We start from the raw sequence: 230,686 nt of genomic DNA, 5'->3' as shown, positions 1-230,686 counted from the left end.
CCGTAGGCGGCCCCAAGTGGGAGCACCTTCCCGCCAATGAACAGCCGGAGCGCGGCGCCCTGCTGCCGCTGAGAAAGCATTTCGGCCTGTACGCCAATCTGCGCCCGGGCGTATGCCTGCCTGCCCTGACCCACGCCTCTCCCATCAAGAATGAATTGATCGAAGGCGGTTTTGACATTTTATGCGTCCGGGAACTGACCGGCGGCCTGTACTTCGGCCAGCCCCGTTTCCGCGAACAGGAGGGGGACGACGAAGTCGTCGTGGATACCATGCGCTACCACAAGAGCGAGATGGTGCGCATCGCCAAAGTGGCGTTCGAGGCCGCGCGAGGGCGCCGCAAGCGCGTCACCAGCGTGGACAAGGCCAACGTGCTGACCAATTCCCTGCTGTGGCGCGAGACGATGATTGAGGTTTCCAGGGATTATCCGGACGTGGAACTGCTCCACATGTACGTGGACAATGCCGCCATGCAGCTGGTGCGCAATCCCCGCCAGTTTGACGTGCTGGTGACGGAGAACCTGTTCGGGGACATTCTTTCCGACGAGATGGCCATGATCTGCGGCTCCCTGGGCATGCTGCCCAGCGCCAGCCTGTGCCAGGGCAATGAGGACAACGGCCTGTTTTTCGGCCTCTACGAGCCTTCCGGCGGCTCCGCCCCGGACATCGCCGGCAAGGGCATTGCCAATCCGATCGCCCAGATTCTTTCCCTCTCCATGCTGCTGCGCTATTCCCTCGGGGAAAAGGACGCGGCAGACGCCATTGACGCCGCCGTGCGCCGCGTGATTGAACAGGGCTACCGCACGCGAGACCTGGCTACGGGCGCCTCCGGAGAAATCCGCGTGAATACCGCGGAAATGGGGGATACCATTATTGCGGCCCTTTAAGGGGGCGTTTTCCCGCTCCGCAGGCGCATTCCACCGTCTGCGGGGCTGTCACCTCCGGAAGCGGGGGGAGGCACTTCCTCTGTTCTTCCATTTATTCCCGGGCTTTTCCGGTTCTTCATTCAACAATCATGAACGTTCTTATCATCGGCCAGGGAATCGCCGGAAGCTGCCTGGCATGGGAATTGAAACGCCGCGGCACGGATTTCACCATCACAGACCGCCCTATTGCGGAAACAGCTTCCCGTGTGGCCGCCGGGCTGGTGAATCCCCTGACGGGCCGGGCCTTCCGCCCCGGCTGGCGGCAGGAGGAATGCCTGTCCGCAGCGGAGGCCTTTTATCCGGAGACGGAACGGGAACTGGGCGGCTCCTGGTGGCAGAAGACCCCTATTTTCCGGGAACTGGAAACGGAGGACCAACTGGAAGTCTGGCAGGAACGCCAGACGGCCCCGGAGTCCTGCGCCTATGCGGGCCCCCTTTTCCCATGGCCTGAACACTGGGAAGGCCGCGGAAAAGCCGCCTATACGCGCGGCTCCGCCGTGCTGCACGTGGAGGACATGGTCAACGCCATGCGGAAGTTTTTCACGAAACAGGGCCGTTTTGTGGAAGCGGACGTGTCCCCCGCGGATATCCGTCCGGATGAAAACGGCCTTTTCCATTGGAACGGGCAGAAGTTTTCCCATATAGCCTGGTGCACCGGCTGGGAGGCCGGATGCCACCCGGACATGGCTCCCTTGAAGGGACGCCCTTCCAAGGGCACTATTCTGGACCTGGACCTGAAGGAGCTGGACTGGCACGCCGGCATCCTGCATTTCGGCCACTGGCTGGTTCACAACGGTTCTTTCTGGCGCTTCGGCGCCACTTACGCGTGGGCGTGGGACGCTCCCGGCATTCCGGAAGCCCCCGCCGTCCAGGAATTGATGCTGGACCTCGTCAAACGCTATTCCGGGGAGACGGGCTTCCTCCGCGCCCGCGCCGCCGTGCGCCCCATCATCCGGCGCAGCCAGCCCGTCGCCGGGCCCATTCCCGGCCTGAACGGCCAGTTCGTCTTCTCCGGACTGGGCAGCAAGGGAGTGACCACTTCCCCGTGGGCCGCGGCCCAGCTGGCGGAACATCTTGTGCACGGGGCGGAACTGCCGCCGGACCTGCTTCCCGCCGCACTGTGGAAATAATGCGGCGCGGTTCCCGTACTTCCTTGAACGGGACAGCTATTTTCCTTGTCAAAACGCCCTGAACACGATTACATGCGGCCTTATATGCGAGCGGAGAACGAGAACTGGGGAGATACGGTACGGGAGCATTTGTTTGACCAGCGCGGCGCCGTGATGGTGCACTGGCTGATCCTGCTCAATGTGGTCGTCTTTATCCTCGGGTTTTTCTTCCAGGTGGATATTCCACGGGATATTTACCCGCCGGGCCGTCTGGACCTGATCCAGCTTTACGGGGCCTACAGTGAATACACGTGCTTTCATGAAGGGGAATTGTGGCGATTGTTCACCTACCAGTTCCTGCACGCCAATCTGGGGCACATCATGTTCAACATGATCGCCCTGTGGTTTTTCGGGCCGGTCGTGGAGGAACGCTTCGGCCATCTGCGCTTCCTGCTGTATTATCTCTTCTGCGGCGTGGCGGCGGCCCTGTTTTCCTCCCTGCTGGGGTACATGGGGTTCTTTGATCCGGAATGGCGCTTCATTCCCATGGTGGGGGCCTCCGGCTCCATTTATGGCATCATGGCCGCGTGTGCGGTGCTTTTTCCGCGCGCCCGGGTGCAGCTTCTGTTCCCTCCGGTCAATTTGAGCGTGCGCCAGTTCGCCCTGGCCGTCCTCGGCATCGCCTGCGCCGTCATTATTTTCCAGTGGAACAACGCGGGCGGGGAAGCCGGACACCTGGGCGGCATGTTCGCCGGGTTCATCCTGACATTGCTGATCCTGTGGAAGGAAAAACTGTCCTCTCCCAGGCGGCGGGTCGTTTCTTCCTCCCACCATTCCACCTCGCACTCCGCACGCCGCCCCGCCGGTAACCATCCCTCCGAAGAGGAGGTGGATGAAATCATGGAAAAAATATCCCGCTCCGGCCTGTCCAGCCTGACGGAAGAGGAACGGGAAGTTCTCCGGCGCGCCTCCCGCCGTTGAATTATTTGTTAGATATTCCCCGAATTTTTGTTATTTTTCTTTCTTTTTCATTATTTCCTCCTAGCATGGAGGAATGATGACGCGGCTGTATTCCTCCACCGTTCTGGGCGTGGATGGCGTAGAAGTGGAGGTGGAAGTGGATTTCCGCCCCATGGCGGAAAAACGCACCTTTATCGTGGGGCTGCCTGATGCGGCCGTGAAGGAGAGCGGGCAGCGCGTGGATACGGCCATCCAGAACAGCGGACTGCCCTTCCAGCAGGGCGTTTTCGTCGTCAATCTGGCTCCGGCGGATTTAAGGAAGCAGGGACCGGGGTTTGACCTCCCCATCGCCCTGGGAATGGTTGCCGGAGCGGCGGAAAGGGACATGGACGCTTCTTCCTGGTGCATCGTGGGGGAATTGGCCCTGGATGGCGCCGTACGCCCCGTGCAGGGCATTCTGCCGCAGATTATGGAGGCGCGGCGCATGGGCAGGAAGCGCATCATGCTGCCACGTGCTAACGCGCACGAAGGAACGCCCGTGCAGGGCGTGGAGATTTACCCCGTGGCTTCTTTGAAGGAGGCGTGGGCACTCCTTACCTCCTCCGTTCTGCCCCCTCCCTTCACGGCTTCCGGAAGAGAGGACCGGGAGGCCGAAGACAAGGAGGCTGCCGTTGACTTCGACGAGATCAAGGGGCAGCCCTATGCGCGCCGCGCCATGGAGATCGCGGCGGCAGGCGGCCATAACATCCTTCTCTGCGGTTCTCCGGGTTCGGGCAAGTCCATGCTGGCGCAGAGGCTCCCGACCATTCTCCCTCCGCTGAATCCGGAGGAAGCTCTGGAAACCAGTAAAATCCATTCCGTATGCGGACTGCTGAAACGGGGGAACGGCCTGGTGGCCCGGCGTCCGTTCCGGGCTCCGCACCATACCATTTCCGATGCCGGGCTGATGGGCGGAGGAGCGAATATCACGCCGGGGGAAGTGTCCCTGGCCCACAACGGCGTGCTCTTTCTGGACGAATTGCCGGAGTTCCGCCGCGCCGCGCTGGAAACTCTGCGGCAACCGCTGGAATCCGGCCAGGTGGTCATTTCCCGCGCTTCCGGCACCATGACGTTTCCGTGCCGCTTCATGCTGGCAGCCGCCATGAATCCGTGCCCCTGCGGCTATCTGGGCGACAGGAGAAGAACCTGCACCTGTCCCCCGGCGCAGGTCGCACGCTACCGCCGCAAGATTTCAGGACCGCTTCTGGACCGGTTCGACTTGCTGATGGAAGTTCCCGCCGTGGACCCCTCTATTCTGGCCTCCGCACCCGCCGGGGAATGTTCCGCCGGCATCAGGGAACGCGTGATGGCCGCCCGGCAGCTCCAGTGCAGCAGATATGCGGGCACTCCCTTCCGCAGCAATGCGGCACTTTCCGGAAAAGCGCTCCAGAGGCATTGCCGCCTGCTGCCGGAAAGCCGCGCCATCCTGCTCCGCGCCGTGGAAGAACTGGCCCTTTCCGCCAGAGCCTACGACCGCATTCTGAAGGTGGCCCGCACCATAGCGGATCTGGAGGGCAGCCCTGATATTCAGGATTCCCATTTGTATGAGGCCGTGCAGTACCGGGCCTTTGAACATTCTCTCCGGGAATGAACCATTCCGGAATGCCGCGTTACGCCATGCCAAAGCGTGCCTTTTCCGAACGGAAAAAGGAAAAGAGGCGTTTTTCAGGTCGCCTCCTTCCCGATTGAAAAGTGTACCGCTCACCGGTTCCGGGAACGCCGGAAGACGAGGGCTCCCAGGCCAAGCATTCCCAGAGATGCGGTAGCCGGTTCCGGAACGGTTTCATAGGATACTTGGATGTTGGCAAGCGTATAGGGGGAGGTGGCGCCGCCCGCGCCGCCGCGCACTCCGGCAACCAGCTTGTATCCTTCCCCCACGCCAGGGGAGAATCCGCCATGTCCAGGGAAACGGTCGTCGTTCTTGAAGTGGAATCAAAGGTAAAGCTTTCCACGGTGGAAAGGTTCCGGACCAACGTTCCGGCGGAGTCGTAAACCGCCAGCACCATGGTGTAGCTCGTGATGACGGAGGTGGGCGTGTCACAGGAAAAGATGATGGAGGAAACAAGCTCTCCCTGCCGGGGGCCGCCCAGCACCATGGCAAAGGAGTCTCCGGCCACGCCGCTTCTGCCGCACAGGATGATGGAACCGACGTCATCATGGTTGACCCAGGTTCCCTCCCCATTCTGGGGCCAGTTGGCCAGGCTGTTGTTATTGCCTCCCGCATAGACGCCAAATTCACGGCCTTTTACTTTATCCAGCAGCTGGTTTCCCGTTTGCGGCGCCATGGTCGCGGTTTGCGACAGATTGGCTGATTCGGGCAGTTCGGCAATGATGGTAGCAGCATTTGCAGCCAGCACACTGGCGCAACTTATTAATACAGCACAATATCTATTTTTCATAAGTTACACACCATAATAAATTTATTATGGTGTGTCAATTTACATTTAAGAAGAAAAGTCTTTGAATTTTCAGATTTTTCTGAAATCCGGCGCATCTTCTTGAGGTTGAATGGCCGAGCCGTTCCCCGTAATTCGCCGTTGCTGGATTTTTCTTTATAACCCTATTAAAATACCTATTTTACGTGGAATTAAACTTTGGAATAAGGAGAACATGAAATGAAGTTATTTTTCTGCGGAGTTTCCGCAGGTTTTTACAGGAGCCGGGAGGCCCCTGCTGCCGGAAACGGTCTTTCCCCAGCGGGAGCATATGCCTCGCCCTCCCGTTTGCCGGCGCTCTTTTCCGGAAACATTCAATACGCCGGGCCATCCCGGCTTTTTCACCCGTCACCCACGCAGAACAGCCGCTCCGCGGACATGCGCGGAACGGCTGTTCGCACGAGAAAGGAAAGACCGGTTTAACGGATGGCTTCCAGAGCCTGCTTGAGGTCCGCAATGATGTCTTCCGCGGCTTCCGTTCCCACGGAGAACCGGATGAGGTCCGGCCGGACGCCCGCCTCCATGAGCTGCTCATCCGTCAACTGGCGGTGCGTATGGCTGGCGGGATGGAGGACGCAGGTGCGGGAATCCGCCACATGGGTTACGATGGCGGCCAGTTTCAGGCTGTCCATGAACTTGATGGCGCGTTCACGGCCACCCTTGATGCCGAAGGTCACCACGCCGCAGGATTGCCCGTTGCGGAATTGCTTCCGCGCCAGGTCATGGTATTTGTTGGACGGCAGGCCCGGATAGTTGATCCAGGCCACATCCTCCTGCCCTTGCAGGAATTCCGCCACCTTTTGCGCGTTTTCACAGTGCCGCGGCACGCGCAGGTGGAGGGTTTCCAGGCCCAGGTTGAGCAGGAAGGCATTCTGCGGGGATTGAATGGAACCCAGGTCGCGCATGAGCTGGACGGTCGCCTTGGTGATGTAGGCGCCCTTGCCGAAGCTCTTGCTGTAGGAAAGCCCGTGATAGGAAGGGTCCGGCTCCGTCAGGCCCGGGAATTTGTCCCTGTGGGCTTCCCAGTCAAAGTTGCCGCTGTCCACGATCACGCCGCCCACCGCCGCGGCATGGCCGTCCATGTACTTGGTGGTGGAGTGGGTGACGATATCCGCCCCCCATTCAAAGGGGCGGCAGTTGATGGGGGTGGCGAAGGTGTTGTCCACGATCAGGGGGACGCCGTGCGCATGGGCGATGTCCGCCATTTTGCGGATGTCCAGCACGCAGAGCGTGGGGTTGGAAACGGTTTCCGCAAAGAGGGCCTTCGTATTGGGACGGAAGGCTTTGGCGATTTCCTCCGCCGGGGCGTCCTGGTCCACAAAGGTGACCTCAATGCCCATTTTCCGGAACGTGACGGCAAAAAGGTTGTACGTGCCTCCGTAAATGGACGCGGTGCTGACGATGTGGTCCCCCGCCTCGCAGATGTTGAAGACGGCAAAGAAAGAGGCCGCCTGTCCGGAAGAGGTCAGAATGGCGGCCACGCCGCCTTCCAGTTCGGCGATTTTTCTGGCAACCGCCTCATTGGTAGGGTTCTGGAGGCGCGTATAGAAGAATCCGGCTTCCTCCAGATCGAACAGTTTGGCCATTTGTTCGCTGGTTTCATACTTGAACGTGGTGCTCTGGTAAATGGGCAATACGCGGGGTTCACCCTTTCTGGGGGTCCAGCCCGCCTGCACGCACAGGGTTTCCGGTCTCAATTCCTGACTCATGATGCAGGGATGCTATGCCATGCCGCCTCCCTTGTAAAGCAGGGAAAGGAGGCATTTCCAGCCGCTCCCTGCCTCCCCGCCTTCGCGGTTACAATCAGCCGCGTTCAAGTGCCGGGAGGCTCTTGTTCCCAAAGACGGCCTGAGGAATATGCCACCGTATTTGGAGCTTCTTCCGGAGAAGGGAACAGCCTGCGGATTTTACCTGATTTCCGGCAGAGGGGTGGAAATTTCCTCTTCCGTCAGGTAGCAGCCGGGATCGGACCCGTACCAGTGCCCGTTGGCAAATGCGGCGCGCGTGCGGAAGCCACCGCCGCACAAGGCAAAGTGCACACAGCGGCCGCAGCGGCCTTCAATTTTTTTCTGCCGTTCCAGGGGATTGTCGGACCCGCGCAACTCAGGCAGCATCTCCGCCGCGGCCCCCGCCTTGGCGTCCCACAGATCGGAAAACAGGTTGTTCTTCACATTGCCCAGCGTGACGGATTGCCAGAATTGGTCCGGGTGCACCACGCCCTGCGTGTCAATGTTGGCGATGCCGCGGCCGGAGCTGTTCGCCCCGCCGCCGTTCCATTGAAGAAGGTTCAGGGTTTCCTTCGCCAGCGGGGAGCCTTCCCGGAGCTGGCGCAGCAGCAGGTAAATGCCGTCCGCTGGCTGGGTGACGGTCAGCACTTCACGGTTTTTGCCTTCCGCCTTCCATTCCTCCACGCGGGCAATCAGCGTATCCATGGCGTTCCGCGCTTCCTCCTGCGTCAACGTCTGCACTTCCACGCCGCGGCCCGTGGGCACCAGATGGTAGAAGCAGACGCGCTGGATGTCATTGGCGTCAATGAAGTCCAGAATCTGGTCCATGCACTGCACGTTGTTGCGGGTCAGCGTCAGGCGCAGGCCCGTCTTCTGCCCCACTTCACTGCAGAGCTTGAACCCGCGCACCGCCTGTTCAAAGGAGCCTTTCACGCCGCGGAACTTGTCATGAACGGCGCCGATGCCGTCCAGGGAAATGCCCACGTACGCCACGCCCAGTTCCTTGAACCGCGCGGCGGCCTCCGGCGTGATGCGGGTGCCGTTCGTGGAAATGGTCACTTTCAGCCCTTTTCCAGTGGCCCGTTCCAGCAGCTCCATGAAGCGCGGGTGCACCAGCGGCTCCCCGCCGGAGAACAGCAGGGCGTTCACCTTGTAGTCCGCCAGATCGTCAATGACCGCGCAGCACTGGTCCCAATCCAGCTCCCCTTCAAATTTCCGGGCGGAGGCGTCCGCATAGCAATGCACGCACTTGAGGTTGCAGGTGCGCGTGATGTTCCAGACCACAATGGGCTTGCGGACGCGGGACGAAGCCGGAGCGCAGGATTCCACGGCGCCTCCCGCGGAGCGGCCGTGCCCGTGGCCCTGCCCGTATCTCAAATGGTCCGCGGGCTGTTCCGCCCCTGTCCAAAGTCTGGTAATGTTAATCATGGTGTTGTGAAAGCCTGGGCTGGTAGGGGCAGAGGTTGTCTTCCGCCATCATGTCTCCGTAAACGGCATAGGCGCGGGAACGGGAGCCGCCGCAGACGGTGCGGTACTCGCACCGGCCGCATTTGCCTTCCAGTGCATTGTCATCCCGGAGTTTGAGGAAAAGGGGGTGCGTGCGGTAGATTTCCCCCGGATCATCCGTCCGCACGTTTCCCGCCGTAACGGGCAGGAATCCGGAAGGCTGGATTTCCCCGGTATGGGAGATGAACATGATGCCCTTGCCGTCCCGGGTGGGAACGGCGCGGCGCGCGGGCTTGCTCCCCTGCGCGCGGGCTTCCTGAAGCGCCACGCGGCGGTAATGGTGCCCTTCCGTGGTCTTGACGCCGAAGGGGACTTCACGGCTTACCTTGCTGAGTTTTTCCCAAACGGCCTCCACTTCTTCCGCCGTGGGCATTTCATCCATGGCGGCCCGGCCCGTAGGCACCAGCAGGAACACGCTCCACATGCCCGGCTGCATCTTCTTCATCAGCTCCACAAAGTCGTCAAACTCGCCCAGGGTGCTCTTGGTGATGGTGGTGTTGATTTGCAGGTGCATCCCCGCTTCCTTCGCCATTTCCGCCGCGCGCAGGGTCCGTTCATACGTGTGGGGAACGCCGCGGAAGGCGTCATGGGTGGCCTCATGCGCCCCGTCCAGGCTCAGGGACATGCTTTGAACCCCCGCCTCCTTCAAGGCATGGAAGTCCGCATGCAGCAGCCGGGCGGTAGCGGCGGGGCTCAATGCCACATGCAGCCCCTTGCCGGCCGCCGCGCGGATCAATTCCAGAATGTCCGGCCTCATGACGGGGTCCCCGCCCGTCAGCACCAGCATGGGAGGGCGCAGCTCCGCCAATTGGTCAATCAGGCGCAGGGCTTCCTCATGGGTCAGTTCATCAGGATGGGGCCGCGGCTGGGCTACGGCGCGGCAATGCTTGCACGCCAGCGCGCAGGCGCGCGTCACTTCCCAGAAAACCAGGAAGGGGCGTTCATTGAGATCTGTTTCACTAAAAATCGGTCGCATTCCTCAGGACAGCCACTTTAGAACAATTATAATTTTTGACCAGTCCAAAAGAGGGGCATTCCCCCAAAAAGTTCACTTGGCCGCCTCTTCACGGATTTTCTGAACTTCCTTGGGCAGTTCGGAAAGGGAATTGAGGGCCTCCTTCAAATTCCTGGAGGCATCCGGAGAGAGCATGATGGCCGTCACATGCTTGACGATGGGCTGCATCATTTCCACAAGCTGCTGCTGCACTCCCGTCAGCTTGGCCTGCTGGTTGCGGGTGAGGGGCGGCAGGGCGGCCTGTTTCTTGGCGATGTCCAGCAGGGCGGCCCGGTAATGCCCTATCTGGTCCACAGCGGCCTTGCTGGTTTCCTCATCCTTCACCCTGGACAGGGATTCATCCAGGTTTTTGACTTCATCCACGGTTTTTGCCAGCAGGGTTTCATGCGTGTTGCCCTCCGCATCCTTCGGGAACGGCTCCGCCTGCGCGGCCTTGTCCCGGGAAGCCTGCGCCAGTTCCGTCTGCACGGACTGCAAATCCATCAGGGCCTTCTGCAAATCGGGCGTGAGCAGACCTTCCTTTTTCAAGCGCGCAAGGGATTTCACCAATTCACCGGAAATTTTCTGCACTTCCGTCATCTGGGCGGAAATCTGCGCCTGCTCCTGCGGCGTGGCGCCGGGAAGTTCAAGCTGCCTTTTTCCGAGGTCCACCAGCTTTTCACGCACCTTTTTGACCGTTTTCACGGCGTCCGCCGCTCCGGGCTCGTCCGTCACCTTGTCCAGCGCCGCCGTAATTTCATGCATGCTGGCAACGCTCTCCTTGGTCAGGGAAAGATGGGTGTCCTGGGCAAATGCGGGGGCCGTCATGCAGACGGCAGCGCCCAGGCCGATGAAAGCAACTGTTTTATTCATGATATGGAAGCCGTTTCGTCACGGAAAGATACTTCTTCCTTCATCTCCCGTCAATCGTGACGGTCGTCACGAAGGACAACCCCTTCTTTTCTACATACGGTCAGTGGCAGGCAAGCACTCTTTCATGCCTTTGTAAAAGCCATTTCCCCGCTTGGGCAGGGCTCTCTTTTCACCTGCAAACGCTACAGAGATGATAGGGACTCAACCACTAATTAATACGATATGGCTCAATTAACAATACAACAATTTCTAGGATACAACCCCGACGATAGAGGTCGCTTCATCGATCATATGGCCCGGTTCGGACAACACGTTGATACCGTTCTCGGCAGTGTCGCCAGGACTGATTACCCCTGGGATATTCCCGGCGGCTGGGAGGGCTGGTTCCAGGTTGAATTTGCCACGTACCTCACCATGAACAATATTGATCATGAACGGGAAAACGGTATCCAGGGATACGGAACGCCTGATTTCCTTTTTTCAAATGGCCCTTATCTTGCCCCCATTGAAATCAAATGCCATCATCCGGGCAGCAATATTACGCAAGATGCATTAGCGGATGTGGCTAAACTACAACAATCCGGGATGAATTCCGGACTCGTCATCGCTGTTACTCCCAGTGGACCACCCAATGGGAGTTTCCACCATGCCCATACCCTTACCGGAACCGTGGGTGGAGTCAATCCTCCCAATATGGAAATTTACTACTGCGGGCAATAAGGCTTTACCACATTAAAAAGGGCTGTCTGCTCCATTGCAGACAGCCCTTTTGAAATTTTTAACAGCCGGATTTTAGTCGCGCTGCTGGCGGGAGTACTTGTAGTAGCTCTGGAAGCTGAGTTCCGCAGGGAATTCGCTCAGGCCGCCGTTGGGATTGTATTCCTTAAGGCCGCTCATGCCGCAACGTCCCTGATAGGGGGGCTTGTACGTGCACTTGTAGGTGGGAGCCCAGAACGTGACAAGTTCATAGATGCCGTAGCCCATGCGTTCAAGCATGGTGGCGGTGCCATCAACAATGCCCACGGAAAAACCGGCATAGTCACCTTCGCGGCTCGTCCAGTTGATGATTCCCAGGGGAATTTCTTCAACGGAGTAAATGATGTTGGCGATGGCGCGGCCCAGCTTGCGGGTGGGGGTGTATTCGGAAGCGGGTGGAGCCTGAATGTCCGCACTGGCGACACCGATGGCGCCGGCGGCAAAAAGAGCTGAGATGATGGCACGTTTCATACTGATTGTTTATATAGTATAATTTGTCGAGGGAAAGCAACTCAAAAAAACAAAAAATCAATCTAATTCCGGGCGGGGGTCCCGCGTCATGAGCTCCACAAGCGCTTCCATGGGCGGCTTGGATTCATAAAGAACGGAATAGACGGCGTCAATCAGCGGCGTCCTCACTCCCAGCTTCCGCGCAATTTCATAGACGGAGAGCGTGTTGGGCACCCCTTCCGCCACCATGCCCAGGGCGTCCAGAATTTCCTGGAGGCTTTTTCCTTCCGCCAGCCTCCGCCCCACCGTCTGGTTGCGGGAGTGGCGGGAATAGCAGGTGACGATGAGATCGCCCACGCCGGAAAGGCCCATGAAGGTTTCCCTGCGGCCTCCGCTGGCTACGCCGATGCGCGTCATTTCCGCCAGGCCGCGGGTCAGCAGGGCGGCCTGGGCGTTATCTCCCAGGTTCAGCCCCTCGCACAGTCCGGCCCCGATGGCAAAGACGTTCTTGATGGTTCCCCCAGCTGCATGCCGATGATGTCCGTAGCGGAATAAACGCGGAAGGTCTTGGAGGCGAATATCTGCTGCACCCAGTCCGCATATTTCGGATCCTCAAACCCGATCAGGGAGGCGGACGGGAGGCCCAGGCAGATGTCTTCCGCATGGTTGGGGCCGGAGAGCACGCCTATGGGATTGGAGGGCAGATATTCCTGAAGGATTTCCGTCATTCTTTTATGGGAGCCCTGTTCAATGCCCTTGGTGCAGGAGACGATGACGGCGTCCGGCCTCACCGGCAGGTCACGCAGCCGCTGCGCTACGGAACGCATGGCTACGGAAGGCACCACCACCACGATGAGCTCCGCGTCCTTCACCTGGTCCAGGTCGCAAGTGGGATGGATGTTGGGGGCCAGGGGCGCGGCGGTTTCCGACAGGACCGGGCTGCGCCTGGTTTCAGCAAGCTGCCGGGCCTGCGCTTCTTCCGGCGTCCACAGGACGACTTCACATTCCCGGGTCGCCAGGACCATGGAGAGGGCCGTACCCCAGGAACCGGCGCCGATGACTGCTATTTTATGTAACCGATTCATCATCTTACTTGGACTTTTTGGAATAGAAGGAGTGTTCCGTTCCGTTGAGGAGCCTCACGATGTTGGAACGGTGCTTGAGAATGACCAGAGCCCCCACCACCGTGAAAAAGGCAATGTAAAGTATCTGGGGAGAAACGGCCCCGCCCTGGCAAAGCGGGTAGAACCACCATCCGGCGGCGATCATCGCCACGGCAGCCACCAGGCTGGCCAGCGACACGATGCCGGAGATTCCCATGAATACCAGCCACGCGCCCAGGGCCACGCAGGCCACCACCGGATTGAGGGCAAACAAGACGCCCGCAGTCGTCGCCACGCCCTTTCCGCCCCTGAACCCAAGGAAACAGGTATAGGTATGGCCGAGCACCACGGCGAAACAGACGAGGACGACTACGGCGTTGAAGTCCCAGCCGCCCGCATCCCCCGTCAGGAACGGCAGCCAGTTCAGGGCGCCGAACACGGGCACGAACCCCTTTAAAAAATCCAGCGCAAAAACGGAGAGGCCCCACTTCCAGCCCAGCACGCGCCATGCATTGGTAGCGCCTATGTTGCAGGAACCCTCCCGCCTCAGGTCAAGGCCCCTGATCCTGCCGGCAAGGTAGCCGAACGGAACCGCTCCAACCAGGTAGGAGGCTGCAATATAGAGAACTATCCAGGCAATCATGTCGTGCGGAGGGTATTCTACCCCCCCGCCCGTCAAATGACAATGGGGAAATCGTCTCCGGGACGCTTCTTTCCGGCGGCCTGCTCCCGCGGAACAGCGGAACGTTCAACGGCCTTCCCCGGCACCGGATTTCCAGAAGGCTTCCTGCACCGCCCCCGTCCGGAGGAAAGGCCCTCTTTTAAAAAGCGACGCAGTAAAAACGGCACAGGCTCGCCCCGCGCTCGTGGGGAAGATGCCCCCGGTCTTATTTTTCCTTTTCCGGAACGGGTTTATTTACCGTCCGTGCAGGGTTTCCGCATCACGGCGGCCCAGACGGAGGCATTGTCCTGCTGCGGTTCCAGCATGTCCTTCACCTGCTCCATGATGGTTCCCACCAGCTCCCGGCTGGAACAGTCCCTGGCCTTTTGGAGAGCCAGGAAAGAAGGCTCCCTCAGCAGTTCGCTCCAGACCTGCAAGCCGTCCGAGCAGGCCAGCACCGCATCCCCCGGATGCAGAAGCAGGGGCATGGCGCTGATGTCCACCAGTTCCATGGGCCCCCCCATGACGGCGGACCGCAGAACGCAGCGCTGGCGCAGAGCGCCCTGGAGGGACATTTCCCCCTTCCGGTAGAGGCAATCCGCAATGGGCCTCATGGAGTGGTCTTCATTCAGGCGGTCCATGCGGAAGCTGTCCGCTCCGCTCCATAAGTAAAGGGGGGAATCCCCCACGCTGATCCACCACAGGGAACGGTCACGGATGAAGACGGCCAGCAGCGTGGTTCCGGATTCCTCCGGCTCCTTCTGGATGGCGGCCAGCGCCCGGTTGGCGGCATGCAGGGCTTCCGTCAGACGCTCCGGAATATCCTCCACGCCGCTTTCCGCAAATACTGCGGCAAATTCCTGCGCCACCACGCAGGAGGCGCAGTCTCCGCGGAGATGGCCCCCCATGCCGTCGCACACGATGCCCAGCATCCCGCCGGCGGCGGGAAGGCTTTTAACCACGTCTTCCTGCTCACGGCGTTTGCCGATCCATTGGGCGGAAGCGCAGTCCAGGGTATCCGGGGTGGGGGGGCCATGCGGCTGGGGGGCTGAATTAACTGTCCTTCCGTTTCAGTTGCGGGAAGAGCAGGACGTCGCGGATGGAAGAGGCGCCCGTCAGCATCATGATGACGCGGTCAATGCCGATGCCGATGCCGCCTGCGGAGGGCATGCCGTATTCCAGCGTTTCAATGAAGTCGTAGTCCACGCGCTGGGTTTCCCCGGCGGCCTGGTGTTCCAGGCGCTCTTTCTGCACGTCCGGATCGTTCAGCTCCGAGTAACCGGGGAAATTTCCTGCCCGTTGATTACCAGTTCATACACGTCCACCACGTCCGGGTTTTCTTTGTTCAGCTTGGCGAGGGGAACCAGGTCCTTGGCCACATGGGTGACGAAGCAGGGATTCATGGTTTTTTCCTCCACCAGCTTTTCATAAACCTGCTGGGAAACGTCCACATCCTTCATGTCCGGGCTGATTTCCACATCCAGCTCCTCACAGCGGGCGCGGCGCGCCTCGGGAGAAATGTCAAACCAGTCCTGCCCGGCCACGGCGCGGATCAGGTCCTGGTAGTCGGCGCGCTTCCAGGGGCGGCTGAGGTCGATCGTGTAAAGCACGTTGCCTTCTGCATCCTTGTGGTCTATCTGGAGGCCTCCGCAGAATTTTTCCGCCAGGTGGCAGATGAGTTCTTCCACCATGTTCGCCATGGTTTCAAAATCCCCGCAGGCGCAGTAGGCTTCCAGCATCGTGAATTCCGGATTGTGGCGGCGGTCGATGCCTTCATTACGGAAGCTGCGGTTGAGTTCAAAAATCTTGGTGAAGCCGCCTACCATCAGTCGCTTGAGGAAGAGTTCCGGAGCAATGCGCAGCGTCAGCGGCATGTCCAGCGCGTTATGGTACGTTTCAAACGGCTTGGCGGCGGCGCCCCCGGCCACGTCCTGAAGCATGGGGGTTTCCACTTCCAGATAGCCGCGTTCCTGGAGAAAGCGGCGGATTTCCGCAATCATGAGGGAGCGCGTGACGAACAGGGACGCGCTTTCCTCATTGGAAATGAGGTCCAGATGGCGCTTGCGGTAGGTGACCTCCTTGTCCGCCAGGCCATGCCATTTGTCCGGCAGGGGACGGAGGCTCTTGGAAAGAATGGTCAGGCCGGAGACCTTCACGGTGGGTTCTCCGGTACGGGTCAGGAAGGTGGTTCCTTCAATGCCGATCCAGTCTCCGCGGTCCAGGAGCTTCCACAGCTTCCAGGTGGTTTCATCCACTTCATTCCTGTGCAGGAACCCCTGGATTTTGCCACGTACGTCTCCAATGACGAAAAACTGGGATTTGCCCATGTCGCGAATAGCCAGCAGGCGGCCGGCCACGGCTACCTGTTTGTCTTCCTGGAAATCGGCTTTCAATCCGGCGGGGGTGGTGGTCACGTCAAATCTTGCGCCGTAGGGATCAATCCCCAGCTCGCGGATTTTGGCGAGCTTGTCGCGGCGCACGGCAATAAGTTCGGATTCCGTCGTATTCGGATGTGCCTGCTGTTGTTCGGACATAGTGCGGGGATTTTAAAGGCTTGCCTCCGTTTTGGCTAGTGCATTGTCAGGCAGGGGGCATTTTTGGCGGCCTGTCCGGAACCGGGGACCTTTTTGCCCTCCTTTCCGGAGTCCAAGCGCCGGGGGACGCACCCGCGGGGGTGGATGCCCGTCCGCAGCCTCTGTAAAAAGGAGCGGGAGAACCACGCAAGGCACGATATTCAAAGGAATTGAAAAGAAACTGGTCTTATTATTAAAAAATAGCCGCCAAAACCCCACATACGCATAATTGCTTTTACCTTCGGCGTCAGACATGTTATAAATAACTCCGTTAAGGCGCACCTTATTTATCAATTATATACTATCCGTGCAGACTTATGAGTGATCAGACAACCGTAACTTACAGCACGATTGACGCTAACGAAGCCGTAGCCTCCGTAGCCTATCGTTTTTCTGAAGTCATTGCCATTTACCCCATTACACCGTCCTCTCCGATGGGTGAATCAGCCGAAAGCTGGGCCGCTGTCAACCGGAAGAACCTGTGGGGCACCGTTCCCTCCGTGGTGGAAATGCAGAGTGAAGGCGGCGCGGCAGGCACCGTTCACGGCGCCCTCCAGACCGGAGCCATGGCAACTACCTTCACCGCATCCCAGGGCCTCCTGCTGATGATCCCGAACATGTTCAAGATCGCAGGGGAACTGACTCCGGCCGTGTTCCATGTGGCCGCCCGTTCCCTGGCCTACCAGGGCCTCTCCATTTTCGGCGACCACAGCGACGTGATGAGCGCCCGCTCCTGCGGCTGGGCCATGCTGTGCGGCTCCTCCACGCAGGAAGCCGCGGATTTTGCCGCCATTTCCCACGCCGCCACGCTGGAATCCCGCGTTCCGTTCATGAACTTCTTTGACGGCTTCCGCACGTCCCATGAAATCGGCAAGATTGCAGATATCACGGACGATACGCTGAACGGCATGATCAAGCAGGAATGGGCGGACTCCTTCCGCGAACGCGCCCTGACGCCTGACGCTCCCGTGCTGCGCGGCACCGCCCAGAACCCGGACGTTTACTTCCAGGGCCGTGAAACGGTCAACCAATTCTATGAAGCCACCCCCGCCATCGTGCAGAAGGCCATGGACAGGTTTGCGGACCTCACGGGCCGTTCCTACCATCTGGTGGACTACTCCGGCGCCCCGGACGCAGAACGCGTGATCATCCTGATGGGTTCCGGCGCGGAAGCCGTGGAAGAAACGGTGGAAGCCATGATCGCCCGTGAAAACGCCAAGGTGGGCGTGCTCAAGGTGCGCCTGTTCCGCCCCTTCCCCGCCGCGGAACTGATCAAGGCGCTCCCCGCCACGGTCAGGAAGATCGCCGTGCTGGACCGCACCAAGGAACCCGGCTCCCAGGGCGAACCGCTCCACCAGGACGTCATCCAGGCCCTCTTTGACGCCCAAGGCTCCGGCACGCTCCCCTTCACCAACGGCATGCCCAAGGTGGTAGGCGGCCGCTACGGCCTCTCCTCCAAGGAATTCACTCCTGCCATGGTCAAGGGCGTCTATGACAGCCTGGAACAGGACGCTCCCAAGAACCACTTCACCATCGGCATCAACGACGACGTGCTGGGCACCAGCCTTCCGTATGATGAAGATTACTCCACGGAAGCGGACGACGTGACGCGCGCCATGTTCTTCGGCCTCGGTTCCGACGGTACCGTGGGCGCCAACAAGGACGCCATCAAGATCATCGGCCAGCACACGGACCTGTACGTTCAGGGCTACTTCGTGTACGACTCCAAGAAGGCCGGTTCCTCCACCATCTCCCACCTGCGCTTCGGCCCGCGCCCGATCAAGTCCACGTACCTGATCACCAAGGCGAACTTCCTGGCGCTGCACCAGCCCACGCTGCTGAACCTGTTTGACTTCCTGAAGAACGCCGCCAACGGCGCCACCTTCCTGATGAACAGCCCGCACCCCGCGGACAAGCTGTGGGACACGCTGCCCGCCCGCATGCAGCAGCAGATTCTGGACAAGAACCTCAAGCTTTACACGATTGACGCCTTCTCCGTGGCCCGGAAAACGGGCATGGGCGGCCGCATCAACATGATCATGCAGACCTGCTTCTTCAAGCTGGCCGGCGTGATTCCCGCTGATGAAGCCATCGGCTACATCAAGAAAGCCATCGCCAAGACCTACGCCAAGAAGGGCCAGGAAGTGGTGGACAAGAACATCGCCGCCGTGGACGCCACGCTGGAAAACCTCCACCAGGTGGACACCACCGGCAAGACCATCACCGGCCATGCCATTCCGCCCGTCATGTCCGCTGACGCTCCGGACTACGTCCAGAACGTCCTCGGCAAGATGATGTGCGGCGAAGGGGACAGCATCCCCGTCAGCCAGATGCCCGTGGACGGCACGTTCCCGAACGGCACTTCCCAGTACGAAAAGCGCAACCTGGCCCTGGACCTCCCGGAATGGGATCCCGCCCTCTGCATCCAGTGCGGCAAGTGCACGGCCGTTTGCCCGCACGCCGCCATCCGCAGCAAGTTCTTCTCTCCGGACGCCCTCTCCGGCGCGCCGGAAGGCTTTGAATGCCTGGATGCCAAGCATCCGGACTGGAAGGGTGAAAAATTCGTCATCCAGGTCTCCCCGAACGACTGCACGGGCTGCACGCTCTGCTCCGACGTCTGCCCGGCCAAGAGCAAGACGGACCCCACCCACAAGGCCCTGACCATGGTGCCCACCCTGAAGATTCACGACAAGGAGGAAGCCAACTGGGACTTCTTCATGAGCCTTCCGGACGTGGACCGCACCAAGGTAAGGACGGACAACATCCGCTCCATGCAGGTGCTGCGCCCGCTGTTTGAATTCTCCGGCGCCTGCGCCGGCTGCGGTGAAACCCCGTACGTGAAAATGCTCTCCCAGCTCTTCGGCAACCGGCTGGTGGTCGCCAACGCTACGGGCTGCTCCTCCATCTACGGCGGCAACCTGCCCACCACCCCGTGGTCCCATGACTCCGAAGGGCGCGGACCGGCCTGGTCCAACTCCCTGTTTGAAGACAACGCCGAATTCGGCCTTGGCTTCCGCGTCTCCCTGGACAAGCAGATGGAACACGCCATTGAGCTCCTCCATGAAGCCGCCGGCATCGTGGGCCAGGAACTGGTGGACCAGATCCTGACCAACCCGCAGAAGGATGAGGCGGACATCGCGCAGCAGCGTGAAAACGTCGCCGAACTCAAGAAGAGAATCACTGGCAAGCCGGAATGTGCACGCCTCCTGACCATGGCGGACAAACTCGTCCGCAAGAGCGTCTGGATCCTCGGCGGCGACGGCTGGGCCTACGACATCGGCTACGGCGGCCTGGACCACATCCTGGCCAGCGGCAGGAACGTGAAGGTGCTGGTCATGGATACGGAAGTGTACTCCAACACCGGCGGCCAGTGCTCCAAGTCCACCCCGCGCGCTGCCGTGGCCAAGTTCGCCACGACCGGCAAGCCCGGCGTGAAAAAGGACCTGGGCCTCATGGCCATGACCTACGGGAACGTGTACGTGGCTTCCGTCGCCCTCGGCGCGAAGGACGAACATACGCTGAAAGCCTTTGTGGAAGCGGAAGCCTATGACGGCCCCGCCATCATCATCGCCTACTCCCACTGCATCTCTCACGGCATCAACATGGCCAAGGGCCTGCAGCAGCAGAAGGCATGGGTGGATTCCGGCCGCATCCTGCTCTACCGCTACAATCCGGACCTGGCCCTCCAGGGCAAGAATCCGCTGATCGTGGAAGGCAAGGGACCGAAGGGCGACCTTCGCGACGTGCTTCTCAGCGAAAACCGCTTCAAGCTTCTGGCGAAGACCAACAAGGAAGGATTTGAAAAACTCCTTGAAGAAGCCCAGAAGGACGTCTGGCACCGCTGGAACCTGTACCAGAGCATTGCCAACATGGGCGCCGACAAGTCCGCGGAATAAAGCGTACAGCCGCTGAATTTCAACGCCCCTGCACGGTTCGTCCGGCAGGGGCGTTTTTATTCATTCAACAGGAGAGAGCTCTTTTCTGCGCGCCGGATACGGGCGCCTTCCGCGCAGGTTCACAGAACCCTTTTCTTCCACAGCTTCAGTCCCACGGCATGTCCGGCCACAAGACCCGCGCAGGCCGCCAGGCATCCGAGCGCGTCCGTCCACAGCCACCCGTTCTTCCAGTCCCGGAACAGCAGCAGGTGCACCGCCTGCCCCGCGGTGACAGCCGCGAGAAACCACGCCAGAAAGTAGCCGCAGCTCCATGCGCCACGGAACAGCAGAAACCTTTTCAGGGAAGGTCTTTCACATCTGCGGCCTTTCCACGGATTTCCGCACTGGATGAAAATCATCACCAGCTGGAAACAGAAGCACCCCGCAAACAGCAGGGAATCCATGATCAAATACCCCTTCGCGGAAAAGCAATGAGCAGCGTCCGGCTCCACCCCCGGAACGATGGATGACAGCAGAAACAACGCAAGCAAAACAATATTTCCGTACATGGGACTTGTCTGAATGCATCAAGCATAGGTGCAGCCTTTCCTCCCCGCAAGAAATAAACCAATCCCGGCATGCTATCCGCCGGGAAGAAAAACGGTCCCAGGCATCTCCTTCCCCAGGCGCGGCCCGCGTGAAGGAAGAACGCTCCCGGAGCAGGAATACTGCTCAGGACTCCTGGAAATGGTGCATGCCGGAGGAAGAACATACCATTCCGGAAGCCGTATCCGGGAAGTGCACCACATCGGGCATGAAGCGGGTACCGACATCCGGAGAGAGCGCATCCCCTTCTTAGATTCTTTTCACCCTCCGGAGTACGCACGGCGGCATGGTCCCTGATGATGTAAAATACTTCTTCACTTACTTCATGATAACGGTGGCCGCAGGCAAACTGCACCGGTTGCACTGCCACGAACCCGGGCGCGCATTTGCGCTTCATGGAAGAAAATGGCCTGCTTACGTGGAAAGTACATGCGGAAGTACCTCTTAACTCTGTGCGCGGAATGTACCCATTCTGGCCCCATGTCCCCGCTGGGGAAAGCCTATCAGCAAATGAACACGCCAAGCCCGCAGATCAAGGACATTTCTGTTTTACGGTTCTTCCCCGCCCATGGGACTGCCCGGCGGCGTTTTATCATCTTTCAATGCGGTTTCAGCCGGAGATTGGAATAAGGGACAATTTTTTACCCCTTGGGGATTCTTCACGTTAAGAAACGCATCCATAGCCTGCACGGCTTCTTTCTGATTCCATTTCCGGGATTGCTCAAGGGCAGGACCGGAAATTTTCCTCCATTCTTTTTCCGCCTCTTTTAAAGAAACCGCCTTAAAACATTTCCACTGGGGAGCATCCTGTGTAAGAAGTTCAAAGAGGGACACAACCCAAACCGTTTCAGAGGGCATGTCCTCTGCCAATTTTTCCTGTTCAGGTGATGCAGGCGATTTTGTCTTTTCTTTTACTATTGTTTCAAACGGATCTTCACCCTCGGTTTCCTGGGAAAGAGGCACCCGGCGGCTGCCTGGGGAAAGGGAGCATGTTTCCTTAATGACGCCCGTATTTACATAAACGCTTTCCGTCTGCTCCATGCCGCTTTTCCAGCGGGTTCCATCTTTGGGATTGGTCTCTTCACAGCCGCTCCATTCCAATACCCTGCCATACTGTTCCGTCAGTTCCCATTGCTTCCATCCATAGATAAAGCGATACCTGTTAACATACCTGTCAGGACAAAAATAATAAGCTTCTTCACCACGAAAAACACTGCCGATTTTCTTCCCGTGCAGGCAGAAGGAAGGAACCGTATAAAGATAAGAGTTATCCGCATTGCAGATAAACCTTACATGTTCATCCTGCGGGGAGGAGTTCCAGCTATTTCAGGGTTCCGGTACAGGAAAATTCTTTCTTTTCCATGGTCTCCCACAAGATCAATTTCCTGCATAAAAACAAGGCCGCCGTTGGGGCCGTCTGAATTCTTTAATGCAGGATTCCAGCCCGTCCATGATTCAATAAGATCGCCCTGTCCGGAAACCTGTTTGCGAATATTCCACTGGAGAAAAGAAGGAAGCTGGGAAAAATGAAGGGAAAAAACAGGCGGCTGCTCTGCCGCCTTTAACAAGGCGGCAGAGCAGCATAAAAAGCATAATCCTGTGATTAAAGCATTCATTCTAAATTTGATTTACCCTGGACAGAACCCTGTCCACATAATCAAAATTATTGCTATTATATCTGGAAATGCACCATTGTCTAGAAGTATTCATCCAGGCGCAGTAGTGGCCGCTTTTTCCGGGATCATAAAGAAAACCGGGGGAGCGCACCTTGGTGCCGGGTTCGTTAATCTGCCGGGAACATTTGGAAGCTCCGTTATATGCCTTAAGCGTGCAAAGCTGGGCGATGGTACAGGCCGTTCCTTCCGCAAATGAATAATCATACGGAACCCCCTGGCCTGGATTGGTATCGGCCGCACGATAAACCGGGAGAGCACTTTCAGGCGCTTCCGCCTGCTGCTGCTGGAGTTGACGGAGCATCCACCTGTGCGCCTCATTGTATTTGACAAGGATGATTTGAAGGGCTGCCTGGATGTTTTTCTGCCAGTTCCATATTTGCTCCCTTGGGATGGCGGTATATATGCCGTCTCCCCCTGCCGTTCCCGTCACTTGAAAAATGCCGTAACCGCCGGCGCCGGCGGTATCCTGGCTATGAAGCGGAATTCCTTCCGCCCCGGGCTCCCTCCGGTACTTGCCGCCTCCGGCCAAAAATTGATTGTACAAGGATGACGGGGCATTACTCCAGGAGAAGGGGTAATAAACCGCCTCGCCGCCATATCCAAATGATTCGCTTTTGCCTACGGCGGGAAGACACCATTCCATGGAGGCCAAAGTATCCGGATACATTTGAAGCACGTAGGACTGAATATACCGGGTGCACATTTGATCGTCCGGATTCTGCCCTCCGATGCGGAAACGATAGATATCCGCTCCTGTATAGGAGGAGTGGCCGTTTTTGGATTTAATTTCAAATTCCAGACTGGCATTTCCTCCAAAAAAGCCTTCATTCACCTCTTCAAGCCAATCCGTATCCTCCGCAATATTCCATAAGGACACTGGCTGTTCTTTCCAATTTTCCTGAATGGAAGGGATATGTACTGTATCTTTATCCAAAACGGCCCGGTTGCGATCCCGGGTTCCGGCAGGGGCATCTGCATATTGGATCGCCGGGCGGCTGTAGCTTACCGTCAGCCTGGTTTTCCAGGAAAAACGCCCGGCATCCAACCCTTTTATTTCAAAATGCAAACTGGGCATTCTAGGACTGCTTTCCTGGCCGGAACCTGTCTCTGCATAATCAATCCATGCAATCGTGTCAGTATTCCTGCCGTCCACATATCCCAGCGCATCGGAATGATCATCTTCCTGCGGTACGACCAATCTTTCCGATACTCCAAACAGCGGAGCCGGAAAAGCCTTCAAGGTGACGGGATGAATATCCACTTCCGTAATCAGAGTTCCAAAAGTTCCGCCTTCCTCACATTCCATGGAGAGCCATATGTCCTCCCTTCCCGTATTGAATTCCTGGGAACGCTTGAGGCGCATCAGCAAGCATCTGTCTCTCCATTCCCCCGGGATAATTTCACCCTCCTTGACATTCAACGAGGCGATTACTTCTCCGGTATTCTGCGACGGGTCTCCCAGCGTGACTTTAACATGGTAACTATTGTTAACCTTGTTGCCATCATCACCGCGCCTGCCCCGGTCCTTCCACGAAATTACATAAAATCCCGCGGCATAATCCGGAGTGTCAAACGAGTCCCTGTCTTCAAAGAACATGATCCTTTGTTTGATGCCTCCGGAAGTTTTGTCAGAATCCAGCTCTGCACATGTAACATGATCACTTTCTACGGACCAGTATTCTATTTTTGTTCCGCGGAGGGCATACCATTTCCGGATTCTGGAAGCACGGTCGGAAGTTCCTTCCGTGGAAGAAATGAATCCATATTTAAATTCGACGCCTTCCGCATATCCCTGATCGTGTTTCTGATTTAATGCTCCCGTTGAACCCATCTTCCCGTTTTCAATCTTTATTTCATGCCGGGAATCACCGTTATTTATTGAAATTGCGTTATTCATTGCATTTAGTATTTTTATGGAATGCCATCGTAAATATCGGTTTTTTGGGATTCAACCATTACTTGACGAATTAAACACGGACGATACGTGCCTCTACTCCCTCCTGTTGAAAATAAGCAAATTCCATAAATGCTGCCACTACGGGCGGAAAGTCCAAAGGACTACCCAAACTGCTCGCTCCCAGAGGCGGAAGAACAATAAATAAAGCTTGCCCGTTGTCCCCCAGCAACCTGAAAGACAAGGACAAGCTTTTTATAAAAATAAAGAATCGAAAACGCGGAAGCTATAAAATCATCTAGCGGCTTCCGCCGTTTTACGGATGATTTCACGGGCCTTGCGCACGTCGTCCTCATGGGAATCGCCGCGGCTTCTTTCCACGGTGAAGAGCTTGGAAAGCTCCTCATCCATGCGGGCCACGGCGGCTTTCGCCTTCGGGTTCTTCGCGGCGCGGGCGCGCAGGATATTGACCTTTTCAAATTCTTCCAGCCCGTCTCGGAGTTTTTCAAACCGCAGGGAACTGAGGTTGCCGGGATAAACCAGGTAGCAGTCTCCCGCGGGCCAGTTGCCGAAGTCCGTCTTTTCAAACGGATTGCGGTTCCAGGAGTTGTAGGCCCACCTCAAAAAGCCGTCCAGATGGTTGGCGGCGGCAAAGAGGGGCAGCCATTCCGCCTCCGCCAGCGGGGAGATGGTAAAGGTGTTGGGCTTTTTGGGATGGACGCAAACATAGAACGTCGTCTTCTTCCCCTCTTTCTTGCGCTGCGCCAGGAGATCGCCCGTGACCGTGTCCGCATGGTCGAGCACGGGAGAGACGTCATACACGTCCCGGGTCATGGCGGTAGGCCGGTTGACGGCGGAGACGATTTTGAATTCCGGAGCATACTTGTCCAGCACGTTCTTGGCCGCCTTTACCATGGAGTCCGGCCGTTCATCCAGCCCGATGCAGGTCTTGTCCAGCCATCCCTTGCTCTTGACATGCTTGCGGAAATCCGTCAGGAAAGGCCCCCAGATGGCTTCGTAGGAAGGGTCGTTCGGCTTGAGGTCCAGGAACTTGTATTTTCCGGTAGCTTCATCCAGATAACGGACTTTCATGTTCCACGGAATCATGGTGTAGCAGGATATCTGGCCCTTGACGCCCACCTCGTTGATCATGAAGGAAACCCATTTGTCAAAGTTGGCGTAGTTCCAGCGCATGGTTCCGTTCTTGCCCTTGATCCATTCGATCATGGGGGGAACCAGTCGTAGGTCTGGGCGTTCCAGGCTTCATCAATCAGGGAGCAGGTAATGGCCTTCTGCCCGGCATCCGCCAGCCTCTTCATCACCGGCTTCATCAGCGCGAAATGTTCCGGAGACCACGGTTCCACATCATGCCAGCGCGCCACAGCCTGCGGATGCTGCCAAAGGTCCAGGTGAACCTGCCAATTGGCGGGCGCAGGCAGAGATTCCGGAGCCACTTCCAGAACTACGGGAACGCTCACGGGAGAGCCGCTTTCCGCGGAAACCACTATTTTTCCCTTGTACACGCCGGGTTTGGCGGACGGGGGAATGTTAACTTCCACCCAGACGGGACGCACGCCCCCGGCCTGCAGGTCACAGCTGTTTTCACTGCCGATGATATCTGAAATGAGCCTGTTGCCTCCCTTGGTGTAGCGTATCATGGAGGTCCGGACGGGAATGACCTGTCCGGCAGCATTTTTTACCCCGGCGCAGGTAGCGGATAACTGGGGCTGCGCCTGGGAAGACCAGACGGCAATCTGTCCGGCGGCGCGTTCGCCCCTCCAGCCGGACAGGCGCACGGAATCCTGAAGCATTTCCTGCCTGGGAGCGCCGCTGTAAGGGATGCGGTCATAATCCTTCACCGCCGCGGCTTGCAGGTTCAGGGCGGCATCAGGGCCGTAGCCCTTGATTTCCACCAGGTGCCCTCCCTTGTCATTGCCGGCGTTGTTGCCCAGGAAGGTGATTTTGACGTACCGGACCGTCTGGGGATTGAATTTGAAGGGGACGCCTTCCGAGGTGGCCGCAATGCTGTTGGAAGACTGGTCCGCCAGCATTTTCCAATTTTTGCCGTCTTCCGAGCCTTCTATTTTATACTTGTAAATGCGGCCCCCCTCCCAATATGGCCAGACATGCAGGGCGGAAAGCGCGCGGGGCTTCCCCATGTCTATCTGAAGCCAGACGGGAATGCCCTCACATCCCCAGTATTTGCCTGCGTTGTTCGCCTGGCCGTCCACGGCCAGTTCCGGACGGTCGTTGCCGTAATGCCCGGAAGCGGTGACTTTGGCCCCGGCAAACAGGTTGCCCGCATCACCCGTCGCTCCGGCGGAAACCAGGGCGGGTTCATATAGCGGGTGCCTGTCCGGCGACTGGGCCTGAACAAAAGACGTTAAGGCAATAACGGAACACAGAGGAAAAAGAAAACGGCGCATGCGTATATTACGTGCAGGAATTCCGTTTTCTCTCAAGAAAAAAGAGTGTTTCCGCTATTCCGCCAAAGGACGCACCGGAATGCCCCTGGAGGCAAAGTAGGTTTTGGCTTCCGGCACCGTGTATTCGCCGAAGTGGAAGATGGAAGCCGCCAGCACGGCGTCCGCCTTGCCCTCCACCAGCACGTCCACCATGTGGTCCAGGCTGCCCGCTCCTCCGCTGGCGATCACGGGAATGCGCACCGCCTCGCTGACGGCGCGGGTCAGTTCAATATCGTACCCGGTTTTGGCCCCGTCCGCATCCATGCTGGTCAGCAGGATTTCCCCGGCACCGCGGCGTTCCGCCTCCACGGCCCATTCCACGGCATCCAGCCCCACGAATTTACGGCCGCCATGAGTGGAAACGCCCCATTTGCCGGGCGCCTGCCTCTTGGCGTCAATGGCTACGACGATGCACTGGCTGCCGAAGGCCGCCGCGCCTTCATTGATCAGTTCCGGACGGTTGATGGCCGCCGTATTCAGGGACACCTTGTCCGCGCCCGCCAGAAGCATTTCACGCATGTCCATTACGGAACGGATGCCTCCTCCCACGGTCAGCGGCATGAAGCAGCAGGCCGCCGTGCGGCGCACCACGTCCACCATGGTGGCGCGGCCGTCGGAAGAAGCGGTGATGTCCAGAAAAACAAGCTCGTCCGCCTGCTGGGCATCATATGCCCTGGCGCATTCCACCGGGTCACCGGCATCCCTCAGGTTGACGAAATTGGTCCCCTTGACGACTCTGCCGTCCGTTACGTCCAGACATGGAATGATTCTTTTTGCCAGCACGGCCTTATCAAGCCATCACCGCCAGCAAAGGGAAAGCCTAAAATACGGCTTGCCGCAGGATGCCTATGATGGGAAAAAACGTCTCTTTCCTATAAATATCCCGTTGCAAGCTTTCTTTGTCATCTCCATCAAATTTGAAGACAATTCCTTGAATTTCAATAAATGGATAAATGTATAGAAAGCATTTTACACACGCTTTCCTCCTCCTGTTCAATAAATGTCTGCGGATTAAGAATCCGCAAACAATAAAAAATGTTAACAATTAATTTACTGTACATTTTAATACATTGAAAATACTATCATTATAGTATTCCTGGTCTTTTTTGAATTCATCCTTTCCATACTTGCTCCGCAAGTTATACAAAATTTGTATTTCACATAAAAAAACCGGATTCTTAATCCGGTAAACGGGTGGAAATACTTCCTTCCAGTATTTTTGACTCAAAAGTTTAATAAAATGAAGAAAACACTTTCTCTTCTGGCCGTCACGCTCCTCGGCATTTCCGGCGGCCACGCCGCCGTCACCCTGGTTTCCGGATTTTCCCGGTTTGACCAGACTTCACCGGACAGCGGCACCGCTGTTTCTGACCTGGGAACGAAGTCCCTCAGCTGGACGCTTAACGACGCTATCTGGAATAACGACGGAACATGGACGTCCAATGCGACCAATTCAAAGAAAAACGGGCTTAATGTTTCTTCCCTTCAGCTTTCCGGAGCTGCCGGCTATACGGTGAACATTAACTTCTCCAGCGCCGCCAGCCTGGACAACACGGATTCCCTCTTCTGCGCTTCCATTGGCGGAACCGGTCTTAATTCCATTGTAGGACGCTATGAAAGCGGCAAGATAGGCATCGCCAACAATGGCGGCAGCTCGGGACGTCCCGCAAGCGGCTTAAGCAGCACCGCCATTGACTTCAACAGCCCGTTTTCACTGACTCTCTCCGTTCAGGCAGGGGGAGCCTACAGCGTGTTCATTACGCAGAACGGCACCACTCAAACCGTATCCTGGCCCAACATGGCCCAAGCCGGAAATCTGGACCAGCTCTATATCGGCTGCTGGGCAACCTTGAACGGGAACCAGAGTTCCCCGACGGTATCCGGCCTCAGCTTCTGGGAAGGCGCGGCAACGCAGGATGACCTGGCAGCCATCATCAACGTTCCGGAACCGGCCACTGCCTCCCTGAGCCTTCTGGGGCTGGGCGCACTGCTCCTGCGCCGCCGGAGAAAGTAAAATTTCCTCCTGTCGGGCCGCTGGCGGTTTCATGCAGCCAGCGGCTTTTGTTTTTTATCCCTTTGAATCCAACTGCCATGAAATTTTCATCACTTTACCGCAGTCTGCTGTTCATCCCCATAACGGCGGCTTTCATCGGCGCGGCAGAAGCCAAGACGCTTCAATTATACATCCTGACAGGACAATCCAATTCCCTGGGAGCCGTCAAGGGGTCTCCGGCGTCCGCGGAGCTGCTGGAACAGTACAGGTCCGATGGAAGCACCAAATTCTGGCACAATAATTTCAACAAGATCACCGGCAGTTCCGTAGACTGCAATCCGCCAGCTTCCTCTTCCTGGGGTTCTGTCGTACCCCAGGTGTGCGGAACGGAGTCAAGCAATTACAACTGCATGGGGCCGGAGTACGGCTTTGCCGCCATGATGGAGCGCAAGGGATGGTCCCTGGGCGGCCCTGGCTCCGGACATGCGGACATGGGAATCGTCAAGGCTACTCTGGACGGAGGAGGCAATTCCTATTGGAACAAAGGCACGAACGCCTATAATGCCATAGTGGAGACCGTCAGGAAGGCTTGTGAAAACGCCCTGGCCAACGGTTACGACAAGGTGGAGATCATGGGCGTAATGTACCTTCAGGGAGAGTCCAATACAGTCACTGACAGCAGTAATGCCGCCAATTCATTTTTAACGTTTCTGGACAACTTGCAGGGGGACCTTGCCCGGGATGGAGTGGACACCGGCCCTCTGGCGGCACATCAGGCCATTCTGGGAGAACAGGCCAAGTGGGGCACAACCAACGTCACGAATGCTGAAACGGGGGACGTCACCGGAGGATTCAACGGCAATGAAGGTTCTTCCGGAACAACCCGCGACCAGCAGGAAGCCCTGGCCCGGGCAAACGACAACATGGGCTGGGTTCCGACACGGGACCTCGCCAAAATCACCTCCGGCGACAACATGGGCGTCCATTACGACGGAAAGTCCCAGATCACCATCGGAGCGCGGTATCCCTATGAGGCGGCCAGGCTGGCCGGGTACGATACGGGTACGGTCCGCAGCGGAAATTACGACGCCGCTCTCTCTTCCACGGAAGCCTGGATGAACGGCAAGCTCCCCGTGGACAGCACGGCCGTCTGGGACGCAGCCTCCTCCGCCAAGGATAACATGGTGAGTTCCGCCGCCGGAACCAACGCCGTGCTTTACGGCATCAGGATTGAAGATACATACCTGAACACCATCACCATCCGGGGCGTGGCCGTTGACGGCAGTTCCGCTCCCTCCATGCAGGACGGCCATTTGATCCTGGGGAGCGGCGGCATCGACATCGCAACCGGAAAAAACCTGAACATCGCTTCCGTGCTGGAGCTTCAGGGCGACCAGCAATGGAACCTTGCGGGAAGAAGCACCCTGTCCATCCGGGGAGCAGTTCTTCCGGCAACCATCAGCTCACGTTCATCACGGGAACGGGAGACGTCGCCATCCGCAATTCCACCCTTGCGGCTGATCCCTCCGGAATCGCCAGAGTGGAGGTCAGCGCCTACGTCAATACGGATGCCGCCGCTTTTACGGGAAACTGGACCGTCGGTCCGGGAGTGGAAGTAACAATGAACGGCACGGATACCAAGACCGCCGGCTCCGGCTGGGGAACGGGCTCCGTCACGCTCCAGGGGGCAACCGTCCTTGCCGGCTGGGAACACGTGACGTCCAATACGTGGAGCAACCGTTTCATTCTGGAGGAAGGCACCGTTTCCTCCTTCGGGAGCTCCACCAACGCCACCGGAAAAGTCCTGACCCTGTCCGGCGGGATTTCCGGAAATGGGGCCTTGTCCAAGACCACCGGCAATACGCTGGTTCTGGCCCATGCCAATACCTATGCGGGAGGCACCCAAATCCGGGGAGGCACTTTGCGGCTCGGAGACAAAAGCGCCCTGGGCACGGGAACGGCGGCCGTTCACACGGGAGGAACGCTGGATTTGAACCGTTATGACGTTTCCAACACCATCCGCCTGTCCGGAGGGGAGGTGCTGAACTGGGGCACCGTTGCGCGCGTGGAAATCGGCCACCAGGTGGTCTGGGCGGACCAGCACCTGGAAGGAACACTCGCCTTGTCCAACGGCTCCCGCATCCTGGCCGGCAATTCCATGACGCTGGGAACGGGCGACAGCCTGGCGGCGGGGAATTTTACCGTGGAGCTTTCATCCATGAACCTGGTGGAAGGAGGCGAAGGGCTGGCCTCCATCATCATGACGGGAGGCGTCTTGAACCTGCTGGACGGCCTGACTCTGGACGTCAGCGGCATCCTTGCTCGCTCCGGCACCATGTCCTTCAGGATTACGGATATTTCAGGGGGTACTCTGGAAGGGCTTTCCTCCGCGGAAGATTTTTCCCTGGCAGAGGCCGCCCATGGCTGGAATGTGCTGGATTACGACGCTTCCACGGGAATCGTGACGCTTTCCGTGCCCGAACCGTCCTGTGCCCTGCTGGGGCTCCTGGGCATGGCGGCTCTGCTGGCAATGCGCCGCAGGGCCTGACTTTTCCCCCTGCTCCCGAAGCCAGCAGGAGCGCCGCCAGCCTTTGCGGCGCTCCGTGACCGGACCTGAACAGCCCGGGGATTTAACTGGAAGTTATGCCTTCCTCCTCCCAGCCGCCTTTCCTCTGCGCGCGTTGGAAATAACCGGAGTAAACAGGGCGAAATGGGGCAAACGGCTTAATAGCTTTTCTTTCCATGTCCAGGTGCTAGACTCCGCGCAAGGCATCTCCACCCATGACAACCACACGCTCGGGATTTACCAAACTTGCAGCTATCTGCATTGCCATCCTTCTGGGGGCCGTCATCTGGGAGCTGGGGTGGCCCCTGACGCATGCGGAGCATGAATGGTCGCGCCTGATTGCGGCCGTCGCCACGCTGGGCCATTTGACGGGCGTGCTGGGCTCCTTCTTCCGGAAGGAGATCAACCGCCCTTCCCTGAGGCTGCTGATTTTCCAGATTATCTGCTGCCTGCTGATCTTCCTGCTGATTGCCAGGGAGCAGCAGGAGGACAGTTACATGAGGTTTACGGAGCTTTCCCGCCTGGTGATTACGGCAGGGCTGATCGCCATCCCCACGCTGATGTCCCTGACCAGGATTTTTGAATGGCTGCTGGGCAAGCAGAAAAAAGGGCGCCCGCTGATGGCTCCCGCCATGCAGTTCGTAACCTCCCTGGGAGTGGTCATCCTGGCGGGCACCGGGCTGCTTCTGCTCCCCAATTCCACGTATCCGGGCATCACGCTGAGCTTTACGGACGCCCTGTTCACCAGCACCAGCGCCGTGTGCGTCACCGGTCTGAACGCCGTGGACTTCGCCAACACCTTCACCCCGCTGGGGGAAATGTTCACGCTTGCCCTCATCCAGATCGGCGGGTTCGGCATCATGACGTTCGCCTACTTCGTGGCCATGGTGGCGGGCCAGGGCTTTTCCCTGCGGGACCGCGTGCTTCTGACGGACCTGCTGGACGAAGGGAACCTGGGGTCCGTGGTCTCCTTCATCACCACCATCGTAGTCAGCACGCTGTTCATTGAACTGTGCGGGGCCGTCCTCCTGTACTTTTCCTGGGAAGGAAAGGATATCAACCTGATGGGGGAACCCCTGTGGTGGCACTCCCTCTTCCACTCCGTTTCCGCCTTCTGCAACGCGGGTTTTTCCACGTTCCCGATGAATCTGATGGAGCCGGGCATCCGCCTGTGCTACAGCGGGCAGGCCGTCATCATGGCGCTGATCGTATGCGGCGGCCTGGGATTCGGCATTTACAAGGAAATCAACTCCCGCCTGGTCAACCGCTTTCTGGCCAAGCACCGCCGCCTGCGCATGCAGTGGACCCCGTATTTCAAACTGGTGATGATCGCCACGGGCATTCTGCTGGCTGGGGGCGCCCTGTCCATTTTTGCCGTTTCCGCCCCCCACACTTCCGAACCGCTGGGGCAGCACCTCTGGAGCTGCCTTTTTGACAGCGTCACGGCCCGCACGGCGGGATTCAATATCAGCGACTACAGCCGCTACCTGCCCGCGGCCAGCCTCATCATGTGCGGCCTGATGGTGGTGGGCGGCAGCCCCGGCGGCACGGCGGGCGGCATGAGAACCACCACCTGCGCCATTGCGGGCGCGGAAATCCTGCGCATCCTCCGCGGCCGGGACCACGTGGAATTCTTCCACCGCCGCATTGACCAGCGCACCGTGGCGCGGTGCGTGATCACGGTGGTGGTCTCCTGCGCCTGGATCGGCTGTTTCACCATTCTTATTTGCAGCCTGGAGCCCGCCATGAGCTCACTGGATATCTTCTTTGAAAACTGCAGCGCTTTTGCTACGGTAGGCGTGTCGCGGGGAATCACGCCCAATCTGAGCGACCCTTCCAAGTATCTTCTCATCATCAACATGCTCGCCGGCCGCGTGGGGCTTTTCGCCTTCCTCATCGCGCTGGCCGGCACCCCTACCCCGCGGCATTACCGCTATCCATCCGTCAAAATTCCGTTAACCTGAACATACCATCATGAGATATACCGTTATCGGCCTGGGCCAGTTTGGACAGGAGCTCTGCACGGAGCTTTCCGCCCGCAACATTGAAGTAGTGGCCGTCGCCTCCACGGATGAAGAACTGGAGCAGATCAAGGACCTGGTGACTTACGCCGTGGTGACGGATTATACCAATCCGGCCGCCCTGCGGGAACTGGAGCTGGACGACCAGTCCGCCGTGATCGTCGCCATCGGGGACAGCTTTGAAGAAAACCTCCTCGTCGTCACGCACCTCCAGAAAATGGGCGTGCGCTACATCTACGCCCGCGTGATGAGCCCGGTGCACGAGCACATTTTAAGCCAAATGAACGTGTACGCGCTCATCAACCTGTCGCGCGTGGCCTCCAAGCAGCTCGCCAGCCAGCTGGAATCCCCGGAATTCCTGCGCGTCTCCCCCATGGATGAGAACCACAGCATCGTGGAAATAGCCGTGCCGCGCATCTGGGTGGGCAAACGCCTCCGGGACGTGGGCCTGCGCACGGAGCACCATCTCAACCTGCTCACCATCCGCCGCGGAGAAGCCCAGACCCCGCAGGGGCGCCGGGAAATTCTTCCATCCCGCGCATTCCCGTCATTGGCACCCCTTCCCCGGATCTCGTCTTTGAAGACCACGACATCCTGATCCTGTTCGGCAAGGAGACGAACCTGATTGAATTCGCCCAGTTGTCCAAGGGCCTGTAAACCCGGACCAGTCCCATTCCGGAAACCGGTCTTTCAGGACAGCTCTTCAAAAGCGGTCATCAAGCGCTTTTCAGAGATACGGCCCTTGACGGAGATAGCGGGGGCGAAGACGGCCAGGCGGTATTCTTCCAGCAGATAGCCGTACTGCGTCCAGCGCGGGTCGCCGTCATGTTCCGGCAGGGCCTGATGCCAGGGGAGGTACACGCGTTCAAAGAGGTCCAGGCGTTCCAGCTCCCTGGCCAGGGGCTGCTGGCCGATGCGCCTGATGCGTTCCGCGATGCCCTGCATGTACCGTTTCAGGTCCGGCAGGCGTTCCGCTCCATGCGCCCACAGGAAGCGGGAGCGGAGCAGCCAGTCAAGCTGGCGCCGGAGGTCAGCCGTGATGCGCTCCGTATGGCGCACGCCCTGCTGCGCGGCCATAAAGTCCCTGGCGGCATGCTCCGTGGCCGCTATCAACTCCCAGACGTCCGCCACGCTGTGGGCGGCGTCAAAGAGGTTCTGGCGCAGGCTCATTTCCGCAGCGGCGAATTGTTCCGCCGTGCGCGGGAGGGGGCGGCCCATGGCGATCTCCGCGGAGACGTCCACCAGGTCGTCCGCATTGGTGGACGGGTCCCTGCCCAGCATGTGCAGGGAAAGCTTCCCTTCCAGTTTCAGCGGGAATTTCTTGCGGAGGTGGTTGAGCTGGTCCGTCTGGCGCAGGCGCATGAAGCGCAGGCAGCCTCTCCGGTGGGCTTCTTCCGCGCGCAGTTCATCCTCAAAAACGCGGACGCCTACAGACGGGCCTTCATCCACCAGGGCTACGTAACCCGGCCTTCCCGCCACGTCCACCGTGCGCTCCAAATCTCCGCAGGTCCATTCCTTCATTCCGGTTACGGATACGATGTCCGCCGCTGTTTCCCGGAACCGGCGGGAGAGCTTTTTGCCCAGCCGCGCATTCAGCTCCGCAACGTCCGTACCCATGGCAAGCTCTTCTCCTTCGTCGTCGCAGACCCAGATTTTCGTGACCAGCTCCGCCGGAATGCGGTTCATGTCAAAGAAGGAGGGAGCGCAGAAACGCCCGGTTTCCGCTTCCACGAATTCCGCCAGCTTCTGCGCCAGCGGCCCGTCCGGCTCCAGGCCATGCCGGAGTTCCGCAAAGTAGGCGGCCTTCTGGCTGATGGGCTGGAGAAAGACGCGCAGGTCCTTGGGAAGGGTGCGCAGCAGGCATTCCGCCCGCTGGGCCAGATGGCCCGGGACGCCCCATTCCGGCAGCCATTCCGGCACGTCCGGCAACTGGTCAATATGGACGCCCAGCGTCACGCCGTCATCTTCCGCGCCGGGGTCATTCTGGTAATACACGGCGTATTCCGCGCCGCCGCAGGAAATTTCATCCGGAAAGCCGTCCAGAAGGTCCCTGCCCCAGAAATCATACATGGCCTCCTGCGGCGGAACGTGCAGGGCTTCCGGGTTGTCTTTTTCCATGCTTCCGGCCCAGCGCAGAAAGGCCCTGGCCGTGCAGCAGTCCTGCGGAATGAGCCTGTCAAAGAATTCAAAAACGCCTTCCTCGCACCAGACCTGGTCCGGGCGGCGCAGCTTCAGTTCTATCTGCCGCACTTCCTCCCGGAGCGTTTCCAGATGCCTGATGCATCCGGGTTTCGTACGGAAGCCGCCGCCCAGCAGTCCTTCACGGATCATGATTTCCCGCGCATGGGCGGGATTGATGCGGCCATAGTGGACGCGCCTGTTGTCAATGATGCGCAGACCGCCGCACACCACGCGCTCCACGGCGTAAACCGCGCCCTGCTCTTTGTCCCACCGGGCTCCGGAATAATGGGATTCACAGAGATGGGGAGCCACCTGTTCCACCCATTCCGGCTCCAGCCGGGCGGCGCGGCGCATCCACAGGCGCGTGGTGTCCACCAGCTCCACGCCCATCACCCATTCGCTCCGCTTCTTGCGGCGGAACAGGCCGGAACCGGGAAAGATGCCGAAGGAGCGTCCCCCGGCGCCGCGGTATTCCCGGTTGTCCGCATCCCAGAGGCCGAACTGGCGCGGAACGCCCGCCAGGATGCTCCGGTGAATCATGGCGAAGGAAGCCTGCCGTTCCACTTCCGCCTCCAGGGGGGGATCCTGCATTTCAAGGTTTCCTTCAGCAGCCGGGAAAGGTCTTCCCACAGGTTGAACCATTCCATCATGCGGTTGAAATTGAGGAAGTTTTTCCCGCACCATTTCCGGAGCTGGTTTTTGTGCCAGCGCCGGCCTTCCCGGAACTGCCACGCAGCCTTCCACAGTTTGAGCAGGGACAGGAAATCGCTGTCTTCATCCTTCCACTGCGCGTGGGCCTGGTCCGCCTTCTGCGCGGCATCCGCCGGACGTTCCCGGGGATCCATGATCCCCAGGCCGGCCACAATCACCAGCATCTCCGGCAGGGCCTGTTCATGCTGCGCTTCCAGCAGCATGCGGCCCAGCCGCGGGTCAATGGGCAGCCGCGCCAGCTTCCTGCCCACGGGCGTGAGCTGCCGGGCCTTGTCCAGGGCGCCGATTTCCCGCAGGGTGCGGTAGCCCTCCGTGACCAGCTTGGAGGAAGGAGGGTCCGGAAGGGGGAATTCCGGCATTTCCGGAAGACCCAGGTCCTTCATCCGGAGAAGAGCCCCGGCCAGCGCGCTGCGCCTGATTTCCGGGTCCGTGAAGTCCGGCCTGTCCTCCCAGTCCTCCTCACTGTACAGGCGGATGCAGACGCCCTCGCACACGCGGCCGCAGCGGCCAGCACGCTGGCGCGCGCTGGCCTTGGAGACGGGTTCTATCTGAAGCCGCTGCACCTGGCGCGCTGGGCTGTAGCGGCTGACTCGCGCCAGGCCGGAGTCAATGACGTAAATGATGCCGGGAATGGTCAGGGACGTTTCCGCCACGTTGGTCGCCAGCACGATGCGGCGGCAGCTGCGTTCCGGATGAAAAATCCTTTGCTGGTCTCCAAGGCCCAGCCTGGCAAAGAGGGGGAGGATGCGCGTATTCCTCAAATTCCGGCCTTCCAGCTTTTCCGCCACTTCACGTATTTCACGCTCTCCGGGGAGGAAGACGAGCACGTCCCCGCGGTCGTCCAGGGTGTCTAGCCAGTCCACGGCGCGCGCCACATGGGCGGGGAGCTCTTCATCATCACGCAGAGGCGGCAGGTAATGAAGGTCCACCGGATAGGTACGGCCTTCCACCTGGACGATGGGGGCGCCCCGAAGAACTCGGAAAAGCCACCCGCATCCAGCGTAGCGGAGCTGATGACCAGCCGCAGATCCTTCCGCCTGTCCAGCAGAAGCTTCAGGTAGCCCAGCAGAAAGTCGATGTTGAGGCTGCGTTCATGGGCTTCATCCAGAATCAGGGTATGATACTGGCGCAGGTCCGGATCATGCTGCGTTTCCGCCAGCAGAATGCCGTCCGTCATGAACTTCAGGCGCGTGTCCGGCCCGGCTTTTTCCTCAAAGCGCACCTGGTAGCCCACCAGGCCGCCCAGTTCGCAATTCAGTTCCTCCGCCACACGGCGGGAAACGGAAGCCGCGGCCAGCCTTCTGGGCTGGGTGCACCCTACCCTGCCCCGCGCCTCCCCGGCAAGCTCCATGGCCATTTTGGGAAGCTGGGTGGTCTTGCCGGACCCGGTTTCACCCACCACCACAATGACCTGATGCTCCCGCATCGCCGCCAGAATGTCGTCCCGGCGGCGGGAAATGGGGAGGTCCGGATAAGTGATGTTCATGATGGAGGGGAGAAAAAAACCCTGCAAGAACGTCCTGCAGGGTTGATGGAAAAGCCGGAAAGGATTTCTTTACTGCCGGGGTTTGGGAAGGGCGATGCGGCCGCTCCGGGTCAGCATCTGCACGTCGTAATCCTCAATGAGAGACAGGAAGCGGTCAATCTTGTGCTCACCGCCCGTCACTTCAATGGTCAGGGCGTCCCGCGTGACGTCCACGATGCTGGCGCCCAGGATCTGGCAGAATTCAATGACTTCATGCCGCGAAGCGGAATCCACGCCGATGCGGGTCAATACCGTTTCCCGGTACACGTTGTCCGTGTTGCGGAAATCCACTACTTCCACCGTGTTGACGAGTTTTTCCAGATGCTTGATGATCTGGTCCAGAACATCCTCCTTTTCGCGTACGACGATGGTCATCCGTGAAAAGCGCGGGTCCTGGCTAGGGGCAACGTTCAACGAATGAATATTGTAGCCCCGTCCACTGAACAAACCGGCAATGCGGGCAAGCACGCCAAATTTGTTTTCAACAAGTACGGAGATAGTATGACGAGTCATAAGTTTAATTTCTTAAAGGTGATGCATTATAGGCGCTTTTGACTGCCAGTCAAGCCCGCGGCATAAGGATGCCGGAAAACGCTTCTCCGGATGCGGTCTTCCGCAGACGCCGCACAGGCGGAATTCAAAGCTCCCGCGGCATGATGGCGTTGCTCTTCGTCGCCGTGGGAATGCGGGGCAGCAGCGTCTTTTCGGAAACCGGGCGGGCATCCACTTTCACGTTGAACTGCTGCCCGTCACGGGAAACGGTCAGCAGGGCCGGCCCCTCCCTCAAAGCCCTGACCAGTGCATCCATAGTGCTGACGCTCTGATGATTCACGGCAAAGACCATGTCCCCGGCCTGGAGGATCTGCCCCACGGATTTCTTCGGATTCACCTGGATGACCAGCAATCCCCGCGCGCCGATGGACTGTTCCTCAGCGGTGAGTTCACGCAGGTGCATGCCCACTCCTTCCATAAAGTCCTCCCACGGAGAAGGAACGTTCTTTAAAATGCTGTCCCCCACTTTCAGGGTGACGTTCATTTTTTGTCCCTTGCGCCAGATTTTCAGCCGGAATTTGTCGCCGATGGAAAGATTTTCAATGTGGTCCTTCACATCCTTGTCGGTCTGGATGGGAACTTCATTGAAGCTCAGCATCACGTCTCCCGTCTGAAGGCCCGCCTGCTCCGCCGGGGAACCGGGCTTCACGATGTTGACTACTGCGCCGCCTGCTTCATGGTAGTCCAGGAAACTGCGGAGCGGGGAGTATTGCGCACAATGTCCAGCCCCAGGTATCCTCTCATGGGGCGTCCATGCCTGCAAATCTGCTCAAAGCTGTGCACCACCAGATTGGAGGGAATGGCAAAGCCGATGCCAGCGTAGTTTTTCTCCACATTGGGAAGCACCGATTTGTTGATGCCGATGATTTCACCGCGGATGTTGATGAGAGGCCCTCCGGAATTGCCGGGAAAGATGCTGGCATCCGTCTGGATCAGGTCCAGGCCGGAATCCACCAGCTTGCGTTCACGGGCGCTGATGATGCCGCGGGAAACCGTCGTCCCCAGTCCATAGGGGTTGCCGCAGGCCAGGACGATCATGCCGGGTGCAATCTCGTCACTGTTGCCGAACGGAAGAGGCGTGAAGGCCATCGGGTTTTCCACCTGCAGCACGGCGATGTCCAGCTCCGGATCCACCCCTACCAGGCGCACGGAAACGCTTTTCCCGTTGCTCAGCGTGACGCGCAGCGCATGCTTGTTCTGAATGACATGGTAGGCGGTAATGATATGCCCCTCTTCCGTGACGATGACGCCGGAACCCAGGCCATGGACCGCCAGCCTTTTTTCAATCATGGATTCGCCGTCTTCGGAAGGCTGCGGCACGCTGGTCACGCCCGTGGTGTCTATGCTGACCAGCACCCGTTCCACCAGCCGGGCGACGCGTGAATATTCTTCATTGAGCTGGTGCAGGATGGGAACGTCCTCCTCCTTGAGTTCGGACTGCTGCGCCATCGTAAACACCTCAGACCGGAAGGAAACGTTCTTCTCCGTAACGCGGCTGTTCCACCTCCAATAGGCAACGGAGACGACGGTCATCATAACCGTCATCATGATGACAAGTAAAGCCCGTGTCCATATAGTCGATCTCATGGAAATGCCCTGCCGTAGTAACGATCAAACGGTTTGCGGCTTGATCACGAGGAGATGCCTGAAAAATGGACCTGGAAGACTCCAGCCGCTTTTTGACATTCCGGTTCTATTGATACTATTTAAGCCTATTCTCTTCAAATGAAAAAACTTTCAAATGACAAATACGTCTTTTAACGAGGCATATTTTATGATACCGTATGGGTACGGTTTTATGGGTACCAGCACTTTACAACAACAAGCCATTCACCTCGTTTTCGGTACGGACGAAGGAATGGTGCGTGAAAAGGCTTCCGGCATCTTTGCCGCCCTGACGGAAGGCACGAATGAATTTTCCCATGAAATCCTGGAAGCGGCCTGCGGCGATTCCGATGAAGCGGACCAGGTGACGCGCCAGGTCATGGAAGCCCTGCGCACGCTGCCGTTTTTTCCGGGCCGCAAGGTGGTCTGGATGAAGAACTGCAATTTTCTGGGGGATTCCGTCACGGGGCGTTCCTCCACCACGGAAGCGGCTCTGGACTCTCTCAGGCATCTGCTGGAAGGGGGGCTGGGACCGGACGTCCTGCTGCTCATCTCCGCCTCCGAATTTGACAAGCGCCGTTCCTTTAACAAATTCCTGCTCCAATCCGCCGCCGCGGAGGAACTGAACAAGCCGGACATCACCAAGGCCGGCTGGGAAGGCAGCCTGATGCCCCTTATCAACAAGGAGGCAGGCGCGCGGGGCATGAACTTCGATTCCGCCGCTCTGGAGTTATTCATTCACCGCGTCAGCGAATCCTCCCGCCAGATTATTTCCGAAATTGAAAAACTGGACCTTTATCTGGGCGCGGACAGGCGCACCGTGATGCCGGAGGATGTGGAGCGCATGGTTCCGCTGACGCGCACAGGCGTTATTTTTGAAATTTCACGTGCTCTGGAAAACAAGAAGAGCGACGCGGCCATCTCCCTGATTGACTTTCAACTGGAACGCGGTGAAAACGCCGTCACGATCATGCGCGCAGCGTTTATCCCCACGCTGAGAAATCTGCTGGCCGCCAGGCTTTTATGTGACGCGTTCAATCTGAAGCCCACCAACTTCAAGGAATTTACGGCCCGCATCTCCTCCCTGCCCTCCTATGCCGCGGCGCTGATTCCCCTGAAAAAAGACGGCACTCCCAATGCGTACCCGCTTTTCCTGGCGGCGCAGAACGCTTCCAAATTCAAGACGGAACGGTTGAAGCAGACTTTAAAGGAATGCATGAAGGCGGACAAGGCCCTGGTATCTTCTTCGCTTGATCCGCGGCTGATTCTGCACCGTCTTGCCATTTGCTCCGCATCCTGATGAATTCCTCTCCTTCCCCCGCCTCCTCCCTGTTCGACGTCCTCGTCGTCGGCGCCGGGCACGCAGGCATTGAAGCGGCGTTGGCCGCCTCCCGCCTGGGGTGCTCCGTCGCCGTTCTGACCCACAACCTGGATACCATCGGGCAAATGTCCTGCAACCCGGCCATCGGGGGGCTTGCCAAAGGCCACATTGTCCGGGAAATAGACGCCCTGGGAGGGGCCATGGGACTGAATACGGATGCCACCGCCATCCAGTTCCGGATGCTGAACGCCTCCAAGGGGCCCAGCGTGCGCGCACCCCGCGCCCAATGCGACAAAACGGCCTACCGAGCACGAATGAAAATGGTTCTGGAAACCGCCCCGGGCATACGCCTGTTCCAGGGTGACGTGGTCAAACTGCTCGTCAACGGGGAGCAGCAGGTGACGGGAGCCGTCACTTCCCTGGACTACACCATCTGCGCGCGCAGCGTGGTCATCTGCTCCGGTACATTCATGCAGGGGCTGCTGCACGTGGGTCTTCAGCACATAACGGGCGGCCGCATGGGCTGCGCTCCTTCCAGCCTTTCCACCGACCTCGCCGCGCTTGGCTTTCAAGTGGAACGGCTTAAAACGGGCACCTCCCCGCGCGTCAATGGAAGATCCATTGACTTTTCCGTTTGTGAAATGCAGCCCGGAGACGCGCCGGAGGCTCTGTTCAGTTACCGTTCCCGCGACGTACTGAAACGCGCTTCCGAACCTTTCTGCACCCTGAACACATGGGGAGACGAAGACTTCCGCATGAAGCAAATGCCGTGCTGGATTACCTACACCAATCAGACCACCCACGACATTATCCGGGACAATTTAAAATTCAGCCCTCTCTATAGCGGCATCATTGAGGGCATAGGCCCCCGGTACTGTCCTTCCATTGAAGACAAAATCGTGCGCTTTGCGGAAAAAACCAGCCACCAGGTCTTCCTGGAGCCGGAAGGCCGCAGTACGGAGGAATTCTACCTCAATGGCGTTTCCACCTCCCTGCCCTACTCCGCGCAATGCGATTTCATCCACACCATTCCCGGCCTGGAAAACGCCCAACTGATTCGTCCGGGGTATGCGGTGGAATATGATTTCTGCCCTCCCACGCAGCTGCACCCTACTCTGGAAACCAAGCTGGTGGAAAACCTGTACTTTGCAGGACAAATCAACGGTACCTCCGGCTATGAAGAAGCCGCCGCGCAAGGTCTGATGGCGGGAACAAACGCCGCTCTGAAAACTCTGGGCAAGCCCTCCCTGGTGCTGCGCCGCGACCAGGCCTACATCGGCGTCATGATAGACGACCTTGTCACCAAGGGAACGGACGAACCGTACCGCATGTTCACCAGCCGGGCGGAATTCCGGCTGCTGCTGCGCCAGGACAACGCGGACCTGCGCCTGGCCCCCCTGGCTTTTGAAACGGGCCTCATCACCCGCGAAACGTTCAGGAAAACGGAAGACAGGCAAAACGCCATTGAGGAAGGAATAGCAAAAGCAGCTCTGCTTAAACATGAAGGCGTTTCCCTTTCCACCTGGCTCAAGAGGCCAGGCAATGACTGGACCCTGCTGCCTGAAGAACTGAAAAAAATGTTCCACGTGGAACATTTGGATGCCATTGCCACGGATATCCAGTATGAAGGCCACATTGAAAGACAGAAAAAACAGGCGGAAAAAATCACCCGGATGGAAAGTAAAATCATTCCTGCCGACATTGATTACGAACGCGTTCACGCCCTGAAAAAAGAAGCGGTCATCAAGCTGGGCAGCATACGTCCTGCCACTATCGGGCAGGCTTCCCGCATTCCGGGCATTACTCCGGCGGACATTGCCCTGCTGCTTGTTCATTTGCAAAAGCGCGGCAGGCAGCAGGCATGAAAGCCTGCGCCGTTTTCATGCCGGGGCTTTAAATTTGAATACGGCCCAACTCCTGAATGCTGAAAACTTGCATGCATGCAAGGTAAAAGCCTCATGCTCTCCCTATGACCCGTTTTCCACTCCCTGCAGGCTCCGGTTTATAAACGAGGGGAGGGGGGACTTTTTCCTGAATATTTTCCCCTGTATGACCGATACGCTTCCGGCTCGGTTCATGCCATCCGGCTTGTCTTAAAAAAGGGACACGAACAGAGAGGATGCACAATGATGAGAAAAACCGCCGAATGGCAGGCTCACCGGTAATTAAAGATGCTTTCCCGGTTTAAAAACAATCCGGAAGGCGAATGAATAATTGACTGTGCCCGTTACCGGTAGCTTACGTCGCCCCGGATGCACACATCGCTTCCAAAGATGCTCACAACCGGCTGCTCAAGAAAGGCTTCACGTTCCAGGAATGAACCGCCCGTTACGCCGTCTGCGCCGCCGCCCGTTATGATGGGCGCGTAAAATCCCACCCATTCATCCACCAGGCCGGCTTTCAGGAATTCCCGGACCAGGCAGCCTCCCGCTTCCAGCAGGACAGTCCCTGTTTTTCTTTCATTATACAGATTTTTTAATAATTCCAAATAACTTGAAACGTTCTCTACAATCAGGGTCCGGTCACGGAATTCATCCGTCAGGCAAACGGAATCCGCAGGAATGGATGCGGCGTTGTGAGTCAGGATAATGCGCCAGGGCTGTTCCTTAAGGGAAGAAACGGGACGGTCCGGTTTTCTGATGGTCAGGGACGGATTGTCCAGGCGCATGGTATTTCCTCCGGTAAGAATCGCATCGCACTCAGCCCGCAGGGTATGTACGAAAGACCTGGATTTTTCATTCGTCAGCCACTGGGACCGTTCCGGACTGCGTGAAATGCGGCCGTCCAGGGACATGGCGCTCTTTGCGATCACCCATGGGCGCCCCTCCAGCATGTTCAGCCTGAATCCCCGGATTAAATGATCGCATTCCTTTTCCAGAATTCCGCGGGTGACTTGGATGCCTGCTCTCCCAAGAATATCAGCCGCGGCGCCGCGGTGTCTGGGATTGGGGTCTTGAGAGCCATAAACCACCCGTTTGAAATGGTGTTCCAGAATGGCTTCCGTACAGGGTGGCGTTTTTCCGGTGGTGCTGCACGGCTCCAGAGTAACGTACAGAGTGGAATCCGCAAACAGGGCCGCGTTGCCTCTGGCCGTTCCATCGGCAATAGCCTTCCTTTCCGCATGGGGCAGGCCGGCTTTTTCATGAAAACCGGAGCCGATCACCTGGTTTTCATGCACGATGACCGCTCCCACGCAGGGATTAGGACTTGTCAGCCCGACCCCTTTTTCGGCCAGTTTTACGGCCATGTTCATCCAGCGCGTATCTTGGTCCTCCGTGTTCATGCCGACCTTGTAGCACGAATGCGCGAGAAAGGACAATCACGTTGTGTGATTGAAGAATATTAGATTTAACAATATTAAATTCCTTCTTCTTCTACCCTGTGCCCAGTGTGAACAACGTTTTTACCGCCTGGGAATGAATGGATTGAAACCATCCGACAGTGTGAATAAATTCGGTTCATAAAAATGTGGATAACATCTGAATAACTTATTCACACCATACTCACAGTTAATTGACTTATCCTTTCACAGGGTTATTGGCAAGTGGAACCGTGAAACGGAGCCGCACGTTCCGTCTTGCGGAAGCGCCGTAAGAAAGCATACCATTCCTCCATGAGGGTTGCCAGATTGATTTACATTCCGGAAAGGGACCATACCTTTCCCGCAACGAGCCCTGAGAGGCTCTTCCGCGGCTTTTCCGTGGCCGGGGTGAGCGTAGCCGCCTATTGTGCCTCCCGGCTCCGGGAAGCGGGCTTTGAGGCGGTTTTTAATCCGGAAGCCGCCGTTACGGAAAGTGCGGCGGAAGTGGTAGAGGTGTCCATGCATGATTTTTCCCCGGAAGCTGCCGCATGGCTTGCTTCCTGCGGGACAGGGGAAGTACGGAATGAAGAAGGGCGGCTGCTGGCCCGGAAAGGGCCGGGGAACGGACTGTCACGTGTTTTTTCCGGGCAGGAGGCGGCTGTGGAGCGCCTCGTCTATCCCTGGGACCTGCTGGACTGGCAGGAGAGAGTGATGGAGGGAATGGAGGGAGACGATTTTTCCGGGCGGCCGGGCGTTTACGTCCTGGGCAGTCTCCGTGTGGGAAAGGGCACCGTGGTGATGCCTGGCGTGGTGGTTGAGGGCTCCGCATGGGTGGGGGACGGCTGCCGTCTTGGGCCCAACTGCCATTTGAGAGGATATGTGTCCATGGGAAACGGCTGTGTAGCGGGGCAGGGGGTGGAACTGAAGAACTGCATCATCGGAGACGGGACGTTTATTCCCCATCTGAGCTATGCGGGTGATTCCATCATTGGCAGCGACGTCAATTTCGGGGCTGGAACGGTGTGTTCCAATTTCCGCCATGACGGCGGGGAGCACAGGATGATGGCGGCCGGGAGGCTGGAAATTACCGGAAGGAACAAGCTGGGAGCCGTCATTGGGGATCATGTGCGCCTGGGCGCCAATACCGTTGTTTTGCCGGGCAGGGTGGTTCCGCCCGGCGCCTGGACCATGCCGGGGGAAACATTCACGGGAACATGAATTCCGGGACGGAAGTGCCGGAATACGGAAAAGGCCGCATGCGGGGGAACCCTTCCCGGCATGCGGCCTCTTGCTGGATAACGGCAAATGCTTAGCAGCTCCGGCGGCGGCGCATCAGCAGGGCGGCCAGGCCCAGCAGCCCCAGGGAAGCAGTGGCCGCTTCCGGAACAGGAAGCACAACGCCGTCGTAAAATTTGATGTTGTTGACATCTATGGTTCCGTTCATGGGACGGGTGTTTCCAAAGGAAGCTCCAAATTGGGAGCCTGTCAGGGCAGGGGAGGACGGATTCCAGCCGGTGATTGTACCTGCCAGGGTGCCGTTGACGTACACGGAGAGAGTCTGGGAGGAAAGATCGGAAACGATGCTCAGATTGTTCCAGTTGTCCTGCTGGAGGTCCGTCCAGGTCAGGCCTGTATTGATGTTTCCGCCGGATTGGCCTCCAAATCCCTTGTTGTAAAAATAAAGTTCCCCGGAAGCATTGAATTCCAGTACCATGCTGTTGGATTCTCCGGAAACCGTTCCATTGGAATACAAGCTGAAAACGTCTTTCCAGGCGTTGTTGGTGGAACTCAGGTTTTTCAGGTCGAAGCTGACGGTGAAACTGCCTGAAATTCCCGCTATGCCAGAGTTGTAGGGCGTGCCTCCGCCGGAGCCGCTGCCGAAAGTGGCATAATCGTTGCCGGTTGTATAATTGAATGAACCGTTCCAGCCGGGAGCAGTTATTTGCGTTCCTTCAGTGGTCCACTCCCAGGAATAAATGGGAGAAGCCGCATGGGCCATGCCTCCCGCAACCAGTAAAGACAAAATAATGAATGAACGTTTCACAGAAATTCTGAAAGTCTTTGTTGTTTAAAATCGCCGAAGCTTGGCTGAAAAGTAGCGGATTTCGAATCCGGGGTCAAATTATTTTTTTAAGAACAAGCCGGTTAACAAAAAGAAAGATCACGGAAAAATAAAAGCATGAAAGGAAACATAAACAGCGCTTCTTCCGGATCGTGTATATGTTCAATGAATTTGCCGCTTTCCAGAGGAAAAAGAACGGCATCCGGATTCGAAATCCGCGTGCGCGTCAACCGGGAATTGTTCGCCGGAGAACGGACTTTTAAGAATACTTAAATAATTTGAAAAACCGTTTCATGCAAGATATGCCCGGAGAAATAGCATATTACTACATATGGTATGCTTTTAAAAAAATACTGCCAAATATTAGGGTTTGACGGAGAAATGGCTTGAATCACAGGAGGCACTTGTGAGAGGATGCGAGGCAGATAAAAGCACAGACACATGAAGTTTACCATTTCCAAGCAAGTATTTCTCGACGGTCTGAGACAGGTTGCCAGCGTGGTGTCTTCCAAGACGACGCTGCCCATTCTTTCCAACGTCAAGATTGAAGCTGAAAACGGCCAGGTACGTTTTACGGCTACGGATCTTGACGTATGCATCACCGGCGTAGTTCCCGCGAACGTGCTGCGCGAGGGCACCGTGACTCTTCCCGCCAAAAAGCTGGTGAGCATCATCAGCGAGCTTCCTGAAGCCGAAGTCCAGGTGGACGTCAACCAGCGCAACCAGGCGACTGTGGAATGCGGCCGCTCCCAGTTCAAGCTGAATGGCCTTCCGGCGGACGAATTCCCCGAACTGCCGTCCTTTGAACAGGCGACCGTGTACCAGGTGGACCAGAATTTGCTGCGCGACTGCATCCGCCGCACGGAATACGCCATCTCTACGGATACGACCCGCTACGTGCTGAACGGCATTTCCCTTTCCTTCCGCAACGGCAAGATGACTCTGGTGGCTACGGACGGCCGCCGCCTGGCCCTGGCGGAAACCGCCCTGGAATTCCCGGAAGAACAGCAACTGGACGCCATTCTGCCCACCAAGGCCGTTGGTGAACTCCGCCGCCTTCTGGATGAAGTGGGGACCGTCACCGTACGGTTCACCCGCAACCAGGCCGCTTTTGAAATCAATGACACGCTGCTGATCAGCAAGCTGATTGACGGCAATTACCCGAACTACCGCCAGGTAATCCCGACGGACTGCAAGGAAAGCATTGAACTGCCCTGCGGGGAACTGCTGGAAACGGTGCGCCGCGTGTCCCTCCTTTCCGTGGACAAAAGCACGAACATCAAGCTGAACTTCCGTGAAAACGAACTCGAAGTGGCTTCCAGCGCGGAAGGCGTGGGTGAAGCTCATGAATCCATGACGATCACTTATGCCGGAAGGCCGCTTTCCATCTCCTTCAACCCGGATTTCTTCATGGCTCCCCTGAAGACGATGGCCGGGGATACGATCATTACGTTAAACCTCATTGATGAAATGAGCCCGGGCGTATTGAAGATAGGTGATGAGTTCCTGTACGTGCTCATGCCAATGAGATCTCCCAACTGATTTTGATGGTACAAAATCATTCATACGAGAACAGGCGCCGTGCTGTCACGGCGCCTGTTTTTTATTGATTGAAAATGAAAGTGATGACTGGGTTATTCACATGAATGTTCTACGTGGAACATTTTTCATTTTCCACCGTCGGCAATAAACCGGACGGTGATTTCCGGGGGAGGGATAAAAAAACAGGCGTGCCGGCATGGCACCGGAAAAAACGCGTATAAACACCTTCCGGCGCCGGGAACGTGCGGTTCAGGCGCAAGGGAAGGCACGGAGTGCCGCAGCGGGTCTAAGGAGGCTCCGCCGCGTCATTCGCTCAACAACCCCGGATCGGCGAACAAATCCGGAGCAAGATGGAAAGGATAGGAACCGGAGGCTTGCAGAATGGCTTCCCGTACGGGAGGCAGGGAACCGAAGCAGGAGGATTCCACATCCAGAATACGGCCGTCTTTCAGTTCAATCATCAGTCCGGGTTCAGATTCATGATCGGGCGTACATCCTATGCGCTCAATCAGTTCCCATGGAATTTCCTTGCGTGAAATGCTGTTGCCCCAGGAGATGGAGGAGGAAGTGATTGTGAGAAAATAAGGTCTCCCCAGAATGACGGGAAGCCACAGGAACAAGAGAAGAGCGCCGAGGAGAAAGCTCCACCATCCGGACCCGAAGAATGCCCAGGCCAGGCCGCACCCCAGGGTGCCGAGGAGTCTCCCTCCCAGCCGGTAGCTGCGGTAGGAATAATAAGTGTTCATGAATTGCGAAGTCAATGAAACGTCAGGCCGGCCAGGGAACGCGAAGCCCCCAGCCGTACTCTGTACGATACTCCTTCATTCCTGCAAAGACAAGATGATAAGTCAGGAAATCCAGTCCAGCATGTCCGGCGGCAGGGAACCGCGGGAGCGGATCAGGGAAAGGAAAGCTTCCTCCATTTCCGGAGGCGGCGGAAAAATGCCCGGCATGGCGCGGCCTGCGGCAAGCTCCACGGCGCCCAGGTTATGGAGCGCCAGGGGAGGGTCTATGTAGCACATTTGCGTAGGGTCCGGCAGAATGAAATTAAGGGGGCGGCCTCCGTTCAGCAGGCGGTTCTTCGGGATCTCCGGCCCCCATTCGTCCTCCACGCCCATATTGGCCAGCAGAACGCCGGAGGAGCGGGTCACAGCGGGGTCAATCACTCCTGACAGGGCATGCCGCCGCCCTGTGGCCGTGACGGCGCAAAAGGCATGACTGACTGCATTGGTAAGAGCTTCTCCATCCGTTGCGCGCACGAATGAGGCGGAGGACAGAGGGAGAGGTTTTTCCTCCACATCCGCCACGATAACGTTCAAGCCCCGCCTGAGCGCGTGCAGAACGATTCCGCGGCCCACTTTTCCGTACCCGATGACTACCAGGGTCCGTCCCGGGCCACTCTCAATTCCCAGCGCTTCCAGCGCGCGGAAAAAGCTTTCCCCGGTTCCCAGGCAGGTTTCTATCTGCTTGATTTTTCCGGCGTCCACCATCCACACGGGCTGCGTGCAGCGCGTATAATGCTGCGCTCCGGACCGGGTCAGTTCCACATACCCGCAGCGGCTGGGAACATGGCTGAGCGCCCCGGCGCAGTCCATCACCACATCATAGGGTCCGTCCGCCCGTTCCGCCTCCACCACGGGTATTCCATACCTGCCCAGCAGCGCGACCGTTTCCGGATCGTGGGGCATCACCGGAGAGACCGCTGCCGTCAACTCCGCTCCCGCCGCCAGCAGGGCGGCGTATTTGGCGCAGGTATTCCGGAATACGGGGGAGGCGTCAATCACCCGGCATCCCTCCAACGGACGGCTTTCCGCCCACGTTTCACACTGGTGCAGAAGCACGGGAAATTTTTCCTGCCGGTAGAAGGGGGACAAATCTTCTAGAATGCGCGCCGGAGATACAGGCATGGCAAAAATTGTAAGGGTTCTACGGATGGAGGGCAATCTTTCTCCTCCCGTTTTCATAGAAAAACTTCGGAAAAGATGTATTTTTTGTTTAAGGGTTTTCAGAAGTTGCGGCAAATTCGAAAAGACAAACTACTGAATCATCAACCATTCTTTCTCCATGAGAGAGACATTTTTTACAGGAATTTGACTGGCGCCAAGCAGGAATGACATCCTATTGTGGATTTTTTCTAACAAATAGATAATATTGATGTCTGTAAAAGGAAGGTACTGAGCGTAATAATTATTATATTATTTTTTGATGGAAAAAATCGTTATGTTTCATAGGCAAACAAAAATTTGCAAATAAACTTTATTGACACTGGCTCTGGATCATGCTACTGGGAAAATGATCATGGAGGATTGCTCTCCTCTAATTTCATCATCAATCCCAGTTCTTTAATGCCTTATGAATACTCCAACTACTTCTTCTGCCGGCACCCCTTCTTCCATCCCCGCTTACCGCAAATGGTACTTTGGCTCTACGGCCAAACCCATGCCGCGTGGCATGCGCGCCTCTCCGGAGCCCGATCCGCTACCGTTCGAGGAAATCCACGAACACGATGAAATTACCGTGGGACCGCCCAGTACGTCGGCGGATGGACACAGTGCTCACGGTTACTTTACCATTCCGGAAGGAGCGGACGGTAAAAAGCTCTACGGCACCTGTTCGCTCTTCCTGGGGGTGGACGACTGGGGCAGCCTGGAAGTGAAGGACTCCAGCGGCAGCGTGGTGGCGCAGGTGGACCTGAAGAAAGACTCGCAGACGGCAGGCAAGCAGGGCGGCCATAAATACCACACGGGGACCGGCGGGGCGCAGCTGCCCTCCGGCTCCTACATTTGGGAAGTCAACCAGACCAACATCGACTACAAGCCTGAAAAAGACAACGTCTCCATCTGCAACTATAGCATCGACGTGGTGCCGACGGAGCCGGGAGGCAAGGAGGAGCCCGAGAAGTGCCCGTGCGAGGGAGACACGTGTGATAACAGCGGCGGAACGCCGCCTTCCCCGTCGCTGGCCCGGTCGGGCTCCGCGGTGGGGAATAGCACGCTGGGAAACTACTCCTCCGCAGGGTGCAGTGTGAGTGCGGAAAGCACGGCCACCCTGATGTACTGGTCCTGCAACTTCGGAATGTTCCGGGGACTGGGAGGGATTCCTGCGGGCCTTGTGGAACTGAGGGCTGAGGAAACTGTCTCCGGCCTGGAAAGCCCCTCCTCACTGGCCTACAACCATCCGTTGAACAGCCGCCTGGACGTGCCCGAAGGGGGAATTGTACCCGGAGTGCGTTTTGATCTGGTGCAGGGAGACCGGGTGATTGCCATGCGCTGCTATATGAACGGGTCCGTGCTGCCCGTTGGCGTGGACACGTCGGGCGGAGGACGGGCAACGCTGGACACGGTGGAAGGACAATCCTGCCTCCGCTGGATCGTGGAAGACGGCAGCCAATACCTCTTCTCGGCGGAAACAGGAATGCTCCTCTCCTACACCACCACCGACAAGCAGGTCATCTCCAACGCGTCATCCTACCTGGACGTCAAGCATGCCGAAGACGGCTCGCTGAGGCAAATCTGGAACCTGTGGGACGGCCTGCTCAACGTGGAAAACGTCACCTCCACGGGCTACATCATCGCGCTCTACACGCCTGGGCAAATCACCGGAACGGACGAACAGGGATTTTATACGGTCACCGGGACACCCTTTAAAACATTCAACCTTTCCCTTTCCGCGGACGGCCACTTCACCGTCACGGAACAGGCGCCGGCTAGGCAGCCCTACGCCGTCACCTGGTGGAACGACGGCCTGGCGTGGAACATGCGGCAGGGCACGGGGGAAGACGCCGTCACGACCATCCGCACGCGCACGGAGCTGGAACCGGAAGACTCGGTCTGGCAGCTGGTGACGGAAATCTCCAAAGGAGGTATCGTGGCAGAGCGCACCTGCTCCATATATCAAACGACGGACGTAGGCGATCTGCTGCTCACTCAAGTGGAAGGCTATCAAAGCCAGGAAGCCCAGACCACGCAATACGCCTACGACCAGTGCGGACGGCTCAAGACGGAAACTGCCCCGGACGGCAGCCAAATTCATTACGCGTATGACCTCTACGGACGCCTGCTCTCCCGCGACGAACCGTGGGCGGAAAGCGGCAGGCGCATCACGCGCTACACCTATGCCTATTCGGGAGAAGCCGACTTCAACGACGAACCCGCCACGGAAACGGTAGACCTGCTTCCGCTGGAAGGACACGTCAAGACGCTGACCACCATTGCCTACAAGTACACGACGGCCAATCACGTCAAAAGGACGGAAAAGCGGGTCACCGGACTGGGAGTAACGGGCACGCGCCTGACGGCCACGGAACAATGGCTGGCCGGCGCGCCCGACGTCTATGCCCGCGGACGCACCCGGATGACCCGGGACCTCACCGGCGTGCAAACCTGGCACGACTACGCGGCAACGACGGAGCACGGCGCCCTCTACACGGAAACGTTGGAAACGCGCGTCAACGGGGAAACCGTGCCGGGACAGAGCACGCGCACCACGACCTGGATCACGGCGGAAGGGCAGCGCGTCAGGGAAGAAAGCTACGCCCTGCTCACCGGCGGGGAATGGGCGCTCACGGACAGCGCCTCCTATGAATTTGACACGCAGAACAGGTGGGTGAAGCGGACGGCGGGCAATGGCCGAATAACGGAGCGCGAGCTGATGTGCGACGGGCGCCTGTTGTGGGACATTGATGAAAATGGTGTAAGAATGGACTATGCCTACGACACGGCGCGCCAACTGGTGGAAACCACGCGTTCCGCCGTAATGGACGGGGAAACCGTCATCACGCCGGAAACCATCACCACCTACACCCTGGATGCGGCGGGGCGCATCCTCTCTACGCGCCGGGATACGGGGGCCATGACGACCAGCGAAAGCTCGGAGTACGACTTGCTGGGGAGGATAACTTCCTCTACGGACGTCCTGGGACGAGTCACCACCTACGCCTACAGCGAAGACGGTCTGACGACGACGCAAACCACTCCCTCCGGAGCCACGTTCGTCACGCGCAACGCGCCGGACGGAACGGTCCTGGAAGAATCCGGCACGGGACAGCGGCATATCATCTATTCCCTCGACTTGGTTGCCGACGGCGTTCGGACCTTCACGAAAGCCGTCTCCGGGGAAACGGAAACCGAACTGCAGCGCAGCGTCGCCAACGGTGCCGGGGAAATTTGCGCACGGGCCGGCCCAACACCATCGGGGGAGTCATTTACACGAGGAACACCTATAACGCCAAGGGACAGCTGACCAAGGAACAGACAGATGCGGAAACCGCAGCTACGACGATGGCGCCGACCCTGTGGGAATACGACGACTTCGGCAATAAGGTCAAGGAAACCTGGAAGCTTGCCGATCCGGCCACCGTGTCCAACTCGCGCATCACCACGTGGAGCTATGGCGTGGAACAGGCGCAGGACGGCGTCTACCGCGTCGTCACGGCGACTAGGAACAACGGCCAAGGGACTACCTATGGCGAAACGCAGAAGACGCTGGTTTCCTCCCTCTCGTCCACGCTGGAAAGCAAAACCGTCTTCATCGGTCCCAGAGGAAATATATCCACACAGTGGAGCGAATACGGAACAGGCGCCCTGCGGACGCAAAAAAGCAGCATCCCCACTTCCAATGTCACGGCCACCGCGACGGTCATCGACGACTTTACTACCACGCAGACGGACCACGCGGGCATTACTTCCACGCAGACCCGAGCCTATGCGGAAACCGGCATCATCTACACTAACACGGACGGACGGGGCAACACCATTACGACACGTACCGACATCGCCGGGCGCACTGTTTCCGTTACCGACGCGGCGGGCAACACGGCTTCTACCGCCTACGATCCCTGGTTTGACCAGCCTTCCGCCGTCACCAACGCCCTCGGGAAAACGACATGCTACAACTACGATCTCCGGGGCCGCAATACGGCGCAATGGGGAACGGGCGCCCAGCCCCTGCTCTTCGGCTACGACGAAGCCGACAGAATGGTCAGCCTTACCACCTTCCGGGAGGACGCGGGCGACATCACCACCGACCCCACGGGACGCACGGACGGAGACGTCACCACCTGGAGCTATGATGAAGCCACGGGGCTGTTGGCGCGTAAAACCTACGCGGACGGAACGCATGAGGACACCGCCTACAATGCCCTGAACCTCAAATCCACGCTCACAGACGCGCGCGGGGTGGTCACCACCTGGGGCTACAATCTGAAGAAAGGGGTCAACACCTCCGTCTCCTACAGCGACTCCACGCCCGGCATCCAGTACGCCTACAACTGCCTCAACCAGCTGACCCAGGTGACGGACGCCTCAGGCTCTCGCACCATCACTTACACTCCCTACAACGAACCGGACACCGATAGCATCACCATAGGAGGCGCCTCCTGCCAGCTCCAGGAAAACTACGATGCCTACGGCCGGTCCTCCGGCTATACCCTGAAACAGGGAACCGACGTCCTCCAGGAAGCAAGCCAGGGCTATGAAGCCAACGGGAGGCTTGCCGGCGCCGGAATCGTGCACGGAGGAGAAGAACAAACCTTCGCCTACGGCTACCTGGCGGGAAGCAGCCTGCCCTCCAGCCTCGCGATGCCCAACGGCATCGTCCGGGAACTTGCCTATGAAGAACACCGTGACCTGGCAGTGGCCATAAGCTGCCGTCTGGGGGAACCGCGCTGGTCTCCCGCAGCCAGAGCTACGACGCATTGGGACGCCCGGTCACCCGCACCCAGCAGCGGGGAACCGAAGCAACTCGTACTGACAGCTTCAGCTACAACGGCAGAAACGAACTCACCGGGGCTACTCTGGGAACAGCCCCCTACGGTTACAGCTACGACAACATCGGCAACCGCAAGACGGCGCGGGAACTGGCCGAGGAACTTTCCTACGCGGCCAACAACCTCAACCAGTACACAAGCATCGAAGAAAAAGCGGAGGCGCCTTTTGTGCCGACGTACGACGCCTCGGGCAACCAGACCCTCATCAAAACCTCGACGGGCATTTGGACAGTAGTCTACAACGCGGCCAACCGCGCGGTGAGCTTCACCAGCCAGGGCGGCAGTACGGTGGTGGAATGCGGCTACGACTACCAGGGACGCCGCTACATGAAGAAGGTCACCGTCAACGGAACGGTCGTCAGCCATGAACGCTACCTGTACCGTGGCTACCTGCAACTAGCGGCGTTGGACATGCTGGACAACCGGAACGTGCTTCGGACACTGCTGTGGGATCCACTGGAACCGGTGGCAACGCGTCCCCTGGCCCTGGTGCAGGAAAATGCCCTTTACTGCTATGGAGTTGACTTTAACAAGAACGTCACGGAGGTGTTCGCTGGAGAGGGAGCTATTGCGGCAACTTATGACTACTCGCCATACGGACAGGTTGTTTCCACGGGGGACCTCGTCCAGCCGGTGCAGTGGTCCAGCGAGATGAACGATGTAGAATTGGCCCTGGTCTATTACAACTACCGTTATTACAATCCCGCCGATGGAAGGTGGATCAATCGTGATCCCATCACTGAAGAAGGGGGATGGAATTTGTATGAATTTATGGGTAATATATGCGTATATAAATGTGATTATCTTGGATTAAAAGACTGGACATGTGATAAAAAACATTTGGGGTGGTACGATAAATTATCCTTTACATTAACAAATACCATTGGAGGAGAGGAATACGCAGTATCTGATCCCCAAAGTGTTATTATTGGTACTTTTAAAGAAAAGCTTCAAGATGCAGCAAAAAGTATATTAGAGCAGGAAATAGACGGCAGACAAATTATTGAAGCAGCTAGAAAAGCTGTCAATGATAATTGGTTTATGCGAAGTCTTTCTGGAATAGTACAAAATACTCGAACGAATGCATATATATTGGAAGAAACAAAACTAAGTGTTAAGTTGGAATATTGTTGTTGTGAAATTGACAATAAAGGTAAAATAAAATATTTTATGAATCCTGTATCGGGCGTAGATAGCTTTAATCTAATATTCAGTCTAAAAGAAGCTAGTATGAGAAGAATGAACACCTATACTAATCAATTAAAAGTCATGCTAAAAAGAACTGCATCGAACCTTAAGAAGAAAGCATGTAAAAAGCAAAAAAAATGAATAATCTTAAATTTATATTTTACTTATCAGGAATATACTTGATTGCAGTTCCTGATAACATAGTCTTGGCAGAATCTTCATCATGCATCCCAAGCCATGCAACCAAAATAAATAAAATAAGATCAGGATTGCCGATGGTGCAATTTTATGAGAAAACTTTGGCATTGTATATAGAAGCAAAATTAGCATATTCTACTTCTGAATTGCCATCCTCTTTATTTAAGCTTCTTACAGGTTGCTCTCAAAAAGATATAAGTAAGTCTTCTGTAAATTTTTTAACCGATATAATATACGATTATCTTATAGCCGTTAAAACTCATCAGATACCTAAATCTGCCGAAATTGAAGCCATATTAATTAACCATCTTCTAATGAAGGATGAAGGGGATGACAAGGTCATTAACTCAATCAACAGACGAATCGGACCAGAAACCGGTATAAAAATAAGAATTTATTCAGATTCTGAGATAAACGATATTTCAGATAATTTATCTCATACTATTTTTCCTTTAGGTAGTTTTGAAGACTTATCTTCTTATCCGATATGCTCTATTGATTCTTATTCTCCTGAACTAATATTATACGTTTATGAAAATGGTGTTTATAATTTAAAAAAATGTGTAGAATTTTTAAATAAAATGAAACCTTCTGATATGTTTTTTAATGTGCATGATTATTATTCAAATAAACTGAATTTACTTTTATTTAAAACATGGAACATGTTAAAAAAAGAAAAATACACAGAAAGTCAATGGGAGCTATTTTATAGCATTCCCCTATCATCTATAGAAATAAAGAAATAAAAATCCTTTTGAATGTTTAGATTTTTATAAAAAATAAAGTCTACGATTTTCAATTTTTAATTTGAATCCTAATTACCGCAATCGTGCGATGAGCTTCACCAGCCGGGACGGCAGTACGGTGGTGGAATGCGACTACGACTACTAGGGACGCCGGTACATGAAGAAGGTCACCGTCAACGGAACGGTCGCCAGCCATGAACGCTACCTGTACCGCGGCTACCTGCAACTAGCGGCGTTGGACATGCTGGACAACCGGAACGTGCGTCGGACACTGTTGTGGGATCCACTGGAACCGGTGGCCGCGCGCCCCCTGGCCCTGGTGCAGGGTGCCTCTCTTTACTGCTATGGATGGGACTTCAACAAGAATGTGACGGAAGTTTTTGATGGGCAGGGAACGATCGCGGCGGCTTACGACTACTCGCCCTATGGGATAGTTGGCAGCACAGGCAACCTCGTCCAACCCGTACAGTGGTCCAGCGAAATGAACGATGGCAAATTGGCTCTGGTCTATTACAACTATCGTTATTATAATCCTGCAGACGGCAGGTGGATTAACAGGGATCCTATCGCTGAAGAAGGGGGATGGAATTTGTATGGGTTTGTTGATAATGAAGTGGTATTCTCTATTGATTATCTCGGAAAAGAAACTAACGAATTTGGCTACACAATGACTATCCCTGCGGGTTACATACCCATTCTTCTTATTATTGAGGGAAGTATATCAATAGAAAAAAAGAAAAATTGTGTATGCATTGAAGCAAAATTACGAACAGATGTTGGTATAGGTGTAGCATAAGACTTAAAATTAAACAAAAATGGTTGCCTATTCTGCCTGATATTGAATATTCTTTACGAACTATGGTTGCTGGATTAAGTAATGAAAAAATACTTAAAATTGACAATTGTAATGGTAAAACTTCAACATCCTATCGGGAAGAATTATTAGGATTGTCTCATAGAATTGATGCGGATATTACATTATCATCTTATATACAAGCATCTTATTCTATTGATTTTAAGATAAGTGCTGGGTTAACTTTGAATGCAAAACCAATATCTTTAACTTTAGATGCAACGGGGTATGTTAAGATTGCCGCTACTTTGAAAATTCCATTTTTTATAGATCAAACTGAAGAAATCGCTAACAAATCTTTTAATGAAAATAAAAAAATATGGTCTAAATAATGAACACGATATAATTAGTCATCTTTATTATGATTTACCCTGAATCTCCTTTAACTGGATATGAATATTTCGAATTAGTTTGTGGATGTATTTTTGTAATCCTATTTTTAAGAATCCTTGTTTGGATCAAAAAAAATACTCTTAATTTTTCATTTAATAACTTCCCTTTTTCAATTATCAAACTTACAATTTATTTATTTCTGATCTCTGGAATAATTGGAGTTTTGTCAACAATGTATCATGGTATAAATCTATTATGGGAAAACTTTTCGAATGAACTTTTAATATCATATACAGCATTAATTTTTTCTTATCTTATTATAGTCATTGAGTGTTTCAGAATAATAGATGTTTTGAAGAAAATCAAAAATAAATCTGATTCCAATTGAAATAATCATGAAAAAATGTTTTCAGACTTGTTTTATAAGAAGCTAGCGTATTACAAAGAACACAGGAAGAGAATTGAATCGGAACATTTTCCATATGATATCAGAGCGTTTATCTACCCGTACGATTCCCCCCACTTCACCACTTTTGCCATCTAGGCCATGGCCTGCCTTGAACTAAAAATGTAGATTTATGTCTTCTATACTGTGGGTTCTTATTTCGTCCTTTTTGATGTGTTTATTAACATCAAAGACAAAGCAAGAAGAAAAGTTTTATAAAAGGAGAGAAATTCAGAATATAGTTAGAAAATACAAAATCAGTGCTGAAATTATAGGTTCTTTATTTCTCATTGTTTTATGTGCACTCATTCTGTTAGCTCTGTACCAATCTGGCGGATGTGTTGTGATTGCTATATTCCTAAGTTCTGTGTACACGTTATTATTGATGTCCTGTGTGGCTATAGTTGTATACGTTCTTTGTAAGATAAACGCACATTGGAATCCAGATGAACTTTATCTTGTAATTGCTATCCGAGGAAATATGTCTTACAGACGATTAAAACAAGTACATTTTTTTCTTTTAGGAATGGCTTTTTCAGGTTTTGTGTATTCGAATATTTATTTAATATTAAATATGTAATTTATATTTAAAAACGGAATGATGAATAATAGTCTTGCTGTAAGATTTCCAAAAGATTTTAGCTTTTGATATTCAGAAAATTGCTCAGATGAAAAACAGAGAAGATCCATGAAACAAGACTAGAGTAAACAGTTCCGTATTTTTAATTGCGATAGCTTATTATTACTCTTTATAGGATCGTGTCCGGCTCAGGCAGCCTCGTCCCGTCCGTGCAGTGGTCCAGCGAGATGAAAGACGAAGAACTCGCCCTGGTCTATTACAATTAACGTTATTACACCCTCCGCTGATGGAAGGTGGATTAACAGGGATCAGCTAAAAGAAGAAAATTTTTAGAAATATATTTGAAAAATGAGTTAAAAAGCAGAATATTTCTTTTGAATTACCCAATCTGTATATTTTTTGTCGTAACTCACCTATTACAGGGGCGGATGTATTAGGACTTTGGGAAGTAGGTTCGAGGCCACCTAAAATAAATACCGTAGTTACTGATGGTAAAGGCGATTTAGAAGTCTATCTGGGACAAGCTCCGGAAGGAAGTGTAGATAGGAAATGTTGTCTGAATTGCTTAATGAAACATGAACAAAGCCATTTGAGCGACATCCTTGCTGCCAATCCAAGAATAGCATTTGATGACAAAGGGAAACCTTATCCGGCAGGAAGAGGAATTGTCAGTCCAGCTCATGGGCGAGAATTGATAGAATCTGAGATAAAAGCGCATGGAATAGAAATAAAGTGTTTACGAGAATCTCTCACAAAACCGAAAATAAGTAAGACATGCAGAAAGAGAATTGCTACAAGAATTAATTTTTTATCTCAACGTTTAAAAGCATACGAGAACAAGTTAAAATGACTATGATTGCAAGAATTATTTTATTATCCATAATACTTATTGTTCCTAATATAAAAGCCTCTCCTATATTGGTTGACACAACGAAATCATTGGTTCTTTCTAAAAAGAGTCCATACGTGGAATTAGAAATAATCGAAAGAGAAAATTTATTTGAATTTTATACAGTTGTAAAACCAATGAACAAGGGAGATAAAATTAATTTTCTTGTCTATCGGTACGATGATAAATCTCAAAAAATTACAACCATCATAAATGTTACAAGCAAACATGAGATCCAAATATCTTTCCCTATAAAAAAAGATGATCTTGGAAAATTGAGCTATTGTGCAACCAATACTCCAAAAGGTACATTCGGCGGCATAGGATATTTTGAAAGGAAAAACAAAAAAGAACTTGTTTTTCCTGATAGTGATACAGTATACATCATCGAAAATATACGAGATTTTCTTAAAAGAGAATAAGCGTTAAATAAATATTTAGTTTAAACTAAACCGTTTTTTAATAATGGATGGAATATTTTGTTTTAATACTATGGTATTGGCAAATAACGGCATCGAACACGCTGGACAACCGGAACATGCTCCACTCGTTGCTGTGGAATCCTTTGGAACCAGAAGTCACGCGTTCCCTGGCTTTGGTGCAGGACAATGTCCTTTACAACTTCAACAAGAACGTCACAGATGTTTTCGATGGGCGGTAGCTATTGCGGCAGTTTAGGACTATTCGCCGTGTGGAATAGTCAGCAGTACAGGAAGTCTTCTCTATCTGGTGTAGTGGTCTAGAGAAATGAACGATGGCAAATTGGCTCTGGTCTATTACAACTACCGTTATTACAATCCCGCAGACGGCAGATGGATCAATCGCGATCCCATCGCCGAAGAAGGGGGATGGAATTTATATGGGTTTATTAGTAATAACGCAATAAATAAGGGGGACAAGAATGGCTTAAGATTTGACCTGCCTATTCCTCATCCGGAATTTCCTACCCTAACAAGTCCCTTACTCCAGATGAGTTGGCATCAGTATTTTGTAACTATTCTATACCTGCACCAAAATGCACATGCCAAAATTCATCAAAGATTTTTGATCCTTATCCGGCCAAGGCAAAGTCCATATGTATTAATTTTTTGAAGAGATACCAATTTTCAATTGCAGTCATTTCGATAGCCCTTTGCTTGGTAAATGCTGAAAAGCAGTGTCAAGACGTCTCGTATTGTTCAGAAAGAAACAACTGTAGGCTAAAAGCCATGTGACTTGTTATGCCAGCCGAGGCTTTATTCCTTTTTTGGGACTTCCGGAAGGAGGTTCTGATATTGGTTGGAATATGTTACTTAATGATTCTCAATGCAACTAATATACAACATAATTCATATCATATTAATTTGCGGGGTTGCTCCTTGGCTTATTGGCGCCGGGCATTCCATGTGTTTATCTAATTTTCACCATGCCGTCATGGCTGGATTTTCAATGATTGTATTTTCATTTCCAGTAACATTTATATTGGCTGTAATTGGCTGGGTAATCTTGCGTATTTTCTCTAGTGAAATAAATCAACTGGTAGCTTGTTTTTTAGGACTGATTATCGGACTCGTTATGGGCGCTATGCTGGACCGTATCTTATGCGATGAACATCATTATTTTTTTATATTGTCAGGAGCGGTTGGATTAATGGCAGGATATATTGAATTTTATCTATTTAAATTATATAATGATGAAATAGAGGAATAGTTCTATTACATTCGCCATCCAAATTAAGAGGTGTTGTGTGGATAAACAGAATATCCTTTCCATTAAATTAAGAAGCCGAAAGAAGAAACTACTGCCATCGAGGAATGTAGTTATTAACTACGTGGAACAGAAACGTCCGCGCCGACAGCTTCACTTATAATGCCAGAAGTGAACTCACTAGAGCCGCCTTGGGAACAGTCGCGTCAACATCGGCAATCGCAAGACGGCGCGGGAAATAGCGGAAGAACTCACTTACGTGGTCAACGAACTCAACCAGTACACCCGCATGGAAGAAAGTGGGGAAACGCCCTTTGTGCTGCAATATGACGCTTCAGGCAACCAAAAAACATTGATCAAGACTGCAACGGGCGTGTGGACAGCTGTGTACAACGCAGCCAACCGTGCGGTAAGCTTCACCAGCGAGGGCGACGCATAGTAGTGGAATGCGGGTACAACTCCATGGGACGCCGCTACATGAAGAAAGTCACCGTCAACGGGACGGTCGCCAGCCATGAACTCTACCTGTACCGTGGCTACCTGCAACTAGCGGTGTTGGACATGCTGGACAACTGGAACGTGCTTCGGACACTGTTGTGGGATCCCCTGGAACCGGTGGCTACGCGTCCCCTGGCCCTGGTGCAGGCCGCCTCTCTTTACTGCTATAACGGACTTCAACAAGAATGTGACGGAAGTTTTTGATGGGCAGGGAACGATCGCGGCAACTTACGACTACTCCCCCTATGGGATAGTTGGCAGCACAGGAAACCTCGTCCAGCCGGTGCAATGGTCCAGCGAAATGAACGATGGCAAATTGGCTCTGGGTCTATTACAACTACTGTTATTACAATCCTGCAGACGGCAGGTGAATTAACAGGCATCCGCTAAAGGAAGAGAATTTTTAGAAATATATTTGAAAAAGACTGTCCGGTAAAAGTCGTTTTTGCTGTAGCAGGATTCTATCTGTTTGTTACTGTACGGCAGGGGCTTTCTGAGCTTCCGGTACGGGCAGGGGCGTTCTCTGGATGGTGACGGGCGTTCCTACGCTGGTTTGCTTGTAGAGAATTTCCGCAACGTTCCGCGGCAGGCGCACGCAGCCATGGGAGATGGGGTGGCGCCGTACCTTCCCCACATGCAGCCCCAGGCCCGCATTGGTAAGCCGCTGCCAGTAGGGCATGGGGGAACCGTCAAAGCGGCCTCCCTCCGGAACGGGGTCCGTGGATTCGGCGTTATAGTTGATGCATTTGCCTTCCGCATCATACATCTTGCCGTAAAGGTTGGAGGCGTGGTCTTCCTTTTTGGAGATGACGGTGTAGTCTCCCGTTTTGGTCGGGTAGGCCTTGACGCCGGAGGAGAGGGGAAAGTCCATGGCGATCAGGCCGTCCACCAGGTACTGGCCCCGCTGCTCGTCCAGGCAGACGAAGATTTTACGGGATTTCTTCGGCTTGCGGTTCAGCAGGGTATCATCCTTGTAGACGTCATACGTTTTCCGGTAGTCCTTGCGGGCTACAAAGTGGGCATACGTGGAGGGATGGAACGGGTTTTTATACTCCGGGACGGATTTGTCCACAGCGCGCGGATCCGGCAGGGCCGTATGGCCCTTGCCGGAGTGGGTGCAGGACGTCCACCCCATGAGAACCACGGGGAGGACGGCCAGAAGAAAGAGATGCTTCATAAGCGGTGAAACCGGGAAGGGCCCCCCGGATTACTTGGAACGCGGAATCGTGAGCTTCTGGTTGATGTGAATCATGTCGGACTTGAGGCCGTTGGCTCTCTTCAGCGCCTTGACGGAGGTGCCGTTCCTGCGGGCGATGGCTCCCAGCGTATCGCCCTTTTTCACGGTGTAGGTGCGTGCCTTGGGAGCGGGCTTGCGCGTGGTGCTCTTTCTGGCGCTCGTGCTGCGGGAGGATTTGCTGCTGGCCGTGGTTTTCCGCGTGGGGGATTTCTTGCTGACGGAAGGCTTGGCGGGCGGATTATAGGCGTAACTGGAAGAGCTGGAGGAGCTCTTCACCGGGCTGTAATGGCCGGATTCATAAGCGGGATCAGAGCTTTCCGCAATCCACGGCGGGATTTCGCCGCTGGCCGGTTCCGCAGTGTCATAGCCGGCCGTGGAGGAATTCTGGGTGGAGCAGGAAGAGAAGGGGAGCACCAGCGCGGCAGCGCAGGCGCAGGTAAAAATGAATGGCGCTTTCATGTGTGCCCTGTTCATACTAATTTATGATTTCGGTTTCAAGGCGCTAGCGCGGATTGCCGGGATTTTTTTTCAGCCCTTGTCCAGATTATAAAAGGTTTCCGCATTTTGCGTCGTTGCGCGGGCCAGCTCATCCAGTTCCATGCCTCTGGAAGCGGCGATGAAACGGGCCGTATGGATGAGGTGGGCGGGTTCGTTCATGCGGCCCCGGAGGGGTTCCGGGCTGAGGTAGGGGGAGTCCGTTTCCAGCATGATGCGGTCTTCCGGGCACCAGCGCGCGGTTTCCGCCACCACGGGGGCGTTTTTAAAGGTGGCCACCCCGGTGAAGGAGACCATGCCGTCCAGTTCGTCAAAAATTCGAGCGGCCTGGGCCGTGTCTCCGATGAAGCAGTGGAACACGGGGCGCACGCGGCCCGCGTGATTCCGGGCAATCGCCAGGGCGTCTTCAAAGCTTCTGGACCCTTTCCGGTCCCGCGTGTGCAGGACAATGTTGAGGCCCAGGCGCGCCGCCAGGTCAAAGTGCTGTTCCAGCAGGTTCTGCTGAAGGCGTCGGAAGCTGTCAGGCTCCCAGCCCCGGGGGGCTCCGTGGAAGTAGTCCAGCCCCGTTTCCCCGATGGCGGCCAGGGGGATATCCTGCGCCATGCGGGAAAGACGGTCCGCCCAGCCCTCCGGCGCTTCATGGGCGTCGTCCGGATGGATGCCCAGCGCGCAAAAGACCACGCCCGGGAACTGGCGCGCCCACGCCGTGTTCGCCTCCCAGTCATCCGGGCGGGCTCCCAGCGTAATCATGCGGTCGATGTCTTCCCGGAGGGCATGCTCCACATAGGCTTCCCGGCGGGACTGGTCGAATTGCGCGGAAGCCAGATGGCAGTGCGTGTCAATAATCATGGCGTAAAAACCCTGGCAGGGCAGGGGAAGTCTGTGGATATTTCCCGGTTTTGAAAAGTGCAAACACAGGGCATGCCTGATTTTTCCTTGCCACGCGGAAGTGAAACGCACAAACTGCCGCGCATGAAATGTACGGCTTTGTGCATGTGCGCCGGCCTGTTGTCGGCGGTTTCCCTTCAGGCAGGAACCCAGCAGATAGAAGCGCCGCAGGAGGGCCCTGTCATCAGTTTCCATCTGGAAAACGACATGTTCGTGGGAGATGACGATAATTATACCAACGGCGTCCGCTTTGCCTGGATGTCCGGCACCACATCCCGGAGCCACTCCTTTTCCGGCATGCTGGGAACAGTGCTGGGGGGCACGAACGCTTCCGCTTCCTGGCGGCGGTTCATGGGCATGAACGGTTCCCCCAACCTCCGCCAGCAGTGGGGGCTGGACCTGACCCAGCTCATGTACACTCCGGAGCAGAAGGCTACCTACCCCATTTATAACCAGCATCCCTACGTGGGCAACCTGACGCTGGGCCTGACCTCCCTGGTCAAGAATGAAGACAGGGCCAATTCCCTGGAGCTGCAATTGGGCACCACGGGCACGAATTCCCTGGCGAAAGGCTCCCAGCATTTCATTCATAAGCTGTGGGGCATGGAACAATGGCCCGGCTGGTCCAACCAGCTCCCCGGGGAAATGACGGCCAATCTGTTTTTCAAGCGCTACTACCGCCTGCGCGGCCTGGAAAAGCGCTACAGTTCCGGCTTTGAAACGGACGCCCTGGCGTACTGGCACGCGGATGCCGGCACGGTGAAGGTGCAGGCGGGCGGCGGCATGTCCTTCCGCTTTGGCTATAATCTGGGCAATACTTCCCCTGAAAACAGCATCCGCGGGGCCACCAGCGCCGCGCCGCCCTTCGTTTACAACAGGACGAACGTCGCCAACTGGGGGTATTACGGCTATCTTCACGCCGCCGTGCGCGCCGTGGCCCATGACCTGTACCTGGACGGCACGGTGTTCCGCTCCTCTCCGGAGTACGTGAACAAGTATCCCGTGGTGGGGGAATGGGGTTACGGCTTCGGCCTCCGGTACAAGCGCACGGAACTGCTGTTCGGCCTGCACTACATCACCAAGGAGTACACGCAGCAGGAATCCATGCAGTGCGTGGGCGTCCTCCAGTTAAAGCATACTTTTTAACGGCTGCGTTCTTCGCAGGCGGTTCATAAACGCAACGGCAGCTTGCAAAGGTGAAGTTTGCTGTTAGAATTAGAATTGCGGATTCGTATGTAACAGGACAATCCGTTTTTGCATACCAACGTTGACACATACTTACTTCATGAGAACGACCAGATCCTGGCTTTTATCCTGTACCGCGCTGGCGGTAGGCTCCGCCATGTGCGGCCTGGGAGCCCCGGGCGATTCCTCCCCCGCGCCCGCCCCCACAGGGCTGGAATGGGAACAGGAACAGAACCTGCATTTGAACAAGGAGGCCCCCACGGCCTTTTTTGCGTCTTTCAGCGATTTGCAGTCCGCCCTGAAAGTGCTGCCTGAAAACAGCAAGTGGCGCAAGTCCCTGAACGGCCAGTGGAAGTTCCACTGGGCCAAGGATCCCCAGAGCCGCCCGGCCGATTTTTACAAGCCGGATTACGACGTGAAGGACTGGAAGGAAATCAAGGTGCCCGCCTCCTGGCAGACGCAGGGCTACGGCACCCCCATTTATTCCAACCAGCCGTACCCCTTTGAACGCTCCTGGCCCTATGTGATGAAGGAGCCCTCCAACAAGAATTACACGTCCTACAAGGAACGGAATCCCGTAGGCTCCTACCGCCGCACGTTTGAAGTGCCCGCGGACTGGGACGGCAGGGAGGTGTACATGCAGTTTGACGGCGTGGATTCCTTCTTCTACCTCTGGATCAACGGGCAGTACGTGGGCTTTTCCAAGGATTCCCGCAATCCGGCCCGCTTTGACATCAGCCCCTACCTCAAGAAGGGGGAGAACGTGGTGGCCGCGGAGGTGTACCGCCATTCCGACGGCGCGTACCTGGAATGCCAGGACATGTTCCGCCTGTCCGGCATTTTCCGCAACGTCTCCATTTTTGCGGTGCCCAAGGTCCACATCCGCGACTTTTTCGCGCAGACCAACCCGGTGGACCAGCGGGACTGGGCCCTGAACATTGATCATGCCAAGCCCGGCACCATGAACGGGGACTGGCGCCTCCAGGTGGACGTGGACGTGCGCAACCTGTTCCCGGCGACCGAGAAGCTGGAAGGGTGTACCGTATCCATGGCCCTGTATGACGCTTCCGGCAAGCTGGTGGAGCCCGTCAAGCCCAAGGACGCCCCGTATGACGGCGTGCTGGAAAAGCCCCTGCGCATCACCGGCATGAAGGATTTCAAAACTTCCCTGCTGGGCATTTACGCCAAGCCCAAACTGTGGTCCGCGGAGGACCCCAACCTGTACACGCTGGTGCTGACGCTGAAGCGTGACGGCAAGACGGAGGAGATGGTTTCCTCCCGCGTGGGCTTCCGCAACGTGGTGATTAAGGACAGCGTGTTCCTGGTGAACGGCCAGCCGGTCAAGGTGAAGGGCGTGAACCGCCATGAAAGCCACCCGGAAACCGGGCACTACGTGACTCCGGAACAGATGGAGGAGGAAGTGCAGATGATGAAACGCGCCAATATCAACCATGTGCGCTGCTCCCATTATCCCGCGGACCCCTATTTCTACTACCTCTGCGACAAGTACGGCATTTACGTGCAGGATGAGGCCAACATCGAGTCCCACGGCTACTATTACGGCAAGGAGTCCCTTTCCCACCCCATCGAATGGATGCCGGCCCACGTGGACCGCATCATGGCGATGGTGGAGCGCAACAAGAACCACCCCAGCGTGATCATGTGGTCCCTGGGGAATGAGGCAGGGCCCGGCCAGAATTTCCGCAGCGCGGAAAAGATCGTGAAGGCCAGGGACATGTCCCGCCCCACCCACTATGAGCGCAACAACGACATCGTGGACCTGGGTTCCAACCAGTACCCCTCCGTGGACTGGACGCGCTCCATGGCGGCCAACAAGAACTTCCCGAAGCCCTACTACATTTCAGAGTACGCGCACAACATGATGAACGCCATGGGCAACCTGGCGGACTACTGGGAGGCTATTGAATCTTCCGACCGCATCATGGGCGGCGCCATCTGGGACTGGGTGGACCAGGGCCTGTACAAGACCCTGCCGAACGGGGAGAGGATGCTCGCCTACGGCGGCGACTTCAACGACCATCCCAACAGCGGCCAGTTCGTATTCAACGGCACCATCCTGGCGGACCGCACGCCGGAACCGGGCTACTTTGAAGTGAAGCACGTTTATCAGAATATCTCCACGTCCCTGACGGACGACGGCAGGATTTCCATCTTCAACAAGAACTTCTTTACGGACCTGTCTCCGTACGACATCACCTGGACTCTGACGGAGAACGGGAATGTGGTGGCGGAAGGCAAGCTGGATACGCCGCCGGCCGGACCCGGGAAAAGATCGTGGTGCCCGTACCGGACATTCCGCAGCTGAAAAACCGTAAGCCGGGAGCGGAATACGCCCTGCGCATAGGCTACAAGCTGAAGAAGGACAAGGACTGGGCCAAGAAGGGCTATGAACTGGCCTTTGACCAGCTCCAACTTCCCGTGCAGGGAGACCTGCCCATGTTCAAGGCTCCTGCCGGCAAGGTAACCCTCAGCGCGGACAAGCACACCGTGTCCGGCAAGGATTTCTCCGTTCAGTTTGACGCGGCCACCGGGGAACTGGCCCAGTTCACCGTGAACGGCAAGCCCCTGTTCAAGACGCCCATGGCGGTGAACGCCCTGCGCGCCGCTTCCAGCAATGAGCCGGGCGTCATGGCCAAGAGCATGGCCAACGGCCTCCGTGAGCTGAAGCATGAACTGCTCAGTTATGAAGCCGTGGACAACGGCAGCAGCGTCACCGTCAAGCAGTCCGTCAAGGTAAACGGCAAGCAGACTGAAAACATCAGCGGCTATGGAGACACCAAGACCTCCATCACGCCCAAAAAGCAGCCCCTGAATGACACGAACACCCATTTCATCAACAATCTGGAATGGACTATCTACCCGGATGGAACCGTCGTCTGCCAGTCCGTGCTGCTGCCGCGCGGCAATCCCCTGGAGCTGCTGCGCCTGGGGTATGAACTCCAGTTGCCGGCGAACATGGGCAACGTGACCTACTACGGCCGTGGGCCGGAGGAAAACTATGCGGACCGCAAGAGCGGCATGCCTCTGGGCGTGTACAAGACGACGGCCCGGGATTCCTTCTTCCCGTACGGCAGGCCGCAGGACTGCGGCAACCATGAAGACACCCGCTGGGTGGCCGTCACAGATGACAAGGGGCAGGGCCTGCTCTTCGGTTCCGTGGGCGCTCCGTTTGCCTTCTCAGCCATTCCCTACACCACGACGGACCTGATTCTGGCCAACCACCCCGTGGAGCTGCCCAAGACGACGGACAAAACCGTGCTGGTCCTCTCCTCCGCCACGCGCGGCCTGGGGGGCGCCTCCTGCGGCCCCGGCCCCATGAGCAGGGACATCATCAAGGCCAACAAGCCCTACCCGCTGTCCTTCTTCATGCGTCCCGTCACCTCCAAGTCCTACAAGGGTGAAATCCGCGTGCCCGCGGCCCAGCTGGACATGACCATGCTGACCCGTACGGACAAGTACACGGTCAAGAGCGTGACCAGCCAGGAGCAGGGCGAGGCGGATGCCGAGTTCGCCATTGACGGGGACCCCGGCACCTTCTGGCACTCCGAGTACAACAAGACCGTGACCAAGCACCCGCACGTGCTGGCCGTGGACCTGGGCAAGGAGCGGGAGTTCTCCGGCATTACCTACCTGCCCCGCCAGGACGGAAGCGGTAACGGCCGCGTGAAGGATTATTCCGTGGAAGTGAGCACGGACGGTGAAAAATGGCAGCCTGCCGCCAAGGGCGCCTTCCCGGACAGCGCGGATCTTCAGGAAGTGAAGTTCCAGGCGCCCGTCAAGGCGCGCTATTTCCGCTTCTCCGCCCTCAGTGAGACGCAGGGACGGGATTACGCCGCCGTAGCGGAGCTGGATATCATTCCCGTTAAAAAGTAACTCCTGCGGTTTCCACCGCTTGAACAGACGCCCCGCCGCTCTTCGGAGTGCGCGGGGCGTTTTATTTGCCGCAATGCCGTTTGGAGCCTGGTTGGAGCGCCGCAAGCCCTTGCGCCAACTAAAGATGAACCTGGGCGCCAGCGGGCGCGTTTTCTGAAAACCAGTGCGGCTGCCAGCCGCATGATGAATCGGTTGCCGCAGAGGCTCGCGGTGCTCCTCCGGCGGAGGGATGTGATGAAGGAGGGCCTGGAGTGCGGCTGCCGTCTGCCTGCAAAAAAGCCTCCGCACAGGCATTCCCGTGCGGAGGCTTTAACAGTGGGAAAAGCTCTTTTAGCGCCGTCTGCGCATCATCAGCGCCGCCAGGCCGAGGAGGCTCAGCGTAGCGGTGGCGGGTTCGGGAACCAGATTGAAGTTGTCGTTAAAGAGAGGGATGGCATACCACTCATAACCCTCGGTAATGGCATCCGCCTGCGACCCGAAGAAAAACGTCATGTCGTTTCCCACCACTCCCGGGTACTTGGCCAGTTCGCCCGTATCCACGTTCCGGAACGTAAACATGGAGAATTCGCCGGGAGAATCGTCGTTGTTGACCAGGAGGACAATGGGCTTTCCTTCCAGACCGGAGGCCAGCGTGCCGGAAAGTGAAAACTGGCCGCCATTGGTGATGGCGCCGGGATATTCCGGAGAAACGGCGGAAAGGCTGGTGGTGAAGCTTTGCCTGATTTCCGCCATTTGGCTGTAGCTCAACTGGCCTGCGGGCGTGCTGTTTTTGGACCATTCAATCTTGCCGTCAACCAGGTCGAAAGACCAGGTACTGTCTTGAAGGTATCCGAGCATGGCGGAGCCGTTTTGCAGGGAATGGCCGGAAGCGTCAAGAATGGACGTAATAGGGGCAGTCCCATATTCGTCTTCATTGTAAACGGTGAGCGTCGTGGCAGAGGCTGCTCCCGCGATCATCAGTCCGGCGGCTGCGTACAGCAGGAAGGAATGTTTCATCATGGTATCACTACTTGTTAAGTTGTTATTGAGGAGTAGGTAATGTATTGGTCTGGACAGTTGTGTAAGCGGGAAGCCTGGTGACGGAAAGGATGTTCAGGATGCCTTCCACCGCCGTGGAGGATACGTTTTCACCCGTGTCCCTGTTTTTCCACTGTCCGGAGGAAGAATCATAATAACAGGGCTCCAGAGGGCCGCCGGGTGTGAGAGGCACGTAAACCACGTCACTGGAAGGATCGGGCAGGGCGGTGTGGAGGGAGGTGCTGAGAAGCGTCTGGGGAACAGGCAGCCCCGTATGAAGGAGCGTGCTTTCCTGGGAGAGCTGGAGCCTCTGGTGCTTCTGCGCCACTTCCCCGATAACGAAGGCCTGCACGCCATTGCCGGCTTTCCGGACGATTTTAAGGGGTTCATGATTGAAGACGGGGAGAAGGCCCATGTCGTCCCGGGAACCGCGGCGCATCCATTTGTTTTCCGTAGCGGAGTGGTAAACCGGAATCTGGATGGAGGGGGAGGTGGAGATATAAACGGCATCCGCCGTGCCGGAAGTGCCGCTTTTCAGGCTGAACGTATTGTCGCCTCCCAGAACATCGTTCAGGGTGCGCGCCTTGCGCAGCACGTAGGAAACCGGCTTGCTGTTTTTAATCAGGTCCGCTGCGCTTTTGTCATCCACCGTTATTTTATTCGCCGTCCAGGAAGGGGCGGGCTTTTTCCACGCGTCCCTGTTGAGGGGAAGGGCCATCGCCTCGTCTCCGAAAATGAGTTCCAGAACATAGGCGGAATCCGTCTCCATCAGGTCGGTAAAATTGACGTCCGGATCCGTGATGGTGATTTTGCTGCCGGAAACGGTGATGTTGTTTTCCTCAAGCGTATGCTGCATCAGGGCTTCCGGATGCACTCCCAGGCCCAGATAGCCCGTTGTTTTGGCATTCAGATCCGTCTGGATGTAGCCGCAGGGCGTGCTGTACGCTGTTTCCGCATGCAGGGAGGCGGCTGTTGCCGACAACAACACGCATGTGAAGAGGGCCGCTGGCAGACAATATACCGGATTCATAAACATTAAATCATTAAGAGGAAAGGGCATGGTTTGTCAATTAAGAAAGGAAAAAACGTTCCGATTTTTTAATTTTATTTGTTAGACGGTCTTTTGCGAACGCAGAAAAACAAGGGGATTCCTGCGGTTGGCCGCGGACACGGCAAGAGCGGAATTTACCGGGTTCAAGTGCGTTTCCGGCATTTTCCGCTTTTAGTGCGGAGTGCAGTCCATCCGGAAAAAATGGCGGCATGGCATCCGGTTCCTTCTCCAATATCGGAAAAGGATGGGCTGAGGGAAAAAGGCTTTTTTCCCCTTGCCGGAAGATTCCCGGTGCCGCGTGCTTGTTTTGCCCTTAAAGCGGGCTTTCCCCTTCACGGGAAATTTTCAGGCGCAGGAATCTCCGCCGGGGACTTTCCGCGTTCATGGGCACGGCATCCCGGAAAGTGGCGGAGCTTTTGCCTTCCGTTTTCACTTCCGCCGTCTCCGTCCAGGTCTGGAGGTCTTCCGAGGCTTCCACTGCGTGCCTGATTCCGGTGGCTTCCGGGTTGACGGGCCAGCCCAGTACCAGGCAGGCGTCTCCGCCCGCTTCCTCCGCGGTGACCTGCACGACGCTACCGCAGGGTTTGAGGGGATCCAATCCTGTGGCGTATTTCAACAGGTTGGGGATGCCGTCCCCGGCCGGGGAATCATTGGGGCCTGTCTGGTCCGTGTCCGGGTCCCGGGAGGTGATTTCATCCTCCTTCCATTCATTCCACGTGCGTTTCTGCCCCCGCTGAGTCACGGTGGCGGAGCGGACGGTTCCAAAGGAGGAAAGGAAAGCTGCGCCGTACGGGAGCCTTCCGTGGCATTGGCCTCTGCGGCAATGGATACGGTACCATTGCCTGTATCCGCTCCCTGCATGCCGGTGATGTTTATCCAGTCCCCCGTTTTGGAGACATTCCAGGCGGCGTCGCAGGTGACGGAGAAGACCGCCGTTCCCCCGTTTTTGGGAAGCACCAGCGCAGCGGGGGAAACCGCCAGCGCAGGGGCCCTGCCGGACTGGATGACAGTGACGGAGACCGGCTGGACGCCAGGAACGGCAACCGTGATGGTTCCGGTGCGTTCGCCCGCGCCTTCCCAGCGGTCCACGCTGTAGGTGACGGAGCCGTTTCCGGAGCCGGAAGAGGGAGAGACGGTGATCCAGCCAGCGGAAGAGGACGCCGTCCAGGAATCGTCGCTGGAGACGGTGAACGTGGCTGCCGTCATGCCTTCCGGTCCCACGCGGACGGGCGCCCCGGCGGCGGGAACGTCCAGGGAAGGAAGGAATTCATCATACGGAATGCGCAGGAAGAAGATGTTTTCGTCCCCGTTGAGCCCTTCATACAGCACGCCGATGTGGCCGTCTCCCGTTTCACAGATGTCGGAATAGCCGCAGCAGGGGCGGGAATCGTAAAGAACCTGGCGGCTGGAGGGCCATGTGGCGCCTTCGTCAAAGGAGGCTTTGAGGGTCATTCGGGCGCGGGGGGCGGAAGTTTTATCAGGGTTGGAGAAAAGGAGGGCCCTGCTGATGTTCGCGGAGTTTTCCACGGCGAGCTGGCTGGCCTGGCAGGCGGCGGGCTCCGGCAGGGCTTTCAGGTTGGTGGCATGAGCCGTCCACGTCTTCCCCATGTCGTCCGTCGTGAAGACCTTACGGTACCCGCTCCTGCTTTCATTGCGGGCGTTGAGCATCAGGCGCCCGTCGCTGAGCTCCGTGACTGCGCATTCGCTGGAGCCGGCTCCGATGCCGGGCGTGCCGGATTTGCCGGTGTCCTCGCTGATCCAGGTCTGGCCGCGGTCCAGAGAATAAATGATGCAGGACTGGGGTGTTCCCGCGCCGCTGGCGCCCGTCCATATCTGGGAAGGAAAGACAATGGGGCGCACGCCGTTGACCGTCTTCTTCATCGTAATGCCGTGGCCCGGACCCTGGAAAAAGGATTTCCAGGCCCTGTTCTTGATGTCCTTGTTGATGCTCCGGGGTTTCATTTTTACGAACTCCCCCGTGCCGGGGTCCGCGGAACCCCATGTCCGGCCGTTGTCCGTGCTGTACGCTACCACATACTGGGCGGTTTCCAGGCTTTCCACGTCCACGTTGGCCTTGGAGGAGGCCAGCCCGTGCCTGGCGATGCCTGCCACCCACAGGGTACCGTTGACTTCATCCAGAAGGATGCAGGGGTCGCTGACGCCGTAGCCGGAATGGTAGTCGTTGGCGGAATCGCCCGTGGGGTTGAAGTTGACGGCCACGTTGACGGGCGTCCAGGTGCGTCCGTTGTCCGTGGAACGGCTGCATCCCGTATCGATGTTGGCCTGCATGTCGTTCCGGCCGTCGTAGCGGATGTCGAAAACGGAGACCAGATCCCCGTTTCTGGCGCGCACGATGCCCGGAATGCGGAATTTCCTGGAGGCCTTTCCTTCCAAGGGGCCTCCGTAAACCGGATCGTTCGCCTTGGCGACGGCATAGCCTATCCGCTGCCTGGCCGTCACTCCATCGGCAACATCAGTCGTTTGCCCGTCCACGGTGACGGAGGTGATTCTGGCGCCCACCTTGTGGTCCATGCTGGCGGAGTTCTTGAGCTTGACGCTGACCCAGAAGTAGTATTGCCGTCCGTTCGTGAGAACCCCGGAGTGACGGGGAACGTCATGACGGGAGCCGGCGGCTGGGCCGGGCTGGCAAGGACGCCCGTGGTGCTCATGGCGCCGTGGCCGCTGCTGCCGTAGGCGGGCGCGGAATAGATGCCGTCCGCGTCACCGGTGTAAAGGGAAACGCTTTCAATGTCACCCAGGTCGTCGGACGGGCTCATGTCCACCGTGACGGCCATGCCGTCATACGCAGCGGGGAGTTCCGTCAGGGAAAAGCGGAGGATGCCGTTGGCCTCCATGCGGATCATGGCCGGCCATGCTTCCGCGGTGCTGGAGAGGGGGTTGAATTCGGAAAAGACCAGATCGTCGAAAAGAACGCCCTTATTGGCGGGGGCCTCGCAGCGGAAGATGAGGCGCGCGGTGCCGGAAGGGATGGCGCCCCTCACCTGCTGGGTCATGGGATTGCTGCCCGTTTTCAGGGAGGAGCCGTCCGCGACCAGTGTTTCATTCCCTTCCCCGTCTGCGGCGTGGATGGTGAAGGAAAAGGGGCTGTCGGACGTCCAGCGTTCCCCGGTCAGGGCAAGCGTCTTTTTGACGGCGAGGGGAGCGGGCAGCGTCAGCGTGGCCGTGCTTTTCGTCCCGGTGCCCAGGCCGATGAGCCGCATGCAGTTGGGCTGGGAGGAACAGCGGTTGCTGGCGATGGCGGCATGCCCGCTTTCCGCCGTCATGGTCCCCAGAGCGGTTTCCAGGGAGGTGAAGCTGCCCGTCGGAAAGGAGTCGAAGTTTTCAGAAGCGGCTTCCTCCGCTCCCCGCGCCAGGGCGGTTCCCAGGAGCAGGAGAAACAGGACTGCGGAAGAGGCGACGGTGCGGAGAATAGTCTGGAAGGCGTTCATTGTGAAAAGGAAAGAGGAAAATTTAAAAATGCTTGATAACGAAAAGAGGGAAGAATGGAAACAAAAATGGGGAAGGGGGGTGGAATTTAATAAAATTTTAACGTTTTTTCTGGTCTGTTTTATTTGCACCTTGAACGGTCTTCTATTAGGTTAATTCTAACATTCAAGCCGGATACCATTACGGTTCCCTTTTTTCATGTTTTCAGAAACGCATTCGGACAGCCAGCGGGCAGACAGGATTCTGGCCTCCATCCGGAGGGAGGAATCCCGCCCCGGCCGCGGCCTGCTGAAAATCTTCTTCGGCATGGCGCCGGGAGTGGGCAAGACGTACGCCATGCTGGAGGCCGCCATCCAGGCGGCGGGCAAGGGCGTGCAGGTCATGATCGGCGTGGCGGAATCCCATGGCCGGGAGGATACGATGCGCCTTATCGGCAGGCTGCCGCGCCTTCCCATGAAGAAAATGGCTTACCGGGGCGTGCAGATGGAGGAGTTCGACCTGGAGGAGGCGCTGCGCGTGAAGCCCCAGCTCATTCTGGTGGACGAGCTGGCGCATACGAACGTTCCCGGAATGCGTCACAGGAAGCGCTACCAGGATGTGGAGGATTTGCTGGCCGCAGGGATAGACGTTTACACCACGCTGAACGTGCAGCATCTGGAAAGCCGTTCCGATACCGTTCATGACATTACCGCCGCTCCCGTACAGGAAACCGTGCCGGATTCCGTGCTGGCGGAGGCGGACTGCATCCAGTTGGTGGACATCACGCCGGAGCAGTTGCGGACGCGTCTTCAGGAAGGGAAGGTATACAGCGCTCCCCAGGCTTCCGCCGCGCTGAACCATTTTTTCAAGGAGTCCAACCTTACGGCCCTCCGGGAACTGGCCCTGCGCATCATGGCGGAGAAGGTGGACCATGAGCTGACGGAGGTGCGCACCATCTCCGGGGACCGCTCCATCTGGCGCAGCGGGGAACGGCTGATGGTAGCCGTGGGGCCCAGCCCGTTTTCCGCCCGGCTGGTGCGCTGGACGCGGCGCATGGCTTACGCCCTGAACGCTCCGTGGATTGCCCTTTCCGTGGATACGGGCGTGCCGCTGTCCCCCGAACAGCAGCAGCGGCTGGACGCCAACCTGGAGCTGGCGCGGCGGCTGGGTGCGGAAGTGATCGTGATGCCCGGTTCCGACCTGGCGGAGACGCTGCTCCGCATGGCCTTTTTGAGAAATGTCAGCCAGATTGTGGTGGGCAAGCCGCAGGAGGCTTACCTGTGGGGGCTGGTGCGGCCCATGTCCCTGGTGGACAAACTGGTAAAGGGGAGCGACCAGATTGACATTTACGTAGTTCCCGCCGCTCCCGGTCCGGTCCGGAACCGGTGGAAGAGCTGGCACCGGGAAACGGAAAAATATGGCCGGGACTACTGGCTGGCCGCAGGCGTGACGGCGGCCGTTACGGGAATCGGCCTGTTGATTTCCGCGTTTACCGGTTATTTCGCTCCCGGCTTCCTGTATCTGGCGGGAGTAGTGGGCCTGGGCTTTTTCATCCGTTCCCGCTGGGCCATGCTGATGGCCGCTGCGCTGAGCGCCCTGCTGTGGAACCTGCTGTTCATTCCCCCGGTGATGACGTTCAAGATAGAACGGCTGGAGGATGCCCTGATGTGCCTTTTCTTCTTTCTGGTGGCTCTCTCCACGGGGCGGCTCACTTCCCGCCTGAGGGTCCGCGAGCAGGAGGAGCGGGAACGGGAAAAAAAGACGAATGCCCTGTTCCTGTATTCGCGGGCCATTGGGTCCGCCTCGGACGTGCCTTCCCTGATTTCCGTCGCCGCAGGGCAGATCAGCCAGATCATGGGGGTGCGCCTGGCGGTCATGACGCCGGAAGGCAGCGGCCGCAGGCTGAAGCTTTGGGAATCCGGGGGGCTTTTTCCATGGATGACAAGGAATGGAGCGTGGCTGCCTGGTGCCTGGAGCACCGCCGGCCCGCAGGCAGGTTTACGGATACGCTCCCGGTGGCGGAAGGGTTTTACCTCCCCATGATGTCCGGGGAACGCTGCATGGGCGTGCTGGGCGTGAGGCCGGAGGAAGGGGAGCGCCTTACGGCAGGGCAGAAGGATTTGCTGGAAAGCATGGGCGCGCAGCTGGCCATGGCGCTGGAACGTGAAGAACTGCGGGCGGAACGGGCGCGTACGCGGCTCATGGAGGAATCCGGAAAACTGCACCGCTCCCTGCTGGACAGCGTTTCCCATGAGTTCAAGACGCCTCTGGCCGTGATTGAGGGCGGCTGTGAGAAGCTGGCCGGGCGCGCCGCGTCCGCGCCGGAGGAACGGGAGGAGTATGGGGAAATCCTGCTGGCCGCACGCCGCCTGCGCCGCCTGGTGAAAAATTTGCTGGACGTGAGCCGCCTGGAATCCGGCGCTCTGAAGCCCAAACTGGACTGGTGCGACCTGGGGGATGTGATTGAAGGGGCTCTGGCCGCCACCAGGGAGGCGCGCCGGGACCATCCCGTGTCTGTCGCCCTGCCGCCGGATTATCCGCTGGTGAAGGCGGATTTCTCCCTGATGGAGCAGGTGCTGGTCAATCTGCTGCTGAATGCCTGCGTGCATACTCCTGCGGGAACCCCCATTACGCTGAAGGGCGGCGCCGATCCCGTGCGCGGCCAGGTCTGGCTGGATGTCCATGACCTGGGGCCGGGCATTCCCCCCGAACGGGCGGAAACCATTTTTGAGCGTTTCCGGACGACGCGGCCCGGCGGCCTGGGCCTGGGGCTTTCCATCGTGCGCGGTTTCATGGAGGCGCAGCGGGGAGCCGTTACCCTGGTTGCCGTTCCCGCCGGAACCTGTTTCCGTCTTGTCCTTCCCCTGGTGGAGCATGATCATGTTCCTGAAGAATAAACCTTCCTTCCCCGTGTTATGAGCGACCTTCCCGCAGATATCCTGGTTATTGATGACGAACGGCAGATACGCCGTCTCCTGAACCTGACGCTGACCGGCGCAGGCTACCATGTCCGCGAGTGTGAAAACGGGCAGCTCGGCCTGAGCGAGACCGCTCTGAAACGGCCGGACGCCATTATTCTGGACCTGGGCCTTCCGGACATCAACGGACTGGAAGTGCTCAAACAGCTCCGGGAATGGACGCAGGTTCCCATTCTGATCCTGACGGCCTGGGACAGGGAGGATGAGAAGGTGGACGCCCTGGACGCCGGGGCGGACGATTACCTGACCAAGCCGTTCAGCGGCCGGGAACTGCTGGCGCGCCTGCGCGTGATGCTGCGGCGCAACCGGCCGGACAGGGAGCCCTCCGTATTCCGGCTGGGATCCATCATTGTGGACCTGAGCTCCCGGCGCGTGGAGAAGGGGAAGGAGGAAATCCATCTGACCTCCAAGGAATACGGCATTCTGCGCCTTCTGCTGCTCCATCAGGGCAAGGTGATGACCCACCGCCAGCTTCTCCGTGAAATCTGGGGCCCCCAGCATGAGGAAGATACGCACTACCTGCGGGTGCACATCGCCCACCTGCGCCAGAAGCTGGGGGATTCCGATCCGGAAAACCGCATCATCCGCGCGGAATCCGGCCTGGGGTACAGAATTGTGGCGGACGGAGCTGAATAAATCTTTTTCCCATTTCCGCGGGCCGGGAAAGGCTGTGGCCTTCCACCCGTGGAAGCCGGGAAATATATTTTTTCATAACGGTTGCAGGGCATGGCTTAACTTCACGAAGGTCAATATGCTGTGTAGGATTCAGGACGTATTCGATACGTCTTTATGAAGATTACACACACCGCAAAAAACATAGGGGCCGCAGTTCTGGGCTGCGCCATGATGGCAGGAACCGCCTGCATGGGCGGGGAAACGGCCTCTCCCTCCTCTCCCTCCCTGGCCAACGCGCAGGAGGCCGCCATCCCTTCTACGGACACGGACTGGGCTTTCTCCCTTTCCGCGGGCTGGTCCAGCAAATACGTGACGGAAGGGCTGGACTGCCTGCCGGGCAGCGGCATCTGGGAAGTGGCTCCGAGCATCTCCTGGAAAGACCTTACGCTCAGCGCCTGGTACGCCGGGGGGGATTCCTCCAATTATGACGAGCTGGACCTGGTTCTGGGTTACGCCTGGAAGCTGGGGAAGTGGACCGTCAATCCCTGGTATGAGCACCAGTTCTACTTCACGCAGGACTACAACGTAGCCAATCCGGCCCTGACCGTCTCCTATGCCGTGACGGACTGGCTGACCGTGGGGGCGGAAACCCAGGTGAAGGTGGAACACCAGGATTTTGAAGCCTATTACAGCGCCTTTGTGCAACTGGAATGGTCCCCCGTGGAGAACGTGACGGTAACGCCCATGGCCAGGTACGGGTACAACGGCGGTTATAACGTGGACTATGACGACGGCTCCAACTGCATTGACTGGAGCCTGGGCGTGACGTGGCGGTTTGCGGAACATTATTCCCTTTCCGGCTCCGTCAATTATTCCCAGGCGGCTACGGTGCTGCGCCGCAGGGACGCCGGGGACGAGTTCTGGGTGGGCTTCCGCCTGGGCGTGGAATTCTAACGGCGTACTGGCGTCATGAAAAACGGGCTTCCGGAGGGAAATTAACAATTTCTTAATGTCCGGCAGCCCCTTGTTAACTACCCGGAATTTCCGGAACATGTATAAAGTTGCGTTATGTCCTCACACGACTTGTTAATCATTGTCCTATTCATAGGCATACTGGTCGCCTTCACTCCGTTGCTCGGGAAGTGGCTGGCGAATGTTTTACAGGGAAAGCGGAGCTGGCTTTCCCGGTTCTTGGTCCCGTGGAGCGCTGCACCTACCGTGTGGCCGGCGTGGACCCCTCCCGCGAAATGGACTGGAAAAAGTATCTGACGGCCGTTCTTCTGTTCAACGCCGCCGGATTCCTCATCCTGTTCCTTTCCCTGCTGTGCCAGAAATGGCTGCCGCTGAATCCCGCCGGCACGGAAAACATGCGGTGGGACATTGCCCTGAATACGGCCATCAGCTTCATGACCAACACGAACTGGCAGTTCTACTCCGGCGAAGGGCCGGAAGGCATCAGCTACTTTGTCCAGATGACCGGGCTGGGCGTGCAGAACTTCGTCAGCGCCGCCACGGGGATTGCCGTCATGGCCGCCCTGATCCGCGGTCTGAAAAGGAAATGCGCCTCCACTCTGGGCAACTTCTGGGCGGACCTGACGCGCAGTACCTTGTACTTTCTGATTCCGATTTCCGTGGTCGTCGCGCTTCTGCTGGTCTCCCAGGGGGTGGTGCAGTCCTTTGACGGACCCGCCACCGTACCGGGCATGGACGGCGTGGAGCAGGTGATTCCCAACGGTCCGGCGGCCTCCCAGGTGGCCATCAAGCAGCTTGGGACGAACGGCGGCGGCTTCTTCGGGAACAACAGCACGCACCCCTTTGAAAACCCCACGCCGTTCAGCAACATGATTGAAATGCTCTCCCTGCTCCTGATCGGCTGCGCCTGCCCGTACGCCTACGGCGTGATGATCGGGAAAAAAAGGCAGGGCTGGATCATCTTCGGCGCCATGATGCTTCTGCTTGTGACGACCATCGGGCTTTCCCAGTGGGCGGAACACACGGGGAACCCGCTGTTCCCCGGCATGGAAATGCTGGAAGGCAAGGAAGTGCGCCTGGGCGTGACGAACAGCTCCCTCTGGTCCGTGGCTACGACGGCCTCCTCCAACGGCTCCGTGAACTGCATGCACTGCAGCATGTCCCCACTGGGCGGCGGCATTGCCCTGTTCAACATGCTGCTGGGTGAAGTGATCTTCGGCGGCCTGGGCTGCGGCCTGTACGGCATGCTGATGTTCGCCATGATCACTGTCTTCCTGTGCGGGCTGATGGTGGGGCGTACTCCCGAATTCCTGGGCAAAAAAATTGAAGCGCGGGAAGTGCGCTGGTCCATGGTGGGCGTTCTGCTGCCCGGCATAACCGTCCTGCTTATGAGCGGACTGGCCGCCGCTACGGAAGTGGGGCGTGAATCCATCTGCAATGCCGGACCCCACGGGCTGACGGAAATCCTGTACTGCTTCGGTTCCCAGGCCGGGAACAACGGGAGCGCCTTTGCCGGCCTGGCTGTGGGGGATACGCCTTTCTATTCCGTGCTGGGCGGCCTGGCGATGCTGCTGGCCCGCTTCGGAGCCATCATTCCGGTGATGATCATTGCGGGCAGCATGGTATCCAAGAAAACCGCGCCTCCGGCCCAGGGCACCATGGCGACGGACAACCTGATGTTCATGGTTCTGCTGGTGGCCGTGGTGCTGATTGTAGGCGCCCTCACCTTCTTCCCGGCCCTGGCCCTGGGGCCCATTCTGGAGCATCTGCTCCTGTATTCGGGAACCATGCTGTAAGGAGCATTCACCAACAAACCAGATTTTATGATGATGAAAGAAGAAAAAGAATCAATCCTGGTGTAACGGGGCCATGCTGAAAACGGCCTTCCGGGACGCGCTGCGCAAATTTGACCCGCGTGCTTTATCCAAAAACTTCGTGATATTCGTCACGGCCATCGGTGCCCTGGTTGCTACGGTCGTCCTTATCCGGGATGCCGCCGCCGGGCAGCCTTTCGGCTTTACCCTGCAAGTCACACTCTGGCTCTGGTTCACCGTCCTGTTCGCCAACTTTGCGGAAGCATTGGCGGAAGGCCGTGGAAAGGCCCAGGCGGACGCTCTGAAAAAAATGCGCGTCTATGTGAACGCCCGTCTGCTGACGGACAAGGGGACGGAGGAAATAGTCTCCGTTTCCGAGCTGCGCAAGGGGCAAAAAGTGCTGTGCGAGGCCGGGGACATCATTCCTCTTGACGGCGAGGTGATTGAAGGCATCGCCAGCGTGGACGAATCCGCCATTACCGGGGAATCCGCCCCGGTCATCCGTGAAAGCGGGGGAGACCGCAGCGCCGTAACGGGGGGCACCCGCGTGATCAGCGACGGCATCGTCATCCGCATCACGGCGGAACCGGGCAATACCTTCCTGGACCGCATGATCGCCATGGTGGAGGGCGCCAGCCGGCAGAAGACGCCCAATGAAATCGCGCTGGGCATCCTGCTCGTGGCGCTGACCATCGTCTTCATTGCCGTAGTGCTTTCCCTCCCAGCCATGGCCGGATACATTGAAGATTCCGCCCGGGCGCTGGGCTTCAGGGCGGACGGCCATATCTCCCTGCCCGTTCTGGTCTCCCTGCTGGTGTGCCTGATTCCGACGACGATCGGCGGCCTGCTGAGCGCCATCGGCATCAGCGGCATTGACCGGCTGGTGCGCCGGAACGTGCTGGCTACGTCCGGCCGTGCCGTGGAAGCGGCCGGGGACATTGATGTGCTGATGCTGGACAAGACCGGAACCATCACCTTCGGCAACCGCATGGCGAATGAATTCCTGCCTGCGCCCGGCGTGGAGGACCAGCAGCTGGCGGAAGCCGCCCAGCTCGCCTCCCTGTCCGATGAAACGCCGGAAGGGCGTAGCATCGTAGTGCTGGCCAAAAAGCAATTTGGAATCCGGGGCCGCCACATGGACGCGGACCACATCACCTTTGTTCCGTTCTCCGCTTCCACCCGCATGAGCGGCGTGGACATTGCGGCGCACGGCGGCCAGCCGGCCGTTTCCATCCGGAAAGGCGCTGCGGAAAGCGTGGCGCAGTGGGTGAAGGACCAGGGCGGAGCCTTCCCGCAGGAGGTGGAAATGACCGTGCAGAACGTCGCGCGTGCCGGCGGCACGCCGCTGGTGGTGGCACGGGGAAGGGACGTGCTGGGCGTCATTTACCTGAAAGACATCGTCAAGGGCGGCATTAAGGAACGCTTCGCCCGGCTCCGGGCCATGGGCATCCGCACCGTCATGGTGACAGGGGACAATGCCCTGACTGCCGCATCCATTGCGGCGGAGGCCGGAGTGGATGACTTCATTGCGGAAGCCACGCCGGAAATGAAGCTGGCGCGCATCCGTGAAGAACAGGCGGAAGGCCATCTGGTGGCCATGACCGGGGACGGCACCAACGACGCTCCCGCCCTGGCCCAGGCCGATGTGGGCGTGGCGATGAACACCGGCACGCAGGCCGCCCGGGAGGCGGGCAACATGGTAGACCTGGACAGCAACCCGACCAAGCTGATTGAAATCGTGGAAATCGGCAAGCAAATGCTGATCACCCGCGGCGCGCTGACCACCTTCTCCTTCGCCAATGACGTGGCCAAGTACTTCGCCATCATCCCCGCCATGTTTGCGGGCCTCTTTGTGGCTGACGGCATGGCCCGGGGGCCGCTTTCCGCCCTGAACGTGATGGGACTGCACTCCCCGCAGAGCGCCATCCTCAGCGCGGTGATCTTCAACGCCCTCATTATCGTGGCGCTTATTCCACTGGCCTTGAAGGGGGTTTCCTACCGACCGGCGGGAGCAGCCTCCCTGCTGAAGCGCAACATCCTCATTTACGGGGTAGGCGGCCTGATTGCGCCGTTCATCGGCATCAAGCTCATTGACATGGCCGTCACCGCCCTGCACCTCGTCTGAACAATTAAAAATCAACCTGCTGAATCATTATGAAATGGACATTTCCCAATCTGCGCCTGTTTCTGGCGCTGGCCGTCGTCACCGGCGGCATTTATCCCTTGGCTGTCACGCTTGTCAGCCTGATTCTGTTCCCCCATCAGGCGCACGGCTCCCTGATCCGGAATGAACGGGGGGAAGTCATCGCCTCGGAGCTCATCGCCCAGCCCTTCACTTCCGCCAGGTACTTCTGGCCCAGGCCCTCCGCCGGGGACTACGCCACCATGCCTTCCGGTGCCAGCAACCTCTCCTGGACCTCCGGAGAACTGGTCAGGACGGTGGCGGAGCGCAAGGCGGCCCTGCTGAAAGCCCACAACCTGCCGCAGGAAACGCCTGTTCCGGCAGATCTCCTGTTCGCTTCTGGAAGCGGTCTGGAATCCTGCATTTCCCCGGAAGCGGCGGAATTCCAGGCGGCCCGCGTGGCGGCGGCCCGCAAGCTGCCACTGGAAAAAGTAAGGCGATTGGTGGCGGAACACCTCATTCCGGGCGGCATCCTGGGGGAAAACGTAATCAACGTGATGACGCTGAACGCCGCCCTGGATACATTGCCCCCCAGTTAGTGGTATATAGTTGACCGTCCCGGTCCGGGGAATACCCTGGCGGAAAAATCGTCCGGCAGTTGTCCGGTGCCTTGGTTCCGCATCTTTCTCCGGTCGCCGGGGCGGATTTTATGAATGAAAGGGAGGAACTCTCCTCCAGAACCATGGGGCTATCTTTTGCCTTCCAGAAGAAACAGGGCCGCTCCGTGGGGATTGAGCCGCACCTTCATTTCCCGGCTTGCCGTGCCGGCGTTTTCCTGCTTCCACAGGTCGCGCGCGTTTTGCGGAGACTTCAGCTTGAGGCGGGAAAGGGGGACATGAATGGTCTGGCCTTTATTGCTTTTATTGAAAAAGCCGACGGCGGTACGGCCTTCCCCCAGCGGTTTGATCCATACTTCTCCATCATCTTGGGACAGGACTTTTTCCGAAGGGCCGTGAAACGTCTGGTTGACGGCGATCACTTCCCGGTTGCACAGGATGCCCCGCGTGAAATCGTCCAGATGCTCCAGATCGCATGAAATAATCAGGGGGGCGGATATTATGGCCCAGAAGGACATCTGGAAATACTGCTCGTCCGGAGTCAGCCGGGTGGGGGAGAATGTGGTATTCGCCTTTCCGACCTTGCCCAGGCGGCCGATTTGAAGCATGTCCGGATCATTCCAGTGCCCCGGTCCGGCATAGGGCTGCCATTTCTCCTGGGAGGAAGCGATCTTCTTCAAACTGCCCCAGTGGTCTTCGATATCTCCCGTCGTGCGCCAGACGTTGGCCGTTTTGCTGATGGGGCCGGCAATCTCGAACGGGGTGGAATTGGAAACGCTCAGCACAATATCCCTGCCGCTTTTTTTCAAATCCGCCGCGATTCTTTCCGTGCTGGGCACGTCGATCAGGTACCAGTCCATCTTGACGTAGTCAAACCCCCATTCCGCCCACTGCCTGGCATCCTGGGTAATCATCCATACGGGGCCTGTTTTGGCGGCTCCCAGCCGCTGGGAACCCGGACAGCTCCCGAACAATTGATCGGGCTGCGGGCGTTTGCTTTCAGGAAGGGCCAGGGAGGAATAATCTCCCTGCGGATTGGGGGAAGTGCCTCCCATGTAGCCGGCGTAAGTTCCCATCCACGGGGTTGAGTAAATCCCCGCTTTCAGTCCCAGGCTGTGGATTTCACGGCACATGGACTTCATATCCGGAAAACGCTTGTTGGGCTGGATGGCGCGGTACTTGCCGCCTCTGGCGCCTTGCCAGCAATCGTCAATGTTGACATAGCGGTAGCCGTATTGGGCCAGCCCGGAACTGATGAGCAGCCGGGCGGTTTTCAGGATATTTTCCTGGCTCACGCCGCCGCTGTAGGAATACCAGCTGCTCCAGCCCATGGGGGAGTCAGGCACATCTCCTTCCCGATGCGGACAGTGATGGTCCCGTTCGCTTTGCCGTGGCTGTTGCTTATCTGCACGGGAAAGGCATAAGTTCCCGGACGGCTGATTTTACCGGTGATGACGCCGGTTTCCCTGTCCAGCTTCACGCCGGGGGGCAATTTGGCGGCGGCAAAGCTCATGGGGCGTTCTCCGCTGGCGCAGATGGCGAACTGGATGGGGGAGCCGGGACGTGCGCCGAAAAGCCGCGGTTCGTTCAGCACGGGAGCCGGTGATTCCGGCGGTGTCAGGCGGACGCCGGGTTCCGGAGCGGGATAGGGGGAAGGCATCTCCTTGCCGGAGGCTCCCGTTTGAACCAGGAGCAGGGCGGAGCATAGGAACGGAAGAAAAGAAAGACGGATCATTTTGGTAAAAAACTGGAGACAGGAAAAAAGAAAAGGCCGGTAAAATGCGGGTTCTGTAAAATACGCCGGATGCACTACAATATTACAAGGAATTCGGAGGGTCAAAAAAATTTGGATAACGGCAAAAATCCTGCTTTCCCATTCAACGGTTGGAGATATTCTTATGTCTAAATTACCAACATACCATGCTTAACAATCTAACAACAAAATTTCAGGAAGCGCTGATGCAGGCGCAGCAGACGGCAGGGCGGCTCGGAAAGCCGGAAATTTCCTCCCTGGACGTTCTGGTGGCGTTGCTGGAGCAGGACGGCGGAATTCTTTCCCCTATTCTCCGGAAGGCCTCTTGTGATCCGGGCCTGCTGTTGCAGGCCGCCCAGAGGGAAGTATCCCATGAACCCACCCAGAGCGGTGCTACCACGCAGCCCCAGATGGGCCGTGACCTGGCTACGGTGATGCACGCTGCCGAGGATGAACGCAAAAAGCTCAAGGATGACTACCTCAGCGTGGAGCACTTCATGCTGGGGGCTCTGGACACGCAGAACAAGGTGCACCAGTTGACGGACACCTTTGGACTGACCAAGGACAACTATCTGGCCGCCATGAAGGAAGTGCGCGGCAACCAGCGCGTGACGGACGACAACCCGGAAGGCAAATACCAGACGCTGGAAAAATACGGCACGGACCTGACGGCCCGCGCCCGCGCCGGCAAGATTGACCCCGTTATCGGCCGTGATACGGAAATCCGCCGCGTCCTCCAGATCCTTTCCCGCCGGACCAAGAACAACCCCGTGCTCATCGGGGAGCCCGGCGTGGGCAAGACCGCCATTGCAGAAGGCCTGGCGCGGCGCATTGTCAACGGTGACGTGCCGGAAAGCATGCGCAACAAGCGCATTGTGTCCCTCAACATCGGGTCCATGCTCGCGGGGGCCAAATACCGCGGCGAATTTGAAGAACGCTTGAAATCCTTCCTCAAGGAAGTGACGGACTCCAACGGCGAAATCATCCTGTTCATTGACGAACTGCACACCATCGTGGGCGCGGGCGCCAGTGAAGGGGCGGTGGACGCCTCCAACCTGCTTAAGCCCGCTCTGGCCCGTGGCGAACTGCGGACCATCGGCGCGACGACGCTGGACGAATACCGCAAATACATTGAAAAGGATGCGGCCCTGGAACGACGGTTTCAGCCTGTCATGGTGTCTGAACCCAGCGTGGAGGACACCATCGCCATTCTGCGCGGCCTGAAGGAACGTTATGAAGTTCACCACGGCGTGCGCATTACGGACGCCGCCATCGTGGCTGCCGCCACTCTTTCCGACCGTTATATCTCAGACCGTTTCCTGCCTGACAAGGCGGTGGACCTGGTGGACGAAGCAGCGGCCCGGCTCAAGATTGAGCTGGATTCCATGCCCACGGAAATCGACCAGATCGAACGTGAAGCCATGCAGCTTGAAATGGAACGGCAGGCCCTGGTGAAGGAAGAGGATGCCGACAGCAAGGCGCGTCTGGAAAAAATCACCAAGGATCTGGCGGACCTGAAGGAAAAATCCGGCTCCATGATTGCCAAGTGGAAAAGTGAAAAAGACGTTCTGGACGCCGTCCGCAGGGAACAGGAAAAAATAGAGGCCCTCAAGCTGGAAAGCGAAAGGGCCAAGAGAATGGGGGATCTGACCCGCGCTTCCGAAATCACGTACGGTGAACTTCCGGAAGCGGAACGCGCCCTGACGGAAGGCAAGGAAAAGCTCAACAAAATGCAGAAGGAGGACGGAGGCCTGCTCAAGGAGGAAGTCACGGAAGGGGACATCGCCAAGGTGGTGGCCACCTGGACCGGCATTCCCGCCGCGCGCCTGCAGGAAGGGGAGCGCGCCAAGCTGGTGCACATGGAAGAACGCCTGGGCGCCCGCGTGATCGGGCAGAAGCAGGCCGTCAAGGCCGTGTCCGACGCCGTGCGGCGCGCCCGCGCGGGATTGCAGGATGAAAACAGACCCATCGGCTCCTTCCTGTTCCTGGGCCCCACGGGCGTGGGCAAGACGGAGCTCAGCAAGGCGCTGGCGGAATTCCTCTTTGACAATGAAAACGCCATCGTGCGCATTGACATGTCCGAATACATGGAAAAGCACTCCGTGGCGCGCCTCATCGGGGCGCCTCCCGGATATGTGGGTTATGAAGAAGGCGGCCAGCTCTCTGAAGCCGTGCGCCGCCGTCCGTACTGCGTGGTCCTCTTTGATGAAATTGAAAAAGCCCATCCAGACGTCTTCAACGTGCTGCTCCAGGTATTGGATGACGGCCGCATCACGGACGGCCAGGGGCGTACGGTGGACTTCCGGAATACTGTCATCATCATGACCTCCAACATCGGCAGCCAGTACATCCTCAATGAATCCAACGCGGAACAGCGGGAAGCCAAGGCGATGGAAGCCCTGCGCGGCCACTTCCGCCCGGAATTCCTGAACCGCATTGATGAAATCATCATCTTTGACCGTCTGACGGCGGAGGAACTCAAAGGCATTGTGGACATCCAGCTCCAGCGCGTCCGCAAGCGCCTGGAAGCCAAGGGCCTGTTCCTGCGCATGACTCCGGAGGCTACGGCCCTGGTGGCGGACCATGGCTTTGACCCCGTCTATGGAGCGCGTCCCCTCAAGCGGGCCATTCAGCATGACCTGCTGGACCCCCTCAGCCTCAAGCTCCTGGAGGGCGACTTCCCGGAAGGGACGGAAATCGTGGTGCGGGAAAAGGGCGGCAAGCTGGACTTTACCAAGGAAAAGAAATAACTGAAAAGGCTGCTTTTCCGGTGTGCCGCCGGGAAAAACCATGAAGGGCGTTCCCTGGCAGGAACGCCCTTCTGCTACCAATCCACTCCCTGGCGGCTAAAGGAAACTGCCGTCTGGCCGGCGTGAAAGGAAAATCCGGGAGAGGAAACCGTCAGCAGCGGCGTCTTCGTAAAGCGAGCACGGCCAGCCCCAGCAGGGAAAGCGTGGAGGTGCCGGGCTCCGGAACCATCTTCCAGCCCATGGAACGCATCAATTCCATTTCTCCATCCGTCAGGGTACGGTGGTAGGTATCCGGCGAAATGGAATACTGCATGAGGGCGTCCGGATCGCTCGCGCTGTCGATGTGGGCCATGCTGGACCCTTGCTGCCAGGTGGCGGGGTTATAGGCGGTGAGCCCCGTATCGCCCAGGGACAGGGTTTCTCCAAGTGTAAATGCCGTATTCCCGTTTCCGGCCTTATTCACGATGGATTGGCCTTCCTGGTTGGTTAACAGGGAATCATACCTGGTGTACAGCATGGTGCTGTAAGCTGCTGAAGCATTCCCGGACTGGACCTGGAAGGTACCGGTTTGTGTCGCCAGGGAAAGAAACCCTGCGGCATGCCCTATCTCATGGGTCAGGATGCTTTGAAAATCATATTTTCCCGTATGCTCCGCCGGTAAGGCGGTCTCGTAATAAAGAGAATTCAAATGAGAGGTATTGCACTGGATGTAAATATCGTAGCCCGTTGCAGTCCTCGTGCTCCCATCGCGCCAGACGGACTCCACCAGGGTGGAAACCTGTTGCGGTCCATTTGACTGGTAGTAGAAGTAAGGGGAATAGGCGGAGGCCAGAGTGGAGGAATTGGCTCCGTCGTACCAGGTGAGGCCAACAGTAAGTGTTCTGCCCGGGGTGGAATTGATCAAGCTATCCCATGTGGTCAACGCCCGCATGGCAGCGTCTATCTGGCCTTGGTCCCATGTATGGGTGCTTGATGAATCAAAAAATCCCTGGTCCCCGGAATCCAGGAAGGTGCAGGAAAAAGTGGAGCCTATACTGGCTGTTTGTACAGCGGATGAGGAAGGAATGTTTCCCAGGCAGCAGGCAGCGCAGATAATTCCAATCCAGAATGATCTTTTCATAGATGGCAAAATAATAAAAACTTCCTATAGATAGCAGAAAAAATCCTTTCCGTCCATGGGAAAACAAAATGGTTCAGCCTCCTTTTCAAGGGAAGGAATGCAATGGAGGTGGGCGGAGGAAGCACCTGCGTTCAATAGCCCTTTTTTTCGTCCTGGCAGGGGGCAAAAAAGAGGAACTGTAGTTATTGCGGAAACATCACGGGAGAAAATGTTCAAAAAAATGGCACGAAGAAGGGGGAGTATGACAAAAGCCTAACTATTTTATAAATTGGAAGTTATGAATGGACGTGATAAAATGGGTGAAAGACTCTCACAAAAAACGACTCGAAAAAAATTGACAAGGGAGGTGAAAATGGTAGACTTCTCGGCACGCCAACACGGCGACGGGATGAAAAGCCCGGCGGCAGGAGGGACTCGAAAGAGGGCCTGAATGAAGCCGGGGCCGGCCACCCGGAAGAGCCTCATTAAAGGGGCCGATAAGAAGATTTCAAGGGAATGACTACCGAACCCGCCGAGGGTTTTCCCGAATGCGTCGAGAGACGTGTGAGGGAGAAAAAACCCAAAGGAGCGACCTAGCTCCGAGAGGGGCGGATTGGTAGAAGCAAGGGGAAAGAAAAAAGGTCGTGACGCGCGCCGTGCTTGGCAGAGCGAAGAGGACTTCAAGAGACACAACTTGAGGGAAGAGCTGACTGAAGCATGGCGCAGATGAAATCGAAAGATTCCATTTGGTCCAGCAATTTCAAAAATTATATTTGATGGAGAGTTTGATTCTGGCTCAGAACGAACGCTGGCGGCGTGGATAAGACATGCAAGTCGAACGAGAGAATTGCTAGCTTGCTAATAATTCTCTAGTGGCGCACGGGTGAGTAACACGTGAGTAACCTGCCCCCAAGAGTGGGATAGCCCCGGGAAACTGGGATTAATACCGCATAAAATCGCAAGATTAAAGCAGCAATGCGCTTGGGGATGGGCTCGCGTCCTATTAGTTAGTTGGTGAGGTAACGGCTCACCAAGGCGATGACGGGTAGCCGGTCTGAGAGGATGTCCGGCCACACTGGAACTGAGACACGGTCCAGACACCTACGGGTGGCAGCAGTCGAGAATCATTCACAATGGGGGAAACCCTGATGGTGCGACGCCGCGTGGGGGAATGAAGGTCTTCGGATTGTAAACCCCTGTCATGTGGGAGCAAATTAAAAAGATAGTACCACAAGAGGAAGAGACGGCTAACTCTGTGCCAGCAGCCGCGGTAATACAGAGGTCTCAAGCGTTGTTCGGAATCACTGGGCGTAAAGCGTGCGTAGGCGGTTTCGTAAGTCGTGTGTGAAAGGCGGGGCTCAACCCCCGGACTGCACATGATACTGCGAGACTAGAGTAATGGAGGGGGAACCGGAATTCTCGGTGTAGCAGTGAAATGCGTAGATATCGAGAGGAACACTCGTGGCGAAGGCGGGTTCCTGGACATTAACTGACGCTGAGGCACGAAGGCCAGGGGAGCGAAAGGGATTAGATACCCCTGTAGTCCTGGCAGTAAACGGTGCACGCTTGGTGTGCGGGGAATCGACCCCCTGCGTGCCGGAGCTAACGCGTTAAGCGTGCCGCCTGGGGAGTACGGTCGCAAGATTAAAACTCAAAGAAATTGACGGGGACCCGCACAAGCGGTGGAGTATGTGGCTTAATTCGATGCAACGCGAAGAACCTTACCTGGGCTTGACATGTAATGAACAACATGTGAAAGCATGCGACTCTTCGGAGGCGTTACACAGGTGCTGCATGGCCGTCGTCAGCTCGTGTCGTGAGATGTTTGGTTAAGTCCAGCAACGAGCGCAACCCCTGTTGCCAGTTACCAGCACGTAAAGGTGGGGACTCTGGCGAGACTGCCCAGATCAACTGGGAGGAAGGTGGGGACGACGTCAGGTCAGTATGGCCCTTATGCCCAGGGCTGCACACGTACTACAATGCCCAGTACAGAGGGGGCCGAAGCCGCGAGGCGGAGGAAATCCTGAAACTGGGCCCAGTTCGGACTGTAGGCTGCAACCCGCCTACACGAAGCCGGAATCGCTAGTAATGGCGCATCAGCTACGGCGCCGTGAATACGTTCCCGGGTCTTGTACACACCGCCCGTCACATCATGGAAGCCGGTCGCACCCGAAGTATCTGAAGCCAACCGCAAGGAGGCAGGGTCCTAAGGTGAGACTGGTAACTGGGATGAAGTCGTAACAAGGTAGCCGTAGGGGAACCTGCGGCTGGATCACCTCCTTTCTATGGAGAAAGTGCATGAAAAATGCACAGGTCGGATCTCTTCCCGAGGGAAGAGAGAGCGGAACCCGCGAGGGCCCGCAACGAACCAAAGATGTGTAAACAGCCAGTTCGCTTGGAGCGAAACTAGGCACGACGTGCGTGACGACCTTTTTTCAAAAAGAACCGCAACTGGGGGTATAGCTCAGTTGGTAGAGCGCCAGCTTTGCAAGCTGGATGTCCGGGGTTCGAGTCCCCGTGCCTCCACCAGTTTCGGTAAGAAGGCGGGAGCCGGAAAACTTTAGTAACTAAACTTTAGTATTTGGTAACTGTCTCTCAGAGACCCAAAGCCGGGCCTGTAGCTCAGTTGGTTAGAGCACGCGCTTGATAAGCGCGGGGTCACAGGTTCAAGTCCTGTCAGGCCCACCAAAAAAATCGATTATTGAGGGAAAGCGAAAATTGACATCTGCGTGGCAAAGAAAACAATTGCTGAGAAGCAATTGCTTTCCAACAAAGTGGGTAGTTGAAAAACAACTACAATACACAATTTAAAACATGCATACCAAGAAATAAGACAATACAGTAAGTCACGAAAGGGCTTTGTGGTATTGTGGAAGTGGTAAAAAACTTTTGCAATATGATGAAGTAAGTAAGGGCGTACGGTGAATGCCTTGGTGCCAACAGGCGAAGAAGGACGCGGCAAGCTGCGAAAATCCTCGGGAAGCTGCAAGCAAGCGATGATCCGGGGGTATCCGAATGGGGTAACCTGATCGAGGCAATACTCGATCGTTCATACCTGAATACATAGGGTATGAAACGCGAAACCCGCTGAAGTGAAACATCTCAGTAAGCGGAGGAAAAGAAAGAGAAATCGATTCCGTAAGTAGTGGCGAGCGAAAGCGGATGGAGCCCAAACCGAAGGTACTCCTTCGGGGTTGTAGGACCACGAGATATTCGACCATACTGGATAGTAGAACAGCCTGGAAAGGCTGGCCGTAGAAGGTGAAAGCCCTGTAGACGAAATCCAGCGTGGGAATTAGTGGAATCCTGAGTAATACATCACACGTGGAACGATGTATGAATCAGCGCGGACCACCGCGCAAGGCTAAATACTAGTTGGCGACCGATAGTGAACAAGTACCGCGAGGGAAAGGTGAAAAGAACCGCTGTGAGCGGAGTGAAATAGAACCTGAAACCGTATGTCTACAAAGTGTCAGAGCAGAGCAATCTGCGATGGCGTGCCTTTTGTTTAATGAGTCTGCGAGTCAGTGTTTGTGGCAAGACTAAGGGCTTCCGGCCCGGAGTCGCAGCGAAAGCAAGTCCGAATAGGGCGAATTAAGTCGCAGGTACTGGACCCGAAGCGGAGGTGACCTACCCTTGGCCAGGTTGAAGCATGGGTAAAACCATGTGGAGGACCGAACAGGTGAACGTTGAAAAGTTCTCTGATGAGCTGAGGGTAGGAGTGAAAGGCTAATCAAACCCCGTGATAGCTGGTTCTCTTCGAAATGCATTTAGGTGCAGCGTCACGTGCTGATGCGCGGGGGTAGAGCACTGACAAGGCTAGGGGGCACACCCGCTTACCAAACCTTATCAAACTCCGAATACCGTGCAATGGAACGTGGCAGTGAGACAGTGGGGGATAAGCTTCATTGTCGAGAGGGAAACAACCCAGACCAGCAGCTAAGGTGCCTAAATAACGCTCAGTGGAAAGGATGTGGGATTACACAGACAGTGAGGATGTTGGCTTAGAAGCAGCCACCATTTAAAAAATGCGTAATAGCTTACTCATCGAGTGATCCTGCGCCGAAAATGATTGGCGATCAAGCGTTATACCGAAGCTCTGGACTTTACCTTACGGTAGAGTGGTAGAAGAGCGTTGCATGCGCGTTGAAGGGTGATGGCGACTGACCCTGGAGCACATGCAAGTGAGTATGCAGACATGAGTAACGTAAAGCCGGGTGAAATCCCCGGCCGCCGTAAACCCGAGGTTTCCAGGGCAACGTGTTTCGTCCCTGGGTTAGCCGGGACCTAAGCCGAGGCCGAGAGGCGTAGGCGATGGATATCAGGTTAATAATCCTGAGCTCGCGACCCTTAAACTGGGGGGACGCATGAGAAAAGATGACTAGGTTATTGAATTCCGAGTTGAGTCCACGGACTCAGCGCATCATTGGATCGAGTGCCAAGAAAAGCCCCAGCGTATGCTAAGCGACCCGTACCGCAAACCGACACAGGTGGGTGGGTAGAATATACCAAGGCGTAAGAGTGAAACCTGGTTAAGGAACTCGGCAAATTAGCCCCGTAACTTCGGAAGAAGGGGTGCCTGCAGCGATGCAGGCCGCAGAGAAATGGCCCAACCGACTGTTTATCAAAAACACAGCACTCTGCAAAGACGCAAGTCGAAGTATAGGGTGTGACACGTGACCAATGCCGAAAGATTAAGGCAAGGGGTTAGCCGCAAGGCGAAGCTCTGAACCCAAGTCCCGGTGAATGTCGGCCGTAACTATAACGGTCCTAAGGTAGCGAAATTCCTTGTCGGGTAAGTTCCGACCTGCACGAATCGTGAAACGAGTTGGGCACTGTCTCAACCAGGCGCTCAGTGAAATTGTAGTGGCGGTGAAGATGCCGCCTACCCGCAGAAGGACGGAAAGACCCTATAGACCTTAACTGTAAGCTGTCATTGTTTCTTCGGTTTTAATGCTCAGAGTAAGTGGGAGACGCTGAAGACGCCCTTTAGGGGGCGTCGGAGTCATCAATGAGACACCACCCTTTGAAACTGGAGGATTTAACCCTGAGCCGTGAATCCGGCCAGAGGACCGTGTCAGCCGGTCAGTTTTACTGGGGCGGTATCCTCCCAAAGAGTAACGGAGGAGCGCGAAGGTGGGCTCAGCCCGGTTGGCAACCGGGTGTCGAGTGCATGGGCATAAGCCCGCCTAACTGTGAGACCAACAAGTCGAGCAGATGCGAAAGCAGGCCCAAGTGATCCGGCGGTAGAAAGTGGAATTGCCGTCGCTCAACGGATAAAAGGTACCTTAGGGATAACAGGCTGATCACGCCCAAGAGTTCATATCGACGGCGTGGTTTGGCACCTCGATGTCGGCTCGTCGCATCCTGGGGCTGGAGAAGGTCCCAAGGGTCCGGCTGTTCGCCGGTTAAAGCGGCACGCGAGCTGGGTTCAGAACGTCGCGAGACAGTTCGGTCCTCTATCCTCTGTGGGCGTTGGAAAATTGAGGGGTTCAGACCTTAGTACGAGAGGACCGGGTCTGACGCACCACTGGTGCATCGGTTGTACTGTCAAGTGCATGGCCGAGTAGCTAAGTGCGGACGGGATAAGCGCTGAAAGCATCTAAGCGCCAAGCCCATCCCAAGATGAGTTTTCCCTATAGGTTCGTGGAAGACCACCACGTTGATAGGTCGCAGGTGTAAGTGCAGCAATGTATTGAGCCAAGCGATACTAATCACCAATAGACTTCATCATATTACATCACTCCCGTTCGTGAATAACAACTTGCTGTTGTCTTGTTCATTGGATGTATGTTTAAAAGTAACACCACCAGCCACGCAGATGTCAGTTTACGCTGATTCCTTCCCCTCGTAACGAGAGGAAATCTTCTTAGCCACACACACAACAACCCTTAAAAAATCCCCCTCAAAGCCCCCCCAAGGGCTCCCGGGCAGGCAGGATGAAGAAAATGAAAAACTCTTCCCCTGAAGCCCGGTGGCCAGAGCGCAGTGGTCCCACCCGGTCCCGTTCCGAACCCGGAAGTGAAACGCTGCCGCGCCAATGGTAGTCGGACGATAGGTCCCGCAAGAGTAGGTCGCCGCCGGGATTTTTTTTCATCAGGCCCCGCCAGTTCCTCAACTGGCGGGGCTTGTTGGTTTCTTGATGGCGCGATCTTGAATCTCCTTCTCTTCCTATACTTTGCTAAAAGGAATATTTGGTACATGCCGCCTGTCCGAGCCGTCGCGCCTTTGCTTCCTCCAAGCTCTTCGGTAAAAAATCAATAAAGCGGCTATGCTGTCCATCGGGAGCATAGAAGAAGAACTGGTCTTTTCCTTTTCCTCCTCCTTCCGGCTCCCATATCCGGCAGTTGACGATTGAAAAGGAAAATTCCGGCAGTTATAGTTGTGTTCCTGCAATTGTAACTCAAATGACCTATCTGCTGTCCTTCCTGTTCCTGTGCCTTGTTTCGGTATGCTCCGCAAAAGAATTGAAGATTTTTTTGCTGACGGGCCAATCCAATTCCCTGGGAGCCGTGAAGGGCAGTCCCGCTTCTCCGGAGTTGTTGAAGAAGTATGAGCCGAAGAATACGCTCTACTGGCATGAGAACTTCGGCCAGAGGGAAGGGGTGTTTCCCGGGGCCTCCACGTCCTGGGAGCAGGTACGGCCCGCCATGCCGCGGTATAACGGCAGTTTGTGCATGGGGCCGGAGTACGGGTTTGCCTTTGCGCTGGAGAAGAACGGATGGTTCAGGGATGCGGACGTGGCGGTCGTGAAGGCTTCCAGGGACGGCGGCGACAATTCCCACTGGCAAAAGAACGGCCAGGCTTACAAGGCGCTGGTGCAGGCCGTCAAAAACGCCTGTGCCGCGGTAGACAAGTCCAAGCACTCCAAAGTGGAGTTTGCCGGGCTGCTGTATTTGCAGGGGGAAAGCAATATCGGCGCTTCCGTGCCGGAGAGCGCTTCCCGTTTTCTGGAGCTTCTGGGCAATCTGGCGGCGGACTTGAAACCGTACGGGGATACGTCCGCCCTGGCCGCACAGAGAGCCGTCATTGGCGAGAATGCCAACTGGGCCGGAAAGAATGAAAGCGATCCGGAGACGGGCAATGTTACCGGCGGCCTGGAAGGGCGCGATACCGAAGTTCAGGGAAAAACGACCCACCAGGTGATGAAGGAGCTGGCCGCCTCCCGTCCGTCCCTGGGCTATGCCCCTACCAGGGACCTTCCCAAGCTGACTGCCGGCGACCAGATGGGGGTGCATTACAACGGCCAGTCCCAGATCAGCATCGGCGCGCGCTTTGCCTATGAAGCCGCCCGTCTGGCCGGGAAGGATGCCGGCTCCGTCCGCAGCGGCCGTTATGAGGCTCCTCTCGGTTCTCCGGATGCCTGGATGAATCGGAAAATGCCGGGGAAAAACGTAGGCGTGTGGAACTTGGCTTCTTCCGTAAAACCCAGCATTGTATCGGGCGTGGTGAAGCTGTTCGGCATCCGTGTGGAGGACCCCGCCGTTAATACCGTGATTATTCAGAGCAAAGGAGGGGGCTCCGGCGACCGTTTGGCGCTTGGGCCGGGAGGCATCCGTCTGGCGGAGGGGAAAATTTGCAGTTGGAGACAAATGTACAGCTTGCGGGTCGTCAGGCCTGGAATATTCCGGGAGGCTCCACCGTGGAACTCAAGCCCTCGCCGGTCCAGGACAAAGCCCACCCCGTCCGCTTGTCCGGACAGGCGGAAGTGCAGGTGGTTCGTGCGGAAGGCGGAGGGGGAGCGGAGGGAATGGCCCGCGTCGTGTTGGAACGGGTGCTGCCCGCTTCCTTGAAATGTTCCTGGATCTTGTCCGGAAAGGTGGAAATGTCCCTGGAAGGAATGGAGGGGCAGGCCCTGAATCTGGGCAGAGTCCTCGTCAAAGACGGCGCTGTGTTGAATCTGAATGGCGCTAGGCTGGCTGCGGGCAGTATCGTCAATCAAGGCGGAACGGTGAACCCGTAACGGACGGCCATGAACGACCCTGGCGCGGACCGGAATCCGTTCAGGGCTTTTCCAGTTTTTATTCCGGTGGGAGGAGAGCATAAAAAATGTGTCTTCACACCCGGAGTACATGGAAGCCTGCCTGCCTCTTATTCACAATTCCGGCATTTCCGTCAACCCGTGCGGAAACGCGGACGGGAGTATTTTTGTCCCCGGCTTATTCACAGGAAGTCTTGGTTGGGAGATGCTGGCCATTAAGGCCTCTGTACTATATTTGGCGTACTTTTTCCTTTATGGATGCGTTATGTAGTAGTATGGTCGTGCCATGAGATGCGTTCAGTGCGGTCATTTGGAGGATAAGGTCATTGACTCCCGTATGTCCAAGGACGGGACGACCATCCGCCGCCGCCGCGTGTGCCTGAGGTGCGATTACCGTTACACGACCTATGAGCAGATTGAACGTACGGAGCTGCGCGTTGTAAAAAGAGACAACCTGCGGGAGGCCCTGAACCGCGAGAAGATTTTGCGCGGCTTGGTGAAGGCCTGTGAAAAGAGGCCCGTGAGCATGGACCGCTTGGACCGCGCCGTGGAAGAAATTATTTCCGAATTGCACCGCGACCATTTGCGCGAAGTTCCCTCCAGCGAGATCGGCAAGAAAGTGATTGAAAAACTTTACGCCATCGATCCCGTCGCCTACATCCGCTACGTGTCCGTGTACCGCCAGTTTTCCAATGTGGAGGAGTTCATCCAGGAGATCACGCAGATGCGCCACCAGACGCTGATTGATCCTCTCCAGCGCAAGCTTCCCATCCTTTAAATTTTCCCCTTTTCCCTGTTCCATGATCGGCTTCCGAAACAACAGACCGCTGCTCAAGCTTGGTGATTGCCTGATCACCGAGTACGGGGAACAGTGGCTGGCGGATGCCCTGGAACATGCCGCCCGGCGCGCCGGAACCACCCTGCCGTTCAAGGATGACCTGCTGGCCTCTGTGCGCTATTATCTGGAGCATGAGTGCGACCTGTCCGTCATGCAGGTGTCCGAGCTGTATGAACGCCTGCGCCGCATGCTTACGGAGGTAGGCCTGGCGCACCTGGCAAGGGAGCTGAAGGAGGAAACGCCCCCCATGACGGTCAGCGTGGCGGAGATTGCCCGCAGCGTGCCGTTCTGGCTGTTTTTTGCCTGTGAGCTGAAAAAGCAGGTGGAAGAATTGCAGGTGCACGGCATTACCAAATACTGTTTTACCGGGAGAAAGGAATGCGTGATGGCGCTCCAGGGCAGGAAGCGGTGGGACCGTTCCTGCCAGACCCTGCTGGAAGACCTGGATTTCCTCCTTTCCCGCTATGAGGAGCAGGAAGCGGACCGTTGACGGGGAAGCTTACCGGAACCTGATTTTACGGCGCTTCCGTTCCGGCATGCGTTTGAGCTGTACGGTGGGCGTCCCCAGCACAAGGGCCTGATGGACCGCGTGGCCTTTCGGCAAATCCAGGGCGCGGAGAAGCGGCTTGTACTTGAAAACCCTGCATCCCAGGACCAGGCCGCCCATGTAGCAGCTCCCCAGCCCCAGCGCGGTCAGGGCCATCATGATATTATGGGAGAGGACCGTAGCGTCTTCCCGCGCGGTTTGTGACGCCGGGCCGGTCAGCAGGAGCAGGGCCGGGGCGCCGTACAGTACGGGGTCTTCCCCCCGTTCCTCCGCCTGCCTGCGCAGGGGTTGCGTAGCGGTTTCAGAGATGACGGCGTGGTAATCCTGCGGGGAGAGGGCTAGCCGGGCGGCCAGGCGGGTGACGGGGAAGGCGGCCAGCCTTTCCAGCTTGTCGTACATGCGGAGCAGGGCCTTTCTGATGCCGGAGAGGGTATCCGGGTCTTCCACCGCCGTCAGGCGGATGCTCTGGGCGTTCAGGCCGGACTGGGAGTATTCCGCCGCGCGGCGCAGGACGTTCCACGTTTCCCGGCTGACGGGGTCCGGTTTGAAGTGCCGCACGCTCCTGGTTTTCATCAGCAGGTTCAGCACTTCCGCTTCGCCCGGAACGGGGCCTATGGGTTCCGTGCTTTTTACTCCGGAGTGGGTAATGGCCTGCCGCGGGCAGACGGCTACGCAATGGCCGCAGCCGATGCAGTATTGTTCCGCAGCTCCTTCCAGGGAATCGAAGCCGCAGAAGCGGGTCAGGAAGCAGGCTTTTTCACATAAATGGCAGTGGATGCACTTGTCTTGGTCGATGGTCAGTTTCATGGCTGTGTGGATTGGAATTCCCGCCAGCATAGGGAGACAGGGAGTTTTTGACAAGTAGGCACTATTTTGTAATATAGTGTCAAAAAAGATACTGTAACGATGAAAAAGCCTTCATCCTCCTACCGTTGCCCCTGCGGCGTCACGCTTTCCCTGATCGGCGGGAAGTACAAGATTGTCATCCTCTGGCATCTTTACCAGAAGGCTCCCGTGAGGTTTAACGAGCTGCACCGCCTGATCCCGGAGGCCACCACCAAGATGTTCACCCAGCAGCTCCGGGAACTGGAGGCGGACGGATTAGTGGAACGCAAGGCGTACCCCGTCATTCCGCCCAGGGTGGAGTATTCCCTGACGGCCTTCGGCAGGAGCGTGCTGCCCGTACTGGAAGCCATGAATGAATGGGGCGCGGCCTACCTGGCCGCACGGGGGGAGTAGCCGCCGTTACAGGTGTTTTGGCGCGGGACCGTTGATGATCTTGCGGGCGCGGTTCAGGGCGGCGTCAATATTCTCGCAGATGTTGTAGCGTTTCAGCTCCCGGTAAAAGGGCGCGTGGCGGATGACGTCCAGAGGTTGCGGCTGCACGCCGCAGACCAGCAGGGTGGAGCCGTGCTCCCGGCACTGATGGCAGAAGTCGGAAAGAACATTCAGTCCGGTGGCGTCCAGCGCGGGAACCAGGCGCATGCGCAGAATGACTACCTTGGTATCGTGCTCCAGCGTTTCCAGCACCTGGTCCTTGAACTGTTCCACGGCGCCGAAAAAGAAGGGGCCCTTCACGTCAAAAACTTCCACGCCTTCCGGAATGCTGAGTTTGGCCGTAGAACGGTCTTCGTCGTCTTCCTCGTCGTTGTCCAGCAGCTCGTTTTTAATGGCGGAAACGTCGCTGATCTGGGCCATGCGGCCCATGAAGAGCAGGGCGGCGAGCACCACACCCACCTCCACGGCCACGACCAGGTCCACAAAGACGGTCAGCAGGAAGGTGATTACCAGCACCGCCGCATCCTGCCGCGGCCCTTTCAGCAGGCGGCTGAACGTGTGCATTTCGCTCATGTTGTAGCACACCACCGTCAGGATGCCCGCCAGCACGGCCAGGGGAATCTGCTGCGCGTACTGGGCAAAGGCCATCAGGATGGCAAGAAGGGTCACCGCGTGAATCATGCCGGAAACCGGGCTTTTGGCCCCCGCCTTGATGTTGGTAGCGGTGCGGGCGATGGCCCCGGTGGCCGGAATGCCGCCGAACAGGGCGGACCCGATGTTGCCGATTCCCTGGGCAATGAGTTCCATATTGGGTTTGTGGCGTCCTCCCGTCATGCCGTCCGCCACGGAGGCGCTCAGCAGGGATTCAATCGCCGCCAGCAGGGCGATGGTGAAGGCCGGAGCCGTCAGCGCTCCCAGGTTGTGCCATTCAATGTGGGGCAGTGAAGGGAGGGGAAGCGTGTTCGGAAGGCTGCCGAAGGCCTGCCCGATGGTGGTTACGGGCAGGGAGAAGGCTACGGAAACGGCGGTCATGCCCAGCATGCCCACCAGCATGGCCGGCACCCTGGGCCAGAAGCGGCGGCTCAGCAGGGTGATGGCGACGGTGCCGACGGCCAGCGCCAGCGCCGCCCAGTTGATGGTGTGGAAGTAGTTGAAGTAGCACGCCCATTTTTCAATGAAGTCGCCGGGGATTTTTTCCGTGATGGTGAGGCCGAAGATGTCCTTGATCTGCGTGGAGAAAATCACCACGGCAATGCCGGAGGTAAATCCCGTGGTGACGGGGAATGGAATGAAGCGGATAAGCGCCCCCATGCGGCAGAAGCCCAGGATAATGAGAAAGAGGCCCGCCATCAGCGTGCAGACCAGCAGTCCGGACGCGTGGTACTGTTCCAGCACGCCCATGATGATGATGACGAAGGCGCCGGTGGGGCCGCCTATCTGGTACTTGCTTCCGCTGAACAGGGAAATGAGGAAGCCGGCCACGATGGCGGTGATGAGGCCCTGGGTGGGAGAGAGCCCGCATGCAATCGCAAAGGCCATCGCCAGCGGAATGGCCACTACGCCGACGGTGAGCCCCGCGAAGAGGTCCGCCAGAAAGGTTTGCTTGGTATAGGTCTTGAGAGAGGAAAGGAGAGCAGGTCTGAACATGGCTGCCGGGATGTTGGCCGGCTGCGGTGGAATGCCGCCGCCGGAGGGGTGTAAAACGTCCCCTTCCTGCACCCGGAGGCGCGCCGCGGAGACGGACGGCAGGTTCCCCGTTCCGTCCGCTCCCCGCAGGCAGTGTTATTTGGAAAGAATGTCTTCCCAGTAGGCGATGCGGCGGCGGGTGTTCCCGGAATTGGGAGCCCCCGGGTTGGTACGCTGGGCGAAGGCTTTTGTCAATTCAAATACGTCGCGCGCGTCCGTTCCGTACGCGTCTGAAATGGAGGCGAACTGTTCGTCGCTCAACTGGTTGAGGGGCGTACCCGTGGAAATGCTCATGGCGACGGCTTTTCCAACCAGTTCGTGAGCCTTCCGGAAGGGAACGCCGCGGCGAACCAGGTAGTCCGCCAGGTCCGTAGCCAGCAGCATGGGATCGGAAGCCGCTTCCAGGGCTCGGGCCGTGTTGACCGTCATGGCGGCCATCATCTCCGCGTTGACGTCCAGGGCCAGCTTGATCGTGTCAATGGAATCGAAGAGGGGTTCCTTGTCTTCCTGGAGATCGCGGTTGTAGGTCAGGGGCAGCCCCTTGACGGCCACCATCACGGCGGTAAGGTTGCCGTACAGGCGTCCCGTCTTGCCGCGGGTCAGTTCCGCCACGTCCGGATTCTTTTTCTGGGGCATCAGGGAGGAGCCCGTCGTATGGGCGTCAGAAAGGGTGGCAAAGCCGAATTCCGCCGTGCACCACAGGATGACGTCCTCGCTCATGCGGGAAAGGTGCGCGCCGATCACGGCCAGGTCAAAGAGGGTTTCCATGATGTAATCCCGGTCCGCAATCGCATCCATGGAATTCTCCGTTACGGCGTCAAAGCCCAGTTCCGCGGCAATTCCGTGGCGGTCCAGGCAGATGGTGGAACCGGCGATGGCTCCGGAACCCAGCGGGGAAACGTTCAGGCGCCTGCGGCAGTCCGTGAGGCGGTCTGCGTCCCGGTTCAGCATTTCCACGTAAGCCAGCAAATGGTGGCCCATCGTGACGGGCTGGGCGCGCTGCAGGTGGGTGTACCCCGGCATCATGGCGTCCGCGTATTCCTTCGCCTTCATAACCAGGGCCCGTTGGAGGTGGCGCACTTTTTCCAGGATTTCATCAATCTCCGCGCGGCAGTAAAGCCGCGTATCCGTGGCCACCTGGTCGTTGCGGGAGCGTGCCGTATGCAGCTTGGCTCCCGGCGCGCCGATGCGGCGGGTCAGCTCGCTTTCAATGTTCATGTGCACGTCTTCCAGCTCACGGCTCCAGGTGAAGCTGCCTGCCTCTATGTCCTTCAGGATATCCTTCAGGCCGGATTCAATGGCGCTGAATTCCTCCTGCGAAAGCAGCCCTGCCTTGAGCTGTGCCCGCGCATGGGCGATGGATCCGGCAATGTCCTGGCGGAAGAGCCTCCAGTCATAGGAGACGGATTCGCCGTAGCGTTGTACCAGATCAGCGGTGGGTTTAGAAAATCTGCCTTTCCACATGACCCACATGTTGTGCCCCAGGAGCTTCCGTTTTAAAAGCCTGAAATGGGTAATGGAGGCAGATTCCGCGGAACGGGAGAAAATCCGTGTGCCTGGAAAACCGGAATGAGGCCGGAAGAAAAAGGGAAACGGCGCATGGCTGCCTTTTGCCTGTGGCAAGAGGGCCGCATATGTTACTATGGCTCCGTGTGCATGGATGATGAAAAGCCCCTGAAACGGGCGGATTTGCGGAAACGCGCGGAGGAGAAGGCGGCGGAACTGGCCGCGGAGGGGATGGAGCTGCATCCCGTGACGGCTTCCGGGCGAAATCTGGCGAAAAAGTTCTGGGGAAAGGAATGGATGAAGAGCCTGGCCGCGTGCGAGGTGTACGGCATGCGGCTGGCCCCCGGGCGTACTTATTTGCGCTATGGCTGCGTTCTGGACGTGAAAGCGGCTCCCGGCCGCATTGACGCGCTGGTGATGGGGGAGCATTTGTATGAGGTCCGCGTGCATGCCGCCCCTCCGGATGAAGAGGCGCTTGCCCGGTTGCGTGCGCGGTGCGCCGGGCATATCGGTTCCTGGATTGACTTGCTGAAGGGGAACCTTTCCCGGAGCTGCTGGAAATCCTGTGCGATCCGGAGGGCGGCCTGTTCCCTGCGCCGGAAGAGTGGCGTTTTTCCTGTTCCTGCCCGGACTGGGCGGATTTGTGCAAGCATGCGTCCGCGGTCCTGTACGCCTTCGGCGTGATGCTGGACGAACAGCCGGAACTGCTGTTCACCCTGCGCGGAATGGACGCCTCCGTCCTGATTCCGAAGGCTCCGGAAGCCGTTCCCGGAGGAGAAGACGCGCTGGACAAGGATGCCGGGTCCCTGTCGGACATGTTCGGCATCAGGCTGGATTGATTCCCGCCGCCGTGACGTTATGGCCTTGTTCCGGTCTTGAACAGCCAGGCGGGGAGGGGATGGTCGTCCTTTTTGACGAATTGGCGGCAGACGGGGTCTTTCCGGCGGTCAAGCATGCCGCCGTGCGCCGTCAGCTGATGCTCCTGCATAGTGCTCGCCCGGGTGGAGAACGTACCCGCTTTTTCCATCATGCATTGCAGGGACGGAAGGGCCGTGCAGGCCAGGTAAAGAATCAGGAGTGTCCGGTATTTCGTGCCCCCCTGGCGGAAGGCATGGAGAAAGAGCAGGGAGAGGAAGGGATAGAGGACCGCCGGGGCTTTAAAGAGAAGTTCATTATTCATGATGCCCGTGCGGAAAAAGAGGCTGCCTGCCATTATCCCCAGCGTGATGTAGTACAGCGGATTCCTCCGGCATGCTTGGAAGAGCAGCGCACCCGGCAGCAGAACGCCCAGGGCCAGAGCCAGCAGGAAACTGGCGTATTTGACGGAGCCGGGATAGAGCAGCAGCCGCTGCTGGCCGTAGTGGTAGATTTCCGCATACTTCCCGGCAAAAAGGCAGGAAAATTGCCCCCCACCGTCCAGATGGGCATAAAAGACGGCCATGACCGCCGCGCACAGGGCGGCAACCCAGAAAGCCGGCTGGAGCAGGAGGGACCGGAGCCGGGAAGGAGGAGCCTGCTCCGTTGGGCGGCAGAACAGGGTTTCATACACTATGTACGGAAGGAGCAGAAGAGCGCCCAGCGGGGAGGACGGCAGCAGCAATGCCCCCATGAAATAATATCCCGCGGCAGGCAGGGAGCGGGTCAGAATAAGCACGGCGCACAACAGCGCCGGAACGGCATGGTTGAACGTGTTGAAGAGTTGGGCGGGCATGCCGATGAACAGCACCATCTGGGCATTGTATTCCGCGAACAGGGAGGGGAGGGGCATTCCCAGGCAGTCCAGCGCCGCTGCCGGAGATCCCAGGCAGAAGAGAACCAGCGCCCACCAGGCCGTTTGCCGGACGCCCCAGCGGGAGGCAGCCGCCAGCAGCGCCAGTTCCAGCCCCAGGAAGGTCCACAGGGCCAGCAGCCAGGGAGCCCATGCATCCGGACAGCAGGAGGCGGCCAGCGCAGGAGGCAGCCAATGGCCCAGATAGTAGATGAAGTGGCGCCCGTCCGACATGACGAGGGGCCAGGAGCCTGCCGCAAGCTGTTCGTAAACGGCGTTGCGGACTGCAAAGTCCGCGTGCTGCTGGCAGTGGCCCGTGAAGCCGCACAGCAGCACCAGCAGCAGGCAGAAGGCGGACAGAAAGCCCAGCACGGCCAGTCCGCGGGCTTTCAGAGGAAGCCGTTGTTCCGGAAGATTCCGGGTGCAGGCGTACAATCCATACGCCAGTGCGGCGCAAAGCGGAACGGAGAAGGCGGGATGCAGCCATCCCCACAGGAAGAGGCCCAGAGGAAGCGCCAGGTACGCCAGTGCCGCGCACAGCAGGGGGCGTGTGGGCAGGGAAAGGCTGGGAGACATGGCGCGGAACGGAGATGGGGCTTTTTGGCAATGCGGAATCCGAAAGCCCAGCATTGCATATTTTGTCCCAAAGAAAAGGATGCAATTACCCCGGAGAATGAAAAATCCCCGCGCCGCCTCACGACGACCGGGGATTTGGGTTGCTTTATACCAGTTCCGGCAAAAGAGGTCAGAACAGGCCGAATCCGTTGCCGTAGCGGGCGGATTCCCCCAGTTCCTCCTCAATCCGGAGAAGGCGGTTGTATTTGGCCATGCGGTCGGAACGGCTCAGGGAGCCGGTCTTGATCTGGCCGGCGTTGGTCCCCACGGCGATGTCCGCGATGGTGGCGTCTTCCGTTTCCCCGGAGCGGTGGGAAATAACGGCGGTGTAGCGGTTGCCCATGGCCAGCTCCACGGCATCCAGCGTCTCCGTCAGGGAGCCGATCTGGTTTACCTTCACCAGAATGGAGTTGCCCACGCCCAGATGAATGCCTTTTCTGAGGAATTCAACGTTGGTGACGAAGAGGTCGTCCCCGACGAGCTGGGTGCTTTTGCCCAGTTTTTCCGTCAGGATTTTCCAGCCGTCCCAGTCGTTTTCCGCACAGCCGTCCTCAATGGAGACGATGGGGTATTTCTTCTTCAGTTCCACGTAGTAATCCGTCAGTTCCGCGGCGGTTCTGCGGCTGCCGTCGGACTTCTTGAAAACGTACAGTCCGGATTCCGGATCGTAGAATTCGGAGGAAGCCACGTCCAGGGCAATGGAAATATCCTCCCCGAACCGGTAGCCGGCCTTGTCCACGGCCTGGGCGATGCAGTCCAGCGCGTCTTCCGCGGAGTTCAGCCTGGGGGCGAAGCCGCCTTCATCACCCACGGCGGTGGAAAGGCCGCGGCTGTGCAGGACGGATTTCAGGGCATGGAAGACTTCCGCGCCATAGCGCAGGGCTTCCCGGAAAGTAGGCGCGCCGGACGGAACGATCATGAATTCCTGGAAGTCGATGGGCGCGTCGGAGTGGGCGCCCCCATTGATGATGTTCATCATGGGGACGGGCAGAACCTTGGCGTTCGGACCGCCCAGGTAGCGGTACAGGGGCTGTTGCAGCTGGGCCGCCGCCGCCTTGGCAAGCGCCAGGGAAACGCCCAGAATGGCGTTGGCTCCCAGTTTGGCCTTGTTGAAGGTGCCGTCCAGGGAGCTCATGAGGGCGTCCGCCGTGGTTTGTTCCGTCGCTTCCAGGCCGATCAGGGCCGGGGCGATGACGTTGCGGATATTGTCCACAGCTTTGGTGACGCCTTTGCCCTGGTAGCGGGCCGTGTCGCCGTCCCTGAGTTCCCAGGCTTCATGTTCCCCGGTGGAAGCTCCGCTGGGGACGCCCGCCGTGCCTGTGGCTCCGCCTTCCAGATAAACGTCCGCCTCAATGGTGGGGTTGCCGCGTGAATCCAGAATTTCACGCCCTGTTATTTTTGCGATGCGCATTTCTTTCATAAAAGCCGGATGGGTTCTGCCTTGAAAAGCAGATATTGGAATTAGTTTAAACTAATTTACAGGCCTTATGTATCCCGTATCCGGCGCGCATGCAAGCTTTTTCTCCATCACAGGCAACCCGGTTGATCCGGGAATCACGCTCAGCCGCGGTAATGTTCTTTCAGCCAGGCTATTTCCTCGCCGTGCCCGGCGTCGTCCCGGGGCGTTTCCAGGAAAAGGGCACTTCCCGGAGGGAAGGATGGTTGATGATGTTGATGAAGGCCTGTTCTCCCAGGCTCCCCTTGCCGATGGTTTCATGGTGGTCCTTGAAGGAGGAGAAAGGCGTCATGCTGTCGTTCAGGTGGATGGCGTGCAGGCGTTCCAGGCCCAGCACGGAGTCGAACTGTTCCAGCACGGCGTCCAGGCTGTTGACAATGTCGTACCCGGCGGAATAAACGTGGCAGGTGTCCAGGCAGACGCCCAGCTTTTCTTTCAGGTCCACGCGCTCAATGATGGCGGCCAGTTCTTCAAAGGTCTTGCCGAGCTCGCTTCCCTTGCCGGACATGGTTTCCAGCAGAACGGTGGTTTTTTGGTCCGGAGCAAGCACGCCGTTCAGTTGGTCCGCCACCAGTTCAATGCCTTTTTCCACTCCCTGTCCCACGTGGCTGCCGGGATGGAAGTTGTAAAGGTTGCCCGGCAGATGCTCCATGAGCTCCAGGTCTTCCCTCAGCACCTGGGCCGCAAAGCGGGTGACTTTGGGGTCAGCGGAGCAGGGGTTCAGCGTATAAGGGGCGTGCGCCAGCAGCGTGCTGAAGCCGTTGTCTTCCGCCAGCTTCAGAAAACGGGCAATGTCCGGTTCGTCAATGGCCTTGGCCTTGCTTCCGCGCGGGTTGCGGGAAAAGAACTGGAAGGTGTTGGCGCCGATGGAAAGGGCAACCCTGCCCATGGCTTCGTAACCTTTTGCGGAGGAGAGGTGGCATCCGATGTACAGCATGGCGGTAAAGGTGTGTAAACGAGCATATCGGAAGGGAATTGCCGTGTCCAGCATGGGGGGTGGTTTCAAGCGGCTGCCGCATGGCTCCGTGCCTGCGCGGTGTGCCATGGCCGTGGCGGGAAAACAGATTGACATTTTTACGATTTTAAAAATAATAAATCCATTGCTTATGTCCGATTGCTCCTGCACCTCTTCATCCCGTCCGGTTCACTCCGTCAAGGAGCTGGAACCTCTTGCCGGTGTTTTCAAGGCGCTGGGGCATCCCGTGCGCCTCATGATTGTGGAGATGCTTCTGGATGGAGAACGCTGCGTCTGCGAACTGCAGAAGGATTCCGGACGTGACATGTCTACCGTTTCCAGCCATTTGAACGTGTTGAAGAACAGCCGGATAGTGTCCTGTGAGCAGCGGGGAAAAATGTGTATTATTCCCTGTGCTGCCCCTGCCTCAGCAGCGTGCTGTCGTGTTTGCAGGAAAGCCCGGCGTTAAAGGGGTAACGGTATTGGTATTCAGTTTGTTCAGTATTTTTTATTCATACATTTTGATATTCTTAAAAATATAAATCAATAATTACATGAAGAGGATAGTAATTTACGGACCGGGGTGCGCCAAATGTACGGCATTGGCGCAGGTGACGGAGCAGGTCATGCGGGAACTCTGTCTGGAACCGCTTCCGGAAAAGGTGACGGATGCCGCGCAACTTGCCGCCGCCGGAGTGCTGGAAACCCCGGCTCTTGAGGTGGACGGCAGGATTCTTGTTTCCGGCACGGTACCCTCCCGGGATGAAATCAGGAGGATGCTCCAAAAAGCGCTTCAAGCGGATTCTCCGGAGAAGGGTTGCTGTAGCGGAAGGCCGGAGGATTCAAGGGCAGTAAAGGGGAATCTTCCCCATCCGGAGGCAGGTTCCTGCGGGTGCGGAGGAGGGGGCTGCTGCGGCAGCGCTTCCTTCAAGCGAAAGGGCGGATGGAAAAGGGCTGCCGTCTGGGCTGCGGCGCTGCTCATTCTGCTGGCGGTGGTTAAGATGATGAATCACCGGGAACGTTCCGGGGGCGGGGAACCTCCCCGCCCGTCTGTTTCCGCAGAGCGGTAGGAGAATTCTTCCCGGTTATGATTCAGGATTTTGCTGACTGGCTGGTTTACGGGGTGTTGGAGTTCACACCCCATACCCGTCTGGGGGAGGCGGTCAACTTCTTCGTGTACGACACGGTGAAGATCCTCTTCCTGCTGTACGCGATCAGTCTTTTCATGGGCGTGGTGAACGCCTATTTCCCGGTGGAACGCATCCGCGTGTTTTTGACGACAAAGAAGCTCTACGGGTTTCAGTATTTTTTCGCCGCCCTGTTCGGGGCGGTCACGCCGTTCTGTTCATGTTCCTCCATTCCCCTGTTTATCGGCTTTGTGAAAGGAGGGATTCCGCTGGGCGTGACGTTTGCCTTCCTGATCACATCGCCTCTGGTGAATGAGGTTGCCATCGCCCTGTTCCTGGGGGCGTTCGGGGTCAAGATCACGGTGATTTATGCGGTCTCCGGCATTTTGCTGGGGATGATGGGAGGGGCTGTGCTGGAGAGGTTCAGGCTGGAACGCTATCTGTCCCCCTGGATACGGGGGCTGCTTGTCCAGTCCGGGGAGGAAAGCGGCGCGTGGGAGCGGAAGGGGACGCCGTTCCGGAAGAGATGGGCCGTCATCATGCATGATGCGTGGGAAATCGTAAAGGGAGTGGCGCTGTATGTGGTGATCGGCATCGCTATGGGAGCGGCGGTGCACGGCTATGTGCCGGAGGGATTTTTTGAAGCGTCCATGAGCCGGGAGCATTGGTGGGCGGTGCCGGTTGCGGTAATTTGCGCGGTTCCGATGTATGCGAATGCGGCGGCGATAGTTCCGGTGATCCAGGTGTTTGTGGCGAAAGGCGTTCCGATCGGCACGGCGATAGCGTTCATGATGGCGACGGTAGGGCTTTCCGTGCCGGAGGCGGCCCTTCTGAAGAAGGTGATGACCTGGAAGCTGATCTGGATTTTCTTCGGAACAGTGACGGCGTTTATCATTCTGTCCGGATACGTGTTCAATATATTGATTGCTCCATAATCCCTGATGGGCGGAAAAGGAAAAAAGCGCAGGCGCCCCGTTTCTCCCGCGATTGCGGGAAACAGGCCATCTTCAGCGGGCGGTACGGCTTTAACTCGTAGAGTTGTCTGAAAGAACGGGATGCCCGGAGCGTACATAGTTCCGAACGTTAGTTATGCATTTGATGAGAAGATTGAATCAATTGGCCCCGGCCCTTCTGGGAACCTGCATGCTGGCCGCCGGGTTGGCGGAAGCGGAAGTGAAGAATGGGGTTCCCCGTTGAAGCCTGTTCCTTCTCCGGCTCAACTGGCATGGCACGATATGGAGATGTATGCCTTCATCCATTTCACCATCAATACCTTTACCGGGAAGGAATGGGGTTATGGCGACGAGAAGCCGGAGCTGTTCAACCCTTCCGATTTTGATGCGGACGACCTCGTCAAAACGCTGGCGGATGCCGGGTTCAAGGGAGTGGTGCTGACCTGCAAGCACCATGACGGTTTCTGCCTGTGGCCCACGAAGACTACCCAGCACAGCGTGGCGGCCTCCCCGTGGAAGCAGGGGAAGGGCGATGTGGTGAAGGAGATTTCCCGCGCGTGCAAAAAATACGGCGTCAGGTTCGGCATTTACCTGTCGCCCTGGGACCGCAACGCTTCCTCCTACGGCACCCCGGAATATATCAAAATGTACCGCCAGCAGTTGAAGGAGCTGGCGACGGGATACGGTCCCGTTTTCCTGGCGTGGTTTGACGGAGCGAACGGAGGGGACGGCTATTACGGTGGAACGCGGGAGAAGCGCTCCATTGACCGGAGCACGTATTACGACTGGAAGACGACGTGGGGGAACTGAAGAAACGGCAGCCCGGAGCGGTGATTTTTTCCGACGTGGGGCCGGGCGCCCGCTGGGTGGGGAACGAAAGCGGTTATGCGGGCTATCCCTGCTGGGCCACGTACACCCCCGTTCCGCTGCAAGCCGGGACGGAACCCGCGCCCGGCACCGTGCGCTACCAGTTGGGCACGGAAGGCACCGTGGACGGCAAGTACTGGATTCCCGCGGAAGTGGATGTTTCCATCCGTCCCGGCTGGTTCTGGCATGAGCATGAGAATTCCCGCGTCCGGACGCCGGAGAATCTGCTGAAACTGTACTTTGACAGCGTAGGCAGAGGGGCCAACCTGAATCTGAACGTGCCGCCGGACCGCCGCGGCCGCATTCATGAAGAGGATAAAAAGTCCCTGGCGGGCTTCCGTGCGCTGCTGGATGAACTGTATTCCCGCAACTTCGCTTCCGGAGCGCGCGCGGAGTCTTCCTCCTCATGGAAGGGGCACGGTCCGGAACAGGTTCTGGACCGGAAGCGGGCGACGTACTGGGCGGCCGCTCCGGAAGATAAAGATCCCTCCCTGGTGTTGAAGTTGCCGGAACCTGCGGCGTTTGACGTCATCCGGCTGGCGGAACCCGTCCAGCTGGGGCAGAGGGTGCGCAAGTTCCGCGTGGAGGTGCGTGAAAACGGCCGATGGAGCAAATGGACAGAAGGTTCCAGCATAGGAGCCAGGGTTCTTTTGAAGGGCAGGCCCGTGACGGCGGATGGAGTGCGCGTGGTGCTGGAAGAGTCCCGGGCCGTTCCGGCCTTGTGCGAGGTTTCCCTGTGGAAGCACCCTGTCATCTTGAATGCGCCGGCGGTGAATTACGACCGCGACGGCCGGGTGACCCTGGCATCCGCAGAGGGCGTGGTGACCAGGTACACCACGGACGGAACGGATCCCGGCCCGCAGTCCGCCGTGTACAGGGAGCCTTTCCTTCTCCCTGCCGGGGGGACGGTGAAGGCGGTGGGCGAATACCGCGGCAGAAGGTCTTCCGTAACCGCGCAGATCATCCCCGTCCCCACGAGGGACTGGAAGGTGGCGGCCGGGGAAAGAAGCGCCGCCGCCCCGGAGCTGGCCATTGACGGCAACCCCTCCACCCTCTGGCATACGCATGCCGCCCAGGGGGAAATAGCTCCTCCGCAGGCGCTGGAAATCGACATGGGGCGTCCGGTCAACGTTGCCGCCGTCATCTACACGCCCCGCAAGGATTCCGCAAAGGGGACGGTTGACCGCTACGCCGTCTACCTGAGTGCGGACGGAAACGATTGGGGAGCTCCCGCCGCGGAGGGAGAGTTTTCCAATATCCGCGCCAATCCCGTTCCGCAGCGGATTGACCTGGAGACGCCCGTGAAAGCCCGTTACCTGCGTTTTGTAGGCAAGCGGGTAGTGGAAGGCAGCCATGTTGCCGTTGCTGAGTTGGGAGTATTGGAAAAATAAGCGGTTTCCTTTTTTATCATCGTAGTCCTCCGGCGTTTTCTTGACGGATGGAGGGAAGCGGGGCAAGATGGCCCGCATGGAACAAGTCAGTCTCATGGAGTTGGGCAAGCTGGCCGCGGAGGGCCAGGTGGAAGCGGAAGTTTTTGCCCAGATTGCCCAGTGCGCGCAGAAGATGACCAAGAGCAACAAGCCGTATCTGGACGTATCTTTTGCCGATGCGGAAGGGACGATGGGACTGAAGGTGTGGGAGGACAAGCCCTGGTTCCGCACGCTGGCCTCCCTGCCTCTCCGCAGTTTCGTGAGCCTGCGCGGCCAGTGGACCAAGGGGGGCTTCGGCATGGAAGCGGCCGATCTGGAAGTGCGCCCCCTGGACGAACAGGAGAAGGAAAGCTTCCTGGCCGGGTCCGGAACCTTGAAGAAGAAGCAGGAAGCGGACCTGAAGGAGATTTGCGTGCTCATCAAGGGCATGAATGATCCGCGCATTCGCGCCCTGTGCATTGAATTCATCGAACAGTTCGGGGAACGCCTCCAGCGCGCCGCCGCCGCCCGCACTTACCATCACGCCCGCCGCGGCGGACTGGTGGAGCATGTGGCGGGAATGATGCGCACGGCCTCTGCCGTCTGCCAGGCGAATCCGGAGCTGAACCGCGACCTCCTGCTGGCCGGATGCCTGTTTCACGACTGCGGGAAGCTGTGGGAAAACTGCTACCCGAAGGAGGATTTCACGATGCCCTATTCGGAAGCCGGGGAATTGCTGGGCCACATTCCGCTGGGCATTGAACTGGTCAACAATCTGTGGAAGCGCATCATGGCCCTTCCGGAAGCGGAATCCTGGAAGACGCTGGACCCCGCCTCCCCGGACGTGCGCATGCACCTGCTGCACCTGATCGCCTCCCACCACGGGGAACTGGCCTTCGGCTCCCCCGTGTTCCCCAAGACCCCGGAGGCGGTGGCCCTGCATTACATTGACAATCTGGACGCCAAGCTGGAGATGTTCCGCGGCGCCTATGAGACGAGCGAGGCGCTGGCTCCCAAGGTGCTCCAGCGCAAGGCCCCCCTGCCTGCCAACGTCGTTCTTCCGCTACCTTCCGTTCTTCCCCTGGAACGGGACGGCGCGGACGCCATGCAGTAAGTTTTTCCCCGGATGGAACAGGAGCGCCACCTGCGGCGGCCGTGGCTGGAACGGACCATGGCCGCGGCTCCCCTGCTGGCTCCCGCTCTCGCCATGCTGTGCGCATGCGCGGCGGTGGACGTTTCCCCCTGGTTCTGGGGCCTCTGCCTCTGCTGGGCGCTATTGCCCTGCCTGTTCCGGGCCCCTTCCATGAGCCTGCTGGCCATTGCCCTGGCGGTGTGGGCGGCCATGCATCTGCTGGCGTATGACCGGGAATACGGGAATGTTCCCGTAGAGGCGGGAAGGACTGTCGCCATGGAGGGTTCCGTTAACGCCGTTTCCGGAAAGTCCGTTCTGTTCCGCCCGGATGGCTCCCGGTGGCTGTACGCAGTTTCCTCCCGTGGCGGGGAATGCCCCCTGGCAGTAGGGGAACGGTACCGGATTGAGGGAGAGACATATCCGCTCCAGGCCCCGTGCGGCCCCGGCATCTTTGACCGGGAGCGGTGGGGATACCTGCACGGCATTATTGCCGGGATTCGGCTGGATGGCGCCTGCCGGGTGGGGCCGGGCGACTGGCGCAGCCGCCTCCGGGCGTTTTCCCTGCGGCTCCGGGAGGGGGCCGCAGGCCTGCTGAGGGAAGGCGCGCCGGCGGATGACGAGGCCCGGCAGGTGATGGTTTCCGCCGTGCTGGGGGACAAGACGGACGCGAGGCCGGAAACGATGGCGAAGTTTCTGGAAAGCGGCTGCATGCACGTGTTCGCCGTCAGCGGCATGCATGTGGGGGTGGCGGCCATGCTGGTTCTGGGAATGCTGAGGCTGTTGTACGTGCGCCCCCGTGCGGCGCGGCTGGCCTGCATTCCGTTGCTGGCGGTGTACGTGTTTGTGACCGGGATGTCCGCCTCCGCCCTGCGGGCCTTCATCATGGCGGCGGTCTGGCTGCTGGCGTCCGTGCTGCGCCGGAAGGGGCATCCGGCCAATATTCTGGCGCTGGCTTTCATCCTCCTTTGCCTGATGGACCCGCTCCAGGTTTTCCAGCCGGGGTTCCAGCTCTCCTTCTGCGTCTTCGCCGTGATTGTCTGCCTGGCAGGATGGAGCAGCCGGGAAAGGCCCCTGTGGGCTCCGGACCCGTTCATTCCTTCCCGGATTTACAATGCGCGGGAAAAAGGCCTGGTGCGCCTGGAAAAAGCGTGCCGCGGCGCGCTGCTCATCTCCGTGGGGGCGTGGCTGATGTCCATTCCCCTGACGGCATGGCACTTCGACACCTGGAACCTGTACGCTCCCCTGACCAATTTGTGCTTGAGCGTGCTCGTTTTTCCGCTCATGGGCGTCTCCCTGTTCGGGCTGGTGTTCGCATGGTGCCCGTGGATGTCATGCGCTTGCAATACGGCGGCTTCCTGGCTGGCCTCCGCCATGCTGGCGGTGGCGGGGGAGTGGCTTCCCTGCCGTGCAGCTATCTTTCTTCCGCGCCGCCTGCCGGGGAAAATGAAGCCGTCCTCGTTCCGTTGCAGAAGGACGCCTGGTCCGCGGTCATCTCCAATCCCGCGCTGGTCGTGGCCGCAGGAACGGAAAACGCGGTCCGGTACACCCTCCTTCCCGTGTTGAAGGCGCGCAGTATCCGGCCTTGCGGCGTACTGGCTTCCGGAAACGGCAGGGCGGAGCGCGCCGGAGTGGAAGCGCTGGCGAAGGAATATCCCGGAATCCGGAACTGGGGCGCAGCGGATGCGGAATGTCCCGTTCGGCAATGGAGGTTCCGCCCTGGAAATGAACTTGTTTTGGAAGATTTTCCCGTACCGTTGTCCACGGGAATCCATCAGGACCGGAACCGGGTGCTGGCGTGGAAATGCCGCGGGCGGTTCGTCCTGATGATAGGGAATGCCGGGTTTTCCTCCCTGGCGCGGGCGGCAATAGCGCCGCGGGCGGATGTGCTGGTCATCGGGCACCATCCGCGCGATCCGGTGGACAGCGCCGAATGGATCAGGGCCACGGGCGCCCGCGCGGTCATTTTCACCACGGAGCATGAATGCCCCGTGCCGGAGGGAACGGCCGTGTACCGTCTCCCGGAAACCGGAGCCATCTATTTGCGGGTGGAAGAGGAAGGCGTGCAAATCATCCCCTGGAAGGGCATGGGACGCCGTACAGGGTGAACCCCGTGCTTTCCTCAATGCGGATGGGCAGAAGCTCTCCCGTCAGGTCAGGGGCGGCATCCACCATCACGGGCTTGTTCTGGGAGGTGCGTCCGGAGAGGCGCGCTTCATTTGTTTTGGACGGTCCTTCCAGCAGGACTTCCTGAACGGTGCCGACCAGTTCCCGGTTTTTCCGGATGGCGATTTCATTGACCACGGCCAGCAGGTCCTGGTTGCGCGCTTCCTTCACTTCCTCCGGAATCTGTTCCTCCATGGCGGCGGCGGGCGTGCCGCGGCGCGGGGAGTAGCGGAAAATGAAAGCGTTGTCAAACTGGACCCGTTCCACGGCCTGCCGGGTCAGCAGGTAGTCTTCCTCCGTTTCTCCGGGGAAGCCCACGATGATGTCCGTAGTGATGGACAAATCCGGGCGCGCCTGCTTCATCCGGGCGCAAAGGTCCAGATAGGTTTCATTCCTGTACGGCCTGCGCATCATTTTCAGGATGCGGTCGCTGCCGCTCTGCATGGGGAAATGGATGTGGCTGCACAGCTTGGGCAGGTAGGTGAATGCCTGCACCAGATCCTGCCGGAAGCCGATGGGATGGGGGAAACGAAGCGGATGCGCCGGAGGCCTTCCACCTCATGCACGGCTTCCAGCAATTGGACGAAGCCGCCCTTGCCGTCCGCCGTTTCCATCTGCCTGCCGTACCGGTTGACGATCTGGCCCAGCAGGGTGACTTCCTTCACGCCGGCGTCCACCAGCATCTTCACCTCGTCCACCACGTCCCGGACGGGGCGGCTGCGTTCCTTGCCGCGGGTGTAGGGGACGATGCAGTAGGCGCACTTCATTTCACACCCCTGCATGATGGAGACATACGCCGTGGAGCGCGCGCCGGGATTCAGGTGGTCCCGGATGCGGTTCTGGGAATCCTCCTCATCCGCCACGTCGCACACGTGAGTGCCTGAAAAAGCGGTCTGCAATTCATCCATGCGGCGTTCCTGGCGCGCGCGCAGAATGCCGTCCACATGCTCAAACACGCGGTGGTACTTCTGGGTGCCTATCACCAGGTCCAGGCGCGGCAGTTCCTTGAACAACTCATCCTTCCTGCTCTGGGCCATGCAGCCCATCATGCCGTACACCACGTGCGGCCGGTGCCGCTGCTGCTTGGCCAGCAGGCCCATCTTCCCCAGCGCCTTCTGTTCCGCCTGCTCCCGGATGGAACAGGAATTGAACAGGATGACGTCCGCCTCATCCTCGCGGTCCGTCATGGTATAGCCCTTCTGCACGAACATGCGGGCCACCTGCTCGGAGTCCCGCTCGTTCATCTGGCAGCCGTAGGTTTTGATGTAAAGCTTGGGCATGGGGAAAATCAGATGTTCTTTTTCAGGGTGACCACGCATTCCAGATGTTTGGTCTGGGGGAACAGGTCAAAGGGCTGGACGGCGGTAACGGCGTACCCGGCCTTGTCAAATTCCGCCAGGTCCCGTATCTGGGTGGCGGGATTGCAGGAAACGTACACCACTTTTCCGGGGCCGAAGGCGAATAACTGGGTCAGGAACTCCATGCTGCATCCCTTGCGGGGCGGGTCGATCACCACGGCGGTTTTTTCCGCGGGGAAATCCACCTGGGCGAAAATGGCTCCGGCGTCCGCCGCCAGGAATTCCGCGTGTTTAATCCCGTTGCTCCGGGCATTGCTGCGCGCCCAGTCCGCGGAAGTCTCGCTGACTTCCACGCCCAGCACTTTTTTAAATTTCTTCGCTAGGCTCAGGGCGAACAGGCCGGAACCGCAATAGGCGTCCACCAGGAACTCCTCCCCGTCCATGCTCGCCTGTTGGGCCACGTAGTCCGTAAAAAGCGGAAGAATGAAAGGATTGTTCTGGAAAAAATCTCCCGCCAAAAAATGAAATTCCAGACCGCCCACGCGCTCGCAGGCCACGGCGTTGTTATTGGTAATGACGGTCCCTTCCGAGGCGCGGAGCAGAATGGTAGCTCCCCGCTTGAACCGGGCCGCGGCCTGGTAAACGCTCTTGCGGGCCAGCGGCAGGGCCTCGTTGATGCACTCCATGGCAATCGGGCATTGCGGCACATCCACCACTTCCCTTCTGGAACCCGCCTTCAGGAAGCCGATGGCCGGCCGGCTGGCTTCCTTGGGCTTGTCAAAATGGGGCGTAATCTTGGAGCGGTAATGGTATTGGCGGGGGGAGGCAATGGCCGGATTGACGGGCAGTTCCAGCCCTGCCTGCAACCGGAGCAGGTCCGCCACCTGCCGGGTTTTCCAGAGAAGCTGGCGGTCGTAGGAAAAATGCTGGTACTGGCATCCGCCGCAGGTGCCGAACAGGCGGCAGCCGGGCTCCACGCGGTCCGGGCTGGGGTGAAGCACTTCCACCAGGTCCGCGGAGGAATAATTCTTGTCGTTGCGCCAGACGCGGGCCTTCACGCGGTCTCCCGGCAGGGCGAAGGGGACGAAAACCACCCAGCCGTCCACACGGCCGATGCCGTCGCCCGCATTGGAAAGGGCGTCAATGTCCAGTTCAAGCTCCTGATGGTAGGAAAAAGGTTCCGGGTGGAAGCCCTTGGGAATGGTCGCAGTCATGGTGAAGGAAAAGAAAAGGGTTACGGGGCGGAGGGGGTGATCAGCTTGCCGTCCAGATCATACAGCAGGGTTTCCGGCAGCCGGGGGGTGCGCAGCCCGGGGCGGAAGTCGCCAGGCAATACGGCTGGTCCCGGCACGGACTCTGCGTTCTCCTCCTCCGGAAAAATGGCCGGTTTCACCGGGGCCGGAGCCCAGGGGGCGGGGCGGTCCGCCGCGGCGGTTTGTTCCGGTTGAACGGCTGGGGCGGGAGCGGGTTCCTGAGGCGCCGTTTCCTTGTTGGAGGAACAGGAAGCGGTCCAGGCCAGCCCGGCAATCAGACAGGAGCGGATCAGGAGCTTTTTCATGGCGCGGATTCTTACAGCTTCATCCGCGCTTGGCAATCGAATTTCCGCTTTATTCCCCTTCTTCCCGTGTACGGGGAACGGAATAAGGGAAAAAGGCTTCCGTACCATGCGGCTCAAATGCGCTCGCTCGTTTTTGTCCGCGGATGGCGGAAGTAGGGGATGCGGTGCGCCTGCCTCCGCTTCCTGCGCATGTGGCGGAGCATGCGGAAGAAGATGAACCCTCCGGCGGAAAGAAGCAGCGTGACGCTCCACCAGTCCCAGCCCACAGGAGCGTCCGGCAGCCCTATGCGCCCGATCATCGGAAGTTTAAGGGCGGGGCGCAACAGGTCAAAGCCTGCGTTCAGGCCCAGCAGGCTGACTTCCGCTCCTTCCGCCAGCCCCAGGCTGAACCCGGCGAGACCCCATAAATTGATGCGGATGCCCGTGCCGCTTTCCGTCCGTCCGGCAATGCCGCCGGGCAGATAATCCTTCCCCACCGCATGAGGCGGAAGCTCCACCGTCAGATCCGGCACTTCCCTCATCAGCGCGGCGGTGAACGTGTTGCTGTTGGGGCCGGGAATGATCCAGTAGGTATCGGCATAGGGGTAATCCTGCGCCGTGCGGCTGATGACGGGAATGGCCTTTTCCGCCGCTGCTCCGCGCAATTCCTGAATCAATTCCGGTTCCGCGCCGAACCATTTGCGGTCCGGAATGTCCCGCGCGATGGAAACGCTGGTTCCCCGGGAGGGAAGCTGGTAGCCCATGACCTGGTACACGGTGTAAAAGCCGGCATTCTTCTCCTTCACGGCTATCCAGGTGTGCACGGCGAAATACCTGCGCCAGCCGAAGGCGCGTGCCGAATAAACCTGGACGACGGCTTCCGGTTCTTCAGCGGGTAGAGGGGCCAGGCTGCTGCTGCTGCGGTCCGCAGTTTTCCAGTCTTCCGCAGGGTGGAAATAAACCAGGGCTGCGCCCAGGAGCAGGAACGCCATGAACAGCCAGAAAACAAAGCGCCATTTATTCCGTGAGGGGTGCCTGCGGTTATAGGGGTTGGAATGGCGCATGGCGAATGTATATACCTTGAACGGCAAATGATGGCAATGGCGGAATCTTGAAGTTTGACTTCTGCGCAGGGAGACTTATGGTTACTGTAATATGATCAAGTTTGCCGTTTCCGTGCTTTGCGCCGCCGCCGTGGCAGGCATGCTGGCTCCCGCTTCCGCCCTGGCGCAGCAGGCTCCCGTTCCAGCCGTGAATGAATCGGGCAGTCCCGCCTTTGACAAGCTGCGCAATGAGGCCATCGCCAAGAAGGTTCCCCTGGTCATCTACCTGACGGGGTCTTCCTGGTGCGTGTATTGCAATATTTTTACGGACAAGCATATCAAGGAGCGGACTTTCAAGAGGGCCTCCGGCAAAAAATTCATCTTCTGGATGGTGGATACCAGGCAGGCCCCGGGAAGGACACCGGGTTCCTTTACCTTCCAGTTCGTTCCGGAGGAAGCGGGCAAAGTAGTGGGATGCATAGGCTCCAAGGCCCCCTATGTCGTTTTCGGGCCTCCCGCCGTCATCATCCTGGACCCCGTTTCCGGAAAAATGATTAAGAAAATGGTAAGCCAGGGGGATATGGACAAGGAAGGCAAGTCCCTGCCCGCGGTTATCGAGGAATGCTGGAAAAACTTCCAGAAGGAAGGTCAAAAGACCGCCTGAGCATTCGGACCCCTCCCATGAAGAAAGGAGTGAATCCGGAATGTTCATTTCCCGGGCGTTTTTCCCGCAACTGTTTTCTTTACGTCAAAAACGGTAAATGAAGCGCAACCATGGGCGCGGCGTGCCGGAATAATAGGGATGCCACCGGTGTCCGGGGTGGTGCATGGTGCGGCCCCATTCATCCTGGTGGCGTGCCTGCGGCGCATAGGTGAGCTGCCGCCATTCCCGGCAGGGAAAGGAGGAAGGCTCCGTGCATGAGGCGCAAGGCGTCAGAAATGCCTGGAGGGCGCTGGAAGAACAGCAGTAATAGGGAACATTGAACCGGGGCGCCAATCCGAGCGCCAGCAGAAGCCATATCCATATCCGGAGACGGGGATGCCGCGCCCAGGTGAAGGCCAGAAAGGCGAGCAGGCAGGCCATCGCCGGAACGCTCCCCTTGCAGAGCAGGTCGTTGACGTCTCCGTTGACGTAAAAGAAGGGCAGCAGCAGTCCGGTTGCCAGCGTACAGATAAAGAGGGAATTCCGCCGGAAATCCCGCCAGCAGAACAGGGCGTACAGCAGGAAGGAGGTCCCTGCCAGCAGAAAATCCCCCGGCCGCGTATAAAAAGGCCGCCAGCCCATATGGGAGGACGGCGCGTTTACCGCCGCATAATAAAGAAGGAAGCACGCCCCCAGCATGACGGCTGCCGGAAAGGAGGGATGAAGCAGGCTGCGCCGGGGAGCGGCTGCCTTTCCATTGCCGGAGCCACTGGCAGACCGCCAGGGGCAGCCCCCCTAGAGCCGCGAGGGGAGAATAAAAGGCCGTGGCCGCGAACAAAAGGGGCATCCAGTGCGGGGGCATGCGTCCCGAAGCCAGGAAGATGAAAAAAAGCATGACAGGGATGGAGGCGTTTGCGCTGCACATGACCTGTTCCGCCGTGCCGAAGTAATGCAGGCGGAACAGATCCAGCCCCAGCCAGCATTGGAAATTCAGAAGGGAGCCGAACATTACCATCAGCAGGGCGAGCAGCAGGGAACGGCGGCCGGAGAAAACGCAGAGCCACAGCCAGGCAAGAAACAGGCCCCATGCACCCCACAGCACGACAAATGCCCGGGCAACTTCCAGCCCAGCCACTTTGCCTGCCAGGGCCGGAACCAGCCAGAACCCTGTGTTGTAGATCAAGACGTCTCCGTCCGGAAAAACGACGGGCCACGGGCTGGCGACCAATTCACGAAGGCAGGCGTTCCTGACGATGTGGTCCGGGTGCTGATTGACCCATTCCCCCCATCCGGACAGGACCATCAGGGCGATGAATGCGCCCAGGACAAGAAACGAGGATTGGTTGAACAGGGGAAAGAGGGGAGGGATTCCCTTTCCGGTAGTTCCTTGCGCCTTCCGGGAGCCAGTCCCGCGGCCATCAGGGCCGCGAGGGGGATAGAGACATACCAGTGCATCCACCAGGCCATGAACACCAGGACGGGCAGCAGAAGCCAGGCGCAGGTATTCCATTTCAACGCGGTCACGTTGAAAGCTCGTTCCGGGAATGGAGCATCGGCGGCGGGGGAAGGCATCTTCCCTGAACCTTAATGGGTCCGCCGGAGGGGGGCAAGGATGAAACTTGCAGCCCGGAACGGAAGGGCATCCCCGTATGGGGCTGGTGGCAGGAATGCCTGCGCCCCTTCTCCGCTTTACCGGGAGAACGGGGCATATCATGCTGGGCGGCCTATGAATAAAACACAATTCGTCAGGGAACTTCAGCGGGAGCTGGGGGACGGCGTTACCCCCAGGCAGGCGGAACGTGCGCTGGACGCGGTGCTGGACACGATTGCCCGGTCGGTCCTGAGGCGCTCACTGGTCAAATTCCGCGGCTTTGGTTCGTTCAGCATCAAGCGGCGGCGTGCCCGCGTGGTACGCCATCCGGAAAACGGCAGCAAACTGTTTGTGCATGAATCAAGCACCATGAAATTCCGGCCTTCCTCCCGTTTGTGGAAAAAGTAGGAGAAACGCCCGGGCTCTCCTGCCATTTTGCCATTGACTTCCCTGTCCGGGGCAGGGATTAATGGACAAGGCAGGGGCGGCCGTGCGCCTGCCCGGAAAAAATGACCTACCCTTTCCCCATTTGCCGACCATGACTCCGGATTCCGTTCATTTGCTGACCCGTTCCTCCCAGATGATCCTGTTCAGGGATGAACAGGGCCGCGTGCGCCGCGCCTATTACGGACCGCGGCTGCGTGAACCGGAGGATGCCCTGGAAAGCGCCGCGGATGCGCCTCTTCTGTATTCCGCCCTGGCGGACTCCGTGACGGGGCTTCCCAATGCGTCGGATGAATACTGCATTTGCGCGACCCAGGCGGACGGAACTCTTTCTCTGCGCCTGGAATGCCAGGGATGGGAAGTGCTGGAACTGGATGACGACCGGGAAGAAGCCGTCTTCTATGGGAAAGACCCTTCCTACCCCGTGCGGGTGGAAATTCATGTTCGCTCCCACCGGGAATCGGACGCCTTCCTTCAATGGGCGGTGATACGGAACGAGGGGAGGGAAGGCATCCGCCTGCACCGCGCGGCGTCCGCGCAACTGAATTTGCGAGCGGAACGTTACTTTGTCACCAGCTTCCGCGGCACATGGGGCGGGGAATCCCTGATGAGCGAGGAGGAAGTGGCGCGGGGGCATGAACTTGCCCTGGTTTCCGGCACCGGAACCCGCGCCGCCCAGGAGGGAAGCCCCGGCTTCGTCATCTCCCTGGATGGTCCGGCGCGGGAGGACTCCGGGGAAGTGGTGCTGGGAGCGCTGGCGTGGCCCGGCAACTACCGGATATGGTTCCGCCACAGCCCGTATCACTACCTCTTTGCGGGAGCGGGGCTGGACGTGGCCCCCGCTCCCTATCTGCTGGACGGCGGCGGAGTGTTTGAAACGCCTCCCCTCATTCTGGCGCACAGTGGAAACGGCAAGGGGGAAGCCTCCCGGCGCATCCACCGCTGGGCGCGACGCTACGGCCTGCGCAGCGGCGGCACGGAGCGGCTGACCTTGCTGAACTCATGGGAGGGAGTGTACTTTACCTTCACGGAAAAAGTGCTGCACGGCATGATGAAACGTGCGGCGGACTTGGGAATAGAGCTTTTCGTGCTGGATGACGGCTGGTTTGGCGGACAATTCCCGCGCAATGACGCCCGGGCCGGTCTGGGGGACTGGCAGGTAAACCGTGCTAAACTGCCCCATGGGCTGGAAGGCCTGATCCGCCAGGCGGAAAAGCTGGGGATACGCTTCGGCATCTGGGTGGAGCCGGAAATGGTGAACCCCTGCTCGGAACTTTATCAGAAGCATCCGGAATGGGTCATCGGCCTTCCGCACCGGGAAAACAGGCTGGAACGCAGCCAGTACCTGCTGGATTTGAGCAATCCGGACGTGCGCGCATACATTCTTGAAGCCATGCGGAAACTGTTGGGAGGACATCCGGGCATTTCCTACGTGAAATGGGACTGCAACCGCAAGATTTCCGATCCCGGCTCCCCCTGGCTGGACGCCAGCCATCAGGGGAACCTGTCCATTGACTACGTGCGCGGCTATGAAGCCATTCTTGATGCGCTGGCGGCGGAATTTCCGGACGTGACGTTTCAGGCCTGCTCCTCCGGCGGAGGCCGCGCCGACTACGGGACCATGCGGAGGCATCATGAATTCTGGACGTCCGACAATACGGACGCCTGTGAACGCGTGTTCATGCAGTGGGGCATAGGCCATTTGTTCCCGGCCATTACCATGGCCGCCCATGTGACGGCCTCCCCCAACCATCAGACGAAGCGCGTCACGCCGCTCAAATTCCGTTTTGACGTCGCCATGTCGGGCCGTCTGGGATTCGAGCTTCAGCCCTGTGACATGACGAAGGAGGAAGTGGAATTTTCCAAACGGGCGCTGGCGGAATATAAGCGCATCCGCCCCGTGGTCCAGTTCGGGGACCTGTACCGACTATCTTCCCCGTATGAAAGCCGGGTGGCCTCCCTGATGTACGTGCATGAAAAAAGGGCCGTCGTCTTCGCCTGGCTAATGGACAAATGGCTGGCGGATTCCCCGCCGCCCCTGCGCCTGAAAGGCTTGAATCCTGCCGCCAGATACCTGGTCAGGGAGATCAACCTGGATGAAAACGGCCCCCTGGCCAACGTCCATGAACGGGTGCTTGGTGGTGATTTTCTGATGGACTTCGGAATCCGCATCAACTGGAAAAATGCCTTCCAGTCCGTCTGCATGGAAGTGACGGAAACGGGGTCTTAAACTTCCGGCTGGTGGCAAGGAGGTAAACGGCGCTGATCCGCAATCGATATTCCTTTTTCCGTGAAGCATGGCGCCCGGAGAGAACCGCCGGAGACGCGGTCTTTCCGGGTGGTGAAGTTTGCGCCTTGGGCTAAACGCCCACCACGCCGCCGATGGTCTGGATGATGACTTTCGCGATGATAGTCATCAGGATGAGGGCCACGGGGTAGGCGGTGGCGTAGCTGACCACGGGAGCCTGGGAGTCCGTCTTGCTGGCGATGGCGCCCAGGGCCGGGGTGGAGGTCATGCCACCGCAGATGCCGCCCAGGCATTCCAGGATGTTCATCTTGAAGACCTTCATGCCCACGAAGTAACCGGCGAACATGCCGGAGCAGGTGACGATGACGCCCATGATGAACACGGCCGCGCCGTGCGTGGCTACGGTGGTGACCAGGTCCGCGCCGCCCTTGATGCCGGCGTCAGCCAGGAAGAAGACCAGGCCCAGGTCCTGCAAAAGAAGTCGGGTGGGGCGCGGGATGTAACCCACGATGGGGCCCAGGCGCCCGAAGTGGCCGAGCAGCAGGGCCACAATCAGCGGGCCGCCGGCAATCCCTAGGGAGATGCCCAGGCCGTTACCCAGACTGAAGTTGACCAGCCCCAGAATGATACCGAGCGAGAGGCCGAACCCGAGGGAAAGAAGGTCCGTCTGGTTCATGTCCTGGCTGCGGTGGCCGATTTTGTCCCCGTACTTGGTGAGGTTTTCCGGAGAACCCACCACGGTCAGCACGTCATTGCGCTCCAGCGTGGTGTCCCCCGTGGGGACGAAGGTGAAGCCCAGGCGGGAGATGCGGGAGATGATCACGCCGTCCGTTCGCAGGGTTTTCAGATCGCGGAGTTTGCGCCCGGCGTAGTTCTTGTTGGTCAGGATCAGCTTGCGGCGCTCCTTCTGGGAGTCCATGGGGTAGGGGTTGTCGCATACTTCCCCCAGGAAAGCGACGTCATGCGGCATGGTGTCGCTGTTGCCCACGATGAGGACTTCCGTTCCCTCCCGGAACGTGTCTTCCGGCGTCAGCGGCATCAGCCTGTCGTTGCGCACCACGCGGGTGACCATGCAGTGCAGGCCGTCCAGCAGCTTGCAGTCCGCAATGTTCTGGCCGATCAGGTTGGGCTGCGTGACGCGGACCAAGCGTGAGATGATGCTGGCCTCCTGCTTGGAGTGCATGGCCTTGGCCTCCTTGTTCAGGTCAAAGTGCAGCAGGCGCGGGAGAAGCTGGACGAAGAGGACCACGCCCACCACGCCGAACGGGTAGGCAATGCCGTAGCCGATGCTGACGCCGCTTCCGGAGGCTCCCGGCAGGCTTTCCGTGGCTGCCGCCAGGGCCGGGGTGCTGGTGCACGCGCCGGCGAAGATGCCGGAGGAAATCCCCGCGGGAACATTGAACCAGATGCCGAAGAGGCAGGTGAAGAGGGCTGAAACGCCTACAATCACGGCGGACATGACCGCGAGCTTGCTTCCCTGCTTGGCGATGGCGGAGAAGAAGCGGTTGCCCGCGCTCAGGCCCACGCAGTACACAAAGAGCGCCAGGCCCAGCTGGCCCACGCCGTTGGGGATGGCCAGGCGGTAGTGGCCGGCGGCCAGCGCTACGAAGAGAACGCCGGAGAGGCCGAGGTTCAGGCCGTATATTTTAATGCTGCCGAGGGCGATGCCAAAGAAGATGATTCCGAAGAGAACCAGGGTGTTGTGGTTGAGCAGGATGTCGAACATGGTCGGCTGGGTCAGACTTTGCCCGGAGCGAACTCGAAGTTGCGGAAGTGGACGGGGATGGAGGCCGGCTCCAGCCTGGTCCGGTCAAACAACCGGCTCGGCGCGGGGAGAGAGTTGAGTGTTTGTTTGGTCAGGTAGAAATTTTGCACGAAGTAGTTGCCCCCATACCCGCGCTTTGTCAAGTCGCGTATGATGTTGTTGACGTGATCTTCCGTCAATAAATCGGGATGGACGGTGGTTCTGACTTCAAAGGCGGTTTGGGAGGCGATCAGGTAGTCCAGAGTTGCGGAAAAGGAGGGGAAAAGGTCGGGCCTGCCGGTGACGGCGCCGTATTGTTCGGGGGCGCCTTGTAGTCCAGGGCGATGTAGTCGCAAAGCCCCTCTTCCACCAGCGCTTTCACCACGCCGGGCCTCGTGCCGTTGGTGTCTATTTTAATCGCGAAGCCTAGCTGCCGTATCTCGCGGCAGATGGGGATAAGGTCGGGACACAGCGTGCACTCGCCGCCGGACAGGACTACCCCGTCCAGAAATCCCACCCGATCTCTGAGGAAATCAAGGTAGTCCGTCCGGTCTCCGGCAGGAGAGCCCGTTCCTCTGACCAGGGAGACGTTGTAACAGTACTGACAAAACAAGTTACAGCCTCTCAGCCAGAAGATGCAGGCCACCTTGTTTGGAAAATCCAGCAAGGTGAGCGGCGTGATGTCCGCTATGCCCCGGCCCGTTCCCATTGACTTCGCATATGTTATTGGGAAAATTACCGCGGCTGTTCCGTTTGGGCGGAGCAGGAGCAGGGACGGTCCGGTTCCACGAAGTGGACGCGGTCGTGGAATTCGCCCTGTTTGCCGGCGTTAAAGGTTTCCACAGGGCGGTGATAGCCCATGACGCGCGTGTAAACGGTGCAGCGGGTACGGTCCTGTGCGTATTTGCTTAATATTTCCTGTTTGGTCATTGTCGTATTGATGGCTGGGTTTTGAAACGAGGCGGCTGGTTGAAAAGGGTTATTCATGCCTGTGGATGTGGAGCAGCTCTTCATCACAGAAGGGGCAGTACTGGTGCTCCCCGCGCAGGTAGCCGTGCTTGTCGCAGACGGAGAAGAGCGGGGTGACGGTCAGGTACGGCATGCGGAAGCGGGTCAGCACCTTGCGGACGATGTCCCGGCAGGCTTCCGGGGAGCTGATGGCTTCATTCATGTACATGTGGAAGACGGTTCCCCCGTGTAGCAGCACTGGAGTTCGTCCTGGAGCTGGAGCGCACGGAACAGGTCGCTCGTGTGGTCCACGGGGAGCTGGGAGCTGTTCGTGTAGTAACGCTGCCCCACGGGCCCGGCCTGGAGGATGTCCGGATAGCGCTTCTGGTCCTCCCGGGCAAAGCGGTGGGTGGTGCCTTCCGCAGGGGTGGCTTCCAGGTTGTACAGGTTGCCGGTTTCCTCCTGGTACTCCTGCATGCGCAGGCGGATGAATTCCAGGATTTCCTCCGCAAAGGTCCTGCCTTCCTCGGAGGTGATGTCCATCGAGTCGTTGGAGAAGTTGCGCAGCAGTTCGTTCATGCCGTTGACCCCGATGGTGGAGAAGTGGTTGCGGAAGGTGGGCAGGTAGCGCCTGGTGTAGGGGTACAGGCCGCGGTCGTACATTTCCTGGACGAAGGTTCTTTTCTTTTCCAGGCAGGATTTGGCCAGGTCCAGCAGTTCCCCCAGCCGGGCGAACAGTGCTTCCCGGTTCTGCTTGAACAGGTAGCCCAGCCGGGCCAGGTTGATGGTCACCACGCCGATGGAGCCGGTCATTTCCGCGGAGCCGAAGAGGCCGCCGCCGCGCTTGAGCAGCTCCCGCAGGTCCAGCTGGAGGCGGCAGCACATGGAGCGCACGGCGTCCGGCTTGTAGGCCCGTTCGTCCGGCACGCGTTCCCCGTTTTCATTCACGGTGTACTGGCTGCCGATGAAGTTCTGGAAGTAGGAGGAGCCGATCTTGGCGGCGTTTTCAAACAGGAGCGGCACGTTTTCCCCTTCCCAGTCAAAGTCTTCCGTGATGTTGACGGTGGGGATGGGGAAGGTGAAGGGCTGCCCGGTGCTGTCCCCTTCCGTGAGCACCTCGTAAAAGGCCTTGTTGATCAGGTTCATTTCCTTCTGGAAATGCTTGTAGGTCAGCTCTGTCAGCTTGTTCACGCCGCGTTCCCGCGCCAGGGAGAGCAGGCCCGGGTCCTCCACCCCTTCAAAGAGGTGCTCCCCGCCGCTGAAGGGGGCCTGGTCCCGCAGGTCCCGCGGCACGGTCCAGTCGATCGTGACGTTGGTGAAGGGGGACTGCCCCCAGCGGGAGGGCACGTTCAGGTTGTAGACGAAGCTGCGGATGTCCTTCTTGATGCGCGTGAAATCCGCCTGGTCCTTGAAGGCGTAAGGCGCCAGGAAGGTGTCAAAGGAGCTGAAGGCCTGGGCTCCGGCCCATTCGCTTTGCAGAATGCCCAGAAAGTTGGCCATCTGGCCCAGTGCTTCCCGGAAGTGGCGCGGCGGCCTGCTGTTCACGCGGCTGCGCACGCCGTTGAATCCTTCGTTGAGCAGGTTGCGGAGGCTCCACCCGGCGCAGTACCCGGTCAGGCAGTCCAGGTCATGAATGTGGTAGTCCCCTTCCCGGTGGGCGGCCCCCTCCCGTGCGGAATAAACCTGGTCCAGCCAGTAGTTGGCAATCACCTTTCCCGCCGTGTTATTGATGAGGCCGGCGTTGGAATACGTGGTGTTGGAGTTGGCGGCGATGCGCCAGTCGCTCTGGCCGATGTATTCCTCCACCGTCTGCTTGCAGTCCACGTACGTGTTGCCGGAATAGAGGCCCCCGAGCTGTTCGCGCTGCATTTTGTGCAGGAAGCGGTAGGTGATGAAGGTCTTGGCCGTGTCAAAGTATCCGCAGCGGAACAGGGCGCGTTCTATCATGTCCTGGATTTCTTCCACATGCGCGCAGTCCTGATGGCTCAGCTTGGCTTCCACTTCTTCGTAAATGGAACGGTTGTAGGCGGTGCCGGAGCTGTGGAACGCGTTCTTGACGGCTTCCTCAATTTTGTAGCCCTGGTATTGTTCCTTTTTTCCGGAACGCTTGATGATGCTTGTTGCCATGGTGGGTGTCTCGCTTGGAAGGGATGATGACCGCTCATCCGCGAGCCTGGGCAAAAGCCTGGAAAAATCATAGGCAGGGGCCGCCGCATGCGTGCATTTTTAACAAGGGGCACGATGAGGACCTGTGCGTATGTTCATCCTGTCCGCGGGATGGGATACGGGGGCATCAGGTCGTCTTCTGGCTTCCGGTGCGACATGTGATGGGGACTTCCCGACTGCTGGCAGTCAGTGTCCGGTCCATCGTCTACCGGTTACAGCGGCGCGTCCGCGACGGATTTTCACCGTCTTCCGTTACCTGCGCTGAAACGCAATGAACCACAGAAAGAGAGCCCCCGCAAGGAAAATGTATAAATAATGTATTAAATATTTATAATGATACAATATGTTGTATATATGCTGCAGGGAATGGTTGATAACGCGGCATTCCCTTCCGTCATGGCACCATATGTGCCCTTGCCTCCCCTTTCCGGGGACCGGGGAAAACGGGACAGGCCGAAAAGGGAAGATTCATTCCTCACGGAGAAATTTCAGCGCGGCTTTTTCCGTACCAGTCAAATGAATTTCTTTTCCTTTTCAAAAAACGGATGGCGTAAATCCTTCCTGCTGCTGGTTCTTCCCGCGCTTTCTGCGGGGAGCCCCGCTTCCGGCGCTCCCGCGGACTGGAATGAAAAGACCATCCGGGATAATCTCCGCCTGGTGGCGAAATGGCAGGCGGAGCATCCCAGAAAACGCTCGCCGCTGCACTGGACCTACGGCGCCTTTTATTCCGGCCTGGTGCAGTATGGCCTGGCCGTCCCGGAAGGGCCGGGATTGCCGCTGCTGAGGAAAACAGGAGGGGAACAGGAATGGAGAACCCTGAAACGGCATTACCATGCGGACGATCACGCCGTGGGCCACGCCTGGATGGAGATGGCGATGGAAGACGGAAATACCGCTGCGGCGGAGAAAATACGCGCCGTGCTGGACGGGGTGATGAACCGGCCCTCCTCCGCTTCCCTCCAGTTCGGGACTCCCGGCTGCCAGGACCGCTGGAGCTGGTCGGACGCCCTGTTCATGTCCCCTCCCGTGTTCGTGAAGCTGGCGGCCTATACCGGAGACCGCCGGTATCTGGAATTCATGGACAGGGAATACAAGCTCACCTGCGACTATCTTTTTGACCGGAAGGAAGGGCTGTTTTTCCGTGATTCCCGTTACTTCACCATTCCGGCGGCTAATGGGAAAAAGATGTTCTGGAGCCGGGGCAACGGCTGGGTGATTGCCGGACTGCCGCTTATTCTTCAGGACATGCCCGCGGACTGGCCTTCCCGCCCCTTTTATGAGGATCTGCTCAAGCGTATGGCGGCATCCCTGAAAAAATGCCAGTCGCCCGACGGTTCCTGGCACGCCAGCCTGCTGGACCCGGAAGAGCCCCCCTTGAAGGAGATGAGCGGCACCCTCTTTATCATGTACGGGATGCTGTGGGGGGTGAACCAGGGGTATCTGGATGCGGATGAATATCTTCCCGTCATCCGCAGGGCGTGGAAGGCCGCCTGTGATTCCGTCAACGCGGAAGGCGCGCTGGGCTGGGTGCAGCCCATTGCCGACAAGCCGGGCCATTATTCCGGGGAGGATACGGAAGCATACGGCGCGGGCGCCTACCTGATGGCCGGCACCGAACTGCGCAAATACGTCATTGGCCGGGACCATCCGCAGAGAAAGACTGTAACCGTCACGAACCCACTGGCCAAGTTCCGTCCTGCTGAAACCGTGTCGGTGCCCTGGACGTCCGGAACTTCCGGGAATGCCGCCGCCCTTCGCGTGTTTGACGTCCGCCACGGGCGCGTCATCCCGCACCAACTGGCGGATACGGATGGAGACGGAAGGACGGATACTCTTTTGTTCCAGAGCAATTTCCGGCCCGGAACGGCCCGTGATTTCTGGATTCTGAACGATTCCTCCCTGAAGGCGGCTCCTTCCGCGGACGTCTGTTTCAGCCGCCTGGTCCCGGAACGCCTGGATGATTTCGCGTGGGAGAACGATCTTACGGCGCACCGGATTTACGGTCCGGCCGTTGCCAGGCCGGCCCCTGAGGGGGAGGGCCTGGTTTCCAGCGGAACGGATGTATGGAGCAAGCGCGCGGGTGCTCCCGTCATCAATGAATTTACAAGCGGGGGGATTACCACCGGGATCATGGCAGGGGACTGGACATGTACAACGTAGGGCCGGGACGGGGCTGCGGCGGCATTGCCGTGTTCAGGGATGGGAAACCGCATGCATCCGGAAACTGGGCCAGCGCGCGGGCATTGTACAACGGTCCGGTCCAGACCGCTTTTGAGGTGGTTTATGCGCCGTGGGACATTGGCGGCGGCGTACGCGTGGCGGAGACGCGGAGGGTGGCTCTGGACGCAGGAAGCCGTTTTTCCAAAGTCCGCAGCACCTTGACCATCCGGGGGGCGGAAACGGTGAAGGCCGGCGTGGGAATGGATACCGGAAAGGGCAGGAATGATTATGAAACGGTCACGAAGGACCGGGAGGACGGCGGCTTGATGACGGCATGGAGCAGGCCCCGGAAGAATGACGGATGCCTGGGAACCGCCGTGATAGTTCCCTGGGGTCCGGAAGGCGGGGCAGTGGACTCGGAAGGCTGTACCTACTGGATCAGGGAGGCGGCGAACGGAAAGCCCTTTGAGTGGTACATGGGGGCGGTTTGGGACAAGGCTTCTCCGTTCAAATCCTCTGCCGCCTGGGAGGCGGAGGCACGCCGCGTCCGGGAGTGCGTCAGGCATCCCCTGCGAGTCCGGGTACGGTAGAGTTCGTCCTATCCTGCCGTTCCCCGCAGAGGATGACGGCAGCTTCCATCTTTTTTACGGAAGCGGCTGCGGCGGTGCGGGAGCGGCCAGCCATTCCGCCAGCACTTCCGGCTGGAGGGGGGCCGGGGTTTCCCGGGCGTCCGGAGAGGCCAGATTCAGGCCGTTCCGGACGACTTCCGACCGGATGGAGGCCAGGGAAAGGAGGGTGTGGAAAATGTGGTCGTGGGAGACGGCTTTCAGGCGGTTGGCCTTCAGCGCGCGCACCATGTCCGGGTAGCGTGAGGCGAAGGCGTCCGAATACCACACGAACATGGCGGGACGGTAAACAGGCGGCAGAACATGCCCCTGGAACATTTTTCCTTCCTCGCCCAGCGCCACGCCATGGTCGGAGCAGTAAAAATAAATGGCCGGCCTGTCCTTCAACAGTGCAATCATGCGGTGGACGGAGGCGTCCAGGTCCACGATGGAATTGTCATACGCATTGACGGTTTCTTCCAGACGGGCCTTGGGGTCGTCCATGTTGCAGGACGCCGGGGTAAAGCGTTCCGCCTGTGCGGGGTAGCTGAACGCCATGTGGCTGCCGTTGTTGTAAATGACGTAAAGCTGTTTTTCCCGGCCGTGCCGTTTCAGGGATTCCTCCATGACCAGGGAGGTGCGTTCCTGCATCATTCCGGGCGTTTCGTGCATGGGCGGCGTCTGCTTCCGTTCCCGGCAGTTCCGGGTCAGGATGCCCAGGGAATAGTCATGGATGGAGTCTCCGCACAGGTCCATGATCCGGACGGTGCGGAAACCGTGCTTGTTGAACAGGTCAATGAAGGAGGAATGGGCGGGGCGGCGGCGGGACAGTTCCGCATCCGTAAACATGCCGATGGCGGAAATCCTGGTCACGATGCCGAAGGAGGTGGCGTGGGGGAAGGAAACGACGTTGGGTTCCCGGGAAAGCAGGGGCATCGTGTTCTGGTGGTAGCCGTTGAGGGAAAGGTGGTCCGCGCGCACGCTCTCGCCCATGTGGAAGACCACGGCCAGGTCGTCCGGAGCGTCGCATCCGGAGAGGGGTTCCGCGCAGGACGGCAGGTTCCGGAGTTCATTGAAACGGCTTGCGTCCTGGGTGACGTATTCGTCCGCCAGCTTGTACGCCATCACGAAGTCCACGAGGGGCCAGCCCTTGGCCTTGTCAGAGGTGTAGTAAAGGTAAAGGGGTTCCGAGCTGTAGGAGGTGGCCGGAATGCCCAGCAGCAGAAAGATTCCGTACAGGCTCCAGATGCACGCCAGCGCGCCCCACGTGGCCTTCTGGCGCAGGGAACGGCGGCTCCAGTAAATGGCCAGGTAAATGAAGGCCGCCAGCAGCAGGGCCCCGGTGGCGGAGGCGGCGGTGCAGAAGGCGCAGGCTTCCCGGAAGTTGGTCTCCGCCATGCTGGAAAGGACGGAGAGGTTCAGCGTCAGCCCGTACCGCATCTGCATCATGTACAGGCCCGCGTTGAACAGGATGATGGCCGGAAGGACGACGTAGGCGGTAAAGCGGTATTTCAGGCAGAGAAGGATGGTGCCGCAGAGCAGGGAGGCGGAACAGGCGATGCCCATGCAGCTCATCAGCACGCTCTGGCCGTCATTGAGCACATAAGGATTGACCACCAGAGCCGCCGCGAGTCCGGCTGCCCACAGGCAGCGCATGCGGCGCGGAAAGAACGCGGCGCGAAGAGCCTGGAAGACGGCGGAAAGAGCGCCTGGCCGGCCTGCGTACCGTTCTGCGGAACGGGTGGATGCATGGGGAGGGGTCATCGCAAAGAAAGGATAAAGTATTCTTCCTGCTTGAAGGGGTGAGCCATTGTAAGGGTTTCACGGTGATGCTCAAGCAGAATGTGGCGGAACGCCTTTTCATGGAAGGGCCCAGGCAGGAAAAGGGAACCGCCGTTGAAACGGCGGTGCCGATAGCATCCGCCATTTTTTGCGCTTGGGGCTTGGTGCGGATGGCGGCGCAGGCAATTGGTCGTGGGGGCAATTGGTTGTGGGGGCAGCCCGTCCGGCATGCGGGGTTGACGGAAAGAGGGGACTTTCCGGTTGTAGTTGACAGGCCCGGTTTTGGGAGGGTATAGGGAAGCTTATGGAAAATCAGCCCGTTGTGCTGCAATGTCCTCAAGCTGTGAAAGGAGCCGCCTGTATTTGTGTCGTGGGGGCCGTGTCATTGCCCTGGGTCGCAGCGGCTTCCGGCCTGGGGCTTGTTCCCGGAACCGTGCTGGGCGCAGCCGGGATTTTGCTGGGGGTGGCTTCCGTTGCCTGCGCCGTTGTCGCCTTGTGCAGAAAATCCGTCGCATTCGGCATCATCATGATTTTAATCGGGATGCTCGCCTGCGCCGTAGCCGGAACGGAATGCATGTATTTAATGTTTTAAATGAACAAGTCCATCAATCCGGGCATTCAAAAAAGGTCCGGGGCCGGATGCACGTGGGAGGAGAGGACCAGGGCCACCCGGACAGTCGGAAGTGGAGAAAAGTCTTGAAGTCCGGAAAAGGGCCGGAACACGGTTCTGGAACGGCGCTTGCGGAATGACCGGAAGGGAAAAGCCGGCGATGCTTCTTCTCTGGCCGCTTCCCCAGATGGCAGCGGTTTCCGGCCTGTAAAAACCCGCCCGGAATGTTCCGGGCGGGTTTTGTGTGCCATGGATGGCCTCCGGTGCTCAGACGGAGTTTACCCGATGACGAGGAATTTTTCAGCCTTGGTGCCGCAGAGGGGGCAGGCGTCCACGCCTTCCAGAGATTTGAAGGTGTCCCCGCACACCAGGCATACCCAGTATTGCCTGGGCAGGGCGCTGGTGTCTCCGTTTTCCAGGGCCTTGAGGGCGGCGGCATAAAAATCGGCGTGTTCCTTTTCCGCTTCCGTGGCCCACGTGAAGGAGCGGACGGCGGCCTTCTGGCCTTCCTCTTCCGCCACGGCGATGAATTCCGGATACATGCTTTCGAATTCGTGGGTTTCCCCGGCGATGGCGGCTTTCAGGTTTTCCGCGGTGGTTCCTACATGAATCTGGATATCGATGGGGTCCATCGTTGCGCCCAGCTTTTCCAGAACCTTGTTGTGGTTGGCGGCGTGGACGGATTCCGCCTTGGAGGCGGCTTCAAACAATTTCTGAATGAGGGGCTGCCCTTCCTGGGCGGCTTTGGCGGCATAGGCTGCGTAAGTGGCGGAGGCGGTGCTTTCGCCCGTAATGGCGGCTTTCAGGTTTTCTATGGTTTTAGTCATCGGGAATGAATTTATAATAATTCTAAAAAGATGCAACTGAAAAAATCCTCCAAGGGAAGAAAAAACGCAAATTCCCCTTTCTGCGGCATCACGGGGAGCCGTTACACAATGATTCATTGACGCATGCATGGCGAGCCTGTACAACGGAAACGTTATGAAGAGCATTGTAACAATTAGTTCGGCATGTGCCCTGGCATTTGCAGGTATGGCTTCCGCCCAGGATGCCCCGGCTCCGGCACCCGCCCCGGCCGCTGAAACCCCTGCCGCGCCCACCGCGCCGGCCGCTGAAGTTTCCAAGGAAGCGAAGGAAGCCGCTGACCAGATGCTGGCTTTGATGAAGGAAATGTCCGCCACGCTCAGCACGGTGAAGGACAAGGCCACCGCAGACGCGGCTGCTGAAAAGATGGCGAAGATCAATGAAAAGGGCGAAGCCCTTTCCAAGAGCGCCCAGAAGGTCCAGGCTGAAATGGATGCCGCCATGCAGGCGCGCCAAGCCGAACTCCTGCCCATTTTCATGGGCATGATGACCGACATGCAGCGCTTGCAGCAGGCCGACTTCTTCGGAAGCCAGGCCCTGAAGGACGCCATGAAGCAGACCGGAGCTTCCGGTCCCGAAGAAGGCGTTGAAGTGGAGGAAGAAGTGGAAGTGGAAGCCGTTCCGGCCCCCGCTCCCGCTCCAAAGGAAGCTCCCGCTCCCGCCGCCAAGTAACTTTCTTTTTCAGGATTGATCCTCCTCCGGCATCTCTGGGTGCCGGAGGATTTTTTATGGGGAGGCCGTCCTGAAAAGCCTCCGTGGCGTGCCTCAGGCCTCTGCGGCAGCTGAAACGCATGCGTCCGACAGGATGCCCTGCTTCAGGGAACAGAGTTCACTGCCGCTCAATTTCAGGTTTGACTGGCGCAAGGGGCTGCGGCGCTTCTTGACTGGACGGGGCAACGCCGCGGGCGTATTGCGCGGAACGCTTGAAGACATCCGGAAACAGGCAGGCCGCCTCCGTTTCCGGGGCGGCCTGCGGGTGAGTGATCGGTTGGCGCCGGGGCTTTTATTTGGCCTTTTTCTTCCTGGCGGCGGCTTTGGCCGGCTTGGCTGCCGTTTTGGATGCCTTGGCGGGTTTTTCTGCCGGGCATTCGTTGACGGAGTTCCAGGACCAGTCCCATTTGTCCACGTTCATGGCGCAGGCGGTCAGGAGCGCTACGGAAGCGTCCAGGTCATCCTTGTGCGCCATTTCAATGACCTGGTGAACGTTGCGGGTGGGAACGGAGATGGCCCCGGCAATGGAGCCGCCCGGAACAAACTTCTGCATGGCTCCGGCGTCCGTGCCGCCTGCCGGCAGCATTTCCACCTGCCATTTGATCTTGTTGGCGTCCGCCATGGCCTTCATGAACTTCACCATGCGGCGGTCCGCAATCACGGAGCCGTCATACAGCTTGATGGCGGCACCTGCGCCCAGGTGGGAGACTTGGTCGTGCGCCGGGGTGCCGGGAATGTCGCAGGCGATGGTGACGTCCAGGGCGATGGAGAAGTCCGGCTGGATGTCCAGCGTGCCGGCCTGCGCGCCCCTCAGCCCCACTTCCTCCTGAACGGTGAAGGCGGCCACGAAGTTGCAGGAGGGCTTCTTTTTGGAAGCCTTGATGGCGCGGAGGGCTTCAATCAGCACGTAGCATCCGGCGCGGTTGTCCAGGGACTTCACGTTCACGCAGTCCCCCATTTCCACCAGGTCGCGTTCACGGGTGACGGAGTCGCCCACGGAGACGTATTTTTCCACTTCCTCCTTGCTCATGCCCAGGTCGATGAAGAAATCGGTCACTTCCGGCAGCTTGGTGCGTTCCGCCGGGGACATCACGTGGATTGGCTTCACGCCCATGACGCCGATGAGGTCTTTTTTGCCGTGGACGATGACGCGCTGGGCCGTCAGCGTCTTGGCGTCAAAGCCGCCCAGGGGGAGGAATTTGATGAACCCTTTGTCGTCAATGTGACGGACCATGAAGCCGATTTCGTCCATGTGGGCGGCGGCCATCATGGTTTTTTCCGTATCCTTGCCTTCCACGATGGCAATCACGCTGCCCAGGTTGTCCACCCGCACGGCGTCCACCAGAGGGGCCACTTCCTGAATGATGAAATCACGGATTTTGTCTTCAAACCCCGGAGCGCCCGGAGTCACGCAAACCTGACGAAGCAGTTCCAAATTCATAATGCCGCCAATGTAATGGTTTTCGTGAAGGTTGGCTAGCCCATAATGCGGCCTCCGGAAGGAGGCTGCGCGGGGGCCTTCCCTCCGTATTTACCGGCGTTCCCGGGTAATGACGGCGTCCGGCTGCGCGGGGGCCCCGTTGTCCGGCCTCTTGTAGTTGACGCCATGGGCGTCCAGGAAGGGAAGCTGGCGGTCGAGGCGTTTGCGGAAGTCTTTCTCGTTTTTCAGCTCCTTGGGGGTCCAGGCTACTTCCGCCAGCGCCAGGGCGCGGGGAAAGGCATGGTATTCCCATTTCGGCAGGTTGGGGATGTACTCCGTCCAGATGTTCGCCTGGCAGCCCAGCACCTGTTTTTCCCGTTCCCGGGGCGTTCCCTGCGGGACGGGCTCCAGCCCATAGACGCGCTGCCAGGTCAGGTTGTCGTCGTTGATGGTTTCATACTCCGGGGCGGAGGGTTTGCCGGGGCCCTGGTCATAGTCGAAGTACAGGTGGCTGTTGGGCGTCATCACCACGTCGTTGCCCTGTTCCAGGGCATGCCGCGCGCTGTTCGGCATCCAGCTCCGCCAGACCATCATGGTGGCGGTGGGGGAGAGGCCTCCTTCCTGGATTTCATCCCAGCCGATGAGCCTCTTGCCGTGGCTGTTGATCATTTTTTCCACGCGCCGGATAAAGTAGCTCTGGAGTTCGTTCTCGTTGGCGAGGCCGTTGTCCTTCATGACCTGTTGCGCCGCGGCGGACTGCTTCCACTGGTCCTTGGGAGCCTCATCCCCGCCGATGTGGATATAGGGGCTGTCCGGGAACAGGGCGCACACTTCATCAATAACGTCTTCCAGAAAACGGAAGGTTTTTTCCGTGGGGGCGAAGGTGTAGGGAAGCACGCCCCAGGTTTCCTGCACCTTGGGCGCGAAGCCCGGAATGTCCGTGTTGCCCAGTTCCGGATACGCGGCGATGGCGGCGGAGGCGTGGCCCGGCAGTTCCACCTCCGGAATGACGGTGATGCCGCGGTCTTTGGCGTACTGGACCACTTCCCGGATTTCATCCGCAGTGTAATGGCCGGAGTACGGGGTGCCGTCCGCCTTGTTGCGGCTGCCGATGACGGGGGACTGCGCCCGGGTACCTCCCACAGCCGTCAGCCTGGGGTACTTGGCGATGGGGAGCCTCCACCCCTGGTCGTCCGTCAGGTGCCAGTGCAGGGTGTTGAATTTGTACCTCTCCATCAGGTCCAGGATCTTTTTGACGTCCCGCACGGGCATCATGTGGCGGCAACTGTCCATCATCAGGCCGCGCCATGAAAAACGGGGCTGGTCCTTCACGTCCAGCCGGGGCAGGGCCGGAGCTCCGTTCACGTCGGAAGCGACGCTTTGCACAAGGGATTGAAGGGCGTACAAAGCGCCGTTCACGGAACCGGAGGCAATGGAAATGGAATCCGGCGTTACGGCAAGGCGGTAGCCTTCCCTGCCCAGGGACGCGTCTTCCGTAAAGATGAGGTCCGCTCCGGTTTCAACCAGCGCCGTTTTGATCCCGTTGTCGCGGAAAATCCGTTCCGCCTGTTTGGAAAGGGGATTTCCTTCCGGGAGCCGGACGCCGTCTTTCAGGGAAAATCCGGCTTCTCCGGTTTTAACGCGCATGGCGGCGGGCTGGGGAATGATGTGGGGCGTCCCGGGAACCGGAGCGGACGGGGCGCCCCAGCAGAGGGAGGATAAGCTGAAAGCCATGGCAGGGAAAAGGTGTCTGGAAATCATAGCGTAACTACGTGGTATTTCCCGAAAAAATTCTGTTCCGGCGATTGTTTTTTTCAAATGCCGGGAAAGGCCGGCGGATAAAAATAGCGGTTGCTCCGCCTGTGCACCTGTGAGAGTATCCCCGCCCTATGAGTGAAGCCGCTTCCCCCCGCATCAGGAAGACGATGGTTTTTGTGCTGCTGGCTCTCTTTCTGGGCCAGTTCGGAAGCGGCGTGTATGATCTCATTTTCAGCAACTTCCTGCGTGACGCCCAGCATCTGGACGTGGAGATGCGCGGGTTCATTGAACTCCCCAGGGAACTGCCCGGCATCCTGTCCCTTTTTGTGGTCAGCCTGCTTTTCATGTTCAATGAGGTGCGCATGGCCGGGGTGGCGTGCTTGCTGATGTTCGGCGGCATGTACGCGCTGGCCTTCTGCGGCGCCGGAACCAGCCTGTGGGCGCTGTCTGCGTGGATTCTGACGGTGAGCCTGGGGCAGCACATTCTGATGGGCATGATTGATACCATCGTCATCCATACGGCGAGGCCGGAGAACCGTAGCCTGAGGCTCGGCCAGATGAAGGCGCTGGGGACGGCGGCCGCGCTGCTGGGCGCGCTGTGCGTATGGATCAAGTGGAAATTCAACCAGTCTTTTGCCGTGGACTTTTTCGTTACGGGCGGCGTGTGCCTGCTGGCGTTCCTGTTCCTGAGCCGGGTGAAAACGCCCGTCTTTCCGCAGCGGCGCGGCTGGCGGCAGTGCTTCGTCTTCAAGCGCAGGTATGCCGTTTATTACGGGCTGGAAATCCTGCACGGCATCCGCAAGCAGCTTTATCTGACCTTCGGCTTCTGGCTGATGGTCAGCACGCTGGGCCAGCCGCCCGGATACATCGGAAAAACCCTGCTCATTGCCGGCGTCATCGGGCTGGTCACGCAGCCCCTCATCGGCTGGAGCATCAAGCGGTATGGGGAACGGAAGGTAACGATTTTCGACAGCATTGCGCTGTCCCTCCTGTGCCTGGCGTATGCCTTCGCCCCGGAGCTGCTCCCCCTGCACTGGGCCGTGGGCGTGGTGACCGCCTGCTTCGTGCTGGACAACCTGCTGTTCGCCCTGGGCATGGCCCGCAGCACTTATGTGGCCCGCATCTGCGAGAAGCCGGAGGACATCACGCCGAGCATTTACACCGGGCTGGCCATCAACCATGTGGCTTCCATCACTTACGGCGTGCTGGGCGGCGTGATCTGGATGAATACGGGCGGTCCGCAGGCGGTGTTCCTGATAGGCGGCCTGGCTACCGCCGGGGCCGGGCTGGTGGCGCGGCACATGGATGAGCAGGGGCGGAACGGAGCCTGACAGAAGTTCTAACGCCCGGGTGCGGGTTTGACCGTCCCTTTTTTGAAGGCCTTCATGATCTTGTGGAAGATGTCCGTATTTTCGTAAATGCCGGTGAACGCGCCGCTTCCCGCGCCGAAGGCGTACACCGGAACGGCCATGCCGTCGTGATTGCCGGAGCCGAACTGGGCGTTTATTTCCCCTTTCTCCCGGTTGCCGCCTGTGAGTGCGAACGCGCCCGTGTTATGGTCCGCCGTGATGACGACCAGGGTGCCGGGGTGTTTTGAAGCCCAGTCCAGCACGGCTCCCGCGGCCCGGTCGAAGTCGAGAAGCTCCTCCATCATTTCTTCCAGGTTGTTGCGGTGGGCGGCCTTGTCGATGTTGGAGCCTTCCACCATCAGGAAAAATCCCTCGGGATTACGGGATAGGGTATCCAGCGCCTTCAGCGTGGCCCGGCGCAGAACGTCTCCCCGCCTGGAGGGCGGGGGAAGATTCCCCGGAGCGGTGACGGCCAGCGTTTTTCCGGGCGGCAGTGCGGCGGCTTCCTCCCAGCTGCGGGCGATCCGGTAGCCCTGCGCCTGCATCTCCTTGAAAATGTCCCTCCCGTCCGGCCTTTGCGTGAAATACTTGCCGCCGCCGCCGAAAATGAAGTCGGCGCGGGAACGGGGGTAATCCCCGATGATGCCGTAGGAATCCGACCTTTTTTCATTATTGGCGCAGAAAGCGGCCGGGGTGGCGTCGTTCAGCTCGCAGGTGGCGATCACGCCGGTGGATTTGCCCATGTCCGCCGCCTTGTCCACCAGGGAGTCCAGCTTGTTGCCCCTGGGGCACACGGCCACCCTCTTGTAGAGCGTCTTGGTACCCGTCGCCATGGCGGTGCCTGCGGCGGCGGAGTCCGTTACCAGCTTGTCCGCGCACCATGTTTTGGAGATGCCCGTCACCGGGCAGTTTTCAATGAACAGGCGCCCGCGGTTGGCCGCCCAGGCCGCGGAAAGGTGATGGATGCCCATGCCGTCCCCAATCATCAGGATGACGTTGGTGGCAGGGAGGTTCCGGTCAGGCTCCGGAATTTCCGCCACCTGGTAGGGGCGTTCCAGAACGAAGCGCTGGGTCTCCGCCGCCGGAAGCAGGGACGGCGCAAGCAGCAGGGCACAGGCAAGGGAGCGCAGGAGGGAATACATGCTGCCACTTTCCCGCCCGCGGCGGAACAAGTAAAGAGGAAAATGTGCCGGTTCCGCGGGAAACCGGCACAAATGCTGTTGGCGGCCTTATTTGACGTCCGCCTGTTTTTGCAGGATGTCCCGGATCTGTTCCAGCAGAACGACGTCATCCGGCTTGGGCGCGGGGGCTGCCGGCGTTTCTTCGCTCTTGCGCCTCAGTGAGCCGATGAGCTTGATGGCCACGAAGATGGAGAAGGCGATGATGATGAAGTCGATGGTCGCCTGAAGCAATTCCCCGTATTTCAATTCCACGTCCCCCAGTTTCAAGGTCAGGTACGCCAGGTTCACGCCGGAGGTGAGGTAGCCGATGATGGGGGTGATGATGCTGGAGACGAAGACGGAAACGATTTTGTTGAACGCGCCGCCGATGACGACCGCCACCGCTAGGTCAATGACGTTTCCTTTAAGGGCGAATGCCTTGAATTCCTCCAGAAAACCTTTGGGATTGAAAAAATGTGCCATGATGGATTGCTGCTGGTTGTAGATTTATTCTGGCGGCAAAAGGATAAAAGAAAAGAAAAATGAAATGCCGCCGAACAGAGATATGACTACCCGCCGGGATAAAATGTGAGAATCATGACGTGGCTCCCAAAAAAATCATTTACAGACGGGGCCAGAAGCGCAAACTACACGCGTATTACCTTAGCTTATGAACACAGAAGAAAAACTCAACCGGTACGTACTCCATTCCTATGGCCGTTATCCCATGGCTGCCGTCCGCGGGGAAGGCTCCCGACTGTGGGACAGCACGGGGAAGTGCTATCTGGACTTCTGTGCCGGCATTGCCACCTGCGCGCTGGGGCATTGCCATCCCGTGGTAACGCAGGCCCTGCAAAAGCAGGCGGCCACGCTGGTGCACTGCTCCAACCTGTACCAGATTCCCCAGCAGGCGGATCTGGCGGAATTCATCGTGACCAAATGCGTGGAGCGTCCGGGGAAGGTCTTTTTCTCCAACAGCGGCGCGGAATCCAATGACGGCTTGATCAAGGTGGCGCGCCGCTACGGCCACCGGAAGCCCCAGGCGGACGGCAAACCCCGTTATGAAGTGCTTACGTTCAACAAATCCTTCCACGGAAGAACGCTGGGCAGCATGTCCGCCACGGGGCAGGATAAAATCAAGATAGGCTTTGACCCCATGCTGCCGGGATTCCGCCATCTGCCTTTCAATGACCTGGAAACGGCCCGCGAAGCCATCAGGCCGGAAACAGTAGCCTTCATGCTGGAAACCATCCAGGGGGAAGGCGGCGTCAACTGCGTGACTTCGGAATTCCTGCGCGGCCTGGCACAATTGTGCCAGGAGCACGATCTTCTCCTGCTGATGGATGAAGTGCAGTGCGGCTTTGGCCGTTGCGGCGACATCATGGGATGGCGCGCCGTGGCTCCGGACGTGGAGCCGGACGGCGTTTCCTGGGCCAAGGCTCTTGGCGGCGGTTTTCCCATCGGCGGCTTCTGGATTTCCGACCGCGCCATTGACGACCAGGGCACGGAGCTTGCCTCCATCATGGATCCCGGCTCCCATGGTTCCACGTATGGCGGCAATCCGCTCGGCACCACGGTCGGCTTGGCCGTGCTGCGGGAAATCGTCTCCCAGGGGCTCCCGGAACGGGCGCGGCGCCTGGGCGCGGAAATCCGCGCGGAAATAGAATCCTGGAACCTGCCCGTGATCCAGGGCGTGCGCGGCCTGGGCCTGTTGCTGGGCATCGGCCTCAATCCGGAGATGGTGGACGCGCCGGAAGGCAAGACGGTTGCCGCCGTGGTGGTGGAGGCTCTGCGGCAGGAGGGCCTGCTTTCCGTTCCCGCCGGGCCGGAAACCGTCCGCCTGCTGCCTCCGCTGAACGTGAGTGAAGAGGAAGTCCAGCAGGCGCTTGCCATCATCAGGCGCGTGCTTAAGACATACGTTAAATAGAACTCAACCCCGTTTGCTTTATTGTCATGAAGGAAGAAGCCATCAAAGCCCCCGGCAGTACGATAAGGCAATATTCCATCATGCTCCAGAACCGGGTGGGGGCGCTGTCCGCCCTCCTCGGCCTGCTGGACATGCACGGCATCTTCTGCCTGGGGTTCAGCATGCACGACTGCCATGAGGCGACCATTGCGCGCCTGATTGTCAGCGATCCGGAACGAACGTCGGAAATCTTTCTGGAAAAGGGCATCTGCTACACGGAGTCCGAGGTTCTGGTGGCGGTTCTCCGCCATGGCCCCGCGGACCTCAAGAAGTGCCTGGATGTGCTGTATGCCGCGGAAATGAACGTCAACTTCCTGTACCCCCTGATGCCCTGCATGGCGCGGGGCTCCCTGGTCGCCCTCCATGTGGATGACCTCAACTTCGGGCGCACCGTGCTGAATTCCAGCGGCATCAAGGTCCTGTTCCAGCAGGATCTCAGCCGGTAGGAACGATGGTTTTTCCGGCCTTTCCGGTCACCCGGCCAAAGGCGTTTTCTCCAAGCGCATCAAGGGTTTGGCGCGTTTTTTCGGCTTGACGGGAGGGGAAAACATGGTATGGTACGGGCCGCATGGCAAAAGTACCCGTAATCAATCTTCGCAAGGGACACGCGGTTAATCATAACAATGACGTTTGCGTCGTGGTCAGCATGGAGCACAAGTGCCCCCCCGCATGGCCTCCTACGTGCAAATGAGCATCCGCAGCATTTCCACCAAGAAGGTATATAACCTTCGCCTGACTTCCAATGAATCCCTGGAAGGCGTGAACCTCGCCCGTGAGGAATATGAGTTCAGCTACATTGACGGCATGGGCTACCACTTCATGAACCCCGATACGTACGAAGACATTACCGTGTCTCCGGACATCGTGGAACCCGTCAAGGATTACCTGATGGAAGGCAACATCTACATTCTGCTTTTCACGGATGAGACGGTTGTTTCCGTGGAACTCCCCGCCGCCATCACCATGGAAGTGGCGGAAGCTCCGGAAGGCGTCAAGGGCGACAGCGCGAACAACGTTTACAAGTCCGCCACGATGACCACCGGCTTGGTGGTGCAGGTGCCCCTTTTCATCAAGCCCGGCGAAAAGATTTCCGTAAAGACGGAAGACGGCTCCTACCTGGGCCGCGTGAATTAAACGTTCCCTTTTCCTGTTATTTGAAGAGTCCCGTCCGGGTTTTATCCGGCCGGGGCTTTTTCATGAGGGGACGGCACGGAAAAAGACCAGAAGACGGGCCGGAGTACGGGCTTTACATTTGAAGCCGCGTCCAGTAAGCCATTCTCATTGTAATATTTTACTCCATGAAAAAGTTTATTGTCTTGTTGTGGATAGGGCTGCTGGCCGCTTTTCTGCCGGCGGATTGTGCCGCCGCAGTGAAGCTGGCCTGTCTGGGGGACAGCATCACCGCCGGGATGGGGGTTAAAAAGGAAGACTGCTGGGTATCCCGGATTGCGAAGACCCTGGACAGGAAGGCGGAAGTAGGAAACTTCGGCGTATCGGCGCGCTGCCTGCTGTTCAAGGGGGACCGCCCCATCACGCGGGAGAAGGCTTATCAGGACGCGCTGGCGTTCAAGCCTGACATGCTGTTGATAGGCCTGGGCACCAATGACAGCAAAAAAGTGAATTGGAGCCACAAGGATGATTTTGTAAACAATTACAAGGAGATCATTACGGAATTCCGCAAGCAGAATCCCAAATTGAAGGTATACTGCCTGCTGCCCATTCCCTCCCAGGAGGCCAGGGAAGGGGGGATCAGCAGGGAATGCATTGAAAAGGAAATCATTCCGCTCATCCGGCAGGTGGCCAAGAGCACCAAATCCAGGGTGATCGACCTCAACAAGGTGATGAAGGACAAGGGCTCCCTGCTGGTGGACGGCGTGCACCCCAATGCGGAAGGGCACGCCCTCATGGCGGAGCACATTCTCCTGGTGCTCAAGGGGAAGGCTGCCGAGTAACAGGCCGCCCCCGTTCCCGAAGGCAGGGACTTTTATATGAATTGGAAGGGGTTAAAGAAACTGGATGGACCTTACGGATACGGCGAAGCCGGAATTCCCTTTTTGCTCTATCCGTTCCATGCGCCCCTGGCCGTTCACGTTCCCTATTCGTCTAGCGCTTTCTGAAGGCGGGACAGTTCCACGGGAGCATCCTTTTTCTTCTCTGTCCGGTAGGGAATGGTGCCCTTGTGGGGGGAATCCTTCTTCTGGTATATGCGGACGTAATCTATTTCATACTTCTGGGGCAGGGGCAGTTTATTCAGATCGCCTCCTGTGGCGCCCATGGCCAGGTTCAGGATGATGAAATGGGGCTGACGGAAGGGATTGGCGACTTCCTTGTAAACGGCGTTGACGGTGTTGTCCAGGGGCGTCCTGTTCAGCAGGATGTCGTCCGCATACAGGCGCACTTCCTTTTCATCCCAGTCCATGCGGAAGACATGGAAGCTGTCCGCCCAGTCCGCATGCCTTTCCTGGAGCCATTTGAGCGGCGTGTAGGTAGTGCTCCATTTGCCCACGTGTTTTTTGGGGAGGCCCAGCAGAGGTTGGCCAGGTAGGTGGACTGGTAGTACTCCATGATGTCTATTTCCCCGCACATGGGCCATCCTTCCTTGACGCCCATGGTCCAGAAGGCGGGCCACATGCCCTCCCGCGGGCTGAATCTGGCCCGGATTTCAAACCGCCCGTACAGCCAGGAAAACTTGCCGCGCGTGGTCAGGGAGGCGGAGGTGTAATCCGCTTCCTTGCGCGTCGTCTGCCAATTCTTTCCCGCCGGGTCATAATGGGGATTGGCGTGTTTTTCCTTTTTGCCTTCAATAATCAGCATGCCGTCCTCGCACCGGGCGTTTTCCGGCTGGTACCACTGTTCCTCCTTGTTGCGGACGAATCCGTGTTCGTAATTCCACTTGGCGGGGTCCGGGCGGCCGTCCTTGTCGAACTCGTCGTGCCAGACGAGTTCGTAATCGGAATAATCCGCTTTTTCCACCACCCTCTCGGTTTTTTTGACGCCGTCCCCGTGCAGGGTGTAAAGCTGGGCATGGAGGGGGGCGGACAACAGGGCCGTGCAGGCCAGGACTCGGAACAGGGTGGGAGCGGTCATTATGAAGGGATGAAGGTGTTTGTTACTGTTACGGGGCCGCGGGCGTTTTTTTGTCATTTTTTATTGGAAAAGGGTGAAGCCGCGAAAGCGGCTTGAGAAACGGGATTGATGGGATTAGTTTCACCTAACAACATGGGAGCCTTCTTTGGTCCCGGAAAATCAAACACTCCGTTTTAACGACAATGGAAGAAAAGAACTATCTTGTTTCCGGCATGCATTGCGCCGGTTGTGCTGCCAAGGTGGAGCGCGCCGTGGAGGGATTGGAGGGGGTGGAGCGCGTAGAGCTGAATTTGCTGACGGGGCGGATGACCGTTCTGTTTGAAAAGCCAGATTCGCCCGCCAGGGGGCGCATTGCGTCCGTAGTGGAGAAAGCCGGCTTCCACCTGGCGGACTGGCGGGAGGAACCGTTTTCCGGTGCGGATGGGGAGGAAAGCCAGGGGCAGGAGGAAACGGGAGGCTCCGCCTCGTTTGGTCCGTTCTGCTGCTGGCGCCTCTGATGTATCTGTCCATGGGGCCCATGTGGCACTGGCCCGTTCCGGGAGGGGGCTGGGGGCTCTGGATGAATTTGTGGGCGCAGTGCATTCTGGCGGCCGCGATTCTGTGGCTGAACCGGCATTATTTAATCAACGGCGTGCGCCAGCTTGCCGCGCTGTCTCCCAATATGGATTCCCTGATCGCCATCGGCTCCGGTTCCGCCTTCCTGTACGGGCTGTATCTGTTGATTGCGGCGCTGTGGCAGGGCGCCAACGTGGACGGAATGGAACTGTATTTTGAATCCGCGGCCATGATCGTCACCCTGATTTCCCTGGGGAAATATCTTGAACGCCGTTCCTACCGCAAGACGAACGCCGCCGTGAAAGGGCTGGTGAAGCTGGTTCCCCAGGAGGCCCTGGTTTGGCATGACGGCGCGGAGCGCGCCGTCCCGCTGGATGAACTTCATTCCGGGGACCTGGTGGTGGTGAAAACCGGGCAGAGGATTCCGGTGGACGGCGTCATTGAAGAAGGGCAGGCCGCGCTGGATGAATCGGACCTGACGGGGGAAAGCATGCCGGTGGACAAGACGGCGGGAGACCGGGTGATCAGCGGCACGTTCAACCGGGCCGGGTATCTCAAGGTACGTGCGGAACGCGTGGGCAGGGACTCCACGCTGGCCCGCATGATCCGCCTGGTGGAGGAGGCCAGCCAGTCCAAGGCTCCGATTGCACGGCTGGCGGACCGGGTGTGTTATTTCTTTGTCCCTGCGGTGATTGCGATTGCCCTGGTGTCGTTGGTTGCGTGGCTGGCTGCCGGGGAGGGATTTTCCTTCGCCCTTGCCAGGGCGATTGCGGTGCTGGTGATTTCCTGCCCCTGCGTTCTGGGGCTTGCCACGCCCATCGCCATCATGGTAGGGACGGGCAGGGGCGCGCGGCTGGGCATCCTGTGCAAGTCCGCCGGAGCTTTGGAGGCTTTGAGCCGCGTGGATACCGTCGTTTTTGACAAGACGGGCACCCTGACTGAAGGGGAGCCCCGTGTGGTGGCCGTTCTGCCGGAGCCGGGCATGAATGCGGATGAACTGGTGGAAATGGCGGCGGCTTTGGAGCAGGGATCGGAACATCCGGTAGGGAAAGCCGTTTATGAACACGCCAGGCTGCTGGAACTCCCCATCCGCGCCGTGGCGGATTTGTCCGTTGTGCCGGGCCGCGGCATTTCCGGCGTAGTGGACGGCGTGCCCTATGCGGTGGGCAATCCCGGCTTCATGCAGGACAAGGGCATCTCCTGGAAGGAGGAGGAAGGCCGCCTCCGGGAGTTCATGCGGCAGGGCGCGTCCCCGCTGTATGTAGGGAGGGGAGACCGTCCTGCGGGAGTGATCATGGTGGCGGATTCCCTGAAACCGGACAGCCGGGCGGCGGTGGATTATCTGAAGCGGATGAACCTGCGCGTGGTCATGCTGACGGGGGACAATGCCGCCACGGCGCGGCACATGGCCGGGGAACTGCATATTGATGAAGTGATTTCCGACGTGCTTCCGGATGAGAAGGCCTCCCATGTGATGAAGATGGAGGAACGCGGGGACAAGGTGGCGATGGTGGGGGACGGCGTGAACGACGCCCCGGCGCTGGCCTGCGCCCGGGTGGGCATCTCCATGAAGTCCGGAACGGAGCTGGCGATGGAGTCCTCCGACATCGTGCTGATGAAGAGCAATCCCGTGGGCGTGGCGGAAGCCCTTCAACTGGGCCGCACCACCCTGCACATCATCAGGCAGAACCTCTTCTGGGCCTTCTTTTACAATATCATCGGCATTCCGCTGGCCGCCGGGTGCCTGTATCCGGCCTTCGGCCTTACGCTGAATCCCATGATTGCCGCCGGGGCCATGAGTTTAAGCTCCCTGTGCGTGGTGTTCAATTCCCTGCGGCTGCGCGGCTTCAAGCCCCGTCTGGAAAAATAAGGCGGCCTCTTCCTTTTTGGCGCCCTCCGTTCAGGAGGGCTGCAGCAGGGCCTGGGCCAGCGTGCGGGCGTGGTCCCCGCCGCCGCCCAGCATGCGGACCAGCTCGTCTATCCGGTCTTCATGGCTCACCTCCCGCAGGCAGGAGATGGTGCGGTTGCCCGCGGAAGCCTTCTGGACCAGGTAGTGATGGGAGGCCAGGGCCGCCACCTGCGGAAAGTGCGTGATGGAGATGACCTGGTGCCTGTTCCCGAGCTGCTGCATCTTGAAGCCGACGGCCCGCGCCACTTCCCCGCCCACATTGGCGTCTATTTCGTCAAATACCAGCAGGGGGGTGGAGTCCTTGTGCGCCAGGGCGCTTTTAATCGCCAGCATGATGCGCGCCAGCTCCCCGCTGGAGGCAATCAGCCGGAGAGGCTTGGAGGGTTCGCCCGGATTGGGGCCGAACAGGAATTCCACCGTTTCCATTCCCTGGGAGCCGGGTTCCTGGAGGGGGGAGAGCCCTACTTCAAAGACGGCCTGGCGGAAGCCCAGTTCCCGGGAGTGCCTGACGATGGAGGAAGCCAGTTTGGGCGCGGATGCCTGCCGCGCTTTGGTCAGGGCCTGTCCGGCGGCGTCCACCTGCTTGCGCAGGACGGCCATGGAGGCCCGCAGTTCTTCCAGGCGTTCCGTGCGGTGCTCGATGCGGTCCAGGCGGTGGGCCGCCTCCTCCCTCCGGGCGCAGACGTCTTCAAAGGAAGGGCCGTATTTCATTTTCAGGGATTCCAGCAGGTTGATGCGCTCCTCCAGTTGGAAGAGCTCCCGGGGATCACAATCCAGCTCGGAGGAATAATCCGCCAGGCGTCCTTCAATTTCCTTAAGCTCCAGATTCACTTCCGCCAGCGGGGCCAGCCACGCGGCTGTGGAGGCGTCCATGCGTTCCAGTTCGTGCGCCGCCCGGGTCAGTTCCCTCAACTGGGAACCCAGGCCGGGCACGTCCGTTTCCTCCAGCATGGCAAGCATTCTGGAAACCTGTTCCTGAAGCCTGGTGCCGTTGCGGGCGCGCTGCCAGCGTTCTTCCAGCGTGAGCACTTCCTCCGGCGTAAAGGCGGCGGCGTCTATCTCGTCCACCTGGTGGCGCAGCAGCTCTATTTCCCGCGCGGTGGCCGCTTCCGCATGCTCCAGGTCGTCATAGGCCCGGCGCGCGTCCTGCCATTGCCGCCACGCGTCCGCGTAGGCGTGCAGCAGGGGGGCGTGCTCCCCAAAGGCGTCCAGCAGGGAAAGCTGCCTCTCCTGGGAGATCAGGGAGCGGTGGTCGCTGGGGCCGTGCATGTCCACCAGGCAGGCGCCCGCCTCCCGCAGCAGGTTCAGGGTGCACGGGCTGTCATTCAGGAACTGGCGGTTGGCCGTGGAGGAAATGATGCGCTTGATGATCAGGTTGCCGTCTTCGCAGGGCGGCACGCCGTGTTCGTTCAGAATGGCGTGCACCGGGGAGGAGTCCGGCAGGTGGAACACGGCCTCCACGCTGCATTGCTGTTCTCCGGACCGGATGAGCGTTTTGTCCGCGCGTTCTCCCAGCGCCAGGCGTATGGCGCCGATGATGACGGATTTGCCCGCCCCCGTTTCCCCGTGATGCAGATGAAACCGGAGCTGGGTTCCCAGAGCAGCTGGTCCACGAGGGCCAGGTTTCTAATTTTCAGCAATGTAAGCATTCGGGCTTTGGATTTTGAATGCATTATGGCATCATTTGCTCTAAACGCAATCATGACCTCTGTGATGAACATTCTCTTTCTGGGCACCGGAACGTCCACCGGAGTTCCGCAGATAGGTTGCTCCTGTGCGGTCTGCACGTCCCCGGACCCCAGAAACAAGCGGTTGCGTTCTTCAGTTTACGTGGAGGCCGCGGGCACCCGCATTCTGCTGGATTCCTCCCGGATCTGCGTCAGCAGGCCCTGCGGGAAAACATCACGGACGTGGACGCCGTGCTGTACACGCACGCCCATGTGGACCACGTGGGCGGCTTTGACGATCTGCGCGCCTTCTGCTGGCGCAGGTCCGGCGGCCTGCCCCTGTACGCCTCACCGCAGACGATGGAAGCCCTGCGGACCATGTACGGCTGGGCGTTTGAACCGAAACCGGGCCGGAGCGGCTACGTCAGGCCGGAACCTCACGAAGTGAGGGAGCCGTTCCGCGTAGGGAGCGTGCTGGTGACGCCTCTTCCCGTAATGCATGCCGGGGTGGAGACTTATGCCTACGTGCTGGAGGCGGAAGGGCAGCGGCTGGCATACATGCCGGATGTGAAAAGCATTCCGGAGGCCTCCCTGGAGGCCATGAAAGGGGTTGACCTGCTGATTATTGACGGCTTGCGCTATCATCTGCACCCCACGCACCTGTGCCTGGAGGAATCCCTGGCCGCCATTGCCGCCATCCGGCCCGGGCGCGCCGTGCTGACCCACATGTCCCACGACATGGATTACGGGATTCTTTCCGGCAAGCTGCCGGAGAACGTCATGCCTGCCTACGACGGGCTGAGGCTGTCCCTGCCGTGATTTTCACCCTTCATTTCCATCAGGCCATGACTGCTGCAAACAACCCTGACCAGCCCGGCGCGCGGATGCCGTGCGAGACCAGAAAGGTGTTCGGCTTTTCCGTGGCCGTCAGCTCCGTGGAGGAAATGAGCTCTGCCCTGGCGGAACGTGCCCTGGAAGCGCAGGCCCCGTGCCTGGTGGCCGCCGCGGACGTGCACGTGATAACCCTCGGCGTTCATGACCGGGGTTATGGGGCCGTGCTGGAACGGATGGACGTGGTTTGCCCGGACGGAATGCCTGTGGTGTGGAAGCTGAACAGGGGCCTTCCCGCAGGGGAAAGGAGCGCCGAACGCGTGAGCGGGCCGGACCTGATGGAAGCCCTGGTGCGGGCGAATGCGGAGTATCCGGGTCTGCGCCATTTTTTGCTGGGCGGAGATGAAGGGACGCTGGAGACCCTGGCGTCCGCATTGAAGGAGAAGTACCCGGCTTTTCATCTGGCCGGCGTGCATTCCCCGCCATTCCGTTCCTGGACGGAGGAAGACCGGAGGGAGATGCGGGAGGCGGTTGCCTCAAGCGGGGCCAATGTGGTGTGGGTGGGCCTGGGCTGCCCGAAGCAGGAGCGGTGGATGGCGGAGCAGAAGGAGCTGCTGCCTCCCGCGGTTTATGTGGGCGTGGGAGCGGCCTTCGCCTTCCATGCCGGAACGGTGAAGCGCGCGCCCCGGTGGATGCAGAAAAACGGCCTGGAATGGCTGTACCGCATTTACCGGGAGCCGGCGAGGCTGCTCAAGCGGTACGTGAAGCATAACAGCCTGTTCGTGTGGTATGTGCTGACGGGGAGGTAAAAACTCTTTTCCCGATGCGGGCGCCCCGGACATGGGGAGCAGGTTATTTTGGCCTTGTACCGTTCCCGTGCGGATTTATCATGGCTTGGCCGGGTTCTGCACGCCTGCAGGGGTGCAGCTGGCGTTTTCCATCCTTCCATCTCCTTTAACTTCTTTTCCTCATGTTCTTTCGCCGCATTCCCCGGAAAAGCTGGTATGAAAAAGCCGTGGAACGCGTTTTCAGGGACAGGAGGTTGTGTGAGGAAAAATTGCCTCCCTTCGGCTGCGTTCGCGGGGAAAATGGTTTTCTGTACCGGACAAAGCTGCTGAACGGGCAGCTCTGTATGGAATTTGAAATACATGCGGAGGGCTCCGTCAGCGTAACGGTGCGTGATGCGGACGGGAAGAGTATCCCTCATCTTGCTCAGGGAGAGGCAGACAGGTTGCGGGAGAGGGCGCTCCGCAGGGAATATGAGGAAGAGCTGTGGCATGTGGCGGAGTGCTGCTTTGAACCTGATTTCTTCAAGGGCGATCCTGCCCGGAGCCTCGTCGCGCACGTCCGGGAGGCTTACGGGGATGAATTGGAATTCCTGTGGAGGAAGTCGCCGGGAAGCGCTGTCGTGCGGCGGAAGGACACGGAAAAATGGTATGCCGTTTTTCTGGCTGTGCCGCGGTTGAAACTGGGCGGCAGTTCCAGGGAAAGGGTGGAGGTGCTGAATCTGCGGGTCCGCCCTGGGGAGCTCGAGGGCCTTGTGGACCATCACAGCCGTTTTCCGGCCTACCACATGAATAAGAAAAGCTGGGTGAGCCTTTGCCTGGACGGGACCGTCTCCTTTGAGGAGCTGGCCGCGCGCCTGGAGACCAGCCGCCGGCTTGCCGGGAAGTAAACGCCGCTGCCGGCGGTTTTCCGGAGGGCTTATGGTTTCCTCACCCGGAATGCGGCGGCGGAGTTTGCAGGTGGTAAGGCGGGACGGGGCTCTTGACCCGGAAGGGAGCCGGGCCTACAGTGGGGGCATGAACGTTGAAGAAAAGGCGCTGTCCACCTTCCGCACGGAACCCTGGCGCCACAATTGCGCCCAGGCCGTTTGCGCGGCCCTGGGAAGGGAGGATTTGCTGGAAGCCGTCTCCGCGTGCGGCACGGGAAGAGCGCCTGACGGGGTATGCGGCGCCTTGTATGGAGCGCTCCTGTGCACGCCCGTGCAGTCAAGGGAGGAGCTGAAGCGGCGGTTTGTGGAGAAGCTGGGTTATTCCCATTGCAGGGAGCTGAAAAAAGAAGGCTGTGTTCCGTGCCGGGACTGCGTTGCCTCCGCGGCGTTTATGGCTTTTGATTTGCAGGAGTGAACGCAGAATGACACGACTGTATTCATAGATTTTCATGAAGAAAGAGTCTATTGGAATGAATCCAAATAGAACAACGTCATGAAAAAATTGATATATGCTATAGCAGCGGTAGCCGTTGCAGTTCCGGTAGTGGCCCTGGCGCAGAGCGCCTGCAACAGCGGTTCCTGCACCAAGGGTGACAAGGACATGGCTGAAGCCAAGGAACACATGAAAAAGGGCGCCAAAGCCGCCAAGGACGCCGCTTCCGAAAAAATGAAGGAAGGCAAGCAAGCGGCGAAGGACGCCTACGAAAAGAGCAAGGAAGCCGTCAAGGATACTTACCAGGACAGCAAGGAAGCCGTGGACCATGCGGCGGACAGGGCTGCCGATAAGGCCGAAGCCATTGGCGACGCTGCGAAAAACGGTTAACTCAAACGATTAAAATACAAACCATTTATTTATTATGTGTGACTCCAAAGATCATATGAACCATATGCATGAAGGCTGTGGATGCTCGAAAGATGCCGCTTCCGGCAAGATGGAAGAAGGCAAGAAGGCAATGAAAGACGCCTACGAAAAGAGCAAGGAAGGCGTCAAGGATATGGCTTCCGGCGTAAGTGACAAGGCCAAGTCCATGATGGACAAGGACAAAAACGCTTAATTCCGGCGGTTGAATAAGCCGTTTTCTATTCTGCATCCCGTATGCGGCATGATTTCCCCTTGTCCGGGTTTCCGGACGAGGGGATTTTTATTGGGCGGGATTTTCCGGTTGAGGGCAGCCCTCCCCGGAAGCGTCCATGGCATGCAGGCTGATTTTGTGCCTTTTGCACAGTTCCGCCACCCGGTCACGCTCCAGCAGAATGGTTTTGCCCGCTTCCAGGGCGATTTGCCTGACGCCGCATTCCGCGCACGTCTCAATGGTGACGGGGCCGATCGTAGGAATGTCGAAGCGCATGTCATGCCCCAGGCGCGCCACTTTTGCCAGTGTGGCGGGTTTGCCGTTGCCCAGCTCGCCGCTGCGGCGTATGCAGTTGTTGGTGCCTTCAATGGCTTCCACGGCAACTACGGTGCCTCCGTGCACGACGACGGACTGCCCGATGTGAAGGCGGCTGATTTCCTTGGCCATCTGCATGCCGAAAACGGCGTCCTCCCATTGTTCGGTCGTGGGACGCGGTCCGGCGATGTGGCCCGGCTGCGGCATGTGCTCTTCCATGTAGGTGAAGGCGGGGAGGATGGTGAAGCCTTCTTTTTCCGCCTCCGTGATGACGGCCCCCAGCAGGGAGTCCGCGTTTTTCTCCGGCATGCGCATCAGCACGGAAAGGGCGCGGAGGTCCGGACGGAGGGAGAGAATGTTCTTCGGGTTGATGCCTCCCGCCATGATGACGTTCCGCACGCCGTGCTTTTTCAGGAAGGAGAACGGCTTGCTGATCTGGCCCACGCTGAATTCCTGGTAAGCGTCGCACAGGGGAATGACGGCGGGATTGGTCTCCCCCTTGAAGCCCACGGCCACGATGCGCAGCTCCGGCGTCCGGCGGCGCGCCCCCCGGACGATGTATTCCGGGTAGACGCCGTCTCCGGCTACCAGGCCTAGTACGGGTGGGTCTGTCGTCATGCGGCGTAAAGCGTGCGGGAACGGAGCGGGTTACAGGTATTCCGGGCGCTGGAGCAGTTCCGCCACGCGCTTGAGCAGGCGGCCGATGTCCGCGCCGTCCACCACGCGGTGGTCCCCCGTAGCCACGATGTTGGCCTTGGAGATGGGAATGAACGCCTCCACCTCGTCGCTCCAGACCGGGGTCTTGGTGACGGCTCCCACCCCCAGGATGATGGATTCGCTGGGCATGGGCATGGGGGCGGCAAAGGTGAGCCCGAAGCCGCCGAAGTTGGTGACTGTGGCGATGCCGCCCGTGCTGTCTTCCGGGGCCAGCCTGCGGCGGCGCGCCTGGGCGATCAGCCTGTTGTAGTCTTCCAGCAGTTCTTCCATCGTCCGTTCGTTCACGCGGCGCAGCACGGGAACCATCACTTCGTCCGCCACCTGGGCGGCGATGCCGATGTCAATGGTCTTGGGGGAAAGGATGTTTTCCCCCACCAGGTAGCCGGCGCATTCCGGGCTTTCCGCCAGGGCCAGGGCCAGGGCGCGGGCAAAGTACAGGGTGATGCCGGGCCGCAGCGGGGAATGCTGCCTGTGCTTGATGAGGGGGTCCATGAACACGGGGCGCCCGGCGGAGGCCAGGGGGCGCGTCCAGCTCCGGCGCATGGCGTCCGCCACGGCCAGCCGCATGGAGGAGGCCTTGCGGTGCGGCCACTGGCTCACGTATTCCAGGAATTCCTCCAGGTCGTCAATGGTGACCCGTCCTCCGGCTCCGGAGCCGGAGATGAAAGCGATGTCCGAGGCGCTCATGCCCAGTTCATCCATGCGCGCCTTCATCCGGGGGGACATGTAGTGCGCGCCTTTCATGCCGGCGGGCACCGGCAGGCCGCGCACGCTGGGCTGGACTTTCAGGTCCGTGCCGTTTTCCTGGTAGGATTCCCCCGTCAGGCCAAAGTGGACCCCGGCGGGCTTTTCCTCCCGGGCGGAAGCGTCCGGGACGCGCTGGGGCACGGATTCCGGGCTGGCCGGAAGGGAAGGCTGGGTGGAGTCACCGGCCGGGGTGGCCCCGGAACGCTCAATTTCCTCTTCCGTGGCGTCAATCATGGCCATGCAGGCGCCGACCACGATGGATTCCCCTTCCTTGATAAACACGTCGCTCAGGACGCCGCCGCACATGGTGGTGACGCCCATGGTGGCCTTGTTGGTCTCTACCTCAAAGATTTCTTGGTCGGCTTCTACGGTGTCGCCCGGGGCCGCCAGCAGGCGCAGCACGGTGGCTTCCGCAATGGAATCCCCGAGCTGGGGCATCAGAATGGGTACTTTAGGCATGGTGGAAACTGGGTTGAATCAGATGGATAAAAGATGGCGGATGGAGGCGGCGATGGATTCCAGCGTAGGGCGGTGCGCCTTCCACAGGTTGGGATGCTGGGGGATGGGGGTGTCCCTGGCGTTGAGCCGCTGGGGCGGAGCGTCCAGCAGATGGAAGCCTTCCGCCACGATGCGGGAAACGACTTCCGACGTGACGCCCCCCACGGGAAGTCTTCCCCGACGACCAGGACGCGGCCAGTGCGCGCTACGGAGGCGATGACGGTGTCCATGTCCAGCGGGCGCACCGTGCGGAGGTCCACTACTTCCACTTCATAACCGCTCTCCTTCGCCAGCAGGTCCGCCGCGCGCACGGCTTCCGGCACCATGGCGCTGTACGCCACTACGGTGGCGTGCTTTCCGGTGCGGGCGATCCGGGCCATGCCGAAGGGAATCACCGGGGCTTCCCGGTAGTTGTCCTCCGCCTTCAGCCAGCGGTACAGGAACTTGTGTTCCAGGAAGATGACGGGATCGGGCACTTCCACGGCCTGGCGCAGCATCCAGTAGGCGTCCGCCACGGTGGCCGGGGTCATGACGTGCAGGCCCGGATAGTGGGCGAACAGGGCTTCCAGGCTCTGGCTGTGGAAGGGACCCGTGCCGGGCGTTCCCCCGCAGGGCAGCCGCACCGTGATGTTGGCGGGAATGCCCGTGCGGTAGTAATGGGTGGCCGCCATGTTGACGATCTGGTTGAAAGCGATGGTGCTGAAGTCGGCAAACTGGACTTCCATGATGGGCTTCTTGCCCATGACGGCGGCTCCGGTGACCATGCCGGCCATGGCGTCCTCACTGATGGGGGCGTCAATCACGCGGTCCGGGAACAGCTCCTTGAGGCCCTTGGTCGCTTTGAAAGCGCCGCCGAAAACGCCTATGTCCTGTCCGTACAGGAAGACGTCCTTGTCTTCCGCAAGCAGGTCTTTCTGGGCGTCGTGAATGGCATCAATGTATGTTACGCTCATGGGAATATTCCGTTTGCAGGCTTAATAAGGTCTCCACACCGTGGCGTTCCAGTCCTCCCGGAAGGGGTCCGGCTCCGGTTCCCTCTGCGCAGTAGCCACGGCCAGCTGGACTTCATCGGCATACTGCTTTTTCAGGTCCGCCACTTCTTCCGGCGTCAGCCAGCCGGCTTCCAGCAGTTGCCGTTCCGCGACGGTGACGGGGTCTTTTTTGTCGTACTCATCCTTCAATTCCCTGGGGATGTAGGAGGCGTCGTCATGTTCCCCGTGGCCGCACATGCGCAGGGTCTTGGCCAGCACCCACTGGGGGCCCCTGCCTTCCCTCGCGTTGTTGACGGCGGTGCGGAAGGCTTCCAGCGTAGCCATGAAGTCCGTGCCGTCCGTTTCATGCACGGTGAAGCCGTAGCCGCGGCCCCTGTCCGCCAGGGAGGCTTCCCCGAATTCACGGACATTGGGAGTGGAATAGGCGAATTGATTGTTGGTCACCACGAGCACCAGCGGCAGTTGTTCCACGTTCGCCATGTTGGCGGCTTCGTGAAAGGCGCCTGTGGACGTGGTGCCGTCTCCGCAGAAGGCCACGCCTACGGGGCCGGGAAGCTTGCCGTCCAGCCGCTTGGCAAAAAGGCAGCCGATGACGAAGGCCACCGTGCTGCCCAGATGGCTGATGGGCGCCATGTAGCCTTCCGCCGGCAGTCCGCGGTGGACGTTCCCGTCCCGTCCCTTCATATAGCCCAGGGCAGAGCCCAGGTAGGAGCGGGCCGCTTCAATGATCGGTTCCCCCAGGTGATGCGCGCCGCCTGTTCCCGGATGAACGGGGCGATCACGTCATACCCGGCGGTCAGGAAAACGCCGCCGCAGGCGGCAATCGCTTCATGCCCGCGGCCCAGGTAAACGCCGCCCGTGATTTTGCCCGCTTTATACAGGCTGGAAATTTTGGTGTCAAAGGCCCGCGCCAGCAACATGGCCTTGTAAGCCTTGACGGCGCTTTCCTTCAAGTCCGGTTGTGTAGTGTCGCAATGTGCCACCCCATTATTTTATATGCTGCATGGGGAAATGCAATGCCATTTCATGAAACTTCCGGAGACTTCATGCCTGCGGGCCTGAACGGACGTTCCGGCTGCACCGCAGGGCGGCAGGGGCGCGGACGGGGAACTCCGGTTCCCGAAAGGCGTTTTTTACATCCTCTTCACCCATTGCCTGTTCCGGAAAAAATCCCCCGGTTCACTTCCCTTCCGGCGGAAGGGAGCATCTCAGTTCGAATTTGGGATGCACCACATCGTAGTCTCCGGAAAACAATTCCGTTTCCATGATGATTTTATCATACTCCTGCGCAAAAAGTTCGGGAAAGACCAGGGGGGCCTTCCCGATATCGCTTTCCTTCCTGATGGAGCAGAGGAAGGAGGCGGCAGGCAGGCGCACGACTTCCTTTAACTGCCGGGCGTCCCTTTTGGTCGCTTCCACCTCCACATACAGGAACCTTTCCGTTCCGGAGCTCCGGTGGAAGGAAAGGAGTCCGGCTTCCGCGCCCAGCCTCAGCTCATTGCGGTTAATGTCATCAAGCATGTTGGTGATGAGTACATTGTAATCCGTGCTGTGCTGTTTTCCGGCATAGGGGGCCGTCCAGCAATATTTTTCCGGCAGGGCGTGGACGGTCTGCCCCTCATGGCGCCGGAGGCCTTCCATCCGGTCCATCTGCTTCTGGAATTTTTCCAGCAGGTGCAGTTTCTCCTGAATGTCCCTGATTTTCTGGTGCGCCAGCATGGTGCCGTGGGAAATCAGCTTCTTGTAATGGATTCTCTGCTGGTCCTCGGTCAGAAAGGAGGTGAACTCCTTCAGGGGAATGTCCAGGAAGGTGCAGGCGCGGATGGCGTCCACCACGGGAATCTGGGAGAGGGTGTAATAACGGTAGCCTGTATCCGGGTCCGTATGGGCCGGGCGCAGAATCCCCAGTTGCTCGTAATACCGGAGTGATTTAATATGTACGCCGGTCTGTTTGGACAGATTGCCTATGGTTAGTAAATTCTGCTTGTCCATCCTGTATTGCGGTTGGCGTGGAAACTGATTTTTTCCCGCCGGAGGCGCGCCCGGCGGAAACGGCTGCTGCATGCAAGAGAAATCTTCCTGAAGACGAAATCGTCGCGTCATTCATTTGATTCTTGTTGCCAGCAGCTTACAACAAATGATAAAAAGCCGCTCCACTTAATCTTTTCATTGCCTCTTGACTCTCCCATTATGGGATACTTTACATCTTATGGCAATTGAAAAATCCCCGGTCTTGTCGGAAGCGTGGTTCCGGGGTTTCTTGAGGTCTTATAAAGCATGATTACTGATGAAAACAACTAGTCTCCTTCTTCTCTGCACCACCCTTTTGGCAGCTCTCTCCTCCTGCCGGCAGGGGGATGAAAATCCGGCCGCCGGTTCTCCCGGAGAAATAGTGCCGGAAGTGGCCGTTCTCACGGTGCACGGCACCCAGGTTCCCGTAACCGCCAACCTTCCCGGCCGCATGGAGGCGTACCTCCAGGCGGAAGTGCGCGCCCGCGTGACGGGAATTATTCAGGAACGCTGCTACCAGGAAGGGCAGACGGTTCGCCCGGGCGACCTTCTCTTCAAGATAGATCCGGCTCCGCTCCAGGCCGTGCTGGACGAATGCAAGGCTACGGTAGCGCGCGCCAAGGCCGTGCTGGCGGATGCGGAGGACAAGGCCGCCCGCTATTCCTCCCTGGTGGCCAAGGGCGCCGTCAGCGTGCGGGAGCACAAGCAGGCCATGGCGGAGGAAGACCGGGCCAGGGCGGAATATGCCGCCGCCGCCGCGTCTCTGGAGCAGGCCCGCCTGAATCTGGAATACACCAGGGTGGAAGCGCCCATCTCCGGCCGCGTGCGCCGCGCGCTGGTGACGGAAGGGGCATTTGCCAACCAGAACGAATTCACGCACCTGACCACCATTGAGCAGATAGACCCCATCTATGTCCGCTTCTGCCAGCCGGCCTCCCAGTACAGCAGCCTGCGCCGCGCCGTGGTGTCCGGCCTGTGGAAGGGAGTGCCGCTGGGTGAAATCAAGGTGCGCCTGCTGCTCTCCAATGGGGAGGAATACCCCCATTCCGGCAAGATCATCTTTTCCGACATGGCGGTGGATCCGAATACGGACACCATTGAAATGCGGGCCCAGTTCCCCAATCCGGATTATGAGCTTTTGCCCGGCGCCTATGTGCGCGTGGTATTTGAGAAGGCGGTGCGGGACAACGTGTTCGCCATTCCCCGGGACGCCGTCATCCGCACCGCGCAGGGGGCTTCCGTCTTTGTCGTGGGCCCGGAAGGCGTGCTGGAAATGCGCCCCGTGAAGGCGGATACGCTGAACGGCCGGGAATGGCTGGTTTCGGAAGGCCTCAAGGACGGGGACAAGGTGGCCGTCAGCCACATCATGTCCCTCCGGCCCGGCATGAAGGTCCGCAGCGCCGCGCCCCAGCCGCAATCCAACGCCCAGCAATAACCCGTTATGCCTGATTTCTTTATACGCCGCCCCATTTTTGCCTGGGTAGTCGCCCTGCTGATTTCCCTGATCGGGCTGCTGGCCATTCCCAGCCTGCCTATTGCCCAGTACCCGGACATCGCTCCGCCGGTCATTACCCTGCGCACTACGTATCCGGGCGCCTCCGCCCAGGATACGGAGGAAGCCGTCACCGCCGTGATTGAAAAGGAAATCAACGGAGCTCCCGGCCTGATGTACATGTCCGCCACCAGCAGTTCCGACGGCGCGGTGGAAATCGCCGCCACGTTCACGCAGGGCACGGACCCGGACATTGCCGCCGTGGAAGTGCAGAACAGGCTGAAAATCGTGGAATCCCGCCTGCCGGAATCTGTCCGGAAGGAAGGAGTGTTCGTGGAAAAATCCTCCAACAACATTCAGGCGATGATCTCCCTTTCCTCCACGGGGAACCTGAATGATACGGAACTGGGGGAATGGGCTTCCGCGCGCATCATCCCTGAATTGAAGCGCGTGAAAGGCGTCGGGCGCGTGGAGCTCTTCGGCGCGGAAACGTCCATGCGCATCTGGCCCGATCCGGAAAAGCTGGAAGCGCTGGGGCTGACGCCCACGGACATCGTGAATGCCGTGGCCGCCCAGAGCGAGCGCATCATCATCGGTGACATCGGGGGCGGCCGTTTCCAAATCCGCCCCCATCAACGCCAGCGTGGTGGCGGAGGAAGCCTTCCGCACGCCGGAGGAATTCGCCTCCATTGCGCTGAGAACGCTTTCAGACGGTTCCTCCGTCAAGCTGGGGGACGTGGCGCGGGTGGAGCTGGGCTCCAACAGCTACGCGTTCTTCTCCCGCTGCAACGGGCAGACCGCCACCGGCATGGCTATCAAGATGGCTCCCGGCTCCAACGCCGTGGAAACCATGGGCCTGCTCAAGGCCAAGATGGATGAGCTGGCCAGGGACTTCCCGCCCGGCGTCACCTACCAGATTCCGTATGAAACCACCCATTTCGTGGAAATCTCCATCCAGAAGGTCATCTCCACCCTGCTGGAAGCCATTCTGCTGGTATTCCTGGTCATGTTCCTGTTCCTGCAGAACTTCCGGGCCACCCTGATTCCCACGCTCGTCGTCCCCGTGGCCCTGCTGGGCACCTTTGCGGTGATGTGGCTCTCCGGGTTCTCCATCAACATGCTCACCATGTTCGCCATGGTGCTCAGCATCGGCATTCTGGTGGACGACGCCATTGTGGTGGTGGAAAATGTGGAACGCATCATGATGGAGGAGGGGCTGGACGCCCGGCGCGCTACGGTAAAAGCCATGAAGCAGATCGGAGGCGCCATCGTGGGCATCACCGCCGTGCTCGTGGCCGTGTTCGTGCCCATGGCCTTTTTCAGCGGAGCGGTGGGGAACATCTACCGGCAATTTGCCGTGACCCTCATTGTATCCATCTCCTTCTCCGCGTTTCTGGCCCTTTCCCTGACTCCGGCTCTGTGCGCCGCCATGCTTAAAGCCTCCTCCGTGGAGCATCAGGAAAAGAAAGGATTCTTCGGATGGTTCAACAGGACCATCCACCGGTCCACGGACCGGTACGGCAATGCCGTATCCGGAATCATCCGCCGCCCCGTACGCTCCCTGTTCCTGTATGTGCTCATCATTGCGGGGGCCGGCTACCTGTACCTCACGCTTCCCACCTCCTTCCTTCCGGAAGAAGACCAGGGCAACTTCATGGCGATGGTTGCCCTGCCTGCCGGGACCTTGCAGGAGGAAACCAGCACCCGGCTGCGGGAGGTGGAGGATTACCTGATGCAGCATGAACCGGTGGAATACGCCTACTCCGTGGGCGGCTTCAGCTTCATGGGCACCGGCACCAACATGGCGATGCTGTTTGTCGGCCTGAAAAACTGGGACGAGCGTTCCGGAGAGGACAACTCCGCCCAGGCGATCATTGACCGGGTCAACGCCCGTTTTGGCGGGGACCGCCAGATGATGGTCATGGCCCTGAACATGCCGTCCCTGCCGGAACTGGGCAGCACGTCCGGCTTCGACTTCCGGCTCCAGGACAAGGGCGGCCTGGGGTATGCCCGCATGGTGGAAGCCCGGGACGAACTCCTGGCCCGCGCCAATGCGGACCCCAACCTGACGGGCGTCTACTTCTCCGGACAGGCGGACACGCCGCGGCTGCACGTCTCCATTGACCGGGAAAAAGCCTTCTCCATGGGAGTGCCCATTACGGAAATCAGCAATTCGCTGGCGGTCATGTTCGGGTCCAGCTATGTGGGGGACTTCATGCATGACAGCCAGGTGCGCCGCATCATTGTGCAGGCGGACGGAAAAAGCCGCCTGAACGGCAATGACATTGAAGACCTGCATGTCCGTAATGACCAGGGGAAGCTTCTGCCCCTCTCCTCCTTCGTCCGGCTGGACTGGACGGCCGGCCCCCCGCAGCTCACGCGCTACAACAACTACCCCTCCTTCACCATCAACGGCTCCTCCGCGCCCGGCAAGAGCAGCGGGGACGCCATGAACGCCCTGGAGCAGATTACCGCCACCCTGCCGCAGGGCGTGGGATTTGAATGGACGGGACAGTCCTATGAAGAAAAGCTTGCCGGGTCCCAGGCCACGCTGCTCTTCGGCCTGTCCATCCTGATCGTCTTCCTGGTGCTGGCGGCCCTGTATGAAAGCTGGTCCATTCCGCTGGCGGTCATCCTGGTGGTGCCCCTGGGCCTGCTCGGAGCCCTGCTGGCCGTCTTCCTGCGCGACATGCCCAACGACATCTACTTCAAGGTGGGCCTGATTACGACCATCGGCCTTTCCGCCAAGAATGCCATCCTGATTGTGGAAGTGGCCAAGGAATTCTACCGGGAAGGCATGGATGTGATGGAAGCTGCCGTTGCCGCCGCCAAACTGCGCCTGAGGCCCATCCTGATGACCTCCCTGGCGTTCGGCGCCGGGGTGGTTCCGCTGGCCTTCGCCCACGGGGCGGCGGCGGGCGCGCAGCGCGCCGTAGGCACGGGGGTGCTGGGCGGCATCATTACGGCCACCCTGCTGGCAATCTTCCTGGTTCCCCTCTTCTTCCGCCTGACAGCCGGAAAGAGGAAACAGGAACACCCGGAAGAAGCATAGGGCACGAGGCTGGAACGGAAACGCCTGGAATAGCCCCTGCCGCGGAAGGCGCGGGAAGACAGAACCCTGCATGGGACCGCTGCCCGCGCCTGATGCGTTAAAAAGGGGAGCACGTTTCCGTGCTCCCCGTCTTTCGGGAAAAAGGCTGAAAGAGGTTTTCCTGCGGAGGGAGGGCCTGAAAAGCCTCGTTATCCGCATGGGCTGGAACCCCGTATGCCGCTGCGCCCGTGCTTGGGATTATTCCCTGCCGCGCGCGTTCAGGAAAATGAACACGTAATACAGCAGCATGGCCAGGGAGGAAAGCGCGCCCACCACATAGGTCATGGCCGCCCAGAACAGGGCACTCTTGGCCTTTCCGTGGTCGAAGTAATTCATCAGGTGGGAACGGTCCAGCCATTTCAGGGCTCTGGAGGAAGCGTCAAACTCCACCGGAAGCGTGATGAAGGCGAAGATGGTGGTCATGGCAAACAGGCCGATGCCCAGCCCCAGCACCCACGGGGAACCGCCCATGGCCAGCAGGATAATGCCGATGATCAGCACGATGCTCACCAGATTGGAGGAGAACTGGACGATGGGAACCAGCGCGGACCGCAGGCCCAGCCAGTGATAGGCCTGGGCGTGCTGTACGGCATGCCCCACTTCATGGGCCGCCACGGCCGCGGCGGCAATGCTGTTGGAATTGTAAACGGACTCGCTCAGGTTGACGGTCTTGTCCGCCGGATTGTAATGGTCCGTCAGGTGGCCGGGGGTGGAAATCACCTTCACGTCCGTGATGTGGTTGTCCTTCAGCATCTGTTCCGCCACTTCCCGCCCGGTCACCGGAATGGGAATCTGGGAATATTCGCTGAAACGGCTCTTCATGCGCGCGCTGACCAGCCAGCTCAGAAGCATGGAGCCCAGCAGAATCATCCAGTAAATGGTATAGGAATGCTGCGGGGCGGTTTCCGCCGCCTGGGCCGTGTAGGAAAGGAAGTCGATATTGAATAATTCAATCATTGCAAGTTTGACCTTATATCATAAGGCTTTGTTGAATCCAGAGGGCGCCGTGTCAGCCGCCGGGAGAGGTTCCCCCGGCTTCTGTCATACGGAAACATGCGGAAGAACGGTGCATTCAATCGTCCGCCTTCTGGGAAAGAAGTTTGCCGTCCGGGGCATAGTAAAGCTCCAGTTTGCGGACGGCGGCGGTTTCTGACCGGCAGTCCACCCGGTACTTCAGGGCTCCCCTGGCGGTGATTTGCTTGGCGCGGCGGGGAGCGTACCCCGGGAAATCGCGGGCGATGGCCGCCGTAACGGGGGCGGGCAAATCCTGAAGGCGCATGTCCGCCTTAATCAGGCAGACGGTGCCGTCCGGATAAAGCTTGACGTCGTATTCCAGGCCGTTGAGGTGGAATTCCGCCTCGTAAACGTCTTCGTCGTTGTCGAAATCCCATTCGATGGCGCCGGCGTTCGGATACTGCTTCTGCACCTGTTCCTTCACGGGGGCAGGAACTCGGGAGGCCGGAATATCCGCCAAAGCCGGAAGGGTGAATGCGGCAGCGAGAGTGGTCGTAAGTATACGTGAAATATTCATAAATACGTGATAATTGTATTTATTCAAAAAACAAGAATCTTTTGTGAATGTCTTGTGACAATTCTGCCATCAATGGAATGAATCCGGGCATGGCGGGGTTTATTGTCGCCAAAAAGCGGGTGATGGAGTTGAATGACAGCATGCAACAGGGTATTGTTTATTTGCTTGGAGCGGGTCCGGGGGATCCCGGCCTGATGACCGTCCGCGGGCGGGAACTGGTGGAAGCGGCGGAAGTGCTGGTATATGATGCGCTGAGCTCGGCGGAACTGCTGAACTGGGCTCCTGCCGCATGTGAAAGGATTTTTGTGGGCAAGCGGGCTTCCCGCCACGCCCTGCCGCAGGAGGAAATCAATGCCCTGCTGGTCAAACTGGGACGCGCCGGGAAAAAAGTGGTGCGCCTGAAAGGCGGCGATCCCTACGTCTTCGGGCGCGGGGGAGGAAGCGGACGCCCTGCATGAAGCGGGCGTGCCGTTTGAAGTCATTCCGGGCATTACCTCCGCCATTGCGGGGCCGGCCTATGCGGGCATTCCGGTGACGCACCGCAAGTACTGCACGCAATTTACCGTCTTCACGGGCCATGAAGACGTGAACAAGAAGGAATCTTCCCTGGACCTGAAAGGAATCGCCGGAGCGCAGGGCACGAAAATCATGCTGATGGGCATGCAGAAGCTCGCGGACGTCTGCGAAGCCCTGACCGGATACGGGCAGGAGCCGTCCACGCCGGCCGCCGCCATCCAGTGGGCCACCACGGGCATTCAGCGCACGGTTACGGGCACTGTCCGGACGCTGCCCGCCAAGGTTCAAAAGGCCGGGCTGGGCGCCCCTGCGGTAGTCGTGATCGGGGATGTGGTGAAGGAACGCGACAGCCTGGCCTGGTTTGAAAAACTGCCCCTGTTCGGCAAGCGCATCGTGGTGACGCGCACCCGCGCCCAGGCCGGGGAACTGAGCGTGCGCCTGCGCCGTCTGGGTGCGGAAGTGCTGGAAATGCCCACTATCCGCATGGCCCCCCCTCCAACAAGCGGGAATTTGCGGAAGGCGTGGTGCACGCCCATACCTATGACTGGCTGGTGTTCTCCAGCCCCAACGGGGTGGAACGCTTCTTCCAGGCGTTTTTTGCCGTGTACCAGGACATCCGGAGCATCGGAGGCGCCAGGATTGCGGCCATCGGGCCCGGAACGGAGGCGAAGCTCCGGGAATACGGGCTGGCCGTGGATATCATGCCTAAAAAATTCGTGGCGGAAGGACTCGTCAAGGCCTTCAAGGACGCCCGCGAGGAAATCGGAACCATTGAGCACAGCACGTTCCTGTGGGTGCGCGGGGAGGAAGCGCGGCGCGTGATTTACGACGGCCTGACCGCTCTGGGAGCTATTGTGGACGAATGCATCGCCTACAGGACGGAAGCGGAAACGGAGGACGTGGCGGGAGCCCAGGCGGCTTTCCGGGAGCGGGGGGCGGATATCGTGACGTTCACCAGCTCCTCCACGGCGGAAAACTTTTTCAAGCTGGGGCTTCCGTGGCCGGACGGCTGCAAGGCCGCCAGCATCGGGCCCGTGACCACGGCAACCCTCAAGGAGCTGGGGCGCGCACCCTCGATTACCGCGAAAACGCACGACATCAACGGCCTGGTGGAGGCCATCGTCAAGGCCGCCGGCAAATAGGAAAAACGGTGCGCCCCGCGGGAGATGCCGGGGCGGAACGGATGGAAAAGCGTTATCCGGGGAAATGCCGTTTAAAAGCCATTGACGGCTTCCCAGCCGATGACCTTTCCATTTTCAAACAGGACATTATAGGAAACGGGCGGACGGCTGCCCAGGGGCATCGTGACGCCTATCCCGGTGCCTACCCCGGAATCCCTGCTGCGGAATCCGCCTCCGCCCAGGCCCACGGACCAGCCCGTGCCGCTCCGCGTGTAAATCCACCGTTCCGTATTCTTCCCGTTCATCCGGCCTGCCATCTTCTGTTCAGGTTCCCCCATGCCAGCAGGACCGCCATGGGGGACATGCCCTTTTCCAGCTCTCCGCGCGCCACTTTGGCCTGCTGCTCCTTCGGAAGCTGTTCATAGGCCTGCATATTCTTCGCGATGCGGTCGGACGGCGTGGGGGAACAGGCCCCCAGCAGCGCGAGGCAGGCGGGAAGCAGGACGAAAGGAAGGCTCGTTTTCATCATCCCACAAATAGCATGGCGTAAGATGGCTGGCAAGGTGCCAGCGCGGCTTTTCCGGAAAATGGAGGCGGGAAAATCCGTTATTCTGACATAAAAGCTCGCTTTTCCCGTAAATACATAATTGGTTATTGACAAGCATGGGGGGTAGGGGAGTAGGAATTCACCTCCAAATGCAACGCGCCGCAGATGCGGGAAAGGTTGCCGCCACTGTTTACCACTTCTATTTTTCCGAGCCGCCGATATGTCCAAAACGTTAATTATAGCAGAAAAGCCGAGCGTCGCCACTGATCTGGCGAGAGTCCTCGGCAAGGAGCTTGGGAAATTCACCCGGGACAAATCCGGCGCGTTTTACCAGAATGACCGGGCCATCATCACGTCCGCCGTGGGCCACCTGCTGGAACAGAAGAAGCCCATGACGGAGGGCGGCAAGTCCCTGCCATGGAAGTTCGACTATCTGCCCGTCATCCCCAGGACGTTTGAACTGGAACCCATCAAACAGTCGGAAGACCGCCTGAAAAAGGTTCTCCAGCTCGCCAAAAGCAAGGACGTGACGGAAATCGTCAACGCATGCGATGCCGGGCGCGAAGGGGAGCTCATTTTCCACAACCTGGTGCGTTACGGAAAATGGACCAAGCCTGCGCGCCGCCTGTGGATGCAGTCCATGACGGATGAAGCCATCCTGAATGCGTGGCACAGCATGCGGAGCGAGGCCGACATGCAGCCCCTGACGAACGCCGCCGTGTGCCGTTCCGAATCAGACTGGCTGGTGGGCCTGAACAGCACCCGCGCCCTTACCATCCTGCAATCCCGCGGAGGCTTCAACGTCACCCCCGCCGGACGCGTGCAGACCCCCACGCTGGCCATTCTGACGCAGAGGGAACTGGAAATCCAGGCGTTTGAACCGGTGCCCTATTCGGAAGTGTGGGCGGAATTCGGCGTGCAGTCCGGCTCCTACTCCGGCCGCTGGATTGACCGGGACTGGAAAAAGGACGACAACCCGCAGTCCCGCGCGGAACGCATCTGGGACCCGGAACAGGCGACCGTCATCCGCGACCGCTGCCGCGGCAAATCCGGCACGGTGACGGAGGAAAAGAAACCCGTCACAACCATCGCCCCGCTGTTGTATGACCTGACCTCCCTCCAGAGGGAAGCCGCCAACCGCTACGGCTTTTCCGCCAAGCGCACGCTGCAGCTGGCCCAGGAGTGCTATGAAAAGCACAAGGTGCTCACCTATCCCCGTACGGACTCCCGCTACCTGCCGGAGGACTATCTGGGCAAGGTCTACGGCATCGTGGGCACGGTGGCGGAGCAGGACCCGGAATTCGCCACTTTTGCGAAGGACATCCTGGACAACAAGCGCATCAAGCCCAACCGGCGCGTGTTTGACACGAAAAAGGTAAGCGACCACTTCGCCATCATCCCGACCGGCAAGATGGAAAAGCTTACCGGAGACGCGCAGAAACTCTTTGAAATGGTCATGGCCCGCTTCCTGGCCGTCTTTTTCCCCCGCCGTGTTTGAGGACACGCGCAGAACCACGCTCATTGCCCACCAGGGCGGCGTGACGGACGCCTTCCTAACCACGGGGCGCGTGCTGGTGGAACCGGGCTGGCAGGCCGTCTACGGACGCAAGGCGGGCAGTTCTTCCAAGGAAGAGCTGGTGCCCGTCCATGACGGGGAACAGGCTGCCGTGCGTGAAATTGAAATCCGCAACGCCATGACCAAGCCGCCCGCACGGTACAATGAAGCCACGCTGCTGGCCGCCATGGAAGGCGCCGGAAAGCTGGTGCATGACGAAGAACTGGCCGCCGCCATGAGCGAACGCGGCCTGGGCACTCCCGCCACCCGCGCCTCCATCATTGAAGGCCTGATTTCCCAGGAATACATTGTCCGGGACGGCCGCGAGCTTCTGGCGACGCGCCGCGGGATTGAACTGATCGCCCTGCTGGAACGCATCGGGCTGAAAACGCTTACCTCCCCCAGCCTCACCGGGGAATGGGAATACAAGCTCAAGCAGATGGAGCAGGCCGCCCTGCCGAGGGACTCCTTCATGGAAGGCATCAAGACTCTGACCGGGGAAATCGTAAAGAGAGTGAAAGACTTCCGGGAAGCCCAGCAGCAGGTGGAACTGCCGGAAATGGAACTGGACTGCCCGTCCTGCCATGCCCACGGCCTGAAAAACACGCTGGACGCCGTTTCCTGCCGTTCCTGCAAGTTCAGCATCCGCAAGGTCATCTCCGGCCGCGACATGACGGATGAAGAGCTGAAAACCCTCATTGTGGACGGCAAGACGGGAATCCTCCACGGATTCACCTCCCGGTTCGGCAAACCCTTTGAAGCGGGGCTGGAGCTCAACGACAAGTTCCGCGCCACGCTCTACTTCCCGGCACGGGAGGAGGACGAAGCCGCCGGGACGGAGGAAGCCGTGAAAGTGGCCTCCGTCACCATCCCGGACATGGGGGAACACGATGTGATGGAAACGGCCAAGGCCTGGAAAGTCCCTTCCCTGGCCATTGGAAAGGAAAATGCCGCCGTCTCCGTTTCCCGGACCATCCTGGGCCGTGAAATTCCGCTGGACCAGGTGTTGAAGATTCTGGCGGAAGGAAAGTCCGACCTGATGAAGGGCTTCATCTCCCAGCGCACCAAGCGCCCGTTTGACGCTTATCTGGTCTTCAATGCGAAGACGGGCAAGATTGGCTTTGAATTCCCGCCCCGGGAAAAGAAATATCCGGCTAAAAAAGCTGCGGCCAAGTCGGAAGACAAGGAAAAAGCTTCGGCTTCCAAAACGGCCAGGACGCCCAAAACTGCCGGGAAAGGCGCGGGAAGAAGCGCTAAAACGGCAGAGGCGGCTCCTAAAAAAGGGAAGAAGCAATAACTGCGGTCCGAGGATTTTCTCCGGATGCGCGGTCAGGGTGGCATGAGGCCGCTGATTGGAGGGAATGATGAGGGGCGGGAGCTCCTCACTCCCGGGCAAGCCAAATTCAGTTTCCCTTGCTTCTTCCAATTCCCCCCGGTTTGTCACGGTCTCCCGCCCGGGAAAAAGGGCCTTCCGGCCCTTATCGGCCCTGCATGGCCTCCGGATGACATGTGATGAGGCCGTTTTCCCCTTTCTTGTTCCGGGTTCCCGATGCAGCGGCGGTCAATTAAAAGCTTTTATCCGGCCGGCCCTGTTGTTAGGGTTGCAGTTGCAACCCTGTGTTCCTGACGATGAAACTCCTTCTGCTTGCTGTGCTGGTATGGTGCGGCGCGGTTTGTGCGCCGGCTGATGAATATGCCTTTCCGGGCGAACGGGAATGGATATCCAAGCTCGGAGATGTGGTAAAAGGCAGTTTTCAATCCTGCACGGGTTCCAGATTGGCGCTTAAAACGGGGCGGAAACGTGTGGAAATTCCGCTGAACCGCCTGGATGAGGAAGACGCGGCGCTGGCGGCTTCCCTAACGGGCACGGCGGCGCGCCGGGACCTGAAGCTGGCCGCGATGCTCTGGCCGTTCCTGATGAAGGAACTGGAAAAAGCAACGTGGACGCCGGTGGAAAAAGACATCACTCCCCGCTATAATGAAGCGGCCCGGAAAAACCCCACCAGAACCTTGACGGGAACCAGGAAGGTGGACGGGCTGGTCTGTACCACCTCCCTTTCCGCCATCAAGGGCCCTCCGTTCCGAATCCAGGAATACTGCCGCCCGCAGGCGCGCCCGGAAAGCGGGAGGGGGCAGAAAAACTTTGACATGGTTCTGGACCAGGGAAGCCTTTACGCCTATTACGATACCGGAAAAGGCCTGCTCATTCCCTCCAAATACATGCCTGAGGAACGGACGGAAATGCGCGCTCCCGTTTCCTCCCTGCTCCCTCCGGGCGAACGACTCGCCGCAAGGGAGACAAAATCCTACAGCAATGCGGACTACTCCCTGTCCATGGAAAGCCGCCCCGTCAAGGGAGCCTATGAAACGTGCAAGCCCAATTCCCTGGGAAAAAAGAAGCTGGTGATGTACTGGAATACGGAGGGCAAAATGGTCTGCGGCATCATGAAGCTGGACTACGACAACATGCGCGTTGCCGCCCTGTTTGACGACCAGCGGAAGCTGATGAACGCTCCGGGACTGGGGTATGCCGTGATTCTTTCCCGCCTGGACAAAAAAGGCCGGGACTCCAGGGAGGACGGCCGTTACTACCATGTGGCGCTGGCCGCGGACGGGCTGCCCGTGTACCACCATGAAGGCCCGGAGGACGAGGCCGCCATGAACCCGCTGCTTTACGGGAAACTCCGTGATTCCGAAAAGAAAGCGGCGCTGGCGGAGGAAAGAAAACGCGAACAGGCATTCCGTGCCAGGCAGGAAGCTCGCCAACGCCTGGTGGAATCCGCCAGGAAGCGAAGAGAATAGTCCGTCCTTGAATCTTTTCTGGAAAGATTACTCCTCGGAAAGATGGTCCGGGTGAATGGAGTAGTGCCCGGGGGCGTCCAGCGTGTCAATAAGGGCCATGTCTTCTCCGTCCAGGGAGAAGCCGAAAACGTCCAGGTTGGCTTTGATTCTGTCCGCATGCACGGATTTGGGGAGGGGCACGATGCCGCGCTGGAGTTCCCAGCGGAGGCATATCTGGGCTACGGATTTTTTATGCTTGTCCGCGATGCGGCGCAGGACGGGTTCCTCCAGTACGCCTCCGCGGGCCAGGGGGCCCCATGATTCCACCAGAATGCCGTGTTCCCGGCAGAAGGCGACCGCTTCCGTCTGGTGGTACCTGGGATTGATTTCCAGCTGGTTCACCATGGGGATGGTATCGGCTTGTTCCATCAGGGCTTCCAAATGGCGGGGAAGGAAGTTGCTGACGCCGATGGCCCTTGCCTGGCCCTCCTTGTAAAGGCGCTCCATGGCTTTCCAGGTTTCCCTGTTCAGATCTCTGTAGTCCTTCTCATATCCGGCGGGGATGGGCCAGTGGATCAGGTACAGGTCCAGATAATCCGTTTCGAGGCGGTTCAGGGAGGCGTCAAAAGCGCTCAGGGTGCTTTCATAACCCTGGTCCGTGTTCCAGACTTTGCTGGTGATGAAGATTTCCTCCCGCGGAATGGAGCTTTCCCTGACGGCGCGCCCCACCGTTTTTTCATTGCCGTATACGCTGGCTGTGTCAATGAGGCGGTAGCCTGCTTCCAGCGCGTCAAGAATGCTCCGGGTTCCCGACGTGTCGTCCGGGGCCAGGTAGGTTCCGTAACCGATGCCGGGAATGGGGAGGCCGTTGCTCAGCCGCTGCGTATCTCCGGGGGAAGTGATGATTTTCATACTCTTCATGAAGCACCCTCCGCCGGAAACGGTAAAGAGAACGCCTTGTCATGAGTGCGGCATGCGCGGCAGAAAGGGGAGGGATTATTTCCCGGCCTGGAGGCAGCGGTAGTAATAGTCCACGCGGGAGATGAACCAGCTCCATTTATAGCCGGGGCGGCCGTTGGTCATCAGCGGGGCGGGGCAGTTCTTGCCGGACCAGTAGTTGTGGGGCACCACGTTGCGCAGGGGGACGTTGTAGCGCATCATCAGCAGGGCCGCCAGCTTGGCTGTCTTGTTGTAGATGACGACGGGGTTGTGCGTGGTGCATTCGCACATTTCAATGGCTACGGAGTATTGGTCGCCCGGGCCGGAGTGGTCCGCGTGGTGGCCCGTTTCCGTCGTGGGAATGTGCTGGTACGCGCCGAACTGGTCCACCGTGAAGTGCCAGTTCAGGCTGCGGGATTTGCCGCTGTTCAGGTAGCGGGAATGGGCGTTGGCGTCTCCCTTGGGGTTGGCGGTGCTGTGGATGGTGATGAAGCGGGGGCGCATGGAGGCCGCATGCCTGCGGGCATACGTGCTTTTGGGCATGTAGGAGACGCGGATGCCCACCTCACGGCCCATCTGGTTGGACGTGCGGGGGACTACCGGGGCTTTTTGAATTTTGAAGGAGACGGCCGGCGGTCTCATTTTATCGTTCTGCGAGCAGCTGCAGAACGCCAGGGCGGCGAATACGGCAAGAAAGCCCGTCCAGACAGATCTATATTCCATGTGTTTGTTCTAGAAACAGCCCGGAAGGATTGCAAGCAGAATTTGGAATTAGTTCAAGTGAACTAATCAAGCCGTGTCATGGAGCTGCGGGTGCTCCCGGAGAGGAAGGCGCCAGACGGGCCGCGCCTTCGGGGGAAGGGCGGCCCGTCTGGAAAGGATGCGGCGCCGGAAAAGCCCGGCCAAGCCGCGTTATTTGAGGATTTGAGTGAGGACGTATTGCAGGATGCCGCCCGCCAGGTAGTATTCCTTTTCAATGGGCGTATCAATGCGGACGATGACGGGCACGTCAAACGCCTCCGCGTCTGCGGGCTGCACGCGTAGCGTGACCTGCTGGCGCGGGGCGATGCCGTTGTCCAGCCCCAGGATGGAGAAGGTGGCGTCCTTCAACGGGGCGATGCGGTCGTAGTCCGCCTTGTCGGCGAAGTTGAGGGGCAGCACGCCCATGCCGATGAGGTTGGAACGGTGGATGCGTTCAAAGCTCTTGGTGATGACGGCCTTGACGCCCAGCAGGTTCGTGCCCTTGGCCGCCCAGTCGCGGGAGGAGCCCATGCCGTAGTCTTCTCCGCCGATGACGATGAGCGGAACACCGTCCTGCGCGTAGGCCATGGCTGCATCATAGATGAAGGCGGGGGTTCCGGCGGCAGGGGTTATTTTCTTGTCCGGGGCGGGAATGGAGCGGTTGCCGAAGTACAGCGTATAGCCGCCTTCCGTGCCGTCCACCATCAGGTTTTTGATGCGGACGTTGGCGAAGGTGCCGCGGGTCATCACGCGGTCGTTGCCGCGGCGGGAGCCGAAGGAGTTGAAGTCTTTTCTGTCCACCCCCATGCCTTGCAGGTACAGCCCGGCGGGGCCCGTTTCCCGGATGGCTCCGGCGGGGGAGATGTGGTCCGTAGTCACGGAGTCGCCAAAGATGCCCAGGGGGCGGGCGTCCCGGATGTCCGCCAGCGTGCGGGGCTGGCCGTTGAAGCCGCAGAAGAAGGGCGGGTCCTGGATGTAGGTGGAGTTTTCATTCCACTGGAAGACGGAGCCCTCCGGCGCATACACGGCGGCCCAGCGTGGATTTTTGTCCGGCGTGATGGTGTATAGTTCCCGGTACGCTTCCGGATTGCGGGATTTGGCGACGGCTTCCGCGATTTCCCCGGAGCTGGGCCAGAGGTCTTTCAGGAAGACGGGCTTCCCGCTGCGGTCCGTGCCCAGCGGTTCCGTCTGGAAGTCGATGTCCACGCGTCCGGCCAGCGCGAAGGCGACGACCAGCGGAGGGGACATCAGGAAGTTGGTTTTGATGGAAGGATGGATGCGCGCTTCAAAGTTGCGGTTGCCGGAGAGGACGGAGGCGGCCACGATGTCATTGTTCCTGACCGCCTGTTCCAGTTCCGGATTCAGCGGTCCGGAGTTGCCGATGCAGGTGGTGCAGCCGTAGCCGACGGTTTCAAAGCCCAGGGCGTCCAGGGATTCCTGGAGCTGGTTGGCCGCAAAGTAGTCTGAAGCGATGCGGGAGCCCGGCGCAATGGACGTTTTTACGTGCGGCGGCACTTGCAGGCCCAGCGCGACCGCTTTTTTGGCGAGCAGCCCGGCGGCGAGCATCAGGCCCGGATTGGAGGTGTTGGTGCAGGAGGTGATGGCGGCGATGAGGATGCTGCCGTCTTTCAATTCCGCCTCCTGGCTGAAGCCTTCCACCGGAACGGGAACGCCAGCCGGAGAGTGCATGGTGACCTTGACCGCCGGGGATTCCTTTTTGCCGTAACCGCCTTCCGCCGCGGGCATGCCGGCGAGCTTGCGGAAGCTGTCCTTGATGGAGGCCAGGCGGATGTGGTCCTGCGGGCGCCTGGGTCCGGAAACGGCGGGTTCCACGGTGGACAAGTCCAGTTCCAGCTGAACCGTGTAGTCCAGTTCTCCATTGCGGGGCATTCCCCACAGGTCCTGGGCCTTGAAGTAGTTTTCGTACGTGGCGATGGCTTCCTCGCTCCTGCCTGTCTGGCGCAGGTAGTCGGAGCAGCGTTCGTCCATGGGGAAGAAGCCCATGGTGGCGCCGTATTCCGGGGCCATGTTCGCTACGGTGGCGCGGTCCGCCAGCGGGAGGGCCGCCGCTCCTTCCCCGAAGAATTCCAAATTTGCCTACCACGCCGTGGCTGCGCAGCATCTGGGTGACATGGAGCGCCAGGTCCGTGGCGGTCACTCCTTCACGGAGTTCCCCCGTCATGTGGACGCCCACTACTTCCGGCACCAGGAAGGTGACCGGCTGGCCGAGCATGCCGGCTTCCGCTTCAATGCCGCCCACGCCCCAGCCCACGACGCCGATGCCGTTGATCATCGTGGTGTGGGAATCCGTCCCTACCAGGGTGTCCGGGAAATAAACGCCGTCCTTTTCCATGACGCCCTGCGCCAGGTATTCCAGATTCACCTGGTGGACAATGCCCACGGAAGGGGGCACTACGGAAAAGGTCTGGAAAGCCTGCTGGCCCCATTTGAGGAATTCGTAGCGTTCCGCATTGCGCTGGAACTCGATGTCCAGGTTCTTTTCCAGGGCGTCCGTGCGGCCTGCCCAGTCTACCTGGACGGAGTGGTCCACCACCAGGTCCACGGGAACCAGCGGTTCAATGACGGAAGCGTCTTTTCCCAGTCCGGCCACGGCGGAGCGCATGGCGGCCAGGTCCACCAGCAGCGGAACGCCCGTCAGGTCCTGGAGGACGATGCGGGCCACCGTAAACGGGATTTCATAGGAACCGGGATTTTTGGCGTTCCAGGAGGCCAGGTTGTCCACATCCTTTTCCGTTACCTTCAGGCCGTCGCAATTGCGGAGCAGGGATTCCAGAACGATCCGGATGGAAACGGGAAGACGGTTCAGGCGGGGATAGCCGTTTTCCGACAGGGCTGGCAGTGAATAAAACTGTCCCGGGGTTCCGGTTCCCGTGGTGAACGTGCTCTTGGCAATCTTGGTCATGATGCGGAATAGAGGGTTAACTGTAAACAGGCGGCTGCCCTCCTGGCAGTCGCGGGTACTATACAGGCCAAATATGATAAGGCAAGGACTCTGTGTGACGGGGGGAGGATTTTTCCCCCTCTCCCGCAAGCGTGGAAATTCCTTTTTGCACGCGTGCTGCCGGTTTTTTCCGGCGTTTTTGCCTGTAAGACGCGCAGGAACTGACAACAGAACCAGGAAAAACTTGTAGAAGCACGGCATTTTGTTTAGATGGCAAGGATTTGCGTCTGGCATCCTGCTGTGCGCACCCCAATAAAAATCAAACTGGATTAAAGAATATGTCTGAGTTAGAAAGACCAAACAATACGCTTGCCATTTGTGCCCTCGTCTTTGCCGTTTTATGCAGCCTCGTAGGCCTCATTCTGGGCATCATAGGCCTCAACAAATATCCCGACAAGAGCAACGGCAAGACGATGAGCCTTATTGCCGTGATTCTCAGCATCGTCCTGATGCTGGTCGGCGGCTGGACTGCCTGGCGCAACTGATAAAAGGCTTCACCAGGCTCGTGAATCCAAGGCTTGCGGAGAACCGAAGATCCGCAGGCCTTTTTCATGGAATGAAACTGTTTTTCCTGTATCTGGCGCTGCTGGCTGCGGCATGCGCGGTGCTCCTGCTGGTGGATGACCCTTCCCGGTCCGGCTGGCTGCCGGAGTGCCTTTTCTATAAAACCACGGGTTATCTTTGCTACGGCTGCGGTTCCACCAGGGCCCTGCATGCCCTGCTTCATGGCCATTGGCTTGATTCCCTGCGGTACAACGTGCTGCTGGTTCCCACGCTCATCTGGCTGGGAACGCTGTTTTTCATCAGGGACAAGACCGTATTCCTGAGGGTGCTGACCGCCGGCGTGGCCGTACTTGCCCTGTTTACCGTGGCGCGCAATATTCCGCTGTCGTGACGGCCGCTTTTTTCCGGTTTCCGCCTTTTGCGTGCATGCCGGAATTTTGATAGAGTGCGTCATGAAACATTGAAAATAAGTTCGCGGCATTGTCCAACCCTCTGAAAGGGTTAAAGATGATGAACGCGAAAAAAACCTTATCAATTATTGCAGGAGCGGCAGCGGGAGCGCTGGTGCTGGCAGCCTGTTCAGGGCCGCAGGAAGAGAATTTGCGCATGGTGCCCCTGACGGTGCCTACGACCATGCCCATGACTTCTTACGGGCCGAATACGAGAGTGGTGGTGGCCGGGGTGGATTATACGGAGGTGCATGACGAGTGGATGAACCAGGACATTATGAAAAAAGCCACTCCCGGCAATACGCGGGTGGTGATCAGCCGCGGAAGCCAGAGGGGCCAGCTGATGGTGGGGGATGAAGTAGCCATGGATTTTCCCGTCTGTCTGGGGACCGCTTCCCACCGCACGCCCGTGGGCCATTTCCGCATTACGGAAAAGGCGGTGCACCACGTCTCCAATTTATATGATGCCTCCATGCCCTATTTCATGCGGCTGACGGACAGCGGCATCGGCATGCACGTGGGACCCGTTTTCCAGACGCCCCAGTCACATGGATGCATCCGCATGACCCGCTCCTCCTGTGTGCCGCTTTTCAAGACCGTTAAAGTAGGTACTCCCGTCACGATCGTGCAGTGACGCGGAGGAGAAGGCGGATACCGTTGGCGGAGAAGAGCTCCTTGCCTCCCTCTTGTGGCAGGTGAGGGGAATCCGGCGCTGGCAGAAAATGGTTTTTATTTTTATGATATGTTCATGGTCAAAGAATCGGGACGATTTCAATAGATGGATGAAAGCGTTGAAAATAAAAAACTCATTTTTTTAACACAAAACGCGCCTGGCCGTCGCTATTTCAATGAACGGCATGAAGATAAACGGCATTTGCTGCAAGTCGTATTGCCCCAACAACCCAAATCCTCCATGGCCTGCTGCCGATTGCCCACTCTCCATTCATCGGCAGCGGCATGGATGGAGGGCGTTTTTTTCAAACGCAGGCGTACCGGAATTGGTTGACTGCCTGCGGCCCGGGAAGCAGCCTTCATGAATCTTCTTCCGGAGTACTACTTTTATCCCTTTCCGGAACCTCTTATGCATGGGACGCCGCATTCAGCATCTTTGTTTCCTGTCTCCCGTCTTACAGCATAAGTGCGCATGGAATCTTGCATGGAACCGAGAGCCGGTTCTTTATCCGGCCACACTTCGTCCTCCGGATTTTTAACGGATTGATGGATAGGTGAGGTTCACCTTCCGTTTTTTCCATAAGCTACTTTTCCCCGGATTTTCTGTCCGCTGCCTCCCGGCGAAGCTGGGGCAGGTATTTTCCATACCCCTGCGCTTCCATATCCTGTTCAGGAATGAATTTCAGGGAAGCGCTGTTGATGCAGTAGCGCAGGCCGCCGCGGTCCTTCGGGCCGTCCGTGAAGACGTGCCCCAGATGGGCGTCCCCCGTTTTGCTGCGGACTTCCGTACGGCGCATGCCGTGGGAAAGATCCTGTTTTTCCTGAATCAGTTCTTCCTTGATGGGCCGGGAGAAGCTGGGCCAGCCGCAGCCGGAATCAAACTTGTCCGTGGAAAGAAACAGGGGTTCCCCGTCGTAACGTCCACATAAATGCCGGGCTTGTCGTTATTGAAATATTCGTTGCGGAAGGGAGGTTCCGTCGCATTGTTCCGCGTAACTGCAAATTGCTCGGGCGTCAGGCTGCGGCGCAGCTCGTCATCCGGTTTTTTCCGGTAGACGGGAGCGGCTTCCCTGGCCTGGGCCGCCTCCTGGAACTTGCCGGGCGGAATATGGCAGTAGCCGCCGGGGTTGTTGTCCAGATAGCGCTGGTGGTATTTTTCCGCCCGTGAAAATTGACGCAGGGGTTGAACTTCAATCGCCACGGGCTGCTTGAAGTGCTGCTGGAGCCGTTTCAGGGAGGCTTCTATAATCGGCTTGTCCTTCTCATCCGTATAATAAATGCCCGTGCGGTATTGAACTCCCCTGTCGTTTCCCTGCTTGTTGACGGAAACGGGATCAATGATGGAATAGTATTGTTCCAGCAGGAACGGGAGGCTGAGTTCTTCCGGATCAAATACCACTTTTACCGTTTCCGCGTGGCCCGTGCGTCCGCTGCAGACTTCCTCATACGTGGGGGAGGCAGTGGAACCGTTGGCATACCCCACTTCCGTTTCCTTGACTCCGTGAATCAGGGAGAAGTACTTTTCCACTCCCCAGAAACAGCCTCCTGCCAGATAAATCGTTTTTAAATCCTTGTTGTCCATATGATGTCTGTTTTTGTTGCCTGCCTGTCCGTTTTCTCCGCAGGAGAACAGGGAAAGCATGGCTACTGCGGCCAGAATGGCGCATGCCAGTCCGGCCAGGGTCCATGGTCCGTGGTAAATACGTTTCATAAACGCTGTATGGGGTCGTCTTCCGGTGCGGGTGCAGTTGCTCCCTTGGCTGAAGAACCTGCCGTTCCACAGCTTTTCCGGGAAGATGAAGGATTAGACAACGCCGAGCCTGTTCCGTTCGATGCCTGTGTCAACGTCCCCCCGATTCCTCCGGCTCTTCCGGTTGCATCATGTTTTTCAGCCACTGGTAAACCGCCCGGTCGGCAGCGTCCGGTTTTCTGCTCGTCTGCATGCTGAACCCGTACCTGGTGTGGAAATTGAAAACCGCCAGGGAAGGGCTCAGGCCGATGGAGAGCCCGTCCATCCGTATTTCCACTTCCTGCGGGTCATGGGTGGTGAAGTCAAGGCGCCCGGCATTGCTGACGGACCCCGCATAATGTTCCAGGAAGGGCTGGATGCCGGCCAGGAAGGAGGAGTCCAGGGCCATGGGATGATTTTCCGGGGAAGAAGCTTTCCTGATAAGAATTGCGGGAGGCGCTGTGGCGGAATGAGCGGCTCTCAGCGTATTCAGCGGAACGTTCCACAAAAAGGAGAACAGTCCCGTGCCCAGGAGAAAGAGGGGAACGGCCAGGACGGCAATCCATTTGCCCGGCTTGTTTCCTGATTGATGACGGGACCGTCTTCCGTTCATGAAGGATAACATGGCATAATGTTCCGTGGGGGTCCATGAAAGAATTGGACCGTGGAGCAGAGGAAAAATCCCGTCCTTGCATCAGGGGATTTTGCGCCATCACAGGGATAACATGAAAAACGCACGCTGGAAATCATGTATAGTATCATCAGGGCCCAGTACTATTTATGAAAAGAGAGCTGATTTTATCTCCGTTTTTTTTATTTTTCATTTTTTTAATGTTTGCCGCGAATTTGTCCCTTGCGGAAAAATATCCTTCACTGGACGTTCCGGAGGACATCCCGCTTCAAGTAAGGGAGGCTTCTTCCCTTCAGTCCCCCTACTCAGGAGGCCATTCCGTAAAGCAGGCTGTGGACGGTTCTCTGGAATCCGCCAACTGGCATGTTCCCGGAGCGCGGCATGTGGAGGGGGAATTTGTATTTGAAGTGCCGGACACCATTCATTACATCACCTTTTCCGGAGCCAATTTCAGTGAAGTTTCCGTGTCCGCCATGTCCGGCTCGTCGTGGAAGAACCTTGGAAAGTTTGATATAGGCGGCTCCAAAATGATCAGGTTTAAAAACCCTCTTCAGAAAGTTCAGAAAATCAAAGTGGAGGTTGATTACCCTGAAGGAGCTTCCCCGGCGTTTACCGTACGGGAGATCAGTTTTTACAAAAAGGCGGAATCCACGCTCAACCGGCAATTGCTGAAAGTGTTCAGAGACACGAGCTGTTCCTCCATCAATCCCAGGTGCACTCTGGCAGACCTCAAGGCGCTGCCGGAGTTTTTGCAGCTCATTGCGCGGAAAGTGAAATCCGGCGCCTATGAAGACAAGGAATTCCGCATTGCGTCCTACAAGGCTTACAGCCATCCGGAGTTTGCCGCCAAGGTGAGAAATATCAACGCCCTGAACAAATTTGACAATCCCACCGGAATTGCTGCGGAGAAAGGAGATGAAATCCTTGTATTCGTGGGTCCCACCCATGGAGAGGATATTGCGCTGGCTTCCGTTTCCCCGGCGGGAATCGAATCTTCCACCTATCCCCTGAATGAAGGAGTAAACAAAATCAAAATCAACCGTTCGGGATTGCTTTATGTGATGTACCACACCGATATCAGCACGCCCAAGAAGCCTGTGAAGGTGCACATCCCCGTGGGCAGCGGGACGGTGAACGGATATTTTGACGTGACGAGGCACACGGACAAGGACTGGAAGCGGATGATCGGCAAGGCCCCCCACAGCATGTTCGACATCGTGGGGCGGTATTCCATGATGATCCTTCACACGGAATATCTGAAGGCTTACAGCCCGGATTCCATCACGAAATCCGTCAGGGTGTGGGATGAGAGCGTCAGGGCCATGTGGAAAATCATGGGCTTTGACAAATATCCCCAGCCGCATAACAACCGGCAGCTTGGAGTTTCCGTAGAAGGCGGAGCCCATATGTTCGCCACCTGGTATTACTGCGGCTACAGCGTCGGGGATCAGGGAAATACGCTGAAAAATGAAGTGCTCGCCCCCGGCGTTCTTCAGGGGAACCGCCTCTGGGGATTCGGGCATGAAGTCGGCCACTGCTACCAGCATCCGTTCAACTGGCGCAGCATGTCTGAAAGCTCCAATAACTTCTTCGCCCAGTTGATCCTGGACCAGGTGACCAACCCCATTAACGGCAATGAACTGGCCTCCGACATGGAAAACCCGTGCAAGTACCTGCTGTCAGAGGCGGTAAAGGGCCTGCCGTTCCATGATCTGAACGGCTGGGCCAAGTGGGGTTTTGCCCAATATTCCTTCTACCTGTATTTCCATAAGCTGGGCATCAACCCGGAATTTTATCCTGCGCTGTTTGAATCATTGCGCCGCAAGCCGCTTTCCAGGCAGGCGTATGAGGTTTCCGAGGCTCATCTGGCCCTGTATGAACGCATCTGCAATGTCAGCAGGACGGACTTTACTGATGACTTTGAAATTTTCAATTGGTTCGTCCCGATTGACCACAAAGGGAACCAGTATGGGGATTACAGCTTCAAGATGACGGAGGAAATGGCCCGCGCCTCCAAGGCCCGGATCGCCGCCAGGCGGTACCCCAAGCCGAAATTCCGCATCGCTTTCCTGCACCAGCATGGGAAAACGGTCGATTTGTGGGGACAGAACCTGCATGGTTCCCAGCTCAACGGGTATTGGACCAAATACAAGCAGAACGCGAAGCTCAGCCCGTCCGTGAGCGCCTCCAAAAAGGACAGCATGATTATTGTGCGGAATGGGGAGAATGCGGCCGCTTTCTGCGTAGTGACCAACGGAAAGGTGGTGGGTTATTATGACCGCCAGAAGTTTGATGTTTCCGGCGTGGAATGGAATGATACCTCCAAGGTGTACGCCATTCCGATTCAGACTGCGGAACCCTATAAGCTGATTTATTCCGCCACGCGCTCCTGACCTGGTTCCGGAGATTAGCGAAAGTCCCTTCCGGAAAATCTTTTCCGGAAGGGGCCGGGCGTTGGGGCGTCCTGTTATTCGGGCGCCTTGAAGTTGTACACGGGCCTGATGCGTTCCACGATTTCCGCCGTTTCATGGATGTTGCCCAGCACGCTTTCTCCATCCTTGTAGGCCATCGGCGCTTCATCCAGCGTAGCGCGGGAGACGCAGGTGGAGAAAATGCCCTGCATGGAAGCTTCGAATTCCTCCAGGGAAAGGTTGGCTTTGGCCTTTTTGCGGGACATGCTGCGGCCTGCGCCGTGCGGGGAGGAGGAATTGAATTCCTCGTTCCCCCTGCCAATGCAGATGACGGAGCCGTCCCGCATGTTCAGGGGAACGATGAGCTTTTCTCCAAGTCCGGCCCGGACGGCCCCCTTGCGGATGACGTTGTCTTCCGCAATGTAGTTGTGCACGGTGTCGAAGATTTCCAGGTCCGCGGCATCGTCCAGTAGCTCATGCAGCATCACGCGGCGGTTCAGGGCGGCGAAGCGCTGGGCCACCTTCATGTCCCGCATGTAGTTCAGCGTATCTTCTCCCTGCAGGTAGCAAAGGCCTTTCTTGCGTTCCTTGAGATAGGCGTCCGGGCAAGTGGCCACGGCAATCTTCTGGTAGCGCTCCGCAATCTTCAAGCCGAAGTTGCGGGAACCGGAGTGGATGCACAGAAAGGCGTCTTCCGTTCCCTGTGCTATTTCAATGAAGTGGTTGCCGCCGCCCAGGGACCCCACGGAACGGCGGTGCCTGTCTTTCTCCGTTCTCAGCACATCCACGCAGATGCGGGAGATTTCATCATCCAGTTCCGGATCATCCAGCAGGGCCTGGTGGACGGCGGAACGGGTGTTCCAGCCGAACGGGACGCGTTCGCGCAGGCGTTCGTCAAACCGGGAGAAATCCGGCAGACCGGCCAGCCTGGCCGTAAGCACTCCGCAGCCGATGTCCACGCCGATCAGGTTGGGAATCACCTTGTCCGTTTTCAGTTCAGCGGTGAAGCCGATGACGCAGCCGGCTCCGGCATGCACGTCCGGCATGATGCGCACCCGGCTTCCTTCAAAGGCGGGGTGGTTGCAGACGTCCCTGATCTGGGTGCGGGCCAGGTCTTCCAGTTCATCCGTGAACACGCGGGCTTCCGTGTATTTTCCGTCGATGGTGATCATGGTTTTATTTTCTTTTGGTTGAAGGGCGGGGGCCGCGGAAAGCGGCGCTGCGCCCTGTGACTCCGTTACCATAGCGCATTTACTGACTCTTGCATTATGCAAGTATTCATATAATATGACTTTAAAGTTATGTTTGAGCACCTTTTCGCAGAACGGGGGCTGTCCCTGGACCGCCTGAAAACCCTGATAGAAGTGGCCAAGGCGGGAGCATTGCCGCCGCCGCGCGCGGGGACAGCGCACGGCAAAGCCTGTATTCCCGCCAGATCAAGGAACTGGAGGAATTCTTCGGCGTGGAGCTGGCGGCCCGCCGCGGGAAAGTGCTGGCGCTTACCAGGTCCGGATGGGAACTGGTGCGCCTGGCCAGCGAAAGCCTGTGCCTGCTGGACGATTTCAAAAGCCGGAGCCGGAACCTGCCCTACCGGTTCACCATCGGCGCCGGAGACAGCCTCCACGCGTGGGTGGTTGCTCCCGTGCTTGCGGACATCCAGCAGCGCGGCCTGCCGTGGCTCTTTGCACTGGAGAACATCCGCAACAGTGAAATTCCCCTCAAGCTTCAGAACATGGATGTGGACTTCGGCATCGTGCGCACCAGCGCGCTGGCGGCGGAAGGGCTGGAAAGCCGGGCCATCTGCTCCATGGATTATGCGCTGTACGTGCCCGCGGCCCTGGCCGGAAAAAAGGTGCGGGGAAGGGAGGAGGATTTTTCACGCCTGCTGGGCATGTTCCCCCTGGCTACGCTGGGGAGCGGTTCCGGCTTCCATGCCTCGCTGAAACGGAATTGCGCGGAATTCGGCATCAGGCTGCGGGTGCAGTGTGAAACGCAGTCCTTTCCCTTTGCGGCGCGCATGCTGAAAAGCGGGGCGTTCATGGCGGTTCTCCCCTGCATGGCGGAGGCGGAGCTGGGCGGGGGATTCGTCAAGGTCACCCATCCTGCGCTGGACAGGCTGTCCCGCAGTATTTCCCTGGCCTGGAATCCCCGCCTGCTGCGCGTGAGGCCTTCCGCCCGGCGCGTGATTGACGTTTTTTCCGCTCCGGAACGGGAATAGCAGAAGAGAAATCAATCCGAATCCACGCCAAGCTTGTTCTTCCGGTAGTGGTCCAGGGAAATGCGGTAGAAGTACACGATCGCCAGCAGATTCAGTAGCGCGCCTGCGCCGAAGGCCCAGTTCAGGTTCAGGTAAGCGTAAATCTTGCCCCCGAAAAACATGCCCGTGCCCACCCCGATGTCAAAAGCCGTGAAAAACGTGGAATTGACGGCGCCCCGGTGGCCGCGGTCCGCCATGTTCAGCTTCATGGTCTGGAAGGTGGGGATGAAGATGCCGAAGCCGAAGCCGATGAGGATGGCGGAGGTATAATAGACCCATTCCAGCGGCGCAAACGCCAGCGCGCCGAAGCTGACAGTCAGGATGCCCAGCGAGATGACGGAAAGTTCCGCCACGCGCCCGCGGTCGATCTGCCGGCCCACCATGAACCGGGAGACCAGCATGCCCAGCCCCATCAGCGCATAAAACAGCCCGGCATACTTGAAACCGTACATTTTCCCGTACAGGGCGGAATACACGGCCACAACGCCGTAGGAGAAAGAGGCGATCATCACATTCACCGCCAGTGGAATGCCCACGCGCAGCACCAGGCGGTCCAGCACCTTTTTGGGCGTTTCATGCACGGACTCCTGAACGGGGCGCCTGGGGGCGCGGATGAGGGAGGCGATGCCCGCCCCAGCCAGGCACAGGACCAGGGAGCTCCACGTAATCACGTAAAAACCGTACTGCTGGTATACCTGGAGGCCGATGACGGGTCCCAGGCACATGCCCAGCGTCATCGTCATGCCGAAAAAGCCCAGGCCCTCCCCGCGGCGGGAAGGGGGGATGATATCCACGGCCATCGTCGGACCGGAGGTGGTCATGCCGCCCCAGATCAAGCCCTGCACGAAGCGCGTCAGGAAAAACGCCAGGGCGGTGGCGGCCACGGCATACCCTGAAAAGGACAGGGCCAGCAGGATATAAACCGTGATGTAAATCTTCTTGCGGTCCCCGGTATCCACCCGGTGCGCGAACCAGGGGCGGGAAATGATGGCGGCCAGCACGTAAATGGACATGATCCAGCCCAGCCAGCCGGAGGAAACCTGCAACTGCCCCGTCAGGTACAGCGGGAGAACGGGCACCAGTTCGAAGAAGGCCAGCCCCATCATCAGGTTGGCGCAGCAGGCCAGGACGTAGCCCCGCGTCCAGAGAGGCACTTTGACGGGCGGTGCGGTTTCCGCTGCCAATTCATCTCTGGTCCGGGTCATGCAGGGGTTGTACAGCCATCGGAAAAAGTTTCAAACGGTTGACGTGTCATGGCGCAGTTCCTGCCCTGGAAAGGAATGGCACAAGATATTTTAACCACAATGGACAAAATCCCCGGGTGATTGGGTACTGGGAACAGGGCCAGCGGATGGACGGCTGTCCGGAACATCGAATTTGCGCCGTTGGCGAGGTGGGATGCCTTCTTTTTTGCGTGCAGGGCCGCGCAGGCATGGTAGGGTACAGGGTATGAGCGTGATCACCAAGCGTGGAGACAGCGGAGAAACGGACCTGATGTTCGGCAAACGGAGCCCCAAGACGGCCCCGCGCATTGAAGCTTACGGAACGGTGGATGAATTGAATTCCCTGATTGGCGTAGTGCGCCATTCCGGAGTAAGCCCCCGGACGGTGGAAATGCTGGACGGCGTTCAGGCGCGCCTGGTGGGGGCCATGGGGGAACTGGCTACGCTGGAGGAGGATTTGCCCAAGTATGACGCCAAGGGTTATGCCCGCATTACGGCGGAGGACGTAGCATGGCTGGAGGAACAGGCCCATCTGCTGGAGAAGGAATGCGACATCCGCTTCAAGGGGTGGGCGCGCCCCGGCAAGGAGGGGTCACTGGGTTCCGCCTATCTGGACCTGGCCCGGTCCGTCTGCCGCCGCGCGGAACGCCGGGTAGTGGCACTGAGGCTGGACAATGCCTTGAGCAACGTGAACACGGCCCTCTTCCTGAACCGCCTTTCCGATCTTTGCTGGGTTCTGGCCCGCTTTGAGGCTCTGGACGTAAAGAAAAAGAGAGAAATCAGGAATAATACACCTCTCACAGCTTGTGGCCTGGGAGACTTGAAGTCTCATTCCGTTTCTAATGTCTCTGTACTGGGAGAATTCTCTCATTCTGGTAATGGAAAAGTCAACAGGTTTTTATGTGGAACAATTGAATCATATAAATCATCATTGATGTATTCCCTTTGCCATTGATGCAGGCATAGATTAGAGAAAGAGAACAATCTATTTTTTAAATCAATGATTCAAAGATTTAAATTTCAGGGAGCTTTATTCAAAATATGTCTCTAGAAATAATTTATGCTTAATATAATATTCTTCTATATTAGGATATTTCTTCTGGAATTATCGAAATTGGCGTATATTATATGTTAATTGATCAATTAAAAATTATAGAAAACAATTAAATTAAAATCCACTTTCGGTGCTATATATTACATTATTATTTAAAAGGCAAAATGATAGTTAGGAAATCCGAATAACGTAAGGCACACTTTTGCTCTTCTCTTTTCTATTTATAAGGGCAAATGACTTTTCGATATCATACGAACTAATCTTGACGTGCGAAACTTGGAACAAATTTTTCATAATTTTCTCCACCATTTTCGCATGATTTTTAAATGTGGTACCATTTTTAAACAAAAACAGAAGTGTTTGGTAATTTGCATTCCAGCCTTTAATTCGATTCAGGTAAAGTGCGAATACTTCCTTGTCTGTTTCACTGTAGAACAAATCGTAATACTGTGTTCTGATAATTTTGGTAGTCAATGCATTCCTGAAAAAGTCAGTCAGTATGACTTCCCTTGGAGACTCAAAACCACGCGGGACATAAAACTCCTTAGTTAAAAACCCGTAGGTTGAAGCCCTGACTTCTAATGATTTTTTTTCATTGTGTAATATAAGGGTATGCAAGTTTTCTTCCGGAATAGGAGCATCTCTCCCTATAGTGGGACTAAACGAAATTCCACTGGCAGGATCAATGATAAAGCTGTCTGGGTAACTAATGACAAAGCAGTTAGAAAAACGTTCCCGTTCTTCGCCTTCACCAAAGGTTGTCCACTTATCAGGTAGTGCGGTATCTTCGGCCACAATGAAACATCCCAGCCATAAAAACAAGGCCACGGGAATAAGGAGGAATTTGATTGGATTCATGGCAAGGGGGGCATGGGGTAATTATCACTGTCGATAATTTTAGGTTCCCAATGGTTTTTCTTAGCATCAAGTAGCTTAAGCTAGTTCCCTTAATAAATATGAAAATTCATTGTTTTAATTTAATTTAAGAAATCCCTCTCGGGACAATGTGTTTTCTATATATGAACTAATGTCCGTGGATGGATGACATTTTTTCTCTTCATATGCTGCATCAATATTTATTTGAAACCATTGGGGAATTTGGACAAACGCCCCCCATACCATATTTGGACCTTATCACCTTTTCTTTTGATGAGGATAATATCTTGCGGAATAAATGTTGGAATGAGGCTTTCCTTTTCATAAATATAAAAATTATCATCAATTCCATTGCTTGGTTTATATGAAATGATTTCCAGATTTTTAATATATGTTTCGCTTTCTAAATTATTCAATCCATGCTTTATATGAAAAAAAATATAGATAAAATTAATGATATATATTGTAAAAATAGATAAGATAATGAGGGATACGTATTTTATTATTTTTTTCATAAAAATTAAAATGGAAAAAATGCATTAACTTTTCCTGTGTAAAGAAGAACTTTACATTTTGTATTAGCTTCTAAACGTGCTTTTAGAATAGGAGATTCTCCCAGATGGCAACTTCTCAATTCGAGAGTACATTCTGAGCAAAATTTAATATTTTTAAACATATTAGATATTAAAGTTGATTTTTTACTTTCTTGGAGTCTTCTATCACCCCAATAAGCAAAAACTCTAGGATAAGAACCACTAGAACTCCCATGCATAATAACAGTCAATTTTTTAATACATTGACATGACAGACATTCAGAGTTAGGATTAAAATCAGATGGCGATTTTGTTGTTTTGTTTGCTAATAAATCGTTAATTCTTCTATCCCACCAAGTAGCATTTTGACATAAGGCATGGTAGGTTATACTAATCTCATATTCTACTGTTTCATAAGCACTTGGGTGTAATTGTAATCCATTTAATGCCCATCCTTGATAAGGGCTATTACCTAAAAGGTCTATGAAATATGAGGGCACGTTTTTTACAAACCCATACAAATTCCACTCACTCTGTTCCTGAATGGGATCTCTGTTAATCCACCTGCCGTCTGCTGGATTGAGGTGCCGATAATTATAGTAGACAAGTCCCAGTTCGTCATCCGAGAACTCGCAGGAAAACCTGAACTTGTTCTCCCGGGCCATATCCCCTTCTTCCGTGATAGGACTTCCGAAGGGAGCATACTCGTAGCGGGCTTGTTGTTTCTGCTGACCGTCGAAGATGGAAGTGACATTCTTCAAGGCATCGTACATGAAGTAGAGATGCTCTTTTACTTTCATTCCGTTCTCCTGCCAGCATGTCATCATCAGGATGCGCGTTGCCATGGGTTCCGTCGGGTCCCACAGGTAGCTCTTTACCAGCAAAGGTTCGGGATGCGTCAAATCCAGCTCGGCTACCTGCAAATAGTCCCGGTACAGGAACCAGCAATGGCTGGATACTGCCCCATTGACGGTGGCCTTCTTCTCGAAGCGCCTTCCTCGGTAGTCGTAGCCGCAGGTGATGGTTGTTCTGCCATCCTGGCTGGTGAAGACGATGGGGCGGTCGTTGGCGTCGTAACTGATTTCCCAGATACCTGTCGAGGTCCTGATGCGGGTCTGGTTGCCGTCGGCGTCGTAGACGGGGGTAAAATGTTCTTCTCTCCCGGCAATCTCCGCGTACTGGTTAAGACAGTTGGCATCGTAGGATACTTCCTCTTCCAGTTCCCGGACTGTTTTGCGGTTGCCGATGTTGTCGTAGGAATAGATAAAGCTTCTTCCCCGGCTGATCCGGTCTTCGACCAGCTCGCTGCGGCTGTTGTGGGTGAAGTTTCTGGTGGTTGCAGGTGTGGCGACATCCCAGGAGTCCCGGCGCTGGATGGGACGCCCCAGGGCGTCATAATCGTACTCATGGCGGCCCGCTGATTCACCATTTGCTCCCTTCCTGTAACCGATGGCGGTTACGAGGTTGAGCCTGGGATGGTAGGTATTGCAGCGGACCATGCCGTTGGGGTAGGTGAGATGGTTGAGGAAGCCGCTGGTTGGATTGTATTCCCAGGTAAAGGAAGATGCCAAACCTTCCAGATTCATCCCGATGATGTCACCTTTGGAGTCGTAGTCAAGATAGGAGTGCTGCACGGTACGGGTTCCAAGCATCAGGCGGCAGCCGGCCGAACGGCCAAAGGGATCGTATTCTTCCTGAAGAGAGCTTTCCACGGTTCCAAAGGAAGTGTCCTGAATCATGTTGCCGTAAACATCGTAGGAGCATTCCCTGATGCCGGAGGCGTCCCGGACGTAGGTCATTTGTCCGATGTGGTTGTAGGTGAACTTCCATCCTGGCGTATCGTCACTGTGGGAGACGGAGACAAGTTCTCCGGTGAGAGGAGCATAGGCGTAGGTAGTGACGATTCCTCTGGCTTTGGTCAGCGTCTCCAGACGGTTAAATTTATCGTAAGTCTTGATTGTGGAGGAGCCGTCGGCATAGGTCTTTTTCACTTTCAATCCCGTGGCTTCGTCATAGAGCCCCGTGGTGGTATCTCCGTCGGTTGGGTTGGAAGGATCAGAGGTAATGTCTCCCTCATCTGCCCTGAAGGTAGTCAAGGTAACCATATGGTCGGCTTCATCGTAGGCGAAGCATGCGGGCTGAATGGCGGTGCCGTACTCGGCTATCTTTCTGCCGCTCCCTGACGCGCTAGTGCCCGGAACTGGAGCAAATGTACCTGATCGACTACAAGGTGCGCGTGCTCTCTCCCACCCGGACGAACATTCCGGACGCGGCGGAAGAAAACGGCACCGGCTCCAATGTCCGCGTTCTCATTGAATCTTCGGACGGCGTCGCTTCTTGGACCACGGTGGGCGTTTCCTACAGCATCATTGAGGCCAGTCTAGAAGTTCTGGCGGACGCCGTCACGTGCAAGCTCTACAAGACGGAGCAGGCCAGATGGCGCGCGGAATGCTGATAAACGGCGCCCCTGAAGAACTGACCTCTTGACGATCGTTATATTCTCTCTGAAGCGCAAGGCGGCTTCCGCCAGGAAGAGAAGGCGTGCTCCAGGTAAAATTCATTTAAATTTTACTTCATCCGGTGTTGGCATGTTTTCCGGAAGATCAAAGGGAGGGATTGTGGGACAATGGTAATGAAGTATATGGGGAGCCTGTTTCGTGGTCAGGGGATGGCTTTTAGGTTTAAAGTGAAATACTTGAACGGTACCTGGAGATTCATTGGCATAACAATGGTTTTCAACGTCGTACATCAATGTCCAGTTGACGGTTGAAAAAATGCCGTACCGTTTGTCCCTTCCATGTTGGTCCCTTTTGGTGTATTCGCCCAACTGGGCGATTCCCTGGACAACCACGCATAAATAAGGGCGGCTTCCCAGGCTTACAGGCTGTTGCCGGCCATTGTGGAAAATGAGTTCCTGGTTGAATGGAATGATTAAAACCGGAAGCCATCCGCGGGAGCAGGGCCATTCCGGGAACATAGATAGGTATTTCCATTCCTTTTGTACGACCGGCAGTTGATTTCTCGTGACCATCCATAAATAATCACGGCAAAGAGGCTGTCTCAACATCATCCATAATAGAGGGGGAGGCATCGTATTGCGGTTGTAGGCCTGTATACATTCCTCCCCGCAGCCAAGTATAAAACTCAATCCCCAAAGCTGGGAGTCCAAGTCAAAGCTCCGTTCCTCTTCACACCATCCCACTAACTGCCGGTAGCTGCAGATGCAACTGACTGCCTCCGGATTGATTTTCACCAATACCGTCTTGTTATTCGGAGACGGCATATGGAATAAATCGACACTGGCATGGAGCGACTGAAGTGGTAGTAATCCCATAAGTATGCAATAAATGAAAATACGGAAACAGTTAGCAAATATCTTTTTCATTTTTTTCTTTCTTTTTCCACTCTTCGAGAATCTCTTCTCTTGATTTATTCATTTTGATCATATTCGGATTTAATGTTTTGAGTTCATGGTGTCCCGTTGATGTTCTAAGAATTGTAATATCAGAAGTAAAAAAATGAATAAAATTACATTCTTTATTCCCTGTCTTTACTCTGAATATTCTCCTAAGTGGAGACAAAATATAAACGGATTTTATATGTCCTGTTTCATGAAAACAAGCAATCGTTTTAATATTTTTATTCGCTAGAATTTTTTCCATTAAGGGATGTATTGTTACTCCATTTTGTCCCGCAAAAATTGGAGCTCTTGTTTCTCCCTTTCCGTGTGAAATCATTACGGCAAATTGTAATGCATCAGGTTTATTCTGTTGAGAAGCTTCTGTTGCTGCTTTAAAAGCCTCCTCCGGAGATATTTGATTATTCAAAGAAGTTTTTGAATCGTCATTAAAATAATTTATTAAAGCGTTAACATCTCCTTCATAAATATCCCCATTAAAATAAATTCTTTTCTTTTTTATTTGTGTGGTTAGATGAGTTTTATAGAATTGTAAATTTTTTTCTATTTTACTTGATTCTTTTACTATATTTTCTCTATCTTTAGTAAATGTTATTAATTGTGTTTCATCATTATGAAAAGATGTTACAATAAATAATTTTTTCCCAATATATCTATACAGTTTATTACTCTATTATCAAGGAATCCATACAAATTCCATCCACCCTGTTCGACGATAGGATCGCGATTGGTCCACCTGCCGTCTGCGGGATTGAGGTGGCGGTAGTTGTAGTAAACCAGCCCTAGTTCGTCGTCCGAGAACTCGCAGGAGAAGCGGAACTTGTTTTCCTGCGCCATGTCTCCTTCTGTGGTGAGAAGGCTACCAAAAGGCGCGTACTCGTAGCGAGCTCTTCTCGTGTGTTGTCCATCAAAGATGGAAGTAACATTCTTCATGACATCGTGCATGAAGTAGAGATGCCCTTTTACTTTCATTCCGTTCTCTTGCCAGCATGTCATCATCAGGATGCGTGTGGCCATGGATTCCGTCGGATCCCACAAATAACTCTTTACAAGCACAGGTTCAGGATGCCTCAAATCCAGTTGGGCTACCTGCAGATAGTCCCGGTACAGGAACCAGGAATGACTGGCGATTGCTCCATTGACAAAAACTTTCTTCTCAAAGCGCCGTCCCCGGTAGTCGTAGCCGCAGTTGATGGCAGTCCGGCCATCCTGGCTGGTGAAGACGATGGGGCGGTCATTGGCGTCGTAGGATACTTCCCAGATGCCCGTTGAGGTCCTGATCGTGGCCTGGTTGCCGTCGGCGTCGTAGACGGGTTTAAAATGTTCTTCTCCCCCGGCAATATCCACGTACTGGTTAAGGTCGTTGGCATCGTAGGAAACTTCCTCTTCCAGTTCACGAGCGGTCTTGCGGTTGCCGATGTTGTCGTATTGGTAGCTGAAGCTTCCTCCCTGGCTGATCCGGTCTTCGACCAGCTCGCTGCGGCTGTTGCAGGTGAAGTTTCTGGTGGTTGCAGGAGTGGTTCCATCCCAGGAGTCCCGGCGTTGAACGGGACGCATCAAAGCGTCGTAACCGTATTCATGGCTGGCCGCCGATTCTCCATCCGCTCCCTTCCTGTAACCGATGGCGGTTACGAGGTTGAGCCTGGGATGATAGATATTGCTATGGCCCAGCCCAAAGGAAGCGTCCTGGGTCATGTTGCCGCAAGCGTCATAGGAGAATTCCCTGATATCAAAGCGTCCCTGACGGAGGTCATCTGCCCCAGATGGTTGTAGGTAAACTCCCATCCGTCGTATCGTCATTGTGAGAGACAAAGACGAGTTCTCCGATAAGGGATGCATAGGCATATATTGTCGCAATGCCGCGTGCTCATTGAATCCTCGGGCCCTGTCACATACAAGCTTTACAAGAGGGAGCAGGTCAGATAGCACGCTAAATGCTGATAAATTATATCAGTTTCTGTTTTTATAAACTCAAAAGTAAAAATTTTATCAAATAATTTTAATGCCCGTATTCTTTAAATCCTGCCAGTTTAAGGCTGGAGGAGAATACTTCACCAACGGAAGAAACATTTTCTCCTTCTTTAAATCCGTCTTCCTGGTAGAGTTTTAATTTTTCCTTCATGGTGCCACGTGAAGTAGATTTAAGTCTAGAGCCGGTATATATTTTTATGCCGGAGATGCTGCTTTTCATGACAATTAGATCATGATAGAAAATATTGGGTAGTAATTGTTTTTGTTGGTAGATGAGCAACTGTTCTGCAGGTGGTCCTTCAACTTGGTAATAGTATTTTGCATATTCATTTTTTAATTGCTCAAAGCTTGATTGTTCTAGTACATTTTTCCAATGATGGATACTCCATGCTGTGTATCCATAATTAATACAAGTAAGGATAATTAACCCAGCGATGACAAAAATAAAAATTCTTATTAATTTTTTCATTTTTAAATTTAAATTAAAGAAATGGAAAAAATGCTTTAACTTGATCTTCGTATAAAGTAACTTCACATCCTGTATTTTGTTCAAGCCGTTTTTTTAAATACGGAGATGAGCCCAAATAACATGCTCGTATTTCAAGTTTGCAAGATGAACAAAAATTAATTTTTTTAAACATGTCGGATATTTCTGTCTTATTTGCATTTTCAGTTAAGAACCTTTCTCCCCAATGCGCCCTTACATTTGTATCATTTTTTCTAATCCAGGGTTCTTCCCCATGCATAATAATAATTAAACTACGGATGCATTGGCAGGATTCTTCACATTCTGAATTCGGTTTAAAATCTGAAGGAACATGTGTAACTTTTCCTGCTAAAAGTGCCTTAATAGCTTTATCTCCTAATTTATCTAACTTTCTTTTACAAGCAAAATACGAAAGTTTAATGCCTCTGCTCTGGCCAACTCTATCTGGTATGGGAGGAGGAGTAAAAGCTGGATTTAAAGGAGAGGAGCTCACCATTCCTAAAAAATCAACATTTTTCTGAATATGATTTTTTATAAACCCATACAAATTCCATCCACCCTGTTCGACGATAGGATCGCGATTGGTCCACCTGCCGTCTGCGGGATTGAGGTGGCGGTAGTTGTAGTAAACCAGCCCTAGTTCGTCGTCCGAGAACTCGCAGGAGAAGCGGAACTTGTTTTCCTGCGCCATGTCTCCTTCTGTGGTGAGCAGGCTACCAAAAGGCGCGTACTCGTAGCGAGCTCTTCTCGTGTGTTGTCCATCAAAGATGGAAGTAACATTCTTCATGACATCGTGCATGAAGTAGAGATGCCCTTTTACTTTCATTCCGTTCTCTTGCCAGCATGTCATCATCAGGATGCGCGTGGCCATGGATTCCGTCGGATCCCACAAATAACTCTTTACAAGCACAGGTTCAGGATGCCTCAAATCCAGTTGGGCTACCTGCAGATAGTCCCGGTACAGGAACCAGAAATGACTGGCGATTGCTCCATTGACAAAAACTTTCTTCTCAAAGCGCCGTCCCCGGTAGTCGTAGCCGCAGGTAATGGACGTTCTGCCATCCTGGCTGGTGAAGACGATGGGGCGGTCATTGGCATCGTAGGATACTTCCCAGATGCCCGTTGAGGTCCTGATCGTGGCCTGGTTGCCGTCGGCGTCGTAGACGGGGTTAAAATGTTCTTCTCCCCCGGCAATATCCACGTACTGGTTAAGGCCGTTGGCATCGTAGGAAACTTCCTCTTCCAGTTCACGAGCGGTCTTGCGGTTGCCGATGTTGTCGTATTGGTAGCTGAAGCTTCCTCCCTGGCTGATCCGGTCTTCGACCAGCTCGCTGCGGCTGTTGCAGGTGAAGTTTCTGGTGGTTGCAGGAGTGGTTCCATCCCAGGAGTCCCGGCGTTGGACAGGGCGTATCAGAGCGTCGTAGTCGTATTCATGGCGGCCCGCTGATTCACCATTTACTCCTTTCTTGTAACCGATGGCGGTTACAAGGTTCAGTGTGGGATGGTAGGTATTGCAGCGGACCATGCCGTTGGGGTAGTTGAGGTAATTGAGGAAGCCGCTGGTTGGATTGTACTCCCAGGTAAAGGGAGAAGCGATGCCTTCCAGATTTATCCCAATCATGCCGCCTTTGGAGTCATAGTCAAGATGGGAGTGCTGCACGGTACGGGTTCCAAGCATCAGGCGGTAACCTTCAGAACGTCCCAAGGCATCGTATTCTTCCTGAAGAGAGCTTTCCACGGTTCCAAAGGAAGTGTCCTGTTGCGTTCTTCCATAGGCATCATAAGAAAATTCCCTTAATCCAGAGGCGTCCCGGACGTAGGTCATTTGTCCGATGTGGTTGTAGGAGAACTCCCATCCCGGAGTATCGTCATTGTGGGAGACGGAGACAAGTTCTCCTGTCAATGGAGCATAGGCGTACGTCGTGACAATGCCTCTGGCCTTGGTGACGGTTTCCGGACGGTTGAACTGGTCGTAGGTTCTGAGAACGCAGGAGCCGTCGGCATAGGTTTTTTTCAGTTCCAGATCGGTGGCTGGATCGTAGAGCCAGGTGGTGGTGTCTCCGTCGGTTCGGCCGGAAGGATCGGTGGTGATGTCGCCTTCGTTTGCACGGAAGGTAGTCAGGGCCACCATGCGGTCGGCTTCGTCATAGGAAAAACAGGCCGGCTGGACGGCGGTGCCGTACTCGGTCGTCTTTCTGCCGCGGATATCATAGGAGTAGTAGGTCGTGCCTCCCAAAGCATCGGTGATGCAAGCCACGGCGTCACAGCAGGACAAGTAGCTGGTGGTGGTCACGTTGCCTGCAGGATCGGTGACTTTGACAGTACGTCCGGCAAGGTCAGTTTCTGTAGTAGCGACATTGCCGCGACCATCGGTTTTTTCCAGAATCATCCGTGTAGAGGTACAGCAGAACTGTTGTGAGGAACGGATTCCGGCGTGATCAGTCTGGTTTGTTGTAAATCCATCTACGATGACTGATTCAGCTGTGATCTCCGAAGTTGGAATCCGGCTGAACTGGGTGCGCTTGGTTGGAGCAGTATACTCCGTCCATTTTACGCTCTGCTGACTGTAGACGTCCGTCGAAATGGTCTTGCTTTCCAATACAGGACTGAGTTCGGAAACCATATTCTCCGTGGTTTGAATGAGGGGGAGGCCGTCGGCATTATAGGTCGTGGAAGTCTGCACCTGGTAGACGCCGTCTTCTCGAACCCGGAAGCAGGATGAGGTTTCCGATATCCTGTTTTTTGAAGTATCCTCCGGATGCAGAGTGTCCAATAGAACAATTCGTCTTACGGCTTGTCCCAGCTCATTGTAGACTGTGACCATGGGAGCAAGATCCTCTGTCTGGGAACGCACAAGCAGTCCTTTGTCATTGTAATTATTTCTAGTAACGATGATCCCTCCCTTGGTATTGGGCTGTTCCTGCCGGATGATTTGGCCAAAACCGTTTTCCAGCCTCCGCGACAGCACGACTCCCCTGGACAAGGTCGTGGTCAGGATGCCTTCTTCGGTCAGTTCCAGCCGGGTCTCCATCTCACGCTGCCCCGTGCCACCCTGAAACAGGACAACGCCATCATAGTACTTTTGGGTGACCAGCGTAGCGCCTGCTGGGTTGGTGACGGTTGTCGTAAGCTGATCGTGGCTGTACTCGGTTCGTGTGATGCGTCCCAGCAAGTCCGTGGAGGAAACGACCCGTCCCAGATCATCGTACTCTGTACTTTGCATCGTCGTCATGGCCCCTATGTCGCGGCGCGTGGCAATCGTCCTTCCCGCCGCATCATAGCTGTAGGAATTAATCGTTTCTGGCGTAGTCTCGGTAGCCGAGCGGATGGTTTCCACCAGCTGCTTGGCCGAGTTGTACCCATAGCTGGTGGTGATGCCGTCTTCATCGGTTTCCCTCAACGGCCCACAGCACATCCATTCCGTCGTACTGGTTCTGCCGTTGCCCCTCGTCGTCTTGACGAGCCTCTGCTCGTCATCATATTCATAGTCCTCCGAGGCAATCAGCGACCAGCCTTCTCCGGTGTGAACGTATTGTTCTTTCCTGGTGGTGGCGCCGTTTTCAGCAATGTATTCTATGTTCCGGGTACTTTGTCCGGGAACGATACTTCCATTAGCCTGCACAGTCTCCGTCACCTTGTGGAGAGCCCCGTATTCCGCGGCGGCTTCGTAAGTATAAACGGTTTGCACCCCGTCAATACTCTGGCTCATCTTTTGCCTGCCCCGGGCGTAGGGATATTCGGCTCCTTCCCCATAAGTCTCTTCTACACTCGTATGAACCTGGTCGGAACCCAGGGCGGTTTCCGTGACCGTGGTGCGGTTCACCTGCGGGCTGTCTTCATAGGTGTAAGTGCGTTTGAGAAGCGCCGTTTCCGTCCCATCCTCGGCAATGATTACTTCAGTTTCCGTAGCGGGTCTGAAGTCATTGAAGCGCAGGTCGGCGTAAGTGGTTCGGGTCCCTCTCTCCCCGCCTCCGGCCCGGGAGCAGCGGAGAGCACGGTTTTGCCCTGGTCATCGTACTCGTAGCGCGTATAGCCGCCATTGGGTTTGAGTTCCAGGGACACCCGGAACTGGTCGTTGTAGGTATAGAGGGTGGTCTGGGCCAGAGAGGTCTTGTATCCCTCCGTCCGGCTGATGGTCAGCCAGCCGCCGTCGGTATACTTCTTCACTGTCCGGGTACAGGAGGAGGGTGTTTCCTCGTTGATGCCCTGAATAGTTTCAAGGCGCTCCCACTTGGAATCGGGCAGGGCGTTGCGTTCAATGGTGCGAACGATGCGCTCCTCTCCCTCCCCCTTGACGATGGTCACCTTGTTGCCTTCTTCGCGGCGTTCGATGAAATGCGGCTCCTGACCGGCGCGCCGGTTGGTGATATGGGTGACCTTGACTCCGTTTTCAAGCGAGGTTTCATAGACGGCCGTTTTGTAGGGCTCTCCGGTAACGGTGAATCCGCCTTCCCCGTCTGGGATGGTCTTGCCGGGAGCATACCACTCCAGGGTGAGCCTGTCGCCTTCGGGAATGCTTCTCATCAACCCCTGGGCGCGGGAATAAACGCTGGCAAGGGAGCCGTTTTGATGGTAAGTGACCTGGACCTTGCTGAAGTACTCCTCGGCAGAGATCACATGGCCCGAAGAGCTGGTGACCGACACGACCTCTCCGGTGGCTGCCGAGAAGCGCAGGACCATGCCGCCGGGAAGAACCATGTCCATGAAGGCGGGAGTACCCTGGAGGTTGGGAGTAAGATCTTCGTTGAGAAGCCTCACACGGTAGTTGACCTTCCTGGAAGAGCCGATGGGAGAAGCATCGCTGCTTCCCTCGTTAGCTTTGAAATAGAGATGGCTTCCGGAGGGGCGCTTGACGGTGACGCGGCGCTCGTCAGCCGAGAAGGAAGCGCTCCAGGCCATGGGGTGGTTGTAGCGCATGGAAAAGCCGCTGGAAGCCGGGGCATTAGTGGTGGCAGAGCGTGCCGTCCTGATGAACTTGGCGGGAGCCGGAGGCGTGGGTCCTGCCGGGGAGGAAGGGTTGATGCAGGCGTTGCCCTGGCAATCCTGCTCTCCCTCGGGATCCCCCGGAGTGGGCTGTGTCTGGACACAGTGTTCGTCCCCTTCCTCATTGCACTCACATTCACAGGGGCAGGGTTCCTCTTCCTGGTCCGGCTCGCTGGAAGAAGAGGAAAGGGAACTTGAACTGCTGCTGGAAGATGAGCTTGAGCTCGAAGAACTTGATGACGAAGAGCTGCTGCTGGAAGACGAGCTGGAAGAAGACGATGAACTCGAACTGCTCGAGGAGGAGCTGGAAGACGGAGCGCTGCTGGAAGAATCCGGCTCCTGGGGCGGCAAGGAACTGCTGTGGAAACTGGAAGACGACCAGCTGCTGGAAGAAGATGACGAGGAAGAACTCGAACTGCTGGAAGACGACGAACTGGAAGAAGAAGGCGGCGCGCTGCTGGAGGAATCCGGAGGCTCGGGAGCCGAAGAACTCTGCAGGGAGCTGGAAGACGAACTGTTGGAGGAGGAAGAGCTCGAACTGCTGGAAGAAGAACTCGAGCTGCTGCTGGGCTTGGGATCAAACTCAAACGAATCTCCTCCCCCTGCCGAACTGCTCGACGAATCTCCTTCTTCCACCTCCTGGTACAGGTTGACCAGAGTCAGGACGGTTTCTCCTTCCTTGCCGGCAGGCGTGTTTTCCGCCAGCAGGTAATAGTCCAGGTCGGGCTCTCCTTCCTTGTCGCTTACCAGGGCAATGCAGAACTCCTGTTGGTCCTCCGCGGCAGGCTGGTGTTGGTGGACGATATGGCACCAGTAGTATCCCTGTTCAAACTGGATCTGGCGGCGGAGAGGCGTGGAAGAGCCCGGCTCCGTGGAGAGTTCCATATCCTTGGCGGGAATGGAAAGGGAGATGGAAGAGTGGGCGTGGAGGTGGAGAAAACAGGTGGCGGGAGCCATGACCTTGAGGTACCCGAACCATTCGTGACGGGTGGGGGAGGAAGCAGTTCGTTTGGGGATAAGGACAGGAGCGGAGAGGCCGTTGACCAGGAAGTCGCCCTGGGGCTGCCCGTTGGGGTACATGGGAATGAAGGGATAGACGGTGTCCATGGCGCCGATGTTGAAAGTGTTGTTCATGGTATTAAATTAAGAATTATGAAATAGTTGCGACTACCATGAATCAAAAACCAGCAAAGTAAACACGCCGGGAACGTTATGATATTTGGTGAGTTTTTGAGGCGGATGGCAACGTGGAAAAAGGGAGGGGATTCTTCTCCGGTGGCACGTATTTCTTTGCCATATTTCCAAAATTTACCCATTGCCAGGGTAAAAGACAGCGTGCAGGAAGAGAAATACTAGCAAAAGGTAAAGGAGATTTTTCTCTGATGAACCAAGTTTCCCGCGTTCCACTGGAGTTATTGCATTTAAAAATTACCGGTTGGATTCATGACCGCACTACCATCCTAGTGAGCATAAGAAAGGAGTTTTTATAGAACATTATTCAAGGTACAAAAAAAACTTCATCAAGTGGTAACGACTTTTATCTCTATTTTTTGCCGCTTGCGGATTTTCTGCTTGTGTTGAAGACTCAAAAAGAGGAGAAGATGGGTACATAGAATTACCCTCCTCCCATGAAAACCTGTTCTTTTGCTATTGGCTGCTTCTTAGGAATTTGCGGTATTTTTCCATCCATTGCCGACACTACGGTGCGCTATCCGTCTTCCTCTCCGTCCCATCTGGAAAAAGGGAAGCCGTTTCAACTGGTGTTTGACAAGGCCGTGGTGCCCGCTTCCGAGGTGGGAAAACCGGCGGACCCGGAACTGATGTCCTTTTCCCCGGAGAAGAAACCGGTGGAACTGGCGCTGGGCAACGGCGCCGGGACGGCCATGCCGGAAGGCGCGAAGCTGATGTTCGTTCCTCCTTCCTTGAAGTTTTCTTCCAAATGGATTACTCCCAACGTGCTGGAGTGCGTTCCGCTGGAGGAGGTTCCCTTCCGGTCCACCTATCTATGGAAACCGGCGGAGAATGTCCGTTTTCTGGACGGTTCCCTGGTGCCGTCCGTTCCGCTGCGTCTGACGGGGCGCACGACCTGGAATTTCTTCCTGTCTTCCATGGACAGGGGCTGGCAGGGCAGTGAAGTTTACCCGTGGGAGAGTTTTTTCCTGGTGATTCCCGACGCAGTTCTGGACAGGGGCAATCCTGCGAATGGCTTGTATCGCGACGGCAAGGGGTTCCTGATGCTTCCCGGTTATTGCTCATGGAAGGAGGCATTGGAAAAGAACCTCCGTTTTGCCGGCGTTTCAGATGAAGAGCAGTTGAGGTCCGCAGATTTTATGAAGCAGCTCAAGGCGGGAGCCGCGGGGTACGATGCGGGGTTCCGGCTAAGGCCTGCGACGTTGAAGGAGGTGAGAGACGCCAAATCCTACCGTGTGAGAAATATTGCAGGGGAGGGAAGGTTCAGAGGCCGTCCGGACGGCATGGTTGTTCCCGGCGTGTATGTCATTCAGCCGGAAGGAATGTTCCGGTATGGCAGGAATTATTGCCTGGTCAGTTTGGACGCTTCCTTCCTGTCCTCCCGGGGAGGAGGGCAGAAAACCGGATGGGAAGAAATCAAACTGGGGGCCGTGCCCCGTTTTTCCGCCTCCGGTTATTACCATGCGTTTTCCGGGAACGGAGGCCGGTTTACTCTGGAATGGACTCTCCCTGTCCTGATTGAGGATTTGGAACGGTTCTGCCGGGACCATGTGGAGTTTTTCGTGGAGGGCGGCGGGAAGCCGATGGCTTACGGTGATCAGGAGGGAGGCTTTACCACATCCCTTGACGGAGAGGATGCGGAGACGGCCGGGAAAATAGCAATCCGCCTGGACAGGGAACGGCTGGCGGAGATGAAGCATGCCCGGCCCCAGTGGTATACGTCCCTGCCTTTTCTGGTGAGCGCAGACGAGGCCGTTTTTAAACTGCAATGGAGGCTGAAGGGCGTCCGGTCCGTGGATGATCAGGAATTGGCGCGAAAGAATGCGGAAGGTTCCGTGGAAGTGGAGCCGGAGGATCCGTGCCTGTATCTGGATGCGGGCAACAACGGCGTCATGTACGCCGGATCCCGCAAGTTGAAAGCTTCCGTGAGCAATTTGAAGGATTTGACGGTGCGCGGCTACCGGATCAGGGACGGCCACCGGCACCAGACGCTGGCGGCCTACCGGAAGATTTATGAACGGGACCAGTCCGCGCCCCTTTCCCGTACCGTGACGGACCGCGACCAAAGGCATTTTCTGCCTGCGGAGCTTCTTGCGGCGGATAAGACGGGCGCGCTGATACTGGACGTGCGCGGCAAAACGGAAGCGGCCATCAGCCTGGACGGCCTGTTTGGCGGAGCCGTGGAGCCAGGCATGTATTTCATTGAGGTGGAAGGCCGTGTCAGTGATCCGGTGCTGGAGGCGTACAGGCTGTTTGGCGTGCCGTCGGAAAACGGAGGCAGAAGGAAGTTCGACGGAAAGGAGGCATCCTACGCCGCGCAGGCCGTCGTGCAGGTGACGGATTTGGGCGTTCTGCATAAAAAGACGGCGGATACCATGTTTGCTTACGTGTATTCCCTTTCCACCGGAAAAGCGGTGGAAAAAGCGCAGGTCCAATTGCTGGATGCGAACGGCTCCGTTCTGGCTTCCGTTCCCGTGGAGCACGGTTCCGTGATTTTGCCCATGGCCGGGATGAACGGAAAGGCCGCCTATGTTCGCGTCCTGTCCGGGGTGGACAGTTACCTGAGCCCCCTGGAGGATTGGCCGGGGCAGGTGAGGATGTGGTCCTTTGGCGTGAAGACGCTGCCCTACGAATGGGAAGCCCTGGGGCTGAATCCCGCCACTACCGCGGAAACGAGGGTGTTCATGTTTTCGGACAGGAACCTGTACCGCCCGGCGGAGACCATGCATTTGAAGGGAATCGTGCGCTCCCTGCTGGACAACAGGCTGGGCCTCGCTCCCGTGGAGGAGGTCAAGCTGACGGTCAGGGACGGACGGGACCGGGAAGTAGCCGTCAAGCAGGTGAAGTTGTCCGATGCGGGAACCTTTGACCTGGATTTCACGTTTCCCGGGGAAGAGACGGGAACTTACAGCGTCCTTGCCAGCCTGCGGCTGAAAGGGGATTCCGCGGAAGAGGAAAAAGAAGGGGCAGAGGATGATTCCTCCGACGAATACGATTACAAGAAGTATTACCGGAAGGAGTTTGACAAGAATAACCGGGAGTTCCGGTATGAGGTGGAAGTAGCCGAGTTCAAGCGGAACGAGTTTGAAGTGGAGGAGAAGATTCATGAATTGAAGCCCGGCGCTCATCTCCTGAAGGCGGATGTGAAGGCCACGAATTTTACCGGCACGCCTGTTTCAGGCGGCAAGGTGAACTGGTCCCTGCGCAGTACTTCCTCCAACTTTTATCCTGCCGGATACAAGGATTACCGTTTCGGGGATTACCGTGATGACGATGGAGGCTACTGGGAGGCCTATTACGGTTATTCCAGCAGCCGTTCCTCCTCCCACATGAAGCAGCAGTCCTCCGTGCTGGACGGGGAAGGCAGGAATACCGTGGAGTTCTCCCTGGACGGGCAGTCCTTCCCGCGGGTCAGGAGGCTGTCCCTCCAGGCTTCCGTGGTAAACGGGAATGAGCAGTTGGTCAAGGTTTCCCGAGGCGCCGTCTGGAATCCGGCTTCCGTGTTTGTGGGCGTGAAGAACAGTTCTTCCATCTGCCGCCAGGGAACGCCCCTGGATTTGCGCCTGATTGCCCTGGGGCTGGACGGCAAGCCCTATGCGGGCAGCGGCCTTGATCTCAACATGACCGTGACGCGCACCGCTTTCCGTCCCGCGCGCTACGAGAGCGGAGATGCCACCACCGTGCGCAATGACGAGGTAAGGAGCACGGTGCTGGAAAAGGCCCTGACGCTTGCCCCGGCGGATTCCGCGGATGTCCGTACGGGAGGAAAAGCCGTCTCCGTTCCCACCCCGCAGGACGGTATTTACGAGGTGGCTTTTTCCGGCAGGGACGCGGAAGGACGGGAATTCCGCACTGCCGTAAAGTACTGGGTTTACGGCAGCGACGTTTCCCCGTGGGAGTACCATGACGGCCTGAAGGTGAAGATCATCCCTGACAAGCAGTTGTACAAGCCGGGAGAGACGGCCCGTCTCTTGATCCAGACGCCCATTGAGGGGGAGGTGATGGTGACAGTGGAGCGGGAAAAGGTGCTTCGGAGTTTTGCCAGAAAGCTGACGCTGGACAATCCCGTGATTGAGGTGCCTCTGGAAGAGGCGGACGCGCCGAATGTCTATGTTTCCGTTTTCCTGGTGAAGGGGGCGGACCTGAGCAGCCGCAAGGTCCGCAATCCCCAGTTGAAGCTGGGATATGCCGCGCTGAAGGTTCAGCCTGTCCAGCATACCCTGAATGTAAAGGTGTTTCCCCCCGCCGGGATGTCCCGGCCCGGTTCCCCCGCCGTGGTCAGCGGCGTGGTGACGGATTATTCCGGCAGGCCGGTGCGGAATGCGGAGGTATGCCTGTTTGCGGAGGATGAAGGCACCTTACAGGTCATCGGGTACCAGACTCCCCGTCCCATCCGGTACTTCTATGCGGACCGCCCCCTGTCCGTGGGCACGTGGACGACGCTGGAACAAATTCTGGATGAAGACTGGGGTGGCCGCTCCACGGACAACAAAGGAGTTTTCATCGGCGGCGGAGATTCCTCGGACGGCTCCCGCAAAGCGCCGGAGAACCTGGATTTAAGGAAGAATTTCAACCCGTGCGCCGTGTGGCTGGCCTCCCTCCGTACGGACGGGGAGGGCCGTTTCAAGGCCGAGTACAGGAATCCGGATACGCTGACCCGCTACCGGGTGATGGCGGTCGCCCTGGCGGGAGCTGCCGATTTCGGAACCGGGGAAAGCGCCTATGTGGTAAACAAGCCCGTGATGCTGGAACCCGCTCCCCCTTTACCGCAACGGAGGGTGATTCCCTGGACATTCCGGTGACGGTCAGCCAGACGGGTGACAGGAAGGGCCCGTGGGTGGTCACGCTGAAATCCGGGACCGCTGCGGCTTCCGTGCCCCAGCCCGTCCAGACGCTGACTTTGAACGGGAACCAGCCGAAAACGCTGGTGTTCAACGTAAAATTCACGCAGCCGGGGGAAGCCCGGCTGACCTGGGAAATCCGCGCCGCAGACGGCAGCGGCACGCCTTATTCCTCCGGCGTTTATTCCTTGCTGAAGGATTCCGTGGAGCACACGTTTGAGGTGGTGCCTCCCTTCCCGGAGCTGAGGGAGCTGCGCTGCTTCTCGCTTTCCTCCGGCCGGACGCTGGATCTGCCGGGGTTGCTGGCGACTCCCTTCCTGAAAGGCACCCCCATCCGGGTGACGCTGGGCACGTCCCCCCTGCTGTATGCGGACGGCAGCGTGAATTACCTGCTGCGTTATCCGTACGGATGCCTGGAACAGCTTTCCTCCTCCACGCTGCCCTGGATTTATGAACCGCTCCTGGCCAAATATCTCCCCGGTTTCAAGGGAAAATCGCCGGAGGACCGTTCCAGGGCCCTCCGGAGCGGCGTTTACAAAATCATGAAAAACCAGCTTTCTTCCGGCGGCCTGTCCTACTGGCAGGGTGGCACGGAGGTGAGCGAGTACTGCGCGTATGCCGCTCTGGTGCTGACCCTGGCGCGGGAGCAGGGGGTTTACATTCCGGAACAGGGCCTCAACAAGCTGTACACCTATCTGGGGCGTTCCCTGTCCGCCCGCCCGCGGGAGGGGCTCCTGGGGGCATGGGTGCTGGCCAGAGCGGGGCTCATGCCCGCGTCCCTGCTCAACCGCCTGCTGGACCATGCCGCTGAATTGAGGGCGGAAGACCGCCTGTACCTGGCCCTGGCGGCGGCCCTCTCTTCCCGTGCGGAGGCAAAGGAGCAGGCCCGGAGCCTGATGAATGTTTCCGGGGAGGAAATGAAACAGCCCCGCTGCCGTCTTCTGCTGGCGCTGGCGGAGATGGCGCAGGCCCCCGGTGACCGGGCTGTCCGGGAAAGGCTGGAACGCCTGATCGTGGACAGGATGTCCGGCTCTTTCGGAGGAAGGGCCCCCTATTCCACCTGGACTTCCGGCTGGGATGTGATTCTGCTGGGGGAATACCTGGAAGGATTGCAGGAGGCGCCCCTTTCCGCCGCCTTCCGCGTGGACCGCGGCGGCCGGACGTTTGACGGGATATGCTCCGTGTCTTCCCCGTCCCGGTTCCTGACCGCGGTTGGGGAGAAGGCCGTGCTCAGCCTTCCGGAAGCGGGAACCCGGGTATACGGCATGGCGGAGGCCCGCGGACGCAGCAAAACGCAGCAGGACGGAGCCGCCGTCAACAGGGGCTTTGCCGTTTCCCGCGTTTATGAAAGGCTTTCTCCGGAAGGAACCTGGACGCCTGCGGCGGAGTTTGCCGTGGGGGACCTGGTGAGGATTACGCTGCACGTGGACAAGTCCGCTGACCCGCTGACGTATGTGGTGATGGAGGATTACCTGCCCTCCGCTTTTGAGGCCGTCAATCCGGCGCTGCTTTCCCAGATACCGGGAGGCCGGGAGAGCGAGACGGCGGACGCAGGAAACCGCTGGTTCTACTGGAGCGGGTGGGTCTCCCACCGTGAATTCCTGAAGGACCGGGTGCGCTTTTTCGCCGATTCCTGGTCGGGAGGCCGCTTTACGGCGCGCTACCTGGCGCGGGTGACCAAGTCCGGCTCCGTTATCGCCCCGTCCGCCAAGGCGGAGCTGATGTACAAGCCGGAAACCTACGGATTGAGCATTCCCCAGAAACTGACCGTCTCCGCGGGGAAGTAAGTGCAGTGTTTTCATGATGCGGCGCAGATCTATGAACAGGGCGGTTTTCAAAAAGCTCCTTCAACGGAAAACCCTTCTTTGGATTGCCGGAGGGCTGGCCGCCGCGTGGCTGCTTGCATGGTATGCCGTGCCCTGGCTGGTTCCCCTGCCGGAAGGGCTGCTCCATCCGGAAGAGCGGGGCGCCATGGTCCTGGACAGGGACGGCGGCAGAATCGCCACATTGCCGGGACCGGATTATTACCACACGGAGCCTGTCCGGCTCCGGGAGGTTCCGGACATGCTTCTTAAGGCTACGCTGGCGGCGGAAGACAAACGCTTTTTCAGCCACGGAGGGGCGGATTTCCTGGCTCTGGCCCGCGCCGCGGCGGCGAATGCCGCAGGCGGGGAGGTTGTGTCCGGAGCGTCCACCATCACCCAGCAGCTCGCCAAGAATGCCAATCCTCCCGCACGCAGGAACCTGTGGACCAAGGCCCGGGAGTTTTTCCAGGCCCGGCGCATGGAGATGAGCATGAGCAAGGAGGAAATTCTGGAGTCCTATTTCAACCGCCTGGATTACGGCAATCTGCGCCGGGGGCCCGCCGCGGCGGCGCGTTTCTACTTTGGCCGGGAGATGGCCCGCCTGTCCCTGGCGGAATGCGCCCTGCTGGCGGGGTTGCCGCAGGGGCCGTCCTTCTTGAACCCCCTCCGGCATCCGGAACGTGCGCTGGAACGGCGGAACCGCGTTCTGCGGCGTCTGGAGGAGGAAGGCATGTTCCCGGCGGACATGGTGAACAGGGCCTTGCAGGAACCCCTGTTCAGCGCCGGAATGGAAGAAGGGCGGCAGCCGGCGGCTCCCCATGTAACAGCCGCCCTGATGCACGCAGGACGGACGGGGGAGGTGCGCACGACGCTGGACGCCTCCCTGCAGCGCGGCGCGCTGGAAATCGTGAGGAGGGAGCTGGAACGCTTGAAAGGCCATCATGTGACACAGGCCGCCGTAGTTGTGGCGGAAAACGCCACGGGGAATATTCTTTGCCTGGTCGGTTCCGCGAACCGGAAGCATCCGGCGGGGGGGCTGATGGACGGGACTTCCCTGCCGCGCTCCCCGGTTCCGCCCTGAAGCCTTTCGTGTACGCCCAGGCATTTGTCCTGGGGGCCTATCCGGGAACCGTTCTTCCGGACGTTCCCACCACGTACCGGAGCGCGCACGGGCTGGAAGCGCCGCAGAATTACAACAGGGCCTACATGGGTCCCGTTTCCGTCAGGCAGGCCCTGGCCTGTTCCCAGAATATCCCGGCCATGAGGGCTCTGGATACCTTCGGCGGCCCGTCACGGCTACTGAAACTGCTGGAAAACCTGGGTATCCGGGGCATCCAGGGAGACGCCGCGCATTACGGCCTGGGCCTCGCCATCGGCAATGCGGAGGTGACCTTGCGGGATTTGACCGGGGCTTATGCGTGCCTGGCGCGCGGAGGCTCCTTCCTCCCCCTGAAGCTGGAGCAGGGCGCTTCCGTTCCGGAACGGCCCGTACTGCCTGCGGAAGCCTGCTTCATGGCGGCGGACATTCTGGCGGACCGGGAAGCCCGGATGGCGGCGTTCCATGACCGGGAGCTGATGAACCTTCCCTTCCGGTATGCGTGCAAGACGGGCACTTCCTCCGATTTCCGCGACAACTGGTGCGTGGGCTTCACCCGTGAAATCACGGTTGGCGTCTGGGTGGGCAATTTTGACGCCTCCCCCATGAAGCAGGTGGGGGGCATGGATGGAGCGGCCCCCATTTTTGCCGGGGTCATGAGGCTGGCTCACCGCAATCTTGCCCCTTCCTTCCCCGGTCCCCCTCCCGGCATGGTGCGCATCCGCATTGATTCCCGCACCGGAAAGAGGGCGGAGGGGCTGGATCTGCCGCAAGCCCATGTCCGGGAGGAATGGGCTTCCCCGGAAACGATGCCGCAGCCGGCCTCCCCGGCGGATTACGATGCCGTGGGACGGGCATATCTGGACAGCCGTTATACGGAGTGGTTTACCAGTCCTTCCTGCACGGTGGGGAATACCTTCTGCCTGCTTCCGCGGGCGTGGTCCGGGGAGGCTCCCGCATCCTGGTTCCGGCAGACGGCTCGCGCCTGGCGCTGGATCCGGAACTGCCCGGCGGGGGACGCAGGCTCAAACTGCGCTCCAACCTGCCGGCGGGGGCGGTGTGGTCATCCCCCACCCTGACCGTCGTGCAGTATGGAGAAGAGGCTTCCGTGCTGCTGGAACCGGGAGCGCACGTCATTACCGTGCGCCATCCGGAGCTGAACCTGGAGCAGCGTTCGTCAATTACCGTCAGGGAACTGTAACAAGAAGCCGGGAGTTTTCCTCCCGTGCGCACGTGGAAAAAGCGTTCCGCTCAGTCCAGCGGCAGGATGGAGGTGACCAGCATCTTGAACCGTTCCTGCGCAATGACGGAATGAGGCACTCCGGCGGGAATCAGGAGAGTCTTGCCCTGCGGAAGGTTGACCTCTTCATTGCCCACGGTAAAATACGCCGTCCCGTCCAGAATCTGCACCAGGGCGGGGCCGGGCGTCTGGTGGGTGGGGAGGAGCTGCTCGTCGTCAAAAGCCAGGATGGTCATGTTGACGCCTTTGGAACGCACAAGGGCCAGGCTGGTGATTTGCCCTTCGCGGTATTCAATCAGGTCAGCGTAATTGAAAGGCGCCCGTTCGGGGATATGCTGAATTGCTGTCATGCAGGTTGGACACACTCATTTCCCCTTCCCGTTTCCGCCATGACAGGCTTCCGGGAAAAAGGTCCGCTCCAGACCCGGGAGCGGACCTTGGCATTCAGCATTCATATGGTGCTTACTTACGGGTTCAACGTCCTGAGTTCATAGGCGTGGGGTCGGGTTCACAAGTAAACAGCAACCATTTTATACATGAAAAGTACAATTTGCTTCAAGAAAATTTTGGTGAAAAAATACAGATTTAATTCTGCTGCAAGGAGAACCGGATTTAACGCCCGCATGTGGCCGTTTCCGCCTGCGGGCGTGTGCCGTCAGCGGTTCCGCCGCCTGCGGCCGGGCGTGCGCTTCTCCTTTCTGCCTGGGGAGGCTGTCTTTTCCGGCTGCCGCCGTTCCTCCCGTGAGGCGATGGTAAAATCCGCCCACTGCTGTTCCCGGTCCACTTTCACGGGAATGACGGGAATGCGCAGCCCTGCGCACAGCACGGAGCCGTGGTCGCTCTTCCAGCGGTTGGCGAATGCCTCGTACACCCAGCGGCCGCCGGGAAGCTTGTCCGGCTTGATCAGCCCCTTGATCTGGAGGCGCGGGATTTCCAGCAGCACGCCGAAGTGGCGCGTTTCCGTAATCAGGGCCTCGTGCACTTCCGGATGGTCCGCATAGCACTGGCCTTCCAGCCATTCGAAAAGCTTCATCCGGTTGGCGTCCTTTTCCGCACTGGCGGAAGTGCGCTCCGTCTCTGAAATGTGTTCCGCGTCCTCCTCCAGCCTGCCTACGCTGCCGGCGCCTTTGGCCCCCTTGGGGGGATTGGCCAGCAGGGGATTCAGGGAGCGGTGAACCACCAGGTCCGCGTAACGGCGGATGGGGCTGGTGAAGTGGCAGTAATTGGCGGTGGCCAGGCCGTAATGGCCCAGGGGCTCCGTATCGTACCTGGCCCGCATCAGGCTTTTCAGGAGCGCCAGCTTGAGCAATTGCTCGTCCGGGGAACCCTTGATGGACTTCATCAGCTCATTAAGGTACTGGCGCTGGCCGATGTCGTGGACGGGGTGCCCGTACAGTTTGCACAACTGGCCGAATTCAAAGAGCTTGGCGGAATCCGGTTCTTCATGGACACGGTAGATGGTGGGGCGGTTCCTGTTTTTCAGCGTCAGGGCCACGGCCTCGTTGGCGGCCAGCATGCACTCCTCAATGAGCTGGTGGCTCTCATCGTACTCTTCCGTGATGATGTCCGTCACGCGGCCGTCCTTGTCCATGACGGCGCGCACTTCCGGGAAGTCCAGGTCCAGGGCTCCCTTGGCGTAGCGGTTGCGGCGCAGGATGGAGGCCAGCTTCCAGGCTTCACGGACCATGGAGGGAACTTCCCCCTTGTCATGCCCTTTCAGCATGGTGAAGGCCTCCTGGTAGGTCAGGCGCGCCTTGCTGCGGATGAAGGCGTCCGCGAAGCGGGCGTGGAGCATCTTCCCCTTTTTATCAAACTTCATTTCGCATACCTTCGTCAGGCGCACGACGTCCGGCCGCAGGCTGCACAAATCATCGGAAAGGCGGGGAGGCAGCATCGGAAGGACGCGGTCCGGCAGGTAGGTGGAGTTGCCGCGGCGCAGGGCTTCCTCATCCAGCGCGCCGCCGGGCTTCACAAAATGGGAGACATCCGCGATGTGGACGGCCAGCGTCCAGCCGGACGGAGTGGCCGTGATGGAGATGGCGTCGTCAAAATCCCTGGCGCTTGCCGGGTCAATGGTGATGACGGTGCGGTCCGTCCAGTCCTCCCGGCGGCCCAGTTCCGCGGAAGAAGGGTTTTTCCGGAAAGATTCCACCTCCTGAAGCACGGAGGCGGGGAATTCCACGGGCAGGTCATACTTTCTGATGACGGCTTCCATGTCCACGTGGGGATCGTCCGGGTAGCCGAGCACCTCCACGATTTTCCCGCGCGGGGCCTTCTTTTCTTCCCCGCGGGACACGGGTTCCACGGAAACCAGTTGGCCGGGAAGCACCTCCATGGCGGGTTTTTCCACCAGTTCAATGTATTCCGGAGAGCCTACGCCGTCCCCGAGCACGCGGCCCAGCTTGTTCTTTCCGGCGCGGAAAACGCCCAGCCAGCGGGAGCGCGCGCGTTCCGTCACTTCCTCCACGCGGGCTTTCATGCCGGTATCCGGAGAAGAAAAGCGGTCCCTGCGGACGTTTCTCCGGCCCTTGGCCGCCTTGCGTTCCACGCGCACGGCCACGCGGTCCCCGTCCAGGGCGGTTCCCAGGTGGTTGGGCTTGAGCTCCAGCTCCGGAATGGCCTCCAGATCCCACCCCAGGTCCGCCGCGGCGGGATCCCCCTTTTTGGGGAGAAAAAGAATCTTGCCGGAGCGCAGGATGCGGATCATGCCGTGCACCAGGTTCCGGCGTTCCCGTTTCAGGGCGTATCTCCCCTTTTGCAGCCGCACGAGCCTGCCTTCCTCCTCCAGCTGGTCCACAATGGCGCGGAAGTCCTGCTTCTGCCGGGAATCCACGTTCAGGGCGCGGGCCAGTTCTGATTTGCTCTGGGGTTCGTAATGTCCGTCTTCCATGTGACGGACCAGGCGGTCTTTAAGGGAATTATTCATCTTGCGGAAGTTCCGGGAAAGGAGTCTTCCATTCCCATTGATGCCATCATAAGGCGGTTTTTGCGCCGCTTCAAGGCGCGGGCGGTGCATTCTTTGTCCGCCTTTCTCCTTGCCAGGCCCGGGCTTGCGTTATCTGGGCCGGAGCGTGCCTTCCGTGGTGCCGAGCTGTTCCGCGACGTCCAGTTCCCGGATGAGCCGGGCCGCAGTGCAGGAGCCGTCCAGCAATTCCCGGTAGCGGGATACCAGAAGGCGTGCTTTTTCCGGAGAATCGTCCAGCAGTTCCACGCGGAAGCGGGAAAGGCCCTGATGGCGGAAACCCCGGAAAAAGCCGGCTCCCGTCTGCGCGCGGCCGTTGAACAGGGTGTTCCGGCACCCGGCGTCCGCCAGCAGGGGATGGAGCTGCCCCACGCGGTCCCGCAGCTGCACGTGGTACCGTTCACAGGGGCGGCCGCAGTTCTTATAGCTGGAGCCGTCCGACAGGAAGGTGCAGAACACGCAGTGCTCCATGTGGAACATGGGCATGTGCTGGTGCAGAGTCAGTTCAAACCATTCCGGCGGCGCGGCGCGGAGCAGGTCCTCCACCTGTCCGGCGTTCAGGTCATAGGAAATGGTGAGATAATCCAGGTTCCCCTGTTCCTTCAGGATGGCCGCGCTGTACGGATTGGCGACATTCAGGGAAAAATCCCCGATGCGGTGCAGGGGGAATGGCGGAAGTACTGCGCCGCGCCCAGGTTGCGGATGAGGACGCCGTCCGGCTCCGCCCGTTCCATGAGCTTGAAGTAACCGGTTTCCGACGGCTTCTGGATGCGGGGCGTCGCCAGAAAGACGGGGATGCTTTTCGTGTGCCGCCGGACCGCTTCCACTCCCGCCGCATAGTCCCGGAGGTCTTCAAAATCCAGATAGACGGCGTCCGCCCCGGCATCCAGAACGGAAGGTATCTGTTCCGGCCTGCGGCACAGCACGGACAGGTGCGGCGGCGCGTCCGGAGTTGCCGCACCCGCCGGAAGCGCGGGAAGGACGAAAGGTTCCGGAAGACGGGTGGGAACGGAGGCTTCCCTCTCCTGCCGGACCGTTTGAATTTGTTCCACGAGGGCGCGCCTTGTCTGGTTGAGGATGCTGAGCGGGAGCATCAGGCCCTCCGGCAGGCGGCATTCGCAGGAAGCCAGGCGGAACCCCGTTCCTCCCAGCCTGCCGAGCTGCTGTTCCAGAACTTCAGGAGTCAGCGGGCGTTTTTCCGCCGTTTGCAGGGGCTGTGTGGACTGCACGGAACACCCGTATTCCGGGCAGGAAACCGTCAGAGGCTCCCCGGCGGATCCGGTGCATGCCAAATGGAGGGGAAGGACGGCCTCCGGCAGGTGCTCCCGCATTTTTTTCAGCTCGGCGTTCAGGGCCGGATCATCCGTTTTCCAGAGCTTCTGCCCCGGCCTGACCTTGCTCCAGTCAATGCCGGAGGCTTTTCCGTGGAAGAAAAGGCGGTTTCTCTGCACTTTCCAGATGCGGCCGCCCTGTTCTTCATTGCGGTCCTCCCCGGCGTCAATGACGAAGCCGTCGCCGGGAGCGAGCGGAACGTTCCCTTCCGGCCTGATGTCCAGCCAGCCCTGGCTGCTGTCCACAATGGTGCCTGCATAGGCGCCGCGCTTCTTGCCGTGGCGGCCGTGGGTCAGGCGCGGGTGGTCCGTGCCGTCCAGCCAGCCGGTGGAAAAGCCGCGTGAAAATACCATTTGCAGTGCATAACGGTCGCGTGCGGTCACCAATTCATCCACGGGTATTCCGGCGCAGGCGGCGTCCAGGGCCTTTCTGTAGGCCGCCGTTACCGCCGCAACGTATTCCGGGCTTTTCAGCCGCCCCTCTATCTTGTAGCTCTTCACGCCCATGCGGACCAGGTCCGGAATGCGGTCAAGGGCGCACAGATCCTGCGGGCTGAGCAGATAGCGCCTTTCTCCCAGCGGAACGGCCTTGCCGTCCACGACCAGGGTATAGGGCAGGCGGCAGGCCTGCGCGCATTCTCCGCGGTTGGCGCTGCGCTGGCCCAGGCTTTCCGACGTGAGGCACTGGCCGGAGTAAGCCACGCAGAGCGCCCCGTGCACAAACACCTCCAGGGGAATATCCGTATGGCGTATGCATTGCCCGATTTCCTCCAGGCTCAATTCCCGCGCCAGCACGGCCTGCTTCAGGTCCAGGAAACCGGCGGCGAATTCCAGGCCGTCCGGGGAGGAAAGCGTCATCTGGGTGGAGGCGTGCAGCTCCAGCTTCATGGCGGGATCCTGCCTTCCCCACTCTGTCAGGCAGCGGGCAAGCCCGATATCCTGCACGATCACGCCGTCCACGCCGGCGGCATTCAAATGGCCCAGGTAGGTGAGGGCGTCCGCCAGCTCGGAGGTGAAAAGGAGCGTGTTCATCGTCACGTACCCCCTCACGCCGTGCGCGTGGAGGAAGCGCATCAGTTCCGGCAGGGAATCCAGCGTAAAATTATTCGCGCGCAAGCGGGCGTTGAAACGGTCCAGGCCAAAATAAATGGCGTCTGCGCCATTGGTTACGGCGGCGCGGGCGCAGTCCATGTCCCCGGCGGGAGCCAGCAATTCGGGGCGCAGGTCTCCGGGCCGGAGAGAGGAAAGGGTCATGTCGTCGGAAATCACGGGGAAAAACAAAAAGGATGGAGGGGTTACTGGGCGGTGCTGCGTTTTTCCGCATGGCGGAGCAACGCTTTCAAATCCCCCAGAAGGAACAGGGAGCCTGCCGCCAGAGCCGGAAGCGGGGAGGCCAGGGCCGCATGCAGCCCGTCCGGAAGGGTGGAATGGATAAAGACGGGGCCGGTTTCCAGTCCGGCCAGCAGGACGGCCAATTCTTCCGCCGGCATGATGCGGGGGGAAGTGCAGGGAACCAGGTGCCATTCTCCGGTGATTTCCCGCAAAACGGGGATCATCTCCCGGATGTGCTTGTCTGCGGATGCGGCAAAAACCAGAGCCGCCTTCCGCCCGGGGAATTCCTCCTTCCATGTGGCCGCGAGCACGCGCGCCGCATGTTCGTTATGGGCGCCGTCCAGCACCAGCGGTGGCGTTTCAAGGCGTTCAAACCTTCCGGGCCACTGCACCTTTGCCAGGGCAGCGGCGGCTGCGGAAGGGGAGGGGAGGGCGTGGAGCTGCCTCATGGTTTCCAGCGCCAGGGCGGCATTTTCCCGCTGATGGGCTCCGGACAGGGATGGCCGGGGCGTTTCCCCGTCCGCCCGGGCGACCGTAAGGGGGAACGGCGGTCCCGTGCCGTCCGTTCAATGACGGCCATGGCTTCCGGGCTCTGCACGGCGGTCACGGCCGGTTTGCCGGGGGAGATGATGGCCGCCTTTTCCGCGGCGATCTCTTCCAGGGTGTCTCCCAGGTACTGCTGGTGGTCCAGGCCGATGGGGGCCAGCACGGCGATGTCCTTGGGCACGGCGTTGGTGGCGTCCAGCCTGCCGCCCAGGCCCGTTTCCAGAATGATGAAGTTCACGCCGCTTTTGCGGAAGTGGCGCAGGGCGACGGCAAGCGCCAGCTCAAAAAAGGTGGGCGGCTGTTCCCAGCCTTCCGCCAGTTGTTTCAGGAAGAAGATTTCTTCCGCCAGCGCCTCCGGGGGAATCATATTCCCGTTCACGCGGATGCGTTCGGAAAACTCCACCAGATGGGGGGAGGTGAACAGGCCGGTCACATACCCCTGTGCCCTGGCCAGGGCCTCAATCATGGCGCAGGTGGAGCCTTTCCCGTTGGTGCCAGCCACGTGGACCACTGTGGCATCCGTCCGGTCCGCATCGGCTGCCGCCAGCAGCTTCCCGGTATTGTCAAGCCCCAGCTTGATCCCGAAGAATTGGGTGGAAAAAAGCCAGTCAAGGGCGGCGGACACGTTCATGGGCGGTATTCTACCACGGGAAGGCTCCCGTTCAATCCCGGTATGGGAGGGGGCGTCAATAAAATACCGCCGGGAACGGACGCGGCAAACACGAACAAGCTACCGTTGCTACCTCTCGGTCCTGGCGGGGTTTGCCAGTCGTGCCTCCACGGGGTTCCCGGCGGCCCAGACAGTAAACTAGGTTTGCGGTGCAGTGTCAACCTTCAAAGGCATCATCTCCTTCTGGTAAAGGAGAGCAAAATGGAGATCAGCAGAACCACGCCGATGACGGCGGCGGCCGTGAAGAAAATCTCTTCCTCCTGCCTGAGCTGGCTGCGCTCCCCTTCAATTTTCCCGTCCCTGATGCGCTGCAGCCCGTGCAGGACCTTGGCCTGCTCCTCCACGTCCGCCTCCGTCCGCATGACAAGCGTTTCCTCATGGCTGACGGCCTGGTCGTAAGGGGAGATCATGGTGCGGAACTCGGGGTCTTCCGAAAGGATTTCCGTCTCATCATACTCTTCCGCCAGGGGGGAGTTCATGGAATCCCGGAGACTGGCAATCTGTCTGTCCACCTTGTTCTGGAACAGGGCCAGCTCCCTTTTGGCCTTTTCGTAGGCCGCCGTCTGGTCACTCAGCATGGCTTCTCCCTTGCGGGTGATGCGGTCCAGCTCCTGCGGCAGGCTGGCCTGGAGCTTGAGCAGGTCCGCCCGGCTCTCCGTCACCTTGAAATCCTTGCTCTTCGTATTGGACGCCTCCGCGCGCTGGATGCGGTTGATGTCCAGCCGGGTTTCCACCTGGCGTATTTGTTCCTGGAGCCGGTTCCGGGCGTTGTCCAACTGCTGCCTGGTGGTGTCCCGCTTGCCTTTGAGCTCCTCCACGTCCGCGACGCGGCGGTCATATTGTTCCAGGAGATTGGCTATCCGGGCTTCCGCGCTCCGGGCATTGGGCCTTCCCTTCACGGCGGGCACGGACTTTTTCCCGGCGTTTGCCTGGTCGATCTTCTCCATCTGGGCATCCCAATACTTGCGGATGGCCTCTTCCTTCCTCTGGATGGCCGCCTGGAGGCGTGCCGCCTGCTGTTCGTGAAGTTCCGCCGCCTCGTCAAAACGGGCCTGGGCCGCATCCAGCTCCGGATAAGGCTCCTGCTCCATGGCTTTGATGGCTTCATGCCTGGGCACGAGGCCGGTTTGGTAATAATCCCAGCCGTAATAGCCGCCGGCGAGCAACAGGATAAGAAGAAGGTAACGCATAAATTGAAGGTGGTTAGAGGCAGAAGTTTATCTCATAGTGGAAGTTCCGCCGGATTTTGCAAACCTTAAAATCAGCCATCCGGAGCTTTTTCCTCCGGGACGGGAATGATGATAAATCCGCGGCACGGGAGGCGTAATCTTCCTTGAAGCCATACTTTCAAATCATGTCTATTTTTTCATCACGCAGACAATTTCTCAAATCCCTGGGGCTCGCGGCCGGAGCGGCTGCCGCCGGAAACGTTCTCCCCGGGCAGGCCCTGGAAATCCCTGCCGGGGACAGCCTCTGGAAATCCGGCGCCCAGGCGTCTCCGCGGCCTTCCGGCTCCATGTACATGGGGGGCTTCAAGGCTCCCGGGCTGGCCCGCATCAGGCTTGCCTTCATCGGCGTGGGCGGCCGCGGCTTTTCCCATCTGGCTCAAATGTGCGTGATGGACGGGGTGGAAATCGTGGGCGTATGTGATTTGAAGGAAGACCTGGCCAAGCGCGGCGTGGACCGCGTGCTTTCCAAGATGGGGAAAAGCCCGCTGAGTTATTCCGGCGGGGACACGGAATACCTGACCATGCTGAAGGAGCTGAAACCGGACGCTGTCATCATCAGCACGGACTGGAGTACCCATGCCGGAATCGCCTGCGACAGCATGAAGCACGGCGCGCACGCCTTTGTGGAAGTTCCGCTGGCCGTCTCCCTGGAAGAACTCTGGAATCTGGTGGACACCAGCGAGGCCACCCGGAAGCACTGCATGATGATGGAAAACGTCAACTACGGCCGGGACGAGCTTATGTTCCTGAACATGGTCCGGCAGGGGGTCATCGGCGATCTGCTCCACGGGGAGGCCGCATATATCCACTGCCTGGTGACGCAGTTGGGGGACACGCGCGGGGAAGGGGCCTGGCGGCCTGAATACCATACCCGGATCAACGGAAACCTGTACCCCACCCATGGACTGGGCCCCGTGGCACAGTACATGAACCTGGCGCGCGGAGAAGACCATTTCAGCCGGGTGGCTGCGTTCGCCTCCCCTGCGCTCGGGCGCAATGCCTACGCCAAAAAACACCTTCCCGCGGACCACCGCTGGAACAATACCCCCTTCATCTGCGGGGACATGAACACGGCCATCGTCAAGACGCAACTGGGGCGCACTATTGTCGTCCAACTGGATGAAACGTCCCCCCGGCCCTATTCCCGCGCCAACCTGATCCAGGGAACCGAAGGAACCCTGGCCGGCTTTCCGACCCGGGTGGCGGGTGAAAAGCTGGGCAACGGCAACTATCACGAATGGATTGAAGGCCGGGAGAAGCTGGCCGCCATTTACGAGAAATACGACCATCCGCTCTGGAAACGCATCGGGAATCTGGCTACGAAAATGGGCGGCCACGGCGGCATGGACTTCGTGATGCTTTCCCGCATCGTGGAATGCCTCCGGAACGGAGAGCCGATGGACCAGAATGTTTACGAAGGAGCCGCCTGGTCTTCCCTGCTGCCGTTGACGGCTCATTCCATCGCGCAGGGCGGCATGCCCGTGGAGTTCCCGGACTTTACCCGCGGAGACTGGAAAACCACCGCGCCGCTGGCCGTGGTTTCCTGAGAAGGAAAATAGCAGAAGATGCTGGAAAAGCAGATGTACAGTGTTTGACTCGCAGCCATCATGGAAATGAAGCCTGCGAGTCGCATTCCTGAAAAAAACTACGGCTTATCAGAAAATACAGGCTCTATATTTAACAGGCCAGCGCGCGGAGTCATTCCAGTAAAAAATCCCTCACTATGGAAATAGCGAGGGATTAAAATGAAAACCGGGGCCAGACGGCATTTATCTTATTTTCCGGTTTTTTCCGTCGTCCCCCGTTCCAGTTTTTCCATGAGTTCCTTTTCACTCATGGGTTGGTGATTATTCTTCAATTCCTTTATTTTCTCGCGCGTCTGCCTGTCTTTTGATTTGCCTAATTTCTTATACGCATCAGTCATGTCGAAATAGACCAGCTTAAGATTGTTTACCTTGTTTTCGTCTTCATCATTCGTCAAGCTGACGGTAAGGATGTAGCGGCCTCCAATCATGGTGAATCCTTCACCCAGAACACGGTAACCGTCGTAATGTTTTCTGAGGTATTCATCTCGCGCCGATTCCAGCATGCTGTAATCCTTGACCCCTTTAAGATCAAGCACGGCGGGATTTTTATAGGAACCGGCAGGAAACTGGACGGCCCCGGCGGCCTGTTTTTGTGCTTCGTCCGCTCCAAATGATGGGTTGATGGCCAGCATGGCGCTGCATCCTATGGTCAAAATGGTTATTTTTAATAATATTTTCATCTTCATTGCCCTATGTTATTGTTAATATGTATGGTTATTGTGTTGCCGCCATTATTTGCTGCATCCGTTGTCTCTGCATAATTCCATTCTTCTGGAAAGGGCTTTTTGGTGTAAAAGAAGAATCGCCTTTTCTTTTGCTCTCTCATTCCAGGGCAGGTCTTCCGAGACATCCACGACAACAGTGGCACCCTGATCCAGATTCACGATCTCTGAAACAGTGGAGCCGTCCTTGTGAGTGTAAGTTGCCATGGCAGTCGCATGAACCTTGAATTTCATTGATTTTCCCTTAACCGGTTCAACCAGCTCTGCTGTCGGCTCTGAAATATTTATGAGCTCATAGCCGCATTTTGCTTGTTTGGCATGTGCCGCTCCAACGAGGATGCCCAAAACAAGCGAAAAACAGCACAATATTTTTGGAACCATCATCATATTATCACCTATGAAATTGAAATGATAAATTGTCAATGAAAATTGATAATCCCGGTAGATGTTTTGCCGTTATTCCATCGTAAAGGAATTGGGTGGTAAAAATATTTTTCTAATTCATAATAAATAAATTATAAGCTTTACTGTTAGATAAGGCATTCCTGGAAGCTCGCGAATCAGTTTCCCCGGTGCAACTTTGCATGGCTAATATGGGTGAGACACAATGGACGCGGAATGCACGGTGAAAGATTTCGTCATGGGATTGTTCCAAGGCTGCCGCAAACAGGTGGAATGCCGTGATGGTGTACGCCCCTGTTTTTATGATTTCCGGCAAATTCTCCGGCATGGGCGGCCGGATGCCAAAAACAGGGCTCATCAAGAAAACCGGATTTTCTGACTTTCCCTCGTCAGAGAGGAAAAAATGCGTATTAATGCATTTTTCTGTTCCCTTTCTCATCTCCCCGTTGAATTGATTTTCATCAACCGCTCCTTCAGGAGATGAAATTGGTTCAGCTCTTGCAAAGAACGTCCTTAAGTTCTTCTGCGCTCATGTTCATGAGCCACTGTTCCGGACCGCCGGAGAACAGGTCGTCCGCCATGCGGCGCTTTTCCGTCAGCATGGCGTCAATGCGGTCCTCAATGGTGCCGCGGCAGATCAGGCGGTGCACCAGCACGTTCCGGTGCTGGCCGATGCGGTAGGCCCGGTCCGTCGCCTGGTTTTCCACGGCGGGGTTCCACCAGCGGTCCACATGGATGACGTGGGAGGCCTGGGTCAGAGTCAGTCCGGTCCCGGCGGCCTTCAGGGACAGGATGCAGAAGGGAGGCCCGGATTCCTTCTGGAAGGCGGTGACGATGCCCTGGCGTTCCGGAATGGGCGTGCCTCCGTGCAGGGTAAGCCCGGAACGGCCGAAGACCCCGGAAAGCAAGTCGTGCAGATGGGGAATGATGGAACGGAACTGCGTGAAGAGGATGGCTTTTTCCTGCCGGGCGGCGATGGAGGCGCACAATTCCTGAAGACGCAGGAACTTTCCGGAGCGTTCCGGGGCGTAGTCGTCCGTGCCCTGGAACTGCGCCGGATGGTTGCAGATTTGCTTGAGGCGCGCCAGGACGGGCAGGATCAGCATGAGGCGGGCGGCCGGGTCCGGTTCGTCCAGCATGGCGTGCAGCGTATCTATCTGCGTCTGGTACAGGGCGGCCTGTTCCGGCGTGAGGGGGCAGTAGGCGGGTATTTCCGTCTTGTCCGGCAGGTCGGGGACCAGGGCTGGATCCGTCTTCATCCTGCGCAGGATGAAAGGGCGCACCAGGCGGCGCAGCGGGGCATAGCCTCGTTCCAGGGAGCGGGTGAAGGCTTCAAAGCTTTTTCTGCCGCCAAGCAGGCCCGGATTCAGGAATTCCATCAGGCTCCATAATTCATTCAGGTTGTTTTCCACCGGCGTGCCGGACAGGGCGGCGCGCCTCTCCCCGTGCAGGGAGCGGATGGCGCGGGAACGTGCGGAACCTGCGTTTTTAATGGCCTGGGCTTCATCCAGAATGATGGCCGGGAAATGCAGCCCGGCCAGCGCAGGCGCGCGCGCGGCCATGCCGTAGGTAGTAATGACGGCGTGGCAGCCTTCCCGGCGCGGTATTTCCTCCGGCTGCCATGAATCCGGGGCGGAGGGGTGCATGATGCGCAGGGCGAGCTCCGGCGCGAAGCGTTCCGCTTCCTCCTTCCAGTTGGACAGGAGGGACGCCGGGGCCACGATCAGGGCCGGGAGGCCTTCCAGCCGGCCTTCCCTCCGCAGCGCATCCAGCCATGCGATGACCTGAAGGGTTTTCCCCAGCCCCATGTCGTCCGCCAGGCAGGCGCCGAAGCCCCGTTCCGTAACCCGGTACAGGAAGGAAAAGCCCTCTTTCTGGTAAGGGCGCATCAGTGCGTTCAACCGGGGCGCAAGCTCCGGCACGGAGACGGAAACCTCCCCCGCCAGGATATCCAGGGCCTGCCGGAGATCCCGGCCCGGTTCCACCACGCAGTCTTCATCCGGTTCCGGGAGTTGCGCAAGCTGGTCGGAAGGGCCGTTGACCAGCAGCCTCAGCCCCTGAACCAGGGGAATGCCCAGGGAACTCATCATGCGCGCCGCCTTGGTCCACCGGTCCATCAGGTCCCGGACTTTTTGAGCGTCCACGCGCACCCATTCCCCCTTGAAGCGTATCAGGCCGTCTCCGTTGCTGAGCAGTTCCTCCAGTTCCTCCGGGGCCAGGTCCCTGCCTCCCAGCGTGGCGGCTACGGAAAACCGCAGCAGGCTGTGGACGGAAAGCCCGGAGGAATGAGCCGTTTTTTCACTGCCGGGAGCGTCCGCCGTGACTTTTACCTGTAATTTGGGAGGGGATTTTCTCCACAGGTTCACCATGCGCACGATGATGCCTGCATGTTCATAGGCTGGCGTGTCCTGTAAAAAGTCCCGGGCTTCCGCAGCGCTCCAGGCCAGCGGGGCGTAAATCTTTCCATTGTCCAGCAGTCGCTGCAGCAGGGAGCTTTCCCGTGCCGCTTCCTTCAAGGGCTGGAGCACGGCCAGCAGGGCAGTGTAGTTCCCTTCATGAAGTTTCAGGGCGGTGGAAAGGGGAAGGTGGCGCACCTGGTTGTCCGCCGCGCTTTGATGCGCAAAGGTAGCCATGAAGGCAAAGGGCCGGGAGCCCGTGGCGTCATCCCGGTTTTCCGCAAGGTGGAAGAATACCTTCCCAATCTGGTTCCAGGGGGCGCCCAGCCCGTTCAGCCACGCGGCGGGAGTGATGCCGCGGGCGCCGACTTCCTTTTTCACCAGCCTCCGGAAATCCTCAAGCCATCCGGCGATGACGCCTGGAGTGACGTATTCCGCCCCCGGCACGGGAGGGAACTGTTCCGCCAGGGCCGCTCTTTCCGCCGTGGAGGCCAGCAGGTGGTCCAGGACGGTGTCCACCTCATCCGGCCTTTCCGCGGCGGCGTGCGCCATGCGGGTGAGCGCCTGGCGCGCCATGTTCTTGATAAAAAAGGCGCCCGGGTCAGGCGCGGTTTCCCAGTTGGAGACCGCGAGGGCATATAATCCGTTTCCGGCCCCCTCTTCAAACAGGCGGTCGAAGGGGGGCGTGTCCGTCACCGGCGCTCCGGATGGAAGGATGCGGAAACCGCTGAAGTTCCGTTCCTCTTCCGGCGCTGCGTGATGGGATTCCGGCTGCATGGCTGGAAGGAATGTAGCATGGCCGCCCAGCTTGTTCAATCCATCCCGCCGCCCTGCGGCATGCGGTTCCCGTGCCGCTTACAGGGCGAACGTCGTATCTTTGATGATGGGCAGTTTGGGCGGCGGCGGATTGAAAAGCTCCTTGATTTGTTTCAGATATTCAATCAGGGCTGAACGGACGCTTATTCCCGTCGGTTTGCCGTTTCCCTTTTGAGGGAATTTGAAATTGTTGCACAGGTAGTCGCCCATCGCGACAGTGTAAATGACGCCGTTTTTCAAGGTGCTGGTGATGCTTGGCGTAACGCCGTCCATAATCTGGTAGGAAAAGCCGGAGCAGTAAACTTCCAGAATGCCTCCTTCGTCATCGGACGGGGACATGAATTTGGACAGAATCAGTTGTTCAATGTCCGCCTTGCTCATGGAGCAGGTGACGACCTTTTCCCGGAAGGGCTCCATTTCATAAATATCCTTGATCTTGATGGGGCCCTTGCAGAGATGGCTTCTGGCCCGTACGCCGCCGCGGTTGTAAATGGCAATGTCCGAATGGGAGGCCTGCTGGATGGCTTTGCAGAAAAAGGTGCCTACGGTGACGTGCGTGATATCCTCCCCGGCGACGCCCACCTGCTGGTTGAAGAACGGGTTTCCGGTGAACTGCTGGACAATCTTCTCTACTTCCGGGTCGCTGGGAATCCTTTCGTCCAGGGAAACGGCCTTCGTGGACTTGGAAAGGATGGAGGCGGGTTTTTCCGTGGAGAAGGTGATTTCCGTAACGCCTGCATGGCTCAGTCTGTGGCCCGTGTAGCTGAGCAGCGTTCCGGTTCTGAGATGGCCGTGCGGAAGCATCACATGAGTATGGCCACCCAGAATGACGTCGATATTCGGAGAATACTTCATCATTTTCAGATCGTGGTCGTATCCCAGGTGGCTGAGGATGACATTGATGGTGTTATGGTGCAGGCGGAACCTGTCCGTGATGCCCTTGTAATCCTCTTCATCCGGCAGTTTCCATGAAATGCCGCTCATCCTGCGGACGTCCGTGGTCTGTAGGTCCACCAGGCCGATGAACCCTATGGAAATCGGCGTGCCCTTGATGGGGATGCTGGCATACGGGGAAAAACAATTTTCCAGCGTGGGGGAGGGATTGACGTTGGTAACGACAAACTTGGTGCCGGGCATCCCCTTAATGTGGTCCCGCAGGGCTTCCTGCCCGTAATCCAGGTCATGGTTCCCGATGGTCACGATGTCGTACTTAAGCTTGTTCATCAGGACAGTCAGGGGTTCGCCCCGTTTTTCCCAGTCGTCCACATAGGGGTTGCCCATGAAATAATCTCCGGAATCCACCAGCAGCACGTGCGGGTATTTGGCGCGGTACTGTTTTACCAGCGTGGCCAGTTTGGGGAATTTTTCCAGATTGCCGTGCATATCGCTGGTGGAAATGATGATCAGCGTTTTGTGGGGATCCGATTTGAGCTTCTGAGCCAGGGTGAACGGGCACAGGCATGCCAGGCCGGCAAGGAGAATGCGGGGCGGAATCATGGATGGAGAAAGTAGAGATACGGGAAATGATAAAAGGGATTAACGGGCGAAAACCTCGTACGGGCCGTCACCCACTGAAATGACTTCCAGACGGACCTTGGATACGCCGCGGCTGTGCAGGCCGATGCGGCTTGCGGCGGACGCGGTCAGGTCTATCAGGCGGTTGCTGTGAAAGGGGCCTCGGTTGTTGATCCTGACGACGGCTGATTTGCCCGTGGCCAGGCAGGTGACTTTCACCTTGCACGGCATCGGCAGGGTTTTGTGGGCCGCCGTCATGGACCGCTGGGGATTGATGTACTCTCCGGAGGATGTCTTCATGCTGCGTCCTTTCCCGCCATACCAGGAGGCATAGCCGGTTTCACTGTATTGCAGGGCGTCTGCGACGCTCATGGGAGTATATCTTTTCCCCCTCACCCGGTAGGGCGCATTTTTTACATGCGCCTCTGTCGCCTGTACGGCCGGGGCCGTTTTCTGGCCGCACTTCTCCGTAGTGGAACAGCCCGGCATCAGAAAAAGCAGCAGGACGGGGAGGGACCAATTCACGCTTTTTATCTTTAACACATGTTTATAATCTTGTATAACAAAAAAGAAACAGGAATTGAAATTTAATGGATAGGGATGCCCGGAAGGAATCTTTCCCCCTGCCGTGGTTTACCAGTTGAGCGGCGCGGGAAAATGCAGTATGCTTGCCCGCATGAATCCTTCCAAGGTAATCGGCCTGGTCGCGTTGGCGGAAAAACCGGGACTGGGGGAAGCGCTGCGCATCATGCGCCGCGAGCTTTCCCGCCACGGGCTGGGGTCCTGCGTCATTGAGACGCCGGATGCCCTGGAACAGGCCATTGTCCGGTGTAGCATGCTGGTAACCTTCGGCGGGGACGGCACCATGCTGACCGTCTCCTCTCTGGCGGCTGCGCACCACGTGCCCCTGGCGGGCGTGAACCTGGGACGCCTGGGATTCATGACCACCTGTTCCGTACAGGAGCTGCCGCTGCTGGCGTACGCCCTCCAGGAGGGTTCCTTCCTGACGGACGAGCGCTCCATGCTGGAGGTGGTCCGGATGGGCGTGGACGGTGTCGCAGTCCCTCCCCGCAAGCTGGCGCTGAATGAAGTCTCCCTCATCCGCGCCCAGTCCGGCAAGATGGTGGACCTGGATGCCGAGATAGACGGAGAACTGCTGAACCGCTACCATGCGGACGGCGTTCTGGTCTCCACCCCCACCGGCTCCACGGCGTACTCCCTTTCCGCCGGAGGGCCGCTGGTATGGCCCATGTCCCGCGTGGTGTGCGTCACCCCCATCTGCCCGCACAGCCTGACCAACCGTTCCGTGGTGCTTCCGGACACCATGACCATACGCCTGCGGCCCCGCGAGCGCCGCGGCCGCTTTGATTCCATGGTTTATTCCCTGGACGGCCGTTCCGCCTATCCCATTGAAGTGGGAGAAAGCCTCGTGATCCGGAAAGCTCCGGAAACCCTCTCCCTGGTTCATCTCCGCAAACAGAACTTCGGCGCTCTCTTGAGGGCCAAGCTGCGCTGGCAGGGAGCGGAGATTCCTACGGATGATGAATAAAACCGTTCCGGCGGTTCGGAAACCGGGCCCGGTGTCTTTTGCAGGCCGGGGCGCTTCTCCATTGATTGTTCCACATTGGCGCAGGGGCGGTAAAACGATTTTTTTAGGATGCGGGCTTGACGAAAAGGCCTATCCTATAATACTCTTCCTGCCCTACCACCAAGGGGGTGGTAGATCTTAATCGCATAAACGCGTAAGAAATAGTCATATATGAAGACCCACGTGAAAAAAGGTGATGAAGTAGAAATCATCGCCGGACGTAACCACAAGGGCAAGCGCGGCACCGTTCTCGCCGTGAATGCTTCCAAAGGTACTGTCATCGTAGAAGGCGTCCGCACCCTGAAAAAGGCTGTGCGCCCGACGGAACAGAACCCGGAAGGCGGCATTCAGGAGATTAACGGCCCGATTCACATCTCCAACGTGAAAAAAGTAGGCTAGGCCTCCGGCCTGACCCTGCGCTTAAGCCACATAAATCATTAATAAAGAGCTGACCCGCTAAAACAATGAGTACACCAACACTGCAAACATACTACCGTGAAAAGGTCGTTCCCGGCCTTCAAGCGAAGCATGCATACAAGAACGTGCATCAGATTCCCCGCCTGGAGAAGATCGTTGTCACCTCCTGCATGGGCAAGCACCCGGACCGCAAACAGGCCGTGGAAGATGCCGTCAATGAAATCGCTAAAATTACCGGACAAAAGCCGTCCGTCACCTTCGCCCGCAAGAGCGTGGCCAACTTCAAGGTGCGTGAAGGCGAACCTCTGGGAGCCCGCGTAACGCTGCGCGGCACCCGCATGTGGGAATTCCTGGACCGCTTCATCAACGTGACGGCTCCGAACATCCGCGACTTCCGCGGCCTTCCCTACAAGTCCTTTGACGGCAACGGGAACTATGCCATCGGTATCTCCGACCAGTCCATCTTCCCCGAAATCGAACTTGACCAGATCAAGCGTCAGATCGGCTTCGACATCATTTTCGTGACTTCCGCTCCTACGGACGATGAAGGCCGCGACCTGCTTCGCGGTCTGGGCGTTCCCATGCGTGAACCGAAGAAGGCCGAAGAAACTCAAACCGCTAACGCCTAACTATTTCTTACCATGGCCGTATTAAGTGACCCCATTTCCGACTTCCTCACCCGCCTGAAAAACGCCAGCCTGGCCGGCAACGAGGAATTTACCGCTCCCTGCTCCAACATCAAGGTGGAAATCGCCCGGATTCTGCAGGAAGAAGGCTACATCTGGAACTATGAAGTGACCGGTGAAGGAACCAAGAAGCAAATCAAGGTGAAGACCAAATTTACCCCCCAGGGCAAGCCGGTCGTCACCGACGTGAAGCGCAGCTCCAAGCCGGGCCGCCGCCAGTACGTTTCTTCCGAGGACATTCCCCGCGTTCTCAGTGGGCTTGGCATTGCCATCGTCTCCACCTCCCGTGGTGTGATGACCGGTGCGCAGGCGCGCAAGCAGAGCATCGGCGGCGAACTTCTCGCCCTTGTATGGTAACCATTAACATTTCCTAAACATATGTCCCGAGTTGGTAAAAAATCCATCACATTGCCGGACAAGGTAACGGTAAAGGTTAACGGCTCTTCCGTTCAGGTGGAAGGCCCCAAAGGCAAGCTTTCCTGGACGCTTCCGGAAGGCATCACCGCCTCCGTTGAAGGCAATCAGCTTTCCGTTGACCGCGCTGGCGAAAGCCGCCAGCTTCGCGCCCTGCACGGCACGAACCGTTCCCTGTTGAACAACATGGTCATCGGCGTTTCCGAAGGCTTCGTCAAAAACCTTGAAATCGTCGGCGTCGGTTTCCGCGCCGCCGTGAAGGGCAACATCCTGGACCTGAACCTGGGCAAGTCCCATCCGATCAACCAGGTAATTCCCGAAGGCCTCAAGGTGACCGTGACCGAAAACACGAAAGTGACGGTCGAAGGCATCGACAAGCAGGTCGTAGGCCAGTTTGCCGCTGAAGTCCGTGCGTACTATCCCCCGGAACCCTACAAGGGCAAGGGCGTGCGCTTCGCCGGTGAAGTTATCCGCCGCAAGGAAGGCAAGAGCGTCGGTAAGTAATTCAGGTAATAACTATTACAACATATTTATACACGATGAGTACTATCAATCGCAAAGCCATCCGCGCCAAGGTTCGCCGCCGCATCCGCAGAAAGCTCTCCGGAACGGCTTCCCGCCCCCGCCTGGCTGTCTATTTCTCCAACCGTCACGTCTATGCCCAGATCATCGACGACACGGTGGGCAAGACCATCTGCTCCGCTTCCACGGCCGATGCCTCCATCGCCGATCCTTCCAAGCTCGCCAACCGCGCCTCTGCCACCAAGGTAGGCAACCTGATTGGTGAACGTGCGAAGGCCGCCAATGTCACTGAAGTCGTCTTCGACCGCGGTGGCTTCAAGTTCTGCGGCAAGGTGAAGGCCCTGGCCGATGCCGCCCGCGAA

The 230,686-nt window shown here is 58.0% G+C and carries 193 protein-coding genes, 2 tRNA genes, 3 rRNA genes, 1 other RNA gene, 13 pseudogenes and 1 riboswitch (2 of these 213 running past the window's edge); of the genes and pseudogenes, 109 read left to right on the top strand and 103 right to left on the bottom strand.

Annotated elements, in window-relative coordinates:
- The 4 genes from leuB to PVA48_RS05885 all read left to right on the top strand — a co-directional run.
- Nucleotides 1-884 carry the 3' portion of a 3-isopropylmalate dehydrogenase gene (gene leuB, locus PVA48_RS05900; RefSeq protein WP_102727896.1) on the top strand. It extends 226 nt beyond the left edge of the window, so the window shows 884 of its 1,110 coding nt (coding positions 227-1,110); its start codon lies off the left edge, out of view; its stop codon occupies nt 882-884.
- A gap of 128 nt (nt 885-1,012) precedes the next feature.
- Nucleotides 1,013-2,053: an NAD(P)/FAD-dependent oxidoreductase gene (locus PVA48_RS05895; RefSeq protein WP_102727895.1), complete on the top strand. Its 1,041-nt coding sequence runs from the start codon at nt 1,013-1,015 to the stop codon at nt 2,051-2,053.
- Nucleotides 2,054-2,137: 84 nt separating this feature from the next.
- Entirely contained in the window at nt 2,138-3,013 is an 876-nt protein-coding gene (locus PVA48_RS05890) for a rhomboid family intramembrane serine protease (protein ID WP_022396097.1), read from the top strand.
- A gap of 73 nt (nt 3,014-3,086) precedes the next feature.
- Nucleotides 3,087-4,622, top strand: coding sequence for a YifB family Mg chelatase-like AAA ATPase (locus tag PVA48_RS05885; RefSeq protein ID WP_102727894.1), 1,536 nt, complete (start codon nt 3,087-3,089; stop codon nt 4,620-4,622).
- Nucleotides 4,623-4,641: 19 nt separating this feature from the next.
- On the opposite strand, the gene PVA48_RS05880 is transcribed toward PVA48_RS05885, so the two are convergent.
- The 5 genes from PVA48_RS05880 to PVA48_RS05860 all read right to left on the bottom strand — a co-directional run bounded on the left by PVA48_RS05880 (nt 4,642) and on the right by PVA48_RS05860 (nt 10,566).
- The gene (locus PVA48_RS05880; protein ID WP_423232391.1) at nt 4,642-5,388 is read right to left on the bottom strand and encodes a hypothetical protein; all 747 of its coding nucleotides are present in this window, start codon (nt 5,386-5,388) and stop codon (nt 4,642-4,644) included.
- A 497-nt stretch (nt 5,389-5,885) separates the two neighbouring features.
- Nucleotides 5,886-7,175 carry an O-acetylhomoserine aminocarboxypropyltransferase/cysteine synthase family protein gene (locus PVA48_RS05875; RefSeq protein WP_102727892.1) on the bottom strand — a complete coding sequence of 430 codons (1,290 nt, stop codon included), beginning with the start codon at nt 7,173-7,175 and terminating at the stop codon, nt 5,886-5,888.
- A gap of 198 nt (nt 7,176-7,373) precedes the next feature.
- The gene (locus tag PVA48_RS05870; protein WP_102727891.1) at nt 7,374-8,621 is read right to left on the bottom strand and encodes a radical SAM protein; all 1,248 of its coding nucleotides are present in this window, start codon (nt 8,619-8,621) and stop codon (nt 7,374-7,376) included.
- On the bottom strand, nt 8,614-9,675 hold the full coding sequence (locus tag PVA48_RS05865; protein WP_102727890.1) for a radical SAM protein: 1,062 nt from the start codon (nt 9,673-9,675) through the stop codon (nt 8,614-8,616). Before PVA48_RS05865 ends, PVA48_RS05870 begins: the two co-directional genes overlap by 8 nt.
- Before the next feature lie 72 nt (nt 9,676-9,747).
- Nucleotides 9,748-10,566: a hypothetical protein gene (locus PVA48_RS05860; RefSeq protein WP_102727889.1), complete on the bottom strand. Its 819-nt coding sequence runs from the start codon at nt 10,564-10,566 to the stop codon at nt 9,748-9,750.
- 222 nt (nt 10,567-10,788) lie between these two features.
- Between PVA48_RS05860 and PVA48_RS05855 the strand changes: the two genes are divergently transcribed.
- The gene (locus tag PVA48_RS05855) at nt 10,789-11,286 is read left to right on the top strand and encodes a hypothetical protein (RefSeq protein ID WP_102727888.1); all 498 of its coding nucleotides are present in this window, start codon (nt 10,789-10,791) and stop codon (nt 11,284-11,286) included.
- 72 nt (nt 11,287-11,358) lie between these two features.
- On the opposite strand, the gene PVA48_RS05850 is transcribed toward PVA48_RS05855, so the two are convergent.
- The 7 genes from PVA48_RS05850 to PVA48_RS05820 form a co-directional block, all read right to left on the bottom strand.
- On the bottom strand, nt 11,359-11,793 hold the full coding sequence (locus PVA48_RS05850; RefSeq protein ID WP_102727887.1) for an exosortase system-associated protein, TIGR04073 family: 435 nt from the start codon (nt 11,791-11,793) through the stop codon (nt 11,359-11,361).
- Between the two features lie 57 nt (nt 11,794-11,850).
- Nucleotides 11,851-12,237 (bottom strand): NAD(P)H-dependent glycerol-3-phosphate dehydrogenase, encoded by a 387-nt coding sequence (locus PVA48_RS05845; protein WP_423232498.1) that lies wholly within the window; start codon nt 12,235-12,237, stop codon nt 11,851-11,853.
- 2 nt (nt 12,238-12,239) lie between these two features.
- Nucleotides 12,240-12,860 (bottom strand): NAD(P)H-dependent glycerol-3-phosphate dehydrogenase, encoded by a 621-nt coding sequence (locus PVA48_RS05840; RefSeq protein WP_423232390.1) that lies wholly within the window; start codon nt 12,858-12,860, stop codon nt 12,240-12,242.
- Between the two features lies 1 nt (nt 12,861).
- Nucleotides 12,862-13,518 (bottom strand): glycerol-3-phosphate 1-O-acyltransferase PlsY, encoded by a 657-nt coding sequence (gene plsY / locus PVA48_RS05835; protein ID WP_102749476.1) that lies wholly within the window; start codon nt 13,516-13,518, stop codon nt 12,862-12,864.
- A 269-nt stretch (nt 13,519-13,787) separates the two neighbouring features.
- On the bottom strand, nt 13,788-14,498 hold the full coding sequence (locus PVA48_RS05830) for a PP2C family protein-serine/threonine phosphatase (protein WP_309557326.1): 711 nt from the start codon (nt 14,496-14,498) through the stop codon (nt 13,788-13,790).
- A 91-nt stretch (nt 14,499-14,589) separates the two neighbouring features.
- Nucleotides 14,590-14,790: an amino acid--tRNA ligase-related protein gene (locus tag PVA48_RS05825; protein ID WP_423232389.1), complete on the bottom strand. Its 201-nt coding sequence runs from the start codon at nt 14,788-14,790 to the stop codon at nt 14,590-14,592.
- Between the two features lie 11 nt (nt 14,791-14,801).
- Nucleotides 14,802-16,070, bottom strand: coding sequence for a lysine--tRNA ligase (locus tag PVA48_RS05820; protein WP_423232388.1), 1,269 nt, complete (start codon nt 16,068-16,070; stop codon nt 14,802-14,804).
- Between the two features lie 356 nt (nt 16,071-16,426).
- Here PVA48_RS05820 and nifJ point away from each other — a divergent pair, with 356 nt between their 5' ends.
- A complete protein-coding gene (gene nifJ / locus PVA48_RS05815; protein ID WP_022396109.1) occupies nt 16,427-20,005 on the top strand; it encodes a pyruvate:ferredoxin (flavodoxin) oxidoreductase in 3,579 nt (1,192 codons plus the stop codon).
- Between the two features lie 119 nt (nt 20,006-20,124).
- On the opposite strand, the gene PVA48_RS05810 is transcribed toward nifJ, so the two are convergent.
- Nucleotides 20,125-20,535, bottom strand: coding sequence for a hypothetical protein (locus PVA48_RS05810; protein ID WP_146024326.1), 411 nt, complete (start codon nt 20,533-20,535; stop codon nt 20,125-20,127).
- 604 nt (nt 20,536-21,139) lie between these two features.
- Nucleotides 21,140-21,631: a hypothetical protein gene (locus PVA48_RS05805; protein ID WP_423232387.1), complete on the bottom strand. Its 492-nt coding sequence runs from the start codon at nt 21,629-21,631 to the stop codon at nt 21,140-21,142.
- Between the two features lie 90 nt (nt 21,632-21,721).
- Here PVA48_RS05805 and PVA48_RS05800 point away from each other — a divergent pair, with 90 nt between their 5' ends.
- Nucleotides 21,722-22,120, top strand: a complete 399-nt coding sequence (locus PVA48_RS05800; RefSeq protein ID WP_423232386.1) for a hypothetical protein — start codon at nt 21,722-21,724, stop codon at nt 22,118-22,120.
- 87 nt (nt 22,121-22,207) lie between these two features.
- Here PVA48_RS05800 and PVA48_RS05795 read toward each other — a convergent pair whose 3' ends face one another.
- From PVA48_RS05795 to hisF, 4 genes are all read right to left on the bottom strand, one after another.
- Nucleotides 22,208-23,863, bottom strand: coding sequence for a hypothetical protein (locus tag PVA48_RS05795; RefSeq protein WP_146018277.1), 1,656 nt, complete (start codon nt 23,861-23,863; stop codon nt 22,208-22,210).
- Nucleotides 23,864-24,454: 591 nt separating this feature from the next.
- Nucleotides 24,455-25,387 (bottom strand): DUF4091 domain-containing protein, encoded by a 933-nt coding sequence (locus PVA48_RS05790; protein ID WP_423232385.1) that lies wholly within the window; start codon nt 25,385-25,387, stop codon nt 24,455-24,457.
- Nucleotides 25,384-26,586 (bottom strand): glycoside hydrolase domain-containing protein, encoded by a 1,203-nt coding sequence (locus PVA48_RS05785; protein ID WP_423232384.1) that lies wholly within the window; start codon nt 26,584-26,586, stop codon nt 25,384-25,386. Before PVA48_RS05785 ends, PVA48_RS05790 begins: the two co-directional genes overlap by 4 nt.
- A gap of 54 nt (nt 26,587-26,640) precedes the next feature.
- Nucleotides 26,641-27,408, bottom strand: a complete 768-nt coding sequence (gene hisF, locus PVA48_RS05780; protein ID WP_022396114.1) for an imidazole glycerol phosphate synthase subunit HisF — start codon at nt 27,406-27,408, stop codon at nt 26,641-26,643.
- 457 nt (nt 27,409-27,865) lie between these two features.
- Here hisF and PVA48_RS05775 point away from each other — a divergent pair, with 457 nt between their 5' ends.
- The 5 genes from PVA48_RS05775 (at nt 27,866) to PVA48_RS05755 (ending at nt 33,803) form a co-directional block, all read left to right on the top strand.
- Nucleotides 27,866-28,639 (top strand): PEP-CTERM sorting domain-containing protein, encoded by a 774-nt coding sequence (locus tag PVA48_RS05775; protein WP_102727879.1) that lies wholly within the window; start codon nt 27,866-27,868, stop codon nt 28,637-28,639.
- A 77-nt stretch (nt 28,640-28,716) separates the two neighbouring features.
- Nucleotides 28,717-30,237: a sialate O-acetylesterase gene (locus tag PVA48_RS05770; RefSeq protein ID WP_423232383.1), complete on the top strand. Its 1,521-nt coding sequence runs from the start codon at nt 28,717-28,719 to the stop codon at nt 30,235-30,237.
- Nucleotides 30,159-31,166 (top strand): autotransporter-associated beta strand repeat-containing protein, encoded by a 1,008-nt coding sequence (locus PVA48_RS05765; RefSeq protein WP_423232382.1) that lies wholly within the window; start codon nt 30,159-30,161, stop codon nt 31,164-31,166. Before PVA48_RS05770 ends, PVA48_RS05765 begins: the two co-directional genes overlap by 79 nt.
- A 233-nt stretch (nt 31,167-31,399) precedes the next feature.
- Complete coding sequence (locus PVA48_RS05760; protein WP_102727877.1) at nt 31,400-33,148, top strand: TrkH family potassium uptake protein; 1,749 nt, start codon at nt 31,400-31,402, stop codon at nt 33,146-33,148.
- A 10-nt stretch (nt 33,149-33,158) separates the two neighbouring features.
- On the top strand, nt 33,159-33,803 hold the full coding sequence (locus tag PVA48_RS05755; protein WP_423232381.1) for a potassium channel family protein: 645 nt from the start codon (nt 33,159-33,161) through the stop codon (nt 33,801-33,803).
- Between the two features lie 92 nt (nt 33,804-33,895).
- Here the strand turns inward: PVA48_RS05755 and PVA48_RS05750 are convergent, their stop codons facing one another.
- From PVA48_RS05750 to PVA48_RS05725, 6 genes are all read right to left on the bottom strand, one after another.
- Complete coding sequence (locus tag PVA48_RS05750) at nt 33,896-35,977, bottom strand: DUF3418 domain-containing protein (RefSeq protein WP_423232380.1); 2,082 nt, start codon at nt 35,975-35,977, stop codon at nt 33,896-33,898.
- Nucleotides 35,923-37,047 (bottom strand): helicase-related protein, encoded by a 1,125-nt coding sequence (locus PVA48_RS05745; protein WP_423232379.1) that lies wholly within the window; start codon nt 37,045-37,047, stop codon nt 35,923-35,925. Before PVA48_RS05745 ends, PVA48_RS05750 begins: the two co-directional genes overlap by 55 nt.
- On the bottom strand, nt 36,948-37,583 hold the full coding sequence (locus PVA48_RS05740; protein ID WP_423232378.1) for an AAA family ATPase: 636 nt from the start codon (nt 37,581-37,583) through the stop codon (nt 36,948-36,950). The genes PVA48_RS05745 and PVA48_RS05740 overlap by 100 nt, the downstream gene beginning before the upstream one ends.
- A gap of 69 nt (nt 37,584-37,652) precedes the next feature.
- Entirely contained in the window at nt 37,653-38,135 is a 483-nt protein-coding gene (gene ilvN / locus PVA48_RS05735) for an acetolactate synthase small subunit (protein ID WP_022396120.1), read from the bottom strand.
- Between the two features lie 124 nt (nt 38,136-38,259).
- Nucleotides 38,260-38,823, bottom strand: coding sequence for a PDZ domain-containing protein (locus PVA48_RS05730; RefSeq protein ID WP_423232377.1), 564 nt, complete (start codon nt 38,821-38,823; stop codon nt 38,260-38,262).
- Nucleotides 38,824-38,831: 8 nt separating this feature from the next.
- Nucleotides 38,832-39,722, bottom strand: coding sequence for a S1C family serine protease (locus PVA48_RS05725; RefSeq protein ID WP_423232376.1), 891 nt, complete (start codon nt 39,720-39,722; stop codon nt 38,832-38,834).
- Nucleotides 39,723-39,972: 250 nt separating this feature from the next.
- On the opposite strand from PVA48_RS05725, the gene holA reads away from it, so the two are divergent.
- Together holA and mnmG are read left to right on the top strand one after the other, a co-directional pair.
- On the top strand, nt 39,973-41,079 hold the full coding sequence (gene holA / locus PVA48_RS05720) for a DNA polymerase III subunit delta (RefSeq protein WP_180973197.1): 1,107 nt from the start codon (nt 39,973-39,975) through the stop codon (nt 41,077-41,079).
- The gene (mnmG, locus tag PVA48_RS05715) at nt 41,079-42,965 is read left to right on the top strand and encodes a tRNA uridine-5-carboxymethylaminomethyl(34) synthesis enzyme MnmG (protein ID WP_102728232.1); all 1,887 of its coding nucleotides are present in this window, start codon (nt 41,079-41,081) and stop codon (nt 42,963-42,965) included. The genes holA and mnmG overlap by 1 nt, the downstream gene beginning before the upstream one ends.
- Nucleotides 42,966-43,327: 362 nt before the next feature.
- Here the strand turns inward: mnmG and ribD are convergent, their stop codons facing one another.
- A complete protein-coding gene (gene ribD, locus PVA48_RS05710; RefSeq protein ID WP_102727874.1) occupies nt 43,328-44,383 on the bottom strand; it encodes a bifunctional diaminohydroxyphosphoribosylaminopyrimidine deaminase/5-amino-6-(5-phosphoribosylamino)uracil reductase RibD in 1,056 nt (351 codons plus the stop codon).
- A gap of 330 nt (nt 44,384-44,713) precedes the next feature.
- Here ribD and PVA48_RS05705 point away from each other — a divergent pair, with 330 nt between their 5' ends.
- A complete protein-coding gene (locus tag PVA48_RS05705) occupies nt 44,714-45,619 on the top strand; it encodes a hypothetical protein (protein ID WP_102749478.1) in 906 nt (301 codons plus the stop codon).
- 91 nt (nt 45,620-45,710) lie between these two features.
- On the opposite strand, the gene PVA48_RS05700 is transcribed toward PVA48_RS05705, so the two are convergent.
- The gene (locus PVA48_RS05700; protein ID WP_102727872.1) at nt 45,711-46,424 is read right to left on the bottom strand and encodes a LamG-like jellyroll fold domain-containing protein; all 714 of its coding nucleotides are present in this window, start codon (nt 46,422-46,424) and stop codon (nt 45,711-45,713) included.
- A 480-nt stretch (nt 46,425-46,904) separates the two neighbouring features.
- Here PVA48_RS05700 and dnaN point away from each other — a divergent pair, with 480 nt between their 5' ends.
- The gene (dnaN, locus tag PVA48_RS05695; protein ID WP_022396127.1) at nt 46,905-48,005 is read left to right on the top strand and encodes a DNA polymerase III subunit beta; all 1,101 of its coding nucleotides are present in this window, start codon (nt 46,905-46,907) and stop codon (nt 48,003-48,005) included.
- Between the two features lie 305 nt (nt 48,006-48,310).
- On the opposite strand, the gene PVA48_RS05690 is transcribed toward dnaN, so the two are convergent.
- Both PVA48_RS05690 and PVA48_RS05685 read right to left on the bottom strand, forming a co-directional pair.
- The gene (locus PVA48_RS05690; RefSeq protein ID WP_022396128.1) at nt 48,311-48,751 is read right to left on the bottom strand and encodes a hypothetical protein; all 441 of its coding nucleotides are present in this window, start codon (nt 48,749-48,751) and stop codon (nt 48,311-48,313) included.
- A 102-nt stretch (nt 48,752-48,853) separates the two neighbouring features.
- Entirely contained in the window at nt 48,854-49,912 is a 1,059-nt protein-coding gene (locus tag PVA48_RS05685; RefSeq protein ID WP_423232375.1) for a hypothetical protein, read from the bottom strand.
- A gap of 445 nt (nt 49,913-50,357) precedes the next feature.
- On the opposite strand from PVA48_RS05685, the gene PVA48_RS05680 reads away from it, so the two are divergent.
- The 12 genes from PVA48_RS05680 (at nt 50,358) to PVA48_RS05625 (ending at nt 62,391) form a co-directional block, all read left to right on the top strand.
- Nucleotides 50,358-53,246, top strand: a complete 2,889-nt coding sequence (locus tag PVA48_RS05680; protein ID WP_423231681.1) for a hypothetical protein — start codon at nt 50,358-50,360, stop codon at nt 53,244-53,246.
- On the top strand, nt 53,171-55,006 hold the full coding sequence (locus tag PVA48_RS05675) for a hypothetical protein (protein ID WP_423232374.1): 1,836 nt from the start codon (nt 53,171-53,173) through the stop codon (nt 55,004-55,006). Before PVA48_RS05680 ends, PVA48_RS05675 begins: the two co-directional genes overlap by 76 nt.
- Nucleotides 54,940-56,100 carry an RHS repeat domain-containing protein gene (locus PVA48_RS05670; protein ID WP_423232373.1) on the top strand — a complete coding sequence of 387 codons (1,161 nt, stop codon included), beginning with the start codon at nt 54,940-54,942 and terminating at the stop codon, nt 56,098-56,100. Before PVA48_RS05675 ends, PVA48_RS05670 begins: the two co-directional genes overlap by 67 nt.
- Nucleotides 56,097-56,903 carry a hypothetical protein gene (locus PVA48_RS05665; protein WP_423232372.1) on the top strand — a complete coding sequence of 269 codons (807 nt, stop codon included), beginning with the start codon at nt 56,097-56,099 and terminating at the stop codon, nt 56,901-56,903. The genes PVA48_RS05670 and PVA48_RS05665 overlap by 4 nt, the downstream gene beginning before the upstream one ends.
- 157 nt (nt 56,904-57,060) lie before the next feature.
- A complete protein-coding gene (locus PVA48_RS05660; RefSeq protein ID WP_249853104.1) occupies nt 57,061-57,699 on the top strand; it encodes an RHS repeat domain-containing protein in 639 nt (212 codons plus the stop codon).
- Between the two features lie 23 nt (nt 57,700-57,722).
- Entirely contained in the window at nt 57,723-58,088 is a 366-nt protein-coding gene (locus tag PVA48_RS05655) for a hypothetical protein (RefSeq protein WP_215458542.1), read from the top strand.
- A gap of 1,594 nt (nt 58,089-59,682) precedes the next feature.
- A complete protein-coding gene (locus tag PVA48_RS05650; protein ID WP_215833368.1) occupies nt 59,683-59,964 on the top strand; it encodes a hypothetical protein in 282 nt (93 codons plus the stop codon).
- Nucleotides 59,961-60,425 carry a hypothetical protein gene (locus PVA48_RS05645; protein WP_146021134.1) on the top strand — a complete coding sequence of 155 codons (465 nt, stop codon included), beginning with the start codon at nt 59,961-59,963 and terminating at the stop codon, nt 60,423-60,425. The genes PVA48_RS05650 and PVA48_RS05645 overlap by 4 nt, the downstream gene beginning before the upstream one ends.
- A 325-nt stretch (nt 60,426-60,750) precedes the next feature.
- Entirely contained in the window at nt 60,751-61,095 is a 345-nt protein-coding gene (locus PVA48_RS05640) for an RHS repeat domain-containing protein (RefSeq protein ID WP_102749403.1), read from the top strand.
- Nucleotides 61,096-61,416: 321 nt separating this feature from the next.
- Nucleotides 61,417-61,692: a hypothetical protein gene (locus tag PVA48_RS05635; RefSeq protein ID WP_146021135.1), complete on the top strand. Its 276-nt coding sequence runs from the start codon at nt 61,417-61,419 to the stop codon at nt 61,690-61,692.
- 256 nt (nt 61,693-61,948) lie between these two features.
- Complete coding sequence (locus PVA48_RS05630) at nt 61,949-62,128, top strand: hypothetical protein (protein WP_249853103.1); 180 nt, start codon at nt 61,949-61,951, stop codon at nt 62,126-62,128.
- Between the two features lie 23 nt (nt 62,129-62,151).
- Entirely contained in the window at nt 62,152-62,391 is a 240-nt protein-coding gene (locus PVA48_RS05625; RefSeq protein ID WP_249853102.1) for a hypothetical protein, read from the top strand.
- A 268-nt stretch (nt 62,392-62,659) separates the two neighbouring features.
- Here PVA48_RS05625 and PVA48_RS05620 read toward each other — a convergent pair whose 3' ends face one another.
- The 3 genes from PVA48_RS05620 to PVA48_RS05610 all read right to left on the bottom strand — a co-directional run bounded on the left by PVA48_RS05620 (nt 62,660) and on the right by PVA48_RS05610 (nt 64,768).
- The gene (locus PVA48_RS05620) at nt 62,660-63,364 is read right to left on the bottom strand and encodes a L,D-transpeptidase family protein (protein WP_146017812.1); all 705 of its coding nucleotides are present in this window, start codon (nt 63,362-63,364) and stop codon (nt 62,660-62,662) included.
- A 30-nt stretch (nt 63,365-63,394) separates the two neighbouring features.
- A complete protein-coding gene (locus PVA48_RS05615) occupies nt 63,395-63,883 on the bottom strand; it encodes a LysM peptidoglycan-binding domain-containing protein (protein WP_022397927.1) in 489 nt (162 codons plus the stop codon).
- Nucleotides 63,884-63,952: 69 nt separating this feature from the next.
- Nucleotides 63,953-64,768, bottom strand: coding sequence for a TatD family hydrolase (locus PVA48_RS05610; RefSeq protein WP_180975202.1), 816 nt, complete (start codon nt 64,766-64,768; stop codon nt 63,953-63,955).
- A gap of 123 nt (nt 64,769-64,891) precedes the next feature.
- Between PVA48_RS05610 and PVA48_RS05605 the strand changes: the two genes are divergently transcribed.
- From PVA48_RS05605 to PVA48_RS05590, 4 genes and pseudogenes are all read left to right on the top strand, one after another.
- Nucleotides 64,892-65,953 (top strand): lipid A deacylase LpxR family protein, encoded by a 1,062-nt coding sequence (locus PVA48_RS05605; RefSeq protein WP_180972864.1) that lies wholly within the window; start codon nt 64,892-64,894, stop codon nt 65,951-65,953.
- Nucleotides 65,954-66,275: 322 nt separating this feature from the next.
- Nucleotides 66,276-67,274, top strand: a pseudogene (locus PVA48_RS05600) (glycoside hydrolase family 2 protein); the annotation flags it as partial.
- Nucleotides 67,260-68,371 (top strand): annotated as a pseudogene (locus PVA48_RS05595) (glycoside hydrolase family 2 TIM barrel-domain containing protein); the annotation flags it as partial. The pseudogenes PVA48_RS05600 and PVA48_RS05595, both read left to right, overlap by 15 nt.
- Nucleotides 68,372-68,449: 78 nt before the next feature.
- Entirely contained in the window at nt 68,450-69,886 is a 1,437-nt protein-coding gene (locus PVA48_RS05590; protein ID WP_423232497.1) for a discoidin domain-containing protein, read from the top strand.
- Nucleotides 69,887-70,216: 330 nt separating this feature from the next.
- On the opposite strand, the gene PVA48_RS05585 is transcribed toward PVA48_RS05590, so the two are convergent.
- The 4 genes from PVA48_RS05585 to PVA48_RS05570 form a co-directional block, all read right to left on the bottom strand.
- Nucleotides 70,217-70,885 (bottom strand): PEP-CTERM sorting domain-containing protein, encoded by a 669-nt coding sequence (locus PVA48_RS05585; protein ID WP_102721298.1) that lies wholly within the window; start codon nt 70,883-70,885, stop codon nt 70,217-70,219.
- A 22-nt stretch (nt 70,886-70,907) separates the two neighbouring features.
- A complete protein-coding gene (locus tag PVA48_RS05580; RefSeq protein ID WP_146019605.1) occupies nt 70,908-71,891 on the bottom strand; it encodes a hypothetical protein in 984 nt (327 codons plus the stop codon).
- A 376-nt stretch (nt 71,892-72,267) separates the two neighbouring features.
- The gene (locus PVA48_RS05575) at nt 72,268-72,696 is read right to left on the bottom strand and encodes a hypothetical protein (protein ID WP_423232371.1); all 429 of its coding nucleotides are present in this window, start codon (nt 72,694-72,696) and stop codon (nt 72,268-72,270) included.
- Nucleotides 72,693-74,306 carry an exo-alpha-sialidase gene (locus PVA48_RS05570; protein WP_423232496.1) on the bottom strand — a complete coding sequence of 538 codons (1,614 nt, stop codon included), beginning with the start codon at nt 74,304-74,306 and terminating at the stop codon, nt 72,693-72,695. The genes PVA48_RS05575 and PVA48_RS05570 overlap by 4 nt, the downstream gene beginning before the upstream one ends.
- A gap of 1,293 nt (nt 74,307-75,599) precedes the next feature.
- Here PVA48_RS05570 and PVA48_RS05565 point away from each other — a divergent pair.
- The 7 genes and pseudogenes from PVA48_RS05565 (at nt 75,600) to kdpC (ending at nt 84,480) form a co-directional block, all read left to right on the top strand.
- The gene (locus PVA48_RS05565; RefSeq protein WP_423232370.1) at nt 75,600-77,423 is read left to right on the top strand and encodes a DUF4118 domain-containing protein; all 1,824 of its coding nucleotides are present in this window, start codon (nt 75,600-75,602) and stop codon (nt 77,421-77,423) included.
- Nucleotides 77,315-78,277 carry a GAF domain-containing sensor histidine kinase gene (locus PVA48_RS05560; protein WP_423232369.1) on the top strand — a complete coding sequence of 321 codons (963 nt, stop codon included), beginning with the start codon at nt 77,315-77,317 and terminating at the stop codon, nt 78,275-78,277. The genes PVA48_RS05565 and PVA48_RS05560 overlap by 109 nt, the downstream gene beginning before the upstream one ends.
- 18 nt (nt 78,278-78,295) lie before the next feature.
- Nucleotides 78,296-78,994 carry a response regulator gene (locus tag PVA48_RS05555; protein WP_022397916.1) on the top strand — a complete coding sequence of 233 codons (699 nt, stop codon included), beginning with the start codon at nt 78,296-78,298 and terminating at the stop codon, nt 78,992-78,994.
- 153 nt (nt 78,995-79,147) lie between these two features.
- Entirely contained in the window at nt 79,148-79,927 is a 780-nt protein-coding gene (locus tag PVA48_RS05550; RefSeq protein WP_102749400.1) for a TonB-dependent receptor, read from the top strand.
- A gap of 114 nt (nt 79,928-80,041) precedes the next feature.
- Nucleotides 80,042-81,741: pseudogene (kdpA, locus tag PVA48_RS05545) on the top strand (potassium-transporting ATPase subunit KdpA).
- A 46-nt stretch (nt 81,742-81,787) separates the two neighbouring features.
- Nucleotides 81,788-83,884 (top strand): annotated as a pseudogene (gene kdpB / locus PVA48_RS05540) (potassium-transporting ATPase subunit KdpB); the annotation flags it as partial.
- Nucleotides 83,885-83,913: 29 nt separating this feature from the next.
- Entirely contained in the window at nt 83,914-84,480 is a 567-nt protein-coding gene (gene kdpC, locus PVA48_RS05535) for a potassium-transporting ATPase subunit KdpC (RefSeq protein ID WP_102721304.1), read from the top strand.
- A gap of 149 nt (nt 84,481-84,629) precedes the next feature.
- Here the strand turns inward: kdpC and PVA48_RS05530 are convergent, their stop codons facing one another.
- Together PVA48_RS05530 and PVA48_RS05525 are read right to left on the bottom strand one after the other, a co-directional pair.
- Nucleotides 84,630-85,844 (bottom strand): glycoside hydrolase family 27 protein, encoded by a 1,215-nt coding sequence (locus PVA48_RS05530; RefSeq protein WP_423232368.1) that lies wholly within the window; start codon nt 85,842-85,844, stop codon nt 84,630-84,632.
- Complete coding sequence (locus tag PVA48_RS05525) at nt 85,790-86,233, bottom strand: Ig domain-containing protein (protein WP_309557330.1); 444 nt, start codon at nt 86,231-86,233, stop codon at nt 85,790-85,792. Before PVA48_RS05525 ends, PVA48_RS05530 begins: the two co-directional genes overlap by 55 nt.
- A 185-nt stretch (nt 86,234-86,418) precedes the next feature.
- Between PVA48_RS05525 and clpB the strand changes: the two genes are divergently transcribed.
- Nucleotides 86,419-89,001: an ATP-dependent chaperone ClpB gene (clpB, locus tag PVA48_RS05520; RefSeq protein ID WP_102726475.1), complete on the top strand. Its 2,583-nt coding sequence runs from the start codon at nt 86,419-86,421 to the stop codon at nt 88,999-89,001.
- A gap of 151 nt (nt 89,002-89,152) precedes the next feature.
- On the opposite strand, the gene PVA48_RS05515 is transcribed toward clpB, so the two are convergent.
- On the bottom strand, nt 89,153-89,905 hold the full coding sequence (locus PVA48_RS05515; RefSeq protein WP_102728524.1) for a PEP-CTERM sorting domain-containing protein: 753 nt from the start codon (nt 89,903-89,905) through the stop codon (nt 89,153-89,155).
- A 968-nt stretch (nt 89,906-90,873) separates the two neighbouring features.
- Between PVA48_RS05515 and PVA48_RS05510 the strand changes: the two genes are divergently transcribed.
- The 9 genes from PVA48_RS05510 to PVA48_RS05470 all read left to right on the top strand — a co-directional run bounded on the left by PVA48_RS05510 (nt 90,874) and on the right by PVA48_RS05470 (nt 99,409).
- Nucleotides 90,874-92,383, top strand: a 16S ribosomal RNA gene (locus PVA48_RS05510).
- 170 nt (nt 92,384-92,553) lie between these two features.
- Nucleotides 92,554-92,629, top strand: a tRNA-Ala gene (locus PVA48_RS05505).
- Between the two features lie 82 nt (nt 92,630-92,711).
- Nucleotides 92,712-92,788, top strand: a tRNA-Ile gene (locus PVA48_RS05500).
- 210 nt (nt 92,789-92,998) lie between these two features.
- Nucleotides 92,999-95,834: ribosomal RNA gene (locus PVA48_RS05495) — 23S ribosomal RNA — on the top strand.
- A gap of 236 nt (nt 95,835-96,070) precedes the next feature.
- Nucleotides 96,071-96,186, top strand: a 5S ribosomal RNA gene (rrf, locus tag PVA48_RS05490).
- Together the 16S, 23S and 5S rRNA genes with 2 tRNA genes alongside form the textbook arrangement of a ribosomal RNA operon.
- Nucleotides 96,187-96,507: 321 nt before the next feature.
- Nucleotides 96,508-97,893 carry a sialate O-acetylesterase gene (locus PVA48_RS05485; RefSeq protein WP_423232367.1) on the top strand — a complete coding sequence of 462 codons (1,386 nt, stop codon included), beginning with the start codon at nt 96,508-96,510 and terminating at the stop codon, nt 97,891-97,893.
- On the top strand, nt 97,890-98,063 hold the full coding sequence (locus PVA48_RS05480) for a hypothetical protein (protein ID WP_423232366.1): 174 nt from the start codon (nt 97,890-97,892) through the stop codon (nt 98,061-98,063). The genes PVA48_RS05485 and PVA48_RS05480 overlap by 4 nt, the downstream gene beginning before the upstream one ends.
- A 304-nt stretch (nt 98,064-98,367) precedes the next feature.
- Nucleotides 98,368-98,859, top strand: coding sequence for a transcriptional regulator NrdR (gene nrdR / locus PVA48_RS05475; RefSeq protein ID WP_012419886.1), 492 nt, complete (start codon nt 98,368-98,370; stop codon nt 98,857-98,859).
- Nucleotides 98,860-98,881: 22 nt separating this feature from the next.
- Nucleotides 98,882-99,409 carry a hypothetical protein gene (locus tag PVA48_RS05470; RefSeq protein WP_022395913.1) on the top strand — a complete coding sequence of 176 codons (528 nt, stop codon included), beginning with the start codon at nt 98,882-98,884 and terminating at the stop codon, nt 99,407-99,409.
- A 9-nt stretch (nt 99,410-99,418) separates the two neighbouring features.
- On the opposite strand, the gene PVA48_RS05465 is transcribed toward PVA48_RS05470, so the two are convergent.
- Nucleotides 99,419-100,273, bottom strand: a complete 855-nt coding sequence (locus tag PVA48_RS05465) for a nitroreductase family protein (RefSeq protein WP_180973663.1) — start codon at nt 100,271-100,273, stop codon at nt 99,419-99,421.
- A gap of 99 nt (nt 100,274-100,372) precedes the next feature.
- Between PVA48_RS05465 and PVA48_RS05460 the strand changes: the two genes are divergently transcribed.
- On the top strand, nt 100,373-100,705 hold the full coding sequence (locus PVA48_RS05460) for a winged helix-turn-helix transcriptional regulator (protein ID WP_022395915.1): 333 nt from the start codon (nt 100,373-100,375) through the stop codon (nt 100,703-100,705).
- A gap of 6 nt (nt 100,706-100,711) precedes the next feature.
- Here PVA48_RS05460 and PVA48_RS05455 read toward each other — a convergent pair whose 3' ends face one another.
- Nucleotides 100,712-102,391, bottom strand: coding sequence for a SulP family inorganic anion transporter (locus PVA48_RS05455; RefSeq protein WP_102728572.1), 1,680 nt, complete (start codon nt 102,389-102,391; stop codon nt 100,712-100,714).
- Between the two features lie 135 nt (nt 102,392-102,526).
- Entirely contained in the window at nt 102,527-103,894 is a 1,368-nt protein-coding gene (gene argH, locus PVA48_RS05450; RefSeq protein ID WP_180975203.1) for an argininosuccinate lyase, read from the bottom strand.
- 192 nt (nt 103,895-104,086) lie between these two features.
- On the opposite strand from argH, the gene PVA48_RS05445 reads away from it, so the two are divergent.
- Both PVA48_RS05445 and PVA48_RS05440 read left to right on the top strand, forming a co-directional pair.
- Entirely contained in the window at nt 104,087-104,620 is a 534-nt protein-coding gene (locus PVA48_RS05445) for a hypothetical protein (RefSeq protein ID WP_423232365.1), read from the top strand.
- Nucleotides 104,578-104,775, top strand: coding sequence for a hypothetical protein (locus PVA48_RS05440; RefSeq protein ID WP_423232364.1), 198 nt, complete (start codon nt 104,578-104,580; stop codon nt 104,773-104,775). Before PVA48_RS05445 ends, PVA48_RS05440 begins: the two co-directional genes overlap by 43 nt.
- Nucleotides 104,776-104,792: 17 nt before the next feature.
- Here the strand turns inward: PVA48_RS05440 and PVA48_RS05435 are convergent, their stop codons facing one another.
- The 3 genes and pseudogenes from PVA48_RS05435 to PVA48_RS05425 form a co-directional block, all read right to left on the bottom strand.
- Entirely contained in the window at nt 104,793-106,280 is a 1,488-nt protein-coding gene (locus PVA48_RS05435; protein ID WP_102728528.1) for a hypothetical protein, read from the bottom strand.
- 169 nt (nt 106,281-106,449) lie between these two features.
- Nucleotides 106,450-107,739: a phosphopyruvate hydratase gene (eno, locus tag PVA48_RS05430; protein WP_180971640.1), complete on the bottom strand. Its 1,290-nt coding sequence runs from the start codon at nt 107,737-107,739 to the stop codon at nt 106,450-106,452.
- A gap of 140 nt (nt 107,740-107,879) precedes the next feature.
- Nucleotides 107,880-108,712, bottom strand: a pseudogene (locus PVA48_RS05425) (deoxyribonuclease IV).
- 169 nt (nt 108,713-108,881) lie between these two features.
- Between PVA48_RS05425 and PVA48_RS05420 the strand changes: the two are divergent.
- From PVA48_RS05420 to PVA48_RS05385, 8 genes are all read left to right on the top strand, one after another.
- Nucleotides 108,882-109,199 carry an ArsR/SmtB family transcription factor gene (locus PVA48_RS05420; protein WP_423232363.1) on the top strand — a complete coding sequence of 106 codons (318 nt, stop codon included), beginning with the start codon at nt 108,882-108,884 and terminating at the stop codon, nt 109,197-109,199.
- Between the two features lie 85 nt (nt 109,200-109,284).
- Nucleotides 109,285-109,800, top strand: a complete 516-nt coding sequence (locus PVA48_RS05415) for an MTH895/ArsE family thioredoxin-like protein (protein WP_215451340.1) — start codon at nt 109,285-109,287, stop codon at nt 109,798-109,800.
- Nucleotides 109,801-109,817: 17 nt separating this feature from the next.
- The gene (locus PVA48_RS05410) at nt 109,818-110,792 is read left to right on the top strand and encodes a permease (RefSeq protein WP_102722194.1); all 975 of its coding nucleotides are present in this window, start codon (nt 109,818-109,820) and stop codon (nt 110,790-110,792) included.
- Between the two features lie 300 nt (nt 110,793-111,092).
- Nucleotides 111,093-111,620 carry an alpha-L-fucosidase gene (locus PVA48_RS05405; RefSeq protein ID WP_423232362.1) on the top strand — a complete coding sequence of 176 codons (528 nt, stop codon included), beginning with the start codon at nt 111,093-111,095 and terminating at the stop codon, nt 111,618-111,620.
- Nucleotides 111,608-113,068: a discoidin domain-containing protein gene (locus PVA48_RS05400; protein WP_423232361.1), complete on the top strand. Its 1,461-nt coding sequence runs from the start codon at nt 111,608-111,610 to the stop codon at nt 113,066-113,068. The genes PVA48_RS05405 and PVA48_RS05400 overlap by 13 nt, the downstream gene beginning before the upstream one ends.
- 76 nt (nt 113,069-113,144) lie before the next feature.
- On the top strand, nt 113,145-114,200 hold the full coding sequence (locus PVA48_RS05395; protein WP_180971001.1) for a 3'-5' exoribonuclease YhaM family protein: 1,056 nt from the start codon (nt 113,145-113,147) through the stop codon (nt 114,198-114,200).
- 12 nt (nt 114,201-114,212) lie between these two features.
- Nucleotides 114,213-115,781, top strand: coding sequence for a ComEC/Rec2 family competence protein (locus PVA48_RS05390; RefSeq protein WP_423232360.1), 1,569 nt, complete (start codon nt 114,213-114,215; stop codon nt 115,779-115,781).
- On the top strand, nt 115,730-116,323 hold the full coding sequence (locus PVA48_RS05385) for a hypothetical protein (RefSeq protein ID WP_423232359.1): 594 nt from the start codon (nt 115,730-115,732) through the stop codon (nt 116,321-116,323). The genes PVA48_RS05390 and PVA48_RS05385 overlap by 52 nt, the downstream gene beginning before the upstream one ends.
- Here PVA48_RS05385 and miaB read toward each other — a convergent pair.
- From miaB to PVA48_RS05365, 4 genes and pseudogenes are all read right to left on the bottom strand, one after another.
- Nucleotides 116,286-117,661: pseudogene (miaB, locus tag PVA48_RS05380) on the bottom strand (tRNA (N6-isopentenyl adenosine(37)-C2)-methylthiotransferase MiaB). The gene PVA48_RS05385 and the pseudogene miaB overlap by 38 nt on opposite strands.
- A gap of 8 nt (nt 117,662-117,669) precedes the next feature.
- Complete coding sequence (locus tag PVA48_RS05375) at nt 117,670-118,893, bottom strand: class I SAM-dependent RNA methyltransferase (RefSeq protein WP_102726454.1); 1,224 nt, start codon at nt 118,891-118,893, stop codon at nt 117,670-117,672.
- Nucleotides 118,894-118,913: 20 nt separating this feature from the next.
- Complete coding sequence (locus PVA48_RS05370) at nt 118,914-119,237, bottom strand: hypothetical protein (protein ID WP_102728532.1); 324 nt, start codon at nt 119,235-119,237, stop codon at nt 118,914-118,916.
- A gap of 113 nt (nt 119,238-119,350) precedes the next feature.
- Nucleotides 119,351-120,280, bottom strand: a complete 930-nt coding sequence (locus PVA48_RS05365; protein WP_102728574.1) for a DUF3750 domain-containing protein — start codon at nt 120,278-120,280, stop codon at nt 119,351-119,353.
- Nucleotides 120,281-120,371: 91 nt separating this feature from the next.
- Here PVA48_RS05365 and PVA48_RS05360 point away from each other — a divergent pair, with 91 nt between their 5' ends.
- The gene (locus tag PVA48_RS05360; RefSeq protein ID WP_022396851.1) at nt 120,372-120,923 is read left to right on the top strand and encodes a thioredoxin family protein; all 552 of its coding nucleotides are present in this window, start codon (nt 120,372-120,374) and stop codon (nt 120,921-120,923) included.
- Nucleotides 120,924-121,007: 84 nt separating this feature from the next.
- Here the strand turns inward: PVA48_RS05360 and PVA48_RS05355 are convergent, their stop codons facing one another.
- On the bottom strand, nt 121,008-121,601 hold the full coding sequence (locus PVA48_RS05355) for a hypothetical protein (RefSeq protein WP_309557333.1): 594 nt from the start codon (nt 121,599-121,601) through the stop codon (nt 121,008-121,010).
- A gap of 250 nt (nt 121,602-121,851) precedes the next feature.
- Here PVA48_RS05355 and PVA48_RS05350 point away from each other — a divergent pair, with 250 nt between their 5' ends.
- The 3 genes from PVA48_RS05350 to PVA48_RS05340 all read left to right on the top strand — a co-directional run bounded on the left by PVA48_RS05350 (nt 121,852) and on the right by PVA48_RS05340 (nt 125,167).
- Nucleotides 121,852-122,490, top strand: coding sequence for a hypothetical protein (locus tag PVA48_RS05350; RefSeq protein WP_423232358.1), 639 nt, complete (start codon nt 121,852-121,854; stop codon nt 122,488-122,490).
- 138 nt (nt 122,491-122,628) lie between these two features.
- Nucleotides 122,629-122,901 carry an HU family DNA-binding protein gene (locus PVA48_RS05345; RefSeq protein ID WP_022396849.1) on the top strand — a complete coding sequence of 91 codons (273 nt, stop codon included), beginning with the start codon at nt 122,629-122,631 and terminating at the stop codon, nt 122,899-122,901.
- A gap of 130 nt (nt 122,902-123,031) precedes the next feature.
- Nucleotides 123,032-125,167, top strand: a complete 2,136-nt coding sequence (locus PVA48_RS05340; protein WP_180975205.1) for an alpha-galactosidase — start codon at nt 123,032-123,034, stop codon at nt 125,165-125,167.
- A 130-nt stretch (nt 125,168-125,297) separates the two neighbouring features.
- Here the strand turns inward: PVA48_RS05340 and PVA48_RS05335 are convergent, their stop codons facing one another.
- From PVA48_RS05335 to PVA48_RS05315, 5 genes and pseudogenes are all read right to left on the bottom strand, one after another.
- A complete protein-coding gene (locus PVA48_RS05335) occupies nt 125,298-126,911 on the bottom strand; it encodes an aspartate:alanine exchanger family transporter (RefSeq protein ID WP_102728536.1) in 1,614 nt (537 codons plus the stop codon).
- Nucleotides 126,912-126,922: 11 nt separating this feature from the next.
- Nucleotides 126,923-127,129 carry a hypothetical protein gene (locus tag PVA48_RS05330; protein ID WP_423232357.1) on the bottom strand — a complete coding sequence of 69 codons (207 nt, stop codon included), beginning with the start codon at nt 127,127-127,129 and terminating at the stop codon, nt 126,923-126,925.
- Between the two features lie 50 nt (nt 127,130-127,179).
- Nucleotides 127,180-127,638: an anaerobic ribonucleoside-triphosphate reductase activating protein gene (locus PVA48_RS05325; protein ID WP_423232356.1), complete on the bottom strand. Its 459-nt coding sequence runs from the start codon at nt 127,636-127,638 to the stop codon at nt 127,180-127,182.
- A 26-nt stretch (nt 127,639-127,664) separates the two neighbouring features.
- Nucleotides 127,665-127,859 carry an anaerobic ribonucleoside-triphosphate reductase gene (nrdD, locus tag PVA48_RS05320; protein ID WP_102722206.1) on the bottom strand — a complete coding sequence of 65 codons (195 nt, stop codon included), beginning with the start codon at nt 127,857-127,859 and terminating at the stop codon, nt 127,665-127,667.
- 49 nt (nt 127,860-127,908) lie between these two features.
- Nucleotides 127,909-130,004, bottom strand: a pseudogene (locus tag PVA48_RS05315) (ribonucleoside triphosphate reductase).
- A 152-nt stretch (nt 130,005-130,156) separates the two neighbouring features.
- Nucleotides 130,157-130,330, bottom strand: a riboswitch (cobalamin riboswitch).
- 46 nt (nt 130,331-130,376) lie between these two features.
- Here PVA48_RS05315 and PVA48_RS05310 point away from each other — a divergent pair.
- Nucleotides 130,377-132,793, top strand: a pseudogene (locus PVA48_RS05310) (glycoside hydrolase family 88 protein).
- Between the two features lie 54 nt (nt 132,794-132,847).
- Here PVA48_RS05310 and PVA48_RS05305 read toward each other — a convergent pair.
- The 3 genes from PVA48_RS05305 to PVA48_RS05295 form a co-directional block, all read right to left on the bottom strand.
- Complete coding sequence (locus tag PVA48_RS05305) at nt 132,848-134,572, bottom strand: phosphoethanolamine transferase (protein WP_102728538.1); 1,725 nt, start codon at nt 134,570-134,572, stop codon at nt 132,848-132,850.
- 354 nt (nt 134,573-134,926) lie between these two features.
- Nucleotides 134,927-135,166: a hypothetical protein gene (locus PVA48_RS05300; protein WP_146021138.1), complete on the bottom strand. Its 240-nt coding sequence runs from the start codon at nt 135,164-135,166 to the stop codon at nt 134,927-134,929.
- Nucleotides 135,167-135,478: 312 nt separating this feature from the next.
- Nucleotides 135,479-136,027, bottom strand: coding sequence for a rubrerythrin family protein (locus PVA48_RS05295; RefSeq protein WP_102722212.1), 549 nt, complete (start codon nt 136,025-136,027; stop codon nt 135,479-135,481).
- Nucleotides 136,028-136,232: 205 nt separating this feature from the next.
- On the opposite strand from PVA48_RS05295, the gene PVA48_RS05290 reads away from it, so the two are divergent.
- Entirely contained in the window at nt 136,233-136,736 is a 504-nt protein-coding gene (locus PVA48_RS05290) for a hypothetical protein (protein WP_102726441.1), read from the top strand.
- Between the two features lie 331 nt (nt 136,737-137,067).
- Here the strand turns inward: PVA48_RS05290 and PVA48_RS05285 are convergent, their stop codons facing one another.
- Both PVA48_RS05285 and PVA48_RS05280 read right to left on the bottom strand, forming a co-directional pair.
- Nucleotides 137,068-138,216 carry a M42 family metallopeptidase gene (locus PVA48_RS05285; RefSeq protein ID WP_102728540.1) on the bottom strand — a complete coding sequence of 383 codons (1,149 nt, stop codon included), beginning with the start codon at nt 138,214-138,216 and terminating at the stop codon, nt 137,068-137,070.
- A gap of 90 nt (nt 138,217-138,306) precedes the next feature.
- Nucleotides 138,307-139,929, bottom strand: coding sequence for a beta-N-acetylhexosaminidase (locus PVA48_RS05280; RefSeq protein WP_249853099.1), 1,623 nt, complete (start codon nt 139,927-139,929; stop codon nt 138,307-138,309).
- 155 nt (nt 139,930-140,084) lie between these two features.
- Here PVA48_RS05280 and PVA48_RS05275 point away from each other — a divergent pair, with 155 nt between their 5' ends.
- Nucleotides 140,085-141,284 carry an MFS transporter gene (locus PVA48_RS05275; RefSeq protein WP_102749449.1) on the top strand — a complete coding sequence of 400 codons (1,200 nt, stop codon included), beginning with the start codon at nt 140,085-140,087 and terminating at the stop codon, nt 141,282-141,284.
- A gap of 8 nt (nt 141,285-141,292) precedes the next feature.
- Here the strand turns inward: PVA48_RS05275 and PVA48_RS05270 are convergent, their stop codons facing one another.
- Nucleotides 141,293-142,444, bottom strand: coding sequence for an alkaline phosphatase (locus PVA48_RS05270; RefSeq protein ID WP_102728543.1), 1,152 nt, complete (start codon nt 142,442-142,444; stop codon nt 141,293-141,295).
- 87 nt (nt 142,445-142,531) lie between these two features.
- Nucleotides 142,532-142,945 carry a large-conductance mechanosensitive channel protein MscL gene (gene mscL / locus PVA48_RS05265; RefSeq protein WP_022396833.1) on the bottom strand — a complete coding sequence of 138 codons (414 nt, stop codon included), beginning with the start codon at nt 142,943-142,945 and terminating at the stop codon, nt 142,532-142,534.
- A gap of 187 nt (nt 142,946-143,132) precedes the next feature.
- On the opposite strand from mscL, the gene PVA48_RS05260 reads away from it, so the two are divergent.
- The 4 genes from PVA48_RS05260 (at nt 143,133) to PVA48_RS05245 (ending at nt 146,380) form a co-directional block, all read left to right on the top strand.
- The gene (locus PVA48_RS05260; protein WP_423232355.1) at nt 143,133-144,389 is read left to right on the top strand and encodes an aspartate aminotransferase family protein; all 1,257 of its coding nucleotides are present in this window, start codon (nt 143,133-143,135) and stop codon (nt 144,387-144,389) included.
- A 26-nt stretch (nt 144,390-144,415) separates the two neighbouring features.
- On the top strand, nt 144,416-144,874 hold the full coding sequence (locus PVA48_RS05255) for an amino acid-binding ACT (protein ID WP_022396831.1): 459 nt from the start codon (nt 144,416-144,418) through the stop codon (nt 144,872-144,874).
- Between the two features lie 223 nt (nt 144,875-145,097).
- Complete coding sequence (locus tag PVA48_RS05250) at nt 145,098-145,562, top strand: elongation factor P (protein WP_257228430.1); 465 nt, start codon at nt 145,098-145,100, stop codon at nt 145,560-145,562.
- A 164-nt stretch (nt 145,563-145,726) separates the two neighbouring features.
- Complete coding sequence (locus tag PVA48_RS05245) at nt 145,727-146,380, top strand: GDSL-type esterase/lipase family protein (protein ID WP_102728545.1); 654 nt, start codon at nt 145,727-145,729, stop codon at nt 146,378-146,380.
- Between the two features lie 143 nt (nt 146,381-146,523).
- Here PVA48_RS05245 and PVA48_RS05240 read toward each other — a convergent pair whose 3' ends face one another.
- Nucleotides 146,524-146,847 (bottom strand): glycoside hydrolase family 16 protein, encoded by a 324-nt coding sequence (locus PVA48_RS05240; protein WP_423232354.1) that lies wholly within the window; start codon nt 146,845-146,847, stop codon nt 146,524-146,526.
- Nucleotides 146,796-147,515 carry a glycoside hydrolase family 16 protein gene (locus PVA48_RS05235; RefSeq protein WP_423232353.1) on the bottom strand — a complete coding sequence of 240 codons (720 nt, stop codon included), beginning with the start codon at nt 147,513-147,515 and terminating at the stop codon, nt 146,796-146,798. The genes PVA48_RS05240 and PVA48_RS05235 overlap by 52 nt, the downstream gene beginning before the upstream one ends.
- A 182-nt stretch (nt 147,516-147,697) precedes the next feature.
- Here PVA48_RS05235 and PVA48_RS05230 point away from each other — a divergent pair, with 182 nt between their 5' ends.
- Nucleotides 147,698-148,012, top strand: coding sequence for a heavy-metal-associated domain-containing protein (locus PVA48_RS05230; RefSeq protein ID WP_423232352.1), 315 nt, complete (start codon nt 147,698-147,700; stop codon nt 148,010-148,012).
- Nucleotides 148,012-149,940: a copper-translocating P-type ATPase gene (locus tag PVA48_RS05225; protein WP_423232351.1), complete on the top strand. Its 1,929-nt coding sequence runs from the start codon at nt 148,012-148,014 to the stop codon at nt 149,938-149,940. Before PVA48_RS05230 ends, PVA48_RS05225 begins: the two co-directional genes overlap by 1 nt.
- 30 nt (nt 149,941-149,970) lie before the next feature.
- Here the strand turns inward: PVA48_RS05225 and PVA48_RS05220 are convergent, their stop codons facing one another.
- Nucleotides 149,971-151,500 carry a DNA repair protein RecN gene (locus tag PVA48_RS05220; protein ID WP_423232495.1) on the bottom strand — a complete coding sequence of 510 codons (1,530 nt, stop codon included), beginning with the start codon at nt 151,498-151,500 and terminating at the stop codon, nt 149,971-149,973.
- A 146-nt stretch (nt 151,501-151,646) separates the two neighbouring features.
- On the opposite strand from PVA48_RS05220, the gene PVA48_RS05215 reads away from it, so the two are divergent.
- The 6 genes from PVA48_RS05215 to PVA48_RS05190 all read left to right on the top strand — a co-directional run bounded on the left by PVA48_RS05215 (nt 151,647) and on the right by PVA48_RS05190 (nt 155,246).
- On the top strand, nt 151,647-152,465 hold the full coding sequence (locus tag PVA48_RS05215) for an MBL fold metallo-hydrolase (RefSeq protein ID WP_423232350.1): 819 nt from the start codon (nt 151,647-151,649) through the stop codon (nt 152,463-152,465).
- A gap of 26 nt (nt 152,466-152,491) precedes the next feature.
- The gene (locus tag PVA48_RS05210) at nt 152,492-153,286 is read left to right on the top strand and encodes a WecB/TagA/CpsF family glycosyltransferase (protein WP_146021140.1); all 795 of its coding nucleotides are present in this window, start codon (nt 152,492-152,494) and stop codon (nt 153,284-153,286) included.
- Nucleotides 153,287-153,447: 161 nt separating this feature from the next.
- Nucleotides 153,448-154,152 carry an MmcQ/YjbR family DNA-binding protein gene (locus PVA48_RS05205; RefSeq protein WP_102728549.1) on the top strand — a complete coding sequence of 235 codons (705 nt, stop codon included), beginning with the start codon at nt 153,448-153,450 and terminating at the stop codon, nt 154,150-154,152.
- 127 nt (nt 154,153-154,279) lie between these two features.
- The gene (locus tag PVA48_RS05200) at nt 154,280-154,606 is read left to right on the top strand and encodes a hypothetical protein (RefSeq protein WP_102722223.1); all 327 of its coding nucleotides are present in this window, start codon (nt 154,280-154,282) and stop codon (nt 154,604-154,606) included.
- A 78-nt stretch (nt 154,607-154,684) separates the two neighbouring features.
- On the top strand, nt 154,685-155,014 hold the full coding sequence (locus PVA48_RS05195; RefSeq protein WP_022396819.1) for a hypothetical protein: 330 nt from the start codon (nt 154,685-154,687) through the stop codon (nt 155,012-155,014).
- A 55-nt stretch (nt 155,015-155,069) separates the two neighbouring features.
- Nucleotides 155,070-155,246 carry a hypothetical protein gene (locus PVA48_RS05190; RefSeq protein ID WP_156340827.1) on the top strand — a complete coding sequence of 59 codons (177 nt, stop codon included), beginning with the start codon at nt 155,070-155,072 and terminating at the stop codon, nt 155,244-155,246.
- Nucleotides 155,247-155,333: 87 nt separating this feature from the next.
- Here PVA48_RS05190 and PVA48_RS05185 read toward each other — a convergent pair whose 3' ends face one another.
- The 6 genes from PVA48_RS05185 to PVA48_RS05160 form a co-directional block, all read right to left on the bottom strand.
- Nucleotides 155,334-156,197, bottom strand: coding sequence for an LpxI family protein (locus PVA48_RS05185; protein WP_102722224.1), 864 nt, complete (start codon nt 156,195-156,197; stop codon nt 155,334-155,336).
- 30 nt (nt 156,198-156,227) lie between these two features.
- The gene (locus PVA48_RS05180; RefSeq protein ID WP_423232349.1) at nt 156,228-157,502 is read right to left on the bottom strand and encodes a 2-oxo acid dehydrogenase subunit E2; all 1,275 of its coding nucleotides are present in this window, start codon (nt 157,500-157,502) and stop codon (nt 156,228-156,230) included.
- Entirely contained in the window at nt 157,481-158,494 is a 1,014-nt protein-coding gene (locus PVA48_RS05175; protein WP_423232348.1) for an alpha-ketoacid dehydrogenase subunit beta, read from the bottom strand. The genes PVA48_RS05180 and PVA48_RS05175 overlap by 22 nt, the downstream gene beginning before the upstream one ends.
- A 21-nt stretch (nt 158,495-158,515) precedes the next feature.
- Nucleotides 158,516-159,217 (bottom strand): thiamine pyrophosphate-dependent dehydrogenase E1 component subunit alpha, encoded by a 702-nt coding sequence (locus PVA48_RS05170; RefSeq protein WP_423232347.1) that lies wholly within the window; start codon nt 159,215-159,217, stop codon nt 158,516-158,518.
- Entirely contained in the window at nt 159,214-159,486 is a 273-nt protein-coding gene (locus PVA48_RS05165; protein WP_423232346.1) for a hypothetical protein, read from the bottom strand. Before PVA48_RS05165 ends, PVA48_RS05170 begins: the two co-directional genes overlap by 4 nt.
- 226 nt (nt 159,487-159,712) lie before the next feature.
- Nucleotides 159,713-160,525 carry a MerR family DNA-binding transcriptional regulator gene (locus PVA48_RS05160; RefSeq protein ID WP_423232345.1) on the bottom strand — a complete coding sequence of 271 codons (813 nt, stop codon included), beginning with the start codon at nt 160,523-160,525 and terminating at the stop codon, nt 159,713-159,715.
- Between the two features lie 295 nt (nt 160,526-160,820).
- Between PVA48_RS05160 and PVA48_RS05155 the strand changes: the two genes are divergently transcribed.
- On the top strand, nt 160,821-161,978 hold the full coding sequence (locus PVA48_RS05155; RefSeq protein WP_022396811.1) for an efflux RND transporter periplasmic adaptor subunit: 1,158 nt from the start codon (nt 160,821-160,823) through the stop codon (nt 161,976-161,978).
- A 6-nt stretch (nt 161,979-161,984) separates the two neighbouring features.
- Nucleotides 161,985-165,087, top strand: a pseudogene (locus PVA48_RS05150) (multidrug efflux RND transporter permease subunit).
- 237 nt (nt 165,088-165,324) lie between these two features.
- Here PVA48_RS05150 and PVA48_RS05145 read toward each other — a convergent pair.
- Nucleotides 165,325-165,996, bottom strand: coding sequence for a zinc metallopeptidase (locus tag PVA48_RS05145; RefSeq protein WP_102728575.1), 672 nt, complete (start codon nt 165,994-165,996; stop codon nt 165,325-165,327).
- Nucleotides 165,997-166,198: 202 nt separating this feature from the next.
- Entirely contained in the window at nt 166,199-166,657 is a 459-nt protein-coding gene (locus tag PVA48_RS05140; RefSeq protein ID WP_102726427.1) for a PepSY-like domain-containing protein, read from the bottom strand.
- Nucleotides 166,658-166,704: 47 nt separating this feature from the next.
- Here PVA48_RS05140 and cobA point away from each other — a divergent pair.
- Both cobA and PVA48_RS05130 read left to right on the top strand, forming a co-directional pair.
- A pseudogene (gene cobA, locus PVA48_RS05135) lies at nt 166,705-167,386 on the top strand (uroporphyrinogen-III C-methyltransferase); the annotation flags it as partial.
- A gap of 308 nt (nt 167,387-167,694) precedes the next feature.
- Nucleotides 167,695-168,315 (top strand): uroporphyrinogen-III synthase, encoded by a 621-nt coding sequence (locus PVA48_RS05130; RefSeq protein WP_423232344.1) that lies wholly within the window; start codon nt 167,695-167,697, stop codon nt 168,313-168,315.
- 71 nt (nt 168,316-168,386) lie between these two features.
- Here the strand turns inward: PVA48_RS05130 and PVA48_RS05125 are convergent, their stop codons facing one another.
- On the bottom strand, nt 168,387-168,611 hold the full coding sequence (locus tag PVA48_RS05125; protein ID WP_423232343.1) for a hypothetical protein: 225 nt from the start codon (nt 168,609-168,611) through the stop codon (nt 168,387-168,389).
- A complete protein-coding gene (locus PVA48_RS05120; RefSeq protein WP_423232342.1) occupies nt 168,596-168,823 on the bottom strand; it encodes a hypothetical protein in 228 nt (75 codons plus the stop codon). Before PVA48_RS05120 ends, PVA48_RS05125 begins: the two co-directional genes overlap by 16 nt.
- Nucleotides 168,824-169,061: 238 nt before the next feature.
- Here PVA48_RS05120 and PVA48_RS05115 point away from each other — a divergent pair.
- The 3 genes and pseudogenes from PVA48_RS05115 to PVA48_RS05105 all read left to right on the top strand — a co-directional run.
- Nucleotides 169,062-171,152 (top strand): annotated as a pseudogene (locus tag PVA48_RS05115) (DNA topoisomerase); the annotation flags it as partial.
- 121 nt (nt 171,153-171,273) lie between these two features.
- Nucleotides 171,274-171,693, top strand: coding sequence for a topoisomerase C-terminal repeat-containing protein (locus PVA48_RS05110; RefSeq protein ID WP_423232494.1), 420 nt, complete (start codon nt 171,274-171,276; stop codon nt 171,691-171,693).
- A gap of 332 nt (nt 171,694-172,025) precedes the next feature.
- A complete protein-coding gene (locus tag PVA48_RS05105; RefSeq protein WP_102728552.1) occupies nt 172,026-173,198 on the top strand; it encodes a hypothetical protein in 1,173 nt (390 codons plus the stop codon).
- Between the two features lie 27 nt (nt 173,199-173,225).
- On the opposite strand, the gene PVA48_RS05100 is transcribed toward PVA48_RS05105, so the two are convergent.
- From PVA48_RS05100 to acnA, 3 genes and pseudogenes are all read right to left on the bottom strand, one after another.
- Nucleotides 173,226-174,089, bottom strand: a complete 864-nt coding sequence (locus PVA48_RS05100; RefSeq protein ID WP_218957692.1) for an aldo/keto reductase — start codon at nt 174,087-174,089, stop codon at nt 173,226-173,228.
- 84 nt (nt 174,090-174,173) lie between these two features.
- Entirely contained in the window at nt 174,174-174,839 is a 666-nt protein-coding gene (locus PVA48_RS05095) for a peptidoglycan recognition protein family protein (RefSeq protein ID WP_022396802.1), read from the bottom strand.
- Nucleotides 174,840-175,028: 189 nt separating this feature from the next.
- Nucleotides 175,029-177,780: pseudogene (gene acnA / locus PVA48_RS05090) on the bottom strand (aconitate hydratase AcnA).
- Nucleotides 177,781-178,097: 317 nt separating this feature from the next.
- Between acnA and PVA48_RS05085 the strand changes: the two are divergent.
- The 4 genes from PVA48_RS05085 to PVA48_RS05070 all read left to right on the top strand — a co-directional run bounded on the left by PVA48_RS05085 (nt 178,098) and on the right by PVA48_RS05070 (nt 179,778).
- On the top strand, nt 178,098-178,304 hold the full coding sequence (locus PVA48_RS05085; protein ID WP_022396800.1) for a hypothetical protein: 207 nt from the start codon (nt 178,098-178,100) through the stop codon (nt 178,302-178,304).
- A gap of 71 nt (nt 178,305-178,375) precedes the next feature.
- Nucleotides 178,376-178,714 carry a DUF2752 domain-containing protein gene (locus PVA48_RS05080; protein ID WP_022396799.1) on the top strand — a complete coding sequence of 113 codons (339 nt, stop codon included), beginning with the start codon at nt 178,376-178,378 and terminating at the stop codon, nt 178,712-178,714.
- A 116-nt stretch (nt 178,715-178,830) separates the two neighbouring features.
- The gene (locus tag PVA48_RS05075) at nt 178,831-179,406 is read left to right on the top strand and encodes a L,D-transpeptidase (RefSeq protein WP_215451306.1); all 576 of its coding nucleotides are present in this window, start codon (nt 178,831-178,833) and stop codon (nt 179,404-179,406) included.
- 144 nt (nt 179,407-179,550) lie between these two features.
- Nucleotides 179,551-179,778 carry a hypothetical protein gene (locus PVA48_RS05070; RefSeq protein WP_146019166.1) on the top strand — a complete coding sequence of 76 codons (228 nt, stop codon included), beginning with the start codon at nt 179,551-179,553 and terminating at the stop codon, nt 179,776-179,778.
- Between the two features lie 250 nt (nt 179,779-180,028).
- On the opposite strand, the pseudogene msrB reads toward PVA48_RS05070, so the two are convergent.
- Both msrB and PVA48_RS05060 read right to left on the bottom strand, forming a co-directional pair.
- Nucleotides 180,029-181,026, bottom strand: a pseudogene (gene msrB, locus PVA48_RS05065) (peptide-methionine (R)-S-oxide reductase MsrB).
- Between the two features lie 259 nt (nt 181,027-181,285).
- Nucleotides 181,286-181,786 carry a hypothetical protein gene (locus PVA48_RS05060; RefSeq protein ID WP_146019165.1) on the bottom strand — a complete coding sequence of 167 codons (501 nt, stop codon included), beginning with the start codon at nt 181,784-181,786 and terminating at the stop codon, nt 181,286-181,288.
- 218 nt (nt 181,787-182,004) lie between these two features.
- Between PVA48_RS05060 and PVA48_RS05055 the strand changes: the two genes are divergently transcribed.
- On the top strand, nt 182,005-184,197 hold the full coding sequence (locus PVA48_RS05055; RefSeq protein WP_180975208.1) for a M60 family metallopeptidase: 2,193 nt from the start codon (nt 182,005-182,007) through the stop codon (nt 184,195-184,197).
- Between the two features lie 74 nt (nt 184,198-184,271).
- Here the strand turns inward: PVA48_RS05055 and PVA48_RS05050 are convergent, their stop codons facing one another.
- Nucleotides 184,272-185,387, bottom strand: a complete 1,116-nt coding sequence (locus PVA48_RS05050) for an RtcB family protein (protein WP_102722273.1) — start codon at nt 185,385-185,387, stop codon at nt 184,272-184,274.
- Nucleotides 185,388-185,596: 209 nt separating this feature from the next.
- Between PVA48_RS05050 and PVA48_RS05045 the strand changes: the two genes are divergently transcribed.
- On the top strand, nt 185,597-186,433 hold the full coding sequence (locus PVA48_RS05045; RefSeq protein ID WP_423232493.1) for a LysR family transcriptional regulator: 837 nt from the start codon (nt 185,597-185,599) through the stop codon (nt 186,431-186,433).
- Between the two features lie 11 nt (nt 186,434-186,444).
- Here PVA48_RS05045 and PVA48_RS05040 read toward each other — a convergent pair whose 3' ends face one another.
- On the bottom strand, nt 186,445-187,677 hold the full coding sequence (locus PVA48_RS05040; RefSeq protein ID WP_102722237.1) for an MFS transporter: 1,233 nt from the start codon (nt 187,675-187,677) through the stop codon (nt 186,445-186,447).
- A 244-nt stretch (nt 187,678-187,921) separates the two neighbouring features.
- Between PVA48_RS05040 and PVA48_RS05035 the strand changes: the two genes are divergently transcribed.
- Complete coding sequence (locus PVA48_RS05035) at nt 187,922-188,650, top strand: cob(I)yrinic acid a,c-diamide adenosyltransferase (RefSeq protein ID WP_423232341.1); 729 nt, start codon at nt 187,922-187,924, stop codon at nt 188,648-188,650.
- A gap of 270 nt (nt 188,651-188,920) precedes the next feature.
- On the opposite strand, the gene PVA48_RS05030 is transcribed toward PVA48_RS05035, so the two are convergent.
- The 3 genes from PVA48_RS05030 to PVA48_RS05020 all read right to left on the bottom strand — a co-directional run bounded on the left by PVA48_RS05030 (nt 188,921) and on the right by PVA48_RS05020 (nt 192,263).
- Nucleotides 188,921-189,607: a hypothetical protein gene (locus tag PVA48_RS05030; protein WP_423232340.1), complete on the bottom strand. Its 687-nt coding sequence runs from the start codon at nt 189,605-189,607 to the stop codon at nt 188,921-188,923.
- A 218-nt stretch (nt 189,608-189,825) separates the two neighbouring features.
- Nucleotides 189,826-190,041, bottom strand: a complete 216-nt coding sequence (locus PVA48_RS05025; protein ID WP_423232339.1) for a hypothetical protein — start codon at nt 190,039-190,041, stop codon at nt 189,826-189,828.
- Nucleotides 190,042-190,145: 104 nt separating this feature from the next.
- Complete coding sequence (locus tag PVA48_RS05020) at nt 190,146-192,263, bottom strand: RHS repeat domain-containing protein (protein WP_423232338.1); 2,118 nt, start codon at nt 192,261-192,263, stop codon at nt 190,146-190,148.
- 104 nt (nt 192,264-192,367) lie between these two features.
- Between PVA48_RS05020 and PVA48_RS05015 the strand changes: the two genes are divergently transcribed.
- A complete protein-coding gene (locus PVA48_RS05015) occupies nt 192,368-192,613 on the top strand; it encodes an alpha-isopropylmalate synthase regulatory domain-containing protein (protein WP_102722262.1) in 246 nt (81 codons plus the stop codon).
- A gap of 102 nt (nt 192,614-192,715) precedes the next feature.
- Here PVA48_RS05015 and PVA48_RS05010 read toward each other — a convergent pair whose 3' ends face one another.
- From PVA48_RS05010 to PVA48_RS04985, 6 genes are all read right to left on the bottom strand, one after another.
- Nucleotides 192,716-193,543: a hypothetical protein gene (locus tag PVA48_RS05010; protein WP_102722263.1), complete on the bottom strand. Its 828-nt coding sequence runs from the start codon at nt 193,541-193,543 to the stop codon at nt 192,716-192,718.
- Nucleotides 193,524-193,985, bottom strand: coding sequence for a hypothetical protein (locus PVA48_RS05005; protein WP_146021141.1), 462 nt, complete (start codon nt 193,983-193,985; stop codon nt 193,524-193,526). The genes PVA48_RS05010 and PVA48_RS05005 overlap by 20 nt, the downstream gene beginning before the upstream one ends.
- A 215-nt stretch (nt 193,986-194,200) precedes the next feature.
- Complete coding sequence (locus PVA48_RS05000; RefSeq protein ID WP_205575925.1) at nt 194,201-195,271, bottom strand: RHS repeat domain-containing protein; 1,071 nt, start codon at nt 195,269-195,271, stop codon at nt 194,201-194,203.
- Between the two features lie 304 nt (nt 195,272-195,575).
- Nucleotides 195,576-196,016, bottom strand: a complete 441-nt coding sequence (locus PVA48_RS04995; protein ID WP_146019163.1) for a hypothetical protein — start codon at nt 196,014-196,016, stop codon at nt 195,576-195,578.
- Nucleotides 196,017-196,029: 13 nt separating this feature from the next.
- On the bottom strand, nt 196,030-199,857 hold the full coding sequence (locus PVA48_RS04990) for an RHS repeat domain-containing protein (RefSeq protein WP_423232337.1): 3,828 nt from the start codon (nt 199,855-199,857) through the stop codon (nt 196,030-196,032).
- Nucleotides 199,858-199,925: 68 nt separating this feature from the next.
- The gene (locus PVA48_RS04985) at nt 199,926-200,951 is read right to left on the bottom strand and encodes a hypothetical protein (RefSeq protein ID WP_423232336.1); all 1,026 of its coding nucleotides are present in this window, start codon (nt 200,949-200,951) and stop codon (nt 199,926-199,928) included.
- On the opposite strand from PVA48_RS04985, the gene PVA48_RS04980 reads away from it, so the two are divergent.
- The 7 genes from PVA48_RS04980 (at nt 200,950) to PVA48_RS04950 (ending at nt 211,151) form a co-directional block, all read left to right on the top strand.
- On the top strand, nt 200,950-201,729 hold the full coding sequence (locus PVA48_RS04980; RefSeq protein WP_418338193.1) for a hypothetical protein: 780 nt from the start codon (nt 200,950-200,952) through the stop codon (nt 201,727-201,729). The genes PVA48_RS04985 and PVA48_RS04980 overlap by 2 nt on opposite strands.
- Nucleotides 201,730-201,821: 92 nt before the next feature.
- Complete coding sequence (locus tag PVA48_RS04975; protein ID WP_418173270.1) at nt 201,822-202,178, top strand: hypothetical protein; 357 nt, start codon at nt 201,822-201,824, stop codon at nt 202,176-202,178.
- A gap of 542 nt (nt 202,179-202,720) precedes the next feature.
- Nucleotides 202,721-207,010, top strand: coding sequence for an MG2 domain-containing protein (locus PVA48_RS04970; RefSeq protein ID WP_423232335.1), 4,290 nt, complete (start codon nt 202,721-202,723; stop codon nt 207,008-207,010).
- Complete coding sequence (locus PVA48_RS04965) at nt 207,007-208,836, top strand: hypothetical protein (protein ID WP_423232334.1); 1,830 nt, start codon at nt 207,007-207,009, stop codon at nt 208,834-208,836. Before PVA48_RS04970 ends, PVA48_RS04965 begins: the two co-directional genes overlap by 4 nt.
- 31 nt (nt 208,837-208,867) lie before the next feature.
- Nucleotides 208,868-209,935: a transglycosylase domain-containing protein gene (locus PVA48_RS04960; protein ID WP_423232333.1), complete on the top strand. Its 1,068-nt coding sequence runs from the start codon at nt 208,868-208,870 to the stop codon at nt 209,933-209,935.
- 8 nt (nt 209,936-209,943) lie between these two features.
- Entirely contained in the window at nt 209,944-211,029 is a 1,086-nt protein-coding gene (locus tag PVA48_RS04955; protein ID WP_423232332.1) for a hypothetical protein, read from the top strand.
- A complete protein-coding gene (locus tag PVA48_RS04950) occupies nt 211,008-211,151 on the top strand; it encodes a hypothetical protein (RefSeq protein WP_423232331.1) in 144 nt (47 codons plus the stop codon). Before PVA48_RS04955 ends, PVA48_RS04950 begins: the two co-directional genes overlap by 22 nt.
- Nucleotides 211,152-211,201: 50 nt before the next feature.
- On the opposite strand, the gene PVA48_RS04945 is transcribed toward PVA48_RS04950, so the two are convergent.
- The 8 genes from PVA48_RS04945 to PVA48_RS04910 form a co-directional block, all read right to left on the bottom strand.
- Entirely contained in the window at nt 211,202-211,540 is a 339-nt protein-coding gene (locus PVA48_RS04945; protein ID WP_022396859.1) for a cupin domain-containing protein, read from the bottom strand.
- A gap of 305 nt (nt 211,541-211,845) precedes the next feature.
- Nucleotides 211,846-214,116, bottom strand: coding sequence for a ribonuclease R family protein (locus tag PVA48_RS04940; RefSeq protein WP_180971111.1), 2,271 nt, complete (start codon nt 214,114-214,116; stop codon nt 211,846-211,848).
- A gap of 129 nt (nt 214,117-214,245) precedes the next feature.
- Nucleotides 214,246-214,698: a hypothetical protein gene (locus PVA48_RS04935; protein WP_343212664.1), complete on the bottom strand. Its 453-nt coding sequence runs from the start codon at nt 214,696-214,698 to the stop codon at nt 214,246-214,248.
- An 89-nt stretch (nt 214,699-214,787) separates the two neighbouring features.
- Complete coding sequence (locus PVA48_RS04930) at nt 214,788-216,737, bottom strand: DUF3656 domain-containing U32 family peptidase (protein ID WP_423232330.1); 1,950 nt, start codon at nt 216,735-216,737, stop codon at nt 214,788-214,790.
- Between the two features lie 41 nt (nt 216,738-216,778).
- Complete coding sequence (locus PVA48_RS04925; RefSeq protein ID WP_423232329.1) at nt 216,779-217,264, bottom strand: glutamate ligase domain-containing protein; 486 nt, start codon at nt 217,262-217,264, stop codon at nt 216,779-216,781.
- Nucleotides 217,261-217,992 carry a bifunctional folylpolyglutamate synthase/dihydrofolate synthase gene (locus PVA48_RS04920; RefSeq protein WP_423232328.1) on the bottom strand — a complete coding sequence of 244 codons (732 nt, stop codon included), beginning with the start codon at nt 217,990-217,992 and terminating at the stop codon, nt 217,261-217,263. The genes PVA48_RS04925 and PVA48_RS04920 overlap by 4 nt, the downstream gene beginning before the upstream one ends.
- A gap of 66 nt (nt 217,993-218,058) precedes the next feature.
- Nucleotides 218,059-218,153, bottom strand: an RNA gene (ffs, locus tag PVA48_RS04915) — signal recognition particle sRNA small type.
- Between the two features lie 51 nt (nt 218,154-218,204).
- Nucleotides 218,205-219,221, bottom strand: a complete 1,017-nt coding sequence (locus PVA48_RS04910; RefSeq protein ID WP_102728579.1) for a hypothetical protein — start codon at nt 219,219-219,221, stop codon at nt 218,205-218,207.
- Between the two features lie 164 nt (nt 219,222-219,385).
- Here PVA48_RS04910 and PVA48_RS04905 point away from each other — a divergent pair, with 164 nt between their 5' ends.
- The gene (locus PVA48_RS04905; protein ID WP_102728580.1) at nt 219,386-220,807 is read left to right on the top strand and encodes a Gfo/Idh/MocA family protein; all 1,422 of its coding nucleotides are present in this window, start codon (nt 219,386-219,388) and stop codon (nt 220,805-220,807) included.
- Between the two features lie 227 nt (nt 220,808-221,034).
- On the opposite strand, the gene PVA48_RS04900 is transcribed toward PVA48_RS04905, so the two are convergent.
- Both PVA48_RS04900 and PVA48_RS04895 read right to left on the bottom strand, forming a co-directional pair.
- Complete coding sequence (locus PVA48_RS04900; protein ID WP_102727746.1) at nt 221,035-221,478, bottom strand: hypothetical protein; 444 nt, start codon at nt 221,476-221,478, stop codon at nt 221,035-221,037.
- A gap of 99 nt (nt 221,479-221,577) precedes the next feature.
- Nucleotides 221,578-221,955 (bottom strand): hypothetical protein, encoded by a 378-nt coding sequence (locus PVA48_RS04895; RefSeq protein ID WP_102733225.1) that lies wholly within the window; start codon nt 221,953-221,955, stop codon nt 221,578-221,580.
- Nucleotides 221,956-222,175: 220 nt separating this feature from the next.
- Between PVA48_RS04895 and PVA48_RS04890 the strand changes: the two genes are divergently transcribed.
- Nucleotides 222,176-222,349 (top strand): hypothetical protein, encoded by a 174-nt coding sequence (locus PVA48_RS04890; protein WP_423232327.1) that lies wholly within the window; start codon nt 222,176-222,178, stop codon nt 222,347-222,349.
- A 112-nt stretch (nt 222,350-222,461) separates the two neighbouring features.
- Here the strand turns inward: PVA48_RS04890 and PVA48_RS04885 are convergent, their stop codons facing one another.
- The 3 genes from PVA48_RS04885 to PVA48_RS04875 form a co-directional block, all read right to left on the bottom strand.
- A complete protein-coding gene (locus PVA48_RS04885) occupies nt 222,462-225,143 on the bottom strand; it encodes a DEAD/DEAH box helicase (RefSeq protein ID WP_102749278.1) in 2,682 nt (893 codons plus the stop codon).
- Between the two features lie 78 nt (nt 225,144-225,221).
- Nucleotides 225,222-226,679: a bifunctional metallophosphatase/5'-nucleotidase gene (locus PVA48_RS04880; protein ID WP_215451308.1), complete on the bottom strand. Its 1,458-nt coding sequence runs from the start codon at nt 226,677-226,679 to the stop codon at nt 225,222-225,224.
- Nucleotides 226,680-226,718: 39 nt separating this feature from the next.
- Entirely contained in the window at nt 226,719-227,222 is a 504-nt protein-coding gene (locus PVA48_RS04875; protein WP_102721102.1) for a septal ring lytic transglycosylase RlpA family protein, read from the bottom strand.
- 151 nt (nt 227,223-227,373) lie between these two features.
- Between PVA48_RS04875 and PVA48_RS04870 the strand changes: the two genes are divergently transcribed.
- From PVA48_RS04870 to rplR, 6 genes are all read left to right on the top strand, one after another.
- Nucleotides 227,374-228,246 carry an NAD(+)/NADH kinase gene (locus tag PVA48_RS04870; RefSeq protein WP_180971546.1) on the top strand — a complete coding sequence of 291 codons (873 nt, stop codon included), beginning with the start codon at nt 227,374-227,376 and terminating at the stop codon, nt 228,244-228,246.
- A gap of 210 nt (nt 228,247-228,456) precedes the next feature.
- Nucleotides 228,457-228,684, top strand: a complete 228-nt coding sequence (gene rplX, locus PVA48_RS04865) for a 50S ribosomal protein L24 (protein ID WP_022396872.1) — start codon at nt 228,457-228,459, stop codon at nt 228,682-228,684.
- Between the two features lie 65 nt (nt 228,685-228,749).
- Nucleotides 228,750-229,331: a 50S ribosomal protein L5 gene (gene rplE, locus PVA48_RS04860; protein ID WP_102728584.1), complete on the top strand. Its 582-nt coding sequence runs from the start codon at nt 228,750-228,752 to the stop codon at nt 229,329-229,331.
- 12 nt (nt 229,332-229,343) lie between these two features.
- Nucleotides 229,344-229,745 (top strand): 30S ribosomal protein S8, encoded by a 402-nt coding sequence (gene rpsH / locus PVA48_RS04855; RefSeq protein WP_022396874.1) that lies wholly within the window; start codon nt 229,344-229,346, stop codon nt 229,743-229,745.
- 21 nt (nt 229,746-229,766) lie between these two features.
- The gene (gene rplF, locus PVA48_RS04850) at nt 229,767-230,306 is read left to right on the top strand and encodes a 50S ribosomal protein L6 (protein WP_102721103.1); all 540 of its coding nucleotides are present in this window, start codon (nt 229,767-229,769) and stop codon (nt 230,304-230,306) included.
- A 35-nt stretch (nt 230,307-230,341) separates the two neighbouring features.
- A protein-coding gene (gene rplR, locus PVA48_RS04845) for a 50S ribosomal protein L18 (protein WP_102728585.1) crosses the window boundary here: on the top strand, nt 230,342-230,686 show its 5' portion. It continues 18 nt past the right edge of the window; the window shows 345 of its 363 coding nt (coding positions 1-345); its start codon is at nt 230,342-230,344; its stop codon lies beyond the right edge, outside the window.

Origin of the sequence: Akkermansia sp. JRP_AM1 (assembly GCF_049262625.1) — a bacterium.
In the GTDB taxonomy this organism is placed as follows: domain Bacteria; phylum Verrucomicrobiota; class Verrucomicrobiia; order Verrucomicrobiales; family Akkermansiaceae; genus Akkermansia; species Akkermansia massiliensis.
Note: the sequence above shows the minus strand (reverse complement) of the source record. Positions and strands in the feature narration are given on the sequence as shown.

Excerpts from the sequence above, each read along its gene's own strand:
- clpB (WP_102726475.1), top strand. The coding sequence starts at position 86,419 with ATGCTTAACAATCTAACAACAAAATTTCAGGAAGCGCTGATGCAGGCG.
- PVA48_RS05245 (WP_102728545.1), top strand. The coding sequence starts at position 145,727 with ATGAAAAAGTTTATTGTCTTGTTGTGGATAGGGCTGCTGGCCGCTTTT.
- plsY (WP_102749476.1), bottom strand. The coding sequence starts at position 13,518 with ATGATTGCCTGGATAGTTCTCTATATTGCAGCCTCCTACCTGGTTGGA.
- PVA48_RS05000 (WP_205575925.1), bottom strand. The coding sequence starts at position 195,271 with ATGACCCAGGACGCTTCCTTTGGGCTGGGCCATAGCAATATCTATCAT.
- PVA48_RS05175 (WP_423232348.1), bottom strand. The coding sequence starts at position 158,494 with ATGAGCGTAACATACATTGATGCCATTCACGACGCCCAGAAAGACCTG.
- rplX (WP_022396872.1), top strand. The coding sequence starts at position 228,457 with ATGAAGACCCACGTGAAAAAAGGTGATGAAGTAGAAATCATCGCCGGA.
- PVA48_RS05470 (WP_022395913.1), top strand. The coding sequence starts at position 98,882 with ATGATCGGCTTCCGAAACAACAGACCGCTGCTCAAGCTTGGTGATTGC.
- PVA48_RS05640 (WP_102749403.1), top strand. The coding sequence starts at position 60,751 with ATGAACGATGGCAAATTGGCTCTGGTCTATTACAACTACCGTTATTAC.
- PVA48_RS05485 (WP_423232367.1), top strand. The coding sequence starts at position 96,508 with ATGACCTATCTGCTGTCCTTCCTGTTCCTGTGCCTTGTTTCGGTATGC.
- PVA48_RS05460 (WP_022395915.1), top strand. The coding sequence starts at position 100,373 with ATGAAAAAGCCTTCATCCTCCTACCGTTGCCCCTGCGGCGTCACGCTT.
- rplF (WP_102721103.1), top strand. The coding sequence starts at position 229,767 with ATGTCCCGAGTTGGTAAAAAATCCATCACATTGCCGGACAAGGTAACG.
- PVA48_RS05445 (WP_423232365.1), top strand. The coding sequence starts at position 104,087 with ATGGATGATGAAAAGCCCCTGAAACGGGCGGATTTGCGGAAACGCGCG.
- PVA48_RS04980 (WP_418338193.1), top strand. The coding sequence starts at position 200,950 with ATGGAAAAGCCGCTGGAAGCCGGGGCATTAGTGGTGGCAGAGCGTGCC.
- kdpC (WP_102721304.1), top strand. The coding sequence starts at position 83,914 with ATGAAATGGACATTTCCCAATCTGCGCCTGTTTCTGGCGCTGGCCGTC.
- PVA48_RS04925 (WP_423232329.1), bottom strand. The coding sequence starts at position 217,264 with ATGAGGCAGCTCCACGCCCTCCCCTCCCCTTCCGCAGCCGCCGCTGCC.
- PVA48_RS05275 (WP_102749449.1), top strand. The coding sequence starts at position 140,085 with ATGAGTGAAGCCGCTTCCCCCCGCATCAGGAAGACGATGGTTTTTGTG.
- PVA48_RS05040 (WP_102722237.1), bottom strand. The coding sequence starts at position 187,677 with ATGACCCGGACCAGAGATGAATTGGCAGCGGAAACCGCACCGCCCGTC.
- PVA48_RS05625 (WP_249853102.1), top strand. The coding sequence starts at position 62,152 with ATGGGACGCCGCTACATGAAGAAAGTCACCGTCAACGGGACGGTCGCC.
- PVA48_RS05555 (WP_022397916.1), top strand. The coding sequence starts at position 78,296 with ATGAGCGACCTTCCCGCAGATATCCTGGTTATTGATGACGAACGGCAG.
- PVA48_RS05390 (WP_423232360.1), top strand. The coding sequence starts at position 114,213 with ATGGAACAGGAGCGCCACCTGCGGCGGCCGTGGCTGGAACGGACCATG.
- PVA48_RS05290 (WP_102726441.1), top strand. The coding sequence starts at position 136,233 with ATGGCTTCCGCCCAGGATGCCCCGGCTCCGGCACCCGCCCCGGCCGCT.
- PVA48_RS05610 (WP_180975202.1), bottom strand. The coding sequence starts at position 64,768 with ATGATTATTGACACGCACTGCCATCTGGCTTCCGCGCAATTCGACCAG.
- PVA48_RS05840 (WP_423232390.1), bottom strand. The coding sequence starts at position 12,860 with ATGATGAATCGGTTACATAAAATAGCAGTCATCGGCGCCGGTTCCTGG.
- PVA48_RS04895 (WP_102733225.1), bottom strand. The coding sequence starts at position 221,955 with ATGATGATGGTTCCAAAAATATTGTGCTGTTTTTCGCTTGTTTTGGGC.
- nrdD (WP_102722206.1), bottom strand. The coding sequence starts at position 127,859 with ATGACCAAACAGGAAATATTAAGCAAATACGCACAGGACCGTACCCGC.
- PVA48_RS05035 (WP_423232341.1), top strand. The coding sequence starts at position 187,922 with ATGAGCGTGATCACCAAGCGTGGAGACAGCGGAGAAACGGACCTGATG.
- PVA48_RS04870 (WP_180971546.1), top strand. The coding sequence starts at position 227,374 with ATGAATCCTTCCAAGGTAATCGGCCTGGTCGCGTTGGCGGAAAAACCG.
- PVA48_RS05230 (WP_423232352.1), top strand. The coding sequence starts at position 147,698 with ATGGAAGAAAAGAACTATCTTGTTTCCGGCATGCATTGCGCCGGTTGT.
- PVA48_RS05305 (WP_102728538.1), bottom strand. The coding sequence starts at position 134,572 with ATGACCCCTCCCCATGCATCCACCCGTTCCGCAGAACGGTACGCAGGC.
- PVA48_RS05215 (WP_423232350.1), top strand. The coding sequence starts at position 151,647 with ATGCATTATGGCATCATTTGCTCTAAACGCAATCATGACCTCTGTGAT.
- PVA48_RS05405 (WP_423232362.1), top strand. The coding sequence starts at position 111,093 with ATGGAGATGTATGCCTTCATCCATTTCACCATCAATACCTTTACCGGG.
- PVA48_RS05455 (WP_102728572.1), bottom strand. The coding sequence starts at position 102,391 with ATGTTCAGACCTGCTCTCCTTTCCTCTCTCAAGACCTATACCAAGCAA.
- PVA48_RS05770 (WP_423232383.1), top strand. The coding sequence starts at position 28,717 with ATGAAATTTTCATCACTTTACCGCAGTCTGCTGTTCATCCCCATAACG.
- PVA48_RS05820 (WP_423232388.1), bottom strand. The coding sequence starts at position 16,070 with ATGTCCGAACAACAGCAGGCACATCCGAATACGACGGAATCCGAACTT.
- PVA48_RS05465 (WP_180973663.1), bottom strand. The coding sequence starts at position 100,273 with ATGAAACTGACCATCGACCAAGACAAGTGCATCCACTGCCATTTATGT.
- PVA48_RS05415 (WP_215451340.1), top strand. The coding sequence starts at position 109,285 with ATGAAGAGGATAGTAATTTACGGACCGGGGTGCGCCAAATGTACGGCA.
- PVA48_RS05325 (WP_423232356.1), bottom strand. The coding sequence starts at position 127,638 with ATGGGAACGGGCCGGGGCATAGCGGACATCACGCCGCTCACCTTGCTG.
- PVA48_RS05190 (WP_156340827.1), top strand. The coding sequence starts at position 155,070 with ATGAACCATATGCATGAAGGCTGTGGATGCTCGAAAGATGCCGCTTCC.
- PVA48_RS05255 (WP_022396831.1), top strand. The coding sequence starts at position 144,416 with ATGAAGGAAGAAGCCATCAAAGCCCCCGGCAGTACGATAAGGCAATAT.
- PVA48_RS05340 (WP_180975205.1), top strand. The coding sequence starts at position 123,032 with ATGACTCCGGATTCCGTTCATTTGCTGACCCGTTCCTCCCAGATGATC.
- argH (WP_180975203.1), bottom strand. The coding sequence starts at position 103,894 with ATGTGGAAAGGCAGATTTTCTAAACCCACCGCTGATCTGGTACAACGC.
- PVA48_RS05110 (WP_423232494.1), top strand. The coding sequence starts at position 171,274 with ATGGGGGAACACGATGTGATGGAAACGGCCAAGGCCTGGAAAGTCCCT.
- PVA48_RS05355 (WP_309557333.1), bottom strand. The coding sequence starts at position 121,601 with ATGCTGGGGGCGTGCTTCCTTCTTTATTATGCGGCGGTAAACGCGCCG.
- PVA48_RS05360 (WP_022396851.1), top strand. The coding sequence starts at position 120,372 with ATGATCAAGTTTGCCGTTTCCGTGCTTTGCGCCGCCGCCGTGGCAGGC.
- PVA48_RS05590 (WP_423232497.1), top strand. The coding sequence starts at position 68,450 with ATGTTCAAGGCTCCTGCCGGCAAGGTAACCCTCAGCGCGGACAAGCAC.
- PVA48_RS05680 (WP_423231681.1), top strand. The coding sequence starts at position 50,358 with ATGAATACTCCAACTACTTCTTCTGCCGGCACCCCTTCTTCCATCCCC.
- PVA48_RS05860 (WP_102727889.1), bottom strand. The coding sequence starts at position 10,566 with ATGAATAAAACAGTTGCTTTCATCGGCCTGGGCGCTGCCGTCTGCATG.
- PVA48_RS05270 (WP_102728543.1), bottom strand. The coding sequence starts at position 142,444 with ATGTATTCCCTCCTGCGCTCCCTTGCCTGTGCCCTGCTGCTTGCGCCG.
- PVA48_RS05365 (WP_102728574.1), bottom strand. The coding sequence starts at position 120,280 with ATGCGCCATTCCAACCCCTATAACCGCAGGCACCCCTCACGGAATAAA.
- PVA48_RS05070 (WP_146019166.1), top strand. The coding sequence starts at position 179,551 with ATGGATGAAAGCGTTGAAAATAAAAAACTCATTTTTTTAACACAAAAC.
- PVA48_RS05345 (WP_022396849.1), top strand. The coding sequence starts at position 122,629 with ATGAATAAAACACAATTCGTCAGGGAACTTCAGCGGGAGCTGGGGGAC.
- PVA48_RS04890 (WP_423232327.1), top strand. The coding sequence starts at position 222,176 with ATGGACGCGGAATGCACGGTGAAAGATTTCGTCATGGGATTGTTCCAA.
- PVA48_RS05260 (WP_423232355.1), top strand. The coding sequence starts at position 143,133 with ATGAACACAGAAGAAAAACTCAACCGGTACGTACTCCATTCCTATGGC.
- PVA48_RS05120 (WP_423232342.1), bottom strand. The coding sequence starts at position 168,823 with ATGATGAAAACGAGCCTTCCTTTCGTCCTGCTTCCCGCCTGCCTCGCG.
- PVA48_RS05205 (WP_102728549.1), top strand. The coding sequence starts at position 153,448 with ATGTTCTTTCGCCGCATTCCCCGGAAAAGCTGGTATGAAAAAGCCGTG.
- PVA48_RS05755 (WP_423232381.1), top strand. The coding sequence starts at position 33,159 with ATGAGATATACCGTTATCGGCCTGGGCCAGTTTGGACAGGAGCTCTGC.
- PVA48_RS05885 (WP_102727894.1), top strand. The coding sequence starts at position 3,087 with ATGATGACGCGGCTGTATTCCTCCACCGTTCTGGGCGTGGATGGCGTA.
- PVA48_RS05740 (WP_423232378.1), bottom strand. The coding sequence starts at position 37,583 with ATGAACATCACTTATCCGGACCTCCCCATTTCCCGCCGCCGGGACGAC.
- PVA48_RS05620 (WP_146017812.1), bottom strand. The coding sequence starts at position 63,364 with ATGAAGCATCTCTTTCTTCTGGCCGTCCTCCCCGTGGTTCTCATGGGG.
- PVA48_RS04995 (WP_146019163.1), bottom strand. The coding sequence starts at position 196,016 with ATGAAAAAATTAATAAGAATTTTTATTTTTGTCATCGCTGGGTTAATT.
- PVA48_RS05145 (WP_102728575.1), bottom strand. The coding sequence starts at position 165,996 with ATGATTCTGCTGGGCTCCATGCTTCTGAGCTGGCTGGTCAGCGCGCGC.
- PVA48_RS05030 (WP_423232340.1), bottom strand. The coding sequence starts at position 189,607 with ATGAATCCAATCAAATTCCTCCTTATTCCCGTGGCCTTGTTTTTATGG.
- PVA48_RS05210 (WP_146021140.1), top strand. The coding sequence starts at position 152,492 with ATGACTGCTGCAAACAACCCTGACCAGCCCGGCGCGCGGATGCCGTGC.
- PVA48_RS05020 (WP_423232338.1), bottom strand. The coding sequence starts at position 192,263 with ATGGTTACCTTGACTACCTTCAGGGCAGATGAGGGAGACATTACCTCT.
- PVA48_RS05660 (WP_249853104.1), top strand. The coding sequence starts at position 57,061 with ATGAAGAAGGTCACCGTCAACGGAACGGTCGCCAGCCATGAACGCTAC.
- PVA48_RS05240 (WP_423232354.1), bottom strand. The coding sequence starts at position 146,847 with ATGGACTGGGATGAAAAGGAAGTGCGCCTGTATGCGGACGACATCCTG.
- PVA48_RS04930 (WP_423232330.1), bottom strand. The coding sequence starts at position 216,737 with ATGACCCTTTCCTCTCTCCGGCCCGGAGACCTGCGCCCCGAATTGCTG.
- PVA48_RS04905 (WP_102728580.1), top strand. The coding sequence starts at position 219,386 with ATGTCTATTTTTTCATCACGCAGACAATTTCTCAAATCCCTGGGGCTC.
- PVA48_RS05685 (WP_423232375.1), bottom strand. The coding sequence starts at position 49,912 with ATGCCTGTATCTCCGGCGCGCATTCTAGAAGATTTGTCCCCCTTCTAC.
- PVA48_RS05875 (WP_102727892.1), bottom strand. The coding sequence starts at position 7,175 with ATGAGTCAGGAATTGAGACCGGAAACCCTGTGCGTGCAGGCGGGCTGG.
- PVA48_RS05200 (WP_102722223.1), top strand. The coding sequence starts at position 154,280 with ATGAACGTTGAAGAAAAGGCGCTGTCCACCTTCCGCACGGAACCCTGG.
- PVA48_RS05690 (WP_022396128.1), bottom strand. The coding sequence starts at position 48,751 with ATGAACACTTATTATTCCTACCGCAGCTACCGGCTGGGAGGGAGACTC.
- mnmG (WP_102728232.1), top strand. The coding sequence starts at position 41,079 with ATGAATTCCTCTCCTTCCCCCGCCTCCTCCCTGTTCGACGTCCTCGTC.
- PVA48_RS05055 (WP_180975208.1), top strand. The coding sequence starts at position 182,005 with ATGTTTGCCGCGAATTTGTCCCTTGCGGAAAAATATCCTTCACTGGAC.
- PVA48_RS04975 (WP_418173270.1), top strand. The coding sequence starts at position 201,822 with ATGGCACCAGTAGTATCCCTGTTCAAACTGGATCTGGCGGCGGAGAGG.
- PVA48_RS05010 (WP_102722263.1), bottom strand. The coding sequence starts at position 193,543 with ATGAAAAAGATATTTGCTAACTGTTTCCGTATTTTCATTTATTGCATA.
- PVA48_RS05790 (WP_423232385.1), bottom strand. The coding sequence starts at position 25,387 with ATGATCGAATGGATCAAGGGCAAGAACGGAACCATGCGCTGGAACTAC.
- ribD (WP_102727874.1), bottom strand. The coding sequence starts at position 44,383 with ATGAACACGGAGGACCAAGATACGCGCTGGATGAACATGGCCGTAAAA.
- PVA48_RS05865 (WP_102727890.1), bottom strand. The coding sequence starts at position 9,675 with ATGCGACCGATTTTTAGTGAAACAGATCTCAATGAACGCCCCTTCCTG.
- PVA48_RS05725 (WP_423232376.1), bottom strand. The coding sequence starts at position 39,722 with ATGATGACGGTTATGATGACCGTCGTCTCCGTTGCCTATTGGAGGTGG.
- PVA48_RS05075 (WP_215451306.1), top strand. The coding sequence starts at position 178,831 with ATGATGAACGCGAAAAAAACCTTATCAATTATTGCAGGAGCGGCAGCG.
- PVA48_RS05185 (WP_102722224.1), bottom strand. The coding sequence starts at position 156,197 with ATGACGACAGACCCACCCGTACTAGGCCTGGTAGCCGGAGACGGCGTC.
- PVA48_RS05370 (WP_102728532.1), bottom strand. The coding sequence starts at position 119,237 with ATGAAAAAGCTCCTGATCCGCTCCTGTCTGATTGCCGGGCTGGCCTGG.
- PVA48_RS05525 (WP_309557330.1), bottom strand. The coding sequence starts at position 86,233 with ATGATCCGTCTTTCTTTTCTTCCGTTCCTATGCTCCGCCCTGCTCCTG.
- PVA48_RS04945 (WP_022396859.1), bottom strand. The coding sequence starts at position 211,540 with ATGACAGCAATTCAGCATATCCCCGAACGGGCGCCTTTCAATTACGCT.
- nrdR (WP_012419886.1), top strand. The coding sequence starts at position 98,368 with ATGAGATGCGTTCAGTGCGGTCATTTGGAGGATAAGGTCATTGACTCC.
- PVA48_RS05155 (WP_022396811.1), top strand. The coding sequence starts at position 160,821 with ATGAAAACAACTAGTCTCCTTCTTCTCTGCACCACCCTTTTGGCAGCT.
- PVA48_RS05170 (WP_423232347.1), bottom strand. The coding sequence starts at position 159,217 with ATGAAGGGACGGGACGGGAACGTCCACCGCGGACTGCCGGCGGAAGGC.
- PVA48_RS05795 (WP_146018277.1), bottom strand. The coding sequence starts at position 23,863 with ATGTTCTTTGAAGACAGGGACTCGTTTGACACTCCGGATTATGCCGCG.
- PVA48_RS04940 (WP_180971111.1), bottom strand. The coding sequence starts at position 214,116 with ATGAATAATTCCCTTAAAGACCGCCTGGTCCGTCACATGGAAGACGGA.
- PVA48_RS05645 (WP_146021134.1), top strand. The coding sequence starts at position 59,961 with ATGACTATGATTGCAAGAATTATTTTATTATCCATAATACTTATTGTT.
- PVA48_RS05750 (WP_423232380.1), bottom strand. The coding sequence starts at position 35,977 with ATGCAGGATCCCCCCCTGGAGGCGGAAGTGGAACGGCAGGCTTCCTTC.
- PVA48_RS05050 (WP_102722273.1), bottom strand. The coding sequence starts at position 185,387 with ATGATCACCATCGACGGAAAATACACGGAAGCCCGCGTGTTCACGGAT.
- rpsH (WP_022396874.1), top strand. The coding sequence starts at position 229,344 with ATGGCCGTATTAAGTGACCCCATTTCCGACTTCCTCACCCGCCTGAAA.
- PVA48_RS05280 (WP_249853099.1), bottom strand. The coding sequence starts at position 139,929 with ATGGCTTTCAGCTTATCCTCCCTCTGCTGGGGCGCCCCGTCCGCTCCG.
- PVA48_RS05300 (WP_146021138.1), bottom strand. The coding sequence starts at position 135,166 with ATGCATTCCGTTCCGGCTACGGCGCAGGCGAGCATCCCGATTAAAATC.
- PVA48_RS05805 (WP_423232387.1), bottom strand. The coding sequence starts at position 21,631 with ATGGAGCAGACGGAAAGCGTTTATGTAAATACGGGCGTCATTAAGGAA.
- PVA48_RS05650 (WP_215833368.1), top strand. The coding sequence starts at position 59,683 with ATGAAACATGAACAAAGCCATTTGAGCGACATCCTTGCTGCCAATCCA.
- PVA48_RS05775 (WP_102727879.1), top strand. The coding sequence starts at position 27,866 with ATGAAGAAAACACTTTCTCTTCTGGCCGTCACGCTCCTCGGCATTTCC.
- mscL (WP_022396833.1), bottom strand. The coding sequence starts at position 142,945 with ATGGCACATTTTTTCAATCCCAAAGGTTTTCTGGAGGAATTCAAGGCA.
- PVA48_RS05615 (WP_022397927.1), bottom strand. The coding sequence starts at position 63,883 with ATGAAAGCGCCATTCATTTTTACCTGCGCCTGCGCTGCCGCGCTGGTG.
- PVA48_RS05550 (WP_102749400.1), top strand. The coding sequence starts at position 79,148 with ATGAAGATTACACACACCGCAAAAAACATAGGGGCCGCAGTTCTGGGC.
- PVA48_RS04920 (WP_423232328.1), bottom strand. The coding sequence starts at position 217,992 with ATGAACGTGTCCGCCGCCCTTGACTGGCTTTTTTCCACCCAATTCTTC.
- PVA48_RS05420 (WP_423232363.1), top strand. The coding sequence starts at position 108,882 with ATGTCCGATTGCTCCTGCACCTCTTCATCCCGTCCGGTTCACTCCGTC.
- PVA48_RS04985 (WP_423232336.1), bottom strand. The coding sequence starts at position 200,951 with ATGCGCTACAACCACCCCATGGCCTGGAGCGCTTCCTTCTCGGCTGAC.
- PVA48_RS05250 (WP_257228430.1), top strand. The coding sequence starts at position 145,098 with ATGGCCTCCTACGTGCAAATGAGCATCCGCAGCATTTCCACCAAGAAG.
- PVA48_RS04960 (WP_423232333.1), top strand. The coding sequence starts at position 208,868 with ATGAACAGGGCGGTTTTCAAAAAGCTCCTTCAACGGAAAACCCTTCTT.
- ilvN (WP_022396120.1), bottom strand. The coding sequence starts at position 38,135 with ATGACTCGTCATACTATCTCCGTACTTGTTGAAAACAAATTTGGCGTG.
- PVA48_RS05850 (WP_102727887.1), bottom strand. The coding sequence starts at position 11,793 with ATGAAACGTGCCATCATCTCAGCTCTTTTTGCCGCCGGCGCCATCGGT.
- PVA48_RS05140 (WP_102726427.1), bottom strand. The coding sequence starts at position 166,657 with ATGAATATTTCACGTATACTTACGACCACTCTCGCTGCCGCATTCACC.
- PVA48_RS05180 (WP_423232349.1), bottom strand. The coding sequence starts at position 157,502 with ATGCCTAAAGTACCCATTCTGATGCCCCAGCTCGGGGATTCCATTGCG.
- PVA48_RS05080 (WP_022396799.1), top strand. The coding sequence starts at position 178,376 with ATGAAACTGTTTTTCCTGTATCTGGCGCTGCTGGCTGCGGCATGCGCG.
- PVA48_RS05375 (WP_102726454.1), bottom strand. The coding sequence starts at position 118,893 with ATGACTGCGACCATTCCCAAGGGCTTCCACCCGGAACCTTTTTCCTAC.
- PVA48_RS05100 (WP_218957692.1), bottom strand. The coding sequence starts at position 174,089 with ATGAAAATCATCACTTCCCCCGGAGATACGCAGCGGCTGAGCAACGGC.
- PVA48_RS05105 (WP_102728552.1), top strand. The coding sequence starts at position 172,026 with ATGAAACTCCTTCTGCTTGCTGTGCTGGTATGGTGCGGCGCGGTTTGT.
- PVA48_RS04900 (WP_102727746.1), bottom strand. The coding sequence starts at position 221,478 with ATGCTGGCCATCAACCCATCATTTGGAGCGGACGAAGCACAAAAACAG.
- PVA48_RS05125 (WP_423232343.1), bottom strand. The coding sequence starts at position 168,611 with ATGGCAGGCCGGATGAACGGGAAGAATACGGAACGGTGGATTTACACG.
- PVA48_RS05060 (WP_146019165.1), bottom strand. The coding sequence starts at position 181,786 with ATGAACGGAAGACGGTCCCGTCATCAATCAGGAAACAAGCCGGGCAAA.
- PVA48_RS05085 (WP_022396800.1), top strand. The coding sequence starts at position 178,098 with ATGTCTGAGTTAGAAAGACCAAACAATACGCTTGCCATTTGTGCCCTC.
- PVA48_RS05395 (WP_180971001.1), top strand. The coding sequence starts at position 113,145 with ATGGAACAAGTCAGTCTCATGGAGTTGGGCAAGCTGGCCGCGGAGGGC.
- PVA48_RS05785 (WP_423232384.1), bottom strand. The coding sequence starts at position 26,586 with ATGCGCCGTTTTCTTTTTCCTCTGTGTTCCGTTATTGCCTTAACGTCT.
- rplE (WP_102728584.1), top strand. The coding sequence starts at position 228,750 with ATGAGTACACCAACACTGCAAACATACTACCGTGAAAAGGTCGTTCCC.
- PVA48_RS05855 (WP_102727888.1), top strand. The coding sequence starts at position 10,789 with ATGGCTCAATTAACAATACAACAATTTCTAGGATACAACCCCGACGAT.
- PVA48_RS05295 (WP_102722212.1), bottom strand. The coding sequence starts at position 136,027 with ATGACTAAAACCATAGAAAACCTGAAAGCCGCCATTACGGGCGAAAGC.
- dnaN (WP_022396127.1), top strand. The coding sequence starts at position 46,905 with ATGAAGTTTACCATTTCCAAGCAAGTATTTCTCGACGGTCTGAGACAG.
- PVA48_RS05350 (WP_423232358.1), top strand. The coding sequence starts at position 121,852 with ATGCAGGCGGAACAGATCCAGCCCCAGCCAGCATTGGAAATTCAGAAG.
- PVA48_RS05665 (WP_423232372.1), top strand. The coding sequence starts at position 56,097 with ATGAATAATCTTAAATTTATATTTTACTTATCAGGAATATACTTGATT.
- PVA48_RS05565 (WP_423232370.1), top strand. The coding sequence starts at position 75,600 with ATGTTTTCAGAAACGCATTCGGACAGCCAGCGGGCAGACAGGATTCTG.
- PVA48_RS04880 (WP_215451308.1), bottom strand. The coding sequence starts at position 226,679 with ATGATTCCGCCCCGCATTCTCCTTGCCGGCCTGGCATGCCTGTGCCCG.
- PVA48_RS05160 (WP_423232345.1), bottom strand. The coding sequence starts at position 160,525 with ATGGACAAGCAGAATTTACTAACCATAGGCAATCTGTCCAAACAGACC.
- PVA48_RS05870 (WP_102727891.1), bottom strand. The coding sequence starts at position 8,621 with ATGATTAACATTACCAGACTTTGGACAGGGGCGGAACAGCCCGCGGAC.
- PVA48_RS05435 (WP_102728528.1), bottom strand. The coding sequence starts at position 106,280 with ATGTCTCCCAGCCTTTCCCTGCCCACACGCCCCCTGCTGTGCGCGGCA.
- PVA48_RS05015 (WP_102722262.1), top strand. The coding sequence starts at position 192,368 with ATGTACCTGATCGACTACAAGGTGCGCGTGCTCTCTCCCACCCGGACG.
- PVA48_RS05195 (WP_022396819.1), top strand. The coding sequence starts at position 154,685 with ATGAAAAAATTGATATATGCTATAGCAGCGGTAGCCGTTGCAGTTCCG.
- PVA48_RS05560 (WP_423232369.1), top strand. The coding sequence starts at position 77,315 with ATGGATGACAAGGAATGGAGCGTGGCTGCCTGGTGCCTGGAGCACCGC.
- eno (WP_180971640.1), bottom strand. The coding sequence starts at position 107,739 with ATGAAAGAAATGCGCATCGCAAAAATAACAGGGCGTGAAATTCTGGAT.
- PVA48_RS05760 (WP_102727877.1), top strand. The coding sequence starts at position 31,400 with ATGACAACCACACGCTCGGGATTTACCAAACTTGCAGCTATCTGCATT.
- PVA48_RS05895 (WP_102727895.1), top strand. The coding sequence starts at position 1,013 with ATGAACGTTCTTATCATCGGCCAGGGAATCGCCGGAAGCTGCCTGGCA.
- holA (WP_180973197.1), top strand. The coding sequence starts at position 39,973 with ATGGGTACCAGCACTTTACAACAACAAGCCATTCACCTCGTTTTCGGT.
- PVA48_RS05890 (WP_022396097.1), top strand. The coding sequence starts at position 2,138 with ATGCGAGCGGAGAACGAGAACTGGGGAGATACGGTACGGGAGCATTTG.
- PVA48_RS05235 (WP_423232353.1), bottom strand. The coding sequence starts at position 147,515 with ATGACCGCTCCCACCCTGTTCCGAGTCCTGGCCTGCACGGCCCTGTTG.
- PVA48_RS05410 (WP_102722194.1), top strand. The coding sequence starts at position 109,818 with ATGATTCAGGATTTTGCTGACTGGCTGGTTTACGGGGTGTTGGAGTTC.
- PVA48_RS05225 (WP_423232351.1), top strand. The coding sequence starts at position 148,012 with ATGTATCTGTCCATGGGGCCCATGTGGCACTGGCCCGTTCCGGGAGGG.
- PVA48_RS05285 (WP_102728540.1), bottom strand. The coding sequence starts at position 138,216 with ATGAATTTGGAACTGCTTCGTCAGGTTTGCGTGACTCCGGGCGCTCCG.
- PVA48_RS05705 (WP_102749478.1), top strand. The coding sequence starts at position 44,714 with ATGAGGGTTGCCAGATTGATTTACATTCCGGAAAGGGACCATACCTTT.
- PVA48_RS05335 (WP_102728536.1), bottom strand. The coding sequence starts at position 126,911 with ATGTTCGACATCCTGCTCAACCACAACACCCTGGTTCTCTTCGGAATC.
- PVA48_RS05635 (WP_146021135.1), top strand. The coding sequence starts at position 61,417 with ATGGCTGGATTTTCAATGATTGTATTTTCATTTCCAGTAACATTTATA.
- PVA48_RS04885 (WP_102749278.1), bottom strand. The coding sequence starts at position 225,143 with ATGCAGCCGGAATCCCATCACGCAGCGCCGGAAGAGGAACGGAACTTC.
- PVA48_RS04910 (WP_102728579.1), bottom strand. The coding sequence starts at position 219,221 with ATGCGTTACCTTCTTCTTATCCTGTTGCTCGCCGGCGGCTATTACGGC.
- PVA48_RS05095 (WP_022396802.1), bottom strand. The coding sequence starts at position 174,839 with ATGGAATATAGATCTGTCTGGACGGGCTTTCTTGCCGTATTCGCCGCC.
- nifJ (WP_022396109.1), top strand. The coding sequence starts at position 16,427 with ATGAGTGATCAGACAACCGTAACTTACAGCACGATTGACGCTAACGAA.
- PVA48_RS05605 (WP_180972864.1), top strand. The coding sequence starts at position 64,892 with ATGAAATGTACGGCTTTGTGCATGTGCGCCGGCCTGTTGTCGGCGGTT.
- PVA48_RS05585 (WP_102721298.1), bottom strand. The coding sequence starts at position 70,885 with ATGATGAAACATTCCTTCCTGCTGTACGCAGCCGCCGGACTGATGATC.